Genomic DNA, 230,686 nt, shown 5'->3' with positions numbered 1-230,686 from the left:
TAGCTGAGACTCGTCCAATGGACTTTTCGGCGGCGTTCCCTGGCGGTGGCCCATTCGGCGGATCTCCTACACATCGAGTCCCCCGGGCGTACCCACACCCTGCAAAGACCAAATGGCTCCCTTGCATGCATCGCGCGGGGCGCTGCCCGCGGACGAGCGGTCGCGGTCATTCGGGGTGGGACGGTCAAGCACACTGATCGTTTGTTTCATGGGGCCCAACGCCGCCGATCCCGCGAACAGGCGACGTCCCAGCGAAGGGAGAGCAGTCGGTCTTCTGAGGTTGCACGTGGCTGGCTGGGGTGAAGTCTGAGCGAGTTTGGCGCACGGCGCGGGCGCGCGACGTAGGTGTGCCGGTCAGGTCGGGGTGTGGAGGCGATTCGTGGGTGCTCGAGGGGGTGCGGCAGGCGGCCCGCCGCGACGCGCGGACAGTCGCGGGGAAGGCGACGGGCCGAGATGCTCGACCGCAGCAGGCGGTTGGAGGCGTTGGCGGTTGAGGTCATGACGGCAGTCGCGGAGCGCGACCTGGCGGTGGCGGACGCGGAACGGCGAGCGGACGAGGCACTGCGACGGATGACGACGGAGGAGCGAACGACGGTGCGGGAGACCGTTGAGTGGTGCGATGGGTGTGTGAGCGCGTGGCGGATGTCACCAAGTCGCGGAAGATCGATGCGCTCGGTTCGGGAACGCGCTGAGCCGCCGCGTCTCCACGGACTCGGAGGCGAGAGACATGTCGCTGTCGCTGGGGGGCTGCTCAGCGATCGTGTCGGTCAAGAGCGCTCGGAGTGAGGATCTGGGCCCTGCGGCCCTCGGAACACACCACCTTTCAGCGGGCTGCTCGCGATGCCCGCGGCTGGGCAACCACCTGGACACAGGCGCAGCGGGCAGGAAAGCGAGCGCGGGCGGCGTGGGATCGGCGCGGGTGAGGGTCGAGGCTGGTGGGCGTGAACGCCTGCTTCCACTGCCGACTCGTCTACTTAGATGTGCCGGTTTCGCCAAGTCGACCCGGTCACAGTCTCTTGCCCGGGGCAAGTACAGACCTCGGCCCTCGATTCCCCCTTGACGGTCGGGGTCGCCTTCACGTCGGGCAGGGTGGCTGCGTCGTATGTGTTGCCGGTGGTCGACACGCAACAATCGCGAGCCGGATGCCTGAAGACGGCTCGCTCAGGCAGATGGGTCCGGGAGGTGGCCGGTCTCGACGATCTGCTCCGCGATGCGTGCCAGTTTGACGTTCTGGTGGGAGGAGAGCCGTTTGAGGACGGCGAAGGCCTGATCGGAACTGAGGTCGAATCTTTCGCGGAGCATCCCGACGGCCTCACCGATGACGCGTCGGGTGAGCAGTGCGGTGTGCATCTGGTCGAGCTCGAGGACCGACGCGAGTGTGACGCCGGTGTGCGCGGCCATCGCGAGGCCGTCGGCCAGGTCATCGCGGGTGAATGCCTCGGGTTCCTCGGCGTAGAGGCTGAGGGCAGCGAGGCTGCAACCGTCGCTGAAGAGTCGGAAAGCCATGGCAGACCGGATCCGGAAGTCGACGGCCACCCGCGCGCCCCAGCGAGGCCACCGGGTGTCGGCCTCGACGTCGCCGCTGATGACGGTGTCGTCGTGGCGGAGTTCGATGAGCGGACCTTGGCGTAGCTCGTGCTGGAGCTTGTCGACGCGGCGGGCGTCGTCGTGGCTGACGGCAGGGCTGTCGATGCTGCCTGCTCGATGTGCCGAGTGGTCTCGTGCGCGTCCGTCGGCCTGCCCGTCGGCCTGCCTGTCGTTCTTCTCGTCGCGGGCGGGGCGGGCCGGGCCGGCGGTGTGGGCAAGCGGATGTGGCTGATGCGAGCGGTGGCTGTAGTGGATGACGGCGATGCCGGCGAGCGAGCACCGTTGGATCAGCTCGACGGGAAGGTTCACGGCCTGGTCGAGAGTGTGCCCGCCGTCGCTAGCTTCGGCGGTGCGTCGGGCGGTCTCGGCCAACTGCTGGTTGAAGGTAAGGCGGTCCACTGGCGGCACTCCTAGCAGGCTCCCGAGCGTGGGCGTGTTCGGGGCTGGACGGATGGCGGTCTGAAGCGCATGTTAGAGCGAAGGTGCCGGGCGGGAGCTCCTGCGGGGCAGCTCGAGACACAACACCCCAGCCGACGGTGTGGTGTGTGCGGTCGTGACCTCGGTGGTGGCTCGGACGGCACTGCGCTGGCTACGGGGGCTGTTCCAGTGCGCCGGATCGTCGGTTCGATGCGGGCTGCGATTGTTGCGGTGAACATTTTGAGGGACCACCTCTCGCCTTGTATCTTGTATGATGGTGGCGCCGACCGTCCTGCGGGGCGGTCGGACCAAACTCTGCGGAGCCGCTGCCGCGCGTGTCCTCTCAATCCTGTGTCAGGTCGACAGATGGGCCACGAGCCGGTCCTGTCCCGCGTTGCCCTTGATCATCGACCGGTTGTCCTCAAGGCCGCTGGTCCGGTAGGACCGATCCGCGTCTGCGACGTGTCGGCAGTTGTGCTGGACCCCGCTGCGTCCACTCTGACGTCCGGTGCGGGTCGAAGGATCTGCCGGCCGCTCGTCGCGAAGCTCACCGATCGTGGGGCGGTGGATGCCGCTCCGGTAGACGTACCAGGCCGCGGCGAGGTCGAAGCAGTCGGCGTCTGGCTTGTCGGTCTCGCTTGTCGTCGGCGGCGTCTGCTCGATCGTGGCGGGATGAGAACCCGACGTCTTGGCGCATCCGGAGCGCGAACTGAAGTGATGGCGTCGGGTGCTGCAGGACGAAGGGCTTGGGCGCCGCTGGCAAGGCCGTGTCGGTCTCGTGCCGATCCTCGTGGGATTGATGCTGGGGGGCACGTCGTATGGCAGGTGTGGGCACCAACGTCTCGTCTCGAAGCGTACACCGTGCGCTTGTCGAGCAGGCGACCCGCGAATGGTCAGGGCGCAGCCCGGGATCCGCGACCCTCGTCAAGACGTCGCACGGCCTGGTGTCAGCGGTCGTTCGGATTCCTTGTTTCGGTGCGGAGTACGTCGTGCCGGTGCTGGTGCTGGATGGAACGAGCGACGCCGAGCTGGGGCCGGCTTTGGACGCCTCGTCGACGGCGCTGAAGCCGGAGGTCGTGGCAACTACGTGCTGGCCGGTCACCGCGTGAACCACGGCGAACCCACTGCACAACATGCCTGACCTTGCTCCAGGGGACGAGGTCATCGTCGAGACGGCCGAGTTGATCTATACCTGCGTTCTGGATACCGCAGGGGACTCACTTGTCGTGCCCTTCACAGCCGAATGGGTGCTCGACGCGGTTCCGGGTAACCCGGGCGGCGGTGTCTAGCCCACTTAGGCGCCGCGCCGGCGGGCTGCTCACCCTGGTGACGTGCTCGGGGCGCTTCCATACGGACGATCGGCTCGTTGCGTTCGGTCACCGTCGTGTGAGGCGACCGAAGTTCCGATGATGTGCGGGTCGCCTATGGGCACAGTCGTGTGGGTGCCGCCACTGGTGGTGTCGCGGTGATCACTGTCTGATCTCCCCAGCAGATCGGCTGCGAGGTCTGAGGTCTGAGGTCTGAGGTCCGTGTCAGGGGAGGATTGCGGCGCATCGGTCGGATCGATGACCAGCGGTTGGTTTCAACCCCCTGCGCGACAGTCCCTCGCCCGTAGATCGGATCCGCTGCGCGAGGGCCAGACCGCGCCCCTCAGTACTGGAACTGGCCGACGAGGGTGCGCATCTCGGCCGCCATCCGGGCCAGCTCGTCAGCCGCCTGCGACGTCGAGTTCGCCGCCGCCTGCGTGTCCGAGGCACTACGCGCCACACCCGTCACGTTCACCGCGATGTCACTCGACCCCGTCGCCGCCTCCGCCACGTTCCGCGACATCTCGTTCGTCGTCGCCGTCTGCTCCTCCACCGCCGACGCGATCGTGGCCTGCGTGTCATTGATCTGACCGATGATCTCCGCGATCTCAGCGATCGCCGCCACCGCAGCCTCCGTGTCCGACTGGATCGCCTCGATCCGACGCCCGATGTCCTCGGTCGCCTTCCCCGTCTCCTGCGCCAGCTCCTTGACCTCGTTGGCCACCACCGCGAAACCCTTGCCCGCCTCACCCGCACGAGCCGCCTCGATCGTCGCGTTCAACGCCAACAGGTTCGTCTGCTCCGCGATCGAGTTGATCACCTTGATCACGTTCCCGACCTCCGCCGACGAATCACCCAGCTTCGCCACCGTCGCGTTCGTCGACTCCGCCACCACCACCGCCTGCGCCGCCACACCCGCAGCATTCGACGCGTTCTGCGCGATCTCACGGATCGACGCCGACATCTCCTCGGTCCCCGTCGCCACCGTCTGCACGTTCCGCGACACCTGCTCCGCAGCAGCCGAGACCAGCCCCGCCTGCGACGACGACTCCGACGCCGACCCACTCATCTGACCCGACACCGCCGACAGCTCCTCCGACGCCGACGCCAACGACTGCGCGTTGTGGTCCATCTGACCCATCGCCGACGACAACCTAGTCAGGGCGCCGTTCAGCGCCGTGCTCATGCGGCCGACCTCGTCCGCGGACTCCACCGCCAGCCGACCGTCCAGACGACCCGCCGCCACCTGCTCCAGCACCTCCACCGTGCGCTGCAGCGGACGCGCCACCATCCGGCCGAGGGCGAGCGCGAGGCCGACCGCCAGTCCCACCGCGAGCAGGGTCGCCGCCACCAGCAGGCCGACGATGAGGTTCCGCGCCCCGTGGTAGCCGGTGCGCGCGTCGTCGATCGTGGCCTGGGCGACGTCGGTCTCGATCGTGACCAGGTCGCCGAGGGCCGCGCCCGCCGCGTCCTCGGGGCCGACGATGTTGTTCTGCAGCGTCGTGATCACCTCGTCGGTGCGCGCCGCCGCGATGAGCGGGACCAGCTCGCCGTCACGGACGCTGCGCCAGTCGGCCAGCGCCGCGTTGAAGGCGTCGCGGGCCTCCTTACGCCCCCTCATGTCCGTCGAGGTGTAGAGCTTCCACGACTCGTCCAGGGCTGCGTCCTTCTCCGCGATCGTGGCCTCCAGGTCGGTCACCGACGCGTCGCGCCCGGAGAGGGCGGCGTCGTGCAGCGAGTCGGTGATGGCCGTCATCTGCTGCTCGGTGTCCGCCAGCCAGAGCGTCGCCTGCATGCTGTCTCGGTACATCGCGTCGAGGCGGTCCTGGGCGGTGCCGAGGTACGAAATGGCGAAGATGCCCACCCCGATCATCAGCAGCACCACGACGAGGTATCCAGCCAGCAGCTTGCGCGAGGTGGCCAGGTCCTTGAAACGGGCGTGCGGCCCCGACGTTCGGCTGGCGGGGCGTCGGGGGTGGGCGCGCCCGGGAGGCGGCGGATCGCATCTGCGGCGGTGGGGGCCAAGCGAATGGCGGCCGAGCGGATGGCGGGTGGGGTCAGCTGGGCGGTCACGACGATTCCTCCGGGATCCTCGACGCGTCGTCCTGCGCTGGCCGCCGCAGAGTCCGTGGGTGGGACCCAGAGATGGTCACAGGGGACGCCGATGGTGATGGGCTCAACCCACGGAACGGCAATCTCGACGTCGAGCTAAGGGGTTCATGGGGAAGCGGGACCTTGGTCCGCCGGCGACCATCCATCGGTGTCATGCCGACCAGTCGGTCGGGGCATGAGGGCGAGCGCCGGCGACGCAAGCTCGCGTTGTGACTGCGCACTGCAGTGTGTGAGGCACGAGCACGGTGAGGGTCGGTGGCGTTCGGCCGTCAACCCTACGCCCGCGCGCGCAGCGAGCGCCGCCCCCCGACGTCGTGACCGCACGTGAGACACGCCGAGCGCGGCAGGGCGACATTGGGCAGTGCCGAGACGGGCCGCGCGCGCGTATGGTGAGGCACGCTCTACTCATCAATACGCGGGGGCTCCCGGACGGCTCCTGCTCTCTCCGGGCATTGATCCGTCCGAGCGGCTCCTCCAGACCGTGAGGACGCTTGGATGCCGAGTACGCGAGTCCGCATGGCCACGGCCCTCCGCGTCGTCGCGGCCCTGTTTCTGGTCGCCGTGGGACTCGCTGGTGCCGTGGTGGCACCGGCCGGTCCGGCCGGCGCCGCGGTGGTCCGGCCCTTCACGTCCGTCTTCTCCCAGCAGACGAACGGGTCGATCCAGATCACGGGGAACACCGTTATGACGTGCGGCGCAGCGCTCGCCTGCACGCAGGCGCAGAGCGGCACGACGGCCGCGAGCAACAACAACTTCACGATGACCTACCTCGACGCCGACTCCGACCCCGGTACCACGCGGTCCTCGTCGGCCAACTTGACCATCCCGAGCGGGGCGCGCGTGATCTACGCCGGTCTCTTCTGGGGTGCGGCTCGCACGGCGGGCACCGGCGGCACGCCGTCGTCCGGTGCCGTCGACCAGATCAAGCTCCGTGTTCCCGGAGCAGCTGGCTATTCGACGCTCACCGCCGACCGGGTCGACAACCAGACGAGCGGCAACACCGACTACTCCGCCTACAGGAACGTCACCACCCTGGTGCAGGGCGCGGGCGCCGGCACCTATTGGGGCGCCGACCTTGCTGCAGCCACCGGCGCCGACCGCTACGGCGGCTGGAGCCTGGTCGTCGCCATCGAGGACCCGAGCGCTCCGCTGCGTGACCTTACCGTCTTCAGCGGTTACGCCGCCGTGACCAACAACGACGTCATCGACACGACCATCTCGGGCTTCTTGGCGCCTCCGGCGGGCGCGGTGGGCGCGAAGTTCGGCACGGTCACCTACGAGGGCGACAACGGGATCACCGGTGACTACCTGCAGGTCGGCACCACCCGCCTGGCCGACGCGCTGAGCCCGTCGGCCAACTTCTTCACGAGCCGGATCAGTGCGGCCGGCGTCAACCTCACCAACCGCAACCCGAGCTCGGTCAACAACCTGGGAGTCGACGCCAAGGTGGTCGACGCGCCGGGGGTGGTGCCCAACGGCGCGACCTCGGCCAACGTGCGCTTCGCGACCAGCGGAGACTTCTACTACCCGGCGGTGCTCACCACGCAGATCGATCTCTACGCCCCGACCATCCAGGGCACGAAGAGCGTTACGAACCTGTCGGGAAACTCTCCCGCCAAGGTCGGTGACGTCCTCGAGTACTCCCTCACTTTCAGCAACACGGGCGACGACGCGGCGGTCAACTCGGTCGTCAACGACCCCCTTCCGCCCAACACGACGTACGTCCCCGGATCGATCCGCTACACCGCTGGTGGGAACCAGGGTGGCAAGACGGACGCGGCTGGCGACGACCAGGCCGAGTACGACGCCGCGAGTCGCACGATTCGCGCGCGCATCGGTCGCGACGCCACGGCGACGACCGGCGGGGCGCTGATCGCCGCCAACACCTCGACGTTGACGTTCCAGGTGCGGGTTGACCCGGCGGCGGCCGGCACGACCGTGCGCAACACGGCGACGCTCGCCTACCGTGCCCAGACGATCGGTCGCGACTACAGCTACCAGCCGACGGAGACCGCCAGCCCGGTCGCCGACGAGGCCGACGTCGCGATCACCAAGACCGCGTCACCAGATACCGTCACCGCGGGCAACCAGGTGACCTACACGCTGACCACCAGCAACGCCGGTCCGAGCTCCGCGGCGGGCGTGCAGGTCGTGGACACCCTTCCCAGCGGCACGACCTACGTCTCGAGCAGCCCCACGACGGGGTCGTGCACCGTGGTGGGCCAGACCCTCACGTGCGGGCTCGGTGCGCTTACCCCCGGCGCTTCCGCGACGGTCACCGTCGTGGTGCGCGTCCCCGCCGACTCCGACGCCACGTCGCTCACCAATGTCGCCCGGGTCTCGAGCACCACCTCCGACCCCAATCCGGCCAACAACAACGCCTCCATCTCGAGCAGCGTGGTACGTCAGGCGGATCTCGCGCTCACCAAGTCCGCCACCCCCACCTCGCCCGTCCCGGGCAACGACGTCACCTACACCCTGGTTGCCAGCAACAACGGAGCCTCTCGCGCCGCTGCCGTGCGGGTCACCGACACGCTGCCGTCGTCCCTGCTGGTGCGCTCCGCGAATGCCGACCAGGGCACCTGCACGATCACCGGCAGCCAGGTGTCGTGCACGGTCGGCGCGCTCGAACCGAACCAGACGGTGCGCGTGACCGTTGTCGCGACTGTGCCGTCGAGCGCGGGAAGCACCGCGCTGACGAACGCCGCCGGTGTCACGTCGTCGACCGCCGACCCGACGCCGGCCAACAACTCCGCCAGCGCCACCATCACTCCGACCGCACCGCGCGCCGACCTCGTCGTGACGAAGCGCGCCGTGACCTCACCGGTGGTGGCGGGTCGCCCGGTCCAGTACGTCGTCACGGTCTCCAACGACGGCCCGTCCGACGCGGCCGCCGTGACGCTCGCCGACGTGGTGCCCACGAGCATCTCGGCTATCACCGCCACCGCCACCGCCGGCTCCTGCGCTGTCACGGCCGGCACCGTGTCGTGCGCCCTCGGTGCGCTACCCGCAGGACGCTCGGTCCAGATCACCATCGACGGCCTGCTCGCCGCGGGCGCGACCGGGACGCTCATCAACAGCGCCACCGCCTCCTCGCCGACCACCGACCCCGCGCCGGGGAACAACACCGGCACCACGACCGTCGCGATCACCGCCAGCGCCGATCTCGCGGTCACCAAGTCCGCGGCCCCCGTGGTGGACGGCACAGCGGCCACCTACACGATCGTCGTCATCAACAGCGGGCCCTCGGTGGCCCGCGCCGTGCAGGTGAGCGACCCGGTTCCCGCGCCGCTGACCCACCTCAGCTCGAGCAGCACGCAGGGCACGTGCACCGCCGCCGGGAACCCCACCACTGTGACCTGCGCCGTCGGAGACCTGGCCGCGGGCGCGAGTGCGACAGTCACCGTGCGCGCTCAGACCCCCGCCGACGGCAGCGCGCGCGGTGTCAGCAACACCGCATCGGTGTCCTCGCCGACGCCTGACCCGGCGGCAGGGAACAACACCGCCACCTACGTGCTGCCGACCGCGGCGCAGGCTGACCTCTCCCTGGCGAAGACGGTGACCCCCAACCCGGTGGTCGCGGGAGGCACGGTCACGTGGCGGCTCACCGCGCGCAACAGCGGCCCCTCGCTCGCCACGGGCGTGACCATCACGGACACGGTGGCCGCCCGGGTCACCGGCGTCAGTGCCACCACTGCGACGCCCGGTGCGACCTGTGCGCCTGTCACGGCCGGTGACGTCTCGTGCACAGCGCCCACCCTGGCGCCGGGCGCTGACTTCGAGATCGTGGTGTCCGGCACGGTGCAGCCCTCGGCCGCGACCGGGGCCCTGGCCAACGACGCGTCGGTGTCCGCGGTGACTCCCGACGACCCCTCGACCGACAACAACACCGCGTCGGCCTCCACCGAGGTAGTCGCGCGCGCCGACCTCGTGGTGACCAAGACAGGCCCGGCGACGGTCACGGCCGGCACCAGCGGCGCCTGGGCCATCACCGTGCGCAACGACGGTCCGTCGACCGCGACCGGGGTCCGGCTGGTCGACAGTCTCCCGCCCGGCACCAGCCTCGAGTCCTCCAGCAGCACGCCCGCGGGCATCGTGTGCCAGACCACCGACGGCGACGTCGTCTGCCAGGTCGGCACGCTCGCCCCAGGGGCCCAGGTCACCGTCACCGTCGTGGGGGCCGTCTCCTCGGCCCTCACGGCCGGAACGACGCTGGTCAACACGGCGGCAGCCTCGGCGAGCACACCCGATCCGACACCCGGAAACAACAGCGACGACCACTCGGTCACGGTCGCCGAACGCTCCGACGTACGTCTCGCCAAGGCGGCCGACCCGGTGACCCTCGTACCGGGTGCGGAGTCCAGCTACCTGCTGACCGTCACCAACGGCGGCCCCTCTGACGCGCGCACCGTCGTGGTCACCGACACGCTCGACGCGGACCTGACCGTACTGGACGCCACCATCCCCGGCGGCACCTGCGACGTGGTGGACCGGACCGTCACCTGTCGGGTCGCGCTGCTGCCGACCGACGCCGCGCTGGTGGCTCGCATCCGGGTCCTCGTCGACCCACAGCGACAGTCCCCGGTGACCAACACGGCCTCGGTCACCAGCAGCTCCGACGCCACCCCGGGCAACAACACCGGATCGGTGACCAGCACCGTCGAGCCCGACGCCGACCTGCAGGTCGTCAAGACCGCCTCCACGTCACGCGTGGCCGCGGGAGAGGGACTCACCTACACCCTCACCGTCGTCAACAACGGTCCCTCGGTGGCGTCCGCAGCCACCGTCGACGACGTCCTGCCGGTCGGCATCTCCCCGGTCTCCGCCACCAGCACGGCTGGAACCTGCACGATCACCGGCCAACGGGTGCAGTGCGCGGTCGGCGACGTCCGCCCCGGCACACCCGTGGTGGTGACCATCGACTCGGCCACCACGGCCGCCGCGGCCCCGGGCACCCGGACCAACGAGGCCACCGTCGCCACAGCCACCAGCGACACCGCCCCAGCCAACAACACCGCCAGCGTCGACGTCGACCTGACCGCCGAGGCGGACGTTCAGGTCACCAAGGCGCCGGACACCGACACCTTCGTTCCCGGACGCCAGGTGAGCTGGAGCATCGTCTTCAACAACGCCGGGCCCTCGACCGCCCGCAACGTCGTCGTCACCGACACGGTGCCTGCCGGCGTGAGCGTCACGTCCGCGATCCACGGCACCACGACACCGTGCGCCATCGCCGGGCAGCAGGTCACCTGCGACCTCGGCGACCGTGCTCCCGGACAACGTGTCATCACGGTCGTCGGCACCCTCGCCTCGGGGTACCCCGGCACCACGCTCGCCAACACCGTCCGCACCACCACGACGACGCCGGACCCGGTCGCCGGCAACGACACCGCGACCGCCACCGCCGGCATCGTGCGTCAGACCGACCTCGAGATCGTCAAGACCGTCTCCGACCAGACCCCGGTGGCGGGTCAGCGGATCACGTACACCCTGTCGGCCTACAACAACGGTCCCTCGGACGCCGGGTTGACGCAGTTCATCGACCAGCTGCCCGCCGGCCTCACCAACGTGGTCGTCAACCGCCCGACGCTGCAGGGCACTCCGGCCACCGCGGAGTGCGAGCTGCGCCAGCCCGTCGACCCGGGCACGTCGGACAACCCGACCGCGCCGACGGTCTTCTGCTCGGGCCCGCAGTTCCGTGCCGGGCTGCCCGCGAGGGTCATCGGCAGCATCGAGGCGACCGTGGCTCCGGGCTTCACCGGGCCGCTCACCAACACCGCACGCATCAGCTCCGACACGATCGACACCGACGCGGCCAACAACGAGTCGACCGTGACCACAGCGGTCACCGCCGACGCCGACGTGTCGATCACCAAGACCGTCAGTCCCGCGACTCCGGTCCCCGGCCGCCCGGTCACCTGGACGGTGACCGTGCGCAACGACGGACCCTCCACCGCACGCAACGTCGTCGTGCGCGACGACGTCGACGACACCGTCACAGGACTCACCGCCGGCACCGGGTCGACGCCCAACCCGTGCTCGGTCGCCACGGGCAACGACGTCACCTGCGCCCTCGGCGACCTCGGCCCCGGCACGACCGTCACCATCACCCTCACCGCCGGCTTGCCCGCGGGCGCCACCGGGCGCCTCGACAACACCGCCACCGTCAGCTCGCCCACCGACACCACCCCGGGCAACAACACCGCGACCGCGACCAGCACGCCGGTCGGCCAGGCGGACGTGTCGATCACCAAGACCGTCACTCCCGCGACTCCGGTCCCCGGCCGCCCGGTCACCTGGACGGTGACCGTGCGCAACGACGGACCCTCCACCGCACGCAACGTCGTCGTGCGCGACGACGTCGACGACACCGTCACAGGACTCACCGCCGGCACCGGGTCGACGCCCAACCCGTGCTCGGTCGCCACGGGCAACGACGTCACCTGCGCCCTCGGCGACCTCGGCCCCGGCACGACCGTCACCATCACCCTCACCGCCGGCTTGCCCGCGGGCGCCACCGGGCGCCTCGACAACACCGCCACCGTCAGCTCGCCCACCGACACCACCCCGGACAACAACACCGTGACCGCGACCAGCACCCCCGCGGCGCGGGCAGACCTCTCCGTCACCAAGTCGGTGAGCCCGTTCCGTCCAGTGCCGGGCCAGCCGGTGCGGTACACGATCGTCGTCACCAACAACGGGCCGTCGACGGCCCGGTCCGTGACCGTGGAGGATCCGGTCCCGACGGCCCTGGCAGGCGTCCGGGTGACGAGCGGGACCACCCCGGAGCGGTGCGGCGTCACCGGGAACCTCGTCGACTGCGCGCTCGGCGACCTGGACCCGGCCACGACGGTGACGATCACCGTCGTCGGCGACCTGCCCCCTGGCTTCACCGGCGACCTCGTCAACACCGCCACCGTGAGCTCGCCCACCGACCCCGTCGCCGCCAACAACACCGCCACAGCCAGCGGGTCGACCGACCCTCAGGCCGACGTCTCGGTCACCAAGTCGCTCGCCCCGACCCCGCCCGTCCCAGGCCGGGACGTCACGTACACCCTGGTCGTCACCAACAACGGTCCGTCGGTCGCGCGGGGTGTCACGCTGCGCGACGACGTGAGCGACGACCTGGTCGACGTCCGCGTCACCTCCGCCGACGCCCCCGACGCGTGCGCCGCCGGCTCCGGCAACGTCGTGTCCTGCTCCTTCGGCGCCCTGCCCGCCACCGGACCCGGCTCGAGCGTCGTCGTGACTATCACCGGCGGACTGCCCGAGGACTACACGGGGGCGCTGGACAACACCGCGACGGTCGACTCGATCACCGACAGCACCCCCGCGAACAACAGCGCGACGGTCGGGGCGACCGCGGCCCCGACGGCGGACGTCTCGATCACCAAGTCGCTCTCCCCGAACCCCCCCGTCCCTGGCCAGCCGGTGACGTACACGGTCCTCGTCACCAATGCCGGCCCGTCTGTGGCCCGTGACCTGATGGTCGAGGACGACGCCGACGACCGCCTGACGGGGCTGACCGCCACAGCTCCGTGCGCCGTGGCCGCGGGCAACGCCGTCTCCTGCGCCCTCGGCGACCTCGCCCCCGGCGCCAGCACCACGCTCCTTCTCAGCGGTGGCCTGCCGGCCGGGTTCACCGGCGTGCTCGACAACACCGCGACGGTCGACTCGCCGACCGACACCACCCCCGCCAACAACACCGCCAGCGCCGACGGCCTCGCCGCCCCGACGGCCAACGTGTCGATCTCGAAGGTGCTGGCGCCTTCCTCGCCCGTGCCGGGCCGCGACGTGCGCTGGACGGTCGTGGTGTCCAACGCCGGCCCGTCGGTGGCCCGTGACGTGGTGGTCGAGGACAACGTCGACGACCGCCTGACGGGGCTGACCGCCACAGCCCCGTGTGCCGTGGCCGCGGGCGAGGTCTCCTGCGCCCTCGGCGACCTCGCCCCCGGCGCCAGCACCACGCTCACCCTCACCGGTGGCCTGCCGGCCGGGTTCACCGGCGTGCTCGACAACACCGCGACGGTCGACTCGCCGACCGACACCACCCCCGGCAACAACGCCGCGACGGCCACCGGAACCGCCGCCCCCAACGCCAACGTGGGCATCACCAAGACCGTCGCCCCGAGCAACCCCGTGCCAGGCGAGGACGTGACCTGGACCGTCGTGGTCGGCAACACCGGCCCGTCCGTCGCCCGCGCCGTGGTCGTCGACGACGACGTCAACGACGCGGTCACCGACCTCACCGCCACGGCACCGTGCACCGTCGCCGCCGGCAACCGTGTCGGCTGCGAGCTCGGCGACCTCGCGCCGGGCGACCAGGTCGTGCTCACGTTCGAGGGTGGCGTGCCTGCGGACTTCACCGGCGAGCTCAGCAACACCGCGACGACGAGCTCGCCGACCGACGACACCCCGGCCAACAACTCCGCCACGGCCAACCCGACGACCGTTCCCGGAGCGGACCTGTCGATCATCAAGACGGCCTCGCCCGCCGTCCCGGTGCCCGGCCAGGACGTCACCTGGACGGTCACTGTCACCAACGCCGGCCCGTCCGTCGCCCGCGACGCGGTCATCACCGATGACGTGGTCGAAGCCCTCACGGGCGTGACCGCGAGCCGCCCCTGCACGGTCGGGACCGGCAACGACGTGACCTGCGAGCTCGGCGACATCGGTGTGGGGGGCGTCGACGCGAGCCGCACCGTCACGATCACCGGCCGGGTCCCGGCGGACTTCACCGGCGACCTGGGCAACACCGCCACGGTCACGTCTCCGACCGACGCCAACACCGGCAACAACAGTTCCTCGACCGAGGGAACCGCCGAGCCCAGCGCCAACCTGGGGATCACCAAGACCGCGGCACCGGCGGCCCCGGTGCCCGGCGCCGACACGACCTGGACGGTGACCGTCACCAACGCCGGGCCGTCGGTCGCCACCGACGTCGTCATCCGCGACGACGTCGCCGACCAGCTGGCCGACCTGACGGCGACCTCGGACCGTACGCCCGAGACCTGTGAGGTGGCCACCGGGAACGTCGTGACCTGCCAGGTCGGCACGATGCCCGTCGGGGAGACCCTCACCGTGACCATCACGGGTCGAGTCCCGGCCGGTTTCGACGGCGACCTCGACAACACCGCGACGGTCAGCTCGCCCGACGACGACACGCCCGGCAACGACCAGGCGAGCACCAGCGGCACGGCCGCACCGCAGGCCGACGTGTCCATCACCAAGACCGCCGCGCCGGCCGACCCGGTGCCAGGGGCGGCGGTGACGTGGACGCTGGTCGTCAGCAACGCCGGACCGTCGGTCGCGCGCGACGTGGTGGTCGCCGACGACGTCCTCGACGCCGTCACCGCTCTGGTGGCCACGGATCCATGCGACGTCGGCGCGGCCAACCTCGTCACCTGCGACGTCGGCGACCTCGCTTCCGGCGAGTCCCTCACCCTCACCGTCACCGGCGACCTGCCCGCCGCCTACACCGGACCCGTGGACAACACGGCCACCGTCGAGTCGCCCACCGACACCACCCCCGACAACAACGAGGCCAGCACTGCGGGCGACGCCGACGCTCAGGCCGACGTGTCGATCACCAAGACCGCCACGCCCCTCGACCCGGTGCCGGGTCAGGACGTCACCTGGACGATCGGCGTGACCAACGCCGGCCCCTCGGTCGCCCGCGACGTCGTCGTCACCGACGACGTCATCGACCAGATCGACGAGCTCGTCACCACCGGACCATGCACCATCACCCCCGGCAACGTCGTGACCTGCGTCCTCGGCGACGTCGGCCCCGGCGACTCGCGCACCGTCACCATCGTCGGACGGGTGCCCGTCGGCTTCCGCGGTGCAGCGGACAACACCGCGACCATGGAGTCACCCACCGACACCACGCCTGACAACAACGAGGCCAGCACCGAGGGCGACGCCGACGCCCAGGCCGACGTGTCGGTCACCAAGACCGTCGCCGCCGCCCCGGTGCCCGGACAGACGGCCGCATGGACCGTCGTCGTGACCAACGCGGGCCCGTCCACTGCCCGGGACGTCACCGTCGAGGACGATGTCCTCGACGACCTCGAGAACGTCACCGTCGCCGCGAACCTCCCCGGCACGCCGTGCAGCGTGGGAGCCGGGAACGTGGTGTTCTGCCTCCTCGGCGACCTGGTGCCCGGGTCCAGCGCCACGATCACCGTCCGGGGCCAGGTGCCGGCCTCGTACACCGGGGCCGTGGACAACACCGTGACCGTCGCCTCACCGACCGACACCACGCCGGACAACAACGAGGCCACCACCGAGAGCGACGCGGCGCCGTCGGCTGCGGTCTCGGTGACCAAGGTGATCGACACTGCCCGACCCGTGCCCGGCCAGCAGGTGAGATGGCGGATCGAGGTCACCAACGCCGGTCCGTCCACGGCCCGCGACGTCGTGCTGACCGACGACGTACCGGCCGCCGTCTCCGGGGTGGCAGCGACGTCGGGCGCCTCTCCCGAGGAGTGCACGGTCGCCGTCAACGCCGTCGACTGCGACCTCGGGGACCTCGCGCCGGGTACGACCCGTGTCGTGACAGTCCGCGGCACTCTCGACGCGAGCTTCACCGGGGACCTGTCCAACACCGCGAAGGTGGCCACGCCGACCGACGCCACCCCGGGCGACAACACCGCGACCGCGACCACCCCGACCACACCGGTCGCCGACCTGTCCATCACCAAGGCGATGGAGCCCGTCCGGCCGGTTGCCGGCGACGACGTCGCCTTCACGATGGTCATCAGCAACGCCGGTCCTTCCACGGCACGACAGGTCGTGGTCCAGGACACCCTCATCGAGTCCCTGGCGAGCGCCACCGCATCCATTGTCGGCGGCGGCGCCTGCCGCGTCGCGGGCCAGCAGGTGACCTGCGAGCTTGAGGCCCTCGCGCGCATGCAGAGCGTCACCATCACGGTGCGGGCAACCGTCGACGCCGGCTACCGAGGCGAGGTCGCCAACGTCGCCACCGTCGCCTCCGCCACGACCGACCCCGACCAGAGCAACAACACCGCCCGTGTCACCGAAACCGGTACCGGGAGCTGCGTGCCGGACGGCAGGCGCGGCCGGGTGGTCGTCTGCCCGGACCTCGCCATCGACAAGCAGGCGTCGACCGCGAAGGCCGCACCGGGTGACCGGGTGACCTGGACGGTGACCGTCACCAACGAGGGACCGTCCGTGGCCCGCGACGTCGAGGTCACCGACACCCTCGACGCAGACCTCGACCTGGTCTCCGTCGACGTCGTCGTCGGCACCGCCGAGGTCCTGACCTCCGGCCGCCGGGTCACCGGCGTATTCGGCGTCGTGCGACCCCACGAGAAGGGCGTGCTACGCATCGTCACCCAACTCGTCGACGACGCACGCGGCACCGTCCCCAACACCGCGATCGCCTTCACCGACGACCCGGACGGGGGGGACGTCGAGGTCCAGGACCAGGCCGATGTGCAGGTACTCGCCGAAGACGACGGCGGCCCGAGCAGCAACGGGGGTGGCGACGGGGGCGATGGGGGCGACGGCGACGGCGGTGTGCTCCCCGATACCGGTCTGCCCGTCGAGATCGTGCCGCTCGCCGCGCTCAGCGTCCTGCTGCTCGCGCTCGGCGCGTGGATGGTGCGACGGTCGCGCCCCTCGCGGCGCGAGTGACCACCCCGTCCCCGGCCCTCGTACGCAGGCCCTCGCCGTGAACTCCGATCGGCACTACCGTCTCGTCATGGACGACCACAGCCTGTCGCGCCTCGCCGACATCTACCGTGACCTGCACCGCCACCCCGAGCTGTCGATGCAGGAGACGCGGACCGCCGCGATCGCGGCCGACTGGCTACGTGAGCACGGGTACGCCGTGCACACCGAGATCGGAACCACCGGGGTCGTGGGCGTGTTCCACAACGGGGCAGGCGCCACCGTGCTCCTGCGTGCCGACATCGACGCGCTGCCGCTCACTGAAGCCACCGAACTCGATTACGCGAGTGAGACGCCGGGAGTGATGCACGCCTGTGGCCACGACATGCACGCCGCCTGCCTGATGGGGGCCGCCGCCGAGCTCGTCGCCCACCGCACGTCGTGGTCCGGCACGGCGGTCGTGGTCTTCCAACCTGGCGAGGAGATCGGACAGGGTGCGCAGGCGATGGTCGATGGTGGACTCTACGACCTCGTGCCCCGTCCCGACGTCGTGCTCGGACAGCACGTGGCACCGCTGCCGGCCGGCGTGATCGGGCTGCGCTCCGGTCCCGCGTTCGCCGCCTCCGACGTGCTGAGGGTGACGATGTTCGGCAGGGGCGGGCACGGCTCGCGCCCGGAGACGACAGTCGACCCGGTGGTGATGGCCGCCTCGACCGTCCTGCGGCTGCAGACAGTCGTGTCGCGGGAGACCGCAGCCACCGACACCGCCGTTCTCACAGTGGGCTCCCTTCACGCGGGGACGAAGGCCAACATCATCCCGGATCGTGCTGAGCTCGCGCTGAACCTCCGCACTTACGACGAGGCCGTGCGCGCCAGGATCCTCGAAGCGGTGACGCGCATCGTGAACAGCGAGGCAGCCGCGTCGAGCGCTCCCGCGATGCCGACGATCGAACGGACCGAGGTCTTGCCGGCAGTCGTGAACGACCCGAGCGCGGTCGACATGCTGCGACCGGTCCTGGAGGACGTCGTCGGCCGAGGCCATGTCGTGGACCCCGGGACCGTGACCGGCAGCGAGGACGTCGGCATCCTGGCCGGTTCCACCCCCAGCGAGGGAGTGCCGCTCGTGTTCTGGCTCCTGGGCGGGGCGGACCCTGAGCTGTTCGCGCACCTGACGTCGGCGGAACAGGTGGCGGAGGTGGCAGCCGGCCTGCCCTCGAACCACTCGCCGTTCTACGCACCGGTGATCGACCCCACGCTCACGGTAGGCATCTCCGCGCTGACCGCGGCGGCCAAGAAATGCTTCGCCCGTGCGGGGGACACCGTCCAAGGTCCGCCACGGTCCTGAACGACCCTCGCGCCGCGCGGCGGGAGAGTGCGCACGGCCCGCGGTGGAGCGGCGGCGGGCACCGCCCGTGCACCGGTCATCCACGCTCGGTCAGTGCGTGTGCCTTGGCCCCACCATGGTCCTGGAGCCGGCGCGTTCGCTGCGTCAGCGCCATCCCCTGACAGCTTCGCGCGGTGAGCACCTCCTCGAGCAACCGGCGCCAGTCCCTCACCACCTCGGACTCTGGCTTCGGGCACCTCATGTGCTCATCCTGTCCTCGGTCCTGCTCGTCGAGCAGGGCCATTCGGCCCGTCCTCCTCGGTCCTGCATGCCTCCGTTCTCCATGCACCGTTCTGCCTGCCTCCGACCTTCATCCGTTCGCCTCGACGCCCACACCTCGATGCCGGCACTGCCGGCGGCGTGCCGTCGTGGTGGTGCGTGCCAGCACGGGCCGGGCGGGGGAGAGGCGTACCGCGACAGGTGACGTCCCGCTGAGTGGTGGAGTTCTCGACACCGTGCGGGTCAGTGGTTCTGATGCCGTCATGAGTTCGGGCTTGGCCACCTCCTCTTCGGATCGGTTGGCCACCAGGGCCATGGACCGTTCGGACAGGTAGCGGCGTTCGGCGCTGACCTGCCACTCGTCGTGGGCCTCGACCAGGACCGCGCCGGCCAGACGCAGCAGGGCGGCGGGGTTCGGGAAGACCCCGACGACGTCGGTGCGGCGCTTGACTTCCTTGTTGAGCCGCTCGAGCGGGTTGGTCGACCAGATCTTCTTCCAGTGGGCCACCGGGAACCCGGCAAAGGCCAGCAGATCGGTGTGAGCGTCGCGGAGCATCTGCTCGACCTTCGGCAGCTGCTTGCCCAGCATCGCGGCGATGACCTCGAACTGCTCAGTGACGTGGTCGGCGTCGGGCTGGGCGAAGATCGTGCGGATCGCCGCGGCGACCATCTCCTGGTTCCCCTTCGGTACCACCGCGAGGACGTTGCGCATGAAGTGCACCCGACACCGCTGCCAGGCGGCACCGAGGAACACCGAGCCGGTCGCGGCCTTCAAGCCGGTGTGGGCGTCGCTGATGACCAGCTGCACCCCGCCGAGTCCGCGGGCCTTCAACGTGCGCAGGAACGCGGTCCAGAACGCCCCGTCCTCGGAGTCGCCGACGTCGAAGCCCAGCACCTCGCGTCGGCCGTCGGCGGTGACGCCGGTGGCGATCACCACGGCCTGGGACACCACGCGGCGGTTCACCCTGGCCTTGCAATAGGTGGCGTCGAGGAACACGTACGGGTAGTCGATCCCGGACAGGGACCGGTCCCGGAACGCTCCGACCTCCTCGTCGAGGTCGGCACAGATCCGCGACACCTCCGACTTGCTGATCCCCGAGTCGGCGCCCAATGCCTTGACCAGGTCGTCGACCTTCCGGGTCGAGACACCGTGCACCGTCGCACGGTGGCCGCCTACGTCGCCATCAACACGACGAACAGCGGCCCGAACTACACCACCTTACGGGACGTCACTCCGCGACACCCCCGCCCAGATCCCGCTAGTCGAACAACCGGGTCCAGCCGCCGGTCACGAGCGCGGCGTGTCCTGAGCGGAGCCACTGCCGAGGGACGAGTCGGTCGCGGCCGCTTCGCCGGGCGTCGTCCGGGCCTGGCCGCGGGCCCCGGCGCGCTGGGCCTGCTCTCGCACGCTGGGCGCGGCGGCGGCGTGTTCCCTCATGCGCGGCACCTCGTTCTCGGCGGTGGTGAGGTAGCTCTCCCAGCGCTGCTGCATGGGTCGGACGAGACCCCCGCCCACGCCGACGATGAGGATGCCGGCCACGGTGGCCAGGATGGCGATCAGAACGGGCGTGGTGACGGTGGTGGCGACGCCCACCTGGTTCAGCGCGGCGACGATTCCCAGGAACAAGACGAAGGCGGACGCGATGTTGGCGATCGTGGTGCCGTAGGCGAGGCCACCGATGGTGCCGTCGATGAGCGTCTTCACGGCCGCGGCGATGGCCGAGGCAACCACGATGATGATGATGGCCACGACGAGGCTGGGCAGGAACACGATGACCCGCTCGAAGAGGTCGCTGATCGGGTTCGGTCCGAACACCCCGAACGCGAGCTGGAGCACGAACAGCATCAGGGTGTAGTAGATCAGCTTGGCGACGACGTCGCTCGCGTCCTCCTTCGAGCTGGACAGCGCCCTTCTGACGCCGCCTCGCTCGACGGCCCGGTCGAAGCCGACTCGCTCGAGGACCGCGATTGAGTGCCTGCGCGATGCCCTTGGCGATCAGCACACCCACGATCAGGATGAGCAGGAACAACAGCAACTTCGGCATGAACTGGGCCACGAGCCCCGTCCCGTCACGTAGACCGTCTCGGAGGGCGTCTTCCATGGTGATGCTCACTTCCACGTGAATGGCCAGCCTCTGCCGACCGCGATGTTTACGACGTAAACCTCACATCCCCGACCGGTCGACGGCAAGCCTTCCGCCCCCGTAGGGATAGGTCAGCCCGGCCTGCCCGGACAGGACCGGGACCGCCCGACCCTGGGAGTACCCCCGAGCGGAGATCTCACCCGGGCGGCCGTCGCGCGCCGAGCCGGACCTTGTCAAGGGCACCGGCGCGGGGCCGTGCGGACGCGGTCGGCAGCCACACGGCCCTGGCTGGTGACGGGCCGCCCGTCGCCAGCGCCAGTCCCTGTGCTGGTCCCTGTGCTGGTCCCTGTGCTGGTCCCTGCCGCCGGTCGTCGGAATCCCTCGGGTCGACTCAGTTTTCACTCACTGCCATCGCCGCGGTCGAGGCTCGGCGGTGTGGACGAGGATCGCCCGCCTGAGCTGGGCCAACTCGACCCGCAGGGGCCATGGCTGACCGGCACGAAGGCCGGCGAGAGCGCCGCGCAGGTAGACCCCCAGGGTCTGTGGGCTGCTATCGACTATCGAGCACCACAAGAGCGCGGTCCTCATCACCAAGACAGAGCAGGACAGAGCAGGACAGAGCAGGACAGAGCAGCGCTGCCGGGCCTGGTCGGTGACATCACGGACGCGCCACCCGCAGGAGAGGGGGATCGTCTCGCAGCTGCTGAGCTCGCGATCAATGCGCGAGCTGACGCCCGGCTTCGTCCGCTCGGCGACGGACACCACCACGTCGACGTCCGCCGCGAGACGTGGACGTCACCATCCCGCAGCACGCCGTGTCTGGCGTCCCGTGTTCGTTACGGCTGTATCTCGAAGCGCCCGGGGGGAGGCGGACCCATGAGGGCTTCGACCGCTCCAAGCAACCTGGTGCCCCCGAACGGCTTGCGCAGGAACGATGCGCGACCGTCCACAACGACGTCCATTCGGGCCACGCGATGGTCGGCCGACATCAGCAGCGCGCGGGTGCGCATCCCCGAACGATGCAGGTGCGCGACCACCTCGGCGCCGCCCATCCGGGGCATGTGGTGATCGGTGACCAGGAGGTCGAAGACCCGAAGGTCCAGAGCGCGTTGAGCGTCCACCCCGTCGTTCACTGCCGTGACCTGGTGGCCGGCCCGGCGCAGCAGCATGACGACAATCTCGCGGATGTCGGTGTCGTCCTCTGCCACAAGCGTCCTGGTCACCTCGCAACTGTCACAGGATCCAAGGGCGCAGGCTGCGTCAACCCGGTGTCGACTGTGAAGCAGGTGTGAACCCTGACCTCACGGCACGGCGAGCGCCAAGTGGCCGCCGTCAAGGGCGTGTTGACCCCAGCGCCAGTCCGATTGCCAGTCCGAGCGCCAGCCCGAGCGCCAGTCCGATCTCGGGGGTCGACCACGGGTTCACCGCACGCCATGATGACGCCATGTCGAGCCGCCACGTCGAAGCCAGTGAGGGTGGTCCCCTCACACCGTCCGGTGCCGGCGACGTCGAGTCCGTGATGGCGGCAATGCCGCACGACGCGGTGATGGTGGTCGACCCCGACCTTCGTCTGCGGTGGGTCGGAGGACCTGCGCGAGCCGAGCTCGGGTTCCCGGCTGTGGGCGATCGTCTCTCGACAGGGCTGGAGCAGCTGCTGGCCCCTGCGATCCGGGACGCGCTCGACGGCCGCCGCGGCCGCCGCGACATCGTCTTGGGGCGGCGGGTGTACGCCGTCGATCTGACCCCGATGAGCCCGACGGGCGCTCCGGGCACGCCGTCCGCCGTGCTCGCGCTCTGGGCGGACGTCACAGCAGCGCGCGAGGAACAGGCGAGGCTCAAGAAGTCCGAGACCCAGCTGCGGCTGACGCTGGACAATGCCCCTATCGGAGAGGCGCTCGTGGAGCTCGACGGGCGGTGGCGCTGGGTGAACGCTGCGCTCGTCCAGCTGACCGGCTACTCGGAGGCCGCGCTGCTGGGCACGACCTTCCAGGAGATCACCCATCCCGACGACCTTGCCCTCGATCTCGACCTGTTGCAGCAGCTCCTCGCGGGCGACATCGAGACCTACCAGATGGAGAAGCGCTACTTCACGGCGTCCGGCAGCATCGTATGGGTGCTGTTGTGCGTGTCGCTGGTCAGAGACGACAGCAACGAACCGCTGTACTTCGTCTCGCAGATCCTCGACATCACCGACCGCAAGGCACGAGAGGCCTCGCTCCGCGACCTGACCTCGATGCTGGCTCACGACCTCCGCCTGCCTACGACGGTCATCGCGGGCTACACCGAGCTCCTGCTCAACGACGACGAGTCATTGAGCACGGAGGGGCGGCGCGGTGTGGTGAGTCGACTCAGCCGTGCGGTTACCTCGCTCGAGGACCTCCTGTCGAACTCCCTCACCGCGTCGGCGCTCGACGCTCACGGCATGATGGCCGTGCCGGAGGAGATTGATCTGAACGCCCTGGTCCGGGACGTCGTCAGCGGCATTCCTCATCCGGGCGTGTCGATCGACATCGCCGTCTCCAATGGAGCGACGGCCTGGGCGGACCCGCAGCACCTCGATCGCGTTCTGGCCAACGTGGTCAGCAACGGCGTGAAGTACGGCGGCAAAGACCTCAGGATCACCTCGCACGCCGAAGGGGACCGGGTGCACCTGTCCGTGGTCGACCATGGTACCGGCGTGCCACCCGACTTCGTGCCGCGGATGTTCGACCGCTTCACCCGGTCGGACACGGCCCGAGGTGGCCACCAACGAGGAAGCGGGCTCGGCCTGCACATTGTTCAGGACCTCATGGTACTCAACGACGGGTCCGTGACGTACGAGCCGACTCCGGGCGGAGGGGCGACCTTCGTGTTGGACATGCCGGCCGGCGCACGTGCGTGAGCCGGCCATGGCCAGCGGTTCCAGCACCGTCGTTCCCATGGGGACTACTCTCGTCCTTGGGAGGCACAAGGTGGACTCGCGAGGACCGTCGAACCTGCAGCATCTTTTCGACATCGTGGTTGCGGCACGAGTGGACGTGGAGATTGCTCGAGCCCGGCCGGTGCACTCGGGTTCTCCGCCGGGCGATGCGGCGCGACGGCGGCTGTGGGCTGCACTCGAGGACTACGCGGTCGCCCTCGCCGAGGCGGGCTTCCCCCTACCGCACGATGTGTCTAGGGACCTGACGGTGTACCGGGCGATGTACGACCCGCGCGGCGGAAGAGGTCAGGAACAACGTCCGAGAGGCCAGTCGACGGACCCCGCCGCTCCGCTAGGCTAACCGACGGCACGATGCGGTCGACGGGCCGAGCTGGATTCCGCGACCAAACGGTCCGGACCAGACACGTTCGTCTTGACCCCGCGCCCCCTCTAGAAGGCAAATCCCAGCAGACGCCGTCACGACGTGGCCGCGCGGCGCGGCTGGTGCGCGATCACGCTCGACATGGCGCTGGCGAGAACGGATGACGTGCTGGACCATGTCGCCGCGAGGCGACGCTGCAACGGCTGCGGCCATCTCCTCGCAGCGGGGTCCAGATCGACGCCGGGACGTCGTCCGCGCCGATCGGTAGCACGTCGGCGCGCGCGAGTGGTCGATGTGCCATCGACGACTCTCCCCACGAGAACCTGGTGGACGTGCACCTGGTGGCGGACGGTCGACTCGCGGCTGCAGTGAAGTGGCGCAGGGTGGGGCGCGGCACGACGGTGTGCAGCGACGAGGCAGCTGTGCACGTACCGGTGACGTCTCCTGCCGCGCACGCGCCTTCGACGCGGCGCATGTCACGTGGGACTCGGACCCGGTTCGCGAGCTGCCGGAGGGCTCGGCTCAGCGGCGGCGAGGGTCACGTCGACGGGGTCCCTCTGGTTGTTCGGGCGGTCGCCGGCTTCGATCAGGCAAGGAGTGACCGCCGCGACCATCATGGCCAGGACGACTGGCCGCGGCTTTCTGACTGGCACTGCAAGCCCGCCGCGGACAATCCACCCGATCGACAGCACGACGCTATGGGTACGAGACACCGGACCAGCATCCGCTGTCCCGGCGTCTGGCGCTCGTGCCGCCGACGAGGAGGTGTGAAGATCGTGTGGGGCCGTGACCGGTAGCCGCGCTGGTGGCGGGGTGATGCGACCGACTTGCTGCACGTCGTCTGCACAACTGTCTTCCGCTGACGAGCGCACCGCCGCTGGTCGAGGGGGCACTCTTGGGTCGGTGATCCTGTTGAGCGCGGGCTCGTGGTTCGAACCTGCGCACAACAGGTATCCCGGGCCAGCTGCCTGCGATCCACCCGTGGCTGAGCCGAGTTGCGAGGCCCGCGCGACCCAATGTGCCGCGGCCGGGAGCACCCCCGCTCCTTGCCACGCACCGCTCGTCAAGCGTGCCAAGGCACAGGCCCTCCGGTTGCCGTGGTTCCGCGGCATGCGAGGAACGCTTCACCTTCTCCCGGCATTCGCAAGCGGCTCCAGTCCGTCACCGACACGGTCGCGTCCGCGACGCTCAGCGTTCAGGACACCTGACGACGGGTGCTGGCGCGGCGGCGTCGCCCGCTTGCGACAAGTCGTCGTGACCCGACTCCGTTTGGTCAGTTGCACCGTGAACCGACCGCCGAGTGCGCCCCGCCGAGGATCTCAGTCGGCGGGGAGGTCGAACGTGAAGGTCGTGCCGACGCCTGTCGGTCCGCTGGCGCAGGAGATCGTGCCGCCGTGCCGTTCCACGACGAGGCGACACAGCGTGAGTCCGATGCCGGTTCCGGCAACTGTGCCGGCCGTGCCTGCGCGACTGAACGGTTCGAACACCGTCTCGTGCTCATGCTCGGGGATGCCCCTCCCGTTATCGGACACGGTGACGACTACGCGGCTCGCCCGGCGCTCAATGTCCACATGCACATGTAGGGGGCGCTCGGGCGCGGCGTACTTGACGGCGTTGCCCAATAAGCTGGCGAGGAGCTGTCGAACTCCGTGCTCGTCGCCGCGCACGATCGGTCCGGACGGCCCCCGGACCTCCAGGGACGGGACGCCGAGCAGGTCGCCGACGTCTGACACCAGGCCCCCGGGTCCGCCCAGGCTCAGCGGCTCCAGGTGCAGCTCGGCGCCTTCTGCTAGGGCGTGGTCGAGCATGTTGTCGATCATTTCCCCGAGGTGAACCGCTCCGATGAGTGCCCTGTTCAGCAGCTGCTCCATCTCTTGGGGTGAGGGCGCCCCCTCGGTCAGCTCGTCCATGGCCATCGAGAGCCAGCCGCGGACAGCCGTCAGGGGTACTGCGGAGGTCGTGTGCTGTCTCCTCCGCGAACTGCGCGAGACGGAGCGAGTCAGCTCGCTCGTGCGTGACGTCTCGGTAGACCACGAGGGCCGCAGCCCCGGACGGATCATCGGCGACATCATCGAGCCGGGTGGCGCGGACCGAGATCGTACGACGGTGTCCGTCGTCGAGTGGAACGAGGACGTCGTGGGCCGACACGTCGCCCTCGGCCAAGGCGCGTCGAGACGGGTAGTCCGTCGCCGGCATCGGCGAGCCGTCCGTACGGAGAAGTACATAGTCCGCGGCGTTCGACGCGGTTGCGGCGGACGTGCGAGTGAGTAGTCGGCGTGCTGCGCTGTTGGTTCGAGTGACCTTTCCCGAGGCATCGATGAGCACCATCCCGTCGGTCATCGCCTCGTTCATGGCGTCGAGCACCCGAGCCCGACCCGCGGCCGTGCGTTCTGCATGAGCGAGCCGGACGAGGACGGCTTCTCGTTGATCGCGAACGCTGCCGAGCGCCAGCGAAGTGACGAGCGCGACCATGACGAAGCCCTGGGTAAGAAGTGCGGCGACCGCCATGTCGGCGAGCCCCGAGAAGGGTCCGCGTCCGTTGAGGGTCAACCACACCGCCATGGTGCCCAGCGTTGCGGCATGAACGGCGGCGGCGTAGGTCGAGAACCTCACGGCGCACCAGACTGACAACGGGATGGTGGCATAGGCGAGGGGGAGTGGGCTCGAGAACACCGACAGGTACACCGTCAGTGAGACGGCCCACAGCGCTGCCAGTTCGACTCGCGCTGGCACGCTCCTGGCTACCACGCGCTCGGCGTGGCCGGCGAAGCGCTCCCACGTCAGGTGGCCGACGCTCCCGACGACCATCACTCCGGCCACCTGGCGACCGAACCACAGGGTTGCGTCCTGCCACGTGACCGTGCCGCTGTCAAGCAAGAGTCCAGCGACGCCGACCAGCGCTCCCGCACCGCAGGCGAGGATCACGGCCCCGGTCCCTCTGGCGAGCAGGTGCAACGAATGGATGCTCGTGTGCCCGGCAGAGCCGAGCAGCTCAGGAAGCCAGCGCCGGAGCAGGCTGACAGCCACCGCGGCCTGGACGACCGTCGACACCGTCGCCGCGGCAGCGAGGGTCGGCGATGCGCCAGTGATGAGGAGGACGGCCACGTGCTCGACGGCAAGGACTGCGAGCACGGGACGCGATCGTTTGGACCACAGGAGCCACAGCACGGCGACGCCGGCGGCCGGCCACACGAGGCTGACGGTCCCCCCCGGTAGGACGGTGGCGCGTCCGAGGAGCGACGCAAAGCCATAGGCGACCGCGAAGAACACCGCAGCGAGCCGCCGGTGGCCGGCTACGCCCAGTCCGACGCCCGTTGACCCCGTCACGCCTCCTCGCTCAAATCACGGCCTTCCATGGCGTCGATCTCGTTCGCCACGTCGTCAAGCAGGCTTATCACCCGTTCGGCGGGCTCGCAGTCCCCTCCGGGATCCGTGCTGGTCTGCAGCCATCGGCGCAGGTCATCGCGGAGGAGATGCAGCCGTGTGGCGAGGTCGTCGACTGACGTAGCGGGCAGCGGGGCAGGGGCGCTGACCCATCGATATCCAACTCCGGTCTCCGTTCGGATGAAGGAAGGGTCACGGGCGTCGTCGCCGAGCTTCGCGCGCAGGGCCTTGACGTGGGCCCTCAAGGACGGGTGCGTCTCGGAGCCGGCGTGGGATCCCCACACGCGCGCCGACAGCCACCGACGCGTCACGACGCGGCCGGGCTCTCGACTCAGCACGTCGAGGATCAGCCACTCGGTCTCAGTCAGACGCACCTCGCGAGTGCCGCGGTGGACGCGTCGAGCTCGGTAGTCCACCTCCACGTCGGCGAACCGACGACGGGCGACACCTTGCTGGGATGCGTCGAGACGACGTTCGACGACACCGATCCGGGCTCGCAGTTCGCTCACGTCGAATGGCTTGTCGATGAAGTCGTCGGCACCTGCATCGAGCGCTTCGGTTTTGCGGCGAATCTGGCGGCTGCCTGAAACGACCACGATCGGTGTGTCGGTCCACTGCCGAAGCGATGATATGACGGCCGTGCCGGGCACGTCGGGCAGCCCAAGGTCGAGAAGGATGACATCGGGTCGATGAGCCGCCGCCATCTCCAAGCACTCGCGCCCACTTCCCGAGACCAGCACGCCATGACCGAGAGCAGGGAGAAGTTCCGAGAGCATCCGCTGCGCCAGCGGGTCGTCCTCGACAACGAGAGCGAGCGCCATGAGCAGGACGATACGTCCGATGCGCCGGTCTCGGAACAACTTCCGATCGCCTTCACGCCGGCTTCACAAGGATGGTGCGCCAGGGCGCACATGAGGACGCATCGCCCGCGAGGATCGACCCATGGCGAAGGTGCTGGCTGCCGACGACGACCCGGACGTGCTCGACCTCGTGGCGACCCTGCTGCGGCGCGACGGCCACCAAGTAACCACGACTTCCGACGGCCGGGACGCCCACCGGATGCTGGTGACGGGCAAGTTCGACCTCTGCGTGCTGGATCACGAGCTGCCCGGGATGGAAGGTCTCGAGGTGGCAGCCACCGTCCGTGCCAGCGAGTGCAAGACCCGCTTCGTGCTCGTCTCCGGAACCACACGGCTGAGGTACTGCCATCCCGACTCGGTCGACGCCTTCGTCGAGAAGCCCTTTGACGCCCCGGGGCTGCTCCACGTCGTGCGCCGGCTCCTCTCCTTCTGAGTGTGGGTGGTCCCGAGTCCTTCCGGCAACGGGCGCACTAGCGCCCGGTCGCGCCTGCCCTGCGGCGCGCTGAGGACTAGACCGATCCCGCAGAGGCCTTCTCGGCCTACCCCAGATTGGGTAATCTCGGCGATGGTTCGGGGGAATCGGGGGGTGGCGGGGTTCGGGCGCGGGATGCCTGGACCCCGGCTCCCGTATGGGAAGTCGTCGCATCAGCACCACAAGGCCTAGAACTGCTCATTCTTGTGCATACGACGTATGTCGCCTAGCGGGGATGTGGCACGCTTGAGTTTCGATAGAAACTCTCAGTTGCCCGGACAAGAGGCACATGAACTCGACCTTCGTTCGTGCTGGTTGGTACGGACGCGAAGGCCAGCGCCGGCAGCGGTGGTGGTGCCAACCGAAGACGGGTGAGCGCCACCGGTTCACGGAGACCCTGCTACGCATCACGAGCAATGCCGGGGAGGCGCACTCGTGCGCCGAGTGCCAGACCACGCTCCAACCTGGGAGGGTCAGCCAGCGCCCCGGTTGGACGGCTTCTCCGCGCGAGACGTGGCGTGGGCGCTGACCCAGGTCGCGGTCGGTGCCAGCTACCGCAGCACGGCAGCGATGGTGCGGGATCGCGCTGGCCGTCCGCTTGAGAAGCGCCAGGGCACGGGCTCGAACGGGAAGACCAAGCTGCCGCCGGCGACCCAGCACGGCCAACTCGTGTCGGACTGGGTCGACGTGTTCGCCCCGGTGATCTGGTCGGCGTATGCACCCACGGCCTGGTCCACCGCTGTCGTTCTCGACGAGGACACGTTCAAGCACCGCCTCGGCGACGGCTCTTCCGCCCTGGCCTTCTACGTCCTGGCCTTCTACGTCCTGGGCGTCATGGCCCGCGACGGCCGCGGCTGCTCGATCGTGGCTGCGGTCGAGGCCGTTTCCAAGCTCAACGCCGCAGCGTGGTACGCCTGCTCGGCACCCTCGATGGGCAGCCGCAGTGGGTCGTCACCGACGGCGGCGGCGCCGTGGTGAATGGCGTCCGCAAGGCCTGGCCGGACGCAGAGAAGTGGCGATGTGCGTGGCACCTGCAGCGGAACTTGGCCGACAAGTTCCCCTCCGTCGTACAGCAGGACCTCACCGACCCGCTGCACGGGAAGCTGAAGCACGCCCAGCTGTCGGAGGAGAACTGGGACGCCTACCGGACGCTGTTGCGCACGCGTGCCGCGGCCAATGTGGGCTATGCCGCCGCAGAGAACGCCGCCGTAAAGTTCGACGGCCTCATCCGTACCTAGGCGTTCGCGCGTGCTGACCCGAGCGACGGCTACCCGTGTCCACAGGCCCGCTCGAGCAGTTCTTCCGCACCCTTGAGCTCAGCCTCGGCGACCGAGCCGCGCGGCTGACGAACAAGCGCCGCGCGGACGCCCTGCTCAAGCTCCTAGCGGCCAAGCGGAACGGCTGGGTCGACCACGACGCATGGACGACCGTCATGCGCGAACATCTTGACGCCCGCCGCGGCCACCCCGCCGAGCAGCGCAAGCACGTCGACTCCCGCAGCGCCCCTAGCCTGCGCTGAACGCCTAGACGCCCAGGCGGGCGGCGACTTGAGCCGTTCGTTCCGCCGACGCAGGAACACCCGTCCACGGCAGCCGGAGAGGGTCGCCGGTCCAGCGCGGGACGACGTGGAAGTGAAGGTGGAAAACGTCCTGCCAGCCCGCCTCTCGGTTGGACTGGAAGAGGCTGAAACCGTCGGGCTGGAGTCGGTTCTCGAGGATCCGCGCCACGGCTTGCGCTGACCGGATGACTGCAGAAAGGTCCTCTGGCGTCAGGGAGCAGGTCCTCGGTGTGGCGCCTGGGAACCACCAGCGTGTGCCCATCTGTCGCTGGCGCGATGTCGAGGAAGGCGAGAGTGTGCTCGTCCTCGAAGACCACCGTTGAGGGGAGCTCCCCTCGCAGCACTCGGCAGAACACGCAGTCATCAAAGCTGCTCGCCATCACATACCTCCTCAGACCGGCTTCCACTACCGTCCCACGTTCGTCGAGAAGGCCAACGGTCGGACAGGTGCCTACGGCTCGCATCCTCATCATGCGAGACGAGCTTCAGCGTGTTGTATCCACGCTAGGCGACACGCGGCATATGCGCGCGCCGCGGTGAACAGCACCAGAGCAGCGGCTTCGTGACGTTCACGGGTACGGGGGCGCGCGGGCGGTTCCGCATCAGTCGTTAGGGACAGCGGGTACGGCGACTCGAAAACGGCTCCCTGTCGGTGCGAGGTTCTCCGCGGAGACCGTGCCGCGGTGAGCCTCGACGATGCCATTGACGATGGCGAGGCCAAGTCCTGCGCGCGAAGTGTGCACGTCCTGGAGCGCGGGTCCTCGGGAGTGCGCGCGGCGGTGCCTCGGTAGCCGACCCCCAGAGGCACTCACGCTCGGCGTCGGGGATGCCGCCGCAGTCGTCGGTGACGGTTAGCTCGACCCAGCGACCCCACGCGCGGCGACGTGGACGGTCCCGTCGGCCGCGGTGTGTCGGATCCCGTTGACGATCAGGTTGGCGAGGACGCGGGTGAGGCCTGCCGGTCAGCAGCTATCTGCAGCCCGTGCGCGACCTCGCCGTCCAAGGTGACCGGGCGGGTGCGGGCGACGGACTCCGCGGCGTCACCCGCTGCCTCACGAAACTGTCAAGGCGGTGACGGGCTGGACGGCTGGACTTGCAGGTTCTTGGCGCGTGGAGCGGTGTACACCTCGCTGCACGCACGAGTCGGATGCGTCCAGCGAGGCGGCAGCGCGGAGGTCGTCCACGTCCCGCGTCTTCTCGACCCCGTGCGTAAGGGGTGCGAGTCGTGGCCGACTCGCCTCGATGCGCATGGGACCGTGGGGGGTGGACGCTCGCGTCGAACGCCTTAGGCATGGACGACGGCATCTAAGCGGCGGACCTCATCGAAGTGGCGTTGCGCGGCGTAGGGCCGCGGAACATGTGCAGAATCGAAGGCGTGACCTCACGGCATGGTCCGACAGGCTGAGACGATAACGTGACGGGTGCATTGGGTGGTGGCATCAGTGACGGAGTGCGGATGCCAAGCGACGACCGACCTGTTGTCGTTCCGCGTACCGGATCAGCGATTCAAGGCTGAGACTCGTGGCGGAAGCGCACTCTCGGGCGGAGCATGAAGGTGATGGACGACGTGGACGACGTGGACGACGTGGACGACATGGACGACATGGGCGAACCTGCGGGAAGTCAGCTTCCGCCGCATGCTCAGCGGCAGGTTCTCGAACACTTGTTGGCTGTGCTTGAGTCAGCCAAGAGGGTGCACGAGGTCAATCTCCTTGGCCAGATCGAATACCACTTGCAGCAGGGCAACGCGGTTCGTCTCGCATCCGTCCTCCGCGGCCAGGCCGACAGTTGCCGTCGGAACATTGCGGAATGGAGTGCAATAGCCGATCACTTCGACGCAATGGCGCACATCATGGAGGTGCAAGGCGAAGATTGCGGGTAACACTTCAGTTGCAACCCGCGGCGCAAGCGGGGGCAGTCGTCGGTCTAGGGCACCCAGGAGTGTGTTGTGCGGCAGGTCCGCCCAGCCGCAAGCAGGGATGCCTCGCTCCGGGCCGGTTCCACGAGCTCGGCGGCGAGTTCGCGAACGTTCGAGGGGCGTCCATCGAGAACGCCATGCGAACGCGCAGAGCCGATATCGGAATCGATGGTTGTCGCGCTGCATGTGGACGCCTCTGCCTGTTCCACGAGGCGCCACCACGACAGCGAGTCCGCGAGTAGCCAGACCGTCGAGTTGACCGTCGCCACAGCCCCGGTCGCCAGGGCTGCCACGAGCGCAGACTTCAAGCCCGGGACGAGCAACCACGGACGGTTGGCGAGCACCATGCCCAGGAGCAGGCGCCACCGGCCACCGAACTGAGGCAGGACGACCCGTTGCTCTCCGTCCTCGGTCTTGGGCTCCGACATGGCGCTGAGAAGTGATCGCACCGCTCGACGCGATCGAGCATGTGTCCGGATCCCGCCAAGTGCTGGCAGGGAGAGCACTGCGGTCCGCTGCGCTCGGTCGGTCTGGACCAGCAGGTGTCGACCTTCATCGTCGTGAAGCGGGAGCTCGGTCAGGCCGACCACGAGATCCCACTCCCGCTCGCGGGCCCGGTCCTGCAATCGGCCCACGGCGGTCTCGACGTCTTCAGAGCCGGTCGTGAACGGTTCACTCATCACCGTGATGTCCCACGAGACGTCCCCGTGAGGCGGACTCACGTCACGCATCCGCCGTGCGATCGCGGTCGGTGCGGCTGGATCTGCAACGAGGCCGACCCGAATGTTCTTCATAGAACATGACACCTCATCCGTCGCGTGATCGCTATCGCGACGACTGCCGATTGTGGGCTCTTCCGAGTTCCGGTGGGGGCGGTGAGCGGCGCGCCGACGGCGTGATGTCCGGGTGAGAGGCGTCGAGACCTTCAAGATCGGTGGCGACCAAGCACACCGGACCGGAAGGTCTCGACGTTGTCCGAGCCTACGGCGGAGACTGCTGCGCGCCGTTTGACCCCACGGTTGAGCCGCTCAAGAGGGCGTGGTCGACCGGATCTTCGACCAGTGCGCTTCGGTGCCGCACCGCGTGGCGTTCGTTCCCAACCGTGCGTCGCGGGCGCTACTCTCCGGCTCTGCGCATCGCCGATGGGGCGCTCTCACAGAAATCGGGGGACAACATTGTCCAGGTTCAAGATCAGTGTTGGGTTCGCGAGTGTCGCGTGCTTGGGGGTAACGACGGTCTTGGCGCCGCCAACCGCCTCGGCCGTGCCTTCGAATCCGGCACCGACCGCTGGCGAGGTAGGCAACGCCATCGCGGCTATCAACCAGTTGGTGACCGCCGAGACCCAGGTGTGGGAGCACAATGCCGTTTCGCCACGTCTAGCGGCCCGCCTGTCCAAGCGAGCTCGGATCTCGAACTCGGTCGCCGAAGAGATGGTCAACCGGGCGATGATGCTGCGCGGGACCGTCGCCGACGCCGGACTCGACGTCACCGACAGTTCGGCGGACGTCGCCACTACGGTGACCAACATTGCTGACGCTCCCGGTGGACCAGAGCGTTTCTTGGTCGAGGCGACCATCGAACGCACGTGGGTCGAGTACGACCCCACGGATGGGACGTCGACGAACGTCGGCATGACTGACACCTACAACTACGTCGTGACTGAGGCGGGCACGCAGTCAGATTCCAAGGTGAGGCTGGCAAAGTACGACGTGACACCCGAGGGCCAGGCGTCCGCCGATGAGGGTACTGGGCCTTCATTGCCCGAGAGCTTCGAGTCGTCCACGACGCAGCCGGCATCTACTCCTGATCGAGCAGTGCACCGGAAGACCGAAAGGCGCAACGGCGTCGACATCGACCCGAGCATCTTCCGGAACTACCTGCTCACTTGGACCGCGTACGGGGACGAGACGATGCCGTCCGGGTACCCGAAGTTCAGCAACAACTGCGCGAACTTCATCTCGCAGGCATACCACCAGGCGGGCTGGTACGTGACCGGTGGTGTGAATCCGAATGACACCAACAACTGGGACTACGACCTCACTGGACCTGCGGGCGCTACGGACACCTGGGCTACCGCGAGGGTCCTGTACTTCTACGCTCGGGACAAGAAGGGCCTGAGGGTGATGTCGAACATCTGGAACGCACAGCCGGGAAGCACGTACTTCATGGACTGGGAAGGCGATGGGGTCATCAACCATGTCGCCGGCGTGTCTGGGCGGACCGCCGACGGGACGCCGCGTATCAGCCAGAAGACGTCCAACAGGCACAACATGCTTCTGCCGACGTGGAAGGCGATCGTCGACGGTTCGAACCCCAACGTGAAGTGGTTCGGCCTGCGCGAGTTCCGCGGTTAGGCCCACCCACCTCGGTGTGCCGGACTCGGTCCGGCACACCGAGGCGACAGATCTGGAAGGCAGCGTCACATGTGGAACGTTCTCGGATCCTGGACCGCGGTAGCCATCTTCGTGGTCGGGGCTGTTGCAGTTGTGGTGTGGCGTCGTCGAGGTGATCGGCCCATGATCAGTGGCCTTATCACCATCCTGATCGGGGTCGCGTGGGGGTACGTGCTGCTCATGCCGCTGGCCGTGCCGGGGAGCAGCGAAGACGTACAGTGTTCGAACACCACGTTGAACGCCGTCAACGAGCCGGATCCAGTCGGTCCCGACACGACTTCCGCGATGCAGAACACTACTGAGTCATGCCGCCGAGCAGCTCGCTGGCGCTACGCCGGCGGCGTCCTTGTCCTCGTGTCGGGCGCGTCGGCCCTCAGCTGGCGGGGACGCCGTGCTCGTGGCGTGGACGAAGCAAGCGGAGCGGCGCGTGGCACTTCGCCACGCTGAGTCGCGGGTTCATCCACGTCCGGGTCACCCCCGCCGGTTCGCGAGCGCGACGAGCTCTGGTACCTGTCGATCGCTTCGAATATGGGGCTGTTTCTAGTTCCGGCGGGGTGAGCGGCGCGCCGACGACGTGATGTCCGGATGAGAGGAGTCGAGGCTCTCAAGATCGGTGGCGACTAAGCACACCGGACCGGAAGGCCTCGACGTTGTCCGAGCCTACGGCGCGTCCTACGGCGCGTTCTGCTGCGCGCTGCCATCACGACTCGCCCTACTGCTCGCGCTGCGACCTGCTCGTTGGGCTCGAGGGCCTGCACGTCACGGCCGTCGAGGTCGACGTCGATGTGGCGCAAGCGGACCTGGCGGTGCCAGGAGCCCTTGTGCCCAACGAAGGTGTTCACCGAGCAGGACGCCGAGATCGCGGCGCCACGAGCGCTGCTGACGACACGGGCGTGTTGGTGGGCGATCAACCAGATCCGCCGCGAGCACGCCTCGATCGCAGGCCTGGCGCGGCAACTCGGCACAACGTGGAACACCGTGTGGTCCTCGATCCGACCCCTGCTGCAGGCGATGGCCGATGACGAGGACCGGTTCGCCGGTGTGCAGCGGCTCGGCGTCGATGAGCACGTGTGGCACCACGTGTCCGAGTTCCCCATCGAAGACGGCGGCCGCGGACCCAAGTTGCTGACCGGGATGGTCGACCTCACACCCGACGAGAGCGGGAAGCCCAAGGCCCGGCTGCTGGACCTGGTGCCGGGCCGCACCGGGAAGGCGTACAGCGACTGGCTCACCGAACGCGGTGAGGGCTTCCGCGACGGCGTCGAGGTCGCCACTTTGGACGCGTTCTACGGCTACAAGAACGCCATCGACGACCAACTCGAGGACGCGACCGCGGTGCTTGACGCCTTCCATGTGGTCAAGCTCGGCACTCAGGCCGTCGAGGAGGTCCGACGTCGAGTGCAGCAGGAGATTCACGGCCACCGCGGCCGCAAGAACGACCCGCTCTACGGCATCCGCACGATCTTGCGCTGTGGCCAGGAGAAGCTCACCGGCCGCCAACGAGCCCGACTCGACCGCGCAATCGCTGCCGACGAGCGGCACGATGAAGTCCTCGTCGCCTGGTCGTGCGCCCAGAAACTCCGCGCCGCCTACCGAGCGAAGGACCCACCGAAGGCCGACGGATCGCCGAGGACCTCATCACTTCGCTTCCCACCTGCCCGATCCCCGAGGTCAAGCGACTAGGGAAGACACTGAAGCAGTGGCGTGCGGCGTTCTTGGCCTACTTCGACACCGGCCGAGCCTCCAACGGCGGGACAGCGGCGATCAACGGGCTCATCGAGCTCCACCGCCGCGTCGCCCGCGGCTTCCGCAACCGCGAGCACTACCGACTACGCATGCTGCTCATCGGCGGCGGACTCGCCCACCCCCACCTCAGGTAGGAAGAGCCCGATTGTGATGTCGCTGGTCATTGGCCGTCGGTGCTCCTTCGGTCAGATGTGGGGTGCGACTATCGATGCCGTTGGTGTGCCATTCGGATCTCGGCTGCTTGTTTCATTGACGGCAGGACCGGGTCTGGCGAGGCTCGGTTCAGGCGCCCGGGCTGTCGCTCTCATTTCGGCTGCCCATGCTGGTCGTGTGGCTCTCATTTGGCCTGCTTAGCCCGGGCGTCGCCAGGGCCAGGAGAGGCTCAAGAGGGGTTTGCCCAGCTCGAAGCAGCGTTGCCCTCCCGGCTCGACAACCCAACAGTGGTTCGAGCATCGGAGGAGCAGATGGACGACGTGAAGAGTCAGGTGGTGATCGGGATGGACCCACACAAGCGGTCGGTCACGATCGAAGTGATGACGGCCGACGAGACCGTCCTGGGTGGCGGCCGGTATGCCACCGACGAAGGCGGGTTCGCCGAGATGGAGCGCTATGTCAGCCGGTTCCCCGACCGGGTCTGGGCGATCGAGGGCTGCTCCGGGATCGGGCACCACGTCGCGATCCGACTGCTCGCCGCGGGTGAGGAAGTCGTCGACGTGCCACCGAAGCTGTCCGCACGAGCGCGGGTGTTCGCGACTGGGCAGGGCCGCAAGACCGACGCCACTGACGCTCACTCCATCGCACTCGTCGGGACCCGGATGACCGGGCTACGTCCGGTCGTCAACGACGAGCAGCTCGCCGTGCTGCGGCTCCTGGTCGACCGGCGACGCTCGCTCGGCGAGGAGCACACCCGCAAGACCTCACAGCTGCATCAACTGCTGCTCGAGCTGATCCCCGGCGGTGCGAAGCGCGACCTGTCCGCCGCCCAGGCCAAGGCGCTGCTGGCCAAGGTCCGGCCGCGCGACCTGGTCGGCAAGACCCGACGACGTGTCGCTGCTGAGCTCGTCGCGGACCTCGAGCGGATCTACGCCCGGAAGAAGGAAGCGAACAAGGAGCTCACCGAGCTGGTGAAGGCCACCGGCACCACGCTGCTGGACCTGCACGGCATCGGACCCACCGGTGCCGCCAGGCTGTTGGTCGAGGTCGGTGACATCACCCGGTTCCCGAACAAGGCCCACTTCGCGTCTTGGAACGGCACCGCACCACTCGACGCTTCTTCCGGCGACCAGGTCCGGCACCGGTTGTCGCGCAAGGGCAACCGGCAGATCAACCGGGTCCTGCACACCATGGCCCGCGTGCAGTTGCGCAATCCGACCGAAGGCCGTGCCTACTACGACCGCAAGAAGGCCGACGGCAAGGCGCCCATGGAAGCCATGCGGTGCGTGAAGCGTCGGCTGTCCGACATCGTCTTCCAGACCATGCTCAACGACGCCGTCCGCGCCACCGGTGCGACGACGAACAGGGGAACGAGGACGGGCCCGGGAGGACAACGGGGCGACGACTCTGACTCCAGCGCGGCCGGCTCACAGCCCCACACCAACTCTTCGGACAAGTCACTTCCCGGACCCGCCAGACAACACCCTAGAACCCCACTCCCTGCTGCGTCTTGACACAGAGGGGTGCCAGATCCGGATGCTTCATCTCGGTCACAGCGGGAACCGCGGGGAACGCGGCTCTGGGTCTCCTGAATGATCGCGCGCGGAGACCTGAGTCCTCGCACGGCTCGCGCTTGCCCGCGTCCACCTGCGGCTGGCCCGCACGACGTTCGTGGTTGAGCTCGACCCTGTCTGGAACCGACTTTGGCAAAGAGATGGGGGAGCGCGAGCGACTTGAGCCGTGGACCGTTTATGGACCGTAAACCCTCTCGAAAGCAGTCAAAACAGGCCCTCTCCAGCCAAGAAAGCCACTCTGTCCCGTCGATCACCTGTCCGCGTTTGTGCAGGTCAGAGCCACTTTGCTCAAACGCTGTCAGAGAATCGACGTCCTTGGCGTTGTGCATGCTGAGTCTCAGGGGGTCGCAGGTTCAAATCCTGTCAGCCCGACCGAGAAGTGGCCTCTGACCTGCGGAAGACGCGGGTCGGAGGCCACTGACGATTGAGCCACACGAGCTCTGGATCCGTTCGTGGGCCGGGGACGTCGCAGGTCCGACCTCGGTCATCGCGGGAGCAGGGGCTTCAGACCTGCACCACGTGTCGTGGATCCGTGCCTCTGCCTGACCCAGATGTGACTCGTGGCCCGTTCACGGGACCGGGAACGAGCCGAACGCCTGGTGCGGGCTGCTGCGGCCGGGGAGGGTTGGGTTCGATGCTGCGAAGGAGTCGGACGGGACGGCCAGTGCGGCGCTGTGGTCCGCGCCGACGTCCACGGACAGGACCTGCCACCTGGCACGGAGCTCCGGGCTGGGGTCGAGGCCGTCGACGATGCCCACCCCTTCGGCCTTGAGCAGGGCCTCCAGACCGGTCCACACCGCGTAGAAGGCACGCGTGGGATCGGGCGCCGCACGCACGGCCGCGGCGTCGCCAGCGCCGAGGTGATCGCGGACCAGCTGGTCGAGGTCGGGCAGTGGTCGCACCCGTTCGACGTCGATGCCCACCGGGCGGTCGGCCAGCGCGACGGCGACCAGGCCGTCGGTGCGGGAGACGCTGACGTGCCCGTTCTCCGCCAGCGGCGCCCGTCCCGGCCGTCGGGTCACCCGTCCCGCGCCCAGCTCGCGGAGCAGGTCGTGGGGCGGGGTGCCCGCCGGTGCGATCCGGACGGCGACGGCGTCGGTACCGGGGACGGCGGGGCTCAGGCTCACCCGCGCGTCAGCCTCCGGTACCGCGCCAGCACCAGCGGCATGAAGACCGCCAGCACGGCCAGCGATGACAGGACGGCGTACAGCGTCGGGTGCTGGAGCGACCAGGCGTCGGGCTGGGGCAGGCTGGCCGGCGTCGGGTTGCCGAGCAGGTCGCGCACCGAGGTGGCGACCGCGGAGACCGGGTTCCACGCGGCGAACTCGCGCAGCGGGGTCGGCATGTTCTCGGCCGACACGAAGGCGGTGGAGATCAGGGAGAGCGGGAAGAGCCAGATCAGCCCGGCGCTCTGCGCGACCTCGACGGTGCGGGCGAAGACGCCGACCGTCGCGCCGACCCAGGACATCGCGAAGCCGAACAGGACCAGCACGCCGAACGCGACCAGCGCGTCGCCGGCAGAGCCCTCGACCCGCCAGCCGACGAGCAGCCCGCACAGCGCCGTCACGACGAGCGTGGCGACGCCGACGACCATGTCGGAGACGGTGCGCCCGAGGATGACCGCCAGCGGCGACATCGGCAGCGAGCGGAACCGCTCGACGATGCCCTTCTGGAGGTCGTTCGCGAGCCCCACGGTCGTGAAGGAGGCGTTGAAGACCATGCTCTGGGCGAAGATGCCGGCCATGAGGAACCGGCGGTAGTCCTCGCCGCCCAGGCTGCCGCCGAACACGAAGGCGAACAGCACCACGAACATGATCGGCTGCACCAGGCCGGTGGTGATCCGGCCCGGGATGCGGGCCACGTGGCGCATGTTGCGCCCCGTGAGCACGTAGCCGTTGCGGACGGTCTCGGCCGCGGCGGCGAGCAGCGTCGCCTCCGACGTGCCCGACCGGGTCTCGGTGGGAACGGCACTCATGCGGTGCCTCCGTCCTTCGGGTCGCCGGCGCCGTGCCCGGTCAGCGCCAGGAACACGTCGTCGAGTGAGCTGCGGTGCAGGCCGAGGTCGATGAGCTCCACCTCGTCCCGGGACAGGTGGGCCAGCAGGTCGGCCATCACCTCGGGGCCGCGGTCGGTGGCCACGGTGGCGCGTCCGGTGCGGGGGTCGACCGACGCCGTGCCGACGCCGACCGTCTCGAGGGCGCGGGCGGCGGCGGCGAGGCCGCTGTCGTGGCGGACCCGCAGCGCGATGGTCGCGCCCTGGACCTGCTCCTTGAGCTCCTCGGCGCTGCCCCGTGCGATGACGACGCCGCGGTCGATCACCGTGATCAGGTCGGCCAGCCGGTCGGCCTCCTCGAGGTACTGAGTGGTCAGCAGCACGGCGACGCCGTCGACGAGGAGGTCCTCGATGACGGCCCACATGTCGAGGCGGCTGCGCGGGTCCAGCCCGGTGGTCGGCTCGTCGAGCACGACGACCTGCGGGCGGGCCACCAGGGCGCCGGCGAGGTCGAGGCGCCTGCGCATGCCGCCGGAGTACAGCCCGGAGCGGCGACCGGCCACGTCGGAGAGCCGGAAGCGCTCGAGCAGCTCGTCGGCGCGGTCGGCCGCGCGGCGGCGGGACATGCCGTACAACCGCCCGAGCAGGTGCAGGTTCTCGAACCCGGTCAGGTGCTCGTCGACGGCGGCGTACTGCCCCGAGAGGCCGAGGGCCCCGCGGGCGGCACGGCTGTGGGCGACGACGTCGTGGCCGGCGATCTCCGCGCGGCCCTCGTCGGCGCGCAGCAGGCCGCAGACGATCCGGACGGTCGTGGTCTTGCCGGCGCCGTTCGGCCCGAGCAGGGCGTGGACGGATCCCGGAGCGACCTCGAGGTCGACGCCGTCGAGGACCTGGTGGTCGCCGAAGCGCTTCCTCAGGCCGCTCGCCCGGAGCGCGGGCCGGGTCTGGGCCGGGCCGATGGGAAGGACGGGGGCGGCGATCGAGTCAGCCACCGACCGCGACCCCCAGCGTGGCGGGGTCGTCCCAGTTGTCCTCGATCCACGCCATCGCGTCGTCGCGGGTGGCGTCCTCGAGCTCGGCCTGCCAGCCCTCGGGCACGGCGACGAAGACCGGCCACAGCGAGTGCTGTCCCTTGGCGTTGACGAGCACGCAGTAGCGGGCGTCGGTGTCCTCGAACGGGTTGGTCATCTCGCTGCTCCTCGGGTGGGGTGGGCGGTGATGCGGCAACGGGATCGCCGTGCCTCACCCGTGGTTCGTGGCCGCCCCGTCATCGGTGTGCCCCCCGCAGGGTGTCCCTGATCACAGGGCCGACGTCGGCGAGCGCCGCGGGGTCCATCAGGTCGAAGTGCGCGTGGTCCACGACGTGCTCGGTGGGCCGCGAGCCGACGAGGGGCGCCCACCGGTCGGCCAGCGCCGCACCGTCGGGGCCCGGCGTCGCGGCGACCAGCGTGGTCGGCACGACGATGGTGGGCGCCTCGTCGGCCGCCCGCAGCGCGTCGCCGACCGCGGCGACACCGCGCGCGAGGCGCTGGGTGCCGTCGGGGCCGAGCAGGTCGAGCAGCGCGTCGACCGAGCCGCCCTGGGCCTCGCGGTACGCGGCCAGGGCAGCGCTGGTGTCGTGCGGGTCGACCTCGATCGGAACCGCGTCGGGGTAGGAGTCCAGGAGCAGCAGGTGCTCCACCTCCTCGCCCTCCTCCAGCAGCCGCGCCGCGACCCGGTGCGCCAGGACGCCGCCGAGCGACCAGCCCAGCAGCGCGTAGGGGCCGTGGGGGTGGGCGCGGCGCAGCGCCGTGACGTACCCGGTCACCAGCTCGTCGAGGTCGGCCGGCAGCGGTTCGTCGCCGGACAGCCCGGGCGCCTGCAGGCCCACCAGCGGTCGGTCGGTCACGTGCGGCACCAGCCCGGCGTAGGGCCAGGCCAGGCCGGAGATCGGGTGGATCGCGACCAGCGGGGCTCCGTCTCCCTCGGCCTGGAGCGTCAGGAGCCGGTCCAGCCCGGACCCGTCCGCCGTCTCGCCGTCGAGGCGGGCCGCGAGGCCCGCAACGGTCGGAGTCTCGAAGAGCGCCCGCACCGCCAGCTCCTGGTCCGTCGCGCTGCGGATCCGGGAGACCAGGCGGGTGGCGAGCAGCGAGTGGCCGCCGAGGGCGAAGAAGCTGTCGTCGACGCCGACCTCGGCCACCCCGAGGACCTCGGCGAAGATCGCCGCGAGCACCCGCTCACGCGGGGTCCGCGGCGGGGTCCCGCCAGCGGCGCCGACCGCCTCGGGCTCCGGCAGCGCACGCCGGTCCAGCTTGCCGTGCACGGTGAGCGGCAGCTCGTCGAGCACCGCCATCGCGCTCGGGAGCATGTAGTCCGGCAGCCGCTCGGCCGCGGCTGTCCGCACGGCGTCGACGTCGAGGACGACACCCTCCTCGGGCACCAGGTAGGACGCGAGCGTCGTGGACCCTGATGCGTCGGTCGCCGCGACGGTGGCCGCCCGGGCCACGCCGGGGACGGCAGCGAGCACCGCGTCGACCTCCCCGGGCTCGACGCGGAACCCGCGCACCTTGACCTGCTCGTCGACCCGCCCGGCGAAGGCGAGGTCTCCGTCGGCGGTCCAGCGGGCCCGGTCGCCGGTCCGGTACATCCGGGAGCCGGGAGGACCGTAGGGGTCTGCGACGAAACGCTCGGCCGTCAGGCCCGCGCGGTCCAGGTAGGCGCGCGCCAGCCCGGCCCCGGCCAGGTAGAGCTCGCCGAGCACGCCCGGTGCGACCGGCGTCAGCCGGTCGTCGAGCACCAGGGCCCGGGTGCCGGCGACGGGAGCGCCGATCACGGGGTGGTCGGTCGCGGCCAGGTCGGCGACGACGGCGTCGACGGTCGACTCGGTCGGGCCGTAGAGGTTGACCGCCCGGCCGGGACGCGCGGCGAGCTCGCGCCACAGGTCGTCCCCGACCGCCTCGCCACCGAGCGCGGTGACCGCGAGGTCGGGCAGGCCCAGGCGCAGGAGCTCGGCGACGTAGGACGGCGTGGTCTCGAGCACGTCGATCCCGCGCTCGGCGACCAGCGCCACCAGCGCCTCGGGGTCCACCCGCGTGTCGTCGTCGACCAGGTGCAGCTCGTGGCCGGCGACCATCCACAGCACCGGGTCCCACGACGCGTCGAAGGTGACCGCAGTGGTGTGTGCGACGCGGAGCCTCCGGCCGGCGGAGTCCTCGGCCGGTCCGAACAGGACCTCACGGTGGTGTGCCAGCAGCGCGGCGAGCGAGCCGTGCTCGACGACGACGCCCTTCGGCTCCCCGGTCGAGCCGGAGGTGAAGAGGACGTACGCCGCGTCGCCGGGTCGTGGCCCGTCGGGCAGCGTCGAGGTCTGCGGCAGGACGGGCACCGCGTCGGTGCCCGCGACGAGCGCGTCGAGGTCGTCGGTGTCCAGGACCAGCACCGGTGACGCGGCCCTGGTGACGGCCTCGATCCGGCCCGCGGGCTGCGTCGGGTCGATGGGCAGGTACGTCGCCCCCGACCGCAGGATCCCGAGCAGGCCCACGATGCTGCCGACCGAGCGCGGCACCGCAAGGCCGACGCCGTCGCCGCGCCCGATCCCGCGGCGGGCCAGGAGGCCCGCGAGCCGGTCGGCCAGCTCGGCGACCTCGGCGAAGGTCAGCGTCTCGGTGCCGCCCTCGCCGGTCGTGACCAGGGCCGCCTCGTCGGGCTTCGCCTCGACGGTCCGCGCCCAGGTGTCGAGCACGGTGCTCGACACCTCGCTCTCGGTGGCACGGGGGACGACGGCCGCCCGCTCGGCGCTGGTCAGCAGCGGCACAGCGGTCAGCGGCGTCGACGGGGCGTCCAGCCAGCGGTCGAGCAGGCGCACCCAGCGCTCGGCGAGCGCCCGGGCCGACGCGTGGTCGTACAGGTCGACCGCGTACTCGAGCACGGCACCGATGCCGGCGGGGGAGCCGTCGTCGTGGTGCTCGGCGACCGAGAACGACAGGTCGAACTTGGCGGACCCGCCGGCCACGTCGAGGACCTCGGACTCCAGGCCGGCGAGGCCCAGGTCGCCCGGGGTCGTCGCGTTCGCGGTGAGCATCACCTGGAAGAGCGGGTGGCGCGAGAGCGACCGCTCCGGCGCGAGCTCCTCGACCAGCCGCTCGAACGGCAGGTCGGCGTGGGCGAACGCGTCGAGGTCGGTGCGCCGCACGCGGTCCAGCAGCTCCGGCAGCGTCGGGTCGCCGGCGGTGTCGGTGCGCAGGACGAGGGTGTTGACGAAGAACCCGACGAGCTCGTCGAGGGCCTCGTCGTCGCGCCCGGCCACGGGGGTGCCGAGCGGCACGTCGTGCCCGCCGCCCTGCCGGGTCAGCAGCGCGGCCAGGGTCGCGTGCAGCAGCATGAACGTGCTCGCGTCGTGACGACGCGCGAAGTCGACCAGGCGGGCGTGCAGGTCCGCGCCCAGCGAGAACCGGACCTCGCCACCTGCGTCGCTGCCCCGGACCGGGCGGGGCCGGTCGGTGGGCAGGTCGAGCTCGGCGGGCAGCCCGGCCAGCTGCTCGGACCACCAGGCGAGCTGGGTGGCCAGCTGGCTGTCCTCGTCGTCGGCCTCACCCAGGACGTCGCGCTGCCACAGGGCGTGGTCGGCGTACTGCACGGCGAGCGGCTCACGCTCGGGGGCGTGGCCGGCCACGCGGGCGGCGTAGGCCTCGGCGAGGTCGCGGCCCAGCGGACCCAGCGACCAGCCGTCGGCCGCGACGTGGTGGACGACCAGCAGCAGCACGTGGTCGCCGGCACCCTGCTCGGCGGAGACGGCGAGCAGCGAGGCGCGCAGCGGCCGGTCGATCGCGAGGTCGAAGGGCGTCGCGGCCCGTCGGCGCAGCGCGTCCGCGAGGTCGGCCTCGGCGACGGTGAGCCGCTCGAGGACGAGGTCCACGTCGTCGTGCACGTGCTGGTGGGGCCGGCCGTCGGTCTCGGGGAGCGTGGTCCGCAGCACCTCGTGGCGCGCGGCGACGTCGCGCAGCGCGGCCTCGAGAGCGTCGTCGTCGAGGTCGCCGCGCAGCCGCACGGCGAGCGGGATGTGGTAGGCCGCGCTGGTGTCCTCGAGCCGGTTGAGGAACCACAGCCGGTGCTGGGCCCACGACAGCGGGACGAGCTCGGGTCGCGCGCCCGCGGTGACCGCGCGCCGGGCGCGGCCCGCCGCGGGGAGGTGGGCGGCCAGCTGCTCGACGCTGGGGGACTCGAAGAGGGCGCGGACGCCGACCTCCACCCCGAGCTCCGAGCGGATCCGGCTGACCAGGCGGGTGGCGAGCAGCGAGTGGCCGCCGAGGTCGAAGAACCCGGCGTCCGCCGGGGCGGGCTCGTCGAGGCCGAGCACCTCGGCGTAGATCCGTGCGAGCGTGCGCTCCGCGTCGGTGCTCGCCTCCCGCCCGGCGTGGACGACGTCGGCGCTGGGGAGCGCGTCACGGTCGAGCTTGCCGTTGGGCGTGAGCGGGAGCGCCTCGAGCGTGGCCCAGGCGACGGGGACCATGTAGTCGGGCAACGCCGCGCCCGTCGCGGTGCGGACGGCCTCGACGTCGACCTCGGCGCCCGCGGTCGGGACGAGCCAGGCCGCGAGGCGGCCGGCGCCGGAGGTGTCGGTCTGGACGGCGACGGCCGCGGCGGCAACGCCCGGCTGCTCGGCCAGGACGGACTCGATCTCGCCGAGCTCGACGCGGAAGCCGCGGACCTTCACCTGGTCGTCGACGCGGCCGACGAACGCGATGGACCCGTCGCGCCCACGACGGGCCAGGTCGCCGGTGCGGTACATCCGCGAGCCGGGAGGACCGTAGGGGTCGGCGACGAACCGCTCCGCGGTCTGTCCGCGCCGACCGGCGTACCCGCGGGCGAGGGCCACCCCGGAGAGGTAGAGCTCGCCCGGGACGCCCGCGGGGACGGGGCGCAGCGCCGCGTCGAGGACGTGGGCCGCGACCCCGTCGACCGGCGAGCCGAGCACCGGGGTCTCGCTGTCGGCGAGGTCGGCGACGACGGTGTCGACGCATGCCTCGGTGGGGCCGTAGAGGTTGACGCCCCGGATCGTGGGGTGCGACCGCAGCTCGCGCCACAGCGCGGGGCCGACGGCCTCGCCGCCGAGCAGCGCCAGGCTCAGCCCGGTGTCGCCGAGGCCCTCCGCGAGCAGGGCCTGGACGTAGGACGGGGTGGTCTCCACCGCGTCGATGCCGGCGTCGCGCACCAGCGAGACCAGGGCCTCGGGGTCGCGGCGCGTGTCGTCGTCGACCAGGTGCAGCTCGTGTCCGGACACCAGCCAGAGGATGGGGTCCCACGCGGCGTCGAAGGACACCGCGGTGGTGTGGGCCATGCGCACCCGGCGGCCGAGGCTCTCGGCCGTGGGGTCGTGGAGGGTGCGGCGCTGGTGGGCGTGGAGGTTCCCGAGCGCACCGTGGTCGACCAGGACACCCTTGGGACGACCGGTCGAGCCGGAGGTGTAGGTGAGGTACGCCGGGTCCTCGGGCACCGGGGTCGGCAGCGCTGCGGCGACGGGGGACTGGTCCGCGAGGCGGCCGGCCAGGTCGTCGAGCAGCACCGTGGGGGTGCCGTCGGGGAGCCGCTCGACCGACGCGCGGTCGGTGAGGACCCGCACCGGGTCGGCGTCGGTGACGATGTGGTCGATGCGGGTGCGGGGGTACTCGAGGTCGATCGGCAGGTAGACCGCGCCGGCGCGCAGCACGGCGAGCAGCGCCACGACCAGGTCGGCGCCGCGGGGGAGGGCGACCCCGATCCGCTGACCGGTGTGACCGGCATCGACGAGCACGGAGGCCAGGCGGGCGGAGCGAGCGTCGAGGTCGGCGAAGGTCAGCTGCTCGTCACCGGCGCGCAGCGCGACGTCGTCGGGCTGCTCGGCGACGGTGGCGGTGAACGCCTCGACCACGGTGCCGCGGTGCGCGTGCTCGCGGCGGTCGGTGGCCCGCAGCGCCTCGCCGTGCTCGGTGTCGTCGAGCAGCCCGACGTCGCTGATCCGGGCCCCGGGGTCGGCGGCGACAGCGGCCAGCACCCGCTCGAGGCGGACGACGAGGTCACGGACCGTGTCGGCGTCGAAGAGCCCGGGGTCGTACTCCACCGCGCCGGCGATGGTGGTGCGTCCGTCGGGGGACTCCACCTCCCCGAGGTCGACGGACAGGTCGAACTTCGCGCCCGCGGGTCCGGCCGACGCGTCCACCGACACGTCGAGTCCGGGCAGTGCGAGGTCGGCCGGGTCGTTGTTCTGGAAGGCGAGCATCACCTGGAACAGCGGGTGCCGGGTCAGGGATCGCTCCGGCGAGACCTCCTCGACGACGCGCTCGAAGGGGACGTCCTGGTGCGCGTAGGCGTCCAGGGCGGTGGACTTCACCCGCTCGACGAGCCCGTCGAAGGTGGGGTCGCCGGACAGGTCGTTGCGCAGCACGAGCGTGTTGACGAAGAAGCCGACCAGCGCGTCGAGCGCCTCGTCGGTGCGGCCGGCGACCGGTACGCCGATGGCGACGTCGGTGCCGGCGCCGAGGCGGCCGAGCAGGGTGGCGAGGGCCGCCTCGACGACCATGAAGAGGCTGACGTCGTGGGCGCGCGCGACGCCGGCCAGCGCGTCGCGCAGGTCGGGATCGAGCCGGACCTCGACCCGGGCGTCCACCGTCGGGTCGGCCTCGACCCGCTCGCGGGGCCGGGCGCGGTCGCGGGGGAGGTCGATCTCGGTGGGGAGCCCGGCCAGCTGCCGGGTCCAGTGGTCGAGCTGGCGCGAGATCTCGCTGTCCGGGTCGTCCTCGTCGCCGAGGAGGTCGCGCTGCCACAGGGTGTAGTCGGCGTACTGGACCGGGAGCGGCGACCAGTCCGGCGGCACCCCGTCGGCGACGCGGGCGCCGTAGGCGGTGGCCAGGTCGGCGGCGAGGGGGCCGAGGGACCAGCCGTCGCCCGCCACGTGGTGCACGACCAGGGAGAGCACGTGCTCACGCGCGCCGACGCGCAGGACGCGGACCCGGATCGGGAGCTCGCGGGTGAGGTCGAACCCGCGGCCGGCCTCGGCGCGCAGCGCGGCGGCCACCGAGCCCGGGCCGTCGGCCGGGGCGCCGGTGAGGTCGTCGGTCACCACGGCGAGGTCCACGTCGTCCGGGTCGGCGATGACCTGGCGCGGCTCGCCGTCCACCTCGGGGAACGTGGTCCGCAGGGTCTCGTGTCGGGCGACGACGTCGTGGACCGCGTGCTCCAGCGCGGCGACGTCCACCTCGCCGGACAGGCGCAGGACGGCAGGGATGTTGTAGGCCGCGCCGGCGGGCTCGAGCTGGTTGAGGAACCACAGGCGACGCTGTGCGAACGACAGCGGGAGCACGTCGGGTCGCGGCATCGGCCGCAGCTCGGCGCGGCTCTCCGCAGCGCCCGCGAGCTCCTGGGCGAGGGCGGCGACGGTCGGGTGGTCGAACAGCGCGCGGATCGGGAGCTCCGCACCGGCGGCGCTGCGGATCCGGCTGACCAGCCGGGTCGCGAGCAGCGAGTGCCCGCCGAGGTCGAAGAAGTCGTCGTCGACGCCCACGCGGGCGAGCCCGAGGGTCTCCGCGAACAGACCGGCGAGCAGCTGCTCGTGCGGGGTCTGCGGCTCCCGGCCGGCACCGCCCGCGGTCTCCTCGCCCGTCGGGGCGGGCAGCGCGTCGCGGTCGAGCTTGCCGTTGGGGGTCAGCGGCATGACGGGCAGCACGACGTAGAGCGCCGGCACCATGTAGGCCGGGACCGCCGCCGCGACGGTCTCCCGCAGGTCGGAGGGGGCCAGTGCGTCGGGGTCGCCGGCGACGTACGCGACGAGCTGCTGGACGCCGTTGCTCTCGCGCACGACGACTGCCGCGGCGCGCACGTCGTCGCGCTCGTTGAGCCGCGCCTCGATCTCGCCGAGCTCCACGCGGAACCCGCGGACCTTCACCTGGTCGTCGACGCGCTCGACGAACTCCAGCATCCCGTCGGCGCGCCAGCGGGCGACGTCGCCGGTGCGGTACATCCGGTCCCCGGGGCCGCCGTAGGGGTCGGCGACGAAGCGCTCAGCCGTCCGGCCGGGCTGGTCGAGGTAGGAGCGGGCGAGGCCCGCGCCGGCGAGGTAGAGCTCACCTGCGGCGCCGACCGGCTTCATCTGCAGGCCCGGGTCGAGGACGTAGGCGCGCGTGTTGGCGACGGGTCGCCCGATGACGGGGGAGTCGTGGTGCTCGATGCGGGCGGTGACCACGTCGACGGTGGACTCGGCCGGGCCGAACAGGTTGTAGGCGAGCAGGTCGTCACGTGACGCCAGCAGGTCCCACAGCTCGCGCCCGACGGCCTCGCCGCCGAGCGCGAGGACGCGGATGGAGTCGCCGGCGGCTCCGAGGAGGCCCGACGACACGAGCTGCTCCATGTAGGTGGGCGTCGTCTCCACGAAGTCGATCTCGTGCGCGACGAGGAAGTCCACCAGTGCCTCGGGGTCGGTCATCGTCTGCTCGTCGACCAGGTGCAGCTCGTGGCCGCCGATCAGCCAGAGGATCGGGTCCCACCCGGCGTCGAAGGACACCGGCGTGATGTGCGCGACCCGCAGCGGGCGGCCGCCGACGGCCGCACGGGCGGGGGCGAACATCTCGGTGCTGTGGGAGGCGAACAGGTTCACCAGCGAGCGGTGCTGCACCACGATGCCCTTGGGGCGACCGGTGGAGCCCGAGGTGTAGACGACGTAGGCCGGGTCGTCGGCGCCGATGTGGGCGCCGCGGTCCTCGTCGGTCACGGGGGCGTTGGAGTGACCGAGGACCTCGGCCACGACGTCCGGGTCGTCGAGGACCAGGAGGGTGGCGCCCTCGGGGAGCTCGGGCAGCCGGTCGGCGACCGAGAGGTCGGTGACCACCACGCGGGGCCTGACGTCGGCCAGCATGTGGCCGATGCGCTCGCTGGGGTAGTCCGGGTCGACCGGCATCACGACTGCGCCGGCCTTGTGGGTCGCGGCCAGGCTGATCGCGAACTGGGAGCGGCGGGGCAGCGCGACGGCGACGGCCGCGCCCGGTCCCGCACCATGGTCCATGAGCGCCCGGGCGAGGCGGTTCGCACGGCGGTCGAGCTCGTTGAAGCTCGCGGTGGAGTCGGTGGCGACCAGTGCGGTCGCGTCCGGGGTGCGCCGGACCTGGGACTCGAAGAAGTCGAGCACGGTGCGCTGCACGACGTCGACCGCGGTGCCGTGGGTGGCGTCGCTGATGACCGAGAGGTCGGCGTCCGAGGCGACCCGGATCGCGCCGACGGTGGAGTCGTGGTCGCGGGCGATGGCCTCGAGCGTCACCAGGAACCGGGCGAGGTGGGCCTCGAGGTCGGTGACGTCGTAGAGGTCGGGGTTGACGTCGACGTCGATCCGCAGGCCCTGGCCATCGGGGGCGCGTGAGACGACGACCGACATGTCGTCGACGGGTCCGACGGACAGGTTGTGCAGGGTGCCCGCGTGGCCGCCGAAGTCGAGGGTGCCCTCGATCGGGAGGATGTTGATGGTGGGCCCGGTCAGCCGGGCGTCGCGGGCCAGGCCGAGGTCGGCGCGGATGTCCTCGGGCCGGTAGCGCTGGTGCTTGAGCAGGGCGCGGACGCGCTGGGACACCTGGGCGGCGAGGTCGGTCACCGGGGTGTCGGGGCGCACGTCGAGGCGCAGCGGCACGATGTTGGACACCATGCCCGGCACCGACTTGGCGACCTTGCCGCGGCGACCCGTGACGGGAAGCCCGAGGACGACGTCCCGCTCGCCGGTGAAGCGGTGGAGGTACGCCGCGAAGGCGGCGATGAGCAGCGTGGAGCGGGAGACCTTCATGGTCTTCGCGGCGACGGACAGCGCCTCGGTGACGTCGGACGACACGTCGCGGGTGCACCGGATGAGGCGGTCCGGGAGCCCCTGCGGCGGGTCGGCCAGCAGGGTCGGCGAGGGGTGGTCACCGAGCAGGTCGGTCCAGAACTCGCGGTCCTCGGCGCGGTCCGAGGCCCGGTACGCCTGGTCGTCTGCGACCAGGTCGGCGATCGGACCGGTGAACGGCTCGCCGGGGTCGGCGCCGTTGACCAGGGCGTTGTAGACGGCGTTGGCGCGCAGCATCGCCAGGGTGGCGCCGTAGCCGTCGAGGACGAGGTGGTGAATCCGCTGGTAGCAGAACGTGCGGTCGTCGGCCACGCGCAGCAGCGCGAGGGTCATCAGCGGCGGCGTGGCGAGGTCGACGAGGGAGCGCAGGTCGGCGTCCATCCAGGCGCGCGCGGACGCTTCCGGGTCGGACTCGTCGCGCAGGTCCACCTCCCGCAGGTCCCACTCGACGCCGTCGGCGACCAGCTGGTAGGGGCCGTCTGCGTCCTCGCCGAACGTCGCGTGGAGGGCGTCGATCTCGTCGACGGTCGTCACCCAGGCGCTGCGGTAGGTGCTGGGGTCGATGGTCCCCGGCACGTCGAGGTAGTGCGCGATGTTGAGCACGACGTTGTCCGGGTCGAGCTGCTGGGCGTACCAGAGGCCGCGCTGGGCGGCCGTGAGCTCGAGCCGGGTGGCGCTGGAGCCGGGCGCGGCGCTCATCGGACGAGCCAGGTCGTCAGGGCGGTCAGGTCGAGGTCGAGGCCGAGGGCCTGCGACGGCGCCTCCCCGGTGCCGGACTGCTGCTGAAGGGCTCCGGCCTGCTGCTGGGCAGAACCGCCGCTCTGCGACTGGCCGATCCCTGCCTGCTGCTGGTTGCCGGCGGCGTCCTGCTGCTGGGAACCGACCAGCTGGGACTGCGCGCGGCCGAGGCCGTCGGTCTGCCGCGACCCGATGCCGACCTGCTGCTGGCCCTCCGCCGAGCCCTGCTGGGCGCCGAGGAGCTGCGACTGGCGACGGTCGCCCGACTCCGAGGACGACAGGACGCCGAGCTGCTGGCTCCCGGAGCCGTCTCGCTGCTGCAGGCCGATCAGCTGCGACTGCTGGTCGGCCTGGGCGACGCCGGCGCTGACGACCACGAGGGCCGCGCTGGCGAGGGGGGTGAGCAGGGCGGAGCGCTTCGGTGACATGCTCTCGAGCGAACCAGCCGGACCACGCATATTCACGCGTTCCGGCTGTCGAGGATCTCACCCTCACCGACCCCCATCCGAACAGGACACGGCGTCGAACACCAGCGCCTCGGATCATCTCGGAGCGGGTCGATACCGGACCACTGCGGATCGGCCTCAGTCCAGCGGCACTCGACACGAGGTGTGCCAGAGCCGGACGCCGGCGGCGTGGGTCAGGGGGAGGTGCTCGCGTCGGTCGATCCGGTGGCCTGGGGCAACGGCATGGTGAGCGACATGGTCTGGCCGTCCGACAACATCACGCTCGACGGTTCGGTGTGCAGGTCGCCCATCGACACCACGACGGTGTACTCGCCCGGGTCGAGGTCGAACGCGATGCGCCCGTCGTCGTCGAGCCGTCCGGACGCGACCACGGTGGACACGCCCCGACGAACCTCGACGTCCGCGCCCTCGGCGGGGCGACCGTCGCAGTCGTCGGAGTCGGTCGCGCACGTCGACACGAAGCTGTCGACGTGGAGCTGCGTCGGTCCGCCCTCGCTTCCGCAGCCGGTCAGGGCGGCACCGCCCGACACGAGCACGGCGCAGGCCACGCCGACGCGGAGATGGTCCGACAAGGCGCGAGGGAGGGTCACGCAGGTCATCGTGTCGGACCTTCGATGACCGTGCATCCCTTTGGCCGCACCCGGGCCGGCGGGGTGGAGGCGCACCGGCTCGAGGAGGTTATGCTCCGGGTCGACGACAGGGGGCTCCGTTGCCGATCTCGATCACCTACCTCAGCTCTGCGACCGGCACCTGGACGCCCGCGGCGCTCGAGGACCTCCTCGAGCAGTGCCGGACCAACAATGCCGCCGACGGTGTCACCGGCGTGCTCCTCTACGCCGGTGGGAGCTTCGTCCAGACCCTCGAGGGTCCGGCCGAGGCCGTGGACGCGGTGATGGCGAAGGTGCGGCAGGACCCCCGGCACAGGGACGTCGACGTGCTGCGCCGCGGCGAGGTCGCCGAGCGGTCCTTCGCCGACTGGTCGATGGGGTTCCGGCAGGTGCCCGAGCAGCGGTTGCACGAGGTCCCCGGGTTCACCGACTACCTCCGCACCGGCCACGTGGAGAGCGCCGTCGCCCGCGACGACGCCGTGGCGACGATCCACCGCCTGTTCCGCGACCAGATGCGCGACCCGCTCGCACCCGGGGCAGGTCCGGCGGACTAGGCGGTCCGGTGGTCGGCCGGCCGTGGGCGGAGCAGCCGGAGGCCGATCACCAGCAGCCACACGACCCACGCGACGTAGCCGGGCATCCCGACGAACAGCAGCGCCGACCCGTCGGCGACGGCGAGGCCGGCCGACCCGGCGGCGACCAGCAGGACCCCGGCCGCCCCGGCGAGGAGCCGGTGCCAGGCCGGTGCCAGGCCGCTCGCCCGTGCCGCCATGGCCGCGGCCACGAAGGTCGTGCCGAGCGCGGGGAGGGTCAGGGCGAACGCGGCCGCGTGCATCTGCCAGGTGAGCTCGAGCAGCGGGCTCGGGTCGGCCGCCCCGTCGGCGGCCAGCACCACGCCGGTCCACAGCACGGCGTAGAGCGCCAGCACCGCGGAGAGCGTGGCGCCCGCGGCCAGCGCGAGGCGCGACCAGTCCGCACCCGCGCCTCCACGGCGCACGACGAGGCCGTGGAGGCCGGCGAGGAAGCCGAGGAGGAGCGGCAGGTTCAGGGCCTCGAGGCCGACCGCGACAGCGACGGCCGTGCGGTGCTCGGCGTGGAAGCCGAGGACGTCCTCCAGCGGTGCCGCGTAGTCGGGTGACCCCGTCCAGACCACCACCGCGTTCTGGGCCACGAGGGAGGCGGCCAGGGCGATCGCGGCGGCGCCGACGACGCGCGGTCGGGGGTCGGTCGCCGGGGTGGGCGTCGCGGTCGTCGGGTCGGCCTCGGCCAGGTCGCTCATCGGGTGGTCCTTCGGGTGGTGGACGGTCGGTGCGACCACCTTCGCCGAGGACGGGACCGCCGCGGATCGGCCACCCGGGGCGGGGCTCCTCGTCCGAACGGCCGAGGTCCTACAGCGTCGCCGGGTCCGTGTTGGCCCCGCAGACGACGACCGCGACCCGCTCCCCGGGGGCGGGGGAGTAGGCACCCGAGAGCAGGGCGGCGTACGCCGTCGCCGCACCGTGCTCGGAGGCGATCCGGAGCTCCTGCCACAGCCGCAGGCGTGCCTCGACGATCGCGTCCTCGTCGACCAGCACCGAGACGGGCGCCTCGGCCAGCGCCGCCGCGACCGCGAACCCGCCCGCGCGCCGGGCGCCGAGGGAGTCGGCGGCGACCCCGGAGACCTCGACGTCGACGGGCCGACCGGCCGCGATCGCGCGGTGGAGGGTCGGGATCAGGACCGGCTCCACCGCCACGACCCGGGCCCGCCCGCGCGCGGCCGCCGCGACGCCGGCGTAGAGCCCGCCCCCGCCGACCGCGACGACGATCGTGTCGATGCCGGGCTCGTCGGCCAGCACCTCCTCGGCCAGTGTGCCGGCGCCCGCGACCACGTCGGGCTGGTCGTAGGCGTGCGCGAACGCCGCGCCCTCGGCCTCGCCGAACGCGACCGCGGCGGCGTGGGCCTCGGCGTACTCCCGGCCGGCGCGCCGGACCTCGGCGCCGTAGGACTCGATCCGGGCGACCTTGACCGCCGGCGCGGTCTCGGGCACGAAGACCGTCGCGCGGACGCCGAGCCCGCGCGCCGCGAACGCCTGGGCGAGGCCCGCGTTGCCGCCCGACGCCACGACGATGCCCGCGTCGCCGATCTCGCCCCGCTCGAGGCCGGCGAGCTGGCGGTTGAACGCGCCGCGGATCTTGAACACGCCGCAGAGCTGGAGGTGCTCGAGCTTGAGCCAGGCCTCGTCGCCGGCCACCGGCGCGAGGAGGGGCGTGTGCCGGACCCGGCCGGCGATCCGCTCCCGGGCCTCGAGCACGTCGTCGCGGGTCACGGGGTGGGGGAGGTCGCTCACCCGGCCAGTATCGGCGGTGCGTGCTCAGCGGATGACGAGGGTGGCCGCGGTGACGCACACGACCGCGCACAGCAGGCCCCACCCGGCCAGGCGCAGCAGCGGCACCTGCAGCCCGGCCGACCGGCAGCGCTGGAGCCACAGCAGGGTCGCCAGCGACGCCCACGGCGTGACCAGCGCGCCGGCGTTGACCCCGACGAGCGTCGCGACGAGCCGGCGCACGTCGTCGGCCGCTGCGGGCTCGACCACGAGGTAGGCGGGGAGGTTGTTGATCGCGTTGGCCGTCAGCGCGGACGCGCCGGAGAGGTGGAGCAGGGCCAGCGGGCCGGTGCCGGTGCCGACGAGCGACCCCACCCAGTCGAGGAGGCCCTCGCCCTGGGCGAGGCGCAGGAGCGCCGACACGAGCACGAACGCGCCGGCCATCAGCCACGGCGGCCGCACCTCGCGCACCAGCGACGGTGCCCGCCACAGCGCGGCCAGCAGCAGCACGGTCGCCGAGGCGAGCGCGACGACCGCGGGCTCGAGCCCGACCGCGAACAGCGGCCCGATCGCCAGGCACACAGCGGCGCCGACCACCAGCAGCACCCGGTCGTGCGGCTCGGGCGGGGGATCGACGGCGTACGTCCCCCGCAGCGCGCGCCGCTGGAGCACCGCGACCAGCACGAGCGTGGCGGCGATCGCCGTCACCGCGGGGAGCGCCGCGGTCCGGACGTAGTCGCCGTGACCTGCGCCGAGGTCCTCGAAGCGGTGCACCGCGAGCAGGTTGGTGAGGTTGGAGACCGGGAGGAGGAGGGAGCCGGTGTTGGCGATCCAGAGGGTGGTCAGCGCGAACGGCATCGGCGCGACGCCGGTCTGCCGCGCCACCGCGAGCCCGACCGGGGTCAGCAGCACCGCCGTCGTGTCGAGGCTCAGCACGATCGTGCAGCCGACCGCGAGCAGCGCGAACAGCAGCCACAGCACCACGACGCGATGGCGCGCCCGGCGGGCGAGCGCGTGCGCGGCGACGTCGAAGACGCCCGCGAGCTGGGCGACCTCGGCGGTCACGGTGATGGCGACCAGGAAGACCGCCACCGGCAGCACCTGGTCGAGGACCTCTGTCATGGGATCAGGATGGCGGTCGGCGACCGGGACCGCGACGGCGCTCGAGGACCGGCTCCGGGACGGGACCGAAGACCTGGTTGCAGGTCCAGCCCGCACAGTCGACGAGCTCGCTGCGGCGCATCTCCAGCGCCTCGCGCACCCCGGCGTAGGCGGGGTCGTCGACCAGGTTGACCATCTCGTCCGGGTCGTCCTGAAGGTCGTAGAGGAAGGCGTCGACCCCGTCGGTGCCGTAGAGGTACCGGTCGGTCCGCACCCCGCGGTGCGACCAGCCGTCGCCGAGGGTGCGCCCGGTCTGGATGAGGGTGGTGTCGCGGAAGGCCTGCTGGCCGCCGAGCAGGGTGTCCGCCACAGAGGTCCCGTCGACCTGCCAGCGCGGCGAGACGCCGGTGAGGTCGGCGAAGGTCGCGGGCAGGTCGACCAGCGTGACCGGCAGGTCGGACGTCGTGCCCGGGGCGATCCCCGGGCCGCGCACCAGCAGCGGGACCTGGAGGGCCTCGTCGGTCAGCACGTCCTTGCCGACGTAGCGGTGCTCGCCGAGCGAGTAGCCGTTGTCGGAGGAGAAGATGATGTAGGTGTCGTCGAGCACGCCCTCGTCGTCGAGCGTCTGGACGAGGGACCCGACCGCGCGGTCCACGGCCTGCAGCGACTCCAGGCGCGCCGAGTTCTCCGCGCGCACCTCGTCGGCGTCGGCCGGCGCGAGGTGGCGCAGGTACTGCGGCTGGTCGGACACGTCGGCCTCGTCGAAGGAGGGGGAGTCGAACGAGGTCGGCCGGGCGTCGCGGTAGAGACCGCGGTCCTGCGGCATCGCGGGCGGCAGCCCGCGACCGCCCTCGGGGGTGATCCGGTAGTGGGGGGCGAGGTGCCAGGCGTAGACCACGAACGGGTCGCCGCTGCGGGCGAAGTCGCGGACGTCGCGGTTGGCGTGGTCCTCGATGACGGAGGTGATGTAGCTGTCGGTGTAGCGCTGCGGGGCGCCGTCGCCGGTCATCGAGAAGTTCACGTAGTCGTAGACGCCGCGGGTCAGGGCGTCCCAGCTCGTCCAGCCCGAGGGTCGTACGTCGTGGGGGCCGTAGCCGTTGAGGAACTTGCCGACGAACCCGGTGCGGTAGCCGCTGTCGCGGAACCACGAGCTGGCCTCCCGGGTCGGGTCGAGCGCCTGGAAGCCGCCGTGCACCCCGCGGTTGTGCTGCACGCCGTTGTTCTGCGCGTACTGGCCGGTGGCGAGCTGGGCGCGGGCCGGGCAGCACAGCGGGTGCGGCGAGATGGCGTCGGTGAACTCCATGCCCTCGTCGGCCAGCAGCCGCCGCGTGATCGGCATCGCGGCGAGGTCGTCGTCGCGCATGTCGTCGGTGAGGACGAAGACGAGGTTCGGCCGCGTCGGCCCGCCGCCGGCCGAGGGCGACTGCGTGCCCTGCGCCATCCGCACCGACCCGGATCCGGTGGCGGACCCGCCGTCGTCGGCGAGGGACACGGTCGCGAGGGTCGCGACGAGCACCACCAGCAGTGCAGCCGTGATCGACTGCGCCCACGCTCGCATCCGTCGTCGTCCTCGCCCGAGCCGATCGGCCCTGAAGTCTCGCCCCACAGTGCCCACGACGGCGTCGTGCCCCCGTGGTGTGGCCAAAGAGTAGGGCGCGGCCCCGCACCTCCCCAAGGCGACACGTCGACTGGGGCCGAGACGGTGTGAACCGGTACGCTTCTGCCCTCCTGACGCCGAGATCGAGGAACCCCCAGCACCCGCCATGGAGAGTCAAAGTCCCCGCACGACCGCCCCGTCCCCCGGGAGCGCGTCGTGACCCCCGTCGTGTTGTTGCTCGTGGCGCTGGCGCTGATCGCCGCCTGCGGGCTGTTCGTGGCCGCGGAGTTCTCCTTCGTGACCGTCGACCGTGCCACCGTCGAGCGCGCCGCCGCTGACGGCGACGACGGCGCCAAGGGCGTCCAGCTCGCCCTGCGCTCGCTGTCCACCCAGCTGTCCGGCGCCCAGGTCGGCATCACGGTCACCAACCTGGCCATCGGCTTCCTGGCCGAGCCCGCCATCGCCGACCTGATCGACGCGCCGCTGGCGTCCGCCGGACTGCCCGACGGCGTCGTGACGCCGCTGTCGCTCGGTCTCGGCCTCGCGCTCGGCACCGTGCTGACCATGATCTTCGGCGAGATGGTGCCGAAGAACATCGCGATCGCCCGGCCGCTGGAGACCGCACGCGCCACCCAGGGCTTCATGCGCGGCTTCACCGCGCTCACCCGGACGCCGATCCGGGCCCTCAACGGCTCCGCCAACGGCATCGTGCGGCGCCTCGGCATCGAGCCGCAGGAGGAGCTGCGCTCCGCGCGCAGCTCGCAGGAGCTGGCCTCGCTGGTCCAGCGCTCCGCCGACCAGGGCACCCTGGACGCCGAGACCGCCGAGCTGGTGGAGCGCTCGGTCGAGTTCGGCACCCGCACCACGGGCGAGATCATGACCCCGCGCGTGCGCACCACGACCGTCGAGGACGGCGACCGGGTCTCGGCCGTGATCGAGCTGGCCCGGCAGACCGGCCACTCCCGCTTCCCGGTGCTCGACGCCGAGGACACCGTCGTCGGCACCGTCCACGTCAAGCACGCCGTGGCCGTCCCGGTCCACGAGCGGGCGACGACCCGGATCAAGCACGTCATGGTCAAGCCGGTCGTGGTCCCCGACAGCCTGCGCCTCGACCCGCTGCTCGCGCTGCTGCGCCAGGACGGGTTCCAGATGGCGATCGTGCTCGACGAGTACGGCGGCCACGCCGGCATCGTCACGCTCGAGGACGTCGTCGAGGAGATCGTCGGCGACATCTCCGACGAGCACGACCGCCTCGGCGCCCGCATCCGTCAGCGCCGCGACGGCAGCTGGACGCTGTCCGGGCTGCTGCGCCCCGACGAGGTCGAGGACGCGACCGAGATCGAGCTGCCGCTGCACGAGGACTACGACACCGTCGCCGGGCTGGTCATGCGCGAGCTCGGCAAGATCCCCACCCCGGGCGACCGGGTGGAGGTGGCGGTCCCGGACCGCTCCGACCCGCACGAGCCGCGCGAGCGGCTGGTCATGCTCACCGTCGAGCGGATGGACGGCCTGCGCATCGACCGGCTCGACCTGCGCCTGGTGGCGACGACGACCGGGGAGCCGTCATGAACGGCGACCTGTTCGGCGTGCTGCTCGCCGTCGTGCTGCTGGCGCTCAACGCGTTCTTCGTCGGCGCCGAGTTCGCGCTGCTGTCCGCCCGGCGCAGCCAGATCGAGCCGCTCGCGCAGGGCGGCTCGCGCGCGGCCCGCACCACGCTGTCGGCGATGGAGAACGTGTCGCTGGTGATGGCCGGCGCCCAGCTCGGCATCACGGTGTGCTCGCTCGGCCTCGGCGCGATCGGCGAACCGGCGGTCGCACACCTGCTCGAGCCGCTGTTCCACCAGGCGCACCTGCCCGACAACCTGCTGCACCCGGTGTCGTTCGTGGTGGCGATGTCGATCGTGGTCTACCTCCACGTGGTGCTCGGCGAGATGGTGCCGAAGAACATCGCGCTGGCCGGGCCCGACCGCGCCGCGCTGGTCCTCAGCCCGCCGATGCTGGCCGTGGTGACCGTGCTGCGCCCGGTGATCGCCGGCATGAACCTCGCCGCCAACGGCGTGCTGCGGCTGCTGCGGATCGAGCCGAAGGACGAGGTCAGCTCGAGCTTCACCCGCGAGGAGGTCGCGGCGCTCGTGGAGGAGTCGCGCGGCGAGGGCATGATCGAGGCCGAGGAGTACGACCGGCTCGCCGGCGCCCTCGGCTTCATCGAGAAGTCGGTCGGCTCGATCCTCATGCCGTCCAGCACCCTCGCCACCGTGTCGCAGGGCTCGACCGTCGCCGACGTCGAGCAGATCTGCGCCGCCACCGGCTTCAGCCGCTTCCCGGTCGCCGCACCGGACGGCGAGCTGCTGGGCTACCTCCACATCAAGGACGTCCTGGAGTCCGACGACGACAAGCGCTCGCGGGTCGTCGAGGACAAGTGGGTGCGGCCGTTCGCGTCGGTCCACCCGGACGACCTGCTGCACGACGCCCTGGAGAGCCTGCAGGTCAAGGGCGCCCACATGGCGCGCGTGGTCGAGCGCGACGGACGGGTCGTCGGACTGGTCACCCTCGAGGACGTCCTCGAGGAGCTGGTCGGCGAGATCCGTGACGCGGCGCACCACGACGTGTCCGGCGCCGACGTCGGATGAGGGCTGGATAGGGTCGGGGCGTGTCCGAGGAGGAAGCGACCCGCGTCTGGACCGTGCCGAACATCATCAGTCTGGTGCGGCTCGCCGGCGTGCCCCTGTTCCTGTGGCTGGTGCTCGGGCCCGAGCAGGACGCCGTCGCCCTCGCCGTGCTGATGGTCGCCGGCTTCACCGACTTCCTCGACGGGTGGCTGGCGCGCAAGCTCGGGCAGTTCTCCAAGCTCGGCGAGATCCTCGACCCGGTCGCGGACCGGCTCTACATCCTCGCCGTGGTCATCGGGCTGTTCCTGCGCGACATCATCCCGTGGTGGGTGGCGGTGGCCCTGCCGCTGCGCGACCTGTGCCTGTGGGGACTCGTCCCGATCCTGCGCACCCGCGGCTTCTCCGCCCTCCCGGTCCACTTCCTCGGCAAGGCCGCCACCTTCAACCTGCTCTACGCCTTCCCGCTGCTGCTCCTCGGCGAGGGCACCGGCGTGGTCGCCACCCTCGCCCGCAACTTCGGGTGGGCGTTCGCGTGGTGGGGGATCGGTCTCTACTGGTGGGCCGGCGTGCTCTACGCCTGGCAGGTCCGGACGCTGGTGCGCGACACACCGCGTCGTACGTCGCCCGCGACCGACCATGGCTGAGCAGCCCGCGCGGGGGCCGGCTGCTCCGCTCCCGCCGCATGTGACGACGCCGCTGCTCACGCTGATCACGGCGCGGTCGATGGACGAGGACTACGCCCACGTCGCCCAGCAGCGCGCGGCGAGCGGGGCCGCGCCCGCGCCGCGCACGCGCCCGCACGTCGCCAGCCTGCTGGCCGTCGCGGCGCTCGGCGTGATGGCGTCCGTCGTCGCGGCGCAGACCGACCGGCAGGCGGAGGTCGACGAGCTCAGCCGGGCCGCGCTGACCCAGCAGATCGACTCCCGCCGCGACGAGCTGCGCGGCCTGCAGGCGCAGGTGGCGGACCTGACCGCCGGCAACCAGGCGATCGTGGCCCGCAGCACCACCGTGCAGGGCCAGCTCGACGACCTCGACACGCGGGTGCGCCGCGCCGAGCTGGTCACCGGCTTCGCAGCCGTCCACGGACCGGGCGTCCGGATCACGGTCGACAACCGTCCGGGCATCGACGTCAACAGCGAGATCCGGGACGAGGACCTCGCGGTGCTGGTCGACGGGCTGTGGGAGGCCGGCGCCGAGGCGATCGCGATCAACGACCAGCGGATCAACGCCCTCGGCGGCATCCGCAACACCAGCCGGGCGATCCACGTCAACGGGCGACCGGTCAACGCGCCCTACGTCGTGTCCGCGATCGGCGACCCGCGCACCCTGCAGGCCCGACTGCTCCAGACCAGCGAGGGACAGGAGTGGTTCGCGCTCGTCAGCGGCTTGGGATTCCTCTACACGCCTGAGAATGTGGACGACATGCGCCTGCCGGCTGCGCCGTCGCGCGACCTGCGTGGTGTGATCGAGCTCGACGCCGATCCCGACGGCCAAGGTGGAGGGGAGGGGAGCGCGCCGTGATTGCCGCTCTCGGTCTGCTGTTCGGCATCGTGGCGGGGCTGGTGTTCGCCCCGGACGTGCCGCTCGGTCTGCAGCCCTACCTGCCGATCGCGGTCGTGGCCGCCCTCGACGCGGTCTTCGGCGGCCTGCGCGCGTACCTCGACGGCATCTTCGACGACAAGGTCTTCGTCGTCTCCTTCGTCAGCAACGTCGTGATCGCCGCCGCGATCGTCTACCTCGGAGACCAGCTCGGCGTCGGTGCGCAGCTGTCGACGGGCGTGATCGTCGTGCTCGGCATCCGGATCTTCTCCAACGTGGCCGCGATCCGGAGGCACGTCTTCCATGCCTGACCAGCCCGACCAGCCCGACCAGCCCGACCGGCCCGACCAGCCCGACCGGCCCGACACGAGGGACGTGGAGCCGGGGCGCGACCGGCTCCGCGGCGCGTTCACGCGACCCTCGCGGCGTCAGGCGGTGGTCGGGGTGCTGCTGGCCGTCCTCGGCTTCACCTTCGTCGTGCAGGTGCGCGACACCAAGGCCAACGACACCTACGCCGGCCTGCGCGAGAGCGAGCTGATCCAGGTCCTCGACGGCCTCACCGGCACCGCCGAGCGGGCCCGGCGCGAGGTCGACCGGCTGGAGTCGCGCCGCGACGAGCTGCTCGACGAGAACCAGGCCCGGGCCGCGGCGCTCGACGAGGCCGAGCAGCGGGTCCGCACGCTGAACATCATCGCCGGCCTGGTGCCGGTCTCCGGCGAGGGGCTGCGGATCACCATCACCGAGACGACCAGCCGGGTCAGCGTCGGCTCGCTGCTCGACACCGTGCAGGAGCTGCGGACCGCCGGCGCGGAGGCGATGGAGTTCAACGACGAGATCCGCCTCGGTGCGGACAGCTCGTTCCAGAACGCGGTGGGCGGCATCGAGCTCGACGACCAGCTGCTCGAGCCGCCGTACGTCCTCGACGTGATCGGCGACCCGCACGTCCTGCGGACCGCGCTGACCTTCTCCACCGGCCCGGTCGAGACGCTCGAGACCCTCGACGGCGCCGAGGTGACGATCGAGGAGCCCGAGCAGGTGGAGGTCACCAGCGTCCGCGAGGCGACGCGACCCGCCTATGCGGAGCTGGGCACCGGCCAGTAGCCTGCCGCCGGAGCGCCCTGGCGGCAGAACGGGTCTGCCGCGTCCCGACCTCGCGAGGAGAGCCGACGTGTATCCGGAGAACCTGAAGTACACCAGCGAGCACGAGTGGGTCCGCACGCCCGGCGACGCGGAGGGCTCGGTGCGCGTCGGCATCACCGACTTCGCCCAGGACGCCCTCGGTGACATCGTCTACGTGTCGCTGCCGCAGGTCGGCGACTCCGTCACCGCGGGGGAGACCTGTGGCGAGCTGGAGTCGACCAAGTCGGTCAGCGACATCTACGCACCGGTCACCGGCGAGGTGGTCGCCACCAACCCGGCGCTCGACACGACGCCCGAGCTCGTCAACAGCGACCCCTACGAGGCGGGCTGGCTGTTCGAGGTCACGGTCGCGGACGGCTCCCAGCTCGAGGGCCTGCTCGACGCCGCCACCTACCAGTCGGGCCTCGAGGGCTGAACCGACCGCCCGTCGAGCACCCCGATGCCGGTCCGCGGCCAACCCGCGGACTGGTAGGTTCGGGGCAACCGTCAACCTCAACCCTCGGCTGAGGGTTGGGCGTCGATCGATCCGCCGAGGAGACATCCATGCCGTTCTGCACCGCGTGTGGCAAGCAGAACCCCGACGATGCCCGCTTCTGCGCCCAGTGCGGCACGAAGCTGCTCGCGGGGGAGGACACCGGGGCCACCCCCGTCGAGACCACTGCGACCATCACGTTCGGCGCGCCGGACCAGCGCGAGTCCTCGGACCGCCAGCTGAGCCCCGTCGACGCCGCCGCGGTCGACGCGCTGCCCGAGGGGCACGCGCTCCTGGTCGTGCAGCGCGGCCCGAGCGCCGGCAGCCGGTTCCTCCTCGACACCGACGTGGTCGGGGCCGGGCGCCACCCCGACAGCGAGATCTTCCTCGACGACGTGACCGTCTCGCGCCGGCACGCCGAGTTCCGTCGCTCCGGCACGGGCTACACCGTCGGCGACGTCGGCAGCCTCAACGGCACCTACGTCAACCGCGACCGGATCGACTCCGTCGAGCTCAACGACGGCGACGAGGTGCAGATCGGCAAGTACCGCCTGGTGTTCTTCTCCTCGCACCCGGACAGCTGATCCGGTGGGTGCCTCGCCGTCCGCGGGACCCCACCGCGGCGCCCGGTTCAACATCGGTCAGGTGCTCGACCAGCTGCGCCCCGACTTCCCCGGGGTGACCATCCCCAAGATCCGCTTCCTCGAGGACAAGGGACTGGTCAAGCCGGAGCGCACCCCCGCCGGCTACCGCAAGTTCTCCGGCGACGACGTCGCCCGGCTGCGCTACATCCTGCTGATGCAGCGCGACCACTACCTCCCGCTCAAGGTGATCGGCGACCACCTCGACGCGATCGACCGCGGCCTGGAGCCGCCACCGATCGAGTCCGTCGTGCCGACCGTGCCGAAGGTGGCGCTGAGCGCCGACGGGCTGCCCAGCCCCGAGTCGTTCCGGCGCACGAGCGACCTGCGCCTCTCGCGCCGCGAGCTGCTCAAGGTCGCGGACATCTCCGAGGAGCTCCTCGTCCAGCTCGAGCAGTTCGGCCTGGTGCGCGCCCTCACCGGCACCGGACACTTCGACAGCGACGCCCTGGTGGTCGCCCAGACCGCCCGGGAGCTGGCCGACTACGGCTTCGAGCCGCGCCACCTGCGCGCCTTCAAGACCGCGGCCGACCGGGAGGTGGGGCTGGTCCAGCAGGTGGTGGCACCGCTCGCACGCGGTCGCGACGCCTCCGCCCGCGGGCGCGCCGAGGACGCCACCTCCGAGATCGCCGCGCTGTCGGTGCGGCTGCACGCGACGCTCGTGAAGGTCGGCCTCGACCGCGGCTGATCCCGCCCCCGGCGGTTGCGAGCACCTGAGTAGGGTGGTGGCCATGCGGGAGATGGACGTCGTCGGAGTCCGGGTCGAGATGCCCTCGAACCAGCCCATCGTGCTGCTGCGCGAGGTCACTGGCGAGCGCTACCTCCCCATCTGGATCGGTGCGGTCGAGGCGACCGCCATCGCATTCGCCCAGCAGGGGGTGACGCCGCCGCGACCGCTGACGCACGACCTGATGCGCGACGTGCTCGCCGCGACGGGCCAGCGCCTCGAGGAGGTGCGGATCGTCGACATGCAGGACAGCATCTTCTACGCCCAGCTCGTCTTCGAGGGCGGCGCGGAGGTCGGTGCCCGGCCGTCGGACTCGATCGCCCTCGCACTGCGCACCGGGACCCGGATCGTGTGTGCGGAGTCGGTGCTCGACGAGGCCGGCCTCGCCGTCCCGGTGGAGCAGGAGGACGAGGTCGAGCGGTTCCGCGAGTTCCTCGACCACGTCTCGCCGGACGACTTCGAGGCGCCCTGACCCTCGGCGCTCAGGCCTCACCCTAAACCTGAGGTTGAGGGTTGCGACACGCCGCCCCGTGGATGGACAACCCCCGGGTCCGGGCTTACGGTGAACTGTCTTCGTTGTAACTCCACCGTTGTGGTGCCCTCCGGGCCGATCGGCGGATCCTTCCCCCAGGAGTTGCTGCAGAGCGAAGGATCAGACCTGGAGGGTCGCGTGGGTAGCAACGAGAACGAGCAGGGCGCGGACGTCGCCGCCATGAAGGCCGCGGCCGAGGCCGCCGACCTGGCCCAGGAGCAGGGACTCCTCTTCGACGACGACGTGTCGCCGCTGCCGAGCGACACCGGCTACCGCGGCCCGACGGCCTGCAACGCGGCCGGCATCACCTACCGCCAGCTCGACTACTGGGCCCGCACCGGCCTCGTCGAGCCGAGCGTCCGCGGCGCGGCCGGCTCCGGCTCGCAGCGGCTCTACTCCTTCCGCGACATCCTCATCCTCAAGGTCGTCAAGCGGCTCCTCGACGCGGGCATTTCGCTGCAGCAGATCCGCACCGCGACCGCCCACCTGCGTGAGCGCGGCACCGACGACCTCACCCGCGTCACCTTGATGAGCGACGGCGCCTCGGTCTACGAGTGCACCAGCAACGACGAGGTCATCGACCTGCTCCAGGGCGGGCAGGGCGTCTTCGGCATCGCGATCGGCGGCGTCTGGCGCGAGATCGAGGGCACCCTCGCCGAGCTCCCCAGCGAGCGCGCCGCGGAGGACCCCTCCACCTCGGTCGCGGGCGACGAGCTGGCCGCGCGCCGCGCCGCACGGCAGACCGGCTGACCCCAGCCGCTGCACGATCCTCTCGACGAGGGCCATCCGGACTCCGGGTGGCCCTCGTCGATTTCCGGCGCCGCCGGTTAGAGTGGGGGCGCTGACATCCCGTGCGGGAGAGTCACCGCGGTCCGCACCCAGGGCCGTACGTGCGCCGAAGGGGCAATTCCTCCCCGGAACCTCTCAGGCACCCGGACCGCACGGGCTGGCACTCTGGAGGCCACCGGGCCGACAGAGGGGGAGGCCACCTCCGTGACCTCAGGGAGCCCCACGTGCCGGACGCCAGCCCCGCCCCGACCACCGCCGAGACGGGCGAGTTCGTCGCCCGCCACATCGGCCCCGACGACGCCGCGGTGGCCCACATGCTCCGCGCCGTCGGGCACGAGTCGCTGGAGTCGCTGATGAGCGCCGCGGTGCCGGGCGGGATCCGCACCGCCGCCGCGCTCGACCTGCCCGAGCCCCTCGACGAGGAGGCGACGGCACGCGCGCTGCGCACGCTCGCCTCGCAGAACCGGCCGGCCGAGGCGATGATCGGCCTGGGCTACCACGCCACGATCACGCCGCCGGTGATCCGGCGCAACGTGCTCGAGGACCCGTCCTGGTACACCGCCTACACGCCCTACCAGCCGGAGATCTCCCAGGGCCGGCTCGAGGCGCTGCTCAACTTCCAGACGGTCGTCGCCGACCTGACCGGCCTGCCGACCGCCAACGCGTCGCTGCTCGACGAGGGCACCGCTGCGGCCGAGGCGATGACGCTGGTGCGCCGTGCCCAGCGCGGCGCCACGGGAGCGTTCGTCGTCGACGCGGACGCGCTGCCGCAGACGATCGACGTGGTGCGCACCCGCGCGGCCGGCATGGGCATCGAGGTGGTCGTGGCCGACCTGGCCGACGGCCTGCCCGAGGGTGACGTCTGCGGCGTGCTGGTGCAGTACCCCGGCGCCTCCGGCGAGGTCCGCGACCCGCGACCGGTCATCGACGCGGTCCACGAGCGCGGCGGGCTCGCGGTCGTCGCGGCCGACATCCTCGCCCTCGCGCTGCTCGAGGCGCCCGGCACCTTCGGCGCCGACGTCGTGGTCGGCTCGTCGCAGCGCTTCGGCGTCCCGCTGTTCTACGGCGGCCCGCACGCCGGGTTCATGTCCGTGTCCGCCGGCCTCGAGCGCCACCTCCCCGGCCGGCTGGTCGGCGTGTCCGTCGACGCCGAGGGCCGCCCCGCGTACCGGCTCGCGCTGCAGACCCGCGAGCAGCACATCCGGCGCGACAAGGCGACGTCGAACATCTGCACCGCCCAGGTGCTGCTGGCCGTGGTCGCCTCGATGTACGCCGTCTACCACGGCCCCGAGGGCATCCGCCGGATCGCGCGGCGCACCCACGACCACGCCTCGGCGATCGCCGCCGCGCTGCGGGCCGGGGGAGTGGAGGTCGTCAACGACACCTGGTTCGACACCCTGACCATCTCGGTGCCGGGTCGCGCGGGCGAGGTCGTGTCGGCCGCGCGGGCCGTCGGCCTGCACCTGCGCCTGGTCGACGAGGACCACGTCGGCGTCTCGACGTCCGAGCGCACCTCGCCGGCCACGGTCGCGTCGGTGCTGCGCTCCTTCGGCGTCGCCGCGGTCGAGGAGTCGGAGAGCGGCCTGCCCGCCGACCTGGCCCGCACGACCGACTTCCTCACCCACGAGGTCTTCCGCTCCCACCACAGCGAGACCCAGATGCTGCGCTACCTCGCGCGGCTCTCGAACCGTGACTACGCCCTCGACCGCGGCATGATCCCGCTGGGGTCGTGCACGATGAAGCTCAACGCCACCACCGAGATGGAGCCGGTGAGCCTGCCCGGGTTCGCCGACCTGCACCCGTTCGCCCCCGCGCAGGACGCCACCGGCTACCGCGAGCTCGTCGACGACGTCGAGCGCTGGCTCGCCGAGGTCACCGGCTACGACCGCGTCTCGGTGCAGCCCAACGCCGGCTCCCAGGGCGAGCTGGCCGGCCTGCTCGCGATCCGCGGCTACCACCGCGCCAACGGCGACACCGGCCGCGACGTGTGCCTCATCCCGTCGTCCGCCCACGGCACCAACGCGGCCTCGGCCGTGATGGCCGGCATGAAGGTGGTCGTGGTCAAGGCCTCCGACGACGGGTCCGTCGACCTCGACGACCTGCTGGCCAAGTGCGAGCAGCACGCCGACACCCTCGCCGCGATCATGGTGACCTACCCGTCGACGCACGGCGCCTACGAGGACACCATCACCGACCTGTGCAAGATCGTCCACGACCACGGCGGGCAGGTCTACGTCGACGGCGCGAACCTCAACGCGCTGCTCGGCCACGCGCGTCCCGGCGAGTTCGGCGGCGACGTGTCGCACCTCAACCTGCACAAGACCTTCTGCATCCCGCACGGTGGCGGCGGTCCGGGCGTCGGCCCGGTCGCGGTCCGCGCCCACCTCGCGCCCCACCTGCCGTCCCACGACGCGCACCCGGAGGCCGAGAAGCGCACCGGGATCGGCGCGATCAGCGCGGCGCCCTACGGCTCGGCCGGGATCCTGCCGATCACCTGGGCCTACATCCGGATGATGGGCGCCGAGGGCCTGACCCGGGCGACCGCGGTCGCGGTGCTCTCGGCCAACTACGTCGCCCACCGCCTCCAGGAGCACTTCCCCGTGCTCTACCGCGGGCACGGCGACCTCGTCGCCCACGAGTGCATCCTCGACCTGCGCGCGATCACCAAGGCCAGCGGCGTGACGGTGGACGACGTGGCCAAGCGGCTCGTCGACCACGGGTTCCACGCGCCCACCATGTCGTTCCCGGTCGCGGGGACGCTCATGGTCGAGCCCACCGAGTCCGAGGACCTCGCCGAGATCGACCGGTTCTGCGACGCGATGATCGCCATCCGCGAGGAGATCGCGCGCGTCGAGGCGGGGGAGTGGACGCCCGAGGACTCGCCGCTGCGGCACGCGCCGCACACCGCGCGCGCCCTCGTCGGTGAGTGGGACCGCCCGTACTCCCGCGAGGTCGCGGTCTTCCCGCGCGGCATCGACCCCGACAAGTACTGGCCGCCGGTCGCACGCATCGACCAGGCCTACGGCGACCGCAACCTGGTCTGCTCGTGCCCGTCTCCGGAGGCGTTCGCGGAGGACTGAGCCGCGGAGGCCGGTCAGGCCCTAGGGTCGAGCGGGTGAGTGATCAACGGCAGCGACTGCTCGACGTCGCGCAGGCCGAGGGCCGGCTGACGTCGGTCGTCGGCGCCGTCCTCGACCGCTACGGCGCGGTCTGGGCCGGGGGAGCAGGGCGCGCCCCCGGCCTGGACGGGCAGTACCGGATCGGGTCGATCACCAAGACCATGACGGCCGTGCTGGTGCTCCAGGCGCGCGACGAGGGCCGGCTCGCCCTCGACGACCGCCTCGCCGACCACCTGGGCGACGTCGGCTACGGCGAGGTCACCCTCCGCGACGCGCTGGCCCACACGTCCGGGATGCAGAGCGAGCCCCGCGGGTCGTGGTGGGAACGCACCCGCGGCGGCGACTTCGGCTCGCTGACCGCGGCCAACGACGGCTCGGGGCGCGTCGCCGCACCGGGGGCGTGGTTCCACTACTCCAACCTCGGCTACGGGCTCCTCGGCGAGGTCGTGGCCCGCAGGTTCGGTGCGCCGTGGCGCGACCTGGTGTCGCAGCGGCTGCTGCGACCGCTGGGGATGCGCGCGACGTCGTACCTCCCGCGGCCCGGTGCGCAGGCCGGGTGGAGCGTGGACCACTTCACCGGGATCCGCGTCCACGAGCCGCTCGCCGACACCGGTGCGATGGCGCCGGCGGGCCAGCTGTGGTCGACGCTCGCCGACCTCGTCACGTGGGGCCAGGTGCTCGGCGGGGCCCGGCCCGACGTCCTCGCGCCGGCCAGCCTCGCGGAGATGCAGCAGCCGGTCTCGCCCGACTACGGGCTCGGCCTGATGCTCGGCGTCCACCCGGGCGGCCGGCTGGTCGGCCACAACGGCTCGATGCCCGGCTTCCTGGCCGCGCTGCACGTCGACCCGGACAGCGGGATCGGTGCGGTGGTGCTGGCCAACGCCACGACCGGGATCAACCCGCGTGACCTCGCGGTCGCCCTCATCGAGGGCGATCCCGACGCCGACGACGCCCGGCCCGAGCCGTGGCGGCCCACCGTGGCCCTGCCGCCCGAGGTGGAGGGGGTGCCGGGGCTGTGGTTCTGGGGCAACTCCGCGCAGGACGTGCGCTGGCACAACGACTGCCTCGAGCTGCGGTCGATGGCCCGCGGTGGCGTGGTCACCGACCGCTTCGAGCTGCGCGACGGCACGCTCGTCGGGGTGTTGGGATACCACCGCGGCGAGCGCCTCGAGGTCGTCCGCCGTCCGGACGGGTCGGTGCGCAACCTGGAGTGCGCGACGTTCGTCTACACCCGCACGCCCTACGACCCCGAGGTCGGTGGTGTGGGCTAGGGTGCCGAGCGCACACACGATCTCGGGGGAGAACACCACATGGCTGCCACACCCGCGCGCGTCCGCGCGCTCGTCCTCGCCGCCCTCACCGGCCTCGTCGCGACCCTGCTGGTGACCGCCGGCCCGGCCTCGGCGGCGCGTCACCGCGACGGCCTGAGCGGCTACGCCTTCGACGCCCGCTGCGCGCCGACGCAGGAGCAGATGGACGCCTGGCTCACCGCCTCGCCTTTCTGGGGCGCGGGGATCTACATCGGCGGCTCGAGCATGTCGTGCCGGACCACGACCACGGACCCGGGCCAGCCGCACCTCGACGCCACCTGGGTCGCGCGCCAGCGCTCGGCCGGGTGGCGGCTGCTGCCGATCTGGGTCGGCCCGCAGGCGTCCTGCGCCAGCGGCTACGCCGACCTGATCGACGCGACCCCGACCGGCGACTACGCCGCGGCCGACGCCCGCGGTCGCGCCGAGGCGGCGGCCGCGGTCAGCCGGGCGCGCGAGCTCGGCCTGCCGCGCCGCAGCACCCTCTGGTACGACCTCGAGGGCGGCTTCGACGTCGCCTCGGACGACTGCCGCCGCTCGGCGCTGCGCTTCCTCAGCGGCTGGACCCGCGCGCTCCACGACCTCGGCTACCGCTCCGGCGTCTACTCCAGCATCTCCGCCGGCATCCACGCCCTCGACAACGCCGACAACCTGTCGCCCGGCTCGTACGCGATGCCCGACCAGGTCTGGTACGCCTGGTACAACGGCCGCGCCGACACCGACGTCGACCCCCAGTGGGTGCGCGGGTCGAGCTGGGAGGGCGAGCGCGTCCACCAGTACGAGGCGCAGACGACCGCGACCTACGGCGGCGTGCCGCTGACGATCGACCGCAACTACCTCGAGCTCGACGGCGGCTCGCGGGCGCCGAAAAACCTCCGCGCCTGCGGCGGCACCCGCGTCGACCTCCCGCGCTACCCGCGCCTGCGCAGCGGCAGCCGCGGGGCCAGGGTCGAGGCGCTGCAGTGCGTGCTGCGCACCCAGGCCCGCTACCGCGGACGCCTCGACGGCGTCTACGACCGCGACGTCGTCAAGGCGGTGCGGTCCTTCCAGCGTCGCGCCGACCTGCGCGAGACCGGGCGGGTCGACGCCCGCACCTGGCAGGCGCTGTTCTCCAAGGGCCGCACGCCGCTGCTCAAGGTGGGCTCCGCGGGCCGCGACGTGCTTCGCGTGGAGCGCGCGCTGCGCGGCGGCGGGCTGGGGTCGGTGAAGGTCACCGGCGTGCTCACCGACCGCACCTCCCGCGGGATCGCGCGCTTCCAGAAGAGGGTCGGGCTGGCGCCCACCGGCGTCGTCGACGACGCCACGTGGCAGGCGCTCCAGACCGGTCTGCGATAGGTCCGGAAGCCCTGACCCGAGGGGCCACCGGGCGCTAGTGTGACGGCCGGGCGGGACCGCCCGGCATCGACGGTGGAGGGAACGGACATGGGACTCATCCAGGCTGTGAGCGGTGCGATCGGCGGCACGCTCGCCGACCAGTGGCTCGACTTCTTCGGCGTGCCCGACGGCCTGTCGCCGACGGCCGCGCTGGTCCCGGCCGTCCGCAAGGACCAGAACGCCGGACGCGGCGCCAACGCGGGCGCGTCGGACGGCGTCATCACCAACGGCTCGAAGATCGTGGTGCCCGAGGGCTACGGCCTGGTGCTGATGGAGGACGGCGCCTTCACCGGCTTCGCCGCCCAGCCCGGCGGCTACGTCTGGAACTCCGACGAGGCGGCCTCGCAGTCGGTCTTCTCCGGCGGGGGCCTGGTCGACTCGATCATCAAGCAGAGCTGGGAGCGCTTCAAGTTCGGCGGCCGCCCCGGCTCGCAGCAGAACGCGATCTTCGTCTCCCTCAAGGAGCTGCCCAACAACAAGTTCGGCACCCAGTCGGAGATCTACTGGGACGACGCGTTCCTCAACACCCAGGTCGGCGCGATCACCCGCGGCACGTACACGCTGCGCATCACCGACCCGCTCACCTTCATCCGCAACTTCGTCTCCGCCAACGTGATCAGCGGTCGGGCCGTCTTCGACTTCACCGACATCGACAACCCGGCCGGTGAGCAGCTGTTCAACGAGGTCGTCGGCTCGCTGGCGCCGGCGTTCTCGATGTACACCAACGACCCCGCCAAGGGGAACCGGATCGCCCGGCTCCAGCAGGACTCGATCGGCTTCGCCCAGTCGCTGTCGGCGGCGGTGGAGCAGAACTACCAGTGGCGCACCGACCGCGGCCTGGAGATCGTCAAGACCGCGATCATCTCGATCGAGTACGACGCCACGACCCGCGAGCTGCTGAAGAACGTCCAGCGGGCCGACGCCCTGTCGGGCCAGCGCGGCAACTCCAACCTCCAGGCCTCCGTCGCGGCCGGCTTCGAGAACGCCGGCGAGAACGCCGGACCGGGCGGGCTGATCGGCATGGGCATGGCGGCCGGCGGGGCGGGCCTCGGCGGCCTCCAGCAGCCGGTGCAGCAGGCGCCGGCCGCTCCCGCGGCACCGGCTGCCCCCGCCGCGCCCGCGGCCCCGGCCGCCGAGGACCCGATGGCGGTCCTCAAGCGCGCCAAGGACATGCTCGACGCCGGGCTGATCACCCAGGAGGACTACGACGCGGCGAAGGCGAAGGCGCTCGGTCTCTGACATGGCCCAGGACGACCAGCACACCGACGCGCCCGCGGCCGAGCCCCGCAAGCCCGTCTTCGACGGCCCGCCCCTCTCGCTGGAGGAGGAGCTCGCCGCCGCGCGGGCCGAGCCCGAGCCGGGACCCACCATCGAGACCGTCAACGAGTCGCTCGCCGACGGCGTCAACCGCTGCCCCAAGTGCGGCTCGACCGACGTCCAGCTGCGGGCGTCGAGCGGGATGCTCGTCTGCCTCTTCTGCCGCCACCAGTGGCAGGAGGAGCGGGTCGAGGAGGAGCTCGGGCTCGGCGTCGGCATCGACGAGCTCGAGGGCACCGTCGTCGCCAGCGGCGCCGGCGAGATCGACGAGGGCGCGGACGACATCGTGACCCTCACCTGCGGTGGATGCGGCGCGGAGGTCGTGGTCGACACCGCGCACGCGATGAACGCGCGATGCCACTGGTGCCGCCACACCCTCAACGTCAACAAGCGCACGCCCAACGGCGCGGTCCCCGACGCGGTGCTGCCCTTCAAGCTCACCCGCGACGAGGCGGTCGAGAAGATCCGCGAGTTCGCCGGCAAGCGCCGGCTCTTCGCCCACCCGCGCTTCCGCAAGGAGTTCGTCCCGGAGAACGTCCTCGGCGTCTACCTGCCCTACCTGGTCGTCGACGCGCGCGCCGAGGCGTCGTACTCCGGCGTGGGGGAGGTGCAGACCCGGCGCTGGACGGAGAAGAGCGGCGACAACACCGTCACCTACTACGCCGCCGACGTCTACCGCGTCGACCGCTCGGTGTCCTTCACCGTCGACGACCTCACCATGGAGGGCGCGGCCGACCGCGCGCAGTTCGACTCCAGCACGACCAACAACATCGTCAACACGATCCTGCCGTTCGACACGAAGAACGCCGTGCGCTGGAACGCCAGCTATCTCGTCGGGTTCACCAGCGAGAAGCGCGACCTCGACGTCGGGGACCTCTCGCCCAAGCTCGAGGACCAGCTGCTGTCGATCGGACGCTCCCAGGTGCACGGCTCCCTCGACCGGTTCGACCGCGGCGTGCGGTGGGAGGGCGAGCAGGTCGACGTCGGCGGCTCGCGCTGGGTGTCGATGTACCTGCCGGTGTGGATCTACTCCTACTACCAGGAGAACACCAAGATGCTCCACTACATCGCCGTCAACGCCCGCACCGGCGAGACGATGGGCAGCGTGCCGGTCTCGCAGTGGCGGCTGATCGCGGCCGCCCTCACCGTCGGCACCTTCCTCGAGGGCATCGCCGGCGCGATCCTGGTGGGCACGGCATGAGCGCGCTGCTCGACCTCCAGGTGACGGTCCTCGCGAGCGGTGACGGCGCGCCGCTGTGGATCCTCGCGGCCGGACCGGCCGGCGCCCTCGGCACGTACTGGGCGATCTACCGCTACTACCGCAACAACGACAAGTCGCACGCCTACGAGCGCGACACCCTCATCGACGCGAAGCCGGTGCAGGGGCACGAGGAGAAGGTCGACCACATCTCCCGGACCCGCGACTCCGACATCGACGGCGACAACTCCGCGAAGTACCGCGAGCGGGTCCGCCGGCTGCGCTGAGGCCTCAGACGCCCTGGGAGACGCTCGACATGTTGAAGTCCGGGATCCGCAGGGCCGGGGTGGCGGTGCGCGAGAAGTAGTCGTCGCCCCACTCCCGGCTGAAGCTCGGCACCGTCGCGCTCGCCGCGCTGAAGCGGTTGAGCAGGTCGATCGGGGACTCGTTCCAGCGGAAGTTGTTGGCGGCGCCGACGATCTCGCCGTCCTCGACGACGTAGACGCCGTCGCGGGTGAGGCCGGTCAGCAGCATGGTCTGCGGGTCGACCTCGCGGATGTACCACAGGCAGGTGAGCATCAGGCCGCGCTGCACGCCGGCGACCATGTCCTCGACGGTGCCGGCGCCGTCGCCGACCTCGAGGACCAGGTTGTCGACCATCGGCGTGACCGGCTGGCCCGTCATGCCGGCCGAGTGGCGGGTCTGGATCAGGCCGGTCAGCAGGCCGTCGCGGATCCAGTCCGTACGCCCGAGCGCGAGGCCGTTGTCGAAGACCGAGTCGGTGTTGTCGGAGGCGCCCGCGACCGCGAACGGCGTGCACTCCAGGCCGGGGTGGGCGGGGTCGGAGAACAGGCTGACGCCCGGCGCCGCGACCTTGTCGCCGATCCGGGTGCCACCGCCGCGGCGGCTGTAGACCGACTCGCCCTCGTGGGCGACGCGCGCGCCAGCGCCCCAGTAGGCGTCGATCATCAGGTCGGCGACCGACGAGGGCGGCAGGATGGTGTCGTAGCGACCGGCGGGCAGGTCGATGCGCCGCTCGGCCCACGCCAGGCGACGCGCCACGTCGGAGGCCATCGCCGCGGCGTCGACGTCGCGGAAGTCGCGGGTCGCGCCGCCGACCCACGCGCTGCGGGTCAGGGAGGTGTCCTTGGCGGTGCAGGCGTAGTGGCCGGTCGGCTGGGCGTGGCGCAGGCGTACGCCCCGCGAGGTCCCGAGGTAGGTGGTCGTCACGTCGTGGTTGACGAAGCCGTAGAGCAGGCGCTGCTCGGCGCCCGCCTGGCCGAACGCCTCGCCGAGCGCGGGGGCGAACGCGTCGTAGACGCCGATGTCGGTGGTCTCGGGCTCGAGGTCCCAGTCGGGCGAGGTCACGGCCGCGACGAGGTCGGCGGCGTCCTCCGCGGGGGAGCCGGCGCGGGCGGCCGCGTCCGCGGCCTCGACGAGACCGGTGACCTGCTCGCGCGTCGACGCGCTGCCCGACACCGAGCCGGTGGCGATGCCACCGCTCACCGCGGCGAAGCTCACCACGGTCACCGAGACCTCGGTCATCACGCCGTTGGTGGTGAGCGTGTTGTTGGCCCAGCGCAGGTTGGCGCTGGTGACGTCGCGGACGATCGCGACGCAGTCGTCGGCCGTCGAGGTGGCGAGCGCGTGCTCGACGAGCTGCTGGGGTGAGGTCGTCATCAGTGGCCTGCCTCGTCGATGGTGTTGAGGATGTTCACGCCGCGGAACAGCGCCGACGGGCAGCCGTGGCTGACCGCCGCGACCTGGCCCGGCTGGGCCTTGCCGCAGTTGAAGGCGCCGCCGAGCACCCAGGTGTCGGGACCGCCGACGGCCTCCATCGACCCCCAGAAGTCGGTCGTGGTGGCCTGGTAGGCGACGTCGCGGAGCATCCCGTCGAGCCGGCCGTCGGTGATCTTGTAGAACCGCTGGCCGGTGAACTGGAAGTTGAACCGCTGCATGTCGATGGACCACGACTTGTCGCCCACGACGTAGATGCCGCGCTCGACCTTGCCGATGAGGTCGTCGGTGGACAGGTCGTCGGTGCCGGGCAGGAGCGACACGTTGGCCATCCGCTGGATCGGGATGTGGCCGGGGGAGTCGGCGTACGCGCAACCGTTGGAGCGCCCCTCGTTGAGCTCGGGCTTGAGGTGACCCATCGACCGGTCCAGCTGGTAGCCGACGAGCACGCCGTCGCGGACGATGTCCCACTCCTGGGTCTGCACGCCCTCGTCGTCGAAGCCGACGGTGGACAGCCCGTGCGGGGTGGTGCGGTCGCCGCGGACGTTCATCACCGGGGAGCCGTACTGCAGGGTCCCGAGCTTGTCGTAGGTCGCGAACGAGGTGCCGGCGTAGTTGGCCTCGTAGCCCAGCGCCCGGTCGAGCTCGGTGGCGTGGCCGATCGACTCGTGGATGGTGAGCCACAGGTTGGACGGGTCGACGACCAGGTCGTAGGACCCTGCCTCGACGCTCGGCGCGGCGAGCTTCTCGGCCAGCAGGTCGGGGACCTCGGCGATCTCGACGTCCCAGTCCCAGTGGGTGCCGTCGAGGTACTCCCAGCCACGGCCGACGGGCGGCGCGAGGGAGGCCATGGTGTCGAACAGGCCGCTCTTCTCGTCCTCGCCGCTGGCCTCGAAGCCGGGCTGCAGGCGTACGCGCTGCTGCGTCGTGCGGGTGCCGGTGAGGTCGGCGTAGTACTTGTTCTCCTGCACCTGCTGGAGGAAGGCGGTGGCGTGGGACACCGAGTCGGCCGACCGCAGCCGCTCGGTCCAGTCGACCAGCAAGGCCGCCTTCTCGCGGGTCGGCACCTCGAGCGGGTTCACGTCGTAGCCCGACACCCAGGTGACGTCGTCGTGCACCGGCTCGGGCGCGAGCTCGACGGGGGTGGTGGTCATCGCGGCGGCCACCTTCGCCACCGCCACCGCGGTCTCCGCGACGCGGCGTGCCTCGGCGTCGGTGAGCACCACGCCGGACGCGAAGCCCCACGCCCCGTGGTGGACCACGCGGACCGCGAACCCGAGGTCCTCGGCGTCGCTGGCGGTCTGCAGCACGCCGTCGCGGGCGCCGAGGTACTGGTAGCGGTTGCGCTCGAACCGGAAGTCGGCATGGCTGGCGCCGAGCTCCTGGGCACGGGCCAGGGCCACGTCGCCGAGGCGGCGGTGCGGCAGGTCGCTGAAGGTCGGGTCGAGCCCGGGCGCACTCATGCGGACGAACCTATCGAAGGAATCCTCATCCGACGCGCAGGGACACCCGGCTGCCGTGGCGCCCGCGGTGGACGCGCAGCTGGGTCGGGATGCGGGTCTGCAGCTCGGGCACGTGGCTCACCACGCCGACGACCCGCCCGCCGTCGCGCAGCGTGTCGAGGGTGTCCATGACGTCCTCGAGGGTGTCGGCGTCGAGGCTGCCGAAGCCCTCGTCGACGAAGAGGGTGTCGAGGTCGGCCCCGCCGGCCTCCGCGGTGATCACGTCCGCGAGGCCCAGCGCGAGGGCGAGGGACACCACGAACGTCTCGCCGCCCGACAGAGTCGCGGGATCCCGGCTGTCGCCGGTCCAGTCGTCGCGGACCAGCAGGCTCAGCCCGCCGCGGGTCTCGCCGGCGCCGCGCCGGCCGGTGTGGACGAGGGAGTAGCGGCGGTCGCTCATCGTCGACAGGCGCAGGTTGGCGGCCTCGACCACCTGTCCGAGGCGGTGGGCCAGGACGTAGGCGGACAGCCGCATCTGGAGCTGGTTGTCGGCGTGCTTGCCCTCCACCGTCGCGGCCAGCCGGGCCACCACGTCGAGGTCGGCCAGCAGCGGCTGCCAGGCGGCGAGTGCGGCCTCGACGTCGTCGGCGAGCCCGGCCAGGCGGGCCGCGCGGTCCTGCAGGCGCGCCTCGCGCTGACGGGCGGCCTGCGCGTCGGCGCGAGCGCGGTGGAGCTCGCGGGCCAGGGCCTCGAGGTCGGGTGCGGGCGCGGCCGCGGCGCTGACGAGCGTCGGGTCGGCCAGCCTCGTCCGGGCCCGGTCGAGGTCGTGGGCGTGCTGCTCGACCCGCCGACGCTGGGCGGCGAGGGCCTCGGGGGCGAGCCAGGCGGCCGCCGCCTCGTCGGCGGACCCGAAGCCGTGCTGCCCGGCGGCGTCGGCGGCCGCGGCCTCGGCCCGACGGGTCGCGACCCGGGCGCGGTCGAGGTCACCGGCGGCGGCGAGCAGGCGGGTGGCGAGGTCGTCGACGCGGCGGTGGTGGGCGACCAGCGCGTCGAGGTCGGCGTGGTCCGGCAGCACGGCGCGGACCCGGTCACGCAGGTCGTCGAGGCGCGCGCCCGTCACCGCGACCTCGGTGGCGAGCCGGGCGGCCTCGGCGCCGAGCCGGTCGAGCTCGTCGGACGTCGCGGCCAGGTCGTCGTGCAGGCCGCCACCCGGCGCTCGAGGACGGGTGCCTCCGCGGCCACCGCGCGGGCGTCGGCGAGCCGGGCGCGCCGGTCGTCGCGATCCGCGGTGAGCTCGTCCCGGGTGCGGCCGGCCTCGACGGCGGCAGTGGCGCGCCGGGCCTCGAGTCCCCGCACCGTCTGCGCGTGGGCCTCGACCTCGACCTCGAGGTCGTCGACCCGGCGGCGGGCGGCGCGCTCGGCCGCCTCGTCGGGTGCGCCGGGAGCGGGTGCCGCGGGGAGGGGTGCTCGGCAGACCCACACCGGGCAGCAGCCGCCCACGGCGAGCCGGGACGCGATCTCGGCGGCCATCCCGTCGAGGCGCTGCTCGCGGATCTCGACGAGCGCCTCGCGCGCCACGAGCCGGGCGGCCGCCGCCGCCCGCTGCTCCTGCTCGGCGGCCTCGAGGTCGAGGGTGAGCTCCTCGACGCCCACCGCGGCCCGGAGCCGGACGTCGAGGGCCGCGAGCTCGTGCTCGAGCGTGGGCACGAGCGCGACGGCGTCGGTGGCGCGGGCGAGCCGGGCGCCAGGTCGTCGAGGAGCGCGGGCAGCTCGGCGGCGCGGGCGGCGAGGCCCTCGCTGCGCGTGGCGGCCGTGGCCCGCTCGCGCTCGAGGCGGGCCAGGTCGGCGGCCAGCGCGTCCGCCTCGTCCCGGAGCGGTCGTACGCGGGCGAGCTCGGTGAGCGCGCCCACGGCGGCGCGCTGGAGCTCGGCGACCTGCTGGTCGTCGGGCTCGACACCCTCGGAGGTGTCGACGACGCGCGCCAGGTCGCGGCGCAGGGTCGCGAGGCCTCGGGCAGCGCCGTCCTCGGCCGCGCGCGCGGTGAGGGCGACCTCCTGGACGGGGCGCACGGCGAGCGCCCGCTCGGCCGCCTCGATCGAGGCGACGTCGCGCTGGTGCTCGTCGGCGGCCTGGAGCAGCCCGGCGAGGTCCCGCTCGGCCGCTGCGTGCTCGGCGCGCCTGCCGGCGAGCTCGGTGCCGGCGGCCGCGGCGTCGGCGGCCACCCGCTCGGAGGCGGCGGTGGCCTCGACGACCTCCGCCTCGCTCGCGGCGCGGCCCGCGGTCGTGCGGGCGAGGGCGTGGGCCCAGTCGAGGAGCAGGTCGGGGATGTCCGGCCAGTCGTCCGGTGCGGGGTCGCCGCTGACCTCGCTGACCCGGCTGGCGAGGTCGGCCAGGGTCGCCCGGTGGTCGTCGGAGGCCCGCCGGAGCTCGACGCGCCGCTCGCGCAGCCAGCGCTCGACCTGGTCGAACCGCTCGGTGCGGAACACCTGCTGGAGGAGTGCGTGACGCTCCTCCGAGCGGGCGCGCAGGAAGGCCTGGAACCGCCCCTGGGGGAGCAGGGCGACCTGGCAGAACTGCGGGAGGGTCATCCCGACGAGGCGGGTGACGAGGTGGCCGGTCTCGTCGAGGCGGGTGCTGAGCGGGTGCCAGGCGTCGGTGCCGTCGGGGTCGCGCCGGCGCTCGGAGATCACCACGCGCGCCTGCTCGGTCGTGGTGCCGGTGCCGCGCTTCTTGGGGCGCCGCCACGCGGGGGAGCGGTCGATGCGGAACCGGCGTCCCGACAGCGTCGCCTCGAGCACGACCCGCGGGACCACGTCGTCGCCGGCGTGGTCCGAGCGCAGCCGCTTGGCGGTGGCACGGTCGCCGGGGACGTCGCCGTAGAGGGCGAAGCACACGGCGTCGAGGACGCTCGACTTGCCGGCGCCGGTCGGGCCGCTCAGCAGGAACAGGCCGGCGTCGGACAGCGCGTCGAAGTCGATGCGGGCCGGATCGGCGAACGGCCCGAAACCGGTCACCTCGAGGTGGTGGAGCCTCACCGCTCGGCCCCCGTCCCGACGAGGACGTCCTGGTCGGGGTCGTGGCAGCACGCGTCGACGGCCTGCTGCAGCAGCGCCGCCTCCGCCGGCGTCGCGGGGGCGCCGCGGACGTGGCTCAGGAAGTCGAGCGCGACCTCGTGGTCGTTGCGCCCGGCGGCCGGGGCGGCGGGCGCGTCGTCGCGCGCGACCGGGGTCGGGAACTGGAGGACCAGCGTGTGCGGGAAGCGGCGTCGCAGCAGCTCCATCGCCCGCGCCGGTCGGGGGACGTCGGTGACGGTGGCCTGGACCCAGTCGTCCTCCCGTGCGGTCAGCGCGGGGTCGGCCAGCAGGTCGTCGAGGCGCCCGGAGATCCGTGACAGGCGGCGCGGCACCGGCGCGTCGACCCAGTGGGCCGCAGCGAAGCCGCGCGCGTCGAGCTCGACGAGCCAGGAGCCCTTGGCCTGGTCGGCCTCGGAGAACGAGTACGCCAGGGGCGAGCCGGAGTAGCGCAGGTCGGGGGAGAGCTCGTGGGGGCCGTGGAGGTGGCCGAGCGCGGTGTAGTCGATGCCGTCGAAGAGGCTGGTGGCGACCCGGGAGACGCCGCCGACGCTGATGTCGCGCTCGGACTCGCTCGGCGTGGCGCCGGCGACGAACGCGTGGGCCAGGACCACCGAGCGGGTGCCGGTGGTGCGCGTGGCGAGGTCGCGGCGGACGCGGGTCATCGCCTCGGCGAGGGCCGCCTCGTGGCTGCGGCGCGGCAGCGACCACGGCTCGAGCAGCGCCGAGGGATCGAGGTAGGGCAGCGCGTGGAAGGCCACGTCGCCGTGCTCGTCGCCCAGCACGACGGGCGTGCCGATCCCGGCGGCGTCGGTGCGGACGAAGACCCCGGCGGCGTCCATCAGCCGGGAGCCGAAGCCGAGGCGGCGCGCGCTGTCGTGGTTGCCGCTGCTGACGACCACGGAGGCCCGCGACCCGGCGAGGCGGGCGAAGGCCTCGTCGGCCAGCTCGACGGCGTCGACGTGGGGCAGGGCGCGGTCGTAGACGTCCCCGGCGACCACGACGACGTCGACGCGCTCCGACTCGACCACCTCGAGCAGGTGGTCGACGAACGCACCCTGGTGGCCCAGGAGGCCCTCGCGGTGGAAGGACCTCCCGAGGTGCCAGTCGGAGGTGTGGAGGATGCGCACGGCACGAAAATAGGCGGCGGCACCGACAGCCCCGCGCCCCCACGCCGCGGGGGACTCCGCGGGGTGGTGCTCGCCACTCAGCAGTAGCGGACGCTGCGCCCCGGTGAGGTGAAGCCCCACAGGTCGATGCCGGCCTCGGCGGCGAGGCTCGCGGCGAGGCTGGTGGGCGCGCCGACGGCGACGATCGACCCGATGCCGCTGGCGGCGGCCTTCTGGACGAGCTCGAAGCCGACCCGCCCGCTCAGCACGAGGCAGGCCGCGGCGGCCGGCTCGCCGGCCAGCACGCGGGCACCGACGACCTTGTCGACGGCGTTGTGGCGGCCCACGTCCTCGCGGACCACCAGGAGGGTGCCGTCGGCGTCGGCGAGCCCGGCGGCGTGCACGCCGCCGGTGCGCTCGAAGAGGGCCTGCCGCTCGCGCAGCGCGTCCGGGAGGCGGCGTACGACGTCCGCGCCGGGGCGCGCGCCGTCCCAGGGCGCGGCGGACCGGGTGGTGAGCGCGTCGCTCACGCTGTCCTTGCCGCACACGCCGCAGGCCGACGAGCCCGCCGACGAGGCGACGTGGCGGTGCGGCAGGTCGGCGCCGGACGCGAGGTCGACGGTGACGACGTTGAACTCCTGGTCGGGCGCGAGGTCGGCGTCGGTGCAGTAGGCCACCCGCTCGATGCCGTCGGTCGTCGCGATCCCCTCGTGGACCAGCCACCCGGCGGCGAGCTCGAAGTCGTGCCCGGGGGTGCGCATCGTGACCCAGGCGCGCCGCGCCGGCAGCCCCCGGCCGCGCACCCGGATCTCGAGCGGCTCCTCGGTCACCAGGCGGTCCTCGCGGGCCAGCTCGCGGTCGGTCGTGTGCTCCACGACGCGGGTGCGGACCGAGGGCCCGGGACGGCGGGCGCGGGTGTCTGTCACCCCCCGACCCTAGCCCGCCGCTGGTGGTCGAGATCACCCCGTCGTCGATGCCGTCCGGGCGTGCGACAGACGTAGAATGTAAGAGCCGCGACGGAGCGGCCAACTCTTACATCTCAGTGTCACGACTCAGGGCCGGACGCCCTCGAAAGGAAAGATCTCCATGACCACGCAGCTGCACCTCGCCTTCAGCCTCGTCGACTCGCGGGCGCGCTCGGCCGAGGACCGTGCCCTCCTGCGGGACGTGGAGATCGCCCGGAGCGAGGAGCGTCGCGCGCGTCGCGCGGCCCGCCGCGCCACGCGTTGATCGGGCGCCCCTGGTCCACGCCGGGAACCCTCCCCGCGGGGTCTGGCAGGCTGGCGCCCATGAGTGACGACACCCCCGTCCAGGACGTGCGCAGCGTCGAGCTGACCCGGATCGGGCCGGCCCGCTTCAAGGCGACCAACGCCCGGGGCGGCGAGACCTTCTTCGGCACCGGGGGAGACGACCCCGACTTCACGCCCGTCGAGCTGCTGCTCGCCGCGATCGCCGGCTGCAGCGCCCTCGACGTCGAGGCGATCACGCACAAGCGGGTCTCGAGCACGACGTTCGACGTGCACGCCGAGGGCCGCAAGGTCCGCGACGCCGACGGCAACCACATGACCGGGCTGCGCGTCGCCTTCGACGTGGCCTTCCCCGAGGGCCCCGAGGGCGACGCGGCCCGGGCGCGCGTGCAGAGCGCCATCGAGATGTCGCGCGACCGGCTCTGCACGGTGTCGCGGACGGTGCAGCTCGGGACGGACGTCGTCTACGACGACCACCCCGAGCCCGACGTCAGCTGACGGTCACCTTCTCGATGGTGACCTCCTTGTTGGGGGCACCGCCACCGGCCGGGTTGGAGGCGTCGTTGCCCTCCTTTGCGATCGCGTCGATGACCTTGAGGCCGGCCTCGTCGATGGTCCCGAACGTCGTGTAGCTCGGCGGGAACTGCGAGTCGCGGAAGACCAGGAAGAACTGCGAGCCGTTGGTGTTGGCGCCAGCGTTGGCCATCGCCAGCGTGCCGGCAGGGTAGGTCTCCTTGCCGTCGAGCTCGTCGGCGAACGAGTAGCCCGGGCCGCCGGCGCTGGTGCCGGTCGGGTCGCCGCACTGCAGGATGCCGAAGCCCTCCTGGTCGCCGATGCGCGGGCAGGTGGTGTCGTCGTAGAAGCCCTGCTCGGCCAGCGACACGAACGAGTTGACGGTGCACGGCGCGTCGGCGGCGTCGAGGGTGAGGCCGATGTCGCCGAAGTTGGTGGTGATCGTCGCCGCCACCGTGCCCTCGGCGGGCGCCTCCTCGGACGGCGCGTCGACCTCACGGGCCGGCTCCTGGCCGTCGGAGGGGTAGTCGCACGTCGCGGTCTCGCCCGACGCCGCGGGGGAGTCCGAGGAGTCGGAGGAGGGCGACTCGCTGGTCGTCTCCTGCGCGGTGTCCGAGGATCCGTCGCCCTCGTTGCCGCACCCGGCCAGGACGAGGACGGACAGGCAGGCCAGCACGGCGGCAGGACGGGACAGTGAGGGTCGCTTCGACATGGCGCCGATCGTAACCAGCACCCGTCACATCTCCTCGTGGGTGTCGGGGTCGCCGCCGAAGAGCCGGCCGTCGTCCTCGGCCAGCGCGCCGATCGCGGCGACCTCGGCGTCGGTGAGCTCGAAGCCGAAGACGTCGAGGTTCTGGCGCTGGCGCGCGGGGTCGGCCGACTTCGGGATCGGCAGCGTGCCGAGCTGCACGTGCCAGCGCAGGATGACCTGACCGGGCGCCACCCCGTGCGCCTGCGCTGCGGAGGTGACGGCGTCCTCGTCGAGGGGCGCGCGCCGCTTGCCCATCGGGCTCCACGCCTCGGTGACGATGCCGAGCCGGGCGTGCACCTCGCGCATGGGCTCCTGCGGGAACCGCGGGTGCAGCTCGACCTGGTTGACCGCCGGGACCACGCCGGTGTCGTCGATGATCCGGGAGAGGTGCTCCTCGGTGAAGTTCGAGACGCCGATCGAGCGGACCAGCCCGTCGCGCTGCAGCTGCACCAGGGCCCGCCAGGCCTCGACGTACTTCCCCTGGCTCGGGTTGGGCCAGTGGATGAGGTGGAGGTCGGTGCGCTCGACGCCGAGTCGCTCGAGCGAGCCGCGCACCGAAGCGATCGCGTCGTCGTAGGCGTGGTGGCGCCCGGGGATCTTGCTCGCGACCACGACCTCGTCGCGGGGGAGGCCGGAGCGGCGCAGCGCCTCCCCGACCTCCACCTCGTTCTCGTAGTTCACCGCCGTGTCGAGCATCCGGTAGCCGGCCTCGAGGGCCCCGACCAGCGCAGCGGTGCCGTCCTCGCCGGTCAGGGGATAGGTGCCGAAGCCGATCGCGGGGAGGGTGGTGCCGTCGTTGAGCTCGTGGACTGGGGTGTGGGCCATGCGTCCAACCTAGGCGAGCGGCGTCCGGGCAGGGCGAGCAGCGCTCCCACGGCCCCGACCAGGCAGAGCACCCCGATGACGGTGCAGCCGACGGCGAGGCCGTCCATGAACGCCGTCGCGAGCGCGTCCTGCACCGCCGGGGCGCGGTCGCCGATGGCCGACGCCACCGCGACGCCGTCCTGGGCGGCCGCGAGCTGCTCGGGTGGCAGGCTGCCGGTCAGCAGCTCGGCGAGCCGGTCGGCGTACACGCTGGAGAACACGGACCCGATGACGGCGACGCCGAGGGTGCCGCCGAGCTCGCGGGTGGCGTCGTTGACCGCCGAGCCGACGCCGGCGCGCGCCGGCGGCAGCACCTGCAGGATCGACTCGGTCGCCGGCGTGCTGACCAGGCCGAGGCCGACGCCCATGAGCACCATCTGCGGCACGATCACCGTGGCGTAGTCGACGTCGACGCCGCTGCGCGAGATCCACAGGAACGAGCCGCCGAGCAGGGCCAGGCCGGTCGTCACGACCGCCCTGGTGCCGAGCCGCGGCCCGAGCAGGCCGCCGAGGACGGACGCCACGGCGATGGCGAGCGCGACCGGGATGGTGCGCGCGCCGGCGCCGAGCGGGGAGTAGTCGCGGACGAACTGGAAGTACTGCGTGATCAGGAAGATGAAGCCGAACAGGGCGAAGAAGGCGACCGTCACCGCGCCGGAGGCCGCGCTGAACCGCGGGTCCGCGAAGAGCGTGACGTCGAGCATCGGGTGCTCGGCGCGGCGCTCGAGGCGTACGAACAGCGCGACCAGCGCCAGCGCTCCGGCGAAGCCCGCGAGCGTGGCGGCGCTGGACCAGCCACGGTCCGGGCCCTCGATGATCGTGTGGGTGAGCAGGCCGAGCGCGGCGACGGACACCGCCAGGCCCGGCAGGTCGAGCCGCGGCACCGACGGGTCGCGGGACTCGGGCACGAAGGCGAGGGTCATCGCGGTCGCCACCAGCGCGACGGGGACGAGCGCCCAGAACACGGAGTGCCAGCTGAAGTGCTCGAGCAGCCAGCCGCCGCTCACCGGGCCGAGGGCGACGCCGAGGCCGGTGCTCGCGCCCCAGGCGCCGAGGGCGGCGGCGCGCTCGCGGCGGTCGGTGAAGGTGTTGGCGATGATCGACAGCGTGGTCGGGAAGATCAGGGCCGCGCACACGCCCATCGCGAAGCGCAGCGCCACGAGCTGGCCGGCGGTCGAGGCGAGGGCCGCGACGCCGGTGGCGGTCGCGAACCCCAGCAGGCCCAGCACGAGCGCCGGCCGTCGGCCGAAACGGTCGGACAGGCTCCCCATCGCGAGCACGAGGGCGGCGAACGCGAGGTTGTAGCCGTCGACGATCCACAGCAGCTCGCGGGTGCCGGCGTCGAGGGAGGTGGCGAGCTCGGGGAGCGCGACGTTCACGATCGTGGTGTCGAGGTTGATGCTCAGGGTGGCCAGGCAGACGGTGACGAGCACGAGTGGCCGGTGAACGGATCGGGACATGGGTTCCTCGCAGTGGTGTTGTCGGTGTCAACATCGATCATGAGCCGCGGGTGTTACCGCTGTCAACATCCAGTCCGGGTGGGCTAGCCTCTGCCCGTGACCACCGCGCGCTACCACCACGGCAACCTGCGAGCCGCCCTCGTCGAGGCCGGGGTGGCGGCCGTCCGGGAGTCCGGTCCGGACGGGGTCGCGCTGCGTGACCTGGCGCGTCGGGTGGGGGTCAGCCACAACGCCGCCTACCGGCACTTCGCCGACCGCGACGAGCTGATGGGGGAGATCGCGGGAGCCGGCATGGCGGCCCTCGGCGAGGAGGGGCGCGAGCGCCTGGCGGGCGTGGGGGAGACGGACCCGGTGCTGCGGGCGCGGCTGCGGCTGCGCGAGCTGGGCCGGGGCTACGTCGCCTTCGCCCGCCGCGAGCGCGGGCTGTTCCGTGTCGCCTTCGCCGACCACCCGTCGCTCGAGGGCACGCAGGCGATGGACGTCGAGGCGGAGGCGGCGTCGGGGGAGAGCCCGTTCGGCCAGCTGGTGGCGTGCCTCGACGAGATGGAGGCGGCGGGCTTCCTGGCGTCGTCGGCGCGGCCCGGCGCGGAGTACACCTGCTGGGCGGCGGTCCACGGCCTGGCCATGCTGCTGCTCGAGGGGCCGCTCCAGAGGCTGCCGGACGACGCGGCCGCGTCGATCGTCGAGGAGGTCCTGTCGAGCCTGGACCGCGGGCTCGGGGCGACCACCGGACCGCACCCGCCGCTCGGCTGACGTCAGCCGGTCTCGAGTCGCAGCTCCTGGGCGTCGATCATCTGTGAGGCCCGGCGCAGCGCGTCGGTGCTGTAGGCGCCGATGGCCTGCTCCTCGTGGAGCGCGTCGCGCATCCGGGCGACGAACTCGCGGTGCAGCAGGACGCGCTGGGAGGCGTGGGACAGCGCCTCGGGGGAGTCGTCGCGCTGGTCGCGCGCCCGGCCCAGCCAGCCCAGCATCTCCTCGGCGACCGCGGGGTCGATCGGGCGCCCGTCGAGGACGATCGCGTCGGCCGGGCCGAGCGCCGCGACCGCCCGTGCGGTGATCCCGCCGAACAGGTCGCGGACCTCGTCGCGGTGGACGTCGGGGTCCGTCCCGGACACGCCGAGGCGGCGGATGACGTACGGCAGCGTGCCGCCGTAGAGCAGGAGCGAGACGACGGCGACCACGAAGGCGACGGTCACCAGCAGCGTCCGGTCCTCGACCTCGGTGCCGATGGTGAGGGCGGCGGCCAGCGTGACGACCCCTCGCATCCCGGCCCACGACAGCACGGCCCCGCCGCGGGCGGTCACGGGCTCGCTCTCCTGGTAGGCCACGTCCGCGCGGCCGCGCTCCACCCGGCGGCGGAACTGCCCCAGCCGCCGCTCGCCGCGGGGACCCGCGAGGCGCGGGCCGGGCCGGTCTGCCAGCGAGTCGACGCGGTCGCTGATCTGGTCGAGGCGCTCGCGGATCGCGTCGAGCCTCGGCTGCCGGCGTCGCTCGCTGAGGACCTGCACCCCGACGAACCCGACCCTCAGCACGAGCAGCAGCACGAGGATGACGGCCGAGACGACCGCCACCTGGCCGGGGGTGTTGTCGGAGTTGTCGAGGTCGCGCAGCAGGCCCTCGAGCTGGAGCCCCATCAGGAGGAACACTCCGTTCTCGACGAGGAACTGCAGGGTGAGCCAGTTGGTGCGCTCGGTGAGCCGCTCGCGGGCGCTGAAGCGTCGCGAGCCGTGGTGGCCGGTGACCAAGCCCGCCACGACGACGGCGACGACGCCCGACGCCTCCGCCTCCTCGGCGGGCAGGAAGGCGAGGAACGGGACGATGAAGCTGACGGCGGTCATGAGGACCGGGTCGGCGAGGCGCGCGCGCAGCCACACGGTGGCGTGCCCGACGACGTAGCCGATGACGAGCGCGAGCGCGACGGCGCGGACGAAGTCGAGGAGGGCGTCGGTGAGGCTGAAGCCGGCGGTCACGGCGAGCAGCGCCGTGCGGAGGACGACGAGGGCGGACGCGTCGTTGAGCAGGCTCTCGCCCTCGAGGACGGTCATCAGGCGGTGCGGGAGCCCGAGCCGCTTGCCGATCGCCGTGGCGGCCACCGCGTCGGTGGGGCTCACGACGGCCCCCAGCGCGACGCCGGCGGCGAACGAGACGCCGGGGACCAGCAGGTGCACCACCGCGCCGACGGCGAGCGCCGACACCACCACGAGGGTCACCGAGAGCCAGGTGATCATGCCGAAGCTGCGGCGCAGGTCGATGACGGGCACCTGGACCGCGGTGGCGTAGAGCAGCGGCGGCAGCGCACCGACCAGGATCCAGTCGGGCTCGAGAGCGAACTCCGGCGTACCGGGCACCAGGCTGAACACGATGCCGACGACCAGCAGCACCAGCGGCGTCGCGATCCCGGTGCGGCGCGACAGCACCGCGGCCACCACGACGGCCGTCAGCGCCGCGATGGCGAGGGTGAGCAGCTCCACGGAGGTCAGGGTAGGCGGGGGGCGGGGAGCGACACCGGTGTAGTTCGGGGGCAGGGTGATCGCTGCGCTATCTGACATAATGTCAGTTATCGGCGGTATCTCCACGCGGAATCCCCGGCTGACCGGGGATCGCTGAACATGTCAGGCCGTGCATGCCCTGACATGTTCAGCGAAAGCCTGACCGAACGCCGCTGTGACAACGCCGCTGTGACAACGCCGCTGTGACAACGCCGCTGTGACAACGCCGCTGTGACAACGCCGCTGTGGGAACGGATCGTGGAGCCGGCGAGTCACCTGGTGACTCCATGCCTCCCTGATGTCCGGAACTCCCCGGATATCCGGTGAGTTCCAGAGGATCGTGGAACCCCCGGGCCACCAGGTGGCACCAGGGCTCCACGATCACCGGAGTGACATAACGCGCACGCGGTCAGGCGAACTTGCCGTACTTCTTGTGCATCGCCTGCTTGCTGACGCCGAGCATGGTGCCGATCTCGGCCCAGCTGAAGCCGTGGATCCGGGCGCGGCGCACGGCGACGGCCTCGGCGGCGGCGAGCTCGTGCTTGGCTCGGGCGATGCGCATGAGCTCCTCGAGGGGGCTCTCCTCCCCCGGCTCCTCGGCGTCGACGGCAGTCCTCATGCGTCAACCATGATTGACGACCGGGAAGAAGTCAACCCTTGTTGACGGACTGGTCCTTGACGAGGTGCAGCAGCCACTGCGTGCCCCCGGTGTGGATGAGCGCGTAGCGGTGCACCCCGGACCGGCCGGAGAGGACGAACAGCAGGCGACGGTCGGAGCGGTCCTCGAGCGTCCAGGTCCCGGTGTCGGCGATGGTCTTGTGCTCGTCCTCGTACGCCACGTGGTCGAGCTCGTGGTCGTCGACGGCGACGGCGAGCCGGTCGTGCGCGGGGTCGTCCGGCAGCCCCTTGGGCACCGCCCAGCTGCGCAGCACGCCGTCCTCCTCGAGCCGCAGGTCGAAGTGCGGGCTCGGCCGGCGGTGGTCGTGCAGCACGAAGCGGGCCGGCACGGTCAGGCCTTCGGGCGCTCGTCGACGATCCGGCGCATCTTCCCGACGGACCGCTCGATCCCGAACGGCTCCACGACCTCCACGGCGACGCTCACGCCGATCATCCGCTTCACCAGGTCGGCGACGTGCCGGCCGGCGGCCTCACCGACCTCGGTGCCGACGTGCTCGCGGCGCTCGATCCGGACGGTGAGCGTGTCGAGGTTGCCCTCGCGGCGGCGTACGCACTGGAAGTGCGGGGTCAGCTCGGGAACGCCCAGCACCAGCTCCTCGATCTGGGTCGGGAACAGGTTGACCCCGCGCAGGATGATCATGTCGTCGGTGCGGCCGGTGATCTTCTCGACCCGGCGCATCGGGCGCATCGACCCCGGGAGCAGCCGGGTCAGGTCGCGCGTGCGGTAGCGCAGGACCGGCATCGCCTCCTTGGTGAGCGAGGTGAGCACGAGCTCGCCCTGCTCGCCGTCGGGCAGCACCTCGCCGGTCGTCGGGTCGATGATCTCGGGGTAGAAGTGGTCCTCCCAGACGTGCAGGCCGTCCTTGGTCTCCACGCACTCCTGGGCGACGCCGGGGCCGATGATCTCGGACAGCCCGTAGATGTCGACGGCGTGCATGTCGAGCCGCTCCTCGATGGCGCGGCGCATCTCGTCGGTCCACGGCTCGGCGCCGAAGATGCCCACCCGCAGCGAGCTCGCGCGCGGGTCGAGGCCCTGGCGCTCCATCTCGTCGACGATGTTGAGCATGTAGGACGGGGTCACCATGATCACCGCGGGCCGGAAGTCCTCGATCAGCTGCACCTGCCGCTCGGTCATCCCGCCGGAGACCGGCACGACGGTGCAGCCGAGCTTCTCCGCACCGGCGTGGGCGCCGAGGCCGCCGGTGAAGAGCCCGTAGCCGTAGGCGTTGTGGAGCACGTCTCCCGGTCGCCCGCCGGCGGCCCGGATCGAGCGGGCGACGACGGTCGCCCAGACGTCCAGGTCGGCGCGGGTGTAGCCCACCACGGTCGGCTTGCCGGTGGTGCCGGACGAGGCGTGCAGCCGCACCACCTCCTCGCGCGGCACCGCGAACATCCCGAACGGGTAGTTCTGCCGCAGCGTCTCCTTGGTGGTGAACGGCAGCCGCGCCAGGTCGGACAGCTCGCGGATCTCCCGCGGGTCGACTCCTGCGTCGTCGAGGGCGCTGCGGTAGTGGGCGACTTGGTCGTAGGCATGGCGCACCGACCAGCGCAGGCGGTCCAGCTGCACGCTGCGCAGCTCGTCGACGGAGACCTGCTCGATCGCGTCGAGCCGGTCGTCGGGTGGGATCGCTGCGGGCACGGACGTCCTCCTGCTCGGTTTCCTGACCTCCCGGTCAGCATGTCACCGATGCGCTCAGGCGGCATCCACCGGCGCGCGCACGGAGCGGAACGGCGAGACCGCCAGCGCGACGGCCACGAGCGCGAACACCACGACGGCCGCGGCGAGCAGCACGCGTACGCCGAGGGCGTCGGCGAGCAGCCCGGCGACCGGGGCGACGACCACGATGACGGCGCGGTTGGCCGAGCGCAGCGTCGTGTTGGTGCGGGCCTGGAGCTCGTCGGGCGTCACCAGCTGGCGATAGCTCATCTCGTGGGAGTTGCTCGCCCCCATGGCCAGCCCGAGGAGCGCCTGTCCCGCGGCCAGCACGGCGAACGCTCCCGTCGCGGAGCCGGCACCACCCGCGAGGAGCATCACCGCCACCCCGCAGGTCGTCACGACGTGGCAGGCGATGATCGTGCGGCCGGTGCCCAGCCGCCGGCCCACGGCCGTGGTGACGGCGGCGCCGGCCAGTGCGCCGACTCCCCCGGCGGCCCCGACCAGGCCGAACCGCGCCGCGGAGAGGTCGAGCGTGACGAGGGCGTACGGCGCGAGGACGACGCCGACGATCGCGCTGCCCACGAACCACCCGTGGGTGACGAGGGCGAGGGTCCGCAGTCCCGACGGCCCGTAGGCCCAGCGCACCCCCTCGACGACGTCCGCGAGGAGCCCCCGCACCGTGACGCCGGTCCGGGCCGGCGGCTCGTCGACGCTGATCCGGCGCAGGGTGAGCGCGGAGAAGACGTAGGTCAGCGCGTCGACGACGACCGTGAGCGGCGCACCGACGGCGCTCACCAGCACGCCGCCGAGCGCCGGGCCGGCCGTCGACGACACCGCGTCGGCGCCGTCGATGCGTGCGTGGGCGCGCTGCAGGTCGGCGCCGTCGACCAGGCGCGGCAGGAACGACATCGACGCCGCCATGTTGACCACGGCGGCGGTGCCGTAGGCCACGACGACCACGAGCAGCACCGGCAGCGTCAGCGCGCCGAGCCACCACAGCAGCGGGATCGTGAGCAGCAGGACGGCCTGCAGGAGGTCCGTGCCGACCATCAGCGGGAGCCGGCGACGGCCGTCGACGAGCGCTCCGACGAGCAGCCCGACGACGAGGTAGGGCAGCCAGCGCGCGGCGTTGAGCCAGCCCACGTCGCCGGCCGTGCCGTCGAGCGTGAGCAGGACGAGCGCCTGCAGGGCGAGGAGCGTGACGTAGGTGCCCATGCCGGACACGGCGTCGGCCCGCCAGTAGCGCGCGAAGTCGGCAGAGATCACCCGAGCCGACGCACCTGGTAGGTCCCGGTCGTGGTGGCGACCACCTCGCCGTCCGCGTCGGTGAGGGTCGCCTCCAGCACGAACTCCCCCTTGCCGGTCGCCAGCGCGTCGCGACGCACCCGCTCGGCCTCCGCCGGCGACAGGGAGGCCTCGGCCCGCACGACGCCCAGCGCCGGACGTCGGAACCGGATCGTCGACTCCTTGACCAGTGGGACGCACCCGGCGAGCTCGCCCTCGAGGTCGAACGTCGCCAGCGCGAGGACCCCTCCGAGCATCTCGGCGACGCTGTAGAGCGAGCCGGCGTAGGCGACGCCGAAGTGGTTGCGGTTGGGCTCCGCCGGGAGCTCCGCGACCGCGTGCCCGGGAGCGACCTCGACGAGCCGCACACCCATCGCGTCGAGGATCGGGACGGAGGAGACGGACGCGGCCCGCACCGCCGCTGCTTCCTCCACCCTCCACGTATAGGCCATCGGGGGGCTTGCCGCAAGGCGCTCCGAGTGCTCAGCGACCGGCGTCCGAGCGCGTGAAGGCGCTGGCGTAGGACGTGGTGCCGACGGCGATGGAGTACTCCTCGTAGTAGTCGGCGATCCCGTTGCGCTGGGCCGCGCGGTGGCGCGGGTGGTCGCGCCACCCGCGGTGGCTCTCCTCGTCGGCGAAGGTCACGATGGTCGCCCGCTCGCCGTCGTCGGCGACGAACGTCTTGGTCTCGACGAACCCGGGCATCGACCGGGCCAGGTCGGCGACCACCTCGAGCTCGGCGGCGTAGGCCTCACGGGCCGGCTCGCGCAGCCGGTTGCGGAAGACCGTGACGACCTGTCCGGCGTGGGGTCGGGGACGGTCGGCGCTCACCGGCCGAGTGTCGCACGCAGGGCCGACACGTCCTCCGGACCGACGCGGCAGCACCCGCCGACCAGCCGTGCCCCGTCCGCGACCCACGACGCCACGTCCGAGGGGTCGAACGCCGACTCCCCCGTCCACGCGCGGGCCCCGGCGTCCCAGCCCTGGCCCGAGTTGGGGTAGACGACCGCCGGGCCGCCGGCCCCGGCGAGCGCGACCGCCGCGGTGGCGTCGGCCGGGGTGGTGCAGTTGACCCCCACGGCGAGCACCTCGGCGACGTCGGCGGCCATCGCGAACGCCTCGGCCAGCGGCTCGCCGGCCCGGGTCCGGGTGCCGTCGGCCGACAGCGACAGCCACGCCGGGACGCCGCTGCCGTCGAGCTCGGCCAGGACCGCCTCGACCTCGGCCAGGCACGGGACCGTCTCCACCGCCAGCACGTCGGCCCCCTCCCCCACGGTCGAGGCCAGCACCTCGAGGCGCGGTCGGTGGAACGCGCGCAGGCCGGCCACGTCGAGGGCGTAGTCGCCGCGGTACTCCGAGCCGTCGGCGAGCACGGCGCCGTACGGCCCGACGGACGCGGCGACCCACCCCCCGGGCGCGACGGCGTCCCGCGCGGCCGCCGCGAGCGCGACGCTGCGGCGCAGCAGCCGGGTGACCTCGTCGGCGTCGACGCCGTCGGACCCGAAGCCCTCGTAGGACACCTGGTAGGACGCGGTGGTCGCCACCTCGGCGCCCGACTCGAAGAACTCCCGGTGGGCCGCCTCGACCGCTGCGGGGTCGTCGCGCAGGAGGCGCGCCGACCACAGGTGGGACGACAGGTCGTGGCCGTGCCGCTCGAGGAGTGTGGCCAGCCCGCCGTCGAGGACGACGGGCCGCTCGGCGACGGCTTCGCGGAGCGTCGGACGGGGTGCGGGGCTCATGCCCACCATGCTCGCAGCCCGCGCCGACGCTCGTTCAGGTCGTCCGCGACCCGACCAGGTGCAACCGGCGCGGTGCGACGGTCGCGGGAGGCGGCAGCACCAGACCGTGCCGCCCGGGGCTGAACCGTCCGGCCACCCGGGCCGGGTGGGCCCCGGTGGAGACCGGCACCCCGTGCCAGCCGAGGAAGCCGAGCAGGCACCACAACACCGCCTCCTTGCCGTCGGCGGGCAGCCCGTGGGCCTCGCTGCGGACCAGCGGCACGTCGCCCAGGCGTCGCTGGAGCGCCGCCACCAGGACGGGGTTGGCCACGCCCCCGCCCGAGGCGACCACCTCGACCGGGTGGGCCGGCAGGACCGCGTCGGCGACGGTCGCCGCGGTCAGCTCGACCAGGGTCGTCTGCACGTCGGCCCACGGCTCGCCGTCGAGCTGGGCGTCGAGCCACGCCGCGGAGAAGACCTCGCGCCCCGTCGAGGTGCCGGCGCCGGGCTGCAGGTGGGGGTGGTGCAGCAGCCGTTGCAGGAGGGCCTCGTCGACGGTGCCGGACGCGGCCAGCGCGCCGTCGCGGTCGTAGGGCGCGCCCGTGACGCGCTCGGCCACGACGTCGAGCAGGCAGTTGGCGGGGCCGGTGTCGCGGGCGGTCGCGCCGTCCGGACCGACGACCGTGACGTTGGCGATGCCGCCGAGGTTGAGGGCTGCGCGGGTCTCCGCACCGGCCAGCCAGAGCGCGTCGAGCACGACCGCGAGGGGCGCTCCGTGGCCGCCGGCCGCGACGTCCGCCGTCCGCAGGTCGCTGACGACGGGGAGCCCGGTCGCCTCGGCCACCCAGGCCGGCTGCCCGAGCTGGAGGGTCGTCAGGCACCGCTCCCCCACGACCTCGTGGTGGACGGTCTGGCCCGGCGACACGACCAGCTCCGGCCGGACCGAGGCGTGCGCGCACGCCTCCCGCGCGACGTCGGCGACGGCCCGCCCGACTGCCACGTCGAGCAGCGCGAGGTCGCGTGCGGTCGTCGTCGCCGGCGGCAGGACCTCGAGCACCTGCTCGCGGACGCCGTCGGGCCACGGGGCCGTGCCGGTCGAGAGGACCTCGGCGCGCACCGCGTCGTCGTCGACCGACACGTCGACCAGCCCGACGTCGAGGCCGTCCGCCGAGGTGCCCGAGGCGACGGAGAGGACGATCACGACGAGGTCCGGGCCAGCGTCCGCGCGAGCTCGACCGCGACGCGTGCCCGGCCCGCTCCCTCCTCCAGCAGCCGGTCGGCCTCGTCGGCGCCGACGCCCGCCAGCACGGCGACGAGCGCGGTCTTGGTGCGCCAGCCGGACGCCTCGAGGGCGGCCAGCGCGGCGTCGTCGTCGGCGCCGGTGGCCTCCCGCACGATCCGCCGTGCGCGGCGGCGGAGCTTCTCGTTGGACGCCGCGACGTCGACCATCCACGCGCCGTAGGCGTGGCCCGCGCCGACCATCGCGCCGGTGGAGACGACGTTCAGCACGATCTTCTGCGCGGTGCCGGCCTTGAGGCGGGTGGAGCCGCCGAGGACCTCGGGGCCGGTGAGCACCTCGACGGCCACGTCGGCCGCGGCGGCCACCGGGCTGTGCGGGTTGTTGACCACCGCGACGGTGGCCGCGCCGGCGGCACGGGCGTGCTCGAGCGCGGCGAGGACGTACGGCGTGCGCCCCGAGGCGGTGATGCCGACGACCAGGTCCCGGTCGGTCAGCCCGCGGGCGTCGAGGTCGGCGGCCGCGGCACCGCGGTCGTCCTCGGCGCCCTCGATCGCCTGGGTCGCGGCGCCCTCGCCGCCGGCGGTGAGGGCGACGACCTGCTCGGGCGAGACGCCGAAGGTGGGCGGGCACTCCGCGGCGTCGACGGCGGCGAGCCGGCCCGGGGTGCCGGCGCCGACGTAGAGCAGGCGGCCCCCGGAGGTGATCGCGGTGCGCGCGAGGTCGACGGCCCGGGCGAGGGCGGGCGCGGCGGCCGCCAGCGCGGCGGGCACGGTGGCCTCTGCCTCGAGCAGCACGTCGACGAGACGTCCGGCGTCGTAGGTGTCGAGGTCCGCGAGGTCGGGCCGGCTCTGCTCGGTGGCGAGCACGTCGACGTCGTCGACCGAGGAGGTCCTCGGGGCCACGACGCGGACCGGTCCGGAGCGCACGACGGCGTCCTCGTGCGGCAGGTCGTCGAGCTGGGCGAGCAGCAGCGCGCCCGCGGCCGGGTCGCCCGCCGCGCCGACGAGGTGCACGTCGGCGGGCCAGGTCGGGTGCGCGGCCGATGCCAGGCCGCCGACGAGCGCGAGCTCGGGCACCCCGGCCGCCCGGACGGCGCTGGTGCCGAGCGCCACCCAGCACGCGAGGGCACGGTCGAGGACGTCGGTGGCGACCTCGTCGCCCGCGGCCGCTGCCGCGACGACGTCGGGGGCGAAGGTCGCGGTCGTGCGTGCGGTGCTGCCCGCCGCGGCGAGGGTGCCGGGCAGTCGGCGCAGCTCGCCGAAGCGCGCGGTGGCGGCAGCGGTGAGCGCGGTGCCCGGGCCGCGACCCTCGGCGTGGAGCAGGACGGCGCGCAGGCCCTCGCGGCCGATCCACGCTCCGCTGCCGTCGTCGCCGAGCCACGGGCCCCACCCGTCGACCTGCGTGCGGTGGCCGTGGGCGTCGACGGCGAGCGCGACGACCCCGGTGCCGAGGGCCAGGACGGCGCCGGGCCGGCCGCCGAGCGCGCCGACGTGGGCGGCGACCGAGTCGGACGTGACCGCGGTCCGCGCGCCCGGGAACGCCTCGGCGAGCGCGCCGCAGAGCTCCCGGGCCGCGGCGGGAGCGGCCTCCGCCCCGGCGGCGCCGACGGCGACCGACTGCACCGCGGCGCGGTCCGGCAGCTCGTCGAGCACGGCGCGGACCGCTCGCAGCGCGGCCTCGACGCCGCCGTGCTCCGCGAGCCCGGGGGCGCCGAGCCCGGTCGCCTCGACACCTCCGTCGGAGCGGGCGCGGCAGCCGGTCTTCCCGAGGTCGACCCCGACGATCACATGTCCTCCTGCGTGGGCGTGGTGTGCGCTGCGGAGAGCGCGTGGTGCACCGCGACGGCCGCGGCGCGGCCGCCGGCGTGCGTGGTGAGCTGGTGGGTGGCCGGCGGGCGGTGCGGGTCGTCCGGGCCGAGGTGGACCACGAGCGCGTCGGGTCGTGCGGCCAGGACGGCCTCGACCACGGCGCGGCTGCGCGGGCCGCTGCGTCCCTCGACGGCGACGGCCGGTCGTGCCCGGTGCTCGCGCAGGACTCAGCGGGCGTCGTCGGCGTCGTCGACCGGCACGACGTTCGCCAGCTGCCGGGCGAGCTGCGAGGGCCGCGTGCCGGCGGCGTACGCCGTCTCGCTGGGGGCGAGCAGCACGGGAGCGTCGCCGGCCAGGACGGTGTCGCCGCGTCGGGTGAGGGCGCGTCCCGCCGCCCCGGCGCCCAGCGCGAGCGCCCGGGCGTCGGACGGGGCGTCGGTGCCGGCGTCGCCGGAGCCGGGCGGGCGGAGCGCGGCCACCCGGGCGGCGGCCTCCTCCAGCCGGGCGCCCGGGACGTCCCGGGCGATCGCGTCGACCAGCTCGCGGGCGGCGGCCTCGTCGTCGTAGCGCTCGGGGAAGACGGGGTTGCCGACGCAGACCAGGTCGACGCCGGCCCGCAGCGCGGCGACCGCTCCCCCGGCACGCCCGACGCGTGCGCTGAGCGCCTTCATGTCGATCGCGTCGGTCATCACGACGCCGTCGAAGCCGAGCTCGTCGCGCAGCAGGCCGAGCACCCGCGACGACGTGGTCGACGGCTGGTCGTCGAGCGCGCGGACGACGACGTGGGCGGTCATCACGCAGTCGACACCGGCCTCGACCGCGGCGGCGAACGGCGCGAGGTCCCGTTGCCGCCAGGTGTCGGCGTCGACGTCGAGCTCGGGCAGCGTGAGGTGGGAGTCGGTGCGGGTGGCGCCGTGGCCGGGGAAGTGCTTGGCGCACGCCGCCGCTCCCCCGGCGTGCAGACCGCGCACGAAAGCGGCGGCGTGGCGGGCGACCAGAGCGGGGTCGGCGCCGAAGGAGCGCTCCCCGATCACCGGGTTGTCGGGCTCGGAGGCGACGTCGGCCACCGGCCCGAGGACGACGTCGACGCCGAGGGCGCGGGCGCGCGCCCCGAGGCCGCGGGCCACCGCCTCGGTGACGGCCAGGTCGTCGAGCGCGCCCAGGGCCGCGTGGCCGGGCCACGGCGAGCCCTCGCCCACGTCGAGGCGAGTGACGGTGCCGCCCTCCTCGTCGGAGGTGACCAGCACGCCGGGGCGTACGCCGTGCAGGCGGTCGGTGAGCGCCCGCACCTGGTCGGGGTCCGCGACGTTCTGGCCGAACAGGCACACCCCGGCGAGGCCGTCGTCGAGCAGGTCGAGCAGCCACGGCGGGGCGGTGGTGCCGTCGAAGCCGGGCAGGAGGACGGCGGCGGCCAGCCGGCGCAGGGCCGGGTCGACGCTCATCCCTTCACCGCCCCGGCGACCATGCCCTCGGAGAGGCGCTTCTGGACGACGATGAAGAAGATCATCACCGGCACCGTGATGAGGGTGGACCCGGCCATCACGGAGCCCCAGTCGGTCCCGTACTGGGTGAAGAACTGGCGCAGGCCGGCGGCGACGGTGAACTTGTCCTCGTCGTCGAGGAAGGTGATCGCGAAGACGAACTCGTTCCACGCGGTGATGAAGGAGAACACGCTGGTGGCGACCAGGCCGGGCCCGACCAGCGGGAACAGCACCGACCAGAACATCCGTGGCCACGAGGCGCCGTCGAGGTAGGCCGCCTCCTCGAGCTCCGGCGGTACGGCGGCGACGAAGCCGCGCAGCATCCAGATCGCGAAGGGCAGCGAGAAGGCGACGTAGACGACCATCAGCGCGATCAGGCTGTTGAGCTGGCCGAGCGAGCTGACCTGGATGAACAGCGGGATGACCAGCGCCTCGAGCGGCACCATCTGCACGACCAGGACGAGCACCAGCACGGTCGTGCGCAGCCGGAACCGGAACCGCGCCACCGCGACCGCGGCGAGCAGGGCGAGCAGCCCGCTGACCAGGACGGTGCCGAGCCCGACGGCGAGCGAGTTGAGCAGGTAGCGCCCGAAGCCGCCCTCGCCGAGCACGAAGGAGAAGTTCGCGAACGACAGGTCGCTCGGCAGCAGCGCCCGCGATCCGTCGTTGGCGCGGCCGTCGAAGGCGGTCGAGACCATGACCAGCACCGGGAAGATGCTGAAGGTCAGCACCACCGCGAAGCCGAGGCCCTCGGCGAGCCGGGTCGCCGGGCGCTTGCGGACCTTGGGCGGACGCCCGGTCGTGACCGGCGCGGCGCCGGTCGTGGTGAGGGTGCTCATCAGAGCTCCTTCTGCTTGAAGAGCGTGCGCAGGTAGACGCTGGTGACGGCGAGCAGCAGCAGGGTGAGGACGACGGCCACCGCGGCGCCGTAGCCGAAGCGGTTCTGCGAGATGCCCTCGAGGTAGGACCACGTGCCGAGGTTGAGCAGGTCGCGGTCGGTGCCCGAGCCGCCGGGCATGAGGTAGATCTGGGTGAAGACCTTGAAGTCCCAGATCGTCGAGAGGACGACGACCACGGCGAAGATCGGCTTCATGATCGGGTAGGTGATGTGCCAGAACCGGCGCCAGGCCCCGGCCCCGTCGATGGCGGCCGACTCCAGCACCTCCTTCGGCACCGTGAGCAGCCCGGCGAGGACGGTGACGGCGACGAACGGGAACCCGTGGTGCACGACGTTGAGCGTCGCGATCGCGTAGAACGCGAGCCGGTCGGTGAACCAGTTGGTGGTGGCCGGGTCGGCGAGGCCGAGCGACGACAGCAGCCGCATCACCATGCCGTCGCTGGTGTCGAAGACGTAGACCCAGACGTAGGTGCCGCTCACCGCGGGCATCGCCCAGGCGGCCATGATCGCGGTGGTCAGCACGCCCCGCGCCCACGGCCCGAGGCGGACCAGCAGCAGCGCGACGAGCGTCCCGACGACGACCGTGAGCGCCACGCACACCGCGGCGAAGACCACGGTGTTGGGCAGCGCGGTCTGCCACAGCGTCGAGTTGGTGAGGATCTCGGCGAAGTTGTCGAACCCGGTCCAGTGGAAGCCGCCCTCGCGCAGCTCGCGGAGCCCGAAGTCCTGGACGGACAGGGAGAAGACCCACAGGAGCGGGTAGACCAGCAGGCCGCCCACGACGACCAGCGCGGGCGCCAGCAGCGCCCACGGCAGCCAGCCGGGGGTCAGCCCCCGGTGGCGCCGGGGAGGCGGGGTCGGCGCAGCCGGGGCGGGGTCCCGGTGCGCGGTGTCGTCGTGGACGACCTGCTGCGTGGTCATGCGGGTCAGCTGCCCTTCTGGAAGATCTGGTCCATCTCGTCCGCGGCGGCGCTGCTGGCCTCCTCGACGCTCGCGTCGCCGGAGAGGATGCTCTGCAGCATCGCCGAGACGGTCTTCTTGCCCTGCACCTGGCCGTAGAGCGGCGTGACCGGCACGGACTTGCCGGCCTCGGAGAACTGCTCGGCGAACGGCGCGACCACCGGGTCGTCGGAGTCGGCGACCTCGGCGACGAGGTCGTTGGTGCCGGGGAAGAAGCCGGTCTGCTGGCCCCACTCCGCGCCGTACTCGCCGGTCGACATCAGGCGCACGAGCGCGAAGGCGAGGTCGGCGTCGTCGGTGGTGTCGAAGACACCGAGGTGGGAGCCGCCGAGGAACGACGGCGACAGGCCGCCGTCGGGGCCGGGGATCGGGAAGGCGCCGATCTTGCCCTCGAGGTCGGGGTTGGCCTCGACCAGCGCGGCCGGGGTCCAGCTGCCGGCGATCATCATGGCGACGTCGCCGCGGCTGAACGCGTCGGACAGGTCGGCCTCGTTCCACGTCGTGGCGGCCGGGGTCGAGAACCCGTGCTCGGTGGCGAGGCCGGTGTAGAAGGAGATGCCCTCCTGCGCCTCGGCCGAGTCGATCTGCGAGGTCCACGTGCCGTCCTCGTCGGCCGCCAGCTCGCCGCCGTTGCCCCAGACCCACGGGTACAGGCCGTACTCGCTGTCGCCGGGCACGGGGAAGGTGATCATGTCGGGATTGCTCTTCTTCAGCGTCTCCCCCACCTCGACCAGCTCGTCCCACGAGGTGGGCGGCTCGACGCCGGCCTGCTCGAAGACGTCGGTGCGGTAGATCACCGAGCGGACGCCGGCGTACCACGGCATGCCGTAGAGCCCGCCGTCGACGGTCCCGGCCTCCTGCAGCCCAGCGACCAGGTCGCCGTCGAGGCCGGCCTCGGAGACGGCGTCGGTGAGGTCGACCAGCGCGCCCGCGTCGGCGAACTCGGGGGTCCACGTGGTGCCGACCTCGGCCACGTCGGGGGTCGTGCCGCCGGCGATCGCCTTGACGAACTTGTCGTGGGCGTCGGCCCACGGGACCATCTGCACGTCCAGCTCGGCGCCGGTCTCCTCCTCGAACGCCTTGCCCAGGTCGTCGAAGTACGTGGTCGCGTCGGCGTTGGTGCCCTCCATGATCCACACGTCGAGCGTCTTGCCGCTCCCGTCGACGTCGCCACCGGCGTTGTCGATCGTGGTGTCACCGCCGCCGGTGCCGCCCGCGCAGCCCGCGCTCAGCAGGGCGAGGGCCGCCAGGGCCACCGATGCTCGTCGTTGCCTCATGCCGTTCCTTCTTTCGTCCGAGTGGTGTCGACCGGGTCCGCCGGCGACGGGGGGAAGATGTCGACGACGATCCGGTAGCGGTCGCCGCGGTAGGTGGAGCGGACGAACTCCGCGACCCGGCCGTCGGCCAGGCGCGAGGTCCGCTCGAAGAGGAAGACCGGGTCGCCCGCGGTGACGCCGAGCAGCCCGGCCTCCTCGGCCGGCACGAGCGCGGGCTCCACGCTCTGGGTGCCGGAGACGACGCGGGTGCCGTAGCGCTGCTCGAGCAGGTCGTAGAACGACGCGCCCTCGAGGTCGGCGCCGGTGAGGCCGGGCGCGACGCTGGCCGGGACGTGGAGGTCCTCCAGCGCCATCGGCACGTCGTCGGCGAGGCGGAGGCGGCGCACGCGCAGCACCTCGGTCTGCGCGGGGACGCCGAGCACGGCCGCGAGCATGGTGCCGGCCGGCGCGAGCCGGGTCGACACCGTGTGGCTGTCGGGTCGCAGCCCGCGCGAGCGCATGTCCTCGGAGAACGACGACACCGCCAGCCGCTGCGAGACCTTCTCCTGCCCGGCGACGAACGTCCCCGAGCCGGGCCGCCGCACGAGGCGCCCGTCGGCGACGAGGGTGTCGATCGCCCGGCGCAGGGTCATCCGGGCCACGCCGAGCTCCTGGGCGAGGACCCGTTCGGCGGGCAGCAGGTCGCCCGGGCCGAGGCTGCGCAGCCGGTCGTCGATGGCGGTGCGGAGCTGCTCCTGCTTGGAGCCGTCGGCACGCTCGAGGGTGGTCATCGCCCGCCCTTCGGGGAGTGGTGGTGGGAGGTGGTGGTGCGCGAGGCCGGGCGGCTCTCGCGGTGGGCCCGGTCGAGCGCGGTGACGACGTAGGTCGTGGTGGCGTCGGCGCGCTCCCCGGTCCACGACGTGGCACCGTCCGCGACGACCGCGACGAGGTGCTCGGCGTCGGCGAGGTCGCACGCCGAGGCGCGGCGGCCGGGGACGGCGTAGACGGCGTAGCGCTCGGCGTCACGCACCCCGCGCCAGTCCAGGCGCACGGAGTCGCGGCCCTCGCGGACCCGCAGGTGGCGCACGCCGTGCGGCGCGCGGCCCGGGACGTCCTCGGTGACCGGCAGCAGGGCCGGGCGCGAGTAGTGGTCGGCCTGGACGAGGTCCATGTGGCCGAGCCGGTTGGCGCGCACGTCCTTGGCGGAGAAGTAGATGTCGCCGTCGACCTCGGGGACGTCGCGGTTGAACGTGAGGTGGCGGCTCATCTCCTCGGGCTCGAGCCACGCCGGCGACTGGGCCGGGCTGACGCCGACCTTGTAGGTGGCCTGGCCGACGTAGAGCTGGACGTCGGTGTCGCGGACCTGGTCGGCCCACCACGGCACGAGGACGGCGTAGTCGGCGACGGCGAAGCCGATGTTCCAGTAGACCTGCGGCGCGACGTAGTCGAGCCACTCCTCGCGCACCCAGCGGCGGGTGTCGGCGTAGAGGTCGTCGTAGGTCTCGGCGCCCGCCTGGGTGGCCGAGCCCTCGGGGTCGGTGCCGGCGTTGCGCCAGACCGCGAACGGCGAGACGCCGAAGAGCACCCACGGCTTCGCCGCGTGGATCTGCTCGTCGAGGCCCTCGACGAGCAGGTCGGTGTTGTGGCGGCGCCAGTCGGCGCGGCCCTCGACGGTGTCGGGGAAGCCCGCACCGTGCGCGGCGAAGGTCGCGTCGTCGGGGAAGTCCTGGCCCGCGACCGGGTAGGGGTAGAAGTAGTCGTCGAAGTGGACGCCGTCGACGTCGTAGCGCTCGACGACCTCGAGGATCACGCGCGTGGTGAGCTCGCGGACCTCGGGCAGCCCGGGGTCGTAGTAGAGCTTGCCGCCGTACTCGACCACCCAGTCGGGGTGCTGCGCGGCGGGGCTGGACGGGTCGAGCGCGCTGCGGTCTGTGTCCATCGCGACGCGGTAGGGGTTGAACCAGGCGTGCAGCTCGAGGCCGCGCTCGTGCGCCTCGCGCACCGCGAAGGCCAGCGGGTCCCAGCCGGGGTCGGCGCCGGGCGTCCCGGTGAGGTAGCGCGACCACGGCTCGAGGTCGCTCGGCCAGAACGTGTCGGCGGTGGGCCGCACCTGCAGCACGACCGCGTTGAGGCCCCGGGCGGCGGCCTGGTCGTAGAGCGCGACGAGCTCGGCCTGCTGCTGGGCCGGGGTGAGCCCGGGACGCGACGGCCAGTCGATGTTGACCACGGAGGCGATCCAGTCGGCGCGCATCTGCCGCTTCGGCGTGGCGTCCGAGGGGGTGCACCCGTGGCCGTTCCCGGTGCCCGGGTGGTGGCGGGTGGCGGGGTCCGCCGGTGCGGCGCCCGGCACGGCGAGGCAGAGCCCGGTGGCGAGGACGGCGGCGGCGGTGAGCGAGGATGCAGGCCGGGTGCGGCGCGTGCGCGAGGTCATGGAGGGTTCCCTTCCCGAGATAGACCTTTGGTCTAGTCCAAACCTCCATCGAGGGTCGGGGCGTTGTCAACCCCCCGCGCGGGATCGGCCTTGGTGGCCCTCGGCAGGATCGTCACGTGCCAGAGGGACACACCATCCACCGCCTCGCGCGGCGCCATGCCCGCCTGCTCGGTGGGCAGCGGGTCACCGCCGACAGCCCGCAGGGTCGCTTCGAGGACGGCGCGAGGCTGCTCGACGGCCGCGTGCTGGACGCCACCGACGCGTGGGGCAAGCACCTGTTCCACCGCTACGACGAGCTGTGGCTGCACGTGCACCTCGGGCTCTACGGGAAGTTCCGCGACGGCACGCTGCCCGCTCCCCCGCCGCGCGGCGCGCTGCGCCTGCGGCTGCTGGGCGAGGAGTCCTGGCTGGAGCTGCGCGGGCCGAGCGCGTGCGAGGTGATGACCGACGCCGAGCGGAAGGCGGTGCTCGCCCGGCTCGGCCCCGACCCGCTGCGTCGGCGTCCCGACGTGGACGCCTTCGTCGACCGGGTGGGCCGCAGCCGGGCGCCGATCGGCCGGATGCTGATGGACCAGGCGGTCATCGCGGGCGTCGGCAACGTCTACCGCGCCGAGGTGCTCTTCCGGCAGCGGCTCGACCCGTTCCTCCCCGGCCGCCAGGTCGAGGAGTCGCGGGTGCTCGCGGTCTGGGACGACCTCGTCGACCTGCTGCGCGCCGGCGTCCGGGCCGGCCGGATCGTCACCACCCGGCCCGACGACCGCGAGCGCCCGGCGGGTCGCCCGCGCCGGGTCGACGCCCACTACGTCTACGGACGGGCAGGCCTGGCGTGCCGGGTCTGCTCGACCCCGGTGCAGGACGCGCTCGTCGCGGCGCGGCGGCTGTTCTGGTGCCCGGTGTGCCAGGCCTGATCAGCGCGCCGTGACGGTGACGGTCCCCGCCTCCGCGCTGGTCGCCTCGTAGGACGCGCTGGCGGCCACGGCGGCCCGCACGACGCCGCTGGCCGAGGGTCGGGTCGCGAGCGACCAGGCGCCGTCGGCACCGGTCCGCGCCGTCCCGAGCGAGGTGACCTTGGTGCTGGTCCTGCCACCCGACACCGACGTGACGGCCAGCGTGAGCGGCACCGACACCCCCGCCACCGGCAGCCGGGTGCCACCGACGACCCGGGTCACGGTGCCCGTGACCGTCACGACGTCGCCGCGACGTGCGGTGGTCGTGCCGAGGGCGGCGCCCAGCGCCACGGAGCACCGTGCGACGCCGACCGACTGCGACACGGGCGTGGCCGCCGGCCAGGTCGGCAGCGGCCGCGTGGTCGTGCGGAACGTGGTCGCCACCGACATCGACGCCGACATGGTGGCGTAGCCCGTCACGTCGCTGGTCGCCGTGAGCGACGTGCTCGTCGCGCCGACGGTCTTGACGACGGCGGCCGCGAGCCCCTTGATCGGCCGCTGCGTGGCGCTGTCGACGACGTACGCCTGGACGGGCGTGGGCGCCCCGGTGCACGCCGACGCCGTCGGGGTGGTGGCCGAGGACTGGCCCGCGATCACCGACCGGACCGTGACGGTGCGGGGCGAGGTGGCGAAGGTGAGCGGGCTGGTGACGACCTTCGTCGCTCCGGTGCTGTCGGTGACGGTGGCGGTGACGGTCGTCGCGGCCGTGCTGCTGGCGGCGCACGTCACGTCGGTCTGGACGCCCGTCGGGTTGCTGAGCGTGCACGCGGACGAGCCGGCCTTCCAGGCCACGGACCTCAGCGTCCGGCCGTCGGGGACCGCGGGCGCCACGCTCGCCTGGGTGGCGAGGCCGGGGACCGCCGGGTTGTTGACGCTGAGCACCGCCCCGAGGACGGTCGGCCGACCGGGCTGCCCGTTGGCTCCCCCGCCGACGAGGAACCGGGAGTCGGCGGAGTTCCAGTGGGTGTCCAGCCAGGAACCGGGGTCGGGGAAGGTCGAGTAGTAGTCGTCGACGTTGCAGTCCAGCAGGTACTCGCGCGACCGGTCGCAGACCTGCTGCATCGCCCGGCCGCCGCCGTCGGCGTAGCACATGGTGTCGGACTCGTCGAAGCAGTGGCTCTGGGAGGTGCCGTGCGGGGCGGCCGGGGACACGCCGCCCAGGGTGTGCAGCAGCTCGTGGGCCTCGATCGAGCTCTGGTTGCTGCCGTCGCCGTGGCCCCAGCACGGGCTGTCGACGCGCGCGTACTGCGGGTAGTAGCCGTTGTTCGGGTTGGCCTGGCCGTCGGCGTCGGAGGAGTAGCGGATGGCGACGCCGCAGATCCCCTTGCCGTAGGTGTCGGCCCACATCAGGTACTTGCGCTCCGGCTTGTCGTAGCCGAGCGCGCGGACCGCGCTCATCGTCGCGTTGAACGTAGCCATCGAGCCGGCGGGGACGGTCACGTTGAGGACCGAGGCGACGCACCCGCCGCCACCGGCCTCGGTGACGTATCGGACGTGGCGCACGCCGCCGGTGACCGCGGCCGAGCGGTTGAAGACGTCGTCGACGCCGGCCGCCCAGGTCTGGATGTCGCGCTCGACCTGCGCGTAGCGGTTGGTGGCGCCGGCCTCCACGACGTACATCGCCTGGGTGCGGTAGCCGGAGGTGCCGTCACCGTCGCACACGACGTCGGGCGAGGTGACGGCGACGCTCGGCGCCGCCGCGACACCGAGGTCCTCGGCGGCCGCGACCGCACGAGCGCCCACGCCCTCGCGGGCGTGCAGCTCGGCGGTCGGGACCGGCTCGTCGAGGTCGACCCCGGGAGGCGGGACGTCGGCGTGGGCGCAGGCCGTCGCGCCGTCGACGACAACCATCTCGGCGCCGGGGCCGCAGGCCGGACCCAGCTCGAGGCGCGGCAGCACCACCGTCACCGCAGCGATCGCCGCGGTGCCGATCGCGAGGGCGCCGAGGACGGCGACGACGGTCCTGCGCCCGGCCTCCGGGCGGGGTCGGGCGGGGTCGACGCTCATGGTCGAGGATTGTCCGGGCGCGCAGCACCGCGCCGTCGCGGAACACCCGGACCGGGGCCGAAGGTCCCCGCTGCGACCCCCCGGTCAGGCGCCGACGTAGTCCTTCAGGTGCGTCCCGGTCAGGGTCGGCTGCGCCGCCCTGACCATCTCGGTCGGCGTGCCCTCGAAGACGACGGTGCCGCCGTCGTGGCCCGCGCCCGGGCCGAGGTCGATGATCCAGTCGGCATGAGCCATCACGGCCTGGTGGTGCTCGATGACGATGACGGACTTCCCGGAGTCGACGAGGCGGTCGAGCAGGCCGAGGAGGTTGGCGACGTCGGCGAGGTGCAGGCCGGTGGTCGGCTCGTCGAGGACGTAGACGTCGCCCTTGTCCCCCATCTGGACGGCGAGCTTGAGCCGCTGCCGCTCGCCACCGGAGAGCGTGGTGAGCGGCTGGCCGAGGGTGATGTAGCCGAGCCCGACGTCGACGAGGCGCTCGAGGACCTTCACCGCGGCGGGGATCCGCGCCTCGCCGTCGCTGAAGTGGGCCAGCGCGTCGTCGACGGACATCTCGTGGACCTCGGCGATGTCCTTGCCGCCGAGGGTGTGCTCGAGCACCTCCGCCCGGAACCGGCGGCCCTCGCACTCCTCGCACGGCGACTCGACCGTGGCCATCGGGCCGAGCTCGGTGAAGATCACGCCCGCGCCGTTGCAGGTCGAGCAGGCGCCCTCGGAGTTCGCGCTGAACAGCGACGGCTTCACGCCGTTGGCCTTGGCGAACGCCTTGCGGATCGGCTCGAGGAGCCCGGTGTAGGTCGCGGGGTTGCTGCGGCGCGAGCCCTTGATCGCGCCCTGGTCGATCACGATGACGTCGTCGTGGCCGGCGAGGGAGCCGTGGACCAGCGAGCTCTTTCCGGAGCCGGCGACGCCGGTGACCACGGTCAGCACGCCGAGCGGGACGTCGACGTCGACGTCCTTCAGGTTGTGGGTGCTCGCGCCGCGGACCTCGATGACGCCGCTCGCGCCGCGCACCGAGTCCTTGAGCCGGGCCCGGTCGTCGAGGTGCCGGCCGGTGGTCGTGCCGCTGGCACGCAGACCGTCGACGTCGCCCTCGAAGCACACCGTGCCGCCGCCCGAGCCCGCTCCGGGACCGATGTCGACGACGTGGTCGGCGATCGCGATGGTCTCGGGCTTGTGCTCCACCACGAGCACGGTGTTGCCCTTGTCGCGCAGCTGGAGGAGCAGGTCGTTCATCCGCTCGATGTCGTGCGGGTGCAGGCCGATGGTCGGCTCGTCGAAGACGTAGGTCACGTCGGTGAGCGACGAGCCGAGGTGCCGGATCATCTTGGTGCGCTGCGCCTCGCCGCCCGAGAGCGTGCCGGCCGGGCGGTCGAGCGAGAGGTAGCCCAGGCCGATCTCGGAGAACGAGTCGAGCAGGTGCTGCAGGCCCGTCAGCAGCGGCCCGACCGACGGCTCGTCGAGCTCGCGCACCCAGTCGGCGAGGTCGCTGATCTGCATCGCGCAGAGGTCGGCGATGGACTTCCCGCCGATCTTCGACGACCTGGCCTCCGGCGTCAGCCGGGTCCCGTCGCACTCCGGGCAGGTCTGGAAGGTGACCGCGCGCTCCACGAACCGCCGCACGTGCGGCTGCATCGCCTCGGGGTCCTTCGACAGCATCGACTTCTGGATCTGCGGGATCATCCCGGTGAAGGTGAGGTTGACGCCCTCGACCTTGAGCTTGGTCGGCTCCGACCACAGCATCGTCTCGAGCTGCTTCTTGGTGAACGACCGGATCGGCTCGTCCATCGGCAGGCCCATGCCCTCGAAGAGCCGGCCGTACCAGCCGTCCATCGAGTAGCCCGGGACGGTGAGCGCGCCGTCGCGCAGCGACTTGTCCTCGTCGTAGAGCGCGGTGAGGTCGATGTCGTTGACCTTGCCCATGCCCTCGCAGCGCGGGCACATGCCGCCGAGGTAGACCTCCTGCTTGGCGACCTTGCGCTGGGTGCGCCCGCCCTTCTCGGTGGTCATCATCCCGCTGGCCTTGCGGGTCGGGACGTTGAACGAGTACGCCGTGGGCGGGCCGACGTACGGGTCCCCGAGGCGACTGAAGAGGATCCGCAGCATCGCGTTGGCGTCGGTCGCGGTGCCGACGGTCGAGCGGGGGTTCGCGCCCATCCGCTCCTGGTCGACGATGATCGCGGTGGTCAGGCCCTCCAGGCGATCGACGTCGGGTCGCGCCAGCGTCGGCATGAAGCCCTGCACGAACGCGCTGTAGGTCTCGTTGATGAGCCGCTGCGACTCGGCGGCGATGGTCGCGAACACCAGCGAGCTCTTGCCGGAGCCCGACACCCCGGTGAACACCGTGAGCCGGCGCTTCGGGAGGTCGACGTCGACGTCCCTGAGGTTGTTCTCGCGCGCCCCCTGCACGCGGATCACGTCGTGGTCGTCGGCGGCGTGTGTCGTCGTCATCGCTGGCTGTCTCCCGTGGTCGCTGCCCGCTCCGGTGGCTGCGGGTCATCCTGCCAGTTCTGACGGACAGCGGGCCGCGGGTGTGACCGCCCGTGCGGATGGTGCGTGGCCGTCCGGCCGCGTGCGACTGTCGACGGCATGACCGACCACGACGACCAGCTCGGGACCGTTGCCGAGATCATGCGCAAGACCGACATCGCCGTCCTCACCTACCTGTCCACCGAGGGCGCGCTCGTCTCCACGCCGATGGGCACCCAGGACTTCGAGGAGCCGGGCACCACCTGGTTCCTCACCGAGGCGAGCTCGGACAAGGTGCGCGCGATCGAGGCCGACCCGCGGGTCAACGTGGCGTACTCCAGCAAGGCGGGCTGGGTCTCGCTGTCCGGGACCGCGACGGTGAGCCGCGACCGCGACAAGCTGCACGAGCTGTGGGACGCCTCGGCCGGCGCGTTCATGAGCGGTGGCCCGGACGACCCCGACAACGTGCTGCTCGAGATCGACGGCGCGACCGCGGAGTACTGGGAGTCCCCCGGCAAGGTGACCGCGGTCGTCCAGATGGCCAAGGGGCTGGTGCGCGACTCCCGTCCCGACCTCGGCGACAACGACACCGTGCTGCTCTGACGTGCTGGTCGACGCGCACGGCCCGGCCCACCCCGACGAGGTGTGGCGTCGCTTCACGACGCCCGCGGAGTGGTCGGGCTGGGCGCCGCTGATCCAGCGCGTCGACTGCGCGGACGACGTGGTGCGGTCCGGCACGACCGGGGTCGTCCACGGACCGGGACCGGTGGCGGTGGACTTCGAGGTGACCGACGTCGACCCGGTCCTGCGGACCTGGACCTGGCGGGTCTCCCTCGCCGGGGCGTCCGTGACCATGGACCACCACGTGCTGCCCGCGCCGGGTGGCGGCAGCCGCGCGCAGCTGCGGGTCCGTCCGCCGGCGACCGCGTTGCTGCAGCCCTACCGCGTGCCCGCAGCCGGTGCCCTCCGTCGCCTCGTCGGCGAGGCCGGCGAGCACACCGGTGGGTCCGCGCCCGAGCCGGTCCGGACGTTCGACCTCGCCTTCGCCCGGGCGTACGCCCTCGCCGGCAGGCCGTTCGGGATCACTCCCGCGACCACGACGGTCGAGGTCGGCCCGCAGTGGCTCTACGTCCGCTACGGCCCGTGGCGGCTGGCGACGCCGCGGGCCAACATCGCCTCCGCCGAGCCCAGCGGCGGCTTCTCCTTCGTGAGGACCGCCGGTCCCCCGCACCTGTCGCTCGCCGACCGGGGCGTCTCGTTCACCACGAACGGCGACGCCGCGCTCTGCCTGACGTTCCGCGATCCGGTCCCGGCGATCGACCCGACCGGCGTGATCCGCCACCCCGGCGCCACGATCTCGGTCGCCGACCCGCACGCGCTGGCCGAGGAGCTGGGGTTCGGGGTCTGAGGAGACCGACGCCGGGTGTCGGTGCCTTCTTCTACACTCGAACACATGAGCGACACCCTCCTCGACCTCGACGCACGCGGCCTCCTGGCCGCGGCGGCGGGCGCGGTCCGGGAGCGCCGGCTGGCCGAGGTGCGTGACCTCGAGCTGCTCGCGCAGTGGGCGGCGGTGCACTCGTCGGACCCGACCGACGGGCCGGACGGTGCTCGTGCCCGGCGGGTCGGCAACGTGCTCGTCGAGCTCGGTGGCGAGGGCACGCCGCGCGTCCAGGACTTCTGCCTCGGCCAGATCGCGCTCGCACGGGGCACCGGCGTCACGGCCACGACGAACGCACTGGCCGACGTGCTCGACCTCCAGCACCGGCTCCCCCGGACCTGGGCCGTCGTGCGCAGCGGCGAGGCCGAGGTGTTCGTGGCGCGCCGGGTCGCGCGCCTCTCCCGGCACGTCCCGGCCGACCGGGTCGGCGTGGTCGACTCCGCGGTCGCACGGATCATCGCCCACGAGGCCGGCGGGCGGGTCCTCGCGGTGGCCGAGGCCAAGATCATCGAGGCCGCCCCCGCGCTCCACGACGAGCGGGCGGAGGCCGAGCGGGCCAGGCGGTACGTCGGCTACGGCCGCACCGACGAGCACGGGCTGCGCACGGTCATCGCCCGCATCGAGGCGGGCGACGCGGCATGGATCAAGGCGACGCTCGAGCGCGTGGTGGAGATCCTCTCCCCCACGCACCCGGACACCTGCGCCGACGAGCTGCGCGCGATCGCCTTCGGCTACCTCGCTCGCCCCGCCGAGCTGCTCCGGCTGCTGCTCGAGCACGCCGACCCCACGCTCGACGTCGACCTCGGGTCCGAGGGCGCTGACAGCCGGGCGACCGCGTTCCCCGAGGACCTGCTCGACGCCCTTCGCGAGGCGGACCTGTCAGCGCTGCGGCCGAGGGCCGTCCTCCACGTCCACCTGCACGAGGCCGCGCTCGCCGGCGCCGCGGCCGTCGCCCGGGTCGAGGGCCTCGGTCCGGTCCCGCTCTCCGCGCTGTGCCGGCTGCTCGGCCGCACGAAACTGGTGGTGCGGCCCGTCCGGGACCTGTCGTCCCGCGTCCGCTCGACCGCCTACGAGCACCCGGAGTCGCTGAAGGAGCAGACCTACCTCCGCACGGCGGGCGACTACTGGCCCTACGCCACCTCGATGAGCCGTGACGTCGACTACGACCACCCCACGCCCTACGACGACACCGGACCGCCGGCCAGACCGCAGACCGGCTCCCACAACTCCGGTCCCCTCGGCCGCCGTCACCACAGGTGGAAGACCCACGCGGGCTACAGGTCACGCCAGTGCGGCGACGGTCGCTATGTGTGGACCACGCCCGACGGCATGGCGTTCCTCGTCGACCACCTCGGCACGCACCGGATCCATCCGGACCGCGCGCGGGCGATCATCGAGGCACCTCCCGGGGTGGACATCTACTTCGCCTGAACCCAGGCACGCCATGCGGCAGTTCCGGTCGTTTGCGTCAGCCTTGCGTCGAAGCCGGTGGCACCGGCGCCTCGACGTCGACTTCGTAGTCGTCCGGGATGTGGTGGCGTGGGGCGCCCCCGACCGGCCATGCCTTTGCGTCGGTGTCCACCACGGCGACCACGACGCCGTTGACGTCCCCTGCGGGCACTGGGCCCAAAGCGCGGGAGTCGACAGCGACGTCCCGTGCATCGCCGAGGAGGAAGAAGGTGTTGTCAGGAACCTTCACGGGGCCGAAAGGCTGGGCGCGAAGTCCTGACACGTAGGGATCGGCAACCGGCTGCCCATTGACGGTGACCGTGCACGACGACGAGGAGGCCGCGGGGCGACACGCGACTGTGTCGCCTGCGGTGCCGAGCACTCGGAGAATCGACTGGACGTCCTGGCCGTCGATGTCGAGAACGACATGAACGACGTCGAGCGATACGGGCGCGAGATCGCGATTGACGACGACCGACGACCCCGCAGGCACCGTGGACTCCATGACCGCGCTCGGCTGCCGGTACTCGTAGTAGGGACCACCACCGACGGTCGCGGCGGCTACAGAGCCGACGAGGACTGCGCTAGCGGCGACCCCGCCGAACATGCGGTGGCCTCGGCGGCGTCTCTTCGTCCGCTGAAGCACTGCGGAGGCTAGCCACGGTGAGGCGACACTCTGCGAGTAGGCCTTTCCTGCCAGGTCCCGGAGGGCCGTCTCGGCGTCACCGCCGGGCCTCTCGACGCTCATGTCGGTGCTCATGCTGAGGCTCCTTCGTAGGGGTCGGGAAAGTCAGCTGGCGAGCGGTCCGTGGATACGTGACCGTCCGAGTCGCAGCGCTGGTACGCGGCCTCACGACGCTCGTAGTTCTCTCGGAGCCGCTCGAGCCCCCGCGCGAGGTTGCTCTTCACGGTTCCCGGCGCGCAACGCATGAGCGTCGCCGTCTCTGCCTCCGAACAGCCCTCGACCACTCGGAGCACGACGGTGACGCGCTGGCGCGGGGGAATGTCCGCGAGAAGTTCCTCAATGGACTCGCGCACTAGCGTCGCGCTCGGTTGGTTCTCGACCGGGTTGTCCGCCACCCGCCCGAAGGTGGTGAGCATCGGGATCAGGTGCCTGCGTCTGGCGCGGTCGCGGGCAATGTTGACGAGGGCCTTGCGAACGTAGGCCGTCGGGGCTTCAAGACCACGGTGCCAGTGCTTGGTCAGCCTCATCAGCGCAACTTGCAGTGCGTCCTCGGCCTCTCCAGGGTCACCAAACAGAAGCTGCGCGAAGATCATCAGGCGCGGGCTGGAACTCGTGACGAACTCCGTGAACGCCCGCTCTTCGTCGCTGTTCATGACCTTTTCAACGAGGCCCTTCCGTGGTCGGTTGCATTCGCCTGGGACGAGTTCACAGCTGCTCACGTTCGTCCAGGGGTGTGCCGCACGTGTCGCCCCGCGCAGGCGGGGTCCGCTCATCGCCATGAGTGGACGCCCTCAACGCGGCAGATCCGGACGTTGGCGGGCAGCAAGCCAGACGCCGTCGTGTCTGTTTTGTCGGACTAGGGTCAAGTCATGGAGAGCCGAGCCGAGTGGCGGGGCGACATCAGTCCTCCCGCGCGACTGCTTGCCACGGACTTCGTTCTCCGAGCAATCTCGCAGGCTGACTGGGCCATCGAAGCGGAACTATCTCGTGACCCCCAAGTCGTGCAATGGACCCACCATCCGGAGAGCATGGACGAATTGGCTGCACGCGAGCGGATCCGGCATTACGAGAAGCGAGCGGCCGAGGGTGCCACGCAACGGTTCGTGATCCTCGATGACCACGGAGACTCGCTGGGCACCTGCGGTATTGGCAGGCTTATGGAAGAGACGCCCGAAGTTTTCTACACCCTGCTTGAGCGGGGTCGTGGGCGGGGCGCCGCGACACAGGCGGCCACCGCACTCAGTCAGTGGGCGACGACCAACGGATGCCGTTCGGTGGCGCTGGTAACTATCGAGGGCAACGAGCCGAGCGAGAGAGTCGCGCTGCGGGCGGGGTTTGCTCGTGCCGAGCGATTTGAAGGTGACCACCGAGGCAAGCCCGTTCGGTTAACCCGCTGGCTGCGTCACAGCAACGCATACTGAATAGCCGGTGGGCCTGGCCTGAGCCGAGGTCCCAAGTGCGGCGCTCGGCGACACGCCCCAACTACCGGACATCGGCCGATCCGGTCGAGCTGACCACGCCACATTCGGCGGTTCGGTGGGGCAAGGCGCTCGTCCCACCTGGTGCCAGGTCGGGTCTGCGTGTTCGCGCACCGGTGTCGGGCGCGGCCGAGCGCGCACGGCGGCAGATGCTGTGCTAGACGTACTCGGCCGGCGGGTCGTGGAAGTCCCCACCAGGAAAAGGTCCGGCCACCTCGTCGATCTCGAGTCCGGTGAGGCCCGCCTCGCGGATGGCACCGCGTACGTCCTCGTTGATCGCCACCCTTCCCGTCCGACGATGCATGAGGAAGCTGTGCACCGGGCCCGGCCTGTCGAGCTCTTCGAGCACGGCCAGGTAACCAGGGACAGGTGACCCGTCGCGGAGGCGTACGTCCGCGGGCCACGTCTGCAGCCGCGCGCCGCTCGCCTCCATGACCGCGCAGAGGCCCTCGCTGTAGACCTTCAAGCCGGCTCCGTACTGCCACAGCGCGTCGACCAGCCGCGTGCCGCGGTGACCTCGCAGAGGCGCGAACCACCACTCCACGCCCGAGACGCCGGGTGGACCGGCCTGGTCGAGGACCTCGTGGACCGGTCTGCCCGACCCGTCGTGCCACATACCCAGCTCAGGACGTGTCGGACCAGAGGGTGCTACCCACAGGTCCCTCGTCGCGGCCTTCGGCGCCATCGAGTACCACTGCACGACGCCACCGTAGACGTGACCTCCCCGTGGATCCGTGTGAGGACACCAGGACCCCACCGTTCCCGGACCCCACGGCGTGGCGCCGCGACGGCACCGGCCGCCTGCTGACAGTCTGCGTCACCGGAGCGGGCGCGGCCCGCGAGGCACCGGGGGGACCGTTGGCTGACACCGTCATCGAGACGAGCGCGCTGCGCAAGGAGTTCCGGTCGCGCCGCGGCCAGCTCCGCGTGGCCGTCGCCGGGCTGGACCTCTCGGTCCCCGAGGGCGGGGTGCACGGCTTCCTCGGCCCCAACGGGTCCGGGAAGACCACGACGATCCGGATGCTCCTCGGCCTCGCCGCCGCCACGTCGGGCTCCATGCGCCTCTTCGGCACCGAGGTCCCCCACCAGCTCCCGTCGGTGATCGACAGGGTCGGCGCCGTGGTCGAGATGCCGAAGTTCCTCCCCAACTTCACCGGCCGGCAGAACCTCGAGCTGCTGGCCAGGACCCGCAGCATCGCCCCGGCGCGGATCGACGCGGCGGTGGAGACCGTCGGGCTGACCGGTCGCGACGGCGACCGCTACAAGTCGTACTCGCTCGGGATGAAGCAGCGGCTCGCGATCGCCGCGACGCTGCTCAAGGACCCACGCCTGCTGATCCTCGACGAGCCCACCAACGGGCTCGACCCGTCGGGCATCCGCGAGATCCGGGAGACGATCACAGCCCTCGGCGAGCAGGGCGTGACCGTGCTGCTCAGCTCGCACATCCTCGCCGAGGTGCAGCAGGTGTGCGACGGCGTGACGATCATCGGCAACGGCCGGATGCTCGCCAGCGGCCGCGTCGAGGACCTGCTCGGCGTGAGCGCGGGCCACCGCGTCGTGGTCGCCGACCCCGAACGCGCCGCGGCGGTCCTGGAGGGTGTCGGCCTCGCTGCGACCCGCGACGGCGAGGCGCTGCGGGTCGAGACCGACCGCCCACCCGAGGACATCACCAGGACACTGGCGGCCGAGGAGATCTGGGTGCGCGAGCTCGGACCGTTGCGGGCCGACCTCGAGACCGTGTTCCTCCAGCTCACCGAGGGCGAGGCGCTAGGCCAGGCCGGCCAGGCCGGCCGCGACTCCGCTCCCGAGGGCGGTGACGACGCATGATCGCGCTCGTCCGGACCGAGCTGACCCGGCTGCGCTGGCGGCGCGCGGTCCTGGTGCTCCTCGCGGCCGCGGTGGTCGTCCCGCTCCTGATCGCGGTGGGCACCGCGTGGTCGACCCGGCCGTACTCCGACGCCGAGGTCGCGCAGGCCCGCGAGCTGGCCCGGTCTCAGCCGGGCTTCGACCGCGAGGTCCGTCGCTGCGAGAAGCACCCGCGCCGCACGGGCGTCGCCGATGCCGCCGACTGCGAGGACCAGGTCGTCGAGTGGTGGAGCGGGCTCTACCGCCAGCCGCTCGACCTGCGCGAGCAGCTCCGCGAGTCCAGCATCGGCGCGGCGAGTGTCCTGCTCGCGCTCGCGGTGCTGATGGGTACGACGTTCGCGGGCGCCGACTGGGCGTCGGGGTCGATGAGCAACCAGCTCCTCTTCGAGCCCCGCCGACTGCGGGTGTGGCTGGCCAAGGGAATCGCCGTCGGACTGGTCGCCACGCTGCTCTCGGCGGTCGTGATGACGCTCTACTGGCTCGCTCTCGCCGGGGTCGCGGCGTCCCGCGACATCGCGGCACCACCCGGCGTCACCGGCGAGATCGCGTGGCAGGTCGCCCGCTGCACGTTCCTCGCAGCGGTCGGGGCCGGGGCGGGGTACGCCCTCACGATGCTCTCGCGGAGCACCGTCTTCACCCTCGGGGTCGTCTTCGCCGTCTCCGCGGTCGGCACCATGCTCGTGGCCGCGCTGCCGCTCGGGGAGGACAAGGAGCGCTGGTTCCCGCCGACCAACCTGCTGGCCGTCCTCCAGGGCCGCGCCACCTACTACCGGCCCCCGCCGGCGGAGTGCTCGCTGCCGGGAGCCGATCCCGCCACGTGGGACGCAGCGATGCAGCGGATGTGCAACGGCACCGGAGTGGTGACGCTCTGGCAGGGCCTCCCGTACGTCCTGGTGCCGGTGGTGCTCGTCGTGGTGCTGAGCCTCTGGTCGTTCCGCAGGCGCGACGTCTGACCGCTGGCGACCTACGAGCGCTCGACCTCGAGCCCGAGCCACTCCCCCAGCGCGTCGACCTCGTCGTCGACCCGTCGCCGCCGCGCGGTCGACCAGTCGCCGTCCTCGTGGACCGCGTCGACGACGAGCACGCCGGCCTCCCGGTCGGCCGTCGCGTCGACCTTGCCGACCAGCTCGTCGCCGTCGAGCACCGGCATCGCCCAGTAGCCCCAGCGCCTGGCGGCGGCGGGCTTGTACATCTCGAGCTGGTAGTCGAAGCTGAAGAGCTCCTCCATCCGCTTGCGGTCGAAGACCAGCCGGTCCAGCGGCGAGAGGATTACGGTGCGGCCCTCGAAGTCGTCGTCGAGCAGGGTCGGGTCGACCCGCCAGGTGCCCCGGACGCCCTCGACGCGAGCGGCCTCGCCGACGTGGCGGACGTCGTAGGGCTCGTGCCACGCCTCCAGCGCCCGGGGACGGGCCAGCCCGAGGGCGCGCAGCCGACGCCGGGCCAGCTCGACGTGCGCCTCCTCGGCCGGCACGGGCGGGTCGCCCGGGTGCACCCGCGAGGCGAGGTCCCACCGGCGCTCGCGCCCCTCGCGCGAGGCGACCGCGACCTCGCCGCGCGCCTCGAGGCACTCCAGCAGCTTCATCACGTTCTTGTCGTTGGTCCACCCGCTCGAGCGCCACGGCACCTCGCACGTGTCGGGAAGGTCGCGCGCGGCGGTGGGGCCCTCGGCGCGCAGGTGCGCCAGCACGTCGCGGCGGCACCCGTCGTTGGCCGCCACCCAGTCGGCGAGGTCCTCCTGCCACTCCTTCAGCGGCGGCTCCCCGGGCCACGCGTCCATGTCGGCGCGGAACAGCGCGACGTCCTCGGCCGGCCGCAGGAGCGCCTGGAGCTCGACGACGGCGCCGTCGCCGAGGAGCTCCTCGAGGTCGCCGGGCGCGTAGCCCGGTCCGAGACGGCTCCAGAGCGCGAGGTCGGCGTGGTGGGCGACGACCCGCGTGAGGTCGACCTGCAGGAAGCCGAGGTGGCGCACGACGTCGAGGACGTCGGTCGGTCGGGGTGCCGACAGCAGCTGCGCGCGGACGGCGACCCGACGCGCCGCCTCCCGGGTCAGCTCGTGCACACCCCCGGCCGACATGCCCCGATCGTAGGACGTTGGCCATGGCCCGTTCGGGTCATTGGGCCCCGAAATGGGGCACTTCCCGCAATTTCGACGATGCTCGTCGGCTCCCGGTGCCACCCTCGAAGACATACCAGGCGATCGCCTCGGACCGCCGAACTGCTGTGGGGAGCACCATCATGTGGGACACCGTCGAGAGCCGATCGAGCCATCTGTCGCACGACCTGCCGTGCAGCGCGTGCGGCCACGCCGGCCACACCTACCTGCCCTGCTCGGACTCGTGCGACTGCGCGCACGGCCAGCTCCTCACCGCCGTCTGACCTACCGCTGCCGGACGCCGTCGCGCACCTTGTCGCGCACCCGCCGCCGCAGCCCCCGACCGAACCGCTGCCGCACCGTCTCGTGCGCCGGCGGACGTCCGTCCTCGTCGATCTCGTAGCTCGCCACCTTCGCCAGCCGCGGCCGGTCGTGCTCGCGCACCACCTCGCCGGTGACCCACCACATCCTCAGGCCCCGGCCGGCGAGCTGCAGGCAGGCGAGGTTGTTGTCGAACCACGGGCCCTCGGCGTAGCGCCAGGTCAGCGGCGCGTCCGGCACCCGGGCCGACTTCGACGCGAGCCTGCCGACCGGCCCCGCCACGCCGTAGGACAGCACGGCGGTCGCGAAGCGCATGTTGCGCGAGAGCGGGTTGCGGATCGGTGAGCACACGGCCTGCAGCAGCGTCGACTGCAGCCGCCGGTGCCGGTCCGCGGGCCGTGCCTCGCTGACGTAGCTGTGGTGCACGTCGCCCGACAGGAACGTCACCGTCGACGGTGCGCGACCGCGCCGGCCGTCAGCCACCTCGAGGACCTGCGAGCAGACCTCCTGGAAGCTCCGCTGGAACGCGCCCCAGTGCTCGAGGTCGACGGTCTGGCGCAGCTTCTCGCCGACGCGGGCGCCCCGGTCGCCCCACGTGCCGCCGGCGAGGGCCTCGCCGAACGCCTCGAGGTGGTGCAGCCCGCGCGCGAGCAGGAACGGCAGCGACGTGGCGACAAGGAGGTGGTCGACGTCGCCGCGCAGGTGCGCGTCGAGCCACGACGCCTCGTCGGGGTCGAGCAGTGCACGATTACCCTCCTCGAGCTGGCGCGCGGCCCGCGAGTCGACGACGACCAGGCGGGCCTGGGTGTCGAAGTCGCGGGTGTAGCTCCAGCGGTAGGTCGACGGCTCCTGGTCGACGCGGGCGGCGAAGGCGTCGAGCGCGTCGCCGAGGTCGTGCTCGTCGTCCCCGTCGTGTGCCTGCACCTGCTGCCAGATCTCGTCCTGCGCCCGCTCGTCCGGCGACAGGTTGCCGAGGTGCTGGTGCACCCAGTAGGACGCCAGCCCAGCCACGATGCGTCCGTGCCACCACGACGTGGCCTCCATCTCGCGGCGCCACTCCAGCGAGGTGTTCCAGTCGTCGCGGATGTCGTGGTCGTCGAAGATCATCGCGCTCGGCACCGTCGACAGCACCCACCGGTTCGCCGGGTCGGTCCACGCCAGCGTGTAGAGGTGCGCGTACTCCTCGTAGTCCTGGAGCTCCTTCCAGGGCGGCTGCTCGATGTCGCGGCGCGACTCGATGAACGCCTGCATCTCGGCGGTGGTCTCGTCGGCGTAGACCTGGTCGCCGAGGAACAGCACGAGGTCCGGGAGCTGGGGTGCCAGGTCGGGGTCGCCGGGCTCGGCCGGGGCGACCTGGTCGGCCAGCCGGAGCGCCCACGCGCGGAGGGCGTCGACGCCGTGGGTGCGGTTGCCCTTCTCGTCGTGCGACACCGAGGTCCGGCACGAGCCGAACGCCATCCGCAGGGGGCGTCCCGCCTGCAGCGTCGAGATGACCGGCGCGGGGAACGGCGAGCCGGCCTCGGGCCACACCGGCTGGTCGTCGACGGCGACGGTGTAGGGCTCGCTCGTCCCGGGCTCGAGGTCGTCGAGCTCGACCAGCGCGTAGTGGTGGCCGTGCACGGCGAACGTCCGTGCGTGGGCCACCCGCTCGCCGCGCGTCACCGTCACCGTCGCGCGCTCGCGCGTCTCGACCCACACCGCCGCCGACGTCTCGTCGACGTGTCGGAGCAGGGGCCCGAGGACCAGCAGGTCGTCCGACCCGCTCACGGCTGCAGCAGCACCTTGGTCGCGCGACGCTCGTCCATCGCGCGGTAGCCCTCGGGCGACTGCGACATCGGGAGCGTCAGGTCGAACACCCGGCCGGGGTCGATCGACCCGGACAGCACCCGCTCGAGCAGGTCGGGCAGGTAGTGGCGCACCGGCGCGATGCCTCCGGCCAGGCCGACGTTCTTCTGGAACATCCGGCGCACCGGGAGCTCCACGCCGTGCGGCACGCCGACGAAGCCGACGGTGGAGCCGGGGCGGGCGATCGCGAAGGCGGTCTTCATCGACTCGTCGGTGCCGACGCACTCCAGCACCGCGTCGGCGCCGACGCCCCCGGTGAGCTCGGCGATCCGCTCGCCGCCCTCCTTGCCGCGCTCGGCGACGACGTCGGTGGCGCCGAAGGCGCGGGCGATCTCCTGGCGGGTCTCGTGACGCGACATCGCGATCACCCGCTCGGCGCCGAGCTCGACCGCGGCGAGGACCCCGCACAGGCCGACCGCGCCGTCGCCGACGACCACGGCGGTGCCGCCGGGTCGCACGCCCGCGGACACCGCGGCGTGCCATCCGGTCGGGAAGACGTCCGAGAGCGTCAGCAGCGAGGGGATCAGCGCCTCGTCGGGCATCCCGTCGGTCTTCACCAGGCTGCCGTCGGCCTGGGTCACGCGCGCGTACTCCCCCTGGCCGCTCGAGGTGAACCCGCCGTCCGGGCAGGCCGACTGCACGCCGGCGAGGCAGTGCGGGCAGGTGTTGTCGCTGTGGCAGAACGGCACGATCACGAAGTCGCCGGGGCGGAAGTCCCTGACGTCCGTGCCGACCTCCTCGACGACGCCCACGCACTCGTGGCCGATCGTCGCGCCCGGGTCGATGTCGTTGTGGCCGCGGTAGGGCCAGAGGTCGGAGCCGCAGATGCAGCCGGCGACGACCTTGACGATCGCGTCGGTCGGCTCCTCGATCGTCGGGTCGGCGACCTCCTCGAAGCGGATGTCACCGGGGGCGTGGATGGTCGTTGCGCGCATGCTCGGATCCTGCCACGCGGCCGGTACCGGCGGTACGTCCGGGAAGGCGGGCCGGACGTGCGCCGCTCCACCCCGGCACGTCGAGTCTGGCGTTATCTCATATCTGAGATACCGTGGTCGGCATGGCTGACTACAAGGGTCGCATCGGCAACCTCATCCGCGACGCCCGCAAGCACCGCGGGCTCACCCAGCACCAGCTCGCCGAGCTGCTCGGCACGAGCCAGAGCGCGATCAACCGGATCGAGAAGGGCCACCAGAACCTCTCCCTGGAGATGCTGGCGCGCATCGGCGCGGCCCTCGACTCCGAGATCGTCGCGCTCGGCGCCGGCCCGACCCACCTGCGCGTCGACGGCCCCACCACCCTGTCCGGCTCGATCGACGTCAAGACGTCGAAGAACGCCGGGGTGGCGCTGCTGTGCGCGTCCCTGCTCAACAAGGGGCGTACGACCCTGCGCAAGGTCGCGCGGATCGAGGAGGTCAACCGGCTCCTCGAGGTGCTGAACTCCCTCGGCGTCACCACCCGCTGGCTCAACGAGGACAACGACCTCGAGATCATCCCGCCGGCCGACCTCAACCTCGTCGCCATCGACGAGGCGGCCGCGCGCCGCACCCGCTCGGTGATCATGTTCCTCGGCCCGCTGCTCCACCGCTACGACGAGTTCAACCTGCCCTACGCCGGCGGCTGCAACCTCGGCGAGCGGACCGTCGAGCCGCACATGTCGGCCCTGCGTCCCTTCGGCCTCGAGGTGAAGGCGACCGACGGCGCCTACCACGCGAGGGTCAACCGGGCGATCGAGCCGGTGCGGCCGATCGTGCTGACCGAGCGCGGCGACACCGTCACCGAGAACGCCCTGATGGCCGCGGCGCTGCACCCCGGCACCACCGTGATCCGCAACGCCTCGTCCAACTACATGGTCCAGGACCTCTGCTTCTACCTGCAGAAGCTCGGCGTCCAGGTCGAGGGCATCGGCTCGACCACCCTGCGCGTCACGGGCAGGGAGTCGATCGACGTCGACGTCGACTACGCCCCCTCGGAGGACCCGATCGAGGCGATGTCGCTGCTCGCCGCGGCGATCGTGACCAAGTCCGAGATCACCATCCGCCGGGTCCCGATCGAGTTCCTCGAGATCGAGCTCGCGACCCTCGAGGAGATGGGCTTCCGCTACGACCGCTCCGAGGAGTACGTCGCGCTCAACGGCGAGACCCGGCTGGTCGACCTCACCACGTACCCCTCCGAGCTGCGCGCGCCGCTCGACAAGATCCACCCGATGCCGTTCCCCGGCCTCAACATCGACAACCTGCCGTTCTTCGCCGTCATCGCCGCCGTCGCCGACGGCCAGACGCTGCTGCACGACTGGGTCTACGAGAACCGCGCGATCTACCTCACCGAGCTCAACAAGCTCGGCGCCCAGGTCAAGCTGCTCGACCCGCACCGCGTGCTGGTGGAGGGGCCGACCCACTTCTCCGGCGCGGAGATCGTCTGCCCGCCCGCGCTGCGCCCGGCGGTCGTGCTGCTGATCGCGATGCTGGCCTCGAAGGGCCGCAGCGTGCTGCGCTCGACCTACGTCATCCACCGCGGCTACGAGGACCTCGCCGAGCGGCTCAACGAGCTCGGCGCGAACATCGAGACGTTCCGTGACATCTAGTTGAAGAGCGTCTCCACCCAGGCCCGCGACTGCTTGCCGACCGCGGGCGGGGCGGTCATGTCGGCGGTGATCCGCGGCATCGGGGCGGTGTGCTGACCGGCGTTGGCGTGCCAGTCGTTCTCGGCCTCCACGAGGACGCCGAGGTCGGCGCGCGCGAGGAACACGCCGTGCCCGTCGGGGCACTGGGCGACGGTGGCACCACCGAAGGTGCGCTCCTGCATCGCTGCGCCGCAGCGGGGACACGTCAGGCTCTCCATCTCCGTCTCCATCCTCCGAAGGTACTCCTGCCCCCATACTTCTGGGCGTGAACCCACCGGGCTACCTCGACGCGCCGCTCCCCCTCGCCTTCGCCCACCGGGGCGGTGCGTACCACCCCGAGATCGAGGGCCTGGAGAACACGCTCGCAGCCTTCCGGCACGCCGTCGCGCTCGGCTACACCTACCTCGAGACCGACGTGCACGTCACCCGCGACGGCGTCCTGCTCGCGTTCCACGACACCGTCCTGGACCGGGTGACCGACCGCACCGGCAGCGTCGCGGAGGTGACGTACGCCGAGGTCCAGCAGGCGCTCATCGGAGGGGCCGAGCCGGTCCCGACCCTCGCCGAGCTGTTCGACGCCTTCCCCGACGCCCGCTTCAACATCGACCTGAAGTCGGCCGGGGCCGTGGACGCCCTCGCCGCTTTCGTCGAGGAGCGGCGCGCGTGGGACCGGGTGCTGGTCGGATCGTTCTCGGCCCGCCGTCTCGAGGCGTTCCGCCGACGCACACGGGGACGCGTCGCCACGTCCGCCCACCCGCTCGAGGTGGCGGCCTTCGTAATCTCCCCCACCGCCGCGGTGGCCCGGCTGCTCACCCGCGGGCAACCCCGGGCCCTGCAGGTCCCGCACCGGCAGGGTGCGTTCGTGGTCGCGTCCGAGCGACTGGTCAGGCGGGCGCACGCCGCCGGCCTGCAGGTGCACGTCTGGACCATCGACGACCCGATCGAGATGAACCTCCTCCTCGACCGTGGCGTTGACGGCATCATGACCGATCGCACGGACATACTCAGGGACGTGCTCCGCGCACGCGGACAGTGGAGAGGTGACTCATGAGCCCGACCGACGGCAGCCACACCGGCGGCATCGCCGACCTCCGGCCGCTCGCGCACGCGAAGGAGCAGAAGGCCTGGTACTGGTACGACTGGGCCAACAGCGCGTACGTCACCACCGTCAGCACGGTGCTCTTCGCGCCCTACATCATCGCGATCGCCAAGGAGGCCGCGGTCGACAACCGGATCTCCCTGCTGGGGATCTCGGTCGCGCCGGGCTCGCTGCCGTCCTACCTCGTCACGATCTCGACGATCATCTCCGCGATCGTGCTGCCCCTGATGGGTCCGGTCGCCGACCGCACCGCCAACAAGAAGCGGCTGCTGGCGGTCTTCGCCTGGCTCGGTGCGCTCAGCGGGTCACTGATCTTCTTCGCGACCGGCTCGAACTGGCAGATCGGCGCCCTCGGCTTCTTCCTCGCCAACATCTTCCTCGGCGCCTCGCTGGTGGTGAACGACTCGATCCTGCCGCTGATCTCCGACGAGGAGAACCGCGACCGGGTGTCGTCGCGGGGCTGGGCGTGGGGCTACCTCGGTGGTGGCCTGCTGCTGGCGGTCAACCTCGCCGTGGTGACCCTGCTGCCGTTCGGCCTGTCGACCGGCGAGGCGGCGCGCCTCAGCATGCTGTCGGCCTGCATCTGGTGGGCCGCGTTCACGCTGATCCCCTACCTCCGCCTGAGCAACCACCAGCCCGTGCCGCTCGCGGACGCCGACGGCGGCAGCGGCGGGATCTTCGCGCAGAGCTTCGGCCAGCTGGGCAAGACGCTGCGCGAGCTCCCGCGCTACCCGGTGGCACTGAACTTCCTGCTGGCCTACCTCTTCTTCAACGACGGCATCCAGACGGTGATCGCCTCGGCGTCCACCTACGGCTCCGAGGAGCTCGGGTTCGGGCAGTCGGTGCTGATCGGCACGATCCTGCTCGTGCAGTTCGTGGCGTTCGGCGGGGCGCTCGCCTTCGGCCGGCTCGCGAAGCGGTTCGGCTCGAAGCACACGATCCTCGGCGGGCTCGGCGTGTGGATGGTGATCGTCACCGCCGCGCTGTTCCTCCCCGAGAAGGGCCTGGTGCCGTTCCTGCTGCTCGGCGTGGCCATCGGCGTCGTCCTCGGCGGCACCCAGGCGCTCGCCCGGTCGTACTTCTCGCTGCTCATCCCGCGCGGCAAGGAGGCTGAGTACTTCAGCTTCTACCACGCGATGGACCGCGGCACCTCGTGGTTCGGCACGCTCGTCTTCGGCCTGGTGTTCCAGCTCACCGACTCCTACCGGCCCGCCATCTTCGCCCTGATCGTGTTCTTCCTGCTCGGCGGGCTGCTGCTGCTGCGCGTCGACACCGAGCGCGGCATCCGCGACGCCGGCAACGAGGTCCCCGCGGTCATCTGAGCGCACTGCACCCTTGAGGGTGAAGTTCGTCTCGCCTGAGCGTGGGGGTTCCGCCGACGAATCCACGGAATGTGGCGCGTCCCGCTACCGTTGAAGGATCAAGAAGGGACGAGCGCGTCGTCACGAGCGGCGTCATGGACCGAGGTCCGGCCCGTCTCCTCATTGCCCGATACACAATCAACGGGGTCAGCAACCCAACTGGAGGTGGCTACGGTGGCGGAGCGCACACTGCGTGGCGCGAGGCTCGGCGGCCAGAGTTTCGAGGACGAGCGCGGCATCGAGTTCGCAGCTCGTCAGCAGGTCGGTTACAAGTGCAAGCAGGGTCACGAGTTCGAGGTGACCATGTCGGTCGAGGCCGACATCCCGGCGGTGTGGGAGTGCCCGCGCTGTGGCGCCGAGGCGCTCAGCACGGCTGGCATCCTGCCCGAGGAGAAGGTCGAGAAGCCTGCCCGCACGCACTGGGACATGCTGCTCGAGCGTCGCTCGGAGAAGGAGCTGGAGGACATCCTCAAGGAGCGCCTCGAGCTGCTCCGCGGCGGCGAGATCGGTCCGGCGCACCTGCACCGGGCCAACGCCAAGAAGCGCAAGGTCTCCTGAGCGCCCCGAGCGTCAGTCGACCACGTCGCCCCGGACCACCGGCCCATCCGGCCCAGGTCCGGGGCGTCGCACATTTCCGGGCACGACGCCCGGGACGACGACCAGCCGGCGCTCGACCACGGAGGTGAGCAGCCGCCGCGCCACCGGGCGGGTGAAGGGCAGGATCAGCAGGATCCCCGCGACGTCGAGGACGAAGCCCGGGCTCAGCATGAGGGTGCCGCCGATCAGGACCAGCGCGCCGTCGGCGATCTCCCGCGCGGGCATCCGGCCCTCCTGCAGCGTCTGGCGCAGCGCCCGCCACGCCCGTCCGCCCTCGCGCTTGACCAGCCAGGCGCCGACGAGGCTGTCGAGGACGAGCAGCACGATCGTCCACCACGCACCGACCAGCTGGCCGACCTGGAGGATCACCCAGATCTCGGCGAGCGGGATGGCGACGAACGCGACCGCCAGCAGCGGTCGCAGCCACCCGCGCCTCACGCGCGCCCCCACCGTCGGCGCAGCTGGGCGCGACGCTCGGACAGCCCCCAGCGGGTGATCTTCTTGAGCGACTCGCTCGCGACCTGTCCGCTCATCTTCGAGTCCCCGCGGACCCGCTCGATGAACTCGATCGGCACCTCGGTGACGCGCAGCCCCCGCGACACGGTGCGGTAGGCGAGGTCGGTCTGGAACACGTATCCAGTAGACCTCACCGAGGCAAGGTCGATCGCCTCGAGCGTGGTGCGCCGGAAGATGCGGAAGCCCGCGGTCGCGTCCTTGACGCGGATGCCGAGGAGCAGCCGGACGTAGAGGTTGCCGCCGCGGGAGAGCAGCAGTCGCTGGAGCGGCCAGTTCACGACCGAGCCGCCGGGCACGTAGCGCGAGCCGATCACGAGGTCGGCGTCGTGGAGCGCGTCGAGCAGCCGGTGCAGCTGCTCGGGCTGGTGGGAGCCGTCGGCGTCCATCTCCCCGATCACGTCGTAGCCCGCCGTGAGCGCGACGTCGAAGCCGTGCAGGTACGCCGCGCCGAGCCCCGCCTTCTCGGTGCGGTGCACGACGCTGACGGCCTCGTCGGCGGCCGCGAGCCGGTCGGCGATCGCCCCGGTCCCGTCCGGGCTGTTGTCGTCGACGACGAGGACGTCGACGCCCGGCTGGGCGGCGCGCAGCCGCCCGACGATCCACTCCAGGTTCTCCGACTCGTTGTAGGTCGGGATGACCATGACGCAGCGGCCGAGACCGTCGACACTCACGCGGGTTACCTCACTCAGGGGCTTCGGTGCTGGCGGGCGCGGGGGACGTCCCGCGTCGGCGACGACGATAGGTGATCAGCACCCAGGCCGTGTGCGCCACGAGGAAGGTCATGACGAATCGCGACGGCCACGTCCCCAGCCGCACGGCCGGGGTGATCGTCGTGCTCAGCCCCACCCGCTCCACCAGCACCTCCTGGCCGCGGGCGGGCACCGACGCGACGACCGTCCCGTCGGGCCGGACCACCCCCGAGATGCCGTTGATGGCGGCCACGACCACCCAGCGGCCCGTCTCCAGCGCGCGCAGCCGGCTGATCTCGAACTGCTGGGCGAGCTGGCCGGTGCGGCTGAACATCGCGTTGCTGGTCTGCACCGTGACGAGGTCGGCCCCGTTCAGGACCTGGCCGGCGATGCCCTCGTCGTAGGCGACGTCGAAGCAGATCGCGTCCGCGACGAGCAGGTCACCGATGCGGATCGGCTCGAGGGTGGTGCCGCGGACCATGTCGCGCGGCACCTCGGTGAGCCGCCCGTAGCTCGAAGGCATCAGCGGGTTGCCCCGGAACGGGATGTACTCCCCGTACGGCACCGGGTGCCGCTTGGTGTAGCGGTCGCCCCCGCCGACGCCGGGCTGGTAGACGATGCCCTGGTTGAGCACCTGCGTGTCGTCGAGCGGGTTGGTGTTGGTGCCGCCGACCACGATCGGCACGCCGATCGCGTCCGACGCGGAGACGATGCCGGCGTGCACCTGCGCGTCGAGGAACGGGTCGACCGCCGTGGAGTTCTCCGGCCACAGCACGAAGTCGGGGCGCGGCTCCTCCCCCGCCTCCACCGCGTCGGCGAGCTCGCGGGTGAGGCGCACGTGGTTCGCGGTGACCTCGCGGTGCACGGCGGGGACGTTGAGGCCGGTGCCCGGCACGTCGCCCTGGACGGCGGCGACCGTGGCCGTGCCGGTCTCGTCCAGCGGGAGGTGCGCCACCGCCGGGGCGAGCGTCACGACCACGAGGGCGCCGACGGCGACGAGCGCGCGCCGGCTCGCGGCACGGCGCGTCAGCAGCAGCCAGGCCAGCGTGGTCCCGCTCAGGGCGACGAGGAAGCTGACCCCCACCATGCCGGCCCACGGGAGGGACTGGGCCCACGGGGTGTCGGCGGTCGCGAAGGCCAGCCGCCCGAACGGCATGCCGCTGAACGGCCAGCCGCTGCGCCAGGTCTCGATGCCGACCCACCACAGCGCCGTCCACACCGGCCACAACCGGTGCCGCATGCTCCACGCGAGGCCGAGCCCGAGCGGCACGAAGAACGCCGTCTCGACCGCACACATGGCGATCCAGGCATCCGTCCCGACCGAGCGCATCCAGACCATCACGGCGTAGATGAACCCGAGGCCGAAGACCGTGCTCGGGATCCACGCGCGGCCCGGGCGCAGTCCGTGCACGCTGATCACCAGCGCGGCGATGCCGCACGGCATCAGCACGGCCCAGCCGACCGGCTCGAACGCGGCCGCCAGGACGAGTCCGCCGACGAGGGCGAGGAGGCAGCGCTGCGGCACGGGTCAGACCGTAGCCGACCCCTGCGCGCCTGCAGCGGTGCGGGAGGGACGACGACGCTTCGGACCGACGCGCGACCGCCTGGCTGACGATCGCGCGAAGTTGTCTACGGCGCCGGGGTCCCTCCCGCATCCGGCCCCCGCAGGGCGCTGCCGACGGGTCGGCCGACGATGGGCATCGCTGGCTCCGCGTACCGCACGTCTGACTCCCCGTTGTCGACACCGCCGCCTACGGGCTGCACAGGCGGACGCGGGAACCCTGCCTCGCCCGCCCGCCGGTGTCAACACGTCCCTCACCTGCGGTTTTGCGCATCCGTGCAGGTCAGCGGCGGATCTCGCGGGGCCAGGACCTTCGGGCAATTTCCGGCCGTCCCGGCGTGTCGCCGGGCGACACGCCGGGGCTGGGACGGGTGTGACGGCTGGGAGGACCGGCTCCCCGCCGGCGGAGCGGTCAGCGAGGTGGGACGACGACCGTGCCGGTGGCCGTGGTGGCCACCACCGGCGGGTCCAGCACCTGCGCGGCACCGGGCGCGTCGGGCGTCGGGGCGCCGCGGCCGACGACGTGCACCGCGAAGTCCATCACCCGGCTGCGGGTGCCCTCCTTGACCAGCGTCGCGGTGATCTCGAGGACGTCGCCGGCGCGGACCGGCGCCCGGAACTGGACGTCGGAGTAGGAGGCGAAGAGCCCCTCGTCGCCGTCGAGGACGATGCACATCTCCGTGGCGACGTCGCCGAACAGGCCGAGGCTGTAGGCCCCGTCGACCAGGTTGCCGGCGTAGTGGGCGTGGGCGTAGGGGACGTAGCGGCGGTGCGTGACGACGGTGCCGACACGGCTGGCGGGCGCGCTCACGAGGCCCTCCTCTCCTTCTGGCCGGCGATGCGGTGGACGATGAAGGAGGCGACCTCGCCGGGCGTGGTGCCGCGGGTGAACACCCGGTCCACCCCGAGCTCGTCGGCCATCGTCTCGTCGAAGCGGGGCCCGCCGACGACCAGCAGCGGCCGCTTGTCGGAGGGGTACGCCTCACGGAACGCCGCGGACATCTCCCGCGTGTTGAGCAGGTGGGCGTCGCGCTGCGTGACGACCTGCGAGACCAGCACGGCGTCGGCCTTCTCGGCGCGGGCCGCCTCGACCAGCTGCGGGACGGACACCTGGGCGCCGAGGTTGACCACCTTGAGCTCGCGGTAGTACTCGAGCCCCTTCTCCCCCGCGAAGCCCTTGATGTTGAGGATCGCGTCGATGCCGACGGTGTGGGCGTCGGTGCCGATGCACCCGCCGACGACGACGAGGCGGCGGCGCATCGCGCGCTTGATCGCGGCGTTGGCCTCCTTCGGCGTCAGCAGCGGGTAGTCGCGCTCGACCACCTCCACCGTGCTCGGGTCGACGAGGTGGTTCACCCGTCCGTAGACGACGAAGAAGGTGAAGCCGTCGCCCATCGCCTTGGCGTGGACGACGAGCGCGGGGTCCATGCCCATCTTGTTGGCGAGCTGGACCGCGGCGCCCTCGGCGACCTTGGAGTGCTCGATCGGCAGCGTGAACGACAGCTGCACCATCCCGTCGCCGGTGGTGTCGCCGTAGGGGCGGATCAGGTTCACGAGCCCTCCAGGATCTCGGTCGCGGGGTTGTAGTAGCCCTCGGCCTTGCGGGCCACGCCGTCGAGGCCGCGGCCCTTGTCGGCGGGGCGCTTCATCAGGCCGAAGGTGCCGTCGGCGATCGCCGACAGCAGCGGCACCTGGCCGGGCACGCTGCGGTCGGCCTTGATCTCCTCGAGCAGGCCGATCGCCTCCCCCAGCACCTCGCGGGCGCGGTTGGCGATGAAGCCGTCGGGAGCCGGGTGGAAGTCCTCGCGCAGGTTGCCGGCCGCGTTCATCACGTAGCGGACGTTCTGCAGGGCGAGGTCGCGGTCGGAGATCCACGGCGTGACCACGGCCTCGGTCATCATGCCGACCAGCAGGATGCCCTGGCCGGTCATCGCGCCGACGAGGTTGAAGAAGCCGTCGAGCAGGTAGCCCTTGAAGATGTCGCCGGTCATGTGGCGCGTCGGCGGCATCCACTTGAGCGGCGCGTCGGGGAACAGCTCGCGCGCGAGCATCGCGTGGGCGAGCTCGAGGCGGAACGAGTCGGGCACCTCGGGGTCGATCTCGAAGGCGTGGCCGAGCCCGAGCTGCCAGTCCTCGAGGCCGGCCTCCTTGGCGAAGTACTCGTTGAGGAGCTGGCTCGTGGTGACGGTGTGCGCCGCCTCGATCGCGTCCGCGGTGGTGAGGTAGTTGTCCTCACCGGTGTTGATGATGATGCCGGCGCGGGCGTGGACCTGGCGGCTGAAGCGCTGGTCGACGAAGGTGCGGATCGGGTTGATGTCGCGGAAGAGGATGCCGTACATCGAGTCGTTGAGCATCATGTCGAGGCGCTCGAGGCCGGCGAGCGCGGCGATCTCGGGCATGCAGAGGCCGGAGGCGTAGTTGGTGAGCCGGACGTAGCGGCCGAGCTCCTTCGACGTCTCGTCGAGGGCCGCCCGCATCAGGCGGAAGTTCTCCTGCGTGGCGTAGGTGCCGGCGAAGCCCTCGCGGGTCGCGCCCTCCGGGACGAAGTCGAGCAGCGACTGGCCGGTGGAGCGGATCACGGCGATCACGTCGGCGCCCTCGCGGGCGGCGGCCTGGGCCTGCGGGATGTCCTCGTGGATGTCGCCGGTGGCGACGATGAGGTAGATCCACGGCTTGCTCGGCGCGTCGCCGACCCTGGCGATCATCTTCTCCCGCGCGACGCGCTGGCGGTCGACCTGCTTGATGCCGGCGCTGACGGCCCGGCGCGACGCGGTGGTCGCCCGGGCGGCGTCCTTGCCCTCGGGGACGCGGAACGTCACCGACCCGGCGGCGGCCTTCTGCGCGAGGGTGGTGAGGTCGTCGCCCTCGCCGCGCAGCAGCGCGTCCCAGACCGGCAGGCTGACGCCGTGCTCGAGACCCACGTCGGCGCGTACGGCGTCGGCGAGGCGGTTGACCCACGGCGTGCCGTCGGGGTCGGCGCCGCCGAGGCCCGCCAGGCGCAGCGTGGCCCGCTCGACGCTCACGGTGGTGTGGCGCTGGGCGAGGTCGACGATCGGCTTGCCGACCTGGCGGGCGAGGGTGCGCGCGCGGCGCACCTCGGCCCGGTCGATGCCGAGCTGGCTGGTGGGGCGTGCCATCAGAGCCTCCGCTCGAACAGGCCACGGACGCCGGCGTCGGCGCGCAGCAGCTCCATGGCGTAGGCCGCGTGGCCGGGGACGTAGCCGTTGCCGACGAGCATCCGCACGTCGGCGGCGAGGCCCTCCGCCCCGAGGGCGGCGGCACTGAAGCTGGTGGCCATGGAGAAGAAGATGACCGTGCCACGGTCGGCGGTCGCCAGGATCGCGCCGCCCTCGCAGCCCGGGACGTCGACGCAGACGACCGTCACGTCGGCCGGTCCGCCCGCGGCGGCGACGGCGTCGCGCAGGGCGATCGGGTCGCGGGCGTCGGCGAGGGCCACAGCGTCGGCGAGGCCGGTGCCGACGAGCAGGTCGTGCTCGCCCTGGTGGGGCACCACGCCGATGGTGCGGGCCGCCCCGGCCGCGCGGGCGGCTGCGAGGCTGAGGGAGCCGGACTTCCCGGCGCCGCCGATGACGGCGACGGTCGGGGCGCTGCCCCCGTCCTGCTCGGCTCGGGCGACGTACTCCTCGACGACGCGCGCGGTCAGCGCGGGCGCGCCGCAGACGTCCATCACGCTCAGCGAGAGCGCGGGGTCGAGGTCGTCGGGGATGACGGCGGCGATGGAGCGGCCGAAGAGCACCGCGTAGCCGTCGCACGGCACCTGCTCGCTCGCGCCGTCCCAGCGGGCGAGGCCGTCCTCGATCACGAGCGGGGTGAGGGTGAGGCTGACCAGGGTCGCGACGCGGTCGCCGACGCTCAGGCCGAGGGGCGACTCGGGGCCGACCTCCTCGACGGTGCCGACGAGCATGCCGCCGGAGCCGGTCACGGGGTTCTGCATCTTGCCGCGGGTGGCGACGATGTCGAGCACCTCGGCGCGCACCGCGTCGCCGTCGGTCTCGCCGAAGCGGGTGTGCGCGCGCTCGAGCTGGCGGAAGGAGGCGGCGTCGAGGTTGAGCCGCTCGACGCGCACCCGGACCTCGTCGGGCCACAGCTGCGCCCGGGTGTCGAGGCGCTGCGCGGCCTGCGGCAGCACGGTGGTGTCGTCCAGGACGCGGTGCAGACCGGTCGGGTCACCAGTCTCCTGGTCCGTCCGGATGTCCGAGGGGGTGGTCAATTCAGGTCATCCTTCTCGTCAAACGCGATCATGCCGGAAATCTTGCGGCGTGGCATTGGACGCACCGCACTTTCTCCGCGTACTCTCCCAGATGTGGCGCCGCCCACACAACCGGCACGCCGTCAGCCCGCTTCAAGGAGATCTCATGAGCATCGAGACCGCCAGCGCCCCCGGCCAGGCACTCGACACCGGCCAGCCCTACCCCTACCAGCGGGTCGAGCTCGTCGAGCCCGACTGGACCCGGTTCCCGGGCTGGGCCGACGTCACCGCCGCCGACTGGGCCTCGGTCCAGTGGCAGCGCGCCCACTGCATCAAGAACGTCAAGCAGCTGCGTGAGCTGATGGGCGACCTGCTCGACGAGCGGTTCTACGCCGACCTCGAGCGCGACCAGGCCGAGCGGGCCACCATGTCGATGCTGGTGCCGCCGCAGATGATGAACACGATGGTCCCCGCCGAGACGCCCGCCGGCGCCGGCTCGCTGACCGAGGCGTTCTACGCCGACCCGGTGCGCCACTACATGATCCCCGTCTTCAGCGACCGCCGCACCGACTGGCCGTCGCACCCGCACGCCGCGCGCGACTCCCTCCACGAGCACGACATGTGGGCGACCGAGGGCCTGACCCACCGCTACCCCACCAAGGTGCTCGCCGAGCTGCTGCCGACCTGCCCGCAGTACTGCGGCCACTGCACCCGCATGGACCTCGTCGGCAACTCGACCGTCGTGATCGACAAGCTCAAGTTCGCCGGCAAGCCCAACGACCGCCTCGGCGACATGCTCGACTACCTGCGTCGTACGCCGTCGGTGCGCGACGTCGTCGTCTCCGGCGGCGACGTGGCCAACATGCCGTGGCCCCGCCTCGAGGCGTTCCTCATGTCGGTCATGGAGGTCGACAACATCCGCGACATCCGCCTCGCCACGAAGGCCCTCATCGGCCTGCCGCAGCACTGGCTGCAGCCCGACGTGGTCGAGGGCGTCGGCCGGGTCGCCGCGGTGGCCCGCTCGCGCGGCGTCTCGCTGGCGATGCACACCCACGCCAACCACGCGAACTCCGTGACCCCCGTCGTCGCCGAGGCGGCGCGGGCGATGCTCGACGCCGGGCTGCGCGACGTGCGCAACCAGGGCGTGCTGCTCAACGGCGTCAACGCCGACCCGCACGCGCTGCTCGACCTGTGCTTCCGCCTGCTCGACGGCGCGCAGATCATGCCCTACTACTTCTACATGTGCGACATGATCCCGTTCTCGGAGCACTGGCGGGTCTCGCTGGCCGACGCCCAGCGCCTGCAGCACCACATCATGGGCTACCTCCCCGGCTTCGCGACGCCGCGCATCGTGTGCGACGTCCCGTTCGTCGGCAAGCGCTGGGTGCACCAGAACGCCGACTACGACACCGAGCACGGCATCTCGTACTGGACGAAGAACTACCGCACCTCGATCGAGGCCGACGACGCCGAGGCGCTCTCGCGCTTCTACGAGTACTACGACCCGATCCACACGCTGCCCGAGTCGGGCCAGCAGTGGTGGGAGCAGCACGGTCGCCTCGACGAGGCCTCGCTCAAGGCCGCCGAGATGGCCGAGGCCTCGCGCCGCACCGCCGCGCTCCAGGCGTACTGACCCGGGGTTTCCGCCCGGGCCTTTTCAGCGATCCCCGGTCAGCCGGGGATCGCTGAACTTGTCAGGCCGTGCATGGCCTGACAAGTTCAGCGACGGCCTGACCGACATCAGCAAGCGCCGCTCGTCGTGGCCACCGAGCGTCCACAGGCGTCGCTCGTCCGGCACCGTCCACAGCTGGTGAGCGCTTCGGTGGCTCGTGCCACTGTCCGGGCGCCACGGTGGGCCGCATGGACGCACACCTCAGGGCCCTCGTCGCCGAGCACGGAGTCTTCCTCCGGAGGGAGGCGTTGGCCGCCGGCTACCACGACCACGCCATCGTCGCCCTCGTCCGCAGCGGCGCCTGGGTGCGTGTGCGCCGCGGGGCGTACGTCTTCGGTGATGGCTGGGCGTCGCTCACGGCCAACCAGAGGTACGCCGTCCTGTGCCGCGCCGCGGTCCGCCAGGCGAGCACCGAGGTGGTGCTCAGCCACACGAGCGCGGCCGGCGAGTACGACGCCCCGCTGTGGGAGTGCGACCTGTCCGTCGTCCACCTGACCCGCCAGGACCGGCGAGCGGGGCGCGCCGAGGCCGGCATCCACCAGCACCGCGGTCTGCTCGCCGAGGGCGACGTGGTCGAGCGCAACGGGTTGCAGGTCGTCAGTGCCACGCGGGCCGCGCTCGAGCTCACCTTGCTGCTCGACGTCGAGCACGCGCTGGTCGAGATCGACCACCTGCTCCACCGGGGCTTCACCACGGTGGAGGACCTACGGGCCCGCTACGAGTCGATGACCCACTGGCCGGACAGCCTCACCACGGACCTCGTGCTCCGTCTCGTCGACGGCCGGGCGGAGTCGGTCGGCGAGTCGCGCGCCCGCTATCTCTGCTGGGCCCAGCACCTCCCCGCTCCGATCCCGAACTACCCGATCCTCGACGAGCGCGGGGTCGAGGTCGCCCGTGTGGACCTCGCCTGGCCCGAGCTCGGCGTGTTCCTCGAGTTCGACGGCAAGGAGAAGTACACGAGGCACCGCCGCGAGGGAGAGTCGGTTGTGGACTGCGTGCTGCGGGAGAAGAAGCGCGAGTCGCTGATCTGCGAGCTCACCGGCTGGCGGTGCATCCGCATCACCTGGGCCGACCTCTACCGTCCCGACGAGGTCTCGCGGCGGATCCGGGCCATGTTCCGTACGCCCGCCGCGTGAGGTTGTCAGGCTCTCGCTGAACTTGTCAGGCCGTGCACGCCCTGACAAGTTCAGTGATCCCCGGTCAGCCGGGGATCGCTGAAACGGGCAGAGCGCTGCGGCTCCTAGTCGAGCGGGCGGTTCTCGTAGGGCGTGGACAGCACGATCGTGGTGCGGGTCGAGACGCTCGCCGCGCCCCGGATCCGGGCAAGCAGGTCCTCGAGGTCGCGCGGGGTGGCCACGCGGATCTTGAGGATGTAGGACTCCTCCCCCGCCACCGACCAGCACGACTCGATCTCCTCGATCCCGACCAGGCGGTCCGGGTAGTCGTCGGGCTGCGAGGGGTCGATCGGGGTGATCGAGATGAACGCCGTCAGCGGCCGGCCGAGCTGGTCGTGGTCGACGGTCGCGCCGTAGCCCTTGATCAGCCCGCGCTGCTCGAGCCGCTTGACCCGCTGGTGCACCGCGGAGGTCGACAGCTCGGTGGCCTTGCCGAGGTCGGTGAACGACATGCGGCCGTCGGTCGCCAGCAGGGACAGGATCTGCCGGTCCTTGGACTCGACCTCCGATGTGCTCACGGCCACAGACTAGTGGGATCCGGAGAGGGCCTCCACGAGACGCACGGCAGACGAGCCGAGGCCCCACCGCTCGTCGAGCGCGAGCAGCGCGTCGTGGTCGGCCGGGGTCCGCGGGCGGGTCAGGTCGGGCGACCCGAGGTCGAGGTCGCGCCGCACGGCGACCACCTCCGGGGCGACGTCGAGGTAGTCGACGGCCGCCTTGATCTTCCCGCGCGGCCCGGGCCCCATGTCGGAGTCGGGGTCCGCCGCGGCGGCGACGATCGCGTCGACGTCACCGAAGCGGTTGATCAGCGTCGCCGCCGTCTTGTCGCCGACCCCGGCGACGCCCGGCAGGCCGTCGGAGGTGTCGCCGCGCAGGGTGGCCAGGTCGGCGTAGTGGGCGGCATCGACGCCGTACTTCGCTCGCACCCACGCGTTGTCGACCCGCTCGTGCTTGCTGACGCCGCGCGCGACGTAGAGCACCCGCACCTCCGCCTCGTCGTCGACGAGCTGGAACAGGTCACGGTCGCCGGTGACGATGTCGACCGGCATCCCCGCGCCGGTGGCGAGGGTGCCGATCACGTCGTCGGCCTCCATCTCGGGGTGGCCGACGACCGGGATGCCGTAGGCCGCGAGCACCTCGAGGATCACCGGGACCTGCGCCTGCAGCGGGTCGGGCACCTCCTCGACGTCCGGACGCGGGCCTGGGACCTCGCGCACCACGCGGTGCGCCTTGTAGGACGGGATCAGGTCGACGCGCCACTGGGGCCGCCAGTCCTCGTCCCAGCAGCAGGCCAGGTGCGTCGGGTCGTAGTCCCCCACGAGCCGGCTGATGAAGTCCATCAGCCCGCGCACCGCGTTGACCGGGGTGCCGTCGGGCGCCTTCACGGAGTCGGGGACACCGAAGAACGCGCGGAAGTAGAGGGACGCGGTGTCGAGCAGCAGCAGGCGGTCGGTCACCTGGGTGAGCCTGCCACAGCTCACTCCGCCAGCACGCTGTAGGCGATCACGCCACGCTTGAGCGACTTCGCCGCGGCCCGTGCGGTGCTGCGCAGGGGCGCCTCGCCGGCCGCGTCGGCCACCTGGCCGCACAGGTCGAGCAGCTGCTTCATCCAGCGGACGAAGTCGCCGGCGGACAGACCGGTGGCCATCAGCACGTCGTCGAGGTCGTCGCCCTCCGCCCAGCGCCACGCCGCCCACGCGAACCCCATGTCGGGCTCGCGGAGGAAGTCGAGCTTGTGGTCGCGCTCGAGGGCGTCGAGCTGCCCCCACAGGCGTACGAGCTCGCCGAGCACCGGACGCACCTGCCCGCCGGGCATCTTCGGCGACGACGCGTCGTCGGCACGGCGGGCCTCGAAGACCAGCGCCGAGAGGACCGACGCCAGCTCCGACGGCGCGAGGCCGTCGAACAGCCCGGCCCGGATCGCCTCGGCCGCCACGAGGTCCATGTCGGTGTAGATCCGCCGCAGGTGGCCGCCCTTCTCGGTGACCGTGTCACCCTCGAGGTAGTCGAGGGCGGTGAGCACGTCGCACACGCGGTCGAAGGTCCGCGCGACGGTGTTGGTGCGGTTCTCGACGCGCCGCTTGAGCGTCTCGGTGTCGCGCTCGAGCTTGAAGTACCGCTCGGCCCAGCGGGCGTGGTCCTCGCGCTCGGGGCACTGGTGGCACGGGTGGGCCTTGAGGTCCGCGCGCAGCCGGCCGATCTCGCGGTCGGTGGGGGTGTCGCTGAAGGAGTCGCGCTGCTTCTCGCGCCGCGGCCCGGGGGCGTCGAAGGAGTCGGCCCGGGCCCGGAGGGCGTTGGCGAGCTCGCGGCGCTGGCCGGGGTTGCGGCCGTTGAACGACTTGGGGATGCGCAGCCGGCCGATCGACTCGACCGGCACCGGGAAGTCCATCATCGCCAGCCGGCGGGCCTGCCGGTCGGCGGTCACGACGTAGGGGCGCGGCTCGTCACCCGACGCCCCCGGGTCGATGACGACCGCCAGCCCGCTGAACTTCCCGGCCGGCACCCGGATCACGTCACCGGGACGGAGCCGGCCCAGCGACGCGGCGGCCTCGCCGCGCCGGTCCTGGCGCCGCTCGCGCGCCGCGCCTTTCTCCAGGTCGGAGATCCGGCGGCGGATCCCGGCGTACTCCATGAAGTCGCCCACGTGGCAGGTGGCGGCATCGCGGTAGCCGTCGAGCGCGTCCTCGGCCTGGCGGACCTGCCGCGCGAGCCCGACCACGGCCTTGTCGGCCTGGAACTGGGCGAAGGACTGCTCCAGCAGCTCGCGCGAGCGCGCCCGCCCGAACTGGTGGACCAGGTTGACCGCCATGTTGTAGGACGGGCGGAACGACGAGCGCAGCGGATACGTACGCGTCGACGCGAGGCCGGCGACCTCGCGCGGGTTCATGCCCGGCTGGTAGAGCACGACGCCGTGGCCCTCGATGTCGAGCCCGCGCCGTCCCGCGCGCCCGGTGAGCTGGGTGTACTCCCCCGGCGTCAGGTCGGCGTGGGTCTCGCCGTTCCACTTCGACAGCTTCTCGATCACCACCGTGCGGGCGGGCATGTTGATGCCCAGGGCGAGGGTCTCGGTCGCGAAGACGACCTTCACCAGCCCGTCCTGGAACAGCTCCTCCACCACCTGCTTGAACGCCGGCAGCAGCCCGGCGTGGTGGGCGGCGATGCCGCGGGTGAGTCCGTCGAGGAACTCGTGGTAGCCGAGGACGTGCAGGTCCTCCTCGGGCAGGGTGCGCGAGGCCGCCTCGACCCGGGCGAAGATCTCGTCGCGCTCCGCCGCCGTGGTGAGGCGGGTGTTGGCCTGCACCAGCTGGGTGACGGCGGCGTCGCATCCGGCCCGGCTGAAGATGAACATGATCGCGGGCAGCAGCCCCTCGCGGTCGAGCCGCTCGACCACGTCGACCCGGGTGGGGATCCACACGCGGCGGCCGTTGCCGACCGACCGGGGGTTCTTCGACGACCCCGGCTTGCCCTTGCGCGGGGAGCGCCGGTCGCGCATCAGGCGGGTGCTCGCCCAGTCGTCGCGGGCGATGCGGGTGAGCTCGTCGTTGACGGGTGCGCCCTCCTTGACGAAGCCGGCGCTGGCGTCGACGTCGGAGGACGCGAAGAGGTCGAGCAGGCGACGACCGACCATGACGTGCTGGAAGAGTGGCACCGGCCGCTTCTCCTCCAGGACCGTGGTGGTCTCGCCGCGCACGGTGGCCAGCCACTCGCCGAACTCCTCGGCGTTGGAGACCGTGGCCGAGAGGGACACGAGGGTCACCGACTCCGGGAGGTGGATGATGACCTCCTCCCAGACTGCGCCGCGCATCCGGTCGGCGAGGTAGTGGACCTCGTCCATCACGACGTAGCCGAGCCCGAGCAGCGTGCGGGAGCCGGCGTAGAGCATGTTGCGCAGCACCTCGGTGGTCATCACGACCACCGGCGCCTCGCCGTTGACGACGTTGTCGCCGGTCAGCAGGCCGACGTTCTCGGAGCCGTAGCGCTTGACCAGGTCGTGGTACTTCTGGTTCGACAGCGCCTTGATCGGGGTGGTGTAGAACGCCTTGCGGCCGGTCTGCAGCGCGAGGTGGATGGCGAACTCGCCGACGATGGTCTTGCCGGAGCCGGTCGGGGCCGCGACCAGGACGCCGCGTCCGTCCTCGATCTCCTGGCAGGCGCGGACCTGGAAGTCGTCGAGCGCGAAGCCGTAGAGGCCGGCGAAGTCCTTGAGCATCGGGTACGGCTTCTCCCGCCGGAAGGCGGCGTAGCGCTCGGCGGGGCTGAGCTCCTCGTCAGGGTGGCTCATGCGATGACCTCCAGGGCGCCGGGGACGCACTCGACGGTCAGCGGGAGCGCACCGAAGCGCTCGCCGTCGGCGTAGGACACGATGCCGGGGGCGGCCACGGTCACCCGCTCCACCCGGTGGTGGACGTACTCCGCCACGCCGTCGATGCGTCCGGTGAACAGGCGCGGGTAGGACCGCACCAGCTTGGTCTTGCTCATCTCGGTGATCACCACGACGTCGAGCATGCCGTCGTCGAGCAAGGCGCCCTCGGTGATCCGCAGCCCGCCGCCGAAGGACGGGCCGTTGCCGACGGCGACGAGCATGGCCTCGTGCTCGACGGTCCGCGGCCCGGACCCGTCGTCGAGCTCGAGGACGTACGGGATCGGCCGGAACGTCCGCAGCTCGGCCAGGGTGGCGAGGTTGTAGCGCATCTGCCCGCGCGGCCAGGTCATCGCGTTGGCGCGCTCGTTGACGATGGCGTCGAAGCCGGCGGCGAGCACGGTCACGAACCAGCGGTCACCGCTGCGGGCGAGGTCGATGGTGCGGCGGCGCGAGCCGACCACCCGGTCCGCGGCGGCCACCGGGTCGGTGCGAGGGATCCCGAGGTAGCGGGCGACGTCGTTGCCGGTCCCGGCGGGGATCAGCCCGAGCGGGACCCCGGTGCCGGCCACGGCCTGCACGCCGAGGTGGACCAGGCCGTCGCCGCCGCACACCACGAGCGCCTCCACGCCGTCGGCGACGCAGCCCCGGGCGAGCTCGGCGGCCTCGTCGGCGTCGCGGCCGGCGAGGTTGCGCACGACGAACCCGCTCTCGCGCAGCCGGGCGAGCGCCGCGTCGCGGTGCCGCGCGCCGCGACCCCGGCCCGCCGTCGGGTTGGTGAGCAGCGCGATCTCGCGCCCGCGCACCGGTCCGGGCGCTGTCGGGTCGTGCATGAGCGCGACCCTATCCCCGGACCTACCCGCCGAGGCGCAGGAGGGCCGCGTAGTGCTCGGCGTGTGCACCGACCGACCGCGCGAGCCGGCCGAGGGCGTCCAGGACGAGGTCGGGGCCGAAGCGCGTGCCGGGCACGGCCAGCACCATCCGACCGTCGAGCTCGCCGACCACGACCTGCCCGTGGCGCCAGGCCTGGTGCACCCGGGTCCGGGTCTCGGCGTCGACGACCGGCTCGGGGTACGCGTCGTCGACGGCGAGCAGGTCGCACGCGAGGTCGGCCTCGCCGGCGGCGGTCAGCCTCCCTGCGACGAGGTGCCCGGTCGAGAGCCCCTCGTCCGAGCGCCACACCACGTCGGCGGTGCCCAGCCACTCCGGCAGGTCGAACGGGTCGACGTGGTCGAGGGTGGCGAGCATGGGACCAACCCTGTCAGACGCCCTCGGCGAGGGTCGCGGCGCGGGTGCGCGCCCGTCGGCGGTCGTTGACCCGGGCGATCACCTCCGAGGCGAAGAACAGCAGCATCATCGGGATCGCCATCAGGCACATCGAGAACGGGTCGGTCGAGGGGGTCGCGGCGGCGGCGAAGAGGAAGGTGCCGATCACGATCCACGGGCGGTAGGCCGCGAGCTGCTTGCCCTTGACGACGCCCGCGAAGTTGAGCAGCACCACGAAGACCGGGATGTTGAACGACAGCCCGAAGACCAACAGCGTGCGGGTGAAGAACTGCAGGTAGTCGTTGAAGTCGATCAGGTTGGTGACGCCGTCGGGGTTGAACCCGATCAGCACCTCGAGCGCGACCGGCAGCGTGAAGTAGCCCAGCGCGACGCCGACGAGGAACAGCGGTCCGGCGACCGCGACGAAGATCCGGGTCATCTTGCGCTCCTGGGCGTAGAGCCCGGGCAGCACGAAGGCCCAGATCTGGTAGAGCCAGTAGGGCGCGGTGACGACGACCGCCGCGAAGCCGGCTAGCTTGAGCCACAGGGTCAGGCCTGCGGCGGCACCGCTGGTCGTCGCCTCGGTCACGCCCTCGGCGAGCTTGCGCTGGGCGTCCTCGTAGGGGCCGAAGACGGTGTCGAGCAGGACGTGGCGGAAGACCAGCGCCACCGCGAACGCGACCGTGAACGCCAGCAGGCAGCGCAGCAGGCGCGCCCGGAACTCCCGGAAGTGGTCGGACAGGGCCATCCGGCCGTCCGGTCCGACCGCGTGGCGCGGCCCTCCCTTGAACAGGCCGACGAGGCCTCCGAGCCTCACTCAGGCAGGGGTGTCGTCGCGGCGCTCGCGGAGCACCTCACCCGAGGTGCCGTCGTGCGCGTCGGTCTGCGCGTTGCGCGCCTGGATCTCGCGCTCCGCCTCCGTCTTCTTCGCGTCGTCGTCGTCGCGCAGGCCCTTGGTCTCGGACTTGAAGATCTTGAGCGCCTGGCCCGAGCTGCGGGCGAGCTCGGGCAGCTTGGCCGCACCGAACACGAGCACGACGATGGCGAGGATCACCAGCCACTCCGCACCCTGCGGCATGCCGATCATCGGGTTGATCATGGAAGTCCACTCCATCCGGGGTTGGGGGCGGTCCGTCGGGGACCCCTACGAGTCTACGCCGTCGTCCTCGTAGAGTCCGAGCGCCGCCCGGGCCTGCTGCGCGAACGCCTCGACCCAGCCGGCGGGTGCGAGCAGGGTGGCGTGCGGTGCCAGGCGGAACAGCAGCGCCTGGGCCCACTGCTCGCTGGCGACCTCGAGGTCGACGTCGATGGTGCCGTCGGGTCCCGGGCGCTGGTCGGTGACCTGGTAGTACTCCACGACCCACCGTGCGGGAGGTGCCAGGCGCAGCGTGACGGTCGTGGTCTCGGCGTCGGTGAACCACCCGCCGGTCAGGTCGCGGGGACGGGCGCCCTTGTCGGCGACGTCGGTGTCGAGCTCGGTCGCGGCCAGGATCCGGTCGACGCGGAAGGCGCGGTCGCCCTGCGCCGTGTGGCACCACGCGTCGAGGTAGAGCAGGTCCTCGACGCGGGCGATGCCGCGCGGGTCGACGACCCGGCGGGACTCCTGGTCGCGGGACGGGACGTGGTAGGTGATCTCGACCTGGTGGCCGTGGGCGATGGCCGAGCGCAGCACCGGGACCACTGCGCTCGCCTCCAGCGGGGTCGGCGTGACGTGCAGGCGCAGCAGGTCCTCCCCCTCGGCGCCGGCCGCCTCCTCGAGCTTGGCGAGCGTGCGGGCGATGACGTCGGCCGCGCCCTCGGGCGCGGAGTCGGCCATGGTGCGCAGCGCGACCACGAGGGCGGTCGCCTCCGCCGGCGAGAACCGCACCGGCCGGGCGAGGTAGTCGGCGTTGTCGACCCGGATCACCCGGTCGCCCTCGAGAGCCTCGAGGTCGACCTCGATGAGGTCGCCGGGCAGCCCCGGGGACAGCCCGGTCATGAACAGCAGCCGCAGGTCGCGCTCGATCTGGTCGGCGTCGGTGCCGAAGTGGGCGGCGGCGTCGTCGAGGCGTACCTCCCCGCGGGCGAGGAGGTACGGGACCATCGCCAGCAGCCGGGCCACCTGGTCGGGGGCGGTGTCGCCCTGGGCGCTCATCGGGCCCCCTCCACGATCGAGCGCAGCCGCGAGACGACCTCGGTGCGCAGCGGCTCGGGCGCGGCGACCACGACGTCGGCGCCGTAGGTCAGGACCTCGTCGGCGAGCTCGTGGACCGGGCCCTCGACGGTGACCGCGTCCCAGCCTGGACGGTCGGCGAGCGGCTCGACGGACTCGGCCCGTCGACGCAGGCCGACGCCGGTTCCCTGGCGGACCAGCAGGTCGGCACGGACCGTGGGGAAGGTCGGTGACAGCCGCCGCGCCATCGCCCGGACGTCGGTGCCGGGCGGGACGGCGTAGGCCCCGGACTTGCCGGTCGCCCGCACCGGGCCGACGATCCGCGACAGCCGGAAGACCCGCTCGGCGCCGCGGTCGACGTCGTGGCCCACGACGTACCAGCGACCCGACGAGCGGGCCAGGCCCCACGGCTGGAACCGGCGGGTCGTCGGCTCGACCTCGTCGGCCCGCTGGTAGGGGAACGACACCTGGCGACGCTTGCCGATGGCGTCCCACAGCGGCTCGAAGGCCGGTTCGTCGGCGCTGATGGAGGGTGCGACGACCTCGAGGCGGGACGGGTCGATCTCCACGCCCTGGCCCTTGAGCTTGGCCAGCGCCCGGCCGGTGGCCTTCGCCAGCGTCGCCTGCTGCCAGACCTGGGCGGCGAGGCCGAGGACGGCGGCCTCGTCGGACTCGAAGCGGATCTCGGGCAGCGAGGTCTGCTCGGTGGGGATGCGGTAGCCGATCTCGTCGTCGAAGAACGCGTCCGCGCTGCCGACCTCGATCACCGCGCCGATCTGGCGCAGCGCGTCCTTGTCGCGCTCGAAGGCACGCTCGAACGCCTCGTCGCCGGCCGGACCGTGGGCGTGCTCGGGGTAGCACGCCGCACGGATCACGTCCTTGCCGATGAAGCGCTTCGCGCCCAGCAGCAGGATGTGCAGGTTCATCAGGCGTTCGGCCCGCGGCTGCGCCATCTGCTCCCTGCTCCTGCTCTCGTCGGTCGGGTGGTCAGGCGTGCGTCACTTCGCGCCGAGGATGTCGACGACGAAGAAGAGGGTGTCGGTGCCCTTGATGCCGGCGCCCTCGTTGCCGGTCTTGCCGTAGCCGTCGGCGGGCGGGATCTCGAGGATCACCCGCGACCCGACGGTGCGGCCGACGAGGCGCTCGTCCCAGCCCTTGATGACCGAGCCCACGCCGATCGGGAACTCCGCGGGCTCCTTGGTGTAGGACTCGTCGAACGGCGCGTCGGCGTCGTAGACCTGGCCGAGGTAGTCGACGGTGATCGTCTGGCCCTTCTCCACGACCGCGCCGTCGCCCTTGATGAGCGTGGTGGCGATGAGCTCGCCGCTCGGCTGGTGGGCGTCGGTGAAGTCGAGGCCGGTGATCACGCCGTCCTCCTCCACGAGGGTCGGCGCCCAGCCGGCCGGCTTCTTCTCCTCGCCCTGCGGGCCGTCGAGCGCCGGGACCGTGTCCTTGGTGCCCATGATGTCGACGATCGCCAGGACGGAGTCCTTGTTGCCGATGCCGATGGTGTAGTTGCCCGTCTCGCCGTAGGCCTTCTCGGCGGAGGTGAGCACGACGACCCGGTCGCCGACCTGGTTGCCGACCATCGCGTCGCGCAGGAACGGCAGGACGTCCTCGGTGAGCTCGACCGACTGGGTGGCGCCGTCCTCGGTGTAGGTGCTCTGCGCCTCCTCCTCGGTGAAGCCGTTGCCGATCCACCAGTTGGCCTGGACCGTCTGGCCCTCCTCGACGGTGTCGCCGTCGCCCTCGACCAGGATCTCGGTCTCGTCGTCGGAGCCGTCGAGGCGACCGTCGAAGGTGACCTTCGGCTCCGCACCCTGCTTGCCCTCGATCGTCACCGAGCTCAGGGACTTGCCGCCCTCCTCGGTGTCGCTGGAGGACGACCCGCACGCGGCGAGTCCGACCAGGCTGAGGGAGAGCAGGCTGCCGAGGGCAGCGGTACGTACACGGGTCACGGGTCAGAACCTCATCAGTCGACGCAGAGTTGCCGGGTCACCCTATCCAGCGCGGCCCAGCGCGCGGGATGACACTCCGGGTCTGGGGACGCCCGGGGGTCACATCCCGTCGATCAGCCGCTGCACGCGCTCGTCGTAGGCCTTGAACGGGTCCTTGCACAGCACGGTGCGCTGGGCCTGGTCGTTGAGCTTGAGGTGGACCCAGTCCACGGTGAAGTCGCGGCGCCGCTCCTGCGCCTTGCGGATGAACTCGCCGCGCAGCCGCGCCCGCGTGTCCTGCGGCGGCACGCTCTTGGCCTCGAAGATCTTCAGGTCGCTGGCCACGCGGGCCACGGCGCCGCGCTTCTCCAGCAGGTAGTAGAGCCCACGACCGCGGTGGATGTCGTGGTAGGCGAGGTCGAGCTGGGCGATGCGGGCATCCCCCAGCGACAGCCCGTGCTTGGCGCGGTAGCGCTCGATGAGCTTGAGCTTGATGACCCAGTCGATCTCGCGGTCGACCAGGCCGAGGTCGTCGGACTCGACCGCCTTCAGGCCGCGCTCCCACAGGTCGAGCGTGCGCTCGATGGTGGGGGTGGAGATCTGGCGGCGGTCGACGAAGTCGCGCGCCTTGGCGAGGTACTCGGCCTGGATCTCCAGCGCGCTCGCCTCGCGTCCGTTGGCCAGGCGCACCTTGCGCCGGCCGGTCGGGTCGTGGCTGATCTCGCGGATCGCGCGGATCGGGTTCTCCATCGTGAGGTCGCGCATCACCACGCCCTCCTCGATCATCCGCAGGACCAGGTCGCACGAGGCCACCTTGAGCATCGTCGTGGTCTCGCTCATGTTGGAGTCGCCGACGATCACGTGGAGGCGGCGGAACCGCTCGGCGTCGGCGTGCGGCTCGTCGCGCGTGTTGATGATCGGCCGGCTGCGGGTGGTGGCGCTGCTGACGCCCTCCCAGATGTGCTCCGCGCGCTGGCTGACGCTGTAGGACGCACCCCGCGGGGTCATCACGACCTTGCCCGCCCCGACCACGATCTGCCGGGTCACGAGGAACGGGATGAGGATGTCGGCGAGCTTGCTGAACTCGCCCGCCCGGCCGACGAGGTAGTTCTCGTGGCAGCCGTAGGAGTTGCCGGCGGAGTCGGTGTTGTTCTTGAACAGGTAGATGTCGCCGGCGATCCCCTCCTCGTGGAGGCGGTTCTCGGCGTCGAGCAGCAGGCCCTCGAGGATCCGCTCGCCCGCCTTGTCGTGGGTGACCAGCTCGACGACGTCGTCGCACTCCGGGGTGGCGTACTCGGGGTGGCTGCCCACGTCGAGGTAGAGACGGGCGCCGTTGCGCAGGAACACGTTGGACGAGCGGCCCCAGCTCACGACCTTGCGGAACAGGTAGCGCGCGACCTCGTCGGGGCTCAGCCGACGCTGGCCCTTGAACGTGCACGTGACGCCGTACTCGTTCTCGATCCCGAAGATCCGACGGTCCATGGACCCACCCTAGGACCGCGAGCCACACCTGCCCCCGGAACCGCGTCGAAATCCCACCCGGCGCGCCGCGATCGGCTTGGGTGCGCCGCTAGGTTGCCCGCATGCAGCAGCCGACACGCACCGACTGGCCGACCGACGTCGCGACGGCCGTCGGCACGGGCCTGATCACGACCCTCTTCCCGATGCACCGCGCGAGCCGGCGCACCCAGTGGGCGATCCACGGTGGCTTCGCGGTCCTGGCGGCCGCCGCGACGGCCGTCGGCGTGCAGAGGTCGGGGCAGGGCCCCGGGGAGGACCGTCCGTCGCCCGCCGTGGTCGCCGCGATCGCGGGCGGGGTCGGCGTGCTGACCGCGGCGGGGAGCCGCGGCGGTCAGGCGGCCGACGCGTGGGTCGAGCGCAGCCTCGCCGCCCGCGGCGTCCGTCGACCGCGGGTGTGGATCGGCGTCGCCGCCGCGGCGCTCACGTTCGGGTCAGGTGTGGTCGAGCGCCGGCGCGCGGCCCGCGCCGATGACGCCCTCGAGGACGCTCTTGACGGGGTGCAGCCCGTCGGGTGAGCGTGGGGACATGGCAGCCCGGCACCTCGTCGCGACGGTCCTGGCCGACCCGACGGTGGTCACCGACCTCGAGCTCCGGGTGATGACCGACGACCTGTGGCTGTGGCCCGTCCGCACGGCCCCGGTCGTCGTCGACGGCCCGCGGCTGGAGTTCCAGCTGCGCCGCCGGATGGTCGAGCAGCGCCAGGGTGCCTGGGACGACGCGGCCGGCTGGACGCCGGTGTGGATCGGCTTCGGCGCCGCGTGGCACGAGTTCGGCCCGGACGGCAACGTACGCCCCACCGGCCCGCTCCCCTGGGCCGCCCACCAGCGGTTGTGGACGGCGCTCGACGAGTTCGCGCCGTCGGTGCGCTACCGGCGTCGGCTCAGCGGCATCCCCACGACGCCCACGGCGCGGTGGCCCGGGCTCAACCTGCGCTGAGCCGGGGCTCGCTCAGGCCTTGGGCGGGGCGACCGGCGCCACCGGTGCCTGCCCGGCCTCCGCGGCGGTCTCGGCCTCGCGGTGGCCGAGGATCTCGGCGAGCCGGGACTCGCGCAGGCGCAGGAACTTGCGCGGCTGGGTGCGGGTGCGGTCGAGCACGGCGACCTCGAGGTCCTCGACCGGGATGACCCGGTCGTCGGTCTCGCTGTGGCCGAGCGCGGCCACCGCGAGGCGCAGGGCGTCGTCGAGGGACGCGCCGGGCTGGTAGTGCTCGCGCAGGTGGCCGGCGACGACGTCGGCCGCCCCGCCCATGACGGCGAAGCCGTGCTCGTCGGCGACCTGTCCGTCGTAGGTGAGCCGGTAGATCTGGTCGTCGGCGGGCGCGTCGCCGATCTCGGCGACGAAGATCTCGACCTCGTAGGGCTTCTCCCCGCCGGAGGAGAAGATCGTGCCGAGCGTCTGCGCGTAGGCGTTGGCGAGCCCGCGGCCGGTGACGTCGCGGCGGTCGTAGGCGTAGCCGCGCATGTCGGCGAGGCGGACCCCGGCGATGCGGAGGTTCTCGAACTCGTTGTAGCGCCCGACCGCGGCGAAGGCGATCCGGTCGTAGATCTCGCTGACCTTGTGGAGCGCCTGGGACGGGTTCTCGGAGACGAACAGGACTCCGTCGGCGTAGTGGATCGCCACGACCGAGCGACCGCGGGCGATGCCCTTGCGGGCGAAGTCGGCGCGGTCCTTCATCAGCTGCTCGGGCGAGACGTAGAACGGCATGCTCATGCGAGGGGTCTCCTGCTCAGGTCAGGGAAGCGGCGGGACCGTCGGGGCGCTGCATCCGGGAGGCGAGCATCGCGTCGGCGACGACGGAGACCTCCGAGTCGGGCATGCGCCGGCCGCCGGCCGGGGTGATCACGTGCACCACGGGGAAGATCCGCCGCGTGATGTCGGGCCCGCCGGTGGCGGAGTCGTCGTCGGCGGCGTCGTAGAGCGCCTGCACGACGGCGGTCACGGCACCGGTCTCGTCGAGGTCGTCGCGGTAGAGCTTCTTCAGCGAGCCGCGGGCGAACAGCGACCCGGAGCCGACGGAGTGGAACGCGGTCTCCTCGTAGCGGCCGCCGGTGACGTCGTAGCTGAAGATGCGTCCCTGGTCGGCGACGAGGTCGTAGCCGGCGAAGAGCGGGACCACGGCCAGGCCCTGCATCGCGAGGCCGAGGTTGCCGCGGATGAGCGCGGCGAGCCGGTTGGCCTTGCCGTCCATCGACAGCGTGCTGCCCTCGATCTTCTCGTAGTGCTCGAGCTCGGTCTGGAACAGGCGGACCATCTCGACCGCGAGGCCGGCCGTGCCGGCGATGCCGACGACGGAGAACTCGTCGGCCGGGAAGACCTTCTGGATGTCGCGCTGGGCGATGATGTTGCCCATCGTCGCGCGCCGGTCGCCGGCCATCACCACGCCGCCGGGGAACGTCGCCGCGACGATCGTCGTGCCGTGCGGCGCGAGGTCGCCCGCGTTGCCGGCGGGCACCGCGCGACGGCCCGGCAGCAGGTCGGGGGCCTCGGCGCCGAGGAAGTCGGCGAAGCTCGACGTGCCCGGCGCCATGAACGAGGTGGGCAGGCGCGGGTCACCGGTGCGGCTCACTGGCCGCCCTTCTGGATGAACGACTTCACGAAGTCCTCGGCGTTGGTCTCGAGCACCTCGTCGATCTCGTCGAGGATCGCGTCCACGTCCTCGTCGATCATCTCCTTGCGCTCGGCGACGTCGGTCTCCACGACCTCCTCGGTCGCGGTCTCCTCCTGCGAGGACCTGCGCGGCTGCTTCTGCTCCTGGGCCATGCCTCGACCCTATCCACTCCCACCGACGTCACAAGCGCGTTCACCGTGGGCGGACGGCGCGTCGCGCGGTCAGCGGGTGATGGCGGCGACCAGCTCCTGGGCGGTCGCGCAGCGCTCGATCAGCTCGCCGACGTGGGCGCGGGTGCCGCGCAGCGGGTCGAGGGTCGGCACCCGCTGCAACGACTCGCGCCCCGGGAGGTCGAAGATCACCGAGTCCCAGGAGGCGGCGGCCACCGAGTCGGCGTACTTCTCCAGGCAGCGACCACGGAAGTACGCGCGGGTGTCCGCCGGCGGCTCGTGCATCGCCGACTCCACCGCGGCGTCGTCGAGCAGCCGCTCGATGCGGCCCGAGGCGGCGAGGCGGTGGTAGAGCCCCTTGTCGGGGCGCACGTCGGCGTACTGCAGGTCGATCAGGTGGAGCTTGGCGTCGTCCCACGCCAGCCCGTCGCGGTCGCGGTACTGCTCGAGCAGCTTGAGCTTGGCGACCCAGTCGAGCTCGGTGGCGCACTCCATCGGGTCGCGCTCGAGGCGGGTCAGGACGGACTCCCAGCGCTGCAGGACGTCGACGGTCTGCTCGTCGGCGTCGGCGCCGTAGCGGTCCTCGACGAACTTCCGGGCCAGGTCGAGGTACTCCATCTGCAGCTGCACCGCGGTCAGGCGGCGGCCGTCGCGCAGCGGCACCAGGTGGGTCAGCGTGGGGTCGTGGGAGACGTCGCGCAGCGCCCGCACCGCCCCCTCGATCGCGAGGTCGGCGTCGATGAACCCGTCCTCGATCATCGCCAGCACCAGCGCGGTCGTGCCGGACTTGAGGTAGATCGAGGTCTCGGCGAGGTTGGCGTCGCCGATGATGACGTGCAGGCGGCGGTAGACCGCCGGGTCGGCGTGCGGCTCGTCGCGGGTGTTGATGATCGGCCGCTTGAGGGTGGTCTCGAGGCCGACCTCGACCTCGAAGTAGTCGGCGCGCTGGCTGAGCTGGAAGCCGCGGTCGGGCGTGGTGTCGCGGCCGTCCTGGCCGATGCCCACGCGTCCGGCGCCCGTGACGACCTGGCGGGAGACGAAGAACGGCGTCAGGTGCCGCACGATCTCGGCGAACGGCGTGGTGCGCCGCATCAGGTAGTTCTCGTGCGCGCCGTAGGACGCGCCCTTGTTGTCGGTGTTGTTCTTGTAGAGCAGGATCGGCGCGGCGCCCGGGACCTGGCCGGCCATCCGGGAGGCGTCGAGCATGACCTGCTCCCCCGCCTTCTCCCAGCGCACCACGTCGAGGGGCGAGGTCACCTCGGGCGAGGAGTACTCGGGGTGGGCGTGGTCGACGTAGAGCCGCGCGCCGTTGGCCAGGATCACGTTGGCCAGGCCGAGGTCCTCGTCGGTGAGCTGGCTGGGGTCGGCGACCTGTCGCGCCATGTCGAACCCGCGGGCGTCGCGCAGCGGCGACTCCTCCTCGAAGTCCCAGCGGGCCCGTCGGGCGCGCACCGTCGAGCTGGCGTAGGCGTTGACGACCTGCGAGGACGCGACCATCGGGTTGGCGGTCGGTTGTCCCTGGACCGAGATGCCGTACTCGACCTCGGTGCCCATCACCCGTCGTACGCTCATGGGATGAGCCTACGGCTGTGGGACGAACGGGTGGTTCCCCGCCTGACCGACGCGAGCCTGCGCGGCCACGAGGTCGGCGAGCTGCGCGGACTCGCCTGCGTCGGGCTGACCGGACGGGTGCTCGAGATCGGCTTCGGCAGCGGGCTGAACGTCCGGTGGTACCCGCGGGAGGTCACGTCCGTGACGGCGATCGAGCCGTCGGACGTCGGGTGGGAGCTCTCCGAGCGGCGCCGGGACCGCTCCTCGGTGCCGGTCGAGCGCGCCGGGCTCGACGGCCAGGCACTCGACCTCCCGGACGCCACGCACGACAGCGTGCTGGTCACGTTCAGCCTCTGCACGATCCCCGATCCCGTCCGCGCGCTGCGCGAGGCCAGGCGCGTCGTGCGGCCGGGTGGCCGCCTGCACGTCCTCGAGCACGGGGCCGCGCCGGAGGAGGGCGTACGACGGTGGCAGCGCCCGCTGGAGCCGGTGCAGCGCGCGGTGGCGGGGGGCTGCCACCTCACCCGGGACGTGCCGGGCATGGTGCGCGAGGCCGGCTGGACCGTCGAGGACCTGGTCGAGGACTACCTCGACGGCCCGGCACTCGCGCGGCCGTGGACCCACGTGAGCAGGCTCAGCGCCCGCGACGCAGGAACCCCATGAGGAAGAGCACGACGAGCACGATCACGACGATGATGAGGATGGTCTTCATCGGGTCAACCTAGTGGTCGCAGGCGCTCGGGCAACCCCTCCGCAGGGGTGGCCGGCTCAGTCCCGTCGGCGACCGGTGACGGTCAGCGCGTGCGCGGCGTTGACCGCCGCGATGCCGAGCCAGCCGACGATGACGGCCGGGAGGCCGTTGTCGGTGGCGACCGTGGGCACGATGGTGATCGGCACGCCGACCCCGACGGAGACGACACCCAGGACGAACTGGCGCACCCGCCCGCCGCCCGCCTGGGCGGCCTGCCGCTGGTCCAGCGCGCCGCGCTCGGCGGCGCGCCGCTCGACGGCCCGCTCGATCCGCTCGGCGAACCCGTCGACGAGCTCGGCGTCGTAGCGTGCGCCGAGCTCGCGACGGGTGGCCAGGGCGGCCTCGATGTCGCTGTGGCCGAGGTCCTCCTCCGGGCTCATCGAGGCTGCCCCGCCGGCCTCAGAGGTACTGGCCGGTGTTGGCGACGGTGTCGATGGACCGGCCCGGCTCGGTGCCCTGCTTGCCGGTGATGAGGGTGCGGATGAAGACGATCCGCTCGCCCTTCTTGCCCGAGATCCGCGCCCAGTCGTCGGGGTTGGTGGTGTTGGGCAGGTCCTCGTTCTCCTTGAACTCGTCCACGCACGCCTGCAGCATGTGCTGGACCCGGAGCCCGCGCTGGGCGGGGTTGAGGTCGCTCTCCAGGAAGTCCTTGATCGCCATCTTCTTCGCGCGGTCGACGATGTTCTGGATCATCGCGCCCGAGTTGAAGTCCTTGAAGTACAGGACCTCCTTGTCGCCGTTGGCGTAGGTCACCTCGAGGAAGCGGTTCTCCTCCGACTCGGTGTACATCCGCTCGACCGTCGCCCGGATCATCGCGTGGACGGTGGCGTCGCGGTCACCCCCGAACTCCGCGAGGTCGTCGCCGTGCAGCGGCAGGCGGGCGGTGAGGTACTTGGAGAAGATGTCGCGCGCGGACTCCGCGTCGGGGCGCTCGATCTTGATCTTCACGTCGAGCCGGCCGGGTCGCAGGATCGCGGGGTCGATCATGTCCTCACGGTTGGAGGCACCGATGACCAGCACGTTCTCCAGCGCCTCGACGCCGTCGATCTCGCTGAGCAGCTGCGGGACGATGGTGTTCTCGACGTCGGAGGAGACGCCCGAGCCGCGGGTGCGGAACAGCGAGTCCATCTCGTCGAAGAACACGATGACCGGCGTGCCGAGCGAGGCCTTCTCCCGCGCCCGCTGGAAGACCAGGCGGATGTGCCGCTCGGTCTCGCCGACGTACTTGTTGAGCAGCTCGGGGCCCTTGATGTTGAGGAAGTAGGACTTGCCGGACGCGCCGGTGCGCTCGGCGACCTTCTTGGCCAGCGAGTTGGCGACCGCCTTCGCGATCAGCGTCTTGCCGCAGCCGGGCGGGCCGTAGAGCAGCACGCCCTTCGGCGGCTTGAGCTCGTGGTCCTTGAACAGCTCGGGGTGCAGGTAGGGCAGCTCGACCGCGTCGCGGATCGCGTCGATCTGGGTGGTGAGGCCGCCGATCGAGCCGTACTCGATGTCGGGGACCTCCTCGAGCACCAGCTCCTCGACCTCGGACTTGGGGACCACCTCGTAGACGTAGCCCGCGCGGGTGTCGAGCAGCAGCGAGTCGCCGGCGCGGATCGTGACGTCCTCGGCGCGCAGCGGCTCGGCGAGGCGCACCACGCGCTCCTCGTCGGCGTTGGCGATGACGAGGGCGCGGTCGCCGTCGGCGAGGATCTCCTTGAGCATCACGACCTCGCCCACCTGCTCGAAGTCGAGCGCGGCGACGACGTTGAGCGCCTCGTTGAGCATCACCTCCTGGCCGCGCACCAGCCCTTCGAGGTCGACGGCCGGGCTCACGCTGACCCGCAGCTTGCGGCCGCCGGTGAAGACGTCGACGGAGTCGTCGTCGTTGCGGCCGAGGAAGGTGCCGAAGCCGGCCGGCGGCTGCGCGAGCCGGTCGACCTCCTCCTTGAGCGTGGTGATCTGGTCACGGGCGTCGCGCAGCGTCTGGGCGAGCCGCTCGTTCTGGCTGGACACCGCGGCGAGGGAGCGCTGGGCCTCGGCCAGCCGGCCCTCCAGGCCGCGGGACTGGCCCGGCGCGTCGTCGAGGCGGCGGCGCAGGTCGGCCACCTCGGCCTCCAGGTAGCGCACCTGGGTGGCCAGCTGGTCACGGGTGGGCTCGGACATCTCGGTCATCTCGCACCTCCTGCGACGTGACACTACCCACCGAGCGGTGGGACCGGAGCCGATATCCCGGAGTGTTGGTCACGCTTTGGGATCGTTGAGCCGGTGGATCGCGCGCAGCTCCTCCGCGGTGAGCTCGCCCGAGGCCGCCAGGACCTGCTGGAGCACCGCCGACTTGCCGGCGAGGTAGGTGTCGATGTCCATGTCGGGCCGGTCGGCGAGGCTGCGCTTCACCGCGGCGTACGCCTCGCGGAGCACGGGGTCGCGGCGCAGCACGTCGCGGACGGCGAGGTGGTTGCGCACGTGGGCGGTGCCGGCGGTGCAGACGTAGACGTTGCGCCGGGGCGGGCCCGGGGCGTGGAACGCCTCGCGCCCGGCGACGCCGAGGTCGCCCCGGTGGACGTAGCCGACGGACTCCAGCGCCGCGACGGCCGCCGACTCGTCACCCGGCTCGACGACCACGTCGACGTCGAGGACCGGCTTGGCGGCCAGCCCCGGCACCGACGTCGACCCGACGTGCTCGACACGCGCCGACGACACGTCGGCGAGCGCGTCGCGCAGCACGGCCGCGACCTGCTCGAACTGCTCGGCCCAGCGCGGCGACCAGTCGACGACCTCGATGCTCACTGCTCGGCGTCGGCCTGCACGGCCTCCAGGGTCGGCACGTCGGCGGGACGCGGGCCGGTGTAGTCCGGGCCGTACGCGCCGGGCGCGGGCCGCCGGGTCTTGCGCGGCGGCCGCTCCCCCGGCGCCATCCGCCGGGCCGTGACCAGGAAGGCGGTGTGGCCGATCATCTTGTGCCCGGGCCGGACCGCGAGGCCCTCGACGTGCCAGTCCCGCACGAGGGACTCCCACGGCTGCGGCTCGGTGAAGCCGCCGTGCGCGCGCAGGGTCTCCACGACCCGGGAGAGCTGGGTCGTGGTGGCGACGTAGGCGCACACGATGCCGCCCGGGACCAGGGCGTCGGCGACCACGTCGACGCAGTTCCACGGGTCGAGCATGTCGAGGATCACCCGGTCGACCTGGGTGCCGAGGCCGGGCAGCCCCTCCTTGAGGTCGCCGAGGCGCAGGTCCCAGGCGGGGTGCGTCTGCCCCTCCGGTGCGGAGAAGAACTGGTGCACGTTGCGGCGGGCGACCTCGGCGAACTCCTCGCGCAGCTCGAAGGAGGTCACCCGGCCCCAGGGGCCGACCGCGCGCAGCAGCGAGCAGGTGAGCGCGCCGGAGCCGGCGCCCGCCTCGACGACGCGCGCACCGGGGTAGATGTCGGCGAGCGCCACGATCTGGGCGGCGTCCTTGGGGTAGACGACGGCCGCGCCGCGCGGCATCGAGACCACGAACTCGTTGAGCAGCGGCCGGAACACCAGGTACTGCCCGCCGGCCGACGAGGTGACGGTGAAGCCCTCCTCGCGGCCGATCAGCTCGTCGTGGTCGAGATGGCCCTTGTTGGAGAAGAACCGCTTCCCGGCGACCAGCTCGAAGTTGTGCTTGCGACCCTTCTGGTCGGTCAGCCGCACCCACTCGCCCTCGCGCAGCGGGCCGCGGTGCACGCCCGACCACGCCTCGGCGGGGACGTCGGCTCGGTCTGGGGCTCGGTCATCGGTGGGGGCCTCGGACATGGCGCAGACCCTAGTGGCCGAGGGCCCGATCCACTCAGCCGGCGGCGTTCTCGCGGAACGCGCGGTCGACGTCGGCGGTGGACAGCACGCCGTAGATCCGACCGTCCTCCTCGACGAGGAGGTACTCCTCGGCGGGGCGGCGGCTGATGGCGAGGATCAGCTCCTCGCCGGCGACCGTGGCGGGGAGGGTGAGGCCCTCCTCCAGGGCGCGGGCGACGGTGGACACCGCGACCCAGGGTCGCCGCTCGGGCGGCATCGCGGCGACGGCGGCCTCGCTGACGATGCCCAGCGGGCTGCCGTCGGGGGCGACGGTGACGATGCTGCCCGCCTGGGCCTCCTGGGCGCGCCGGACGGCCTCGGCGAGCGGCACGTCCTCCGGGACGGTGAGCGTGCGCCGCGCGAGCGGCCGGGCGACGAGGGCGGGGAGCCGCTGGCGCATCCGCGCGTGCGCGAGCGCGGCCGTGGCTCCGGTCCACAGGAACAGGCCGAGGATGAAGACCAGGACGAGGTCGAGGATCGTCGGGGGCTCGCCGATCACCCGGTCCTGGACCAGCGGCCAGGCGAGCAGCGCGAGCGCGACGACGCGCCCGCCCCACGCGGCCACGACCGTGGCCCGGTGCTGGTTGCCGGAGGCGCCCCACACGAGCGCCTTGAGGACCCGCCCGCCGTCGAGCGGCAGGCCCGGCACCAGGTTGAGCACCCCGATGACCAGGTTGGCCCCGGCGAGACCCTCGACGGCGACCTGGACCAGGCCGTCGGGCACGACGAACCAGAGGCCGACGGCGGCGAGCCCGATCGCGATCGAGGTCAGCGGCCCGACGACCGCGATCCAGAACTCGTGGCGCGGGCGACGCGACTGTCCGTCGATCTCGGTCATCCCGCCGAGGAAGTGCAGGGTGATCGACGTGACGCCGTAGCCGAGCCGCTTGGCGGTGACCGCGTGGGACGCCTCGTGGAGCAGCACCGAGAGGTAGAGGATCACCGCGAACACGAAGCCGGCGACGTACTTCAGGAAGCCCAGCCCCGGCTGGACGACCTCGATCCGGGGCGCGAAGGTCACCGAGATGAGGAAGGCGACCACGAACCACGAGCTCGTGATGAGGACGTCGATGCCCGCGATCGAGCCGATCCGGAACGTGCCCGGAGGGCGGGGCGTGTCGGGGGTGGGCACGGGACGACCCTAGCCAACGCGGCCCACGTGCGGCTCGGCGCGCGGGGCTGTCGGTGCGCTCGCCTAGGGTGGCCGCGACATGACCGCACCGACGCAGGACCCGTCCCCCGCCGAACGCCTGTCGACGCCGGTCGACGGCGTCGAGGTGGTGGGCGCGCTGTCGCCGAGCCGGGCGGGCGACTTCCTGGCCTGTCCGCTGCTCTACCGCTTCCGCACGATCGACCGGCTCCCGGAGGAGCCGTCTCCCGACGCCGCGCGCGGCACCCTGGTGCACAAGGTCCTCGAGGACCTCTTCGACCTCCCCGCCGCCGACCGCACGCCGGAGCAGGCGGTCGACATGCTCGCCCCGCGGTGGGACGCGCTGGTGGAGGCCGAGCCCCGGCTCGCGGAGATGTTCGGGGACGAGGGCCCCGACGTCGTGGCGTGGATGGACTCCTGCCGGACCGTACTGCGTCGCTACTTCGACCTCGAGGACCCGCGCCGCCTCGAGCCCGCCGAGCGCGAGCTCTACGTCGAGACGCTCCTCGACTCCCGGCTCCTGCTGCGGGGGTTCGTCGACCGCGTCGACGTCGCACCCGACGGCCGGATCAGGGTGGTGGACTACAAGAGCTCGCGGTCGCCCAAGGAGGGCTACGAGGCCAAGGCGCTGTTCCAGATGAGGTTCTACGCCCTGGTCCTCTGGCGGCTGCGCGGAGTCGTGCCGTCGGTCCTCCAGCTGGTCTACCTCGGCAACGGCGAGATCCTGCGCTACGAGCCCGACGAGGACGACCTGCGCGCCACCGAGCGCAAGGTCGAGGCGATCCACCGCGCGATCACCCTCGCCCGCGAGACCGGGGACTGGCGCCCGAGCCCGTCGCGGCTGTGCGACTGGTGCTCGTTCCACGCCTACTGCCCGACCAAGGGCGGGACGATCCCGCCGCTGCCGGACGCCGAGCCCGCCTGACGTCAGCGACGCCTGCACGCTAGGGGGCGATGAAGGCCTCCGGCGGCACCTCGGGCTGCGCCGGGCCCGCGAACCCGTCGGTCACCAGCTCGGCCGCGACCTCGTGGCGCTGCACCTCGCCGGAGGCGATCTGCTCGGCGAAGTGGCACGCCACCCGGTGCTCCGACGTGGCCCCCTCGACCTCGACGACCCGCAGGAGTGGCCGCTCGGTGTCGCAGAGCGTCTCCTGCCGCCACGGGCAGCGGGTGTGGAACCGGCACCCGGTGGGCGGGTTCGCCGGCGAGGGCAGGTCGCCGGCCAGCAGGATCTGCTCGCGGGTGTCCTCGACGGTCGGGTCCGGCACCGGCACCGCGGACATGAGGGCCCGCGTGTAGGGGTGCAGCGGGACGTCGTAGAGCTCCCCGGCCTCGGACTCCTCGACCAGCCCGCCGAGGTACATCACCCCGATCCGGTCGCTGATGTGGCGCACCACCGCGAGGTCGTGGGCGACCACGAGGTAGGTCAGGCCGAGCTCGTCCTGGATGTCCTGGAGCAGGTTGATGACCTGCGCCTGGATCGAGACGTCGAGGGCGCTCACCGGCTCGTCGGCGACGATCAGGTCGGGACCCACCGACAGCGCCCGGGCGATGCCGATGCGCTGGCGCTGGCCGCCGGAGAACTCGTGGGGGTACTTGCTGAGCGCGGCCGGCGGCAGCCCCACCGACGACATCAGCTCGCGCAGCCGGGCGTGCGTCGTGGCCTTGTCCTTGTCCATGCCGTGCGCGCGCATGCCCTCGAGCAGCAGCGACTCCACCGTCTGGCGCGGGTCGAGGCTCGACATCGGGTCCTGGAAGACCATCTGGAACCGCTTGCGCTCGCGCCGCAGCGCCTCGCCCTTCAGCGAGGCGACGTCGGTGCCGTCGAAGAGCACGGAGCCGGCCGTGGGCGGCTCGAGGTTGAGGATGGCCTTGCCGAGCGTCGACTTGCCGCACCCCGACTCCCCCACCAGGCCGTAGGTCTCCCCGCGCCGGATCGAGAGGTCGACGCCGTCGACCGCGCGGACGTGCCCGACGGTGCGGTCGAAGACGATGCCGCTCTTGATCGGGAAGTGCACCTCCAGCCCGCGCACCTCGACGAGCACGTCGTGGTCGTGCACGTCCGGTTCCTGGACGTCCTGCACCGTGCCGCTCACTGCGCGCCTCCCGTTGGGTTGAAGCAGCGGTAGCCGACGACGTGGTCGCCGTCCCACTGCGGGGTGTGGCTGGTGCAGGCGCCGACCGCGCGGGTGCAGCGCGGCGCGAAGGCGCACGCGGAGTCCCACGGCAGGTTGTCGGCCACCGAGCCCCGGACCGGGGTGAGCTTCTCGCCCCGCGGCGCGTCGAGCCGCGGGATCGAGTCGAGCAGTCCGGTCGTGTACGGGTGGCGCGGCTGCCGGAACAGCCCGTGGCGCCCGCCGCGCTCGACGATCTTGCCGCCGTAGAGCACGTTGACCTCGTCGCAGAGCCCGGCCACGACGCCGAGGTCGTGGGTGATCATCACCAGCGCGGTGCCGGTGTCGACGACGAGCTCCTTGAGCAGCGCGAGGATCTGCGCCTGGATGGTCACGTCGAGCGCCGTGGTGGGCTCGTCGGCGATCAGCAGCCGCGGGTTGCACGCGAGCGCCATCGCGATGAGGGCCCGCTGGCGCATGCCGCCGCTGAGCTGGTGCGGGTACGTGGCCAGGCGGGCCCGCGGGTCGGGGATCCCGACCCGGTCGAGCAGCTCGGCCGCCTTCGGGGTCGCCTCACGGCGGCTCAGGCCCTGGTGCCGCTCCATCACCTCGGTGACCTGGCGACCGATGGTCACGACGGGGTTCAGCGAGGACAGCGGGTCCTGGAAGATCATCGCGATGTCCGCGCCGCGGCGGTCGCGCATCGCCGACGGCGAGAGCGCCAGCAGGTCCTCGCCGTCGAAGACCGCACGGCCCTCGACGGTGTTGCCGCGCGAGGGCAGCAGGCCCATCAGGGCCAGCGAGGTCACGGACTTGCCGCAGCCGGACTCGCCGACGAGCCCGACGGTCTGCCCGGCGCGCACGTCGAAGCTCACGCCGTCGACGGCGTGGAACGGCTCCTGGCCGTGGCGGCGGAAGGTGACGCGCAGGTCCTGCACGGACAGCAGCGGCTCGGTCGCGCCGGTGGGGTGGCGGGTCATGCGGTCACCTCCTCGCCTTCGGGTCCAGCGCCTCGCGCAGCGACTCCCCCATGAGCGTGAAGCCGAGCGCCACGACGATGATGCAGCCGGCGGGGTAGAACGCGAGGTGCGGCGCCTCGGAGATGTACTGATGGGCCAGGCCGAGCATCTGCCCCCACTCGGGTTGTCTCTGGTCGGGGTTGCCCAGCCCCAGGAAGGACAGCGCGGCGGCGTCGATGATCGCCACGGCCAGCGACAGCGTGGCCTGGACGATCACCGGGCCGAGCGAGTTGGGCAGCATGTGCCGGAACACGATCGCGCGGGGCCGTACGCCCAGCGAGCGCGCGGCGAGCACGTGGTCGCTGGACCGCTGCGCGAGCATCGAGCCGCGCAGCAGCCGCGCGAACACCGGCACCTGGATGATCGCGATCGCCACCACGAGCGTCCACTGGCTGGGGCTGCGGGCGAGCGAGGCGATGGTGAAGGCCAGCAGCAGCGACGGGATCGACAGCATCACGTCGACGATGCGCATGACCAGCGAGTCGACCCAGCCGCCGAAGGCGCCGGCGAGGGTGCCGAGCGTGAGCCCGCCGATCAGCCCGAACACCGTGGCGAAGACACCGACGACGAGGGTCTGGCGACTGCCGACGATGAGGCGCGAGAGCAGGTCCCGTCCGCGGTCGTCGCCGCCGAGCAGGTGGCCGGCCTCGGGGCCGGGCACCGGGTTGGTCTGCGGCCGCACCTTGTCGAGCAGCGGCGCGGCGGTGGGGTCCCACGGCGCGATCCACGGCGCGATCGCGGCCAGCACGACGAACGCGAGCGTGATGCCCGCGCCGACGAGGAAGATCGGGTTGCGGCGCAGCCGGTCCCAGGCGCTGCGCAGCAGGGAGACGCCGGGCTCGTCGCCCACCGCGCCGGCGGCGAGCTGGTCGATGCGCCGTCGGCGCAGGCCGCCGTAGGTGGGGCGCTCGGTGGGTTCGGTCATCGGGCTCACCTCGTCCGGATCCGGGGGTCGATGACGGCGTAGGCGATGTCGACCAGCAGGTTGACGAGCACGTAGATGACCGCGGCGGCGAGGATGAGGACCTGCAGCACGGCGTAGTCCTTGTCGCGGAACGCGGTCGCGAGCGCGGCGCCGACGCCCTGGTAGGAGAAGACGGTCTCGGTCAGCACGGCGCCGGCGAGCAGGCCGCCGACCTGGAGCCCGATCGTGGTCACCACCGGGAGCATCGCGTTGCGCAGCACGTGTCGCGCGCGGATGACCCGCGTGGTCAGTCCCTTCGCCTCGGCGGTGCGGACGTAGTCCTCGTCGAGGACGTCGAGCACCGAGGCGCGGGTGATCCGGAAGATCACCGCGAACGGGATGGTCGAGAGCGCGACGGCGGGCAGGATGAGGTGCTTGAGCGCGTCCCAGGCGGCGTCCCACTCGCGGGTGAGGATCCCGTCGAGCACGAACATGCCGGTCACCCGGGTGGCGTCGAGGCCGGTGCTCTGTCGCCCGGAGACGGGCAGCAGGTTCCACTCCACGGCGAAGAAGTACTTGAGCAGGAACGCGGTGAAGAACACCGGCACCGCCACCCCGACCAGGGAGAAGATGACGGCGCTCGTGTCGGCCGGTGAACCCCGGCGCCGGGCGGCGACGTAGCCGAGCGGGATGCCGAGCGCCACGGCGATGAGCAGGGCCAGGGCCGACAGCTCGACCGTGGCCGGCAGCCGGTCGAGGAAGATCTGGAGCGCGTCCTCGCCGGGCAGGACCTTGGTGGAGACGCCGAAGTTGCCCTGCACGGCGCGCTCGAGGAACTTGAGGTACTGCACGGGCAGCGGCTGGTCGAGGCCGAGCGCGGCCTCCAGCGCCGCCCGGCGCTCCTCGGTCTGGCGTTCTCCGAGGATCGCGGACACGGGCCCGCCCGGCAGCGAGCGCAGCCAGGCGAAGACGAGCATGGACAGCACGACGACCACCAGCACCATCTGCAGGAGCCGTCGTACGACGAAACGAACCACGAGGGGGATCTCCTCACACGCCTGCGCGGGCCGGCGGTCGTCGCGGACGACGACCGCCGGGCCTCACGCAGATGGATCGGTCAACGAGACGGGCGTGGGCGCCGTCGCGTCACTGCCCTCCCTCGACCGAGACCGACGCGAACTCCTCGGCGGTCAGCGGGCTCGGCACGACGCCGTCGACGCCGGGGCCGACGACCAGGGCCGGCGGCGAGTGGCTGATCGGCAGGCCCGGGAGGTAGTCCTCCATGATCTGGCCGTTGATCTCCTCGAAGGCCGCCGCGCGCTGCTCGTCGTCGACGATGGCGTCGGCCGACTTGAGGTCCTCGGAGAGCTGCTGGCCCCACGGGTAGGCCTTGGTGCCGAAGTCGTTCTCCTTCAGGTTGCCGAAGAACGTGCCGACGAAGTTGAACGGCGAGTCGTAGTCGCCGGTCCAGCCGAGGATGTAGGCGTCGTAGCGGCCGGCCGTCACGTTGTCGAGGTAGCCGCCGTTCCAGGAGGCCGTCTTGACGTTGACCTTGATGCCCACGGCCTCGAGGTCGGTGCGCAGCGCCTCGTAGATCTTCTGCGGGTCCGGCATGTAGGGGCGGCTGACCTCGGTCGGGTACGCGAAGGTCAGCTCCATGCCCTCGGCGCCCGCCTCCGCGAGCAGGCGCTTGGCCTCCTCGGGGTCGTAGGCGTACGGCTGGAGGTCGGTGTTGTAGCCGCTGACGGTGTCCGGCATGAACTGTGTGGCCTCGGTGGCGCCCTCGGGGAGCTGGGTCTGCACCAGCTGCTCGCGGTTGAGCGCGTGGTAGAGCGCCTGGCGGACCTTGAGGTCCTTCAGCTGCGGGTTCGCCTCGGGGTTGAGCCCGAGGTAGAGGATGTTGAACGCGTCGCGGATCTCGACGCTGTTGCCCTCGTCCTCGAGGCCGGCCCAGTCGACCGGGTTCGGCAGGTCGTAGCCGTTGATGCTGCCGGCCTCGAGCTCCTGGCGGCGGGTGCTCTCGTCCGGGATGACCCGGAACACCAGCTCGCTGACCTGCGCCGGGTCGCCCCAGTAGTCGTCGTTGCGCTCGAGGGTGATGGTGCCGTTGGCCTCGTCGTAGTCGCCGAAGGTGAACGGGCCGGTCCCGACCGGGTTGTCGGCGTAGTCGGGGAAGCTGAAGCCCTCGCCCTCGGCCTGGATGCCGTTGGCGTCGCCCTCCTCCATCGCGGTGGGCGACTGCATCGCCAGCGACGCGAGGGAGAGCATCGTCGGGAAGCCCGAGGTGGGCCCGCTGATCGAGATGGTCGCCTCGAACTCGTCGGTCGCCTCGCAGCCCTGGTAGAGCGAGTTGGCGGCGTCGTTCTTGAACGAGCCCATCACGTAGCCCCAGTACTCGCCGGCCGTCTGGCCCGCCTCGTTCTGGTCGAACATCCGCTCGAAGTTCGCGCAGACGGCCTCGGCGTTGAAGTCGGTGCCGTCGTGGAAGGTCACGTCGTCGCGGAGCTCGAAGGTCCACTCGGTGCCGTCGTCGTTGGGCGTCCACTCGGTGGCGAGCTCGGGCACGACCTCGGCCGTGCCGGGCTCGATGCCGACGAGGCCCTGGAACATCTGCCGCGTGACGCGGAAGGTCTCGCCGTCGGTGGCGTAGAACGGGTCGAACATCTCGGGAGCGCCGGCGGCGCCGAACACGAACGTCCCGTCGTCACCACCGCCCCCGCTGCTGTCGTCGCGCTGGCTCTCCGCACAGCTCGCGAGGGTGGAGGCGGTCAGCACTGCTGCCGCCAGGGTCGCCGCGGTACGACGTGGAGACATCCCGAGATTCCTTCCGTCCGGTATCCGGTCCAAGTTGTCCTGAACCCTAGACGGAGCGACGTGACCCGGGCCACACCGCCCGGGTCACGTTCGGGTCACGTGTCGCGGGCCAGCGCCGCGAGCGCGTCGGTGTCGACGCCCACCAGGGTGTCCGCGAACACCCGTCGCTCCCCCTCGAGGATCGGCACGTGGTGCGGCACGCACACCACGGTGCAGCCCGCCGCGACCGCCGACTTGGCGCCGGTGTTGGAGTCCTCGATGGCCACGCACGCGGCCGGGTCGACGCCGAGCTCCGCCGCCGCAGTGAGGTACGGCTCGGGGTGCGGCTTGCCGAGCTCGACCCGGTCGCCGGTCACCACGGTCGCGAACGAGCCCTCGGGCAGCTGCGCGAGGATCGGCGCGACGAACCGCTGCCACGACATGGTGACCAGGGCGCACGGCACGCCCCGCTCGCGCAGGTCGGTCAGCAGCTCGAGCGCGCCCGGGCGCCACGGCACCTCGTCCTCGACGCGGGCCACGACGCCGTCGAGCAGCTCGTCGACGATCTGCTGCGGGGTGCGGTCGATGCCCATGTGGACCCGGATGTAGTCACCGGAGTCGAGCAGGGCGCTGCCGACGAGGTTCATCGCGTGCTCCTGCGACCAGGTGCCGCCGTACTTGTCGGCCATCGCGTACTCGGTGGCGATCCAGTACGGCTCGGTGTCGACGAGCGTGCCGTCCATGTCCCACAGGACGGCCGCTGGGAGGTGCGTCTGCTGCGCCGTAGAAGTCACCCGTCGACCCTACCGAGGACCCGGCACGCGCCCACGGACGGCCCGGGACCTGGGCCGCGGGTGGCCACGAGCGCCTCGCACCGGTAGACAGTGGTCCTCTCGGGAGCACCTCCTGGGGACGGAGGAGGAGTCATGGTCGCTGTCCACACGTCCGTCGCGATCGTCCTGGTCATCGCCCTGATCATCAAGGGACGCATCGACCCGGTGATCTCGCTGGTCCTCGGCTCGCTCTACCTCGGCCTGGCCGCCGGGGTGGGCTTCGCCGGCACCGTCGAGGCGATCACGACCGGCTTCGGCGGGATCATGGCGGAGGTCGGGCTGCTCATCGGCTTCGGGGTGCTGATCGGCTCGCTCCTGCACTCCACCGGGGCGTTCCGACGCCTCGTGGGCCAGCTGGTGCAGCGGGTCGGGCCCGGGCGCCTCCCCTACGCGCTCACCTCGATGCTGGCCGTGGTCATGCCGTCGATCTACGTCGACGTCCAGGTCGTGCTCGCGGCGCCGGTCGCCCGCTCCGCGTCGCCCTACATCGGCCGGACCGGCCTGCCGGTGCTCGCCTCCGCGCTGGGCTGCGGGATCTTCGCCGGCTACGTGTTCGTGATCCCCGGGCTCGCGGCGATCTCGATCGCGGGCCTGCTCGACATCCGGCTGGGTGACTGGCTGGTCCTCGGCGTGGTGATCGGCCTCGTCACGGCCCTCGTCTCGACCCTCCTCATGCGGGTGCTCTTCGGGGCCGGCGGCTTCTGGGACCCCGCGACGGACGAGGAGCCGGACGAGGCGATGCTCGAGCAGGAGGCCGCCGACCGCGCCTACCTGACCGGCGAGGCCGGCTCGTCGGAGGAGGCCCTCGCCCGCACGGAGGAGTCCGCGAGCGCCGCCGAGGCCGAGGACGGCGTGCGCCGCCTCCCGCTGGTGGTCCTGATGCTGCCGATCCTCGTGCCGCTGCTGCTGATCGCGTTCGGAGCGTTCGCCGAGCTCGGCGGCTGGTCGAACGCCTTCGTCGCGTTCCTCGGCGACGCCAACGTCGCGCTCTTCGTCGGGCTGCTCGGCGCGTACGCCCTCTCCCGCGCGTCAGCCGGGTCCGAGAGGACCAACGAGGCGATGGAGGACGGCTTCCACACGACCGGCGAGATCCTGCTCATCACCGGTGTCGGCGGCTCGCTCGGCGCGGTGATCGAGGCGACCGGGCTCGACCAGGTCCTCGGTGACCTGTTCCGGGCCGACGAGGGGGCGCCGGTGGTGCTGAGCATCCTGCTGGCGTGGTTCATCGCCGCGGTCCTCCACCTCGCCATCGGGTCGGTGTCGGTGGCAGCGATCACCGCCGCCGGGATCATCGCCCCGATCCTCGACTCGCTGACCGTCTCCCCCCTCGTGATCGGCCTCGCCATCGCGTCGGGCGCGATGTTCGCGCTGCAGGTCAACAGCAACTTCTTCTGGATGTTCAAGTCGCTGCTCGGGCTCTCGACCAAGGGCACCCTGAAGACGCTGACCCTCGTCACGTCGGTGGCGTCGGTGGTCTCGCTCCCGCTGGTCATGCTGGCGGCCGTCGTCGCCTGAGTCGTCCGGGTCAGTCCTCCGGGTCGTAGCCGAGGTTCGGCGAGAGCCAGCGCTCGGCCTCGGCGAGGGTCCAGCCCTTGCGCTCGGCGTAGTCGGCGACCTGGTCGCGCCCGAGGCGGCCGACGACGAAGTACTGCGACTGCGGGTGGGAGTAGTAGAACCCGCTCACCGACGCGCCCGGCCACATCGCCATCGACTCGGTGAGCCGGATGCCGGTGTGCGCCTCGACGTCGAGCAGCTCCCACAGCGTCTGCTTCTCGGTGTGCTCCGGGCAGGCGGGATAGCCCGGGGCCGGGCGGATGCCGTCGTACTGCTCCTTGATCAGCCCGACGTTGTCGAGGTGCTCGTCGGGGGCGTAGCCCCACAGCTCCTTGCGCACCCGCTCGTGCAGCCGCTCCGCGAAGGCCTCGGCGAGCCGGTCGGCGAGCGACTCGAGGAGGATGGCGGCGTAGTCGTCGAGGTCGTCGCGGAACGCCTTCACGCGCTCGCCGAGACCGTCGCCGGCCGTCACCGCGAACGCCCCCACGTGGTCGGGCACGCCCGAGCCCTTGGGTGCCACGAAGTCGGCGAGCGAGCGGTTGGGCACGCCGTCGCGGTGCTGCCCCTGCTGCCGGAGGTGGCGGAGGGTCGCGTGCACCTCGGAGCGGTCGGACCCGAGGTAGAGCTCGACGTCGTCGCCGGTGGACGCCGCCGGGAAGAACCCGACCACGCCGTGGGCGCGGATCCACTTCTCGGCGATGACCCGGTCCAGCATCTCCTGGGCGTCGTCGTAGAGCTTGCGGGCCGCGGGCCCGGAGCTGGGGTTGTTGAGGATGTCGGGGAAGGCGCCCTTCATCTCCCACGCGTTGAAGAACGGCTGCCAGTCGATGTAGCGCCGCAGCACCGACAGGTCCTGGTCGCGGACCACGCGGACGTGGTGGGCCACCGGGGTGCCGGTCAGCGGCGACACGGCGTGGTCCTGCTGCAGCAGCATCCGCGGCTTGGGCGGGTGGTAGCCGTTCCAGTCGATCGGCGTCGCGTTGGCGCGCGCCTGCTCGAGGGTGACCAGCGGGCGGTCGTTCTTCGCCGCGTGGCGGGTGCGGAGCGAGTCGAAGTCGGCCTGCACGTCGGCCATCAGCTTCGCGCGGCCGGTCTCGTGGAGCAGGGCGGCCGCGGTCGGCACCGACCGCGACGCGTCCTTGACCCAGACGACCGCGCCCTCGTAGCGCGGGTCCACCTTCACCGCCGTGTGGGCGCGCGAGGTGGTGGCGCCACCGATGAGGAGCGGGATGGTGAGGCCCTGGCGCTGCATCTCGGACGCCACGTTGACCATCTCGTCGAGCGAGGGCGTGATCAGCCCGGACAGGCCGATGATGTCCGCGCCGACCTCCTGGGCGGTGTCGAGGATCTTCTGCGCGGGGACCATCACGCCGAGGTCGATGACCTCGTAGTTGTTGCACTGGAGCACGACGCCGACGATGTTCTTGCCGATGTCGTGGACGTCGCCCTTCACCGTGGCCATCACGATGGTGCCGTTGGTGTCCTTGGCCGTCGCGAGCGCCGGGTTGTCGAGCTTCTCCTGCTCGATGTAGGGGATGAGGTAGGCGACCGCCTTCTTCATCACGCGGGCGCTCTTGACGACCTGGGGCAGGAACATCTTGCCGGCGCCGAACAGGTCGCCGACGACGTTCATGCCGTCCATCAGCGGGCCCTCGATGACCTCGATCGGGCGGCCGCCGCGCTCCGCGATCTCGCCGCGCAGGATCTCGGTGTCGGACTCGATGTGGGCGTCGATGCCCTTCACGAGCGCATGGGTGATCCGCTCGCCGATCGGCAGCGCGCGCCACTCGTCCTCCGCGGCCTCCTCGGCGGCGGCCGTGCGGTTGTGCGCCTCGGCGACCTCCAGCAGCCGCTCGGCGGCGTCCGGGCGCCGGTTGAGCACGACGTCCTCGATCCGCTCGCGCAGCTCGTCGTCGACCTCGTCGTAGACGGCAAGCGCGCCGGCGTTGACGATGCCCATGTCGAGCCCCGCGCGGATGGCGTGGAAGAGGAACACCGCGTGGATCGCCTCGCGGACCGGGTTGTTGCCGCGGAAGGAGAACGACACGTTCGAGATGCCGCCGCTCACCTTCGCACCGGGCAGGTGCTGCTTGATCCAGCGGGTCGCCTCGATGAAGTCCTCGCCGTAGGTGGCGTGCTCCTCGATGCCGGTGGCGACCGCGAAGACGTTGGGGTCGAAGATGATGTCCTCGGGCGGGAAGCCGACCTCGTCGACGAGGATCCGGTAGGCGCGCTCGCAGATCGCCTTGCGCCGCTCGAGGTTGTCGGCCTGGCCGTCCTCGTCGAAGGCCATCACCACGACGGCCGCGCCGTACTTGCGGCACAGGCGGGCGTGCTCGCGGAACGGCTCCTCGCCCTCCTTCATCGAGATCGAGTTGACGATCGGCTTGCCCTGGACGCACTTGAGGCCGGCCTCGATCACCTCCCACTTCGAGGAGTCGACCATCACCGGGACCCGGCTGATGTCGGGCTCGGCGGCGATCAGCTTGAGGAAGCGGTCCATCGCGGCGACGCCGTCGATCATGCCCTCGTCCATGTTGACGTCGATCACCTGCGCGCCGGCCTCGACCTGCTGGGCGGCGACCCCGAGCGCGGTGTCGTAGTCGCCGTCCTTGATGAGGGTGCGGAACCGGGCCGACCCGGTGATGTTGGTGCGCTCGCCGACGTTGACGAACAGGCTGTCGGGGGTGATCGTCAGGGGCTCGAGCCCGGACAGCCGCATCACGGGCTCGACCTCGGCCGGCGTGCGCCGCTCCTTGCCGTCGACCGCGGCGGCGATCGCCGCGACGTGGTCGGGCGTCGTGCCGCAGCACCCGCCGACGAGGTTGAGGAAGCCGGCGTCGGCGAACTCGGCCAGCACCGCCGCCGTCTGGTCGGGCGTCTCGTCGTACTCGCCGAAGGCGTTGGGCAGGCCGGCGTTGGGGTAGACGCTGACGAACGTGTCGGCGAGCCGGGACAGCTCGGCGACGTAGGGCCGCATGTCCCGCGCGCCGAGCGCGCAGTTGAGGCCGATCGCGAGCGGCCGGGCGTGGCGCACGGAGTTCCAGAACGCCTCGGTCACCTGGCCGGACAGCGTCCGGCCCGACGCGTCGGTGATGGTGCCGGAGATGATGACAGGCCAGCGCCGGCCCTGCTCCTCGAAGAGCGTCTCGACCGCGAAGATCGCAGCCTTGGCGTTGAGGGTGTCGAAGATCGTCTCGATCATCAGCAGGTCGGAGCCGCCGTCGACCAGCCCGCGGGCCGCGACGAGGTAGGCGTCGGCCAGCTGGTCGAACGACACGTTGCGCGCGCCCGGGTCGTTGACGTCGGGCGAGATGGACGCCGTGCGGGTCGTGGGGCCGAGGGCGCCGGCGACCCACCGGGGCCGGTCGTCGGTGGCGACCGCGTCGGCGGCGGTGCGGGCGAGCCGTGCCGACTCGAGGTTGAGCTCGTAGGCGAGGTCCTCGAGGCCGTAGTCGGCGAGGGAGACCGCGTTGGCGTTGAAGGTGTTGGTCTCGATCACGTCGGCGCCCGCGGCGAGGTACTCGTCGTGGATGGTCCGGATGATCTGCGGCTGCGTCAGGGTCAGCAGGTCGTTGTTGCCGACGAGGTCGCTGGGGTGGTCCGCGAACCGCTCGCCCCGGTAGCCGGCCTCGTCGGGGCGGTCGCGCTGGATCGCGGTGCCCATCGCGCCGTCCAGCACCATGATCCGCTCGCGCAGGATGGCCGTCAGGGCGGCGGTGGCGTCGGGTCGGTGCTGCGGCTTCACGGGCGGGATGGTCCTCTCGGGCGTCGAACACGACCAGCCTAGGAACGGTGTCCGACAGACGGACCGGTTTCCCACATCGTGGCACCGGCGCGACGGCCGGCGAAATCAGCGCGGCTCGCTGGGCGGAGCGCCCTAGGCTGGGTGGGTGATCGAGTTCGACGACGTGCAGGACCTCGTCCACCCCGTGGTGATCGCCGCCTTCGAGGGGTGGAACGACGCTGCTGACGCGGCCTCCGGGCTCGTCGACCACCTGATGGACCAGTGGGGCGCCGAGGTCATCGGTGCCGTCGACCCCGAGGAGTTCTACGACTTCCAGGTCAACCGCCCGATCATCGGGACCGACCACCACGGCCACCGGCGGCTGACCTGGCCGACCACCCGCATCGCGGTGGCCCGGCCCGCCGGGCTCGGGCGCGACGTGATCCTGGTGCGCGGCATCGAGCCGAACATGCGGTGGCGGCAGTTCTGCGCCGAGCTCCTCGCCGCCTGCGACGACCTCGGGGCCGAGCTCGTGGTGACGCTGGGAGCCTTGCTGGCCGACAGCCCGCACACCCGCCCCATCCCGGTCTCGGGCACCGCCAGCGAGCCCGACCTCGTCGACCGCCTCGACGTCGAGCAGTCGAGCTACGAGGGCCCCACCGGGATCGTCGGCGTCTTCAACGACGCGTGCTCCCAGCTTGACATCCCGTCGGTGTCCTACTGGGCGGCCGTCCCGCACTACGTCGCCCAGCCGCCGTGCCCGAAGGCGACGCTCGCGCTGCTCCACCAGCTCGAGGAGCTGCTGCAGGCGCCGATGCCGCTCGGCGACCTCCCCGACGACGCCAAGGCGTGGGAGCGCGGCGTCGACGAGCTCGCCGCCGAGGACGAGGACGTCGCCGACTACGTCCGGGCGCTGGAGGAGACCCGCGACACCGCCGACCTCCCCGAGGCCAGCGGCGAGGCGATCGCGCGGGAGTTCGAGCGCTACCTCAAGCGCCGCGACACCGACTGACCGGCCCGAGCGGTGCCCCACCCACATTCTGAGGCTTCGGAATGTGGCTCAGGCACCGCCCACCAGCGCGCCGTACGTCAGAGCGCGAGGCCGAGGGCGGCGTCGAGGAGCCGGTGCATCGTCGCCGCCGCGTCGCGGTCGGAGGTGTCGGCGAGCCCGGTCGTGCCGACGGTGGCGTCGACCCACTCCTGGACGGCCGCGACGGCCGTCGGGGCGTCGAGGTCGTCGGCCAGCGCGGCCAGCACCCGCTCGACCACCGGCGCGGCCGGGGCGCCGGCGCCGAGCGCCAGCGCACGCCGCCACGAGGCGAGGGTGTCGACGGCGTCCCAGAGCTGGTCGTCGGTCCACTCCCAGTCGCTGCGGTAGTGGTGGCGCAGCAGGACCAGGCGGATCGCCATCGGGTCCACCTCGCTCATCCGCAGCGCGGAGACGAAGACCAGGTTGCCGCGCGACTTCGACATCTTCTCGCCGTCGTAGGCGACCATCCCGGCGTGGGCGTACGCGCGTGCGAACCGCTCCCCCGGGTGGGCCACCTGGGCGTGGCCGGCCGACATCTCGTGGTGCGGGAAGACCAGGTCGCTGCCGCCGCCCTGGACGTCGAAGGAGGTGCCGAGGTGGTCGAGGGCGATCGCGGAGCACTCGATGTGCCAACCGGGGCGACCGGGCCCCCACGGGCTGTCCCAGGCGGGCTCGCCCGGGCGCTCGGCGCGCCACAGCAGGCAGTCGAGCGGGTCCTTCTTGCCCGCGCGGTCGGGGTCGCCGCCGCGGTCGGGGAAGATCTGCAGCATCGTCTCGCGGTCGAGGCCGGACACCGTGCCGAACGCGTCGTCGGCCGTCACCGAGAAGTAGAGGTCGTCGTCGACGCGGTAGACCGAGCCGGTCTCCTCGAGGCGCTGGATGAGCGCGATCACCTGCGGGATCGACTCGACCGCGCCGGTGTAGTGGTGCGGCGCGAGGACCCGCAGCGCCTCCATGTCGTCGCGGAAGAGCTGTGTCTCGCGCTCGGCGAGCTCGACCCAGTCGACCTTGACCTTGGCGGCCCGCTCGAGCAGCGGGTCGTCGACGTCGGTGACGTTCTGCACGTAGGTCACCTCGTGCCCGGCGTTGCGCCAGGCGCGGTGCAGCAGGTCGAAGCCGACGTACGTCGCGGCGTGGCCCATGTGGGTCGCGTCGTAGGGCGTGATGCCGCAGACGTAGAGCCGCGCGGCACCCTCGGGGCGGGTCTCGACGAGCGTGCCGCCGGCCGTGTCGTGCACCCGGACGGCCGGGCCGGTCACGGGGAGCTCGGGTACCTCGGGGGACGTCCAGGCGCGCATGTCATGACCCTAGCGGGGCGCGAGGAACGAGCGCACAGCCTGGGTCAGGAGGTTGAGCAAGCGCGCGGGCGAGCCTGCGAGCCCGCGACCGCGCGTCGAAACCCCCGTCACGGCCGGGGTGACCCTCAGAAGGGCGGCCAGGGGATGACCGGGTACGACGAGGAGGGCGGGGCCGGGAACTCGGCCCGCTCGAGCAGCCGGGCGAGCCGGCGCCGGGTCGTGGCGACCTCCTGCGCGGTCAGCAGGCCGCCGAGGACGTCGCCGAGGTCGGCGTCGAGCGCGGCCGCGAGGCGGCGCAGGCCGTCGACCTCCTCCTCGACCAGGCCCTCCCCGACCCAGCCCCACAGGACGGTGCGGAGCTTGGGCTCGACGTGGAAGGTCAGGCCGTGGTCGACGCCGTGGCGGTGGCCGTCGGGCATCGGCAGGACGTGGCCGCCCTTGCGGTCGGCGTTGTTGACGACGACGTCGAACAGCGCCATCCGGCGCAGCGGCGCGGAGTCCTCGTGCACCAGCGACACCGCCCGGTCGTGGGCGTCGAGGCCGTCGAACACGTGCCGGAACCCGTCGGGGACCCGGCCCTCGCGGACGATGTCGACGGGCGCCTGCTCGGGGTCCTCGTCACGCCACAGCTGCACCATGCCGGTGCCGTGCGGGCCGTCGCGCAGCACGGTGGGCGGGACCACGTCCCAGCCCAGCGCCTCGGAGACGGCGTGGGCCGCCACCTCGCGGGCGGCGAGGGTGCCGTCGGGGAAGTCCCACAGCGGCCGCTCCCCCGCGACCGGCTTGTAGACGACGCGGACGCCGTCGACCTCGCCGACGAAGGTCGCGTTGGAGGCGGGCAGGACCCGGCCGTGCAGGGTGAGCTCGCCGTCCGGGACCCGCGCCTCGGTCGGCAGGTCAGGGCTCACGGCGGCGGAAGCCGTTCGCGCGCACGCACAGGTGGCCGTCGGGGTCGATCGGCTCCCCGCAGAACGGGCAGTCGGGGCGACCGGCACCGATGACGTTCCGGGCGCGCTCGACGAACGACCGCGCCGCGGCGGCGGTGATCCGGACCAGGAAGATCTCCTCGGGCTCCGGCTCGAGCAGGTCCTCGAGGTCCTCCTGGAGCTGCTCGGGCGACACGACGGCCGCCTCGGAGAACGGAAAGACCTCGATGACGACGCGCTCGTCCTCGGTGTCCCACGACAGCGTCATGGTGCCGGCGCGGAACTCCTCCTCGATCGGCTGCTCGAGGGGCCGGTTGTCGGTGAGGTCGCGCGGCGCGATGGCCGGGATCAGCACCTCGTCGCCGGCGGCGCGCATGAGCTCGTCGAGGAGCTCGTCGACGCGCTCGGCGAGGGCCGAGACCTGCTGCTTCTCCAGCGACACGCTCACCAGGCGCGCGCCCTCGCGCGCCTGCAGGAAGAAGGTGCGCTGACCGGGTTCGCCGACGGTTCCGGCGACGAAGCGCTCGGGCGGGTCGAAACGGTGGACGACGGGCATGTCACTCACCCTAGGACCTCCCCGGCTGCGTGCCCGGCCCGGCTCCGCCGCCCACCGCCGCGTCGCCGCTGCGGCTGCGGGAGCCGCGGCGCGGCTTGCGCGGCGGCGTCAACCACGACAGGTCGCCGCCGTGGGTGTTGGTGCCGAGCACGAACGGGCGCGACTCGGTGTAGCGGACGACCGACACCGACGCCGGGTCGACGTGGATGCGCTGGAACAGGTCGAGGTGGGTGCCGAGGGCGTCGGCGAGGATCGACTTGATCACGTCGCCGTGGCTGACCGCGAGCCACACCGCGTCGGGGCCGTGCTCGGCGTCGACGCGTGCGTCGTGGCGGCGTACGGCGGCGACCGCGCGGTCCTGCATGGCGCGCATCGACTCCCCGCCGGGGAAGGTCGCGGCCGACGGCTGCGCCTGCACCGTCCTCCAGAGCTTCTCCTTGGCGAGCTCCTTGAGCGGGCGGCCCTGCCAGTCGCCGTAGTCGCACTCCGACAGCTGCTTGTCGGTGCTGGGCCGCAGCGGCTCCTGCTGGCGGCGCAGGACCTCGCGGGCGGTCTCGCGGCAGCGCTCGAGCGGGCTCGTCACGGCGGCCGCGAGGCGTACGCCGGCGAGCCGGTCACCGACCGCGGCGGCCTGCGCGACGCCGGTGTCGTCGAGGTGCACGCCGGGCAGCCGGCCGGCGAGCACACCGGTCGCGTTGGCGGTGGACCTGCCGTGGCGGACGAGGATCACGGTTGCCATGCCCCGACCCTAGTGGTGGCTCCCGAGCCGGCGGCTCCGCAACCACTAGCCTGACGAGGTGATCGTCGACAACGCCCTCTACCACCGGGGCCAGCGCGTGCCGCTGGGTCACGAGGGGCACGAGAGCCTCGGGCACGCCCGGGTGCCGTGCGACCCCGGCGACTTCCAGTGGATCGGCGTCCACGACCCGACGCCCGACGAGCTCGACGTGATCGCCCGCACCTTCGACCTGCACCCGCTCGCGGTCGAGGACGCCGGCGACTCCCACCAGCGGCCCAAGCTCGAGCGCTACGGCGACACGCTGTTCCTGGTCCTCAAGACGCTCTGGTACGTCGACGAGGAGGACGCGGTCGAGACCGGCGAGATCAACATGTTCGTCGGCCCCGACTTCGTCGTGACGGTGCGCCACGGCCAGGGCATCGACCTCGCGTCCGCGCGCCGCGACCTCGAACGCCGCGCGCAGGTCCTCGAGCACGGCCCGATGGCGGTGCTCTACGCCATCTGCGACCGGGTGGTCGACGAGTACGAGCGGGTGGGGGCGGCCCTCGAGATCGACGTCGACGAGGTCGAGGAGTCCGTCTTCTCCCCCGCGCGCACCGACGACTCGAACCGCATCTACGTCCTCAAGCGCGAGATCGCCGAGGTCCGGCGTGCGGTGCTGCCGCTGCGCGAGCCGATGCGCAAGTTCGCGATGGGCGTCGACGAGCGGATCACGGACGAGACCGCGACCTACTTCCGCGACGTCGCCGACCACCTGCAGCGGGTCTCGGAGGTGATCGACAACCTCGACATCCTGCTCTCCACCGCGTTCGAGGCCCACCTCGCGCGCATCTCGGTGCAGCAGAACGAGGACATGCGCAAGATCTCCGCGGGCGCCGCGCTGGTGGTCGTCCCGACCCTCATCGCCGGCGTCTACGGGATGAACTTCGACCACATGCCCGAGCTGCACTGGCGCTACGGCTACCCGTTCGCGGTCGCCCTCATGGTCGGCGTCGCAGGCGGGCTGTTCGCGTTCTTCAAGAAGTCCGGCTGGCTGTGACCATGGGCCCGCCGTCCGCCTGGCGGGTCGTGTGGTGGTTCGGCCTGGTCAGCCTGGCAGCGGACATGGTCTACGAGGGCGCCCGGTCCGTCTACGGCCCGCTGCTCGCCGCGCTCGGGGCCTCGGCGGTGGTGGTGGGCCTGGTCACCGGGGCCGGCGAGGCGGTCGCCCTCGTGGCGCGCCTGGCGTTCGGACCGCTGGCCGACCGCACCGGCCGCTACTGGAGCCTGACGATCGCGGGCTACGGGCTCACGGCCGTGTGCGTGCCGCTGCTGGCGCTGGCGCCCCGGCTCGGCGCGGCCGGGCTCGCGTTCGCGGCGTCGATGATCCTCCTCGAGCGCCTCGGCAAGGCGGTCCGCTCGCCGTCGAAGTCGGCGCTGCTGGCCCACGCCGCGTCCGCCGTGGGCCGCGGCCGGGGCTTCGGGGTGCACAAGGCCCTCGACCAGGTCGGCGCCTTCGCGGGTCCGCTCGTCGTGGCGGCGGTGGTGGCGGTGGGCTCGCTGTGGTGGGGCGTCGGCGTGCTCGCGGTGCCCGGGGCGCTGGCCATGGTCCTGCTGCTCGCGCTGCGGCGTCGGGTCCCCGACCCCGCGGTCCACGACGTCGCCCCTGCCGCCGCTCCTGCGACCGCCGCCGGGTCGGCTCCCGTCGCGGACCGTCCGGGCCGCGGCTGGTGGGCGACCGCCGTCGGCGCGGGGCTCCCCCGCGAGTTCTTCCGCTACGCCGTCGCCGCCTCGCTCACCACGGGCGCCCTGGTGACCTTCGGCATCATCGGCTACCACCTCGTCGTGGCCGGGCTGGTGCCCGTGGCGTCGGTGCCGCTGGTCTACGCCGCCGCGATGGCGGTGGAGGCGGTCGCCGCGCTGGGCGTGGGAGCCGTCTACGACCGCACCGGCCCGGTGGTCCTGCTCGTCGTGCCGGTGCTCGTGGCGCTGGTCCCGGCGCTCGCGCTCGGGTCCGCGCTCGTCGCGGTGCTGCTCGGCGTGGTCGCCTGGGGGTTCGCCCAGGGCGTGCAGGACTCGACGGTGAAGGCCGTGGTGGCCGAGCTGGTCGAGGCGCCGCGCCGCGCGACGGCGTACGGCGTGTTCGCGGGCGTCCAGGGGCTCTTCGCGGTCGTGGGCGGCGTCGGCGCGGGCTGGCTCTACGAGCGCTCGCTGCCCGCGCTGGTCGCGGTCGTCGCCCTCACCCAGGTGCTGGCGCTCGTGCTGCTGGTCGGGACGCTCAGGCGCTCAGCACGCCCGCGCCCAGCAGGATGAGGGTCGCCGCGCCGAGCGCGACGCGGTAGAGCACGAACGGGGTGTACGACCGGGTGCTGACGTAGCGCAGCAGCCACGCGATCGCGGCGTAGCCGACCACGAACGACACCACCGTCGCGGTGATCGTCGGCCCCCAGCCGAAGTCGTTGTGGCCGTGCGGGATCTCCTTGAGCTCGAACAGCCCGGCGCCGACCACGGCGGGGATGGCGAGCAGGAAGGCGAAGCGGGTGGCGGCCTCGCGCTCGAGGCCGAGGAAGCGTCCGGCCGAGATGGTCGCGCCGGACCGGGAGACGCCCGGGATGAGCGCCAGCGCCTGGGCGGCGCCCATCAGCACCGCGTCCTTGAGGGTGATCTTGCCGAGCGTGCGGTCGGTGCGCCCGACCCGGTCGGCGATCCCGAGCACGACGCCCATGACGATCAGGGTGGTGCCGATGATCCAGAGGTTGCGGAAGTCCCGCTCGATCACGCCCTTGAGCAGCACGCCGAGCACCACGATCGGCAGCGAGCCGACGATGATGTACCACCCCATCCGGGCGTCGACGCCGCCGCGGAACTCCGGCTGGAACAGCGAGCGCACCCACGCGCTGCCGATGCGCCAGATGTCCTTGCGGAAGTAGATGAGCACCGCGAGCTCGGTGCCGATCTGGATCACCGCGGTGAACGCGGCGCCGGGGTCGCCCCACCCGAACAGCTCGGGGAAGATCCGCAGGTGCGCGCTGCTCGAGATCGGCAGGAACTCGGTGAGGCCCTGGATGATGCCGAGCACGACCGCTTTGAGGAGATCCGTCACAGCGGGTCAGCCTACGGGCGCGTCCGTGCCCGTCCACGTGCGACCCGTGGCTACCCTCACCTCCATGCAGCAGCGTTCGCTCGGGGCCACCGGCCTCAAGGTCTCCCGGCTCGGGCTCGGCACGATGACCTGGGGTCGCGACACCGACGAGCACGAGGCCCGCGACCAGCTGGTCGCGTTCGTCGAGGCGGGCGGCACGCTGCTGGACACCGCGGCCGGCTACGGCGACGGTGCGAGCGAGGAGCTGATCGGCAGCCTGCTCGGTGACGTGGTCGCGCGCGACGAGGTCGTCCTGGCGACCAAGGCGGGCATCTCGCGGCGCACCGGCGAGCGGGTCACCAACACCTCGCGCGGCCACCTCCTGCCCGCCCTCGACGCCTCGCTGAAGCGGCTGGGCGTGGACCACGTCGACCTGTGGCAGGTGCACGTGTGGACCGACGAGACGCCGCTGGAGGAGACGCTCTCGGCGCTCGACCTCGCGGTGAGCTCGGGACGCGTGTCCTACCTCGGCGTCTCCAACTACACGGGCTGGCAGACCGCGCAGGCCGCCACCTGGCAGCGCGCGGTCCCGGGCCGTACGCCGCTGGCCTCGACCCAGGTCGAGTACTCGCTGCTCAACCGCACGATCGAGCACGAGGTGCTGCCGGCCGCGGAGGCGCTCGGGCTCGGCGTGCTGCCGTGGTCGCCGCTCGGGCGCGGCGTGCTGACCGGCAAGTACCGCACCGGGACGCCGTCGGACTCCCGCGCCGCCACCGAGCACTTCGGCCGGTTCGTCGGCACGTACCTCGACGACCGCGGCCGCGGCATCGTCGAGGCCGTGGCCCGCGCGGCCGACGGGCTGGGCTGGTCGCCGCTGGAGGTCTCGCTCGTGTGGGTGCGTGACCGCGCCGGCGTCACCTCGCCGATCGTCGGCGCCCGCACCGCCGCCCAGCTCGACGGCGCCCTCGGCGTCGAGGACCTGACCCTGCCACCCGAGATCGTCGCGGCCCTCGACGACGTCTCGGCCGACTGACCACGACGAGAGGAGACCAGAGTGGCCAGGATGCACCGCCGTCCCCCCGGCCGCGGGATCGAGTGGGAGTTCGAGACGCTCGTGCTCCCGAAGGACTTCTCGCGCAACGTCGTCACCCGCCTCCTCGTCGAGCGCGCCGAGCACGGCGGGTGGGAGCTCGACCGGCTCCGCATCGGCAACGACGGCAAGCGCCGCGTCGTCCTGCGTCGCAAGATCATCCGGCAGCGGCTGACCCTCTTCGCCGGCTGACCCCCTTCCCTCTGCTGTCGGGCCGACCCCTGCCATGGGGTGAGGACCCCATGGCGCGGTGCGCCCGCGCGTGGTGTGCTCGTCCGCAGGGGTCGCTCGGGCCCCCGACGAGGGGATGACGCACATGAGCTGGCACACGCGTACGGGCCGCCGACCGGCCATCGGGATCGTCGAGCTGGCCGTGGACCCGGCCGACGTGGACCGCGAGACCTACCCGGTGCGGATGCGGCTGACCCGCGCCCTGAGTCCCTACGAGGCCGACGCGCTGGCCGCGAGCGAGCCCGGCGTGCGCAGCGAGGGCGACGCGGTCGTCCTCCCCCACGCCCGGCTCGACGACGTCGCGCGCGAGGTCGAGGCGTGGACCGCCCGGCTCGAGCGCGTGCAGTCCCGCGCCGACGAGCTCGAGGGCCAGTCGTGGGTCGCCGACGACCGGCGCATCGCCGAGCAGGAGCGGCACGGGTCGCACCTGCTCAGCCAGCAGGTCGACGACCGCGGCCTGCACTGAGCGGCCCGCGCCGCCGGCTCACCAGCCGGAGGTGCCCGGGGCGCCCTTGAACGGTCCGGTCACGCGCGAGGTGATCCAGCCGCCGTAGAAGCTGCCCGGCTGCGGCTGGACGACCTCGCCGTCGACGGTGCACCGGTCGACCCGGCCGGGATAGAGCGCGACGTGGTCGACCAGCGCCTCGAAGGCCTTCGTCGGCGTCGGGTAGGTCCAGGCGATCGCCGGCAGCACCTCGTCGCCCACGACGAGGTCGAAGTAGGCGGCCTGCCCCTTCCACTCGCACCACGACGCCCCCTCGCCGGGACGCAGGACGCCGTCGGCGAAGGCGCTGCGCGGCAGGTAGTACGTCGGCGGGTGGCTGGTCTCCAGCACCCGCAGGCTGGCGGTGGTGTCGGCGACGACCACACCGGCGTGGGTGACGACGACGTGCTCGCTGCTCGGCTCGACCCGCGGCGGGCGCGGGTAGTCCCACACGGACTCGGTCGGCTCGCTCATGCGCCCACCGTACGCAGCGTCGCCCAGCCCTCCAGCCCCCAGCCCTCCACAGCCTCCCCGGTAGTCCGCTGCGATCAGCCGGTCCTCCGGGCCCCACCAGCGGCCGATCGCAGCGGACTACCGGAGCGAGGGCGGGAGGGCCTGTGGACGATCGCTGCTCAGCCCGGCTCGTGCCCCGGCGGGTACGCGCGCCACTCGCCGCGGGCGTCCGGGTGGTCGCGCAGGTGCTCCTGCACCCGGCGCAGGTCCGCCTCCTCCTGCAGTCGCGTCGGGCTCTCGGGCGTCTGGCTGGGCTCGAGGTCGTAGGTGTAGTACACGAGGTAGGGCGCGTCCTCCGCCTCCGCGGCGGCCAGCGCGCGGCGCAGGTGCTCGGCCGCGCCGTCGAAGGAGCCGTAGATGACCCTGGCGAGATCACTCCAGTCGTCCTCGGTCATGACGATCTCGACGCGACGTCGGCCCGTCCGGAGACGGATCCGGCCCGGAGTCGAGGCGTCGACCTCACCCATCCTCGCCAGCAGGTCCAGGAGCCGCTCCCAGAGGCGCGCGTAGGGCTGCATCAGCCCGCCGCCGAGGCCGCCGTCGCCCGCAGCGCCTCGACCATCGCGTCGGGGTCGTCGGCGGAGTAGACGGCCGAGCCGGCGACGAAGACGTCGGCTCCGGCCTCGGCGCACCGCTCGATGGTCTCCAGCGAGACGCCGCCGTCGACCTGGAGCCAGGTCTCGACGCCGTGCTTGTCCATGAGGGCGCGGGCGGTCCGGATCTTCGGCAGGCACAGGTCGAGGAACTTCTGGCCGCCGAAGCCGGGCTCGACGGTCATGATGAGCACCATGTCGAGCTCGGGCAGCAGCGCCTCGTAGGGCTCGATCGGCGTGGCCGGCTTGAGCGCCATCGACGCGCGGGCGCCCTGCGCCCGGATCTCCCGGGCGAGCCGCACCGGGGCCTTCGCCGCCTCGACGTGGAAGGTGACCGACCCGCAGCCGGCCTCGGCGTACGCCGGCGCCCACCGGTCGGCGTCCTCGATCATCAGGTGCGCGTCGAGCGGCTGGGAGGCGTGCTGGCTGAGCGCCTCGACGACCGGGAGCCCGAGGGTGAGGTTGGGCACGAAGTGGTTGTCCATGACGTCGACGTGCACCCAGTCCGCGCTGGGGATGCGCGCCACCTCGTCGGCGAGGCGCGAGAGGTCGGCGTTGAGGATGCTCGGAGTGATCTGGATGCCCACGCGACGATCCTAGGGACCCGACGCCCCGTCCATCCGGGCGGCACCGCTCCCCCGCGGCACGACGACGTGCAGGGCGTTCCGGTCGACCTCGAAGGTGGCGGGGGTCGTCGCGGCGATCTCGCCGTCGAGGTTGACCTCGAGCGGCTCGTCGGTGACCAGCCGGATCCGGCGTGCCGTCACGTGGTGGACCCGCTCGTGCTCGACGAGGTGTCCGGTGCGCAGCAGCCGTGCGAGCGAGACGTGGTCGCGCAGGCGGCCGCGCTCCACGGCGTAGACGTCGAGCAGGTGGTCGTCGATCGAGGCGGTCGGCGAGACGGTCAGCCCACCGCCGTAGTGGCGGCCGTTGCCCACCGCCACCTGCAGCAGGTCCTCGAGCTCCAGCGTGGCGCCGTCGGCGAGCTCGAGCCGGGCGGCGAACGGCCGGTGCGAGCGGTAGGCCCGCAGCGTCGCGACCGGGTACGCCAGACGGCCGAGCCGGCGCTTGAGGCCGGGCGTGAGCCGGCGGGTGACCGCGACCGACAGGCCGAGCGACGCGACGTTGAGGTAGGCGCGCCCGTCGACCCGGCCGAGGTCGACGTCGACGACGTGCCCCTCGGTCAGGGTGCGGACGGCGGCCGGGAGCGCCGTCGGGATGCCCAGGGTGCGGGCGAAGTCGTTGGCGGTGCCCAGCGGCAGGACCCCGAGCGCCGTGCCGGTGTGGGCGACCCGGGCCGCCGCGCAGCCGATCGTGCCGTCACCGCCGCCGACCACCAGCAGGTCGGGGGTGGCGGCGAGGGCCGCGTCGAGCGCCGCCTCGAGCCCGGCCCCGCCGTGCGCGGGGTGGACGACGACCTCCCGACCCGGACCGCGCAGGTGCTGCTCGACGAGCGGGAGCACCCGCGCGCCGGTCCGCGCGGCCGTGTTGACGACGACCGCGACCCGGTCGGTGGTCGGCTGGGTGTGCATGCCCTCGAACCTAGGCAGCAAGCGTGAGAGGACCGTGAGGACGACCTGTGCGCGCGCTGAGACGCGGGTGTCGCGAACCTCACCCCGACTGCTCGTCGAGGTCGGGGGTCTCGCGCCCGTCGGCCTCGTCGCGGTCGGCCCACTCCAGCAGCGGCGCGATGTCGAACGGGTGGGCGTCGATGTCCCCGTGCAGGTCGCCGATCGCGGCGAAGCGGTCGGGCATGGTGACGATGGTGAAGTCGTCGGGCGCGCAGTCGTCGACCTCGTCCCAGCGCACCGGGGCGGACACGCGCGCGTTGGCGACGCCGCGCACGGAGTACGCCGCGGCGATGGTGTGGTCGCGGGCGTTCTGGTTGTAGTCGACGAACAGCTGCGAGGGGTCGCGGTCCTTGCGCCACCAGGCGGTGGTCACGTCGCCCTCGGCGCGGCGCTCGACCTCGCGGGCGAAGGCGAGCGCGCCCCGGCGTACGTCCTGGAAGCCGTGGTCGGGCGGGATCCGGACGTAGACGTGGAGCCCGGAGCCGCCGCTCGTCTTGGGGAACCCGACCGCGCCCAGCTCGTCGAGCACCTCGTGGACGACGTGGGAGACGCGCTGGACGGTCGCCCAGTCGCAGTCCGGCCCGGGATCGAGGTCGATGCGCCACTCGTCGGGCTTCTCGGTGTCGTCGCGGCGGCTGTTCCACGGGTGGAACTCGACGGTCGACATCTGGACCGCCCAGACCACGCTGGCCAGCTCCGTCACGCAGAGCTCGTCGGCGGTGCGCTTCCACCGCGGGAAGAACAGCCGCACGGTCTCGACCCACTCGGGGGCCCCGGCGGGGAGGCGCTTCTGGTGCACCTTGTCGCCGGCCAGGCCCTTCGGGAAGCGGTGCAGCATGCACGGACGCTCGCGCAGCGCGTTGACGATCCCGTCCCCGACGCTGAGGTAGTACTCGACCAGGTCGAGCTTGGTCGCGCCGGTCTCGGGGAAGTAGACCCGGTCGGGGTTGGTGACCTTGACGACCCGGTCGTCGACCTCGACCTCGATGAACGGAGACGCCACGGGCCGACCCTAGCGCCGAGCGCTACTGCGTCGAGGTCGTCGTGGGCTCGGGCGTGGCGGACCCGCGGACGGCCGGCGCCTCGACCGTGACCGGGTCGGACCAGCCCTCGTCGGCGTACTGGCTCTCGGGGCGGTGCCAGCGGTACTGGGTCGTCTCGGTGACCTGCACGACCGCGCGTGCGACGCCGTCGGGGTCTGCGAGCACCGGTGCGCCCTCGGCGCGCCAGGCTCCACCGGGGGCACGGGACTCCAGCACCAGCGGGTCGCCCGTGACGCGCCCGGACGGGTCGGTGACCCGACCTGTCACGACCACCGCGTCGGTGGAGCGGTCGACGGCGGCCGTGGTGGTCAGCGCGACGCCCTCGAAGTCGATCGACGACCCGTCGGCGCCGATCGCGTCGAGGTTGAACGCGCGCCCGTCGCAACCGAAGCCCGTGACCACGAAGCCGGGGCCGTCGCCGTGCTCGGCCGCGAACTGCGCCGGCGTCGCCGACCCGGCGCGGGCGACGACGGTCCGGGACGTGAGGTCGACCAGCGACCACGCGAACGTGAGGTCGCCGGCTCGGACCGTCGTCCACGAGCCCGGCGGGACCACGAGCTCGGACCGGGCGACCCAGGCGGTACCGGGCGGGTTGGCGGCGGTCACGGTGACGAGGTGGGCGACACCGGTGGTGCCGCCGGTCGCCGCGACCTGCAGCGAGGCGTCGACCGCGGCGAGCGAGTCGATGCGGGCGTAGGGGCCGGAGGCCGTGCCGCCACCCTGCGGGACCAGGCCGAGGGAGCGGCGCCCGGCGGGAGCGGCGTAGGGGCCGAGGTTGATGCGCGGCACCGGGGCGGTGCCCGCGCCGAAGACGTCGGCGCACGAGACGTAGGTGAGGAAGAGCCCGTCGTCACCCGTCGAGGGACCGCTGACGGTCCGGGGCGCGGCCTGCGCCGGGCCGGCGACGGCGACCGCCACCAGGCTCGCCGCGGCGAGCATCGTCCCTGTCGTGCGCACCCGCATTCGTCCGTCCTGCTCCCCGTGACCTGCGGCACCCCTCCGGCGCCGCGAGCTTGCACCCATCATGCTTGCCCACCCCAAGGATGGGAACCCGCGGCGCGCGGCGGAAACCCCCAAATGTGGGGTGCCCACCAGCACCGGGTGGCTAGGTTCGGAGCCATGCCGCTGAGGAGCACGCCCGTGCCGCGCCACCCGGTGCGCCGCGTGGAGGCGCGCCCCGGGCACGGGCTCGCACCCGAGGCCTACCCCGCCTCGATCCCCGCGGTGCGCCAGGTCCTCGCCGACGGGCTCGACCTCGGGCCCGGGGTGACCTTCCTCGTCGGGGAGAACGGGTCGGGCAAGTCCACCCTCGTGGAGGCCGTCGCGACCGCGTACGGCCTCTCCCCGGAGGGCGGCAGCACCGGGAGCAGGCACTCCACCCGCCCGACCGAGTCGGTCCTCGGCGACGCGCTCCACCTCGTCCGCGGCGTGGGGTCGAGCCGGTGGGGGTTCTTCCTGCGCGCCGAGACGATGCACGGCTGGTACTCCTACCTCGAGGACAACCCGTCGTGGAGCCCCGACCCCGAGCCGCGGTTCCACGAGATGAGCCACGGCGAGTCGCTCCTGAAGGTGCTGGAGTGGCGCTTCACGGGCGCCGGGTTCTTCTGCCTCGACGAGCCGGAGGCCGCGCTGTCGTTCTCCTCGACGCTCGGGCTGGTCGCGGTGCTGCAGCGCGTGGTGGCCGAGCGCGGCCAGGTCCTGTGCGCGACCCACTCCCCCGTGCTGGCGGCGATGCCGGGCGCGCGGGTCCTCGAGGCCGGTCCGTGGGGGCTGCGCGAGACCGCGTGGGCCGACCTCGCGCTCGTCGACCACTGGCGCCGCTACCTCGCCGACCCCTCGGCGTACCTGCGCCACCTGCGCGACGGCTGAGCCCCTCGCGCGGCCGGCCCCGTCAGCGGCGACGGCGCAGGGTCGCGGCGTACATCGCGTCGGTCCCGTCGCGGTGCGGCCACAGCTGGAAGGAGCCGACCAGCTCGGTGTCGTCGCGGCGCCCGCGGACGGCCTCGACGACGTGCGAGGTCTCGGCGAGGACCGGCGAGCAGGTCGCGTAGACGACGACGCCGCCCGGACGCACGGACTCCAGCGCGACGTCGAGCAGCACCTGCTGGAGCCCGACCAGGACGTCGACGTCGGCCGGCGAGCGACGCCAGCGCGACTCCGGCCTGCGTCGCAGCGCCCCCAGCCCGGAGCAGGGGGCGTCCACCAGCACCCGGTCGAAGGTGCCCGGGACCCAGGCGGGGCGGGTCCCGTCGCCGGCGACGACGTCGACCGAGCCCGCGGGCAGAGCCGCCATGGCCGAGGCGACGAGGGCGGCGCGGTGCGGCTGCCGCTCGTGGGCGACGAGCCGCGCACCCGCTCTGACCGACCCAGCAGCGCGGCCTTGCCGCCGGGGCCGGCGCACAGGTCGAGCCAGCGCTCGTCGCGCCCGTCGAGGTCGGCGTCGGCGAGCGCGAGGGCGACGAGCTGCGAGCCCTCGTCCTGCACGCCCGCGCGTCCCTCCGCGACGGCCGGGATCGCCGACGGGTCCCCTCCCGGCAGCACCGCGCCGTGGGGCGACAGGTCGGTGCGGGTGGCGCCGGCCGCCTCGAGCTCCGCGACGTCGGCCAGGCCCGGACGCGCGACGAGGGTGACCCGCGGGGCCGCGTTGTCGGCGGCGAGGAGCGCCTCGAGCTCGTCGTCGGAGCCGAGCGCCTCGGCGAGCAGGTCCACGACCCAGCGCGGGTGTGACCCCGCCACCGCGAGGTGGCCGTGCAGGTCGCCGGCGCGGTCCGGCGCCACCTGCGTGATCCACTCCTCCGCCGACCGGCGGCTGACCGTGCGGAGCACCGCGTTGACCAGTCCGGCCGGCCCCTGGCCGACGCTCGCGCGCACCAGGTCGACGCTCGTCGAGATGGCGGCGTGGTCGGGCACCCGCATCGAGAGCAGCTGGTGGACGCCGAGGCGCAGCACGTCGCGCACCTCCGGCTGCAGGCGCGGCCTGGTCAGGCAGGCGTCGATGACGGGGTCGTAGAGCCCGTGCATCCGGATCGCACCGGAGGCCAGCTCGGTGGCGAGCGCCGCGTCGCGGCCCTCGAGCCGGTGCTTGCGCAGCACCTGCGGCAGCTCGAGGTTGGCGTACGCGCGGTCGGCGCGGACCGCGGTCAGCACGTCCAGCGCGGCCCGCCGCGGACGGTCGACGGGCCGGCGACGCCGCTCAGCCACCGAGGTGCTCCTTCACGAGCCGCTTCGGGGCGCGGTGGGCCCAGGCCTCGGTGATCACCTCGGCCAGCTCGGCCCGCCCCAGCTCGCCGAGGCGGGACTGCTGGACCAGGACGGCGTTGTAGCCGCGGAAGTGGTCGATGGTGAAGAACGGGGTCGCCTCGTCCTCGACCAGGGCCAGCTTGTCGGCCTCGGTGGGGGTGACGATCACGACCAGGTCGTCGTACATCTCCCCGGTCACCGGGTCGACCGCCGTGGGGTGGGGGTGCCGGTAGAGCACGAAGCCCTTGCCCTTGTCGCCGCGCGGGACCTTCCAGGTGGGGACGTCGCCCCACGAGGTGCCGAGCTCGGTCTCCGGGAGGGAGGCGCAGATCTCGTCGACGTCCTCCGGGACGGCGGGCCGGTCGGCGTCGGCGCTCACCGGGTCACGCCCCGTCGCCGAACCGCGCACCCGACTCCAGCCGCACGCCGCGCGCCCAGTCGGCGGCACGCATCTGCTTCTTGCCGAACGCCTTGACGTCACCGAGCTCGACGGGGGCGGTCGCGGTGCCGACGAGGACGGCGTTCTTGGTGACCTCGAGGACGCCCGGCGCGAGCGGCTCGCGGTCGACGGGCCGGACCGGGCCGAGCTTGATCCGCTCGCCGTCGAAGGTGCTCCACGCGCCCGGGGCCGGCGTGCACGCACGGACCTGCCGGTCGATCGCCACGGCCGGGTGGGTCCAGTCGACTCGGGCGTCGTCGACGAGGATCTTCGGGGCGAACGAGACGCCCTCCTCCTGCTGCTCGCGCGCCTCGAGGGTGCCGTCCTCGATGCCGTCGAGGGTCTGGACCAGCAGGCCGGCGCCGCCCTCGGCGAGGCGGGCGAGCAGGTCGCCGGCGGTGTCGTCGGGACGGACCCGCTCGGTCATCACCCCGAAGACCGGGCCGGCGTCGAGCGCCTTGACGATGCGGAACGTGCTGGCCCCGGTGACCTCGTCACCGGCCCACAGCGCGTGCTGGACGGGAGCCGCGCCCCGCCACGACGGCAGCACGGAGAAGTGCAGGTTGATCCAGCCGTGCGGCACCAGGTCGAGCGCTGACTGCGGCAGGAGGGCGCCGTAGGCCACGACCGGGCACGCGTCGGGGCGCAGGTCGGCGAGCGCCGCCTGGAAGTCCGGGTCGCGGGGGTGCTCGGGCGTGAGGACCGGTACGCCGAGCTCGGCGGCGCGCTGGGCGACCGGGCTGGCGACCAGCTTGCGGCCTCGCCCGCTCGGGGCGTCGGGACGGGTGACGACCCCGACGAGCTCGTGGCGGCTCGCCGCGATCGCGTCGAGGGCGGGGACGGCGACCTCGGGGGTGCCGGCGAAGACGACGCGCATCAGCCCTGCCTCCTCATCGGGCGAACCCGTTGGTGGCGTGGGGGCTCACCCTGATCGTCGGCCGCTCGAGGCCGAACCACTCGGACTCGCGGATCTCCTTCATCGCCGCCTTGCGGGCTGCGGTGTCGAGCTTGTCGATGAAGAGGATGCCGTCGAGGTGGTCGGTCTCGTGCTGCATCGCCCGGGCGAGCAGGTCGGAGGCCTCGATCCGCTGCGGCTCGCCGTGCATGTCGAAGCCGGTGGCGACCACGGAGAGCGCACGCAGGCAGTCGTAGGTGAGCTCGGGCAGCGACAGGCACCCCTCGGCACCGTCCTGGGTCTCGTCGGAGAGCTCCAGCGACGGGTTGACGAGGTGGCCGACCTCCCCGTGGACGTTCCAGGTGAACACGCGCAGGCCGACGCCGATCTGCGGGGCGGCGAGCCCGGCGCCGGGCGCCGCGAGCATGGTGTCCGTCAGGTCGGTCACCAGCTGGCGGACCTCCTTGTCGAAGTCGTCGACCTCGACCGCGCGCTGGCGCAGGACGGGATCGCCGAAGAGACGGATGGGCTGGACGGCCACGGAGCTCCTTGTGATCGCTGGGGGTGGGCGGTGCACGAACGCCCCAGTCTAGGGAAGGGCCGGACGCCCACCCAGACGGGCGGTCGGGTCAGATCGTCAGCGGGTCGACCTGGACGCGCACGGGGTCGAGCTTGCGCGCCGACCGGAGCCGCTGGAGGTCGCCGAGCGCACGGGAGAGCTCCGGGCCGCGCGACCACGGCACCCGCAGCACGACCCGGTGCTCGTCGCCCACCGGCAGCGGCACCGGCCCCAGCACCTCGGCCCCGTCGGGGAGGTCGAGCAGGTGGAGCGCGTCGTCGAGGGCGCCGAGGTCACCGGCGAGGGACGCGATCCGGGCCGCGGGCGGCAGGTGCGCCGCGGCCCGCTCCTCCGCCTCGCGCCGCGCGAACCCCGCCGGGTCCCACCGCACCAGGGCCTGGAGGACGGGGTGGGCGGGATCGCCGACGGCGACGACGTGACCTCCCGGGCGCACGAGCGCCGCCGCGTTGAGCCAGCGGCGCAGGGCCTCCTCGGTGGCGCGGAGGTCGTCGCGGGCCAGCGACAGCCACGTGTCGAGCACCACGACGGCCGCGTAGCCCTCCGCGGCGACCGGCTCGGCCCCGACGGTGGCGACGACGACGTCCGCGCGGGCGCCGACGCTCGCCAGCACCCGGTCGCCGCTCGAGCTGCGCACGGTCGTGCCGGGGAACATCCGGCCGAGCTCCTCGGCGGTGCGGGCCTCGCCACGCACCGGGGCGCGCAGCCCCCGTCCGCCGCAGGTGGGGCAGGCCCACGCCGGCTCGGTGTGGCCGCACCAGCGGCACTGCGGCGGGTCGACGGGACCCGGGACGGTGAGCGGACCGGTGCAGGCCGTGCACCGGGCCGGCGTCCGGCAGGTGTCGCAGGCGAGCGCGGCGGCGTAGCCGGCCCGCGGGGTCTGCACCAGGACCGGACCGGACTCCAGCCCGCGGCGGATCGCGTCGTAGGCGGGCCGCGGGATCCGGGTGCCGACGGCGCGGTCCTCGCCCGGGACCGCCTCGACGCGGACCCGGGTGCGCAGCACGGAGCGCGGGGTGGTCAGCTCGTGCGCCCATCCCGACGCCAGCAGGTGCTGCGCCTCCGGGGTGCGGGCGACCCCGGCGACGAGGGCGGCCGTGCCCTGCTGGTCCGCGCGGGTCAGGAGCACCTCGCGGGTGTGGGGGTACGGCGCCCGCGGCTCGGCGTGCAGGTCGTCACCGTCGTCCCACACGACGACCAGGCCGAGGTCGTGCACGGGCGCGAAGGCGGCGGACCGGGTGCCGACGACGACCCTGCGAGCCCCGCGCGCGACGGTGAGGAAGTCGCGGTGCCGCGCGGCGGGACCACCGTCGGCGGTGAGGCAGACGTGGTGTCCCTCGCCCAGCCGGGCGCGCAGCGCCGCGTCCACCCGGTCGACGTCACGCCGGTCGGGCACGCAGACCAGCGCACCGCGTCCCGCGGCGTAGGTGGCGGCGACGGCGTCGGCGAGCATGGCCGGCCAGTCGTCGGCCGGCGCCGCCGACCACACCGCCCGGGGTGCCTCGCCCGCCGCGAGCCGCCGCAGGAACGCGTCGGCGTGGGCGACGTCGCCCCACGTCGTCGCCGGTCCCGCGGTGAACGGCGGCGCCGGGACGGAAGGATCCTTCTCGGCGCGGGCGTGCCGGGGCGGGACGGCGAGGCGCAGCACGTCGGAGCGGGCACCGGCGTAGCGCCGGGCGAGCGTCTCGGTGAGGCGGACGACCTCCGGCAGCAGCACCGGCTCCGGGCCGACGACCCGGCGCAGGGGCTGGAGCCGGCCGGTGTGGTCGGTCGTCGACGCGCGCTCGACCACGAACCCGTCGACGTCCTGGCCGGCGAAGCGGACCTTGACGCGGGCGCCCGGGACGGCCGTGTCGGCCATCGTGCTCGGCACGGCGTAGTCGAAGGGCCGGTCGAGGTGGGCGAGCGCGATGTCGACCAGGACCCGGGCGACCGGGTCGGTCGAGGCGGGCTCCCACGCGGCGGCCGTGCGGCGGCGCGTCGCGGCCGCCTTGGCGCGTGCGTCGTCGACGGCGGCGCGGAGCCCCGGGAGCATGTCTGCTCCCGGGGCCTCGTGCTCGCTCATGGGCGGCATTCAACCAGCGGCCTCCGACGCTCGGTCAGGCGATCCGCCCGTCGCCTCACCGCAGGCGGAAGGTACGCCTCGCGGTGCTGCGGGCGACGGTGTCCGTCCCCTTGTAGGTGGCCTTCACCTTCACCTTGCCGGTGCCGAGCCGGGCGAGGTCCTTGCTCGTGAGCACCAGCACGGCCTTGCCCTTCCTGACCTTCACCGCGCGGGTGACCTTCTTCTTCCCGGCCCCCTTCAGCGAGAAGGCGACCTTGCCGCCGACCCGGACGGCGGCCTTCACCTTCGCGGTCACCTTGACCTTCGCGCCGGTGCTGACCTCCAGGGTGGTGCGCGACGCGGACTTCGTCACCACGGGCGGTGTCGGCGGCGTCACGACGGGCGGGACGTCGCAGGTGTAGACCGAGATGTCGTCGAGCCACCAGCCGATGTAGCCGACCGTGGCGTCGCCCCGCGTGGTGAACACCGGCTTCACGGTCGCTCCGGCGAAGGACGACAGGTCGAGCTGGCTGGCGTTCCACCCGAAGCTGTCACCGGCGAACGCGGCCCTGCCGGCCCACGGGTTGGTGGTCCCCGGGTAGGGCTGCAGCACCTGCCGCGGCCCGTTGGTCCACGGCAGCCCCGCGGTGTCGACCGGGCCGGCGCCTGCGTCGACCTCGACCGTGCCGCCGTCGATGTAGAACGGGGTGACGTCGTCGTACCACTCGAAGAGGCGCCAGCTCTGGAAGTGCAGGTACGACTGCTGCCCGGCCGGGAGCGCGATGCCGCTGGTGGCGGTCAGCGCCGCGGAGGCGGGGTCGCCGAACGACGGGTCGGGGTTGTAGCCGAACCACGACGTCTTGCCCGAGGTGGCGTTGGTGTCCCAGTCGGCGTTGACGCCGTAGCCCCACATGCCGGGGGCGGAGGACGTGAACTTGGTGGCCGGGTCGCCGGTCTCGCTGTTGAAGAGCTCGCGCAGCGTCGTCCCGGTCGGGCACGCCTTCACCGCGTCCGCGGGCTGCGGCGCGTTGACGGGTGTCGTGCGCAGCTCGGTGGCGGCCACGGCCTTGCGGACGTTGTCGCAGTCGGCGGCAGTGAAGCCGGCGGTGCCGCTGGCGGCGAAGTCGGCGCAGCCCTGCTCGAGGACGGCCGCCAGGTTGGCGTAGTCGCTGCCCGAGGTGAGTCGCGTGATGGCGTCGAAGTAGAGCATGCCGGTCTTGGTCAGGGCGGTGTCCGCGCCGTCGATGCCGACGATGGTCTGGCCGTTGAAGGTGCCGCCCTGGGAGATCAGGTACGCCGTCTTGTTGCCGACGCCGCTGTTGAAGTGGACGCCGCCGTTGTCGCCGTACCCGGTGTCGGCGAACCAGTTCGGGCTGCCGGTGCGGTCGGGGTCGCCGAACGCGGGCGGGTTCGACATGTTGCGGATCGCGCCGATCGGGAGGTCCTCGCCGAGCTCCCACGCGGAGTCCGCGGGCTCGAGCCCGGCGCGGTGGTCGATGACCTCGCCCATGATGTCGGCGATCGACTCGTTCATCGCGCCGCTCTGGCCCCAGTAGAAGAGCTCGGAGTACTGGTCGATGACGCCGTGGGTCATCTCGTGGCCCACCACGTCGTCGGCCACCGCGTAGCTGTCGCCGTAGAACATCTGGGTGCCGTTCCAGAACGCGTTGGCATACGGGCAGGAGCCCGTCGGCTGGCAGAAGCGCACCGTGGAGGCGAGCTTCTTGACGCCACCGACGTCGACGCCGAGCTTCTGGGTCAGGTCGATCCCGGCGAGCTGCTGGTAGGCGGTCGAGACCGAGCCGGCGTGGTCGTAGGCCGCGTCGACGTCGATGTTGCCGGTGTCGGGCTCGCCCTCGGTGCGGGCGAACATCGACGTGCAGGGAGTCGCGGCCCCCGGCGCGTTCGCCCGGTCGCACACGACCCGGTCGAGGTGCTCGATCTGGTCGAGGTCGAGCACGACGCGGCCGGAGCGGTCGTCGACCAGCACCAGCCGACGCACGGCCTGGCCGTCACCGACCTCGAACCGCCACACGCCGCGGGCGCTCCCCCGGCTGCCGAACACCGCCGGGTCCCACACGGCGCGGCCCTGGGCGGTGACGTCCAGCCCGGTGGTGCGGGCGGACCGTGAGCCCCTCCGCAGCGCGGTCGCCCGGGCGTCGGCCGCGTCGACGGTGGCGGCGGGGAGGCTGCGGGTCGTCGACAGCGTGGCGAGCATCGAGCCGAGCTGGTGGTCCGGACGCAGGCCGACGACGACCTGGCCGCCGATCACCGGAGCGCCGTCGACCTCCTGCTGGAAGCGCACCGCCTCCTGGCCCGACGGCGTGGCCGTCGTCGTGGTGGCACTGAGCTCCGAGCCGCGGGTGAGGCCCAGCACCGAGCCGTAGCGGCCCAGGTGGGCGCGTGCCGCGGCCGTCGCCGACTCCGCGCCGGTCACGGCCGGGTTGACGACGCTGCCGCCACCGGTGGTGCCGACGAAGTCGACGACCCCCTGCGGGTCACGCTCGAGCCGCAGCCCCGACGACGCGTCCTGCCGCAGCAGCGACGCCCCGTCGTCTCCCGGGGCGGCCTGCGCGCCCGACCAGGCGAGCTGTCCGCCCACCAGCACCGCGGCCACGCCCAGCGCGGCCGTCCGCTTCCTGAAGGTCCTCATCCGGGTCTCCGCCCTGTCGTGCGCCAGACCCCCCGTTGCGCCACGGAAGCGTAGGACTGCCGGCCGGGCCGCCACGAGGGGTTCGCACGGATTTACCCCGGAACGAGCAGGACCCCCGCCGGGGCGGGGGTCCTGTCGGTGGTGCGGTCGTGCGGGTGGCCTCAGATGCCGGCCGCGGCCTTCAGCTTGTCGGCCCGGTCGGTGCTCTCCCACGTGAAGTCGGGGAGCTCGCGGCCGAAGTGGCCGTACGCCGAGGTCTGGGCGTAGATCGGGCGGAGCAGGTCGAGGTCGCGGATGATCGCGGCGGGGCGCAGGTCGAAGACGTCGAGCACCGCCTCCTGGATCTTCTCGTCGGCCACGACGCCGGTGCCGAAGGTCTCGATGAACACGCCGACCGGGGCGGCCTTGCCGATCGCGTAGGCGACCTGCGCCTCGCAGCGTCGGGCGAGCCCGGCCGCGACGACGTTCTTGGCGACCCAGCGCATCGCGTAGGCCGCGGACCGGTCCACCTTCGACGGGTCCTTGCCGGAGAACGCGCCGCCACCGTGGCGGGCCATGCCGCCATAGGTGTCGACGATGATCTTGCGGCCGGTCAGGCCGGCGTCGCCCATCGGACCGCCGATGACGAAGGTGCCGGTCGGGTTGACCAGCATCCGGTAGCCCTCGGACGGGATGTCGAACGCGGACAGCACCGGGTCGATGACGTGCCGCTGGACGTCGGCCTCGAGCGCGGCGTGCTCGATGCCCGGGTCGTGCTGGGTCGACAGCACGACGGTGTCGACGCGCAGCGGGCGGTCGTCCTCGTCGTACTCGATGGTGACCTGGGTCTTGCCGTCGGGGCGGAGGTAGTCGAGCGTGCCGTCCTTGCGGACCTCGGTGAGGCGCTGGGCGAGGCGCTGCGCGATGGTGATCGGCAGCGGCATCAGCTCGGGGGTGTCGTCGCAGGCGTAGCCGAACATCAGGCCCTGGTCGCCCGCGCCACGGCGGTCGAGCTCGTCCTCGCTGGAGCCCACGCGCGACTCGTGGCCCGCGTCGACGCCGGCCGCGATGTCGGTGGACTGCGCGCCGATCGCGACCTGCACGCCGCAGGTGGTGCCGTCGAAGCCCTTGTCGGAGGAGTCGTAGCCGATCTCCAGGATCGCCTTGCGCACGATGTCGGCCACCGGGGCGTAGGCGGTCGTGCGGACCTCGCCGGCCACGACCACCAGGCCGGTGGTCAGCAGCGTCTCGACGGCCACGCGGAGGTTGGCGCGGTCGGGGTCCTCGGCCATCAGGTGGTCGAGCACCGAGTCGCTGATGCGGTCGGCGATCTTGTCGGGGTGCCCCTCGGTCACCGACTCGGAGGTGAACAGGCGTCCAGCCACGTTGGATCTCGATTCTCGTGTGGATCAGTTGACTTCAAATCTACCCGGTGCCCGGCATCCGGGACGCCCGTCTCAGTCGGCGACGCGCCGCACGACCTCGTCCCAGATGACGTGGGCGAGGGTGGTCTTGCTGCCGCGGGGCACCTCGACCTCGGCGCCGTCGGCGGCGAGGATCACGGCCTCGTTGTCGGCGCTGCCGAAGACCGCTCCCCCGCTGACGTCGTTGACGACCAGCAGGTCGCAGCCCTTGCGGGCCAGCTTGGCGCGCCCCAGCTCGAGCACCGAGCCGGTGTCGTCACCGGTCTCGGCGGCGAAGCCGACGATCACGGCGCCGGGGCGGGCGCGGTCGTGGGAGATCTCGGCGAGCACGTCCGGGTTCTGGGCCAGCTCGATGTGCGGGGCCGACCCGTCGGCGGCCTTCTTGATCTTGGCGTCGCTGACCGCGGTGGGACGGAAGTCGGCCGGGGCGGCGGCCATCACGACCGCGTCGGCGGTCGCGGTCGCCGCCAGGACGGCCTCGCGCAGGTCGGCGGTGGTCTCGACCCGCACCACGCTGACGCCGGCCGGGTCGGGCAGCGAGACGTTGGCGCTGACCAGCGTGACGTGGGCGCCCCGCGCGGCCGCGGCGCGGGCCAGCGCGTGCCCTTGGCGGCCGGAGGACCGGTTGCCGAGGAAGCGCACGGGGTCGAGGTACTCGCGGGTGCCGCCGGCGGACACCACGACCTTGCGGCCGGCGAGGTCCTGCGGCGCGCCGTGTCCGCGCTCGAGCACGCCCAGCGCCAGCTCGAAGATCTCGGCCGGGTCGGGCAGGCGACCCTTGCCGGTGTCGGCGCCGGTGAGCCGGCCCTCGGCGGGCTCCACCACGACGGCGCCGCGGGCCCGCAGCGTGGCGACGTTGGCCTGGGTGGCGGGGTGCTCCCACATCTCGGTGTGCATCGCCGGGGCGAACACCACCGGGCAGCGGGCGGTGAGCAGCGTGTTGGTGAGCAGGTCGTCGGCCAGCCCGTGGGCCGCCCGGGCGAGCAGGTCGGCCGTCGCCGGGGCGACGACCACGAGGTCGGCCTGCTGGCCGATGCGCACGTGCGGCACCTCGTGGACGCCGTCCCACACGTCGGTGGCGACGGGTTTGCCGGACAGCGCGGCCCACGTCGGGGCGCCGACGAACTCCAGCGCCGCGGCGGTGGGCACGACGGTGACGTCGTGGCCGGACTCGGTGAAGCGTCGCAGCAGCTCGCAGGCCTTGTAGGCCGCGATACCGCCGGCGACCCCCAGGACGACCCTCGGCGCGGGACGCGCCTCCTGGCTCATCGCCTGGCCCGCGTCACTCCGTGGCGTCGCCGGCGGCGGCAGCCTCGGCAGCAGCGGCCTCGGCGGCGGGGTCGATGTCCTCGCAGGTCAGGAGGTCGTCGTTGATCTCGCGCAGGGCGATCGAGAGCGGCTTCTCCTGCACGTGGGTGTCGACGAGCGGGCCGACGTACTCCAGCAGGCCCTCGCCGAGCTGGGAGTAGTACGCGTTGATCTGGCGAGCCCGCTGGGCGCTGTAGAGCACCAGCTTGTACTTGCTGTCGGTCTTGGTGAGCAGGTCGTCGATCGAGGGGTTGGTCACGCCCTCGGCGGCGATGGTGGGAGAAGCCACGGTGTGGGTGCCTCGCTAGTCGTGTTCGTCAGGGGGTGGGCGGAACGGGTCCGACCATCAAGGCTACCAACTCGTCGGCGGCAGCGTGAACTTCGTGGTTGACGATGGTCACGTCGAACTCGGGCTCGGCGGCGAGCTCCTCGCGCGCGGTCTCGAGGCGCCGCTCCCGCTCGGCCTCGGTCTCGGTGCCGCGACCGACCAGGCGGCGTACGAGCTCGTCCCACGACGGCGGCTTGAGGAACACGAACAGCGCCTCGGGCATGGTCTCGCGCACCTGGCGGGCACCCTGCAGGTCGATCTCGAGCATCGCCGGGTGCCCGGAGGCCAGCGCGAGGTCGACGGGCCCGCGCGGGGTGCCGTAGCGCGCGGCCTTGTGGACGACGGCCCACTCGAGGAGGTCGCCCTTGTCGACCATGGCGTCGAACTCCTCGTCGGAGACGAACCAGTAGTGGACGCCGTTCTCCTCGCCGGGGCGCGGGGCGCGGGTGGTGGCGGAGACCGAGATCCAGACCTCGGGGTGGGTCTCGCGCACGGCGGCGGCGACGGTGCCCTTGCCGACGGCGGTGGGCCCGGCGAGCACGATCAGCCGTGAGCGACCCGGGGCGGTGCCTGCTGCGGGTCCGGTCACGACGCGTCGGGGCCGAACTCGCGCTCGAGCGCAGCGATCTGCTTGACCCCGAGCCCGCGGACGCGGCGGCTCTCGGCGATGTTGAGGCGCTCCATGACCTGGCGCGCGCGCACCCGGCCCAGGCCGGGGACCGACTGGAGCAGCTCGACGACGCGCATCTTGCCGATGACCTCGTTGGTCTGGCCCTCGGCGAGGACGTCGAGGATCGAGCCCCCGGAGTTCTTCAGGCGGTTCTTGACCTCGGCGCGCTCACGGCGCGAGGCCGCAGCCTTGTCGAGGGCTGCCTGGCGCTGCTCGGGCGTCAGAGGGGGCAAGGCCACGAAAGCTGTCCTTCTCGGAGGGGGCGGCGGGTGCGGGTCAATCTAGTCAGGTCCGGCGGAGGCAGGCAATCGAGCCGCCGCCCGGCCCCCGACGAGGTGATCTTCACCATGCGGGTGCCGTCCGGTCAGCGGGCGAGCGGGGTCCCGCAGACGTCGAGGGCGTGCTGCTCCACGGCCGCCATCGCGGTGACGGTGCGCTCGGACCCCACCTCGCGGGCGGCGGCCTCGATGTCGCGCCGCACGGTCGCGTCTAGCCCGGCCGGCGGGTCCTCGGCGGAGTACGACGAGGGGTCCACGTCGTGCTCGGCGAGGACGTCGTCCAGGCCGTGCAGCGGCGTCACCACCGCCTCCCAGTCGTCGGCGACGTCGCGGGGCGCCCGGTCCGCGAGGTCGTCGTAGGCGTCGAGCGCGTCGAGGAGGGCACCCGCGTCGTCGGAGGCCGCGACCTCGGTGAGGTCGGCCTGGTGCGCGCGCACGGCGTCGCAGTAGTCGGCCTGCGGGTCGTCCGAGCAGGCCCCGGCGGCCAGCGGGAGCGCGAGGGCGGCGAGGAGCAGGCGGACCGGTGTCACGCCCCCAACCCTCGCACGGCGTCGTTGCCGCGCAGCGCGGCCTCGCGCAGGGCCGTGACGTCGGGCCCGGCGCGCAGCACCTCGCGGCTCGAGCTCGGCAGCGCCCACCGCGCGGCCCGCCCGAGGATCCGCTCGAGGTCGGCCACGGTGCCGCCCTGGGCGCCGTAGCCGGGGACCAGCAGCGGGCCGTTGACGTCGAGGTCCTCCCCCGTCTCCCCGATGGTCGCGCCGACCACCGCACCGAAGGACCCCACCGGCTCGACGCCGGCGTTGAGGTCGCGCAGGTGCCGCAGCACGGTGCCTGCGACCGTGCCGTCGGCCGTCCGGGCGTGCTGCACCTCCGGCCCTTCCTCGTTGGAGGTGAGCGCGAGCACGAAGAGCCCGGCGCCGTGGCGGCGGCACGACTCGACCATCGGGTCGAGGGAGCCGAACCCGAGGTAGGGGCTGGCGGTGATCGCGTCGCACGCCAGAGGTGAGGTCGGGTGGAGGTAGGCGTCGGCGTAGGCCTGGCTGGTGGAGCCGATGTCGCCGCGCTTGACGTCGAGCAGCACGAGCGCGCCGGCGGCGCGCGACTCCGCGACCACCCGCTCCAGCACGGCGACGCCCCGGCTGCCGAAGCGCTCGTAGAAGGCGCTCTGCGGCTTGACCACCCCGACCACGGGAGCGACCGCCTCGACGACCGTCAGCGCGAACCGCTCGAGCGACGCCACGTCGTCACCGAGGCCCCACTCGTGGAGCAGCGCGGCGTGCGGGTCGATGCCGACGCAGAACCGGCCACGCTCCTCGATCGCGTGCGCCAGCCGGGTGCCGAACGGGGTCATGCGTCCTCCTGGGGATCGAGCCGGGCTGCGAGGTCGGCCCGCAGCCGGGTCACGGTGGTGGGGTCGTGGAGCAGCGCGGAGCCGACCTGCACGGCGACGGCCCCGGCGTCGAGGTAGGTGAGCGCGGACGCCACGTCGTGCACGCCGCCGCAGGCGACGACCGGGACGTCGGGCAGGGCCCGCACGACCGCGAGCACGCACCGCAGGGCGACCGGACCGGCCATCGGGACCGCCGAGCCCGGCGGACCGGCCGTCGCAGCGCGGCCGGGACGGCGCTGCCGAGGACCACGGCGCTGGCCCCGGCCTCGTGGCACGCGCGGGCGCCCTCGACGACCCGCGAGACGTCGGGGCGGAGCTTGGCGAGGACGGGGCGGTCGGTCGGGAACTCGCGGCGCACCGCCGCCACGACGCTGGCGGCGTGGAACGGCTCGCGGGTCTCGAACACCCCGGCGGCCACGTCGTCCGGCGAGCCGAGGTGGACCTCGAGTCCCGCCACGCCGGGGGCACGGGAGAGCCGGCGGGCGAGGTCGGCGTACTCCCCCATCGTGGAGCCGGCGATCGACACGACGACCTCGACACCGGCGCGCACCAGCCACGGCAGCTCGGTGGCGAGGAAGTGCTTGAGGCCGGGGTTGGGGAGGCGGACGTCGTGGAGCAGGCCGCCGGGGACCTCCACCACGCGGGGGTCGGTGGCGGCGGGACGCGGGTCGAGGGTGAGCGACCGGGTCACGAGGGGCAGGCCGGCCAGGCCGTCGGGGCCCGCGTAAGCGGCGAGCTCGCGGCCGGTGCCGCCGCAGCCCGCAGCGACCATGACCGGTCCCCGGATCCCGGTGCTCATCGGGGCCCCGGGGTGGTCAGGGCCGCCCAGCGGACGCGGTCGCCGCGGACCACCGGGCCCTCCGTGCAGGCACGGACGACGCGGTCCACGGAGTCCTCCCCGACGACCGGCAGCGGGCAGCCGTGGCACAGGCCCGTCCCGCAGGGCGTGGCGACCTCGACGGCGACCTGGCTCCAGGCGCCGTGCCGCTCGGCCGCCGCCGCGACGGCGTGCAGCACCGGGGCCGGGCCGGCGGCGTAGACGACGTCGACGTCGCGGGCCACCAGCTCGTCGACGTGGTCGGCGACCGACCCGCGACGCCCGACCGACCCGTCGGCGGTGAGCACGGTGACCGACCGGGCGGAGCGACGCGCCTCCAGCGCCGACAGCAGGCGGGCCTCGTCGGGCGCGGACACGACGAGCGAGACCGCGCAGCCGCGCTCGCGGAGCCGCTCGGCGAGCGGGAACATCGGCGCCGCGGCGTAGCCCTCACCGACGAGCAGGCAGGCCACCGGGTCCTTGGGCAGCGCGAACGCCCGGCCGAGCGGGCCGGTGAGGGTGACCGGGGTGCCGACGGGCTGGGTGGCCAGCCAGGTGGTGCCGGGGCCGGTGGGCTCGACGACCACGTCGAGGGTGGGGCCGTACGCGCTGGAGGCCCGCACGCGGTGCACCCACAGCGCACGGCGTGCGGTGTGCCCGGGCACGCTCACGGCGACGAAGGTGCCGGCGCGGAACCGCTCGGGCACGCCGGGGGCGGCGAGCGTGAGGTGGCGGTAGGCGCCGACCCGCTTGGTGGCGACCACCTCCCCCACGACGTGAACGGGCTCGTGCGGCCCGGCCGCCACCCGGTCAGCCACCCGCGACCAGCCCCCGCACGATGCGGCGGGCCCACAGCGGGCCCTCGTAGACGAAGCCGGTGTAGCCCTGCAGCAGGTCGGCGCCCGCGGCCAGCCGGCGCCGGGCGTCGTCGACGGTGGTGATGCCCCCGACGCCCACCAGCGTCAGGTCGGGGCCGACCCGGTCGCGCAGCATCCGCACGACCTGCTCCGACCGGGCGGTCAGCGGTCGGCCGCTGAGACCGCCGGCGCCGACCCGCTCGACCTCCTCGGCTGCCGTGGCGAGGCCGTCGCGGCCGATGGTCGTGTTGGTGGCGATGACGCCGTCCAGGCCGGAGGCGACCGCGAGGTCGGCGACCGCGAGGACGTCGTCGTCGCTGAGGTCCGGGGCGATCTTCACCAGCAGCGGGACGCGGTGGTCCGGGCGCACCTCGTCGGCGCGACGGCGCACGGCGGCCAGGAGGGGCTCGAGCTTCTCGACCGCCTGGAGGTCGCGCAGGCCGGGCGTGTTGGGCGAGGAGACGTTGACCACGAGGTAGTCGGCGTAGGGGGCCAGCAGGCCGGCCGACTTCTCGTAGTCGCGGACCGCGTCCTCCTCGGGCACGACCTTGGTCTTGCCGATGTTGACACCGAGGATCGTCGAGCCGCCGCCGCTGCGCCACGCGGCGAGGCGGCGGGCCACGACCTCCGCGCCGTCGTTGTTGAACCCCATCCGGTTGACGATGGCGTGGTCGTCGGTGAGCCGGAAGAGCCGCGGCGTGGGGTTGCCGGGCTGCGCCTCGCCGGTGACGGTCCCGATCTCGACGTGCCCGAAGCCCAGCGCCGCGAGCCCGTCGATGCCGACGGCGTTCTTGTCGAAGCCGGCGGCGAGGCCGAGCGGGTGCGGGAAGGTCAGCCCGAGCGCCCGCACCTGCGCAGGTGCGCCGACCCGGCGCTCCAGCGGCGCGCCGACGAGCCGGCTCGTCACCGGCGCGGCCGCCCGGATGGCCCGGAAGGCGGCGTGGTGGATCCGCTCGGGGTCGACCCGGGTGAGGGCCCGCTCGAAGAGGACGTCGTAGGGCCTCACGCCGGGGTCGTCCCGCCGTTCGCCGCGGCGCCGAGCGCCGCCCAGTCCTGCAGCGAGCGCACGCCGATGTCGCCGCGCCGCATCGCCTCCAGGCCCTGCACGGCGGCGCCGAGGCCCTGGATCGTCGTGATGCAGGGGATGTCGGTGAGCACCGCGGCCGTACGGATCTCGTAGCCGTCGGCGCGCGGCGAGCCGCCGCTGGTGGCGCCGTGCGGCGTGTTGATCACCAGGTCGACCTCGCGGTCGAGGATCTTGCCGACGATCGTCTTCTCGCCGTCGGGACCCTCGCCCTCGGACTGCTTGCGCACGACCGTGGCCTGCACGCCGTTGCGGCGCAGCACCTCGGCCGTACCGGCGGTGGCGAGGATCTCGAAGCCCATGTCGGCGATCTGCTTGACCGGGAAGACCATGTGCCGCTTGTCGCGGTTGGCGACCGACACGAAGACCCGCCCCGACAGCGGCAGCGAGCCGTAGGCCGCGGCCTGCGCCTTGGCGAACGCCGTGCCGAACACGGCGTCGAAGCCCATCACCTCGCCGGTCGAGCGCATCTCGGGACCGAGCAGCGCGTCGACGGTGCGGCCGTCGGCGGTCTTGAACCGGTCGAACGGCATGACCGCCTCCTTGACCGCGATCGGCGAGCCGTCGGGCAGGTGGCCGCCGTCGCCCACCGCGGGCAGCACCCCGGCCACCCGCAGGTCGGCGATCGACTCGCCGAGCATCACCCGGGCGGCCGCCTTGGCCAGCGGCGTCGCGGTGGCCTTCGAGACGAACGGGACCGTGCGCGAGGCGCGCGGGTTGGCCTCGAGGACGTAGAGCACGTCGGAGGCCAGCGCGAACTGGATGTTGAGCAGGCCCCGCACGTCCAGGCCCCGGGCGATCGCCTCGGTGGAGCGGCGGATCCGGTCGATCTCCTCGCGCCCGAGCGTGATCGGCGGCAGCGCGCACGACGAGTCGCCCGAGTGGATGCCGGCCTCCTCGATGTGCTCCATCACGCCGCCGAGGAAGAGCTCCTCGCCGTCGAAGAGGGCGTCGACGTCGATCTCGACGGCGTCGTCGAGGAAGCGGTCGACCAGCACCGGCTGGCGCTCGTTGATCAGCCCGTTGGCGACGTACTTCTCCAGGTAGGCCTCCAGCGCGGCGTCGTCGTAGACGATCTCCATGCCGCGCCCGCCGAGGACGTAGGACGGCCGGACCAGGACCGGGTAGCCGATCTCGTGGGCGATCCGCTGCGCCTGGGGGTACGACGTCGCGGTGCCGTGCTTGGGCGCCGGCAGGCCGGCGTCGGCCAGCACGCGGCCGAAGGCGCCGCGCTCCTCGGCGAGGTGGATCGCCTCCGGGGTGGTGCCGACGATCGGCACACCGGCGTCGGCGAGGCCCTGCGCGAGGCCGAGCGGCGTCTGCCCGCCGAGCTGGCACACGACGCCGGCGACCGGGCCGGCCTGCTGCTCGGCGTGGACGATCTCGAGGACGTCCTCCAGCGTGAGCGGCTCGAAGTAGAGCCGGTCGGAGGTGTCGTAGTCGGTGCTCACCGTCTCGGGGTTGCAGTTGACCATGATCGTCTCGTAGCCGGCCTCGGCGAGCGCGAGCGAGGCGTGGACGCACGAGTAGTCGAACTCGATGCCCTGGCCGATCCGGTTGGGCCCGGAGCCGAGGATGATCACGGCCTCCTTGCCCTCCGCGCGCGGCTGCACCTCGGTCTCCTCGTCGTAGGAGGAGTAGTGGTAGGGCGTGCGCGCGGCGAACTCGGCTGCGCAGGTGTCGACGGTCTTGAAGACCGGGCGGATCCCGAGGGCGTGGCGCACGCCGCGGATCACGTCGGCGCTCAAGCCCCGGATCTTGCCGATCTGCTCGTCGGAGAAGCCGTGGCGCTTGGCCAGGCGGAGCAGGTCGGGGGTGAGCTCGGTGGCGTCGATGAGCTGGACCGCGACCTCGTTGATCAGCGCGAGCTGGTCGACGAACCACGGGTCGATCTTCGTCGCCTCGAAGATCTCCTCGGGCGTCGCGCCGGCGCGGATCGCGTCCATGACCTTCTTGAGGCGCCCGTCGTGGGGGACCCGGATCTCCTCGAGCAGCGACGCCTTGTCGAGCTCGACGAACTCCTTGTGCCAGTCGAAGGGCGCGTGCTTGCTCTCCAGCGAGCGCAGCGACTTCTGCAGCGCCTCGGTGAAGTTGCGGCCGATGGCCATCGCCTCGCCGACCGACTTCATGTGCGTGGTGAGCGTCGGGTCGGCCTCGGGGAACTTCTCGAAGGCGAACCGCGGCACCTTGACCACGACGTAGTCGAGGGTGGGCTCGAACGAGGCCGGGGTCTCCTCGGTGATGTCGTTCTGGATCTCGTCGAGGGTGTAGCCGATGGCGACCTTCGCCGCGATCTTGGCGATCGGGAAGCCGGTGGCCTTCGAGGCCAGCGCGGAGGAGCGGGACACGCGGGGGTTCATCTCGATGACGATGAGCCGTCCGTCGGCCGGGTTGACGGCGTACTGGATGTTGCAGCCGCCCGTGTCGACGCCGACCGCTCGGATGATGGCGATCGCGAGGTCGCGCATCTTCTGGTACTCGCGGTCGGTGAGGGTGAGGGCCGGCGCGACGGTGATCGAGTCGCCCGTGTGGACGCCCATCGGGTCGAGGTTCTCGATGGAGCAGACGATCACGCTGTTGTCGGCGCGGTCGCGCATCACCTCGAGCTCGTACTCCTTCCAGCCGAGGATCGACTCCTCGAGGAGCACCTCGGTCGTCGGGCTGGCCGCCAGCCCGGCGCCGCCGATGCGGCGCAGGTCGGCCTCGTCGTAGGCCATGCCGGACCCGGTGCCGCCCATCGTGAACGAGGGACGCACCACCATCGGGTAGCCGAGCTCGCCGGCCGCCGCGAGGAGGTCGTCCATCGAGTGGCAGATCACGCTGCGCGCGGACTCTCCGCCGAGCTCCTCGACGATCTTCTTGAACTGCTGGCGGTTCTCGCCGCGCTCGATGGCGTCGATGGACGCGCCGATCAGCTCGACGCCGTACTTCTCGAGGATCCCGGCCTTGTCGAGCGCCATCGCGCAGTTGAGGGCGGTCTGGCCGCCGAGGGTGGCCAGCAGCGCGTCGGGGCGCTCCTTGGCGATCACCTTCTCGACGTACTCCGGCGTGATCGGCTCGACGTAGGTCGCGTCGGCGAACTCCGGGTCGGTCATGATCGTGGCCGGGTTGGAGTTGACCAGGACGACCCGCAGGCCCTCCTGGCGCAGCACGCGGCAGGCCTGGGTGCCGGAGTAGTCGAACTCGCAGGCCTGGCCGATGATGATCGGCCCGGAGCCGATGACCAGGACGGACTGGATGTCGGTGCGCTTCGGCATCAGAGGGTGCCTCCCATCAGGTCGCAGAAGCGGTCGAAGAGGTAGGCGGCGTCGTGCGGGCCGGCCGCTGCCTCCGGGTGGTACTGCACGGAGAACGAGCGGAGCCGGCCGCCGGCGTCGCGGAGCTCGAGGCCCTCGACGACGTCGTCGTTGAGGCAGACGTGGCTGACCGTGACCTCGCCGAACTCGGTGGTCGTCGAGCCCTCCAGCGGGGCGTCGACCGCGAAGCCGTGGTTGTGCGCGGTGACCTCGACCTTGCCGGTGGTGCGGTCCATCACCGGCTGGTTGATGCCGCGGTGGCCGTACTTCAGCTTGTAGGTCCCGAAGCCGAGCGCGCGGCCGAAGAGCTGGTTGCCGAAGCAGATCCCGAAGTACGGGATGCCGGCGCGCAGCGCGTCCTGCAGCAGGGCGACCTGACCGGTGGTGGCGGCCGGGTCGCCGGGGCCGTTGGAGAAGAACAGCCCGTCGGCGCCGGTCGCGCGGACGTCGTCGAGCGTCGCGGTGGCGGGCAGCACGTGCACCTCGATGCCGCGCTCGCTCATCATCCGCGGGGTGTTGGCCTTGATGCCGAGGTCGACGGCGGCGACGGTGAACCGCTTCGTGCCGACGGCGGGCACGACGTAGGCCTCGGTCGTGCTGACCGCCTCGCTGAGGTTGGCGCCGGTCATCTCGCCGGACTCGCGCACGCGGGCCAGCAGCCGCTCGGCGTCGGTCTCGGTGGTGGAGATGCCGACCCGCATCGCGCCTCGCTCACGCAGGTGGCGGGTCAGCGCGCGGGTGTCGACGCCGCTGATCCCGACAACGCCCTGCTCGCGCAGCGAGTCGTCGAGGGTGCGGGTGCTGCGCCAGTTGCTGGGCACCCGGGCGGGGTCGCGGACGACGTAGCCGGCGACCCAGATGCGCGAGGACTCGGGGTCCTCGTCGTTCATGCCGGTGTTGCCGACGTGGGGGGCCGTCATCACGACGACCTGCCGGTGGTAGCTGGGGTCGGTCAGCGTCTCCTGGTAGCCGGACATGCCGGTGGAGAAGACCGCCTCGCCGAAGGTCTCGCCCTCGGCGCCGAAGGATTCACCGCGAAAGGTGCGCCCGTCCTCGAGGACCAGCAGTGCTGACCGGGACCGGGCAGGGGCAGGCAGAGCCATGCCGTACCTCCTTCTCCGCCTCACGGGACGGATCGTTAAAGGATGTTCGAGCCGACGGCGACACTACCAGCGCGGGCGTCCCACGGCCTCATCCGGTCCACGCCGCGAGTCCCAGCTCCGGACCCTCCCACCGCCGGCGCAACCAGCGGTCGTGCGAGGCGAGGACGATGCCGCCGGGCGCCGCCGCCAGCGCCTCCTCCAGCTCCCCTGCGAGCGCGAGGGAGACGTGGTTGGTCGGCTCGTCGAGCAGCAGCAGGTCGGGCGACGCGGCGATCGCGACGGCGAGCAGCAGGCGCCGCCGCTGGCCCACCGAGAGGCTCCGCACGGGCGTGCGGTGCTCGCGGGGGTGCAGCAGCCCGAGGTCCCGCAGGGACGGCGCCCCGGGCAGGTCGCGCACCGCGTCGTCGTACGTCGTACCCGCGGACCGCGCCGGCTCCCGCACGTCCGGGTCCTGGGTCAGCTCCCGCACGGTCCGGGCGGTGACGTCGACGCTGCCCGAGGTCGGTGCGAGCCGGCCCGACAGCACGCCGAGGAGCGTCGACTTGCCGGCGCCGTTGGCCCCGGTCACCAGCAGGTGCTCCCCCGCCGCGAGGTCGAGCCGCGGCAGTCGCAGCCGGCCGTCGACCACGACGTCGCGGGCCTGCACGAGACGACCGCTGGCGGCGGACGTCAGGTCACCGCGGAACCGCAGGGGGGCCGGGGGCTTGCGGACCTGCTGGCGCTCCACGACCTCGAGGCGCCGCTGGGCGTCCTTCTTGCGGCGCGACAGGGTCTGCTCGACCCGCGCGCCCTTGAAGCCGTAGATGTACTTGTCGCCGTCGGTCGGCCCGCGGTCGTGGGCGATCGCGCCCGTCCCGATCCGCGTGGCCGCCCGGAGGCGGGCGATCTCCTCCTGCTGCGCCTCGTAGGACTCCTCCCACCGTCGGCGGGCGTCGGCTCGCGCCCGCTCGTAGGCCGTCCAGCCACCGCCGAAGCGCCGGCCGCCGCTGCCGTCGGTGCCGAACGCTCCGGTGTCGAGGTCGACGAGGTCGGTGCACACGTCGTCGAGCAGGACGCGGTCGTGGCTGGCGAGCACGACGACGCCCGGCAGGTCGCGCAGGAAGCCGGTGAGCACCTCGATGGCGCCGTCGTCGAGGTGGTTGGTCGGCTCGTCCAGCAGCAGGCACGCCGGGCGGGTGGTCATGATCGTGGCGAGCGCGAGCCGGGTGCGCTGGCCGCCCGACAGGGTGGCGACGGGTCGGTCGGGATCGAGACCGTCCAGACCGAGCCGGGCGGCGGCCACCGTGGCGCGACGGTCCGCGTCCCACGCGTCGTGGGCGACGGCCAGGTCCAGCGCCCGCCCGTACGCCTCGGCCCCCTCCGCGGTGTCGAGGCGGGCGGCGAGCCGCTCGACGTCGGCCACGGCGGTGCGCAGCGGGGCGAGGGTGAGGGCCAGCACCTCCGCGACCGTGTCCCGGTCGCGGAAGGGCGGCTCTTGGCCGAGCAGGACAAGGTCGGTCGGCGCGTCGACGGTGCCGGCCGTGCGGGCCCGGTCGGGGAGCCGCCCGGCGACGGCGCGCAGGAGGGTGGACTTGCCGGCCCCGTTCTCGCCGACGAGCCCGATCCGGCGCCCGGGCGGGGCGAGCAGGTCGACCCCGGTGAGGACGGTGCGGTCGGGGTAGGTCACCGACAGGCCGGTGACGACGAGCGGGGCGAGCGGGGCGGAGGCGGACGCGGGGTGCGGCACGGGCGCTGGCATGCGGATCCTGACGGTCGGTGCTGGTGACTCGCCGGGCTCCGGGCGCAGCTGTGCGCCGCCGCGGTCGCGAGTCGGGTCAGTCCTGGATCCACATGGTGCGCCGAGCCTAGCCACGCCCCGCACGACGAGCCAAGGGGATTTGTCCCTCGCCGGTGTTTCGGCGGACCCGGCGCCGGGCAGGGCCGGGTCATGAGGTCCTCGACGCCCGTCCTGTCCCGCGCCGCGCTCGCGGCGGCCGCCCTGGTGGCGCCCGCCGTGCTCGGGGCGCCCGCCGCCCACGCCGAGGTGGTCCTCGACTGCGCCGGCGGCCCGGTCACCGTCGACCAGAGCGTCGAGACGGTGACCCTCACCGGCACCTGCACCGACGTGGTCGTGTCGGGCAGCAACACCGTGGTGACGTTGCCGGGCGCCACGAGCCTGACCGTCACCGGCGCCAACACCGACGTCACCGCAGCCGGCGCCGTCGGCGACCTGGAGGTGTCGGGCGGCAACAGCAGCGTCACGGCGCCCTCCGCCGGGACGGTCACGCTGGGTGAGGGCAACGACTCGGCGCGGATCTCCGGCACCGTCGGTCGGGTGCGACTGCTGGCCGGCAACACCCGCCTCGTGGCCGGTCGCACCGATGCCGTGCTGGTCCGCACGGCGAACGCCACCCTCCGGGCCGACCGCTCGACGAAGGTCGTCGTCCGCGGCGCCAACAACACGGTCCGGGCGGGCCGGCTGCCGACGCTGAGGGTCGTGGGCGCGAACAACCGGGTGACGGTCGCCACGGGCCGGACGGACGTCTCGGTCCGCGGCGCGAACAACGTGGTCCGCGTGCACCGGAAGGCCTGAGCCCGGGGGCCGAAGGTCCCGCGGAGCGCGACGCGGCTGGCGGCTGCTGGCACGCTGGACGCATGCGCGTCGTCGACCTCGACCAAGCCGTCCGTGCGGTGCGGGAGCACTGCGGTCCCCTGTCCCTGCCGCGGGTCGTGACCAGCGGCAACTTCGCCTCGCCGGTCACGCTGCTCGCTCCGGTCCTGGCCGACCTGCCGGCGGCCCGGCTGCACGCGCTCAACGCGCAGGCGGCGCTGCCGCTGCACGACGGGATCGTCCCGGAGACGACGTTCGTCGGCCCGGGCTTCCGCCGCCACCCGCGGCTGTCGTACGTGCCGTGCCGGCTGTCGATGGTGCCGCGGCTGTTCCACGGGCCGCTCGCACCGGACGTCGTCGTGGTGCACACCACGCTGCCCCGCGACGGGCACGTCTCGCTGGGGCTCGAGGTCAACGTGCTGCCCGCCGCCGTCGAGGCGGCGCGCGCCCGCGGCGCCCTCGTCGTCGCCCAGCTCAACCCCCGGATGCCGTGGACCTTCGGTGACGCCGAGCTCCCGGTCTCCGCGATCGACCTCGGCGTCGAGGTGGACGCTCCGATGACCGCGCACGTCGCCGGCACGCCGGGCGAGGACGCGCGGCTGATCGGGTCGCTCGTCGCGGCCGAGATCGGCGACGGCGCGACGCTGCAGGCCGGGATCGGCGAGGTGCCGGACGCGACGATCGCGGGCGTGCTCGAGCGGCGCGGGCTGCGGGTGTGGACCGAGATGTTCAGCGACGGCGTGCTCACCCTCGAGAAGGCCGGGGCGCTCGACCGCGGCACGCCGGTGCGGACGTCGTTCGTCTTCGGCAGCCACGAGCTCTACGACTGGGTCGACGACAACCCGCGGGTCCAGATGCTGCGCACGGAGACGACGAACGCACCGGCGGAGATCGCGCGCCAGCCCGCGATGACGTCGATCAACACCGCGCTCCAGGTCGACCTCTTCGACCAGGCCAACGCGTCGCGGATCGGGGCGCGCATCCACAGCGGCTTCGGGGGCCAGACCGACTTCACGGTCGGCGCCTCCCACTCCCCCGGCGGCCGGGCGTTCATGGCGCTGCGCAGCTGGCACCCCAAGGCCGACGTGTCGACGATCGTGCCGCTCGTCGACGAGCCGGTGACATCGTTCCAGCACAGCGCGGTCGTGACCGAGCAGGGGGTCGCGTGGATGTGGGGCCGCGACGAGCGCGAGCAGGCCCGGAACCTGATCGAGGAGGCTGCCCACCCGGCCGTCCGCGAGGACCTCTGGGAGGAGGCGCGGGCGCTCGGGATCGCCTGACGACGCGTCAGCCCACGAAGACGCAGAACACGTGGCCGGCGGGGCTGGCGTAGGCGCGCAGCGGCTCGTCCGGGTCGTCGGTCCGGTCGAACCGCGGCTCCCCGCCCAGGGCGAGGACCCGCTCGTGCGCGGCGTCGAGGTCCTCGCGCGTCGGGACGGTCGTGTCGAGGTGCGACACCGACGGGTGCCCGGGCTCGGGCCAGCGGTTCGGCTCGAGCCGCTCGACCTCCTGGATGGCGAGGCACCGGGACCCGTCCGCCCTGGTGAGGACCAGCCAGTCGGCGTCGTCCGGCCCGTCGGGCGGGACCTCGTCGCCGTCCCGGTAGGACAGGTCGAGGAGCCGCCGCCAGAACTCGGCCTCCGCCCGCACGTCGACGGCGTCGAGGACGGTGTGCTGCAACTGCGGGACGTCACCCATCCCCCGACCCTACGAGATGTCAGGATCGGTGCATGGTCCCGTGGATCCAGCTGTTCCTCGACACCCCGGCCACGCACCTCGACGAGGCGGTGACCTTCTGGAGCGCCGTCACCGGGTGGGAGCCGTCCGAGCGACGCGGCGAGGACGGGCAGTTCCTGACGCTGCTGCCGCGCTCCGGGCCGGCCTGGGTGAAGGTGCAGGCCGTCGACGGACCGGCCGGGGTGCACCTGGACCTCGACACCGACGACCGTCCGGCGGCGGTCGCGGCGGCACGCGCCCTGGGCGCCACGCACGCCTGGACCTACCACGACGTCGAGGTGATGCGGTCCCCCGGCGGCCTGACCCTCTGCCAGACGCTCGTCGACGGCCCGACCGCGCTGGCACGTGACGGCGCCACGATCCTCGACCAGGTCTGCATCGACGTCCCGCGGGCCCGCTGGGACGCCGAGGTCACCTTCTGGTCCGAGCTGACCGGGCGCTCACCCGAGGTCGGGGCGCTCCCGGAGTTCGTCCGGCTGGCCGAGGCCGACAAGCCGCGCATCCTGCTCCAGCGCACCCAGGACCCCGACGGGCCCGTCCGCGCCCACCCCGACCTGGCCACCGCCGACCGCGCCGCGGACACGCACCGGCACGAGCGGCTCGGCGCCGTCGTCCGCGACGTGCACGACTTCTGGACCGTGCTCGTCGCGCCGGGAGGCCAGGTCTACTGCCTCACCGACCGCGACCCCGCGACCGGTGGCCGCGCCTGAGCCGACCGCCCGACACGCCCGGGATGCACGTTGAGTCTCCCAGCGACTCAACCCCCAGCGCGCTCAGGCGAGCGCGCCGTCGCGGACCGTCACCCGGCCACCGAAGACGGTGTGGACGACGTGCGAGGTCAGCGTGCGGCCGTGCCACGGGTTGTTGCGCGACAGCGACGCCGAGGCGTCCCGGTCGACCGTCACCGCGGCGTCCGGGTCGACGAGCACGACGTGGGCGGGCGAGCCCGGCTCGAGCGGACGGCCCTGGTCGGCGAGGCGCGCGATCCGCGCCGGCGCCACCGACATGACCCGGGCGACGTCGGCCCACGACAGCCCGGGGAGCGCGGTGCGCACCACGCCGAGGGCGGTCTCCAGTCCGAGCATCCCGAACGCCGCGTCGACGAACGCGTGCTCCTTGTCGTGGCGCGCGTGCGGGGCGTGGTCGGTGGCCACGGCGTCGATGGTGCCGTCGGCGAGTGCCGCGCGCAGCGCCTCGACGTCCTCCTGCGGGCGCAGCGGCGGGTTGACCTTGAACGTCGGGTCGTAGCCGGCGAGCAGGTCCGTGGTGAGCAGCAGGTGGTGCGGCGTGACCTCGGCGGTCACCGACCAGGTGCCGTCCCGCTCGGCCTGGGCCTTCGCCCAGCGGAGCACCTCGACCGACCCCGCGGTCGAGACGTGGGCGACGTGCACCCGCGACCCCGTGTGCCGCGCGAGCATGACGTCGCGGGCGACGACGACCTCCTCGGCGATGCCCGGCCACCCCGGCAGCCCGAGGCGACCGGAGAGCTCGCCCTCGTGGCAGCACGCGGTCGGACCGGCGAGGGTCGGGTCCTGGGAGTGCTGGGAGACGACGCCGCCGAACGCCTTGACGTACTCCAGCGCGCGGCGCATCACCCGCGCGTCGTGGACGCACTTGCCGTCGTCGGAGAAGACCGTCACCCCGGCACGCGAGCGGTGCATCAGCCCGAGCTCGGCGAGCTCCTCGCCGGCCAGGCCGCGGGTGACCGCGCCGACGGGTTGCACGTGCACCAGCCCGGCCTCGCGCCCCAGCTCCCAGACGCGGGTGGCGGCCTCGGCCGTGTCGGTCACGGGAGTCGTGTTGGCCATCGCCAGGACCGCGGTGTAGCCCCCGAGCGCGGCGGCGCGGGAGCCGGACAGCACCGTCTCGGCGTCCTCCCGGCCGGGCTCGCGCAGATGCGTGTGGAGGTCGACCAGCCCGGGCAGCGCGACCAGGCCGTCGGCGTCGATCGTCTCGGCGCCGGCCGGCGCGGAGTCGACCAGGAGGCCGGTGTCGTCGACGTAGAGGTCGGCGGTCTTCTCCCCGAGCAGCGAGGCTCCGGTGATCACGAGGGACATCAGGCTCCTTCTCCTGCCAGCAGGTGGTACAGCACGGCCATCCGGATCGCGAGCCCGCTGGAGACCTGCTGCAGCACGACCGACTGGGCCGCGTCGGCGGCGTCGGCGGCGATCTCGAGGCCGCGGTTCATCGGGCCGGGGTGGCAGATCGGCACGTCGGGCCGCAGCCGCGAGAGCCGGTCGCGGGTCAGGCCGTAGCCGACCGTGTACTCGCGGGCGCTCGGGAAGAAGCCGCCCGACATCCGCTCGCGCTGGACCCGCAGCATCATCACGGCGTCGGCCTCGGGCAGCACCGCGTCGAGGTCGTACGACGTCTCGAAGCCCGCCGCGGCCGACCACGTCCCGACGCCGCTCGGCATCAGCGTCGGCGGGGCGACGACCGTCACCCGCGCGCCGAGCTTGGTGAGGCACTGGACGTTGGAGCGGAACACCCGGCTGTGGGTGAGGTCGCCGACGACGACCACGTGCCGGTCGCGCAGCGAGCCGAGGCGGCGCTGCAGGGTGTAGGCGTCGAGCAGTGCCTGGGTCGGGTGCTCGTGGGTGCCGTCGCCGGCGTTGACCACGCCCGCGTCGACCCACTGGCTCACCTGGAGCGCGGCCCCGCTGGCGGGGTGGCGGATGACGAGGCCGTCGACGCCCATCGCGCACACGGTGAGCACGGTGTCGCGCAGGCTCTCGCCCTTCGACGCGCTCGAGCCCTTGGCGCTGATGTTGATCACGTCGGCGGAGAGCCACTTGCCGGCGATCTCGAACGACGACCGGGTGCGGGTGGAGTCCTCGAAGAACATGTTGACGACCGTCCGGCCGCGCAGGGCGGGCAGCTTCTTCACCTCGCGCGACTGCACGTCGTGCATGTCGGCGGCGGTCGCGAAGAGGGCCTCGACCTCGTCGGTCGACAGGTCGTCGACGGAGAGCAGGTGCTTCACGAGATCGTCACCTCGTCCGTCCCGTCGACCTCGCTCAGCCGCACGCTGACCCGCTCGGCCAGGGCGCTGGGGAGGTTCTTGCCGACGTGGTCGGCGCGGATCGGCAGCTCGCGGTGGCCACGGTCGACCAGCACGGCGAGACGGACGGCGGACGGCCGCCCGAGGTCGGCGAGCGCGTCCAGCGCGGCACGGATCGTCCGCCCCGAGAACAGCACGTCGTCGACCAGCACCACGACCTTGCGGTCGATCCCGCCGGCCGGGAGCGCGGTCTTGTGCGCGCGGCGGGTGGGCTGGGAGCGCAGGTCGTCGCGGTACATCGTCACGTCGAGCTCGCCGACGGCGACGGGGGCGCCCTCGACGGCGGCGATCTTGGCGGCGATCCGCCGGGCGAGCGGCACCCCGCGGGTGTGCAGGCCGAGCAGCACGAGGTCGTTCGCGCCCTTGTTGCGCTCGAGCAGCTCGTGCGAGATGCGGGTGAGGGCCCGGGAGATGTCACGGGCGTCGAGGACGGTGCGGTCCGTCCGGGGGGACTCTCGTCCGGGTACGGCTTCGGGTGCAGGCATCTGCGCGCCGGACCTCCTTCTCCGCCTCACGGGACGGCTCGTTAAAGGATGTCGATCGGGGCCGACCCTAGCAGCCGCCGCGGTGGGGGCGACGGGAGTAGCGTGGGCAGTGGCCGGGACCCTCCGACCCGCACAGGTCAGGAGCACGACATGGGAATCGGCTATGCCACGGCGTACCGCACCGGGATCATCCCCTGGGAGAAGGCGAGCCGCACCGGCCTGCCGGTCCTCGAACGCCTCCTCGACCGCGAGGAGGCCCTCCGCCCCGACCGGATCCGACGGGCCATCGACCTCGGGTGCGGTCGCGGGGCCCACACCAAGCTGCTGCTCGACCGGAAGTGGGACGCCATCGGCGTCGACGACGTCCGGCAGGCCGTCGACACCGCCGTGCGCCGCAACGGCCTCGACGACGCGCGGTTCGTCATCGGCGACGTCCGGCACCTCGTGCACTCCGGGGTCGGCACGTCCTTCGACCTGTTCCTCGACGTCGGCTGCTTCCAGGGCCTCGACGCCGCGGGTCGCACGCAGATGGCCGACGGCATCACCGAGCTGGCCCAGCCGGACGCGACCGTGCTGGTCCACGCCGCCGCGCCCCAGCGCTGGCCGCGCACCTCCCGCGGGGCGGACCGGAGCGACCTCGAGCAGGCGTTCCGCGGGTGGACGGTGACCGAGCAGGTGCCCGAGGCGTCCGACCCCGACGACGCGGGCACCTGGTTCCGGCTCGTCCTGTCCTGACGGGCAGCGGCCGGCCGGCGCCGGGTCAGCGCTCGAGGATCGCCACGACGCCCTGCCCGCCGGCGGCGCAGATCGAGACCAGCGCGCGGCCCGACCCTCGCTGCGCGAGCAGCTTCGCGGCCACGGGGAGGATCCGCCCGCCCGTCGCGGCGAACGGGTGGGCGGCCGCCAGCGAGGACCCGTTCACGTTGAGCCGGTCGCGGTCGATCGCGCCCAGCGGCGCGTCGAGACCGAGCCGCTCGCGGCAGAACACCGGGTCCTCCCAGGCCGCGAGGGTGGCCAGGACCTGCGACGCGAAGGCCTCGTGGATCTCGTAGAAGTCGAAGTCCTGGAGCGTCAGCCCGTTGCGCGCCAGCATCCGCGGGACGGCGTACGCCGGCGCCATCAGCAGGCCCTCGTGGCCGTTGACGTGGTCGACGGCGGCGGTCTCGGCGTCGACGAGGTGGGCCAGGACCGGCAGGCCCCGCTCCTCGGCCCACGCGTCGGTGGACAGCAGCACCGCCGAGGCGCCGTCGGACAGCGGCGTGCTGTTGCCGGCGGTCATCGTCGCCGCGGAGCCCTTGCCGAAGACCGGCTGGAGGGTGGCGAGCTTCTCGACGGTCGAGTCCGGGCGCAGGTTGTTGTCCCGCTCGACCCCGCGGAAGGCGGTGACCAGGTCGTCGTGGAAACCCTCGTCGTAGGAGCGTGCGAGGTTGCGGTGCGACCGGGCCGCCAGCGCGTCCTGGTCCTCGCGGGCGATCCGCCACTCCAGCGCGGTCAGCGCGGCGTGCTCCCCCATCGACAGGCGCGTGCGCGGCTCGCCGTTCTGCGGGATGTCGAGCCCGATGTCACCGGGCCGGATCGAACCGAGCGCCTTGAGCCGGCCGACGGGGTCCTTGGCGGCGTTGACCTTCATCAGCTTGCGGCGCAGCCGGTCGCTGATCGCGACCGGGGCGTCCGAGGTGGTGTCGGTGCCACCGGCCACGCCGGCGTCGATGACGCCCAGCGCGATCTTGTTCGCGACCTGGATCGCCGCCTGCAGGCCGGTGCCGCACGCCTGCTGGATGTCGGTGGCGGGCGTCTCGGGTGCGAGCCGGGACCCGAGCACGGACTCGCGGGTGAGGTTGAAGTCGCGCGAGTGCTTGAGCACCGCGCCCGCCACGACCTCGCCCAGCCGCTCACCCCGCAGGTCGAACCGGTCCACCAGGCCGTCGAGCGCGGCGGTCAGCATCTCCTGGTTGGAGACGCCGGCGTAGACGGTGTTGGAGCGGGCGAACGGGATCCGGTTGCCGCCGACGACGGCGACGGGACGGGTGGTGGGCTGCATGTTCCTATCCTTGCCGGTGGTGACGCGCCCGCCAACGACGTGAGGGGCACGTCACGAAATGTGGACACCCAGTCGAACACTGAGTTACACACGACTCGTCCGTCCCCCAGGCACAGGAGAACACCGTCCCATGACCGACCGCTACCAGGGCTTCGCGTCCTCCCCGATCGGCCGGCTGCTGGTCCGGAACCTGGGCCTGCCGAACCCCACCCCGCTGGAGCGCTGGCGCGACGGCGCACCGCTCGTCGACGGGCTCGTCGTGGTCGGCGGCGAGGGACGCCTCCGCGCGTCGCTCCCGGCCACCCTCGACGGCCTCGGGATCGCCTCCGCGGCCTCGCTCGAGGACGGCGCACGCGCCAAGGCGCTCGTCCTCGACGCCACGGGGATCACGGACACCGCCGGGCTGGTGGCGCTCCAGGAGTTCTTCACCCCGCTGCTGCGACGGCTCGAGACCTGCCCCCGCGTCGTCGTGCTCGGCACCCCGCCGGAGCAGCGCACGGGCTCGGAGCGGGTCGCGCAGCGGGCGCTGGAGGGATTCACCCGCTCGCTCGGCAAGGAGCTCGGGCGCGGCGGCACCGTCCAGCTCGTCCAGGTCGCCCCCGCCGCCGACGGCGCGCTCGCCTCCACGCTCGCGTTCCTCCTCTCCCCCAAGTCGGCCTACGTGTCCGGCCAGGTCGTACGCCTCGGCGCGCACGGCTCGACCGCCGCCGGCGAGGTGGCGGACTGGTCCCGCCCGCTCGACGGCCGGGTCGCGCTGGTCACCGGCGCCAGCCGCGGCATCGGCGAGGAGATCGCCCGGGTCCTCCACCGCGACGGGGCCATCGTCGTCGGCGTCGACGTGCCGCAGGCGGCCAGCGAGCTGCAGACGCTGATGGCCGAGCTCGACGGCGACCACCTCGTCCTCGACATCACCGCCCCCGACGCGCCCCAGCGGATCGCCCACCACCTGCGCGAGCACCACGGCGGGGTCGACGTGGTCGTCCACAACGCCGGCATCACGCGCGACCGGCGGCTGGCCAACATGGACGACGCCCGCTGGGAGAGCGTCATCGCGGTCAACCTCACCGCGCCCGAGCTGATCACCCGCGAGCTGCTGTCGTCCGGCGTGGTCAACGAGGGCGGCCGGATCATCGGCGTCGCCTCGATCGCCGGCATCGCCGGCAACGTCGGCCAGACCAACTACGCGACCTCCAAGGCGGGCGTCATCGGCCTCGTCGAGAGCCTGCGCGACGAGCTCCCCGACGGCACGACGGTCAACGCCGTCGCGCCGGGGTTCATCGTCACGCAGATGACCGCCGCGGTGCCGTTCGCGACCCGCGAGGTCGGCCAGCGGCTCAACGCGATGGCCCAGGGCGGCCTGCCCGTCGACGTCGCGGAGACCATCGCGTGGTTCGCCAGCCCCGGGTCGGGCGCCGTCAACGGCAACGTCGTGCGGGTCTGCGGACAGATGATGCTGGGCGCCTGATGGGCACCGCGCGCACCTTCACCGGAGACCCCGGCGGCGTCGTGACCCTCGTCCGGGCCGCGCTCCCCGCCGTTCCCGGCGTCAACCTGCTCCCCGGTGTCCGCAAGGCTCCCGCCCAGGGGTTCGGCGGACTGACGTGGGACCGCCCGGGCACGGTCGTCGAGCGCGCCCACGTGGAGGCGTACGCCTCCGTCTGCGGCTTCCCGCGCCGCGACACCGTGCCGGTGACCTACCCGCACCTGCTGGCGTTCCCGCTGCACATGGCCGTCATGTCCGACCCGGCGTTCCCCTATGCCGCGCTCGGCATGGTCCACGTCGAGAACGTGATCACCGCCCACCGCGACATCGCGGTGGGTGAGCGGCTCGACGCCCGCGTCTCCGTCGGCGCGGCGCGGCCCCACGCCCGCGGCGCCCTGCTCGACTTCGACACGACCGTCCGGTCCGCGGGCGACACCGTGTGGGAGTCCCGTTCGACCTACCTGCGCCGCGGGGCGCGCGTCGACGGCGTCCCTTCCGCCGGGCTGGTGATCCCCCACCAGCCCACCGGCGGCACGCAGTGGCGGCTGCCGGCGGACCTCGGTCGCACCTACGCCGCGGTGTCGGGCGACGCGAACCCGATCCACCTCTACCCGCTGACCGCCCGCGCCCTCGGCTTCCGCCGCCAGATCGCCCATGGCATGTGGACCCTCGCGCGCTCGGTCGCGGCCGTCGAGAACCGGCTGCCGGCAGCGGTCACCGTCGAGGCCGTGTTCCGCAAGCCGGTCTTCCTGCCCGGCACGGTGGCCTACGCCGCGCGCCGTGACGACGACGGGTGGGTCTTCGCGCTGACCGACCCGCGCGACGACTCCCCGCACCTCGTCGGCCGTACGTCCCCGGCCTGAGCCGGCCCTGGCCGGCCCCGACCCTGCCCAGGCTCCGCAGGTCAGTCGCGCGGCTCGCGCACCCGGATCAGGCCCTCCTGGGCGACGGTGGCGACGAGCTCGCCCGACTGCGAGAAGACGCGCGCGAGGGCCAGCCCGCGCGCCCCGCCGGCGAAGGGCGAGAACTGGTCGTAGAGCCACCACTCGTCGGCCCGGAACGGCCGGTGGAACCAGATCGTGTGGTCCAGCGACGCCGGCTGCAGCCGCGGTGAGGCGATGTGGATCCCGTGCGGGACGAGTGCGGCGCCGAGCAGGGTGAGGTCGCTGGCGTAGGTGAAGGCGGCGGCCTGCACCGTGGGGTCGTCGGAGAGCCGGCCGTCGACCCGGATCCAGAGCCGGGCCCGCGCCGGGTGGTCGGGGTCGTCGGGGAGGCCGCGGCCGGTGATCCCGACGTGCCGGACGTCGAGCGCCGACCACTCGCGCTCCCAGTGCTCGGCCGCCTCCGGGCCGCGCTCGCGGGCGATCTCGACCAGCGGCAGGCCCTGCTCGGGCGGCACGACGTCGGGCATCCGGTCCTGGTGCTCGAGGCCCGGCTCAGGGATCTGGAAGTTGGCCGTCATGTAGTAGATCGGCCGGCCGTGCTGGCGGGCCGAGACCCGGCGGGTCGCGAAGGAGCGCCCGTCGCGGATCCGCTCCACGTCGTAGACGATCGGCACGGCGGGGTCGCCGGGGCGCAGGAAGTAGGAGTGCAGCGAGTGCTGGACGAAGTCGCCCTCGACGCTGCGGGTGGCGGCGACCACGGCCTGCGCGGCCACCTGCCCGCCGAACACGCGCTGGCGCTCGGTGCGGGCCTGGCCGCCCCGGAACAGGTCGACCTCGAGCTGCTCGAGCTCGAGCAGGCCGGCGAGCTCGGCCGCGCTGCCGGCCATCAGCGGTCCTCCCAGCCGGCGGTGTCGTCGTCGCCCTCGCCCTTGCCGGGCTCGTCGAGCTCGGCCAAGAACGCCTCGAAGGCGCTGCCGATCTCCTCGCCGGTGGGCAGCGGGCCGTCGCCGGCGAGCAGCGAGGAGCCGGACGCCTCGGCCTCGCGGAAGGAGTCGTACTGCTGCTCCAGCCCGCGGACCACCTCGCCGACCTCGTCGTGGGAGGCGAGGTAGCGGTCGACCTCGGTCTCGGTGATCTCGGCGGCCTCGCGGACGTCGCCGAGGTCGATGGTGAGCCGGCCGCCGATCTCGAGGTGCTCGAGCAGGACCAGCGCGGCCTGCGGGTACTCCATCTGCGCGAGGTAGTGCGGGATGTGGGCGACGTAGCCGAGCGCGTCGAGCCCCCACTCGCCCAGCCGCAGCTCCAGCAGCGCCTGCGCGCTCGCCGGGATCCGCAGCTCGCCCTGCCACGGGCTCTCGCCGGGCACCAGGTCGGGACGGTTGGCGTGCGGGGTGATCGCGATCGGACGGGTGTGCGGCACCGCCATCGGCACCGCACCGAGGCTCACCGTGCGCGTGACGCCGAAGTGCTCGACGACCTCACGCACCGCACGGGCGAAGGCCTCCCAGCGGATGTCGGGCTCCGGGCCGGTCAGCAGGAGGAACGGGGTGCCGCCGGTGTCGCGCAGCGCGCGGACGACCAGGCGCGGCGCCTCGTAGTCGGCGTAGTGGTCGCGCACGAAGGACATCGGCGGGCGACGGGCGCGGTAGTCGTGCAGGGCGTCGACGTCGAAGGTGGCCACCACCTTGCCGTCGCCCTGGCCGCGACCGAGGGCCGCGAGGTGCGAGGCCGCGAGCTCGGCTGACTTCCCGGCGTCGAGGAAGCCGGTGAGCACGCACACCAGCGTCAGGTCGCCGCCCGACACCTCCGCGTCGTCCACGATGTGCACGAGTCGTTCGACCATGGGTGCAGCCTAGTGAGTCGCGCCTGGTGACCCGACACACACCCGCGTGTCTGGGCAGGCATTGTTACTCAGGGGTAACGTGATCCCACCCTGTCCGTACTCCCACCAGGAGCAGCCAGTGCCCCGTCCCCAGCGTGAGGTCGTCTTCGTCGACGGCGTGCGCACCCCGTTCGGCAAGGCCAAGGGCCAGTACGCCGAGACGCGCGCCGACGACCTCGTCATCAAGTGCATCCGCGAGCTGATGCGCCGCAACCCGTCCCTCCCGCCCGAGCGGGTCGACGAGGTGGCGCTCGCCGCCACGACCCAGATCGGCGACCAGGGCCTCACCATCGGCCGTACGGCCGCGCTGCTCTCCGGCCTGCCGCAGAGCGTGCCGGGCTACTCGATCGACCGCATGTGCGCGGGCGCGATGACCGCGGTGACCAACACCGCGTCCGGCATCGCGTTCGGCGCCTACGACGTCGCCATCGCCGGCGGCGTCGAGCACATGGGCCGCCACCCGATGGGCGAGGGCGTCGACCCCAACCCGCGGATCCTGTCCGAGCGGATCGTCAACCCCGACGCGCTCGTGATGGGCAAGACGGCCGAGAACCTGCACGACCGCTACCCCACGATCACCAAGCAGCGCGTCGACGAGTACGCCGTGCGCAGCCAGCGCAAGACCAAGGCCGCCTACGACGCCGGCAAGATCCAGCCCGACCTGGTGCCGGTCGCGACCCGCTCGGCCGACGCCGGGTGGGGCCTGGCCACCCTCGACGAGCCGATGCGCCCCGAGACCACCCTCGAGTCGCTCGCCGGGCTGAAGACGCCGTTCCGCTCGCACGGCAAGGTGACCGCCGGCAACGCCGCGGGCATCAACGACGGCGCCACGGCCGCGCTGCTCGCCGACGAGGAGACCGCGCGCGAGCTCGGCCTCCCGGTCAAGATGCGCCTGGTGACCTACGCCTTCGTCGGCGTCGAGCCCGAGGTGATGGGCGCCGGCCCGATCCCGGCCACCGAGAAGGCCCTGCGGCTGGCGGGCCTCACCATCGACGACATCGACGCCTTCGAGGTCAACGAGGCGTTCGCCGTGCAGGTGCTGGCCTTCCTCGAGCACTACGGCATCGCCGACGACGACCCGCGCGTCAACCCGTACGGCGGCGCGATCGCCATGGGCCACCCGCTGGCCTCCTCCGGCGTGCGGCTGATGAACCAGCTCGCGCGGCAGTTCGAGGAGCGCCCGGAGGTCCGCTACGGCCTCACCACCATGTGCATCGGCATCGGCATGGGCGGCACCGTGATCTGGGAGAACCCGCACTGGCAGGGCTCGACGGAAGAGGGAGACACCAAGTGAGCACCACCCCCGACAACACCGCCCTGCTCGAGCGCGCGCGGGCGATCGTCTCCGACGCCGAGCGCGTCACGCAGGCCCACCTGCGCAAGGTCACCCTCCCCGGTGTCACCTTCGGCCTGATCACCCTCGACAACGGCGAGGACCACACGAAGCCCAACACCTTCGGGCCCGCCTCGCTGCTGTCGCTCGACGCCGCGATCGACGCCGCGCTGGCCGACGACTCGGTCGACGCGATCGCGGTCACCGGCAAGCCGTTCATCCTCGCCGCGGGTGCCGACCTCACCTCGATCCAGGGCGGCGGTCCCGACGCCGTGCGCACCGTCGCCGAGCTGGGCCACGCGGTCTTCCGCAAGCTCCGCGACGGCGGCAAGACCTCGTTCGGCTTCGTCAACGGGCTCGCCCTCGGCGGCGGCCTCGAGGTCGCACTGCACTGCGACTACCGCACGATCATGGACTCCGCGCCGGCGGTCGGCCTGCCCGAGGTCATGCTCGGCCTCGTCCCCGGCTGGGGTGGCGCCTACCTCGTGCCGAACCTCGTCGGTGCCGACAGGGCGGTCACGCTGATCGTCGAGAACCCGCTCAACCAGGGCAAGACCCTCACCGGCCAGAAGGCCTTCGAGATGGGCCTGGCCGACGCCGTGTTCAACGGGGCCGACTACCTCGAGCAGTCCCTGCTGTGGGCGGCCTCGGTCGTGCGCGGCGAGACCGTCGTGGAGCGGCCCGAGGTCGACCGCGGCGAGGCCTGGGACGCCGCGATCGAGCGCGCGAGGGGCATCGTCGCCAGCAAGACCGGCGGCGCCTCCCCCGCGGCCGCGAAGGCCGTCGAGCTGATCGCCGCGGCCCGCGACACCGACCGCGACGCCGGCTTCGCGGCCGAGGACGACGCCCTCGAGGCGATGTCGAAGACCCCCGAGCTGCTCGCGTCGCTCTACTCCTTCGACCTGGTGCAGAAGCGTGCCAAGCGCCCTGCCGGTGCGCCCGACCGGTCGCTGGCGCGTCCGGTGACGAAGGTCGGCATCGTCGGCGCGGGCCTGATGGCCAGCCAGCTCGCGCTACTGTTCGTCCGCCGCCTCGAGGTGCCGGTCGTGCTGACCGACCTCGACCAGGAGCGTGCCGACAAGGGCGTGGCCTACGTGCACGCCGAGATCGACAAGCTGCTCGCCAAGGGCCGGATCAACCAGGACAAGGCCAACCGCCACAAGGCGCTCGTCTCGGGCGAGACCGACAAGCAGGTCGCCTTCGGCGACGCGGACTTCGTGATCGAGGCCGTCTTCGAGGAGATGTCGGTCAAGAAGACGGTGTTCGCCGACGTGGAGAAGGTCGTCAGCGCGGAGTGCGTGCTGGCCACCAACACCTCCTCGCTGTCGATCACCGAGATGGCGTCCGACCTCGAGCACCCCGAGCGGGTCGTCGGCTTCCACTTCTTCAACCCGGTCGCGGTGATGCCGCTGCTGGAGATCGTCAAGGGCGACGCCACCGACGACGCCACGCTAGCGACCGCCTTCGCCACCGGCAAGGCGCTGAAGAAGACGACGATCCTGGTCAAGGACAGCCCGTCGTTCATCGTCAACCGGCTGCTCGGCCGGTTCATGAGCGAGGTCGGCCGGATCGTCGACGCGGGCACGCCGCTCCAGGTCGCCGACGGCGCGTTCGCCGGCGTCGCGCCGATGCCGCCGTTCTTCCTGCTGTCGCTGGTGGGTCCGGCGATCGCGCTGCACAACAACGAGACGCTCAAGGGCGCGTACCCCGACCGGTTCTACGTCTCCCCCGCGCTCGAGCGCGTGGTGGCGGCGAAGAAGTCGTCGTACTACCTCCCCGACTTCTCCATCGACCCGGAGGTCGAGGCGCTGCTGGAGAAGCCGGAGCAGCCGGTGGTGCTCACCGCCGAGGAGGTGCGGGCCAGGACCCTCGCCGGCCTCGCCGAGGAGGCGCGCCTGATGCTCGACGAGGGCGTCGTGTCGGCCCCGCAGGACATCGACCTGGCGATGATCACCGGCGCCGGGTTCTCCTTCTGGAACGGCGGGCTGACGTTCATGCTCGACGTCGCCGGCATCTCCGAGCAGGCGACGGGCCAGCGCTTCCACTGATCGTTCGCTGACCCACGGCACCATCCCTCGGGCGGTGGCCCACCCACATTCCGCAGGCCGGAAGTGTGGGTGGGGCACCGCCCGTCGGCGTGTCCCGCCCCGACACGCCCGCTGGCGGTGACCCAGCCACATTCGCCGGCCGCAGAATGTGGCTGGGCCACCGCCCGACGAACCGGATCGCGTGGTCAGATCGTCGGTAGGGGTGACCCACTCCCACCCACGAGGAGCACCCATGACCCGACGCGACCCGGCGGCCTTCGCCGAGTTCGTGGCGGCGCGGTCCGCGGCGCTGCACCGCACGGCCTACCTGATGGTCGGCGATCGCGGCCTGGCCCAGGACCTGCTGCAGGAGGCGCTGACCAGGACGTACGTCGCGTGGCCGCGGCTGCGCGACCCCGGCAGCGCCGAGGCCTACACCCGCAAGGCGATCACGAACACCGCCATCACGTGGTACCGCAGGCGCAGCTGGGGCGAGCGCCCCACCGACACCGTGCCCGAGCGGCGCTCGAGCGCCGACCACGCCGACGACCTGACGACCCGCGACGTGCTGTGGTCGGCGCTCCAGGCGCTGCCGCCGCGGCAGCGCGCCGTGATCGTGCTGCGCTACTACGAGGACCTCTCCGAGGCCCGCACCGCCGAGGTCCTCGGCTGCGCGCCCGGGACGGTCAAGAGCCAGGCCTCGGCCGGGCTCCGCAAGCTCCGTGACCACCTGGGCGAGCGCGCCGACGGCGACCTGCTGCCCCTGCACCTGCTGGAGGCGACCCGATGACCGGGATGCTGCAGGACCTGCTCCACGAGCGCGCCGACGAGGCCGGCGCGCCCCTCGTCGACCTCGAGGCCATCACCCGCGACGGCGAGCGCCGCGTGCGCCACCGCCGCACGGCCGTCCTCGGCGGCCTCACCGCAGCGGCGGTCTCGGTCGTCGCCGGCGTGGCCCTCCTCGGCGGTGGGTCGGGCACGTCGCCCGACTCCGGCCGGGACCGCCTCGCCGACGGCACCGACGCCTCCCCCGTCGCCCTGTCCTGGGTCGGGGGCAGCACGCTCCACCGACCCGGCCAGCCGGACGTCGACCTGGGTGTCGACGTCCGGGCATGGGTCTGGGCGGGCGACGACGTCGTCCTCACCGACTCCGACCTCCGGGTGCTCGTCTGGAGCGGTGGCACGCTCGACGTGGTGGGCGAGGTCGCGAAGCCCCCGAGCGACGACGCCGAGCTGGTCGCGGACGGGACGCGCGTGGCGTGGGCCGACCCGCAGGGCCGGCCCGTACGCCTCGACGTGTCCACCGGGGAGGTGGTGACCGGCCCACGGCTGGCGCGCCGCGACCTGCGCGTCACCGCGATCGACGGGGCGACGGTCTACGCCGCCGGGGCGGACGAGACCCACGTCTGGCAGCCCACCAGCCCCGACGGCTACCAGACCTTCGGCGTGGACCAGGGAGGCGTCGTCATCGACGCCGAGGGCGGCACCCTGGTCCGGGCCATCGGGGACAGGCAGGCGCGGGTCACCGGGCCGGGGGGACGCGTCCTCACGCTGACCACCGACGGCTTCGCGAACCTGTCACCCGACGGCTCCCACGTCGCCTCGGAGAGCGACGACGCAGGCGTGCTCCTCGACACCGACACCGGCGCACAGGTCACCCTGGACACGGGCTTCGAGTGGGCACTGCCCTACCAGTGGCTCGACGACGACACCGTCGTGGTCCTCGGCTTCTCCGGCCTCGACAGCGGCGAGGACGAGGTGCCCCACCTGCTCTCGTGCGAGGTGTCGACCGGCGCGTGCGGCGACGCCGTCACGCTGCCGGGCTCGTTCCAGCTGCCGGTCGGCATCCACTTCGACCTGTGACGAGCCGACGCTCCTGCCCGCGACACGGCGGGCAGGAGCGTCGACCGGTGGGGTACGCGGGTGCAGACCCGTCAGCTCGCGGACTCCGACCCGGCCAGCTCCCCGCGACCGAGGCGGCTGTGCGAGCGGCCGTAGGCGAAGTAGACGACCAGGCCGATCGCCATCCAGACGCCGAAGCGGACCCAGGTCTCGCCGATCAGGTTGAGCATCAGGTAGGTGCACAGGAGCACCGAGAGCGTCGCGACGAGGCCGACCGCGGGTGTGCGGAACGCACGCGGCAGGTCGGGGCGGGTGCGGCGCAGCACCAGCACGCCGACGCTGACGAGGACGAAGGCGAAGAGGGTGCCGATGCTGACCAGGTCGCCCAGGGTCGCGAAGTCCACGAAGCCGGACAGCAGCGCGACGCCGATGCCGGTGATCGCGGTGAGCCGGTACGGGGTGCCGAAGGTCGGGTGCACCTTGGCCAGCGAGGTCGGCAGCAGGCCGTCGCGGGCCATCGCGAACGCGACCCGCGTCTGGCCCATCATCAAGATGAGGACGACCACGGTGAGCCCGATCGTGGCCCCGACCGAGATCACGTTGCCGATCCACTCGACGCCCGCCTTGTCGAAGGCGGTGGCGAGCGGGGCCGCGTCGTCGGGATCGATGTCACGGTAGGACTGCATGCCGGTGATGACCAGGCACACCGCGATGTAGAGCACCGTGACGATCGCGAGGGAGCCGAGGATGCCGATCGGCACGTCGCGCTGCGGGTTCTTCGTCTCCTCGGCCGTCGTGGCGACGACGTCGAAGCCGATGAAGGCGAAGAAGACGATCGCGGCACCGGCGATGACGCCGCCGATGCCGAAGACGGCCGGCTCGAGGCCGAAGATCGAGGTGATCAGCGGCGACTTCCAGAACCCGCCCTCGGCGCCACCGGTCGGCTGGCTGGGCGGGATGAACGGGGAGTAGTTGGCCGTCTTGATGTAGCCGGCGCCCATCACCAGCACGAGCGCGACCACCGCGAGCTTGATCGCCACGATGATCTGGTTGATCCGGCTCGACAGCTTGATGCCCCCGATCAGCACCCCCGCCACGAGGAGCGAGATCAGCACGGCCGGCAGGTTCACGATGCCGTCCCCGGCGGAGGCCAGCGAGGCGGGCACCTCCAGCGGCGTCCCCTCGAGGACGTTCTGCAGGTAGCCCGAGAAGCCCGCTGCGAGCGCGGAGGCGCCCACCGTGAACTCGAGCACGAGGTCCCAGCCGATGATCCAGGCGATCAGCTCGCCGAAGGTGGCGTAGCTGAAGGTGTACGCGCTCCCGGCCACCGGGACCGTGGACGCGAACTCCGCGTAGCAGAGGGCCGCGAGCGCGCAGGCGAGTCCGGCGATGAGGAACGACAGGGAGATGGCGGGCCCGGCGTTCGTCGCGGCGACCAGTCCGGTGTAGACGAAGATGCCGGCGCCGATGATCACGCCGACGCCGAAGATCGTCAGGTCGAGGGCGCCCAGGTTCTTCTTGAGACGGTGCTCGGGTTCCTCGGTCTCGGCGATGGACTGCTCGACGGACTTGGTGCGGAAGACGCTCATCCCTGCAACCTAGGCCACACCGGGGGGCTACCGGCGGGTCACCCCGCGAGCGCGGACACGGCGCGTCGCGGCGCACCGGACGTGCTCAGGCGGTGTGGTCGACCTCGACCAGCGCGTCGCCCTGGTCGAGCGCGGTGACGTCCTCGACGATGCCGCGCGCGATGGTCTGGGCGTCGAGGCCGACCCGGGCCAGGATCGCGTCGCGCTTGGCGTGGTCGAGGAACTCCTGCGGGATGCCGTGGAGCCGGAACGGCGTCCGGACGCCGCCGTCGTTGAGCGTCTGCAGGAGCGTCGCACCGCAGCCGCCGACGCGTCCGTTGTCCTCGACGCTCACGACGAGGCGGTGCTCGCGGGCGAGCTCGACGATCGCCGGGTCGACGGGCTTGACCCAGCGCGGGTCGACGACGGTGACGCCGATGCCCTGCGCGGTGAGCCGCTCGGCCACCTCGACGGCGGTGGTGCACATCGAGCCGACCGCGACGACCAGCACGTCCTGCTCGCCCTCGCGGACCAGCACGTCGGCGCCGCCGGCACGGTCGATCGCCGGGACGTCGGCCGGCGGCGGACCCTTCGGGAAGCGCACCACGGTCGGGGCGTCGTCGACCTCGACCGCCTCGTCGAGGAGCTCGTGGAGGCGGGTGACGTCGCGGGGCGCGGCGAGCCGCAGCCCGGGCACGACCTGGAGGATCGACATGTCCCACATGCCGTTGTGGCTGGCCCCGTCGTCGCCGGTGACGCCGGAGCGGTCGAGCACGAACGTCACGCCGCAGCGGTGCAGCGCGACGTCCATCAGGACCTGGTCGAAGGCCCGGTTGAGGAAGGTGGCGTAGACGGCGAAGACCGGGTGCAGCCCGCCCATCGCGAGGCCGGCCGCGGAGGTGGCGGCGTGCTGCTCGGCGATGCCGACGTCGAAGGTGCGCTCGGGGAACTTCTGGGCGAAGGAGTCGAGGCCGACCGGGTGCATCATCGCCGCGGTGATCGCGACGACGTCGTCGCGGCGCTCGCCGATGCCGACGATCGCCTCGGAGAAGTGGTCGGTCCAGATCTTGCCCTTGGGCTTCTCCGCGCCGGTCTGCACGTCGAACGGGCCCGGGGCGTGGAACTGGTCGGCCTCGTGGCGCATCGCGGGGTCGTAGCCCTGGCCCTTGCGGGTGATGGCGTGCACGATCACCGGGGCCGCGAAGCGCTTGGCGCTGGCGAGCGCCTGCTCCATCGCCGCGCGGTCGTGGCCGTCGACCGGGCCGACGTACTTGAGGCCGAGGTCCTCGAACAGGCCCTGCGGCGCGAGCGCGTCCTTCATGCCCTTCTTCACCGCGTGGAGCGCGTCGTAGGCCGCGTGGCCGACGCCGGGGACGGCGTTGAGCCGCTTCTTGACCAGGTCGAGGACCTGCTCGTAGCGCGGGTTGGTGCGCAGCGACGTGAGCGCGGTCGCGAGGCCGCCGATGGTCGGGGTGTAGGAGCGCTCGTTGTCGTTGACCACGATCACCAGCCGGCTGTTGCGGGCGATCGCGATGTTGTTGAGCGCCTCCCAGGCCATGCCGCCGGTGAGCGCGCCGTCGCCGATGACGGCCACGACGTGGCGGTCCTCGCCCTTGACGGCGTACGCCTTGGCGAGGCCGTCGGCGTAGGACAGCGAGGTCGAGGCGTGCGAGTTCTCCACGATGTCGTGGTCCGACTCGGCCTGGCTCGGGTAGCCGCTGATGCCGCCCTCCTTGCGGAGGGTGCCGAAGTCGGCGTGCCGGCCGGTGACGAGCTTGTGGACGTAGGACTGGTGGCCGGTGTCGAAGACCACGCGGTCGTGCGGGGAGTCGAAGACGCGGTGGATCGCCAGCGTCAGCTCGACGACGCCGAGGTTGGGACCGAGGTGTCCGGAGTTGGTGGCGACGGTCCGGATCATCACGTCACGGATCTCGGCGGCCAGCTCGTCGAGCTGCTCCGGCGAGAGGCCGCGGAGGTCACGCGGAGACGCGATCGAGTCGAGGAGTCCCATGGGGGTTGAGTCTATTTCATGGCAGGTCGACGACCGCCACCGACGGCTCGTGGAGGCTGCCGAGCCACACCCTGCCGTCGTGCTCCCGCACCCCGGTGACCATGTGGTAACCCGGGCCGGCGGCGGGCGCGGGGAGGTCCAGGTCGTGCACGAGGCGGCCGTCGTCGGCGTAGGCCTGCACCCGGATCGACTGCTTCGGCTTCGGCTGCAGCGCCTCCGGGATCCGGGTCACCGCCCGTCGCAGCGCCATCGGCGCCGAGCCCAGCCGCTCCACCAGGGAGTCGACGGGGCTCGCGATGGTCACCCAGACCAGGCCGTCGCTGCCGCGGCTGATGTTGTCGGGGTAGCCCGGCAGCCCGGACACGAGGTGGTCGCGCTCCCCCGCCCTCGACCCGGTGAGCCAGAGGCGTACGACGGTGCGACCGCGGGTCTCGGCGACCGCGACGTAGGACTCGTCGGCGGCCAGCGCGACGCCGTTGGCGAACGCCAGGCCGGTCAGCACGACCGTGACCGAGCCGTCGGGGTCGCGGCGCAGCAGCCGGCCGGTGCGGGTGTGCTGGACGAAGTCGTCCTTCCACCGCTCGACGCCGAAGTGCAGGGAGGAGTCGCTGAACCAGATCGTGCCGTCGGCAGCCACGGCGGCGTTGTTGCAGAACCGCATCGGCCGTCCGTCGACCCGGTCGAGCAGCACCTCGACCGCACCGGTGGCCGGGTGCACCCGCAGCAGACCGCGGTGGGCGTCGCAGACGAGCAGGTGGCCGCCGGGCAGCAGCTCGAGGCCGAGCGGACGACCGCCGGTGTCGGCGACCCGGCGGGCGCTGCCGGAGCCGGGGTCGAGGGCCCAGACCGCCCCGTCCTCGGTGCCGGTGTAGACCACGCCCTCGGCCGAGACGACGACGTCCTCGGCGCCCATCGACGGGACGGGGTGGACGGTGAGGGCGGCTGGTGTCATGGCGCCATGCTGGCGTAGACGTCGCTGCGGAGGAAGGCCGGCACGATCGCCTCCGCCCCCCTGGTCACCCGCAGCGAGGGGACCGTCGCCGGGTCGACGAAGACGATCCGGCGCCCCTCGCGGCAGTCGATGTCGGCGTCGGTGAGGTCGGTGGCGGCGGCGTAGACCCACATCCGGTCCCAGGTGCCGTAGGAGGCGCGGTGATCGTTGGCGAAGGCGCCGACCTCGCGGAGCCGGCCGGCCTCGAGGCGTACGCCGGTCTCCTCCTCGAGCTCGCGCAGCGCCCCCTCGGCCGGCGACTCCCCCGGCTCGAGGTGACCGCCCGACAGCCCCCAGCAGTCCGGGTCGATGCGCGGGTGCTCGTCGCGCTCCTGCAGCAGGATCCAGCCCCGCCGGTCGACCAGG

198 protein-coding genes, 6 pseudogenes and 1 riboswitch (1 of these 205 running past the window's edge) are annotated in these 230,686 nt (G+C 72.5%); of the genes and pseudogenes, 70 read left to right on the top strand and 134 right to left on the bottom strand.

The window, feature by feature from the left end; translation table 11 throughout:
• Window positions 1–1,161: 1,161 nt before the first annotated feature.
• Window positions 1,162–1,986: a GAF and ANTAR domain-containing protein gene (locus tag LN652_RS02575; protein ID WP_230443148.1), complete on the bottom strand. Its 825-nt coding sequence runs from the start codon at window positions 1,984–1,986 to the stop codon at window positions 1,162–1,164.
• Between the two features lie 845 nt (window positions 1,987–2,831).
• Between LN652_RS02575 and LN652_RS02570 the strand changes: the two genes are divergently transcribed.
• The gene (locus tag LN652_RS02570) at window positions 2,832–3,113 is read left to right on the top strand and encodes a hypothetical protein (protein WP_230443147.1); all 282 of its coding nucleotides are present in this window, start codon (window positions 2,832–2,834) and stop codon (window positions 3,111–3,113) included.
• Window positions 3,114–3,654: 541 nt separating this feature from the next.
• Here LN652_RS02570 and LN652_RS02565 read toward each other — a convergent pair.
• Window positions 3,655–5,196 carry a methyl-accepting chemotaxis protein gene (locus tag LN652_RS02565; protein ID WP_230443146.1) on the bottom strand — a complete coding sequence of 514 codons (1,542 nt, stop codon included), beginning with the start codon at window positions 5,194–5,196 and terminating at the stop codon, window positions 3,655–3,657.
• 743 nt (window positions 5,197–5,939) lie between these two features.
• Here LN652_RS02565 and LN652_RS02560 point away from each other — a divergent pair.
• A complete protein-coding gene (locus LN652_RS02560; RefSeq protein ID WP_230443145.1) occupies window positions 5,940–17,084 on the top strand; it encodes a DUF11 domain-containing protein in 11,145 nt (3,714 codons plus the stop codon).
• A gap of 67 nt (window positions 17,085–17,151) precedes the next feature.
• Entirely contained in the window at window positions 17,152–18,405 is a 1,254-nt protein-coding gene (locus tag LN652_RS02555; protein ID WP_230443144.1) for an amidohydrolase, read from the top strand.
• Between the two features lie 562 nt (window positions 18,406–18,967).
• Here LN652_RS02555 and LN652_RS02550 read toward each other — a convergent pair.
• From LN652_RS02550 to LN652_RS02540, 3 genes and pseudogenes are all read right to left on the bottom strand, one after another.
• Window positions 18,968–19,825 (bottom strand): annotated as a pseudogene (locus tag LN652_RS02550) (IS256 family transposase); the annotation flags it as partial.
• Between the two features lie 126 nt (window positions 19,826–19,951).
• Entirely contained in the window at window positions 19,952–20,509 is a 558-nt protein-coding gene (locus tag LN652_RS02545) for a mechanosensitive ion channel family protein (RefSeq protein ID WP_230443143.1), read from the bottom strand.
• 1,074 nt (window positions 20,510–21,583) lie between these two features.
• Entirely contained in the window at window positions 21,584–21,970 is a 387-nt protein-coding gene (locus tag LN652_RS02540) for a response regulator (RefSeq protein ID WP_230443142.1), read from the bottom strand.
• A gap of 221 nt (window positions 21,971–22,191) precedes the next feature.
• Here LN652_RS02540 and LN652_RS02535 point away from each other — a divergent pair, with 221 nt between their 5' ends.
• Window positions 22,192–23,628, top strand: coding sequence for a sensor histidine kinase (locus LN652_RS02535; protein WP_230443141.1), 1,437 nt, complete (start codon window positions 22,192–22,194; stop codon window positions 23,626–23,628).
• 1,719 nt (window positions 23,629–25,347) lie between these two features.
• Here the strand turns inward: LN652_RS02535 and LN652_RS02530 are convergent.
• The 3 genes and pseudogenes from LN652_RS02530 to LN652_RS02525 all read right to left on the bottom strand — a co-directional run bounded on the left by LN652_RS02530 (window position 25,348) and on the right by LN652_RS02525 (window position 28,233).
• Complete coding sequence (locus tag LN652_RS02530; RefSeq protein ID WP_230443140.1) at window positions 25,348–25,938, bottom strand: sensor histidine kinase; 591 nt, start codon at window positions 25,936–25,938, stop codon at window positions 25,348–25,350.
• A gap of 571 nt (window positions 25,939–26,509) precedes the next feature.
• Window positions 26,510–27,298: pseudogene (locus tag LN652_RS22105) on the bottom strand (MASE1 domain-containing protein); the annotation flags it as partial.
• A 53-nt stretch (window positions 27,299–27,351) separates the two neighbouring features.
• Window positions 27,352–28,233 (bottom strand): response regulator transcription factor, encoded by an 882-nt coding sequence (locus LN652_RS02525; RefSeq protein ID WP_230443139.1) that lies wholly within the window; start codon window positions 28,231–28,233, stop codon window positions 27,352–27,354.
• Window positions 28,234–28,354: 121 nt separating this feature from the next.
• On the opposite strand from LN652_RS02525, the gene LN652_RS02520 reads away from it, so the two are divergent.
• The 4 genes from LN652_RS02520 (at window position 28,355) to LN652_RS02505 (ending at window position 30,263) form a co-directional block, all read left to right on the top strand.
• Window positions 28,355–28,705 carry a response regulator gene (locus tag LN652_RS02520; RefSeq protein WP_230443138.1) on the top strand — a complete coding sequence of 117 codons (351 nt, stop codon included), beginning with the start codon at window positions 28,355–28,357 and terminating at the stop codon, window positions 28,703–28,705.
• Window positions 28,706–29,257: 552 nt separating this feature from the next.
• On the top strand, window positions 29,258–29,722 hold the full coding sequence (locus tag LN652_RS02515) for a hypothetical protein (protein WP_230443137.1): 465 nt from the start codon (window positions 29,258–29,260) through the stop codon (window positions 29,720–29,722).
• On the top strand, window positions 29,650–29,982 hold the full coding sequence (locus LN652_RS02510; RefSeq protein WP_230443136.1) for a transposase: 333 nt from the start codon (window positions 29,650–29,652) through the stop codon (window positions 29,980–29,982). Before LN652_RS02515 ends, LN652_RS02510 begins: the two co-directional genes overlap by 73 nt.
• Window positions 29,983–30,017: 35 nt before the next feature.
• The gene (locus LN652_RS02505; RefSeq protein ID WP_230443135.1) at window positions 30,018–30,263 is read left to right on the top strand and encodes a hypothetical protein; all 246 of its coding nucleotides are present in this window, start codon (window positions 30,018–30,020) and stop codon (window positions 30,261–30,263) included.
• Between the two features lie 4 nt (window positions 30,264–30,267).
• Here the strand turns inward: LN652_RS02505 and LN652_RS02500 are convergent.
• Both LN652_RS02500 and LN652_RS22100 read right to left on the bottom strand, forming a co-directional pair.
• A pseudogene (locus LN652_RS02500) lies at window positions 30,268–30,682 on the bottom strand (HIT family protein).
• A 222-nt stretch (window positions 30,683–30,904) separates the two neighbouring features.
• Window positions 30,905–31,114: an ATP-binding protein gene (locus tag LN652_RS22100; RefSeq protein WP_407941516.1), complete on the bottom strand. Its 210-nt coding sequence runs from the start codon at window positions 31,112–31,114 to the stop codon at window positions 30,905–30,907.
• A 737-nt stretch (window positions 31,115–31,851) separates the two neighbouring features.
• On the opposite strand from LN652_RS22100, the gene LN652_RS02495 reads away from it, so the two are divergent.
• Window positions 31,852–32,184 (top strand): RNA-binding protein, encoded by a 333-nt coding sequence (locus LN652_RS02495; protein WP_230443134.1) that lies wholly within the window; start codon window positions 31,852–31,854, stop codon window positions 32,182–32,184.
• A gap of 44 nt (window positions 32,185–32,228) precedes the next feature.
• Here LN652_RS02495 and LN652_RS02490 read toward each other — a convergent pair whose 3' ends face one another.
• Entirely contained in the window at window positions 32,229–33,014 is a 786-nt protein-coding gene (locus tag LN652_RS02490) for a hypothetical protein (RefSeq protein ID WP_230443133.1), read from the bottom strand.
• Between the two features lie 534 nt (window positions 33,015–33,548).
• Between LN652_RS02490 and LN652_RS02485 the strand changes: the two genes are divergently transcribed.
• From LN652_RS02485 to LN652_RS02470, 3 genes and pseudogenes are all read left to right on the top strand, one after another.
• On the top strand, window positions 33,549–34,574 hold the full coding sequence (locus tag LN652_RS02485; protein ID WP_230443132.1) for an amidase domain-containing protein: 1,026 nt from the start codon (window positions 33,549–33,551) through the stop codon (window positions 34,572–34,574).
• Window positions 34,575–35,396: 822 nt separating this feature from the next.
• A pseudogene (locus LN652_RS02480) lies at window positions 35,397–36,493 on the top strand (ISL3 family transposase).
• Window positions 36,494–36,772: 279 nt separating this feature from the next.
• Complete coding sequence (locus LN652_RS02470) at window positions 36,773–38,026, top strand: IS110 family RNA-guided transposase (RefSeq protein ID WP_230443129.1); 1,254 nt, start codon at window positions 36,773–36,775, stop codon at window positions 38,024–38,026.
• A 629-nt stretch (window positions 38,027–38,655) separates the two neighbouring features.
• On the opposite strand, the gene LN652_RS02465 is transcribed toward LN652_RS02470, so the two are convergent.
• The 7 genes from LN652_RS02465 to LN652_RS02435 all read right to left on the bottom strand — a co-directional run bounded on the left by LN652_RS02465 (window position 38,656) and on the right by LN652_RS02435 (window position 52,687).
• A complete protein-coding gene (locus tag LN652_RS02465; RefSeq protein ID WP_230443128.1) occupies window positions 38,656–39,213 on the bottom strand; it encodes a 4'-phosphopantetheinyl transferase family protein in 558 nt (185 codons plus the stop codon).
• Entirely contained in the window at window positions 39,210–40,061 is an 852-nt protein-coding gene (locus LN652_RS02460) for an ABC transporter permease (protein ID WP_230443127.1), read from the bottom strand. The genes LN652_RS02465 and LN652_RS02460 overlap by 4 nt, the downstream gene beginning before the upstream one ends.
• Entirely contained in the window at window positions 40,058–41,071 is a 1,014-nt protein-coding gene (locus LN652_RS02455; RefSeq protein ID WP_230443126.1) for an ATP-binding cassette domain-containing protein, read from the bottom strand. Before LN652_RS02455 ends, LN652_RS02460 begins: the two co-directional genes overlap by 4 nt.
• Window positions 41,064–41,267, bottom strand: a complete 204-nt coding sequence (locus tag LN652_RS02450; protein WP_230443125.1) for an MbtH family protein — start codon at window positions 41,265–41,267, stop codon at window positions 41,064–41,066. The genes LN652_RS02455 and LN652_RS02450 overlap by 8 nt, the downstream gene beginning before the upstream one ends.
• Window positions 41,268–41,346: 79 nt before the next feature.
• Window positions 41,347–51,591 carry a non-ribosomal peptide synthetase gene (locus LN652_RS02445; RefSeq protein ID WP_230443124.1) on the bottom strand — a complete coding sequence of 3,415 codons (10,245 nt, stop codon included), beginning with the start codon at window positions 51,589–51,591 and terminating at the stop codon, window positions 41,347–41,349.
• On the bottom strand, window positions 51,588–52,058 hold the full coding sequence (locus LN652_RS02440; protein WP_230443123.1) for a hypothetical protein: 471 nt from the start codon (window positions 52,056–52,058) through the stop codon (window positions 51,588–51,590). Before LN652_RS02440 ends, LN652_RS02445 begins: the two co-directional genes overlap by 4 nt.
• Before the next feature lie 212 nt (window positions 52,059–52,270).
• Window positions 52,271–52,687, bottom strand: coding sequence for a carboxypeptidase-like regulatory domain-containing protein (locus LN652_RS02435; RefSeq protein ID WP_230443122.1), 417 nt, complete (start codon window positions 52,685–52,687; stop codon window positions 52,271–52,273).
• 119 nt (window positions 52,688–52,806) lie between these two features.
• On the opposite strand from LN652_RS02435, the gene LN652_RS02430 reads away from it, so the two are divergent.
• Window positions 52,807–53,259, top strand: coding sequence for a BLUF domain-containing protein (locus LN652_RS02430; protein ID WP_230443121.1), 453 nt, complete (start codon window positions 52,807–52,809; stop codon window positions 53,257–53,259).
• Here LN652_RS02430 and LN652_RS02425 read toward each other — a convergent pair.
• From LN652_RS02425 to LN652_RS02410, 4 genes are all read right to left on the bottom strand, one after another.
• A complete protein-coding gene (locus LN652_RS02425; RefSeq protein WP_230443120.1) occupies window positions 53,256–53,984 on the bottom strand; it encodes a hypothetical protein in 729 nt (242 codons plus the stop codon). The two genes, LN652_RS02430 and LN652_RS02425, sit on opposite strands and share 4 nt — an antisense overlap.
• A 109-nt stretch (window positions 53,985–54,093) precedes the next feature.
• A complete protein-coding gene (locus tag LN652_RS02420; RefSeq protein ID WP_230443119.1) occupies window positions 54,094–55,032 on the bottom strand; it encodes a threonine/serine dehydratase in 939 nt (312 codons plus the stop codon).
• A gap of 24 nt (window positions 55,033–55,056) precedes the next feature.
• Window positions 55,057–56,130, bottom strand: a complete 1,074-nt coding sequence (locus LN652_RS02415; RefSeq protein ID WP_230443118.1) for an ArsB/NhaD family transporter — start codon at window positions 56,128–56,130, stop codon at window positions 55,057–55,059.
• 4 nt (window positions 56,131–56,134) lie between these two features.
• Entirely contained in the window at window positions 56,135–57,667 is a 1,533-nt protein-coding gene (locus LN652_RS02410; protein ID WP_230443117.1) for a sulfatase family protein, read from the bottom strand.
• Between the two features lie 255 nt (window positions 57,668–57,922).
• On the opposite strand from LN652_RS02410, the gene LN652_RS02405 reads away from it, so the two are divergent.
• The 17 genes from LN652_RS02405 to LN652_RS02325 all read left to right on the top strand — a co-directional run bounded on the left by LN652_RS02405 (window position 57,923) and on the right by LN652_RS02325 (window position 74,757).
• Window positions 57,923–59,275, top strand: coding sequence for a hemolysin family protein (locus LN652_RS02405; protein ID WP_230443116.1), 1,353 nt, complete (start codon window positions 57,923–57,925; stop codon window positions 59,273–59,275).
• Window positions 59,272–60,336 carry a hemolysin family protein gene (locus tag LN652_RS02400; RefSeq protein ID WP_230443115.1) on the top strand — a complete coding sequence of 355 codons (1,065 nt, stop codon included), beginning with the start codon at window positions 59,272–59,274 and terminating at the stop codon, window positions 60,334–60,336. The genes LN652_RS02405 and LN652_RS02400 overlap by 4 nt, the downstream gene beginning before the upstream one ends.
• A 20-nt stretch (window positions 60,337–60,356) precedes the next feature.
• Window positions 60,357–60,959: a CDP-alcohol phosphatidyltransferase family protein gene (locus tag LN652_RS02395; protein WP_230443114.1), complete on the top strand. Its 603-nt coding sequence runs from the start codon at window positions 60,357–60,359 to the stop codon at window positions 60,957–60,959.
• Between the two features lie 40 nt (window positions 60,960–60,999).
• Window positions 61,000–61,836: a DUF881 domain-containing protein gene (locus LN652_RS02390; RefSeq protein WP_230443113.1), complete on the top strand. Its 837-nt coding sequence runs from the start codon at window positions 61,000–61,002 to the stop codon at window positions 61,834–61,836.
• The gene (locus LN652_RS02385) at window positions 61,833–62,165 is read left to right on the top strand and encodes a small basic family protein (RefSeq protein ID WP_211731748.1); all 333 of its coding nucleotides are present in this window, start codon (window positions 61,833–61,835) and stop codon (window positions 62,163–62,165) included. The genes LN652_RS02390 and LN652_RS02385 overlap by 4 nt, the downstream gene beginning before the upstream one ends.
• Complete coding sequence (locus LN652_RS02380; protein WP_230443112.1) at window positions 62,158–62,955, top strand: DUF881 domain-containing protein; 798 nt, start codon at window positions 62,158–62,160, stop codon at window positions 62,953–62,955. The genes LN652_RS02385 and LN652_RS02380 overlap by 8 nt, the downstream gene beginning before the upstream one ends.
• Before the next feature lie 67 nt (window positions 62,956–63,022).
• Complete coding sequence (gene gcvH, locus LN652_RS02375) at window positions 63,023–63,409, top strand: glycine cleavage system protein GcvH (RefSeq protein ID WP_230443111.1); 387 nt, start codon at window positions 63,023–63,025, stop codon at window positions 63,407–63,409.
• A gap of 128 nt (window positions 63,410–63,537) precedes the next feature.
• Complete coding sequence (locus LN652_RS02370; RefSeq protein ID WP_230443110.1) at window positions 63,538–64,050, top strand: FHA domain-containing protein; 513 nt, start codon at window positions 63,538–63,540, stop codon at window positions 64,048–64,050.
• A 4-nt stretch (window positions 64,051–64,054) separates the two neighbouring features.
• Window positions 64,055–64,795 (top strand): transcriptional regulator FtsR, encoded by a 741-nt coding sequence (ftsR, locus tag LN652_RS02365; RefSeq protein ID WP_230443109.1) that lies wholly within the window; start codon window positions 64,055–64,057, stop codon window positions 64,793–64,795.
• A gap of 43 nt (window positions 64,796–64,838) precedes the next feature.
• Window positions 64,839–65,306, top strand: a complete 468-nt coding sequence (locus LN652_RS02360) for a bifunctional nuclease family protein (protein WP_230443108.1) — start codon at window positions 64,839–64,841, stop codon at window positions 65,304–65,306.
• Window positions 65,307–65,546: 240 nt separating this feature from the next.
• Entirely contained in the window at window positions 65,547–66,116 is a 570-nt protein-coding gene (locus LN652_RS02355) for a MerR family transcriptional regulator (RefSeq protein ID WP_230444668.1), read from the top strand.
• 94 nt (window positions 66,117–66,210) lie between these two features.
• Window positions 66,211–66,316, top strand: a riboswitch (glycine riboswitch).
• 153 nt (window positions 66,317–66,469) lie between these two features.
• Window positions 66,470–69,235, top strand: a complete 2,766-nt coding sequence (gcvP, locus tag LN652_RS02350; protein ID WP_230444807.1) for an aminomethyl-transferring glycine dehydrogenase — start codon at window positions 66,470–66,472, stop codon at window positions 69,233–69,235.
• A 35-nt stretch (window positions 69,236–69,270) separates the two neighbouring features.
• Window positions 69,271–70,545 carry a serine hydrolase domain-containing protein gene (locus LN652_RS02345; protein ID WP_230443107.1) on the top strand — a complete coding sequence of 425 codons (1,275 nt, stop codon included), beginning with the start codon at window positions 69,271–69,273 and terminating at the stop codon, window positions 70,543–70,545.
• Between the two features lie 39 nt (window positions 70,546–70,584).
• The gene (locus tag LN652_RS02340; RefSeq protein WP_230443106.1) at window positions 70,585–71,916 is read left to right on the top strand and encodes a glycoside hydrolase domain-containing protein; all 1,332 of its coding nucleotides are present in this window, start codon (window positions 70,585–70,587) and stop codon (window positions 71,914–71,916) included.
• An 87-nt stretch (window positions 71,917–72,003) separates the two neighbouring features.
• Window positions 72,004–73,194 carry an SHOCT domain-containing protein gene (locus LN652_RS02335; protein WP_230443105.1) on the top strand — a complete coding sequence of 397 codons (1,191 nt, stop codon included), beginning with the start codon at window positions 72,004–72,006 and terminating at the stop codon, window positions 73,192–73,194.
• A gap of 1 nt (window position 73,195) precedes the next feature.
• Window positions 73,196–74,473: a TFIIB-type zinc ribbon-containing protein gene (locus LN652_RS02330; protein ID WP_230443104.1), complete on the top strand. Its 1,278-nt coding sequence runs from the start codon at window positions 73,196–73,198 to the stop codon at window positions 74,471–74,473.
• Window positions 74,470–74,757 (top strand): hypothetical protein, encoded by a 288-nt coding sequence (locus LN652_RS02325; protein WP_230443103.1) that lies wholly within the window; start codon window positions 74,470–74,472, stop codon window positions 74,755–74,757. Before LN652_RS02330 ends, LN652_RS02325 begins: the two co-directional genes overlap by 4 nt.
• A gap of 4 nt (window positions 74,758–74,761) precedes the next feature.
• On the opposite strand, the gene LN652_RS02320 is transcribed toward LN652_RS02325, so the two are convergent.
• From LN652_RS02320 to LN652_RS02295, 6 genes are all read right to left on the bottom strand, one after another.
• Entirely contained in the window at window positions 74,762–76,150 is a 1,389-nt protein-coding gene (locus LN652_RS02320; RefSeq protein ID WP_230443102.1) for a metallopeptidase TldD-related protein, read from the bottom strand.
• On the bottom strand, window positions 76,150–77,670 hold the full coding sequence (locus tag LN652_RS02315) for a TldD/PmbA family protein (RefSeq protein WP_230443101.1): 1,521 nt from the start codon (window positions 77,668–77,670) through the stop codon (window positions 76,150–76,152). Before LN652_RS02315 ends, LN652_RS02320 begins: the two co-directional genes overlap by 1 nt.
• 25 nt (window positions 77,671–77,695) lie before the next feature.
• On the bottom strand, window positions 77,696–78,769 hold the full coding sequence (locus tag LN652_RS02310; protein WP_230443100.1) for an AAA family ATPase: 1,074 nt from the start codon (window positions 78,767–78,769) through the stop codon (window positions 77,696–77,698).
• Complete coding sequence (locus LN652_RS02305; protein WP_230443099.1) at window positions 78,738–80,684, bottom strand: AAA family ATPase; 1,947 nt, start codon at window positions 80,682–80,684, stop codon at window positions 78,738–78,740. Before LN652_RS02305 ends, LN652_RS02310 begins: the two co-directional genes overlap by 32 nt.
• Entirely contained in the window at window positions 80,681–81,850 is a 1,170-nt protein-coding gene (locus LN652_RS02300; RefSeq protein ID WP_230443098.1) for an exonuclease SbcCD subunit D, read from the bottom strand. Before LN652_RS02300 ends, LN652_RS02305 begins: the two co-directional genes overlap by 4 nt.
• Window positions 81,851–81,927: 77 nt before the next feature.
• Window positions 81,928–82,755 carry a formate dehydrogenase accessory sulfurtransferase FdhD gene (locus tag LN652_RS02295; RefSeq protein ID WP_230443097.1) on the bottom strand — a complete coding sequence of 276 codons (828 nt, stop codon included), beginning with the start codon at window positions 82,753–82,755 and terminating at the stop codon, window positions 81,928–81,930.
• 160 nt (window positions 82,756–82,915) lie between these two features.
• Here LN652_RS02295 and LN652_RS02290 point away from each other — a divergent pair, with 160 nt between their 5' ends.
• Both LN652_RS02290 and LN652_RS02285 read left to right on the top strand, forming a co-directional pair.
• On the top strand, window positions 82,916–83,059 hold the full coding sequence (locus LN652_RS02290) for a hypothetical protein (RefSeq protein ID WP_230443096.1): 144 nt from the start codon (window positions 82,916–82,918) through the stop codon (window positions 83,057–83,059).
• Between the two features lie 59 nt (window positions 83,060–83,118).
• On the top strand, window positions 83,119–83,574 hold the full coding sequence (locus LN652_RS02285; protein ID WP_230443095.1) for an OsmC family protein: 456 nt from the start codon (window positions 83,119–83,121) through the stop codon (window positions 83,572–83,574).
• Here LN652_RS02285 and LN652_RS02280 read toward each other — a convergent pair.
• The 3 genes from LN652_RS02280 to LN652_RS02270 are packed head-to-tail and all read right to left on the bottom strand — an operon-like array spanning window position 83,567 to window position 86,664.
• Window positions 83,567–84,301 (bottom strand): peptidylprolyl isomerase, encoded by a 735-nt coding sequence (locus tag LN652_RS02280; protein WP_230443094.1) that lies wholly within the window; start codon window positions 84,299–84,301, stop codon window positions 83,567–83,569. The two genes, LN652_RS02285 and LN652_RS02280, sit on opposite strands and share 8 nt — an antisense overlap.
• A gap of 24 nt (window positions 84,302–84,325) precedes the next feature.
• A complete protein-coding gene (locus LN652_RS02275) occupies window positions 84,326–85,165 on the bottom strand; it encodes an aldo/keto reductase (RefSeq protein ID WP_230443093.1) in 840 nt (279 codons plus the stop codon).
• A complete protein-coding gene (locus tag LN652_RS02270) occupies window positions 85,090–86,664 on the bottom strand; it encodes an MFS transporter (protein WP_230443092.1) in 1,575 nt (524 codons plus the stop codon). Before LN652_RS02270 ends, LN652_RS02275 begins: the two co-directional genes overlap by 76 nt.
• 96 nt (window positions 86,665–86,760) lie before the next feature.
• On the opposite strand from LN652_RS02270, the gene LN652_RS02265 reads away from it, so the two are divergent.
• The gene (locus LN652_RS02265; RefSeq protein ID WP_230443091.1) at window positions 86,761–87,417 is read left to right on the top strand and encodes a TetR/AcrR family transcriptional regulator; all 657 of its coding nucleotides are present in this window, start codon (window positions 86,761–86,763) and stop codon (window positions 87,415–87,417) included.
• A 2-nt stretch (window positions 87,418–87,419) separates the two neighbouring features.
• Here LN652_RS02265 and LN652_RS02260 read toward each other — a convergent pair whose 3' ends face one another.
• The 17 genes from LN652_RS02260 to LN652_RS02180 all read right to left on the bottom strand — a co-directional run bounded on the left by LN652_RS02260 (window position 87,420) and on the right by LN652_RS02180 (window position 104,564).
• Window positions 87,420–89,135 (bottom strand): cation:proton antiporter, encoded by a 1,716-nt coding sequence (locus LN652_RS02260; RefSeq protein ID WP_230443090.1) that lies wholly within the window; start codon window positions 89,133–89,135, stop codon window positions 87,420–87,422.
• A 427-nt stretch (window positions 89,136–89,562) separates the two neighbouring features.
• The gene (locus tag LN652_RS02255; RefSeq protein ID WP_056907770.1) at window positions 89,563–89,772 is read right to left on the bottom strand and encodes a hypothetical protein; all 210 of its coding nucleotides are present in this window, start codon (window positions 89,770–89,772) and stop codon (window positions 89,563–89,565) included.
• 31 nt (window positions 89,773–89,803) lie between these two features.
• Complete coding sequence (locus LN652_RS02250) at window positions 89,804–90,160, bottom strand: DNA polymerase ligase N-terminal domain-containing protein (protein ID WP_230443089.1); 357 nt, start codon at window positions 90,158–90,160, stop codon at window positions 89,804–89,806.
• 2 nt (window positions 90,161–90,162) lie between these two features.
• Window positions 90,163–91,470, bottom strand: coding sequence for a phenylacetate--CoA ligase PaaK (gene paaK / locus LN652_RS02245; RefSeq protein ID WP_230443088.1), 1,308 nt, complete (start codon window positions 91,468–91,470; stop codon window positions 90,163–90,165).
• A gap of 54 nt (window positions 91,471–91,524) precedes the next feature.
• Window positions 91,525–92,754, bottom strand: a complete 1,230-nt coding sequence (locus LN652_RS02240; protein WP_230443087.1) for an MFS transporter — start codon at window positions 92,752–92,754, stop codon at window positions 91,525–91,527.
• A complete protein-coding gene (locus LN652_RS02235; RefSeq protein WP_230443086.1) occupies window positions 92,751–93,206 on the bottom strand; it encodes a PaaI family thioesterase in 456 nt (151 codons plus the stop codon). The genes LN652_RS02240 and LN652_RS02235 overlap by 4 nt, the downstream gene beginning before the upstream one ends.
• Before the next feature lie 49 nt (window positions 93,207–93,255).
• Window positions 93,256–93,603 (bottom strand): antibiotic biosynthesis monooxygenase family protein, encoded by a 348-nt coding sequence (locus tag LN652_RS02230; RefSeq protein ID WP_230443085.1) that lies wholly within the window; start codon window positions 93,601–93,603, stop codon window positions 93,256–93,258.
• The gene (mmuM, locus tag LN652_RS02225) at window positions 93,600–94,511 is read right to left on the bottom strand and encodes a homocysteine S-methyltransferase (protein ID WP_230443084.1); all 912 of its coding nucleotides are present in this window, start codon (window positions 94,509–94,511) and stop codon (window positions 93,600–93,602) included. Before mmuM ends, LN652_RS02230 begins: the two co-directional genes overlap by 4 nt.
• Before the next feature lie 34 nt (window positions 94,512–94,545).
• Complete coding sequence (locus LN652_RS02220; RefSeq protein WP_230443083.1) at window positions 94,546–95,691, bottom strand: anhydro-N-acetylmuramic acid kinase; 1,146 nt, start codon at window positions 95,689–95,691, stop codon at window positions 94,546–94,548.
• A complete protein-coding gene (gene murQ / locus LN652_RS02215) occupies window positions 95,688–97,517 on the bottom strand; it encodes an N-acetylmuramic acid 6-phosphate etherase (protein ID WP_230443082.1) in 1,830 nt (609 codons plus the stop codon). Before murQ ends, LN652_RS02220 begins: the two co-directional genes overlap by 4 nt.
• On the bottom strand, window positions 97,514–97,696 hold the full coding sequence (locus LN652_RS02210; RefSeq protein WP_230443081.1) for a hypothetical protein: 183 nt from the start codon (window positions 97,694–97,696) through the stop codon (window positions 97,514–97,516). Before LN652_RS02210 ends, murQ begins: the two co-directional genes overlap by 4 nt.
• Before the next feature lie 69 nt (window positions 97,697–97,765).
• Window positions 97,766–98,980: a glycoside hydrolase family 3 protein gene (locus LN652_RS02205; protein WP_230443080.1), complete on the bottom strand. Its 1,215-nt coding sequence runs from the start codon at window positions 98,978–98,980 to the stop codon at window positions 97,766–97,768.
• On the bottom strand, window positions 98,977–99,858 hold the full coding sequence (locus LN652_RS02200) for a carbohydrate ABC transporter permease (RefSeq protein ID WP_230443079.1): 882 nt from the start codon (window positions 99,856–99,858) through the stop codon (window positions 98,977–98,979). The genes LN652_RS02205 and LN652_RS02200 overlap by 4 nt, the downstream gene beginning before the upstream one ends.
• A complete protein-coding gene (locus tag LN652_RS02195) occupies window positions 99,858–100,838 on the bottom strand; it encodes a carbohydrate ABC transporter permease (protein ID WP_230443078.1) in 981 nt (326 codons plus the stop codon). The genes LN652_RS02200 and LN652_RS02195 overlap by 1 nt, the downstream gene beginning before the upstream one ends.
• Before the next feature lie 5 nt (window positions 100,839–100,843).
• A complete protein-coding gene (locus LN652_RS02190; protein WP_230443077.1) occupies window positions 100,844–102,154 on the bottom strand; it encodes a sugar ABC transporter substrate-binding protein in 1,311 nt (436 codons plus the stop codon).
• Window positions 102,151–102,924: a GntR family transcriptional regulator gene (locus LN652_RS02185; RefSeq protein ID WP_230443076.1), complete on the bottom strand. Its 774-nt coding sequence runs from the start codon at window positions 102,922–102,924 to the stop codon at window positions 102,151–102,153. The genes LN652_RS02190 and LN652_RS02185 overlap by 4 nt, the downstream gene beginning before the upstream one ends.
• Entirely contained in the window at window positions 102,921–104,564 is a 1,644-nt protein-coding gene (locus LN652_RS02180) for a glycoside hydrolase family 10 protein (RefSeq protein ID WP_230443075.1), read from the bottom strand. Before LN652_RS02180 ends, LN652_RS02185 begins: the two co-directional genes overlap by 4 nt.
• A gap of 116 nt (window positions 104,565–104,680) precedes the next feature.
• Between LN652_RS02180 and LN652_RS02175 the strand changes: the two genes are divergently transcribed.
• Window positions 104,681–105,472, top strand: a complete 792-nt coding sequence (locus LN652_RS02175; RefSeq protein WP_230443074.1) for an Fpg/Nei family DNA glycosylase — start codon at window positions 104,681–104,683, stop codon at window positions 105,470–105,472.
• On the opposite strand, the gene LN652_RS21835 is transcribed toward LN652_RS02175, so the two are convergent.
• Together LN652_RS21835 and LN652_RS02165 are read right to left on the bottom strand one after the other, a co-directional pair.
• Window positions 105,473–107,518, bottom strand: coding sequence for a hypothetical protein (locus LN652_RS21835; protein WP_268932220.1), 2,046 nt, complete (start codon window positions 107,516–107,518; stop codon window positions 105,473–105,475).
• 84 nt (window positions 107,519–107,602) lie between these two features.
• Window positions 107,603–109,966, bottom strand: coding sequence for an ATP-binding cassette domain-containing protein (locus tag LN652_RS02165; protein ID WP_230443073.1), 2,364 nt, complete (start codon window positions 109,964–109,966; stop codon window positions 107,603–107,605).
• A gap of 138 nt (window positions 109,967–110,104) precedes the next feature.
• Here LN652_RS02165 and LN652_RS02160 point away from each other — a divergent pair, with 138 nt between their 5' ends.
• The 3 genes from LN652_RS02160 to LN652_RS02150 are packed head-to-tail and all read left to right on the top strand — an operon-like array spanning window position 110,105 to window position 112,856.
• Entirely contained in the window at window positions 110,105–110,587 is a 483-nt protein-coding gene (locus LN652_RS02160) for a pyridoxamine 5'-phosphate oxidase family protein (protein ID WP_230443072.1), read from the top strand.
• Window position 110,588: 1 nt separating this feature from the next.
• Window positions 110,589–111,392 (top strand): SRPBCC family protein, encoded by an 804-nt coding sequence (locus LN652_RS02155; protein ID WP_230443071.1) that lies wholly within the window; start codon window positions 110,589–110,591, stop codon window positions 111,390–111,392.
• Window positions 111,393–111,437: 45 nt separating this feature from the next.
• Window positions 111,438–112,856, top strand: coding sequence for a hypothetical protein (locus tag LN652_RS02150; protein ID WP_230443070.1), 1,419 nt, complete (start codon window positions 111,438–111,440; stop codon window positions 112,854–112,856).
• Between the two features lie 37 nt (window positions 112,857–112,893).
• Here the strand turns inward: LN652_RS02150 and lepB are convergent, their stop codons facing one another.
• Window positions 112,894–113,634 carry a signal peptidase I gene (lepB, locus tag LN652_RS02145; RefSeq protein ID WP_230443069.1) on the bottom strand — a complete coding sequence of 247 codons (741 nt, stop codon included), beginning with the start codon at window positions 113,632–113,634 and terminating at the stop codon, window positions 112,894–112,896.
• On the bottom strand, window positions 113,631–114,212 hold the full coding sequence (locus LN652_RS02140; RefSeq protein ID WP_230443068.1) for an RNA polymerase sigma factor: 582 nt from the start codon (window positions 114,210–114,212) through the stop codon (window positions 113,631–113,633). Before LN652_RS02140 ends, lepB begins: the two co-directional genes overlap by 4 nt.
• A 216-nt stretch (window positions 114,213–114,428) precedes the next feature.
• On the opposite strand from LN652_RS02140, the gene LN652_RS02135 reads away from it, so the two are divergent.
• Window positions 114,429–114,980: a GNAT family N-acetyltransferase gene (locus tag LN652_RS02135; RefSeq protein WP_230443067.1), complete on the top strand. Its 552-nt coding sequence runs from the start codon at window positions 114,429–114,431 to the stop codon at window positions 114,978–114,980.
• A 214-nt stretch (window positions 114,981–115,194) separates the two neighbouring features.
• Here LN652_RS02135 and LN652_RS02130 read toward each other — a convergent pair whose 3' ends face one another.
• Window positions 115,195–115,653, bottom strand: a complete 459-nt coding sequence (locus LN652_RS02130; RefSeq protein ID WP_230443066.1) for a hypothetical protein — start codon at window positions 115,651–115,653, stop codon at window positions 115,195–115,197.
• Between the two features lie 242 nt (window positions 115,654–115,895).
• Here LN652_RS02130 and LN652_RS02125 point away from each other — a divergent pair, with 242 nt between their 5' ends.
• Window positions 115,896–116,864, top strand: a complete 969-nt coding sequence (locus LN652_RS02125) for an ABC transporter ATP-binding protein (protein WP_230443065.1) — start codon at window positions 115,896–115,898, stop codon at window positions 116,862–116,864.
• Window positions 116,861–117,856 carry a hypothetical protein gene (locus tag LN652_RS02120; RefSeq protein WP_230443064.1) on the top strand — a complete coding sequence of 332 codons (996 nt, stop codon included), beginning with the start codon at window positions 116,861–116,863 and terminating at the stop codon, window positions 117,854–117,856. The genes LN652_RS02125 and LN652_RS02120 overlap by 4 nt, the downstream gene beginning before the upstream one ends.
• A gap of 11 nt (window positions 117,857–117,867) precedes the next feature.
• Here LN652_RS02120 and LN652_RS02115 read toward each other — a convergent pair whose 3' ends face one another.
• Window positions 117,868–118,977, bottom strand: coding sequence for a DNA glycosylase AlkZ-like family protein (locus LN652_RS02115; protein WP_230443063.1), 1,110 nt, complete (start codon window positions 118,975–118,977; stop codon window positions 117,868–117,870).
• Window positions 118,978–119,138: 161 nt separating this feature from the next.
• Here LN652_RS02115 and LN652_RS02110 point away from each other — a divergent pair, with 161 nt between their 5' ends.
• Entirely contained in the window at window positions 119,139–119,279 is a 141-nt protein-coding gene (locus LN652_RS02110) for a hypothetical protein (RefSeq protein WP_230443062.1), read from the top strand.
• Window position 119,280: 1 nt separating this feature from the next.
• Here LN652_RS02110 and LN652_RS02105 read toward each other — a convergent pair whose 3' ends face one another.
• Together LN652_RS02105 and LN652_RS02100 are read right to left on the bottom strand one after the other, a co-directional pair.
• Window positions 119,281–121,083, bottom strand: coding sequence for an alkaline phosphatase D family protein (locus LN652_RS02105; RefSeq protein WP_230443061.1), 1,803 nt, complete (start codon window positions 121,081–121,083; stop codon window positions 119,281–119,283).
• On the bottom strand, window positions 121,080–122,096 hold the full coding sequence (locus LN652_RS02100) for a zinc-dependent alcohol dehydrogenase family protein (RefSeq protein ID WP_230443060.1): 1,017 nt from the start codon (window positions 122,094–122,096) through the stop codon (window positions 121,080–121,082). The genes LN652_RS02105 and LN652_RS02100 overlap by 4 nt, the downstream gene beginning before the upstream one ends.
• 122 nt (window positions 122,097–122,218) lie before the next feature.
• Here LN652_RS02100 and LN652_RS02095 point away from each other — a divergent pair, with 122 nt between their 5' ends.
• Window positions 122,219–123,742 carry a helix-turn-helix domain-containing protein gene (locus LN652_RS02095; RefSeq protein WP_230443059.1) on the top strand — a complete coding sequence of 508 codons (1,524 nt, stop codon included), beginning with the start codon at window positions 122,219–122,221 and terminating at the stop codon, window positions 123,740–123,742.
• Here LN652_RS02095 and LN652_RS02090 read toward each other — a convergent pair.
• Complete coding sequence (locus LN652_RS02090; protein WP_230443058.1) at window positions 123,739–124,011, bottom strand: TFIIB-type zinc ribbon-containing protein; 273 nt, start codon at window positions 124,009–124,011, stop codon at window positions 123,739–123,741. The genes LN652_RS02095 and LN652_RS02090 overlap by 4 nt on opposite strands.
• A 35-nt stretch (window positions 124,012–124,046) precedes the next feature.
• Here LN652_RS02090 and LN652_RS02085 point away from each other — a divergent pair, with 35 nt between their 5' ends.
• From LN652_RS02085 to LN652_RS02075, 3 genes are all read left to right on the top strand, one after another.
• Window positions 124,047–124,832 (top strand): glycerophosphodiester phosphodiesterase, encoded by a 786-nt coding sequence (locus tag LN652_RS02085; protein ID WP_230443057.1) that lies wholly within the window; start codon window positions 124,047–124,049, stop codon window positions 124,830–124,832.
• A complete protein-coding gene (locus tag LN652_RS02080; protein ID WP_230443056.1) occupies window positions 124,829–126,202 on the top strand; it encodes an MFS transporter in 1,374 nt (457 codons plus the stop codon). The genes LN652_RS02085 and LN652_RS02080 overlap by 4 nt, the downstream gene beginning before the upstream one ends.
• A 213-nt stretch (window positions 126,203–126,415) precedes the next feature.
• Complete coding sequence (locus tag LN652_RS02075; protein ID WP_211731803.1) at window positions 126,416–126,799, top strand: RNA polymerase-binding protein RbpA; 384 nt, start codon at window positions 126,416–126,418, stop codon at window positions 126,797–126,799.
• 12 nt (window positions 126,800–126,811) lie between these two features.
• Here the strand turns inward: LN652_RS02075 and LN652_RS02070 are convergent, their stop codons facing one another.
• The 7 genes from LN652_RS02070 to kdd form a co-directional block, all read right to left on the bottom strand.
• Window positions 126,812–127,276, bottom strand: coding sequence for an FxsA family protein (locus tag LN652_RS02070; RefSeq protein ID WP_230443055.1), 465 nt, complete (start codon window positions 127,274–127,276; stop codon window positions 126,812–126,814).
• Window positions 127,273–127,995, bottom strand: coding sequence for a polyprenol monophosphomannose synthase (locus LN652_RS02065; RefSeq protein WP_230444806.1), 723 nt, complete (start codon window positions 127,993–127,995; stop codon window positions 127,273–127,275). Before LN652_RS02065 ends, LN652_RS02070 begins: the two co-directional genes overlap by 4 nt.
• Before the next feature lie 40 nt (window positions 127,996–128,035).
• Window positions 128,036–129,568, bottom strand: a complete 1,533-nt coding sequence (gene lnt / locus LN652_RS02060; RefSeq protein ID WP_230443054.1) for an apolipoprotein N-acyltransferase — start codon at window positions 129,566–129,568, stop codon at window positions 128,036–128,038.
• Between the two features lie 448 nt (window positions 129,569–130,016).
• The gene (gene kal, locus LN652_RS02055) at window positions 130,017–130,415 is read right to left on the bottom strand and encodes a 3-aminobutyryl-CoA ammonia lyase (RefSeq protein WP_230443053.1); all 399 of its coding nucleotides are present in this window, start codon (window positions 130,413–130,415) and stop codon (window positions 130,017–130,019) included.
• Window positions 130,412–131,158 (bottom strand): lysine 5,6-aminomutase subunit beta, encoded by a 747-nt coding sequence (gene kamE, locus LN652_RS02050; RefSeq protein ID WP_230443052.1) that lies wholly within the window; start codon window positions 131,156–131,158, stop codon window positions 130,412–130,414. The genes kal and kamE overlap by 4 nt, the downstream gene beginning before the upstream one ends.
• A complete protein-coding gene (gene kamD, locus LN652_RS02045) occupies window positions 131,155–132,741 on the bottom strand; it encodes a lysine 5,6-aminomutase subunit alpha (protein WP_230443051.1) in 1,587 nt (528 codons plus the stop codon). The genes kamE and kamD overlap by 4 nt, the downstream gene beginning before the upstream one ends.
• Window positions 132,741–133,835 (bottom strand): L-erythro-3,5-diaminohexanoate dehydrogenase, encoded by a 1,095-nt coding sequence (kdd, locus tag LN652_RS02040; protein ID WP_230443050.1) that lies wholly within the window; start codon window positions 133,833–133,835, stop codon window positions 132,741–132,743. Before kdd ends, kamD begins: the two co-directional genes overlap by 1 nt.
• A gap of 145 nt (window positions 133,836–133,980) precedes the next feature.
• On the opposite strand from kdd, the gene LN652_RS02035 reads away from it, so the two are divergent.
• Together LN652_RS02035 and LN652_RS02030 are read left to right on the top strand one after the other, a co-directional pair.
• A complete protein-coding gene (locus LN652_RS02035) occupies window positions 133,981–135,447 on the top strand; it encodes a KamA family radical SAM protein (protein WP_230443049.1) in 1,467 nt (488 codons plus the stop codon).
• A 227-nt stretch (window positions 135,448–135,674) separates the two neighbouring features.
• Window positions 135,675–136,622 carry a type IV toxin-antitoxin system AbiEi family antitoxin domain-containing protein gene (locus tag LN652_RS02030; RefSeq protein WP_230443048.1) on the top strand — a complete coding sequence of 316 codons (948 nt, stop codon included), beginning with the start codon at window positions 135,675–135,677 and terminating at the stop codon, window positions 136,620–136,622.
• A 104-nt stretch (window positions 136,623–136,726) separates the two neighbouring features.
• Here the strand turns inward: LN652_RS02030 and LN652_RS02025 are convergent, their stop codons facing one another.
• The 11 genes from LN652_RS02025 to pafA form a co-directional block, all read right to left on the bottom strand.
• Window positions 136,727–137,179 carry an Lrp/AsnC family transcriptional regulator gene (locus LN652_RS02025; RefSeq protein ID WP_268932219.1) on the bottom strand — a complete coding sequence of 151 codons (453 nt, stop codon included), beginning with the start codon at window positions 137,177–137,179 and terminating at the stop codon, window positions 136,727–136,729.
• Window positions 137,180–137,188: 9 nt separating this feature from the next.
• A complete protein-coding gene (locus tag LN652_RS02020; RefSeq protein WP_230443047.1) occupies window positions 137,189–138,118 on the bottom strand; it encodes a 5'-3' exonuclease in 930 nt (309 codons plus the stop codon).
• Between the two features lie 20 nt (window positions 138,119–138,138).
• On the bottom strand, window positions 138,139–140,943 hold the full coding sequence (locus LN652_RS02015) for a DEAD/DEAH box helicase (RefSeq protein WP_230443046.1): 2,805 nt from the start codon (window positions 140,941–140,943) through the stop codon (window positions 138,139–138,141).
• Complete coding sequence (locus tag LN652_RS02010) at window positions 140,940–141,854, bottom strand: YegS/Rv2252/BmrU family lipid kinase (RefSeq protein WP_230443045.1); 915 nt, start codon at window positions 141,852–141,854, stop codon at window positions 140,940–140,942. Before LN652_RS02010 ends, LN652_RS02015 begins: the two co-directional genes overlap by 4 nt.
• A gap of 22 nt (window positions 141,855–141,876) precedes the next feature.
• Complete coding sequence (locus tag LN652_RS02005; protein ID WP_230443044.1) at window positions 141,877–142,269, bottom strand: hypothetical protein; 393 nt, start codon at window positions 142,267–142,269, stop codon at window positions 141,877–141,879.
• 13 nt (window positions 142,270–142,282) lie between these two features.
• On the bottom strand, window positions 142,283–143,104 hold the full coding sequence (tatC, locus tag LN652_RS02000) for a twin-arginine translocase subunit TatC (RefSeq protein WP_230443043.1): 822 nt from the start codon (window positions 143,102–143,104) through the stop codon (window positions 142,283–142,285).
• Window positions 143,105–143,386, bottom strand: a complete 282-nt coding sequence (tatA, locus tag LN652_RS21980; RefSeq protein ID WP_329958451.1) for a twin-arginine translocase TatA/TatE family subunit — start codon at window positions 143,384–143,386, stop codon at window positions 143,105–143,107. It abuts the gene before it with no gap.
• Window positions 143,387–143,431: 45 nt separating this feature from the next.
• Window positions 143,432–144,421 carry a helix-turn-helix transcriptional regulator gene (locus tag LN652_RS01990; RefSeq protein ID WP_230443042.1) on the bottom strand — a complete coding sequence of 330 codons (990 nt, stop codon included), beginning with the start codon at window positions 144,419–144,421 and terminating at the stop codon, window positions 143,432–143,434.
• Window positions 144,418–145,392 carry a helix-turn-helix transcriptional regulator gene (locus tag LN652_RS01985; RefSeq protein ID WP_230443041.1) on the bottom strand — a complete coding sequence of 325 codons (975 nt, stop codon included), beginning with the start codon at window positions 145,390–145,392 and terminating at the stop codon, window positions 144,418–144,420. Before LN652_RS01985 ends, LN652_RS01990 begins: the two co-directional genes overlap by 4 nt.
• A gap of 45 nt (window positions 145,393–145,437) precedes the next feature.
• Entirely contained in the window at window positions 145,438–146,397 is a 960-nt protein-coding gene (locus LN652_RS01980) for an FKBP-type peptidyl-prolyl cis-trans isomerase (protein WP_230443040.1), read from the bottom strand.
• Between the two features lie 99 nt (window positions 146,398–146,496).
• Window positions 146,497–147,858: a Pup--protein ligase gene (gene pafA, locus LN652_RS01975; protein WP_230443039.1), complete on the bottom strand. Its 1,362-nt coding sequence runs from the start codon at window positions 147,856–147,858 to the stop codon at window positions 146,497–146,499.
• 101 nt (window positions 147,859–147,959) lie between these two features.
• Here pafA and LN652_RS01970 point away from each other — a divergent pair, with 101 nt between their 5' ends.
• Both LN652_RS01970 and LN652_RS01965 read left to right on the top strand, forming a co-directional pair.
• On the top strand, window positions 147,960–148,412 hold the full coding sequence (locus tag LN652_RS01970; protein ID WP_230443038.1) for a hypothetical protein: 453 nt from the start codon (window positions 147,960–147,962) through the stop codon (window positions 148,410–148,412).
• Between the two features lie 10 nt (window positions 148,413–148,422).
• Window positions 148,423–148,833: a hypothetical protein gene (locus tag LN652_RS01965; RefSeq protein WP_230443037.1), complete on the top strand. Its 411-nt coding sequence runs from the start codon at window positions 148,423–148,425 to the stop codon at window positions 148,831–148,833.
• A gap of 12 nt (window positions 148,834–148,845) precedes the next feature.
• Here LN652_RS01965 and prcA read toward each other — a convergent pair whose 3' ends face one another.
• The 4 genes from prcA to dop all read right to left on the bottom strand — a co-directional run bounded on the left by prcA (window position 148,846) and on the right by dop (window position 152,247).
• Complete coding sequence (gene prcA, locus LN652_RS01960; RefSeq protein ID WP_230443036.1) at window positions 148,846–149,607, bottom strand: proteasome subunit alpha; 762 nt, start codon at window positions 149,605–149,607, stop codon at window positions 148,846–148,848.
• Window positions 149,608–149,623: 16 nt separating this feature from the next.
• Window positions 149,624–150,424 (bottom strand): proteasome subunit beta, encoded by an 801-nt coding sequence (prcB, locus tag LN652_RS01955; RefSeq protein WP_230444804.1) that lies wholly within the window; start codon window positions 150,422–150,424, stop codon window positions 149,624–149,626.
• 35 nt (window positions 150,425–150,459) lie between these two features.
• Window positions 150,460–150,657, bottom strand: coding sequence for a ubiquitin-like protein Pup (locus LN652_RS01950; RefSeq protein WP_056600169.1), 198 nt, complete (start codon window positions 150,655–150,657; stop codon window positions 150,460–150,462).
• Between the two features lie 69 nt (window positions 150,658–150,726).
• Window positions 150,727–152,247: a depupylase/deamidase Dop gene (gene dop, locus LN652_RS01945; protein WP_230443035.1), complete on the bottom strand. Its 1,521-nt coding sequence runs from the start codon at window positions 152,245–152,247 to the stop codon at window positions 150,727–150,729.
• Window positions 152,248–152,250: 3 nt separating this feature from the next.
• Here dop and LN652_RS01940 point away from each other — a divergent pair, with 3 nt between their 5' ends.
• On the top strand, window positions 152,251–152,889 hold the full coding sequence (locus LN652_RS01940) for a class I SAM-dependent methyltransferase (RefSeq protein WP_230443034.1): 639 nt from the start codon (window positions 152,251–152,253) through the stop codon (window positions 152,887–152,889).
• 105 nt (window positions 152,890–152,994) lie between these two features.
• Here LN652_RS01940 and LN652_RS01935 read toward each other — a convergent pair whose 3' ends face one another.
• From LN652_RS01935 to LN652_RS01915, 5 genes are all read right to left on the bottom strand, one after another.
• Entirely contained in the window at window positions 152,995–153,357 is a 363-nt protein-coding gene (locus tag LN652_RS01935) for a hypothetical protein (RefSeq protein WP_230443033.1), read from the bottom strand.
• A 19-nt stretch (window positions 153,358–153,376) separates the two neighbouring features.
• Entirely contained in the window at window positions 153,377–155,131 is a 1,755-nt protein-coding gene (gene arc / locus LN652_RS01930) for a proteasome ATPase (RefSeq protein ID WP_230443032.1), read from the bottom strand.
• Window positions 155,132–155,200: 69 nt separating this feature from the next.
• Complete coding sequence (locus tag LN652_RS01925; protein ID WP_230443031.1) at window positions 155,201–155,746, bottom strand: GrpB family protein; 546 nt, start codon at window positions 155,744–155,746, stop codon at window positions 155,201–155,203.
• Entirely contained in the window at window positions 155,743–156,735 is a 993-nt protein-coding gene (locus LN652_RS01920) for a tRNA (adenine-N1)-methyltransferase (protein ID WP_230443030.1), read from the bottom strand. The genes LN652_RS01925 and LN652_RS01920 overlap by 4 nt, the downstream gene beginning before the upstream one ends.
• Window positions 156,736–156,769: 34 nt before the next feature.
• Window positions 156,770–157,906, bottom strand: a complete 1,137-nt coding sequence (locus LN652_RS01915; protein ID WP_230443029.1) for a site-2 protease family protein — start codon at window positions 157,904–157,906, stop codon at window positions 156,770–156,772.
• A gap of 79 nt (window positions 157,907–157,985) precedes the next feature.
• On the opposite strand from LN652_RS01915, the gene LN652_RS01910 reads away from it, so the two are divergent.
• Window positions 157,986–158,849, top strand: coding sequence for a RecB family exonuclease (locus LN652_RS01910; protein WP_230443028.1), 864 nt, complete (start codon window positions 157,986–157,988; stop codon window positions 158,847–158,849).
• A 19-nt stretch (window positions 158,850–158,868) separates the two neighbouring features.
• Here the strand turns inward: LN652_RS01910 and LN652_RS01905 are convergent, their stop codons facing one another.
• The 6 genes from LN652_RS01905 to LN652_RS01880 form a co-directional block, all read right to left on the bottom strand.
• The gene (locus tag LN652_RS01905; RefSeq protein WP_230443027.1) at window positions 158,869–159,984 is read right to left on the bottom strand and encodes an ABC transporter ATP-binding protein; all 1,116 of its coding nucleotides are present in this window, start codon (window positions 159,982–159,984) and stop codon (window positions 158,869–158,871) included.
• A gap of 32 nt (window positions 159,985–160,016) precedes the next feature.
• Window positions 160,017–161,018, bottom strand: coding sequence for an ABC transporter ATP-binding protein (locus tag LN652_RS01900; RefSeq protein ID WP_230443026.1), 1,002 nt, complete (start codon window positions 161,016–161,018; stop codon window positions 160,017–160,019).
• Between the two features lie 4 nt (window positions 161,019–161,022).
• On the bottom strand, window positions 161,023–161,982 hold the full coding sequence (locus LN652_RS01895; RefSeq protein WP_230443025.1) for an ABC transporter permease: 960 nt from the start codon (window positions 161,980–161,982) through the stop codon (window positions 161,023–161,025).
• Window positions 161,983–161,987: 5 nt separating this feature from the next.
• Window positions 161,988–162,998, bottom strand: coding sequence for an ABC transporter permease (locus tag LN652_RS01890; RefSeq protein WP_230443024.1), 1,011 nt, complete (start codon window positions 162,996–162,998; stop codon window positions 161,988–161,990).
• A 109-nt stretch (window positions 162,999–163,107) separates the two neighbouring features.
• Complete coding sequence (locus LN652_RS01885; RefSeq protein WP_230443023.1) at window positions 163,108–164,775, bottom strand: ABC transporter substrate-binding protein; 1,668 nt, start codon at window positions 164,773–164,775, stop codon at window positions 163,108–163,110.
• A 95-nt stretch (window positions 164,776–164,870) separates the two neighbouring features.
• Entirely contained in the window at window positions 164,871–165,548 is a 678-nt protein-coding gene (locus LN652_RS01880) for an HAD family hydrolase (RefSeq protein ID WP_230443022.1), read from the bottom strand.
• A 132-nt stretch (window positions 165,549–165,680) separates the two neighbouring features.
• Here LN652_RS01880 and LN652_RS01875 point away from each other — a divergent pair, with 132 nt between their 5' ends.
• Entirely contained in the window at window positions 165,681–167,102 is a 1,422-nt protein-coding gene (locus LN652_RS01875; protein ID WP_230443021.1) for a GntP family permease, read from the top strand.
• Between the two features lie 10 nt (window positions 167,103–167,112).
• Here the strand turns inward: LN652_RS01875 and metH are convergent, their stop codons facing one another.
• Entirely contained in the window at window positions 167,113–170,826 is a 3,714-nt protein-coding gene (gene metH / locus LN652_RS01870; RefSeq protein WP_230444803.1) for a methionine synthase, read from the bottom strand.
• A gap of 208 nt (window positions 170,827–171,034) precedes the next feature.
• On the opposite strand from metH, the gene LN652_RS01865 reads away from it, so the two are divergent.
• Window positions 171,035–171,880, top strand: a complete 846-nt coding sequence (locus LN652_RS01865) for a PAC2 family protein (protein WP_230443020.1) — start codon at window positions 171,035–171,037, stop codon at window positions 171,878–171,880.
• Between the two features lie 77 nt (window positions 171,881–171,957).
• Here LN652_RS01865 and mshC read toward each other — a convergent pair whose 3' ends face one another.
• From mshC to LN652_RS01845, 4 genes are all read right to left on the bottom strand, one after another.
• Complete coding sequence (gene mshC, locus LN652_RS01860; protein WP_230443019.1) at window positions 171,958–173,196, bottom strand: cysteine--1-D-myo-inosityl 2-amino-2-deoxy-alpha-D-glucopyranoside ligase; 1,239 nt, start codon at window positions 173,194–173,196, stop codon at window positions 171,958–171,960.
• A 125-nt stretch (window positions 173,197–173,321) separates the two neighbouring features.
• Window positions 173,322–174,104 (bottom strand): SCO1664 family protein, encoded by a 783-nt coding sequence (locus LN652_RS01855; protein WP_230443018.1) that lies wholly within the window; start codon window positions 174,102–174,104, stop codon window positions 173,322–173,324.
• Window positions 174,094–174,678: a DUF3090 domain-containing protein gene (locus LN652_RS01850; protein ID WP_230443017.1), complete on the bottom strand. Its 585-nt coding sequence runs from the start codon at window positions 174,676–174,678 to the stop codon at window positions 174,094–174,096. The genes LN652_RS01855 and LN652_RS01850 overlap by 11 nt, the downstream gene beginning before the upstream one ends.
• 10 nt (window positions 174,679–174,688) lie before the next feature.
• Entirely contained in the window at window positions 174,689–175,417 is a 729-nt protein-coding gene (locus LN652_RS01845; protein ID WP_230443016.1) for a histidine phosphatase family protein, read from the bottom strand.
• Between the two features lie 58 nt (window positions 175,418–175,475).
• On the opposite strand from LN652_RS01845, the gene corA reads away from it, so the two are divergent.
• Window positions 175,476–176,456, top strand: a complete 981-nt coding sequence (gene corA / locus LN652_RS01840; protein WP_230443015.1) for a magnesium/cobalt transporter CorA — start codon at window positions 175,476–175,478, stop codon at window positions 176,454–176,456.
• A 2-nt stretch (window positions 176,457–176,458) separates the two neighbouring features.
• Window positions 176,459–177,709 carry an MFS transporter gene (locus LN652_RS01835; RefSeq protein WP_230443014.1) on the top strand — a complete coding sequence of 417 codons (1,251 nt, stop codon included), beginning with the start codon at window positions 176,459–176,461 and terminating at the stop codon, window positions 177,707–177,709.
• On the opposite strand, the gene LN652_RS01830 is transcribed toward LN652_RS01835, so the two are convergent.
• On the bottom strand, window positions 177,675–178,499 hold the full coding sequence (locus tag LN652_RS01830; RefSeq protein WP_230443013.1) for an undecaprenyl-diphosphate phosphatase: 825 nt from the start codon (window positions 178,497–178,499) through the stop codon (window positions 177,675–177,677). The genes LN652_RS01835 and LN652_RS01830 overlap by 35 nt on opposite strands.
• Before the next feature lie 64 nt (window positions 178,500–178,563).
• On the opposite strand from LN652_RS01830, the gene LN652_RS01825 reads away from it, so the two are divergent.
• The 3 genes from LN652_RS01825 (at window position 178,564) to LN652_RS01815 (ending at window position 180,265) form a co-directional block, all read left to right on the top strand.
• Entirely contained in the window at window positions 178,564–179,511 is a 948-nt protein-coding gene (locus LN652_RS01825; protein ID WP_230443012.1) for an aldo/keto reductase, read from the top strand.
• A gap of 30 nt (window positions 179,512–179,541) precedes the next feature.
• On the top strand, window positions 179,542–179,760 hold the full coding sequence (locus LN652_RS01820) for a DUF5703 family protein (RefSeq protein ID WP_230443011.1): 219 nt from the start codon (window positions 179,542–179,544) through the stop codon (window positions 179,758–179,760).
• 124 nt (window positions 179,761–179,884) lie between these two features.
• Window positions 179,885–180,265 carry a hypothetical protein gene (locus LN652_RS01815; RefSeq protein ID WP_230443010.1) on the top strand — a complete coding sequence of 127 codons (381 nt, stop codon included), beginning with the start codon at window positions 179,885–179,887 and terminating at the stop codon, window positions 180,263–180,265.
• A gap of 18 nt (window positions 180,266–180,283) precedes the next feature.
• Here LN652_RS01815 and LN652_RS01810 read toward each other — a convergent pair whose 3' ends face one another.
• The 6 genes from LN652_RS01810 to LN652_RS01785 form a co-directional block, all read right to left on the bottom strand.
• Complete coding sequence (locus LN652_RS01810; RefSeq protein ID WP_230443009.1) at window positions 180,284–180,757, bottom strand: DUF427 domain-containing protein; 474 nt, start codon at window positions 180,755–180,757, stop codon at window positions 180,284–180,286.
• A gap of 158 nt (window positions 180,758–180,915) precedes the next feature.
• The gene (locus LN652_RS01805; protein ID WP_230443008.1) at window positions 180,916–181,314 is read right to left on the bottom strand and encodes a hypothetical protein; all 399 of its coding nucleotides are present in this window, start codon (window positions 181,312–181,314) and stop codon (window positions 180,916–180,918) included.
• Window positions 181,314–181,976: a ribulose-phosphate 3-epimerase gene (gene rpe / locus LN652_RS01800; protein WP_230443007.1), complete on the bottom strand. Its 663-nt coding sequence runs from the start codon at window positions 181,974–181,976 to the stop codon at window positions 181,314–181,316. Before rpe ends, LN652_RS01805 begins: the two co-directional genes overlap by 1 nt.
• A gap of 9 nt (window positions 181,977–181,985) precedes the next feature.
• Window positions 181,986–182,921, bottom strand: coding sequence for a lipid kinase (locus tag LN652_RS01795; protein WP_230443006.1), 936 nt, complete (start codon window positions 182,919–182,921; stop codon window positions 181,986–181,988).
• Window positions 182,922–183,000: 79 nt separating this feature from the next.
• Window positions 183,001–183,963: a non-homologous end-joining DNA ligase gene (gene ligD / locus LN652_RS01790; RefSeq protein WP_230443005.1), complete on the bottom strand. Its 963-nt coding sequence runs from the start codon at window positions 183,961–183,963 to the stop codon at window positions 183,001–183,003.
• Window positions 183,964–183,985: 22 nt separating this feature from the next.
• The gene (locus tag LN652_RS01785; protein ID WP_230444808.1) at window positions 183,986–184,960 is read right to left on the bottom strand and encodes a hypothetical protein; all 975 of its coding nucleotides are present in this window, start codon (window positions 184,958–184,960) and stop codon (window positions 183,986–183,988) included.
• Window positions 184,961–185,122: 162 nt separating this feature from the next.
• On the opposite strand from LN652_RS01785, the gene LN652_RS01780 reads away from it, so the two are divergent.
• Window positions 185,123–185,872, top strand: a complete 750-nt coding sequence (locus LN652_RS01780) for an AAA family ATPase (protein WP_230443004.1) — start codon at window positions 185,123–185,125, stop codon at window positions 185,870–185,872.
• Between the two features lie 22 nt (window positions 185,873–185,894).
• Here the strand turns inward: LN652_RS01780 and LN652_RS01775 are convergent, their stop codons facing one another.
• Window positions 185,895–186,296, bottom strand: coding sequence for an RsmB/NOP family class I SAM-dependent RNA methyltransferase (locus LN652_RS01775; protein ID WP_230443003.1), 402 nt, complete (start codon window positions 186,294–186,296; stop codon window positions 185,895–185,897).
• A gap of 254 nt (window positions 186,297–186,550) precedes the next feature.
• Here LN652_RS01775 and LN652_RS01770 point away from each other — a divergent pair, with 254 nt between their 5' ends.
• Window positions 186,551–186,730, top strand: coding sequence for a hypothetical protein (locus tag LN652_RS01770; RefSeq protein WP_230443002.1), 180 nt, complete (start codon window positions 186,551–186,553; stop codon window positions 186,728–186,730).
• Window positions 186,731–186,868: 138 nt separating this feature from the next.
• On the opposite strand, the pseudogene LN652_RS01765 reads toward LN652_RS01770, so the two are convergent.
• The 20 genes and pseudogenes from LN652_RS01765 to LN652_RS01675 form a co-directional block, all read right to left on the bottom strand.
• A pseudogene (locus LN652_RS01765) lies at window positions 186,869–187,150 on the bottom strand (transcription antitermination protein NusB); the annotation flags it as partial.
• Window positions 187,151–187,196: 46 nt separating this feature from the next.
• Window positions 187,197–187,622 (bottom strand): MmcQ/YjbR family DNA-binding protein, encoded by a 426-nt coding sequence (locus LN652_RS01760; RefSeq protein WP_230443001.1) that lies wholly within the window; start codon window positions 187,620–187,622, stop codon window positions 187,197–187,199.
• A 4-nt stretch (window positions 187,623–187,626) separates the two neighbouring features.
• Entirely contained in the window at window positions 187,627–188,559 is a 933-nt protein-coding gene (gene fmt / locus LN652_RS01755) for a methionyl-tRNA formyltransferase (protein WP_230443000.1), read from the bottom strand.
• A gap of 13 nt (window positions 188,560–188,572) precedes the next feature.
• Window positions 188,573–189,118: a peptide deformylase gene (gene def, locus LN652_RS01750; RefSeq protein WP_230442999.1), complete on the bottom strand. Its 546-nt coding sequence runs from the start codon at window positions 189,116–189,118 to the stop codon at window positions 188,573–188,575.
• An 88-nt stretch (window positions 189,119–189,206) separates the two neighbouring features.
• Complete coding sequence (locus tag LN652_RS01745) at window positions 189,207–191,219, bottom strand: primosomal protein N' (protein ID WP_230442998.1); 2,013 nt, start codon at window positions 191,217–191,219, stop codon at window positions 189,207–189,209.
• A gap of 55 nt (window positions 191,220–191,274) precedes the next feature.
• Window positions 191,275–193,851 carry a M4 family metallopeptidase gene (locus tag LN652_RS01740; protein ID WP_230442997.1) on the bottom strand — a complete coding sequence of 859 codons (2,577 nt, stop codon included), beginning with the start codon at window positions 193,849–193,851 and terminating at the stop codon, window positions 191,275–191,277.
• A 161-nt stretch (window positions 193,852–194,012) separates the two neighbouring features.
• Entirely contained in the window at window positions 194,013–195,215 is a 1,203-nt protein-coding gene (metK, locus tag LN652_RS01735; RefSeq protein ID WP_230442996.1) for a methionine adenosyltransferase, read from the bottom strand.
• Between the two features lie 72 nt (window positions 195,216–195,287).
• Complete coding sequence (coaBC, locus tag LN652_RS01730) at window positions 195,288–196,523, bottom strand: bifunctional phosphopantothenoylcysteine decarboxylase/phosphopantothenate--cysteine ligase CoaBC (protein ID WP_230442995.1); 1,236 nt, start codon at window positions 196,521–196,523, stop codon at window positions 195,288–195,290.
• A 13-nt stretch (window positions 196,524–196,536) separates the two neighbouring features.
• Window positions 196,537–196,851 carry a DNA-directed RNA polymerase subunit omega gene (gene rpoZ / locus LN652_RS01725; protein WP_207085295.1) on the bottom strand — a complete coding sequence of 105 codons (315 nt, stop codon included), beginning with the start codon at window positions 196,849–196,851 and terminating at the stop codon, window positions 196,537–196,539.
• A 28-nt stretch (window positions 196,852–196,879) separates the two neighbouring features.
• Window positions 196,880–197,479, bottom strand: coding sequence for a guanylate kinase (gene gmk / locus LN652_RS01720; RefSeq protein ID WP_230442994.1), 600 nt, complete (start codon window positions 197,477–197,479; stop codon window positions 196,880–196,882).
• The gene (gene mihF / locus LN652_RS01715; RefSeq protein WP_230442993.1) at window positions 197,476–197,799 is read right to left on the bottom strand and encodes an integration host factor, actinobacterial type; all 324 of its coding nucleotides are present in this window, start codon (window positions 197,797–197,799) and stop codon (window positions 197,476–197,478) included. The genes gmk and mihF overlap by 4 nt, the downstream gene beginning before the upstream one ends.
• A gap of 125 nt (window positions 197,800–197,924) precedes the next feature.
• Complete coding sequence (locus tag LN652_RS01710) at window positions 197,925–198,368, bottom strand: hypothetical protein (RefSeq protein WP_230442992.1); 444 nt, start codon at window positions 198,366–198,368, stop codon at window positions 197,925–197,927.
• The gene (gene pyrF / locus LN652_RS01705) at window positions 198,365–199,189 is read right to left on the bottom strand and encodes an orotidine-5'-phosphate decarboxylase (RefSeq protein WP_230442991.1); all 825 of its coding nucleotides are present in this window, start codon (window positions 199,187–199,189) and stop codon (window positions 198,365–198,367) included. Before pyrF ends, LN652_RS01710 begins: the two co-directional genes overlap by 4 nt.
• Window positions 199,186–199,413 (bottom strand): hypothetical protein, encoded by a 228-nt coding sequence (locus LN652_RS22095; RefSeq protein ID WP_407941515.1) that lies wholly within the window; start codon window positions 199,411–199,413, stop codon window positions 199,186–199,188. The genes pyrF and LN652_RS22095 overlap by 4 nt, the downstream gene beginning before the upstream one ends.
• A gap of 128 nt (window positions 199,414–199,541) precedes the next feature.
• Window positions 199,542–200,000, bottom strand: a pseudogene (locus LN652_RS22090) (hypothetical protein); the annotation flags it as partial.
• 23 nt (window positions 200,001–200,023) lie between these two features.
• Entirely contained in the window at window positions 200,024–200,863 is an 840-nt protein-coding gene (locus LN652_RS01695) for an iron-sulfur cluster-binding protein (protein WP_230442989.1), read from the bottom strand.
• Window positions 200,856–201,908, bottom strand: a complete 1,053-nt coding sequence (locus LN652_RS01690) for a quinone-dependent dihydroorotate dehydrogenase (RefSeq protein WP_230442988.1) — start codon at window positions 201,906–201,908, stop codon at window positions 200,856–200,858. Before LN652_RS01690 ends, LN652_RS01695 begins: the two co-directional genes overlap by 8 nt.
• Window positions 201,905–205,243 carry a carbamoyl-phosphate synthase large subunit gene (gene carB / locus LN652_RS01685; RefSeq protein WP_230442987.1) on the bottom strand — a complete coding sequence of 1,113 codons (3,339 nt, stop codon included), beginning with the start codon at window positions 205,241–205,243 and terminating at the stop codon, window positions 201,905–201,907. Before carB ends, LN652_RS01690 begins: the two co-directional genes overlap by 4 nt.
• A complete protein-coding gene (carA, locus tag LN652_RS01680; protein ID WP_230442986.1) occupies window positions 205,243–206,385 on the bottom strand; it encodes a glutamine-hydrolyzing carbamoyl-phosphate synthase small subunit in 1,143 nt (380 codons plus the stop codon). Before carA ends, carB begins: the two co-directional genes overlap by 1 nt.
• 88 nt (window positions 206,386–206,473) lie before the next feature.
• The gene (locus tag LN652_RS01675; RefSeq protein ID WP_230442985.1) at window positions 206,474–208,123 is read right to left on the bottom strand and encodes an ABC-F family ATP-binding cassette domain-containing protein; all 1,650 of its coding nucleotides are present in this window, start codon (window positions 208,121–208,123) and stop codon (window positions 206,474–206,476) included.
• Window positions 208,124–208,312: 189 nt separating this feature from the next.
• On the opposite strand from LN652_RS01675, the gene LN652_RS01670 reads away from it, so the two are divergent.
• Together LN652_RS01670 and LN652_RS01665 are read left to right on the top strand one after the other, a co-directional pair.
• Window positions 208,313–208,957: a DUF3060 domain-containing protein gene (locus tag LN652_RS01670; protein ID WP_230442984.1), complete on the top strand. Its 645-nt coding sequence runs from the start codon at window positions 208,313–208,315 to the stop codon at window positions 208,955–208,957.
• 62 nt (window positions 208,958–209,019) lie between these two features.
• Window positions 209,020–210,255 carry an acetyl-CoA hydrolase/transferase family protein gene (locus tag LN652_RS01665; protein ID WP_230442983.1) on the top strand — a complete coding sequence of 412 codons (1,236 nt, stop codon included), beginning with the start codon at window positions 209,020–209,022 and terminating at the stop codon, window positions 210,253–210,255.
• 7 nt (window positions 210,256–210,262) lie between these two features.
• Here LN652_RS01665 and LN652_RS01660 read toward each other — a convergent pair whose 3' ends face one another.
• Entirely contained in the window at window positions 210,263–210,673 is a 411-nt protein-coding gene (locus tag LN652_RS01660) for a VOC family protein (protein ID WP_230442982.1), read from the bottom strand.
• A gap of 32 nt (window positions 210,674–210,705) precedes the next feature.
• On the opposite strand from LN652_RS01660, the gene LN652_RS01655 reads away from it, so the two are divergent.
• Entirely contained in the window at window positions 210,706–211,422 is a 717-nt protein-coding gene (locus LN652_RS01655) for a VOC family protein (protein WP_230442981.1), read from the top strand.
• A gap of 63 nt (window positions 211,423–211,485) precedes the next feature.
• Here the strand turns inward: LN652_RS01655 and LN652_RS01650 are convergent, their stop codons facing one another.
• Genes LN652_RS01650 through pyrR form a run of 3 tightly spaced genes read right to left on the bottom strand, consistent with a single transcriptional unit; the run spans window position 211,486 to window position 214,258 of the window.
• Entirely contained in the window at window positions 211,486–212,769 is a 1,284-nt protein-coding gene (locus LN652_RS01650; protein WP_230442980.1) for a dihydroorotase, read from the bottom strand.
• The gene (locus LN652_RS01645; RefSeq protein WP_230442979.1) at window positions 212,769–213,695 is read right to left on the bottom strand and encodes an aspartate carbamoyltransferase catalytic subunit; all 927 of its coding nucleotides are present in this window, start codon (window positions 213,693–213,695) and stop codon (window positions 212,769–212,771) included. The genes LN652_RS01650 and LN652_RS01645 overlap by 1 nt, the downstream gene beginning before the upstream one ends.
• On the bottom strand, window positions 213,692–214,258 hold the full coding sequence (gene pyrR, locus LN652_RS01640) for a bifunctional pyr operon transcriptional regulator/uracil phosphoribosyltransferase PyrR (protein ID WP_230442978.1): 567 nt from the start codon (window positions 214,256–214,258) through the stop codon (window positions 213,692–213,694). The genes LN652_RS01645 and pyrR overlap by 4 nt, the downstream gene beginning before the upstream one ends.
• 150 nt (window positions 214,259–214,408) lie before the next feature.
• Between pyrR and LN652_RS01635 the strand changes: the two genes are divergently transcribed.
• On the top strand, window positions 214,409–214,993 hold the full coding sequence (locus LN652_RS01635) for a methyltransferase domain-containing protein (RefSeq protein WP_230442977.1): 585 nt from the start codon (window positions 214,409–214,411) through the stop codon (window positions 214,991–214,993).
• A 25-nt stretch (window positions 214,994–215,018) separates the two neighbouring features.
• On the opposite strand, the gene LN652_RS01630 is transcribed toward LN652_RS01635, so the two are convergent.
• On the bottom strand, window positions 215,019–216,299 hold the full coding sequence (locus tag LN652_RS01630) for an acetyl-CoA C-acetyltransferase (protein WP_230442976.1): 1,281 nt from the start codon (window positions 216,297–216,299) through the stop codon (window positions 215,019–215,021).
• A gap of 130 nt (window positions 216,300–216,429) precedes the next feature.
• Between LN652_RS01630 and LN652_RS01625 the strand changes: the two genes are divergently transcribed.
• Entirely contained in the window at window positions 216,430–217,764 is a 1,335-nt protein-coding gene (locus tag LN652_RS01625; protein WP_230442975.1) for a 3-oxoacyl-ACP reductase, read from the top strand.
• Window positions 217,764–218,645 carry a MaoC/PaaZ C-terminal domain-containing protein gene (locus LN652_RS01620; RefSeq protein WP_230442974.1) on the top strand — a complete coding sequence of 294 codons (882 nt, stop codon included), beginning with the start codon at window positions 217,764–217,766 and terminating at the stop codon, window positions 218,643–218,645. The genes LN652_RS01625 and LN652_RS01620 overlap by 1 nt, the downstream gene beginning before the upstream one ends.
• A gap of 41 nt (window positions 218,646–218,686) precedes the next feature.
• Here LN652_RS01620 and LN652_RS01615 read toward each other — a convergent pair whose 3' ends face one another.
• Window positions 218,687–219,553, bottom strand: a complete 867-nt coding sequence (locus tag LN652_RS01615) for an acyl-CoA thioesterase (protein ID WP_230442973.1) — start codon at window positions 219,551–219,553, stop codon at window positions 218,687–218,689.
• Window positions 219,553–220,509 carry a PAC2 family protein gene (locus LN652_RS01610; protein WP_230442972.1) on the bottom strand — a complete coding sequence of 319 codons (957 nt, stop codon included), beginning with the start codon at window positions 220,507–220,509 and terminating at the stop codon, window positions 219,553–219,555. Before LN652_RS01610 ends, LN652_RS01615 begins: the two co-directional genes overlap by 1 nt.
• 118 nt (window positions 220,510–220,627) lie before the next feature.
• On the opposite strand from LN652_RS01610, the gene LN652_RS01605 reads away from it, so the two are divergent.
• The 4 genes from LN652_RS01605 to LN652_RS01590 all read left to right on the top strand — a co-directional run bounded on the left by LN652_RS01605 (window position 220,628) and on the right by LN652_RS01590 (window position 225,771).
• Window positions 220,628–221,842 carry a thiolase family protein gene (locus tag LN652_RS01605; protein WP_230442971.1) on the top strand — a complete coding sequence of 405 codons (1,215 nt, stop codon included), beginning with the start codon at window positions 220,628–220,630 and terminating at the stop codon, window positions 221,840–221,842.
• Window positions 221,839–223,929, top strand: a complete 2,091-nt coding sequence (locus tag LN652_RS01600; RefSeq protein WP_230442970.1) for a 3-hydroxyacyl-CoA dehydrogenase NAD-binding domain-containing protein — start codon at window positions 221,839–221,841, stop codon at window positions 223,927–223,929. Before LN652_RS01605 ends, LN652_RS01600 begins: the two co-directional genes overlap by 4 nt.
• Before the next feature lie 232 nt (window positions 223,930–224,161).
• Window positions 224,162–224,698: a SigE family RNA polymerase sigma factor gene (locus LN652_RS01595; RefSeq protein ID WP_230442969.1), complete on the top strand. Its 537-nt coding sequence runs from the start codon at window positions 224,162–224,164 to the stop codon at window positions 224,696–224,698.
• On the top strand, window positions 224,695–225,771 hold the full coding sequence (locus LN652_RS01590) for a WD40 repeat domain-containing protein (RefSeq protein WP_230442968.1): 1,077 nt from the start codon (window positions 224,695–224,697) through the stop codon (window positions 225,769–225,771). The genes LN652_RS01595 and LN652_RS01590 overlap by 4 nt, the downstream gene beginning before the upstream one ends.
• A 71-nt stretch (window positions 225,772–225,842) precedes the next feature.
• Here the strand turns inward: LN652_RS01590 and LN652_RS01585 are convergent, their stop codons facing one another.
• The 4 genes from LN652_RS01585 to LN652_RS01570 form a co-directional block, all read right to left on the bottom strand.
• A complete protein-coding gene (locus tag LN652_RS01585) occupies window positions 225,843–227,339 on the bottom strand; it encodes an amino acid permease (protein WP_230442967.1) in 1,497 nt (498 codons plus the stop codon).
• An 85-nt stretch (window positions 227,340–227,424) separates the two neighbouring features.
• Window positions 227,425–229,329 carry a 1-deoxy-D-xylulose-5-phosphate synthase gene (gene dxs, locus LN652_RS01580; RefSeq protein ID WP_230442966.1) on the bottom strand — a complete coding sequence of 635 codons (1,905 nt, stop codon included), beginning with the start codon at window positions 229,327–229,329 and terminating at the stop codon, window positions 227,425–227,427.
• A gap of 16 nt (window positions 229,330–229,345) precedes the next feature.
• Window positions 229,346–230,281, bottom strand: coding sequence for an SMP-30/gluconolactonase/LRE family protein (locus tag LN652_RS01575; protein WP_230442965.1), 936 nt, complete (start codon window positions 230,279–230,281; stop codon window positions 229,346–229,348).
• Window positions 230,278–230,686, bottom strand: the 3' end of a protein-coding gene (locus LN652_RS01570) for an NUDIX domain-containing protein (protein ID WP_230442964.1). It continues 869 nt past the right edge of the window; the window shows 409 of its 1,278 coding nt (coding positions 870–1,278); the start codon falls outside the window, past its right edge — the gene reads right to left on this strand; the stop codon is at window positions 230,278–230,280. Before LN652_RS01570 ends, LN652_RS01575 begins: the two co-directional genes overlap by 4 nt.

This window comes from Nocardioides okcheonensis (assembly GCF_020991065.1).
In the GTDB taxonomy this organism is placed as follows: domain Bacteria; phylum Actinomycetota; class Actinomycetes; order Propionibacteriales; family Nocardioidaceae; genus Nocardioides; species Nocardioides okcheonensis.
The sequence above is the reverse complement of the archived record's forward strand: the minus strand, read 5'-3'. Positions and strand labels throughout refer to the sequence as shown.

Excerpts from the sequence above, each read along its gene's own strand:
- LN652_RS02065 (WP_230444806.1), bottom strand. The coding sequence starts at position 127,995 with ATGGTCATCCCGACCTACAACGAGTCGGAGAACCTGGAGTGGATCGTC.
- LN652_RS02205 (WP_230443080.1), bottom strand. The coding sequence starts at position 98,980 with ATGAGCGTCGACCCGGCCCTGCGCCGGCTGGCCGCCGCCGTCCTCCTG.
- LN652_RS02445 (WP_230443124.1), bottom strand. The coding sequence starts at position 51,591 with ATGAGCGCCGCGCCCGGCTCCAGCGCCACCCGGCTCGAGCTCACGGCC.
- LN652_RS01745 (WP_230442998.1), bottom strand. The coding sequence starts at position 191,219 with ATGAGCGAGCACGAGGCCCCGGGAGCAGACATGCTCCCGGGGCTCCGC.
- LN652_RS02560 (WP_230443145.1), top strand. The coding sequence starts at position 5,940 with ATGGCCACGGCCCTCCGCGTCGTCGCGGCCCTGTTTCTGGTCGCCGTG.
- arc (WP_230443032.1), bottom strand. The coding sequence starts at position 155,131 with ATGACCGAGATGTCCGAGCCCACCCGTGACCAGCTGGCCACCCAGGTG.
- kamD (WP_230443051.1), bottom strand. The coding sequence starts at position 132,741 with ATGGCACGCCCCACCAGCCAGCTCGGCATCGACCGGGCCGAGGTGCGC.
- LN652_RS02380 (WP_230443112.1), top strand. The coding sequence starts at position 62,158 with ATGCCTGACCAGCCCGACCAGCCCGACCAGCCCGACCGGCCCGACCAG.
- LN652_RS01635 (WP_230442977.1), top strand. The coding sequence starts at position 214,409 with ATGGGAATCGGCTATGCCACGGCGTACCGCACCGGGATCATCCCCTGG.
- LN652_RS02015 (WP_230443046.1), bottom strand. The coding sequence starts at position 140,943 with ATGAGCCACCCTGACGAGGAGCTCAGCCCCGCCGAGCGCTACGCCGCC.
- LN652_RS02425 (WP_230443120.1), bottom strand. The coding sequence starts at position 53,984 with ATGAGCGACCTGGCCGAGGCCGACCCGACGACCGCGACGCCCACCCCG.
- LN652_RS02090 (WP_230443058.1), bottom strand. The coding sequence starts at position 124,011 with ATGGAGACGGAGATGGAGAGCCTGACGTGTCCCCGCTGCGGCGCAGCG.
- LN652_RS02340 (WP_230443106.1), top strand. The coding sequence starts at position 70,585 with ATGGCTGCCACACCCGCGCGCGTCCGCGCGCTCGTCCTCGCCGCCCTC.
- LN652_RS02285 (WP_230443095.1), top strand. The coding sequence starts at position 83,119 with ATGAGTGACGACACCCCCGTCCAGGACGTGCGCAGCGTCGAGCTGACC.
- LN652_RS02135 (WP_230443067.1), top strand. The coding sequence starts at position 114,429 with ATGGAGAGCCGAGCCGAGTGGCGGGGCGACATCAGTCCTCCCGCGCGA.
- LN652_RS02525 (WP_230443139.1), bottom strand. The coding sequence starts at position 28,233 with ATGGCGCTCGCTCTCGTTGTCGAGGACGACCCGCTGGCGCAGCGGATG.
- LN652_RS22095 (WP_407941515.1), bottom strand. The coding sequence starts at position 199,413 with ATGGCCGGTCCGGTCGCCCTGCGGTGCGTGCTCGCGGTCGTGCGGGCC.
- mmuM (WP_230443084.1), bottom strand. The coding sequence starts at position 94,511 with ATGAGCCCCGCACCCCGTCCGACGCTCCGCGAAGCCGTCGCCGAGCGG.
- LN652_RS02005 (WP_230443044.1), bottom strand. The coding sequence starts at position 142,269 with ATGCTCGCCACCCTCGACCACGTCGACCCGTTCGACCTGCCGGAGTGG.
- LN652_RS01805 (WP_230443008.1), bottom strand. The coding sequence starts at position 181,314 with ATGCAGCCCTACGCGCGCCTCTGGGAGCGGCTCCTGGACCTGCTGGCG.
- dxs (WP_230442966.1), bottom strand. The coding sequence starts at position 229,329 with ATGGGACTCCTCGACTCGATCGCGTCTCCGCGTGACCTCCGCGGCCTC.
- LN652_RS01815 (WP_230443010.1), top strand. The coding sequence starts at position 179,885 with ATGAGCTGGCACACGCGTACGGGCCGCCGACCGGCCATCGGGATCGTC.
- prcA (WP_230443036.1), bottom strand. The coding sequence starts at position 149,607 with ATGAGCATGCCGTTCTACGTCTCGCCCGAGCAGCTGATGAAGGACCGC.
- LN652_RS01965 (WP_230443037.1), top strand. The coding sequence starts at position 148,423 with ATGGCAGCCCGGCACCTCGTCGCGACGGTCCTGGCCGACCCGACGGTG.
- LN652_RS02530 (WP_230443140.1), bottom strand. The coding sequence starts at position 25,938 with ATGGACGAGCTGACCGAGGGGGCGCCCTCACCCCAAGAGATGGAGCAG.
- LN652_RS02255 (WP_056907770.1), bottom strand. The coding sequence starts at position 89,772 with ATGAGGACTGCCGTCGACGCCGAGGAGCCGGGGGAGGAGAGCCCCCTC.
- prcB (WP_230444804.1), bottom strand. The coding sequence starts at position 150,424 with ATGGCGCCGGGCACGTCGAGCTTCGCCGACTTCCTCGGCGCCGAGGCC.
- LN652_RS02030 (WP_230443048.1), top strand. The coding sequence starts at position 135,675 with ATGGACGCACACCTCAGGGCCCTCGTCGCCGAGCACGGAGTCTTCCTC.
- LN652_RS02440 (WP_230443123.1), bottom strand. The coding sequence starts at position 52,058 with ATGTCACCGAAGCGCTCCGCCCTGCTCACCCCCCTCGCCAGCGCGGCC.
- pyrF (WP_230442991.1), bottom strand. The coding sequence starts at position 199,189 with ATGACCCCGTTCGGCACCCGGCTGGCGCACGCGATCGAGGAGCGTGGC.
- LN652_RS01665 (WP_230442983.1), top strand. The coding sequence starts at position 209,020 with ATGCGCGTCGTCGACCTCGACCAAGCCGTCCGTGCGGTGCGGGAGCAC.
- LN652_RS02115 (WP_230443063.1), bottom strand. The coding sequence starts at position 118,977 with ATGTCGGCCGGGGGTGTGCACGAGCTGACCCGGGAGGCGGCGCGTCGG.
- LN652_RS21835 (WP_268932220.1), bottom strand. The coding sequence starts at position 107,518 with ATGAGCGTCGACCCCGCCCGACCCCGCCCGGAGGCCGGGCGCAGGACC.
- LN652_RS01850 (WP_230443017.1), bottom strand. The coding sequence starts at position 174,678 with ATGCCCGTCGTCCACCGTTTCGACCCGCCCGAGCGCTTCGTCGCCGGA.
- LN652_RS02140 (WP_230443068.1), bottom strand. The coding sequence starts at position 114,212 with ATGAACAGCGACGAAGAGCGGGCGTTCACGGAGTTCGTCACGAGTTCC.
- LN652_RS01895 (WP_230443025.1), bottom strand. The coding sequence starts at position 161,982 with ATGACCGAACCCACCGAGCGCCCCACCTACGGCGGCCTGCGCCGACGG.
- tatA (WP_329958451.1), bottom strand. The coding sequence starts at position 143,386 with ATGATCAACCCGATGATCGGCATGCCGCAGGGTGCGGAGTGGCTGGTG.
- LN652_RS02095 (WP_230443059.1), top strand. The coding sequence starts at position 122,219 with ATGGCTGACTACAAGGGTCGCATCGGCAACCTCATCCGCGACGCCCGC.
- LN652_RS01940 (WP_230443034.1), top strand. The coding sequence starts at position 152,251 with ATGAGCCTACGGCTGTGGGACGAACGGGTGGTTCCCCGCCTGACCGAC.
- LN652_RS01990 (WP_230443042.1), bottom strand. The coding sequence starts at position 144,421 with ATGAGCGCCCAGGGCGACACCGCCCCCGACCAGGTGGCCCGGCTGCTG.
- carA (WP_230442986.1), bottom strand. The coding sequence starts at position 206,385 with ATGGCTCTGCCTGCCCCTGCCCGGTCCCGGTCAGCACTGCTGGTCCTC.
- LN652_RS02325 (WP_230443103.1), top strand. The coding sequence starts at position 74,470 with ATGAGCGCGCTGCTCGACCTCCAGGTGACGGTCCTCGCGAGCGGTGAC.
- LN652_RS02290 (WP_230443096.1), top strand. The coding sequence starts at position 82,916 with ATGACCACGCAGCTGCACCTCGCCTTCAGCCTCGTCGACTCGCGGGCG.
- LN652_RS01630 (WP_230442976.1), bottom strand. The coding sequence starts at position 216,299 with ATGCAGCCCACCACCCGTCCCGTCGCCGTCGTCGGCGGCAACCGGATC.
- LN652_RS02100 (WP_230443060.1), bottom strand. The coding sequence starts at position 122,096 with ATGCGCGCAACGACCATCCACGCCCCCGGTGACATCCGCTTCGAGGAG.
- LN652_RS01900 (WP_230443026.1), bottom strand. The coding sequence starts at position 161,018 with ATGACCCGCCACCCCACCGGCGCGACCGAGCCGCTGCTGTCCGTGCAG.
- carB (WP_230442987.1), bottom strand. The coding sequence starts at position 205,243 with ATGCCGAAGCGCACCGACATCCAGTCCGTCCTGGTCATCGGCTCCGGG.
- LN652_RS01615 (WP_230442973.1), bottom strand. The coding sequence starts at position 219,553 with ATGGCCGGCAGCGCGGCCGAGCTCGCCGGCCTGCTCGAGCTCGAGCAG.
- coaBC (WP_230442995.1), bottom strand. The coding sequence starts at position 196,523 with ATGAGCCAGGAGGCGCGTCCCGCGCCGAGGGTCGTCCTGGGGGTCGCC.
- LN652_RS02035 (WP_230443049.1), top strand. The coding sequence starts at position 133,981 with ATGAGCATCGAGACCGCCAGCGCCCCCGGCCAGGCACTCGACACCGGC.
- LN652_RS01985 (WP_230443041.1), bottom strand. The coding sequence starts at position 145,392 with ATGGCGCAGCCGCGGGCCGAACGCCTGATGAACCTGCACATCCTGCTG.
- LN652_RS01810 (WP_230443009.1), bottom strand. The coding sequence starts at position 180,757 with ATGAGCGAGCCGACCGAGTCCGTGTGGGACTACCCGCGCCCGCCGCGG.
- LN652_RS02555 (WP_230443144.1), top strand. The coding sequence starts at position 17,152 with ATGGACGACCACAGCCTGTCGCGCCTCGCCGACATCTACCGTGACCTG.
- pafA (WP_230443039.1), bottom strand. The coding sequence starts at position 147,858 with ATGGACCGTCGGATCTTCGGGATCGAGAACGAGTACGGCGTCACGTGC.
- LN652_RS01740 (WP_230442997.1), bottom strand. The coding sequence starts at position 193,851 with ATGAGGACCTTCAGGAAGCGGACGGCCGCGCTGGGCGTGGCCGCGGTG.
- LN652_RS02360 (WP_230443108.1), top strand. The coding sequence starts at position 64,839 with ATGCGGGAGATGGACGTCGTCGGAGTCCGGGTCGAGATGCCCTCGAAC.
- LN652_RS02495 (WP_230443134.1), top strand. The coding sequence starts at position 31,852 with ATGAAGGTGATGGACGACGTGGACGACGTGGACGACGTGGACGACATG.
- LN652_RS02130 (WP_230443066.1), bottom strand. The coding sequence starts at position 115,653 with ATGTGGCACGACGGGTCGGGCAGACCGGTCCACGAGGTCCTCGACCAG.
- LN652_RS02410 (WP_230443117.1), bottom strand. The coding sequence starts at position 57,667 with ATGCGAGCGTGGGCGCAGTCGATCACGGCTGCACTGCTGGTGGTGCTC.
- LN652_RS01920 (WP_230443030.1), bottom strand. The coding sequence starts at position 156,735 with ATGTCCGAGGCCCCCACCGATGACCGAGCCCCAGACCGAGCCGACGTC.
- LN652_RS02165 (WP_230443073.1), bottom strand. The coding sequence starts at position 109,966 with ATGACGACGACACACGCCGCCGACGACCACGACGTGATCCGCGTGCAG.
- LN652_RS02150 (WP_230443070.1), top strand. The coding sequence starts at position 111,438 with ATGAGCGACACCCTCCTCGACCTCGACGCACGCGGCCTCCTGGCCGCG.
- LN652_RS02200 (WP_230443079.1), bottom strand. The coding sequence starts at position 99,858 with ATGAGCACCCTCACCACGACCGGCGCCGCGCCGGTCACGACCGGGCGT.
- LN652_RS01875 (WP_230443021.1), top strand. The coding sequence starts at position 165,681 with ATGGTCGCTGTCCACACGTCCGTCGCGATCGTCCTGGTCATCGCCCTG.
- pyrR (WP_230442978.1), bottom strand. The coding sequence starts at position 214,258 with ATGCCTGCACCCGAAGCCGTACCCGGACGAGAGTCCCCCCGGACGGAC.
- LN652_RS02185 (WP_230443076.1), bottom strand. The coding sequence starts at position 102,924 with ATGACCACCCTCGAGCGTGCCGACGGCTCCAAGCAGGAGCAGCTCCGC.
- LN652_RS02400 (WP_230443115.1), top strand. The coding sequence starts at position 59,272 with ATGAACGGCGACCTGTTCGGCGTGCTGCTCGCCGTCGTGCTGCTGGCG.
- LN652_RS01970 (WP_230443038.1), top strand. The coding sequence starts at position 147,960 with ATGCAGCAGCCGACACGCACCGACTGGCCGACCGACGTCGCGACGGCC.
- LN652_RS02190 (WP_230443077.1), bottom strand. The coding sequence starts at position 102,154 with ATGAGGCAACGACGAGCATCGGTGGCCCTGGCGGCCCTCGCCCTGCTG.
- LN652_RS02120 (WP_230443064.1), top strand. The coding sequence starts at position 116,861 with ATGATCGCGCTCGTCCGGACCGAGCTGACCCGGCTGCGCTGGCGGCGC.
- LN652_RS01625 (WP_230442975.1), top strand. The coding sequence starts at position 216,430 with ATGACCGACCGCTACCAGGGCTTCGCGTCCTCCCCGATCGGCCGGCTG.
- gcvP (WP_230444807.1), top strand. The coding sequence starts at position 66,470 with ATGCTCCGCGCCGTCGGGCACGAGTCGCTGGAGTCGCTGATGAGCGCC.
- LN652_RS02335 (WP_230443105.1), top strand. The coding sequence starts at position 72,004 with ATGGGACTCATCCAGGCTGTGAGCGGTGCGATCGGCGGCACGCTCGCC.
- LN652_RS02275 (WP_230443093.1), bottom strand. The coding sequence starts at position 85,165 with ATGGCCCACACCCCAGTCCACGAGCTCAACGACGGCACCACCCTCCCC.
- LN652_RS02545 (WP_230443143.1), bottom strand. The coding sequence starts at position 20,509 with ATGCTGTTCGTGCTCCAGCTCGCGTTCGGGGTGTTCGGACCGAACCCG.
- LN652_RS02180 (WP_230443075.1), bottom strand. The coding sequence starts at position 104,564 with ATGACCTCGCGCACGCGCCGCACCCGGCCTGCATCCTCGCTCACCGCC.
- LN652_RS01575 (WP_230442965.1), bottom strand. The coding sequence starts at position 230,281 with ATGACACCAGCCGCCCTCACCGTCCACCCCGTCCCGTCGATGGGCGCC.
- LN652_RS01660 (WP_230442982.1), bottom strand. The coding sequence starts at position 210,673 with ATGGGTGACGTCCCGCAGTTGCAGCACACCGTCCTCGACGCCGTCGAC.
- lepB (WP_230443069.1), bottom strand. The coding sequence starts at position 113,634 with ATGAGCACCGACATGAGCGTCGAGAGGCCCGGCGGTGACGCCGAGACG.
- LN652_RS02415 (WP_230443118.1), bottom strand. The coding sequence starts at position 56,130 with ATGACAGAGGTCCTCGACCAGGTGCTGCCGGTGGCGGTCTTCCTGGTC.
- LN652_RS02320 (WP_230443102.1), bottom strand. The coding sequence starts at position 76,150 with ATGACGACCTCACCCCAGCAGCTCGTCGAGCACGCGCTCGCCACCTCG.
- LN652_RS01935 (WP_230443033.1), bottom strand. The coding sequence starts at position 153,357 with ATGAGCCCGGAGGAGGACCTCGGCCACAGCGACATCGAGGCCGCCCTG.
- LN652_RS01585 (WP_230442967.1), bottom strand. The coding sequence starts at position 227,339 with ATGAGCGTCTTCCGCACCAAGTCCGTCGAGCAGTCCATCGCCGAGACC.
- LN652_RS01845 (WP_230443016.1), bottom strand. The coding sequence starts at position 175,417 with ATGGCAACCGTGATCCTCGTCCGCCACGGCAGGTCCACCGCCAACGCG.
- LN652_RS01780 (WP_230443004.1), top strand. The coding sequence starts at position 185,123 with ATGCCGCTGAGGAGCACGCCCGTGCCGCGCCACCCGGTGCGCCGCGTG.
- LN652_RS02520 (WP_230443138.1), top strand. The coding sequence starts at position 28,355 with ATGGCGAAGGTGCTGGCTGCCGACGACGACCCGGACGTGCTCGACCTC.
- LN652_RS01650 (WP_230442980.1), bottom strand. The coding sequence starts at position 212,769 with ATGTCCCTCGTGATCACCGGAGCCTCGCTGCTCGGGGAGAAGACCGCC.
- LN652_RS01675 (WP_230442985.1), bottom strand. The coding sequence starts at position 208,123 with ATGCCAGCGCCCGTGCCGCACCCCGCGTCCGCCTCCGCCCCGCTCGCC.
- mshC (WP_230443019.1), bottom strand. The coding sequence starts at position 173,196 with ATGCGCGCCTGGACGTCCCCCGAGGTACCCGAGCTCCCCGTGACCGGC.
- LN652_RS01655 (WP_230442981.1), top strand. The coding sequence starts at position 210,706 with ATGGTCCCGTGGATCCAGCTGTTCCTCGACACCCCGGCCACGCACCTC.
- LN652_RS01795 (WP_230443006.1), bottom strand. The coding sequence starts at position 182,921 with ATGCACACCCAGCCGACCACCGACCGGGTCGCGGTCGTCGTCAACACG.
- LN652_RS01885 (WP_230443023.1), bottom strand. The coding sequence starts at position 164,775 with ATGTCTCCACGTCGTACCGCGGCGACCCTGGCGGCAGCAGTGCTGACC.
- LN652_RS02355 (WP_230444668.1), top strand. The coding sequence starts at position 65,547 with ATGAAGGCCGCGGCCGAGGCCGCCGACCTGGCCCAGGAGCAGGGACTC.
- LN652_RS02315 (WP_230443101.1), bottom strand. The coding sequence starts at position 77,670 with ATGAGTGCGCCCGGGCTCGACCCGACCTTCAGCGACCTGCCGCACCGC.
- LN652_RS01820 (WP_230443011.1), top strand. The coding sequence starts at position 179,542 with ATGCACCGCCGTCCCCCCGGCCGCGGGATCGAGTGGGAGTTCGAGACG.
- LN652_RS02460 (WP_230443127.1), bottom strand. The coding sequence starts at position 40,061 with ATGAGTGCCGTTCCCACCGAGACCCGGTCGGGCACGTCGGAGGCGACG.
- LN652_RS01590 (WP_230442968.1), top strand. The coding sequence starts at position 224,695 with ATGACCGGGATGCTGCAGGACCTGCTCCACGAGCGCGCCGACGAGGCC.
- LN652_RS02270 (WP_230443092.1), bottom strand. The coding sequence starts at position 86,664 with ATGTCCCGATCCGTTCACCGGCCACTCGTGCTCGTCACCGTCTGCCTG.
- LN652_RS02370 (WP_230443110.1), top strand. The coding sequence starts at position 63,538 with ATGCCGTTCTGCACCGCGTGTGGCAAGCAGAACCCCGACGATGCCCGC.
- LN652_RS02535 (WP_230443141.1), top strand. The coding sequence starts at position 22,192 with ATGTCGAGCCGCCACGTCGAAGCCAGTGAGGGTGGTCCCCTCACACCG.
- LN652_RS02195 (WP_230443078.1), bottom strand. The coding sequence starts at position 100,838 with ATGACCACGCAGCAGGTCGTCCACGACGACACCGCGCACCGGGACCCC.
- LN652_RS01610 (WP_230442972.1), bottom strand. The coding sequence starts at position 220,509 with ATGGTCGAACGACTCGTGCACATCGTGGACGACGCGGAGGTGTCGGGC.
- fmt (WP_230443000.1), bottom strand. The coding sequence starts at position 188,559 with ATGCGCGTCGTCTTCGCCGGCACCCCCGAGGTCGCCGTCCCCGCCCTC.
- LN652_RS02330 (WP_230443104.1), top strand. The coding sequence starts at position 73,196 with ATGGCCCAGGACGACCAGCACACCGACGCGCCCGCGGCCGAGCCCCGC.
- LN652_RS02280 (WP_230443094.1), bottom strand. The coding sequence starts at position 84,301 with ATGTCGAAGCGACCCTCACTGTCCCGTCCTGCCGCCGTGCTGGCCTGC.
- LN652_RS01620 (WP_230442974.1), top strand. The coding sequence starts at position 217,764 with ATGGGCACCGCGCGCACCTTCACCGGAGACCCCGGCGGCGTCGTGACC.
- LN652_RS01775 (WP_230443003.1), bottom strand. The coding sequence starts at position 186,296 with ATGGCGGCTCTGCCCGCGGGCTCGGTCGACGTCGTCGCCGGCGACGGG.
- LN652_RS02450 (WP_230443125.1), bottom strand. The coding sequence starts at position 41,267 with ATGACCAACCCGTTCGAGGACACCGACGCCCGCTACTGCGTGCTCGTC.
- LN652_RS01950 (WP_056600169.1), bottom strand. The coding sequence starts at position 150,657 with ATGGCCCAGGAGCAGAAGCAGCCGCGCAGGTCCTCGCAGGAGGAGACC.
- dop (WP_230443035.1), bottom strand. The coding sequence starts at position 152,247 with ATGAGCGTACGACGGGTGATGGGCACCGAGGTCGAGTACGGCATCTCG.
- LN652_RS02490 (WP_230443133.1), bottom strand. The coding sequence starts at position 33,014 with ATGAAGAACATTCGGGTCGGCCTCGTTGCAGATCCAGCCGCACCGACC.
- LN652_RS01910 (WP_230443028.1), top strand. The coding sequence starts at position 157,986 with ATGACCGCACCGACGCAGGACCCGTCCCCCGCCGAACGCCTGTCGACG.
- LN652_RS01825 (WP_230443012.1), top strand. The coding sequence starts at position 178,564 with ATGCAGCAGCGTTCGCTCGGGGCCACCGGCCTCAAGGTCTCCCGGCTC.
- LN652_RS02160 (WP_230443072.1), top strand. The coding sequence starts at position 110,105 with ATGACCGACCACGACGACCAGCTCGGGACCGTTGCCGAGATCATGCGC.
- LN652_RS01595 (WP_230442969.1), top strand. The coding sequence starts at position 224,162 with ATGACCCGACGCGACCCGGCGGCCTTCGCCGAGTTCGTGGCGGCGCGG.
- LN652_RS01670 (WP_230442984.1), top strand. The coding sequence starts at position 208,313 with ATGAGGTCCTCGACGCCCGTCCTGTCCCGCGCCGCGCTCGCGGCGGCC.
- LN652_RS02110 (WP_230443062.1), top strand. The coding sequence starts at position 119,139 with ATGTGGGACACCGTCGAGAGCCGATCGAGCCATCTGTCGCACGACCTG.
- metH (WP_230444803.1), bottom strand. The coding sequence starts at position 170,826 with ATGGTGCTGGACGGCGCGATGGGCACCGCGATCCAGCGCGACCGCCCC.
- LN652_RS02010 (WP_230443045.1), bottom strand. The coding sequence starts at position 141,854 with ATGCACGACCCGACAGCGCCCGGACCGGTGCGCGGGCGCGAGATCGCG.
- LN652_RS01835 (WP_230443014.1), top strand. The coding sequence starts at position 176,459 with ATGGGCCCGCCGTCCGCCTGGCGGGTCGTGTGGTGGTTCGGCCTGGTC.
- LN652_RS02080 (WP_230443056.1), top strand. The coding sequence starts at position 124,829 with ATGAGCCCGACCGACGGCAGCCACACCGGCGGCATCGCCGACCTCCGG.